This is a genomic window from Parabacteroides sp. PF5-6 (assembly GCF_029504695.1).
In the GTDB taxonomy this organism is placed as follows: Bacteria; Bacteroidota; Bacteroidia; order Bacteroidales; family Tannerellaceae; genus QVMG01.
This window is the reverse complement of the sequence record NZ_JAQFIN010000005.1, coordinates 115,343-315,110: the sequence shown is the minus strand read 5'-3', so window position 1 is coordinate 315,110 and position 199,768 is coordinate 115,343. Positions and strand designations below refer to the sequence as shown.

The 199,768-nt window shown below is 48.3% G+C and carries 162 protein-coding genes, 7 tRNA genes and 1 pseudogene (1 of these 170 only partly in view); 83 read left to right on the top strand and 87 right to left on the bottom strand.

The features are described from left to right. Positions 1–412 precede the first annotated feature (412 nt). The 7 genes from M2133_RS08975 (at position 413) to M2133_RS08945 (ending at position 5,877) form a co-directional block, all read left to right on the top strand. The gene (locus M2133_RS08975) at positions 413–682 is read left to right on the top strand and encodes a prevent-host-death family protein (protein ID WP_277465765.1); all 270 of its coding nucleotides are present in this window, start codon (positions 413–415) and stop codon (positions 680–682) included. Between the two features lie 111 nt (positions 683–793). Further along, positions 794–1,234 (top strand): ArgR family transcriptional regulator, encoded by a 441-nt coding sequence (locus tag M2133_RS08970; RefSeq protein WP_277465764.1) that lies wholly within the window; start codon positions 794–796, stop codon positions 1,232–1,234. A 148-nt stretch (positions 1,235–1,382) separates the two neighbouring features. Further along, positions 1,383–1,931, top strand: coding sequence for a GNAT family N-acetyltransferase (locus M2133_RS08965; RefSeq protein ID WP_277465773.1), 549 nt, complete (start codon positions 1,383–1,385; stop codon positions 1,929–1,931). Between the two features lie 89 nt (positions 1,932–2,020). Then, a complete protein-coding gene (locus M2133_RS08960; RefSeq protein ID WP_277465763.1) occupies positions 2,021–3,223 on the top strand; it encodes an argininosuccinate synthase domain-containing protein in 1,203 nt (400 codons plus the stop codon). A 40-nt stretch (positions 3,224–3,263) separates the two neighbouring features. Beyond that, on the top strand, positions 3,264–3,635 hold the full coding sequence (locus tag M2133_RS08955) for a four helix bundle protein (protein WP_277465762.1): 372 nt from the start codon (positions 3,264–3,266) through the stop codon (positions 3,633–3,635). A 23-nt stretch (positions 3,636–3,658) separates the two neighbouring features. Continuing rightward, complete coding sequence (argC, locus tag M2133_RS08950; protein WP_277465761.1) at positions 3,659–4,627, top strand: N-acetyl-gamma-glutamyl-phosphate reductase; 969 nt, start codon at positions 3,659–3,661, stop codon at positions 4,625–4,627. 128 nt (positions 4,628–4,755) lie between these two features. Next, a complete protein-coding gene (locus M2133_RS08945; RefSeq protein ID WP_277465760.1) occupies positions 4,756–5,877 on the top strand; it encodes an aspartate aminotransferase family protein in 1,122 nt (373 codons plus the stop codon). Positions 5,878–5,886: 9 nt separating this feature from the next. On the opposite strand, the gene M2133_RS08940 is transcribed toward M2133_RS08945, so the two are convergent. Continuing rightward, on the bottom strand, positions 5,887–7,176 hold the full coding sequence (locus M2133_RS08940; protein ID WP_277465772.1) for an alginate export family protein: 1,290 nt from the start codon (positions 7,174–7,176) through the stop codon (positions 5,887–5,889). A gap of 158 nt (positions 7,177–7,334) precedes the next feature. On the opposite strand from M2133_RS08940, the gene M2133_RS08935 reads away from it, so the two are divergent. Then, positions 7,335–8,027 carry a Crp/Fnr family transcriptional regulator gene (locus tag M2133_RS08935; protein WP_277465759.1) on the top strand — a complete coding sequence of 231 codons (693 nt, stop codon included), beginning with the start codon at positions 7,335–7,337 and terminating at the stop codon, positions 8,025–8,027. An 81-nt stretch (positions 8,028–8,108) separates the two neighbouring features. On the opposite strand, the gene M2133_RS08930 is transcribed toward M2133_RS08935, so the two are convergent. From M2133_RS08930 to M2133_RS08905, 6 genes are all read right to left on the bottom strand, one after another. Then, positions 8,109–9,269, bottom strand: a complete 1,161-nt coding sequence (locus tag M2133_RS08930; protein ID WP_277465758.1) for a sodium ion-translocating decarboxylase subunit beta — start codon at positions 9,267–9,269, stop codon at positions 8,109–8,111. 4 nt (positions 9,270–9,273) lie between these two features. Then, complete coding sequence (locus M2133_RS08925; protein ID WP_277465757.1) at positions 9,274–9,705, bottom strand: biotin/lipoyl-containing protein; 432 nt, start codon at positions 9,703–9,705, stop codon at positions 9,274–9,276. Between the two features lie 20 nt (positions 9,706–9,725). After that, on the bottom strand, positions 9,726–10,625 hold the full coding sequence (locus M2133_RS08920; protein WP_277465756.1) for an OadG family transporter subunit: 900 nt from the start codon (positions 10,623–10,625) through the stop codon (positions 9,726–9,728). A 51-nt stretch (positions 10,626–10,676) separates the two neighbouring features. After that, positions 10,677–12,230, bottom strand: a complete 1,554-nt coding sequence (locus tag M2133_RS08915) for an acyl-CoA carboxylase subunit beta (RefSeq protein WP_277465755.1) — start codon at positions 12,228–12,230, stop codon at positions 10,677–10,679. A 35-nt stretch (positions 12,231–12,265) separates the two neighbouring features. Next, complete coding sequence (mce, locus tag M2133_RS08910) at positions 12,266–12,676, bottom strand: methylmalonyl-CoA epimerase (protein WP_277465753.1); 411 nt, start codon at positions 12,674–12,676, stop codon at positions 12,266–12,268. 362 nt (positions 12,677–13,038) lie between these two features. After that, the gene (locus M2133_RS08905; protein WP_277465752.1) at positions 13,039–13,254 is read right to left on the bottom strand and encodes a winged helix-turn-helix domain-containing protein; all 216 of its coding nucleotides are present in this window, start codon (positions 13,252–13,254) and stop codon (positions 13,039–13,041) included. Between the two features lie 117 nt (positions 13,255–13,371). Between M2133_RS08905 and M2133_RS08900 the strand changes: the two genes are divergently transcribed. Continuing rightward, positions 13,372–14,241, top strand: coding sequence for a GRP family sugar transporter (locus M2133_RS08900; RefSeq protein ID WP_277465751.1), 870 nt, complete (start codon positions 13,372–13,374; stop codon positions 14,239–14,241). Here M2133_RS08900 and M2133_RS08895 read toward each other — a convergent pair. Then, positions 14,238–15,482: a hypothetical protein gene (locus M2133_RS08895; RefSeq protein ID WP_277465750.1), complete on the bottom strand. Its 1,245-nt coding sequence runs from the start codon at positions 15,480–15,482 to the stop codon at positions 14,238–14,240. The two genes, M2133_RS08900 and M2133_RS08895, sit on opposite strands and share 4 nt — an antisense overlap. A gap of 121 nt (positions 15,483–15,603) precedes the next feature. Beyond that, positions 15,604–15,849 (bottom strand): RNA-binding protein, encoded by a 246-nt coding sequence (locus tag M2133_RS08890; protein ID WP_277465749.1) that lies wholly within the window; start codon positions 15,847–15,849, stop codon positions 15,604–15,606. Between the two features lie 223 nt (positions 15,850–16,072). On the opposite strand from M2133_RS08890, the gene M2133_RS08885 reads away from it, so the two are divergent. The 9 genes from M2133_RS08885 to M2133_RS08845 all read left to right on the top strand — a co-directional run bounded on the left by M2133_RS08885 (position 16,073) and on the right by M2133_RS08845 (position 23,595). Next, positions 16,073–17,374: an inositol-3-phosphate synthase gene (locus M2133_RS08885; RefSeq protein ID WP_277465748.1), complete on the top strand. Its 1,302-nt coding sequence runs from the start codon at positions 16,073–16,075 to the stop codon at positions 17,372–17,374. A 126-nt stretch (positions 17,375–17,500) separates the two neighbouring features. Next, positions 17,501–18,199: an NDP-sugar synthase gene (locus M2133_RS08880; RefSeq protein ID WP_277465747.1), complete on the top strand. Its 699-nt coding sequence runs from the start codon at positions 17,501–17,503 to the stop codon at positions 18,197–18,199. Between the two features lie 19 nt (positions 18,200–18,218). Next, the gene (locus M2133_RS08875; RefSeq protein ID WP_277465746.1) at positions 18,219–18,614 is read left to right on the top strand and encodes a GxxExxY protein; all 396 of its coding nucleotides are present in this window, start codon (positions 18,219–18,221) and stop codon (positions 18,612–18,614) included. Positions 18,615–18,621: 7 nt separating this feature from the next. Beyond that, the gene (locus tag M2133_RS08870) at positions 18,622–19,494 is read left to right on the top strand and encodes a hypothetical protein (RefSeq protein WP_277465745.1); all 873 of its coding nucleotides are present in this window, start codon (positions 18,622–18,624) and stop codon (positions 19,492–19,494) included. Positions 19,495–19,505: 11 nt separating this feature from the next. Further along, on the top strand, positions 19,506–20,411 hold the full coding sequence (locus tag M2133_RS08865) for a CDP-alcohol phosphatidyltransferase family protein (protein ID WP_277465744.1): 906 nt from the start codon (positions 19,506–19,508) through the stop codon (positions 20,409–20,411). Between the two features lie 12 nt (positions 20,412–20,423). Next, positions 20,424–21,146 (top strand): HAD family hydrolase, encoded by a 723-nt coding sequence (locus tag M2133_RS08860; RefSeq protein ID WP_277465743.1) that lies wholly within the window; start codon positions 20,424–20,426, stop codon positions 21,144–21,146. 130 nt (positions 21,147–21,276) lie between these two features. Continuing rightward, complete coding sequence (locus M2133_RS08855) at positions 21,277–22,080, top strand: metallophosphoesterase (RefSeq protein WP_277465742.1); 804 nt, start codon at positions 21,277–21,279, stop codon at positions 22,078–22,080. Further along, complete coding sequence (locus tag M2133_RS08850; protein WP_277465741.1) at positions 22,061–22,741, top strand: hypothetical protein; 681 nt, start codon at positions 22,061–22,063, stop codon at positions 22,739–22,741. The genes M2133_RS08855 and M2133_RS08850 overlap by 20 nt, the downstream gene beginning before the upstream one ends. Before the next feature lie 107 nt (positions 22,742–22,848). Then, a complete protein-coding gene (locus M2133_RS08845; protein WP_277465740.1) occupies positions 22,849–23,595 on the top strand; it encodes a helix-turn-helix transcriptional regulator in 747 nt (248 codons plus the stop codon). Between the two features lie 88 nt (positions 23,596–23,683). On the opposite strand, the gene M2133_RS08840 is transcribed toward M2133_RS08845, so the two are convergent. Then, positions 23,684–26,041, bottom strand: a complete 2,358-nt coding sequence (locus M2133_RS08840; RefSeq protein ID WP_277465739.1) for a hypothetical protein — start codon at positions 26,039–26,041, stop codon at positions 23,684–23,686. 725 nt (positions 26,042–26,766) lie between these two features. Between M2133_RS08840 and M2133_RS08835 the strand changes: the two genes are divergently transcribed. Next, the gene (locus M2133_RS08835; RefSeq protein ID WP_277465738.1) at positions 26,767–27,168 is read left to right on the top strand and encodes a hypothetical protein; all 402 of its coding nucleotides are present in this window, start codon (positions 26,767–26,769) and stop codon (positions 27,166–27,168) included. A 22-nt stretch (positions 27,169–27,190) separates the two neighbouring features. Here M2133_RS08835 and M2133_RS08830 read toward each other — a convergent pair whose 3' ends face one another. Next, a complete protein-coding gene (locus M2133_RS08830) occupies positions 27,191–28,366 on the bottom strand; it encodes a helix-turn-helix domain-containing protein (protein WP_277465737.1) in 1,176 nt (391 codons plus the stop codon). Between the two features lie 89 nt (positions 28,367–28,455). Between M2133_RS08830 and M2133_RS08825 the strand changes: the two genes are divergently transcribed. Continuing rightward, positions 28,456–30,687 carry a S9 family peptidase gene (locus M2133_RS08825; RefSeq protein ID WP_277465736.1) on the top strand — a complete coding sequence of 744 codons (2,232 nt, stop codon included), beginning with the start codon at positions 28,456–28,458 and terminating at the stop codon, positions 30,685–30,687. Between the two features lie 192 nt (positions 30,688–30,879). Here M2133_RS08825 and M2133_RS08820 read toward each other — a convergent pair whose 3' ends face one another. Next, the gene (locus tag M2133_RS08820) at positions 30,880–32,070 is read right to left on the bottom strand and encodes a C1 family peptidase (RefSeq protein ID WP_277465735.1); all 1,191 of its coding nucleotides are present in this window, start codon (positions 32,068–32,070) and stop codon (positions 30,880–30,882) included. 191 nt (positions 32,071–32,261) lie between these two features. On the opposite strand from M2133_RS08820, the gene proC reads away from it, so the two are divergent. Then, a complete protein-coding gene (gene proC, locus M2133_RS08815; RefSeq protein ID WP_277465734.1) occupies positions 32,262–33,068 on the top strand; it encodes a pyrroline-5-carboxylate reductase in 807 nt (268 codons plus the stop codon). A gap of 97 nt (positions 33,069–33,165) precedes the next feature. On the opposite strand, the gene M2133_RS08810 is transcribed toward proC, so the two are convergent. Continuing rightward, the gene (locus M2133_RS08810; RefSeq protein ID WP_277465733.1) at positions 33,166–34,338 is read right to left on the bottom strand and encodes a proline dehydrogenase family protein; all 1,173 of its coding nucleotides are present in this window, start codon (positions 34,336–34,338) and stop codon (positions 33,166–33,168) included. A gap of 117 nt (positions 34,339–34,455) precedes the next feature. Then, on the bottom strand, positions 34,456–36,087 hold the full coding sequence (pruA, locus tag M2133_RS08805) for an L-glutamate gamma-semialdehyde dehydrogenase (RefSeq protein ID WP_277465731.1): 1,632 nt from the start codon (positions 36,085–36,087) through the stop codon (positions 34,456–34,458). 406 nt (positions 36,088–36,493) lie between these two features. On the opposite strand from pruA, the gene M2133_RS08800 reads away from it, so the two are divergent. Genes M2133_RS08800 through M2133_RS08765 form a run of 8 tightly spaced genes read left to right on the top strand, consistent with a single transcriptional unit; the run spans position 36,494 to position 43,266 of the window. Continuing rightward, complete coding sequence (locus M2133_RS08800; RefSeq protein ID WP_277465730.1) at positions 36,494–37,048, top strand: cupin domain-containing protein; 555 nt, start codon at positions 36,494–36,496, stop codon at positions 37,046–37,048. Next, positions 37,048–38,712: an AMP-binding protein gene (locus M2133_RS08795; protein ID WP_277465729.1), complete on the top strand. Its 1,665-nt coding sequence runs from the start codon at positions 37,048–37,050 to the stop codon at positions 38,710–38,712. The genes M2133_RS08800 and M2133_RS08795 overlap by 1 nt, the downstream gene beginning before the upstream one ends. A gap of 19 nt (positions 38,713–38,731) precedes the next feature. Next, positions 38,732–39,025, top strand: a complete 294-nt coding sequence (locus M2133_RS08790) for a nucleotidyltransferase family protein (protein WP_277465728.1) — start codon at positions 38,732–38,734, stop codon at positions 39,023–39,025. Further along, positions 39,018–39,404 carry a HepT-like ribonuclease domain-containing protein gene (locus tag M2133_RS08785; RefSeq protein ID WP_277465727.1) on the top strand — a complete coding sequence of 129 codons (387 nt, stop codon included), beginning with the start codon at positions 39,018–39,020 and terminating at the stop codon, positions 39,402–39,404. Before M2133_RS08790 ends, M2133_RS08785 begins: the two co-directional genes overlap by 8 nt. Then, on the top strand, positions 39,385–40,458 hold the full coding sequence (proB, locus tag M2133_RS08780; protein ID WP_277465726.1) for a glutamate 5-kinase: 1,074 nt from the start codon (positions 39,385–39,387) through the stop codon (positions 40,456–40,458). The genes M2133_RS08785 and proB overlap by 20 nt, the downstream gene beginning before the upstream one ends. Positions 40,459–40,502: 44 nt before the next feature. Beyond that, positions 40,503–41,018: a transposase gene (locus M2133_RS08775; RefSeq protein ID WP_277465724.1), complete on the top strand. Its 516-nt coding sequence runs from the start codon at positions 40,503–40,505 to the stop codon at positions 41,016–41,018. A gap of 4 nt (positions 41,019–41,022) precedes the next feature. Beyond that, positions 41,023–42,267, top strand: a complete 1,245-nt coding sequence (locus tag M2133_RS08770; protein WP_277465723.1) for a glutamate-5-semialdehyde dehydrogenase — start codon at positions 41,023–41,025, stop codon at positions 42,265–42,267. A gap of 45 nt (positions 42,268–42,312) precedes the next feature. After that, positions 42,313–43,266, top strand: a complete 954-nt coding sequence (locus M2133_RS08765) for an N-acetylornithine carbamoyltransferase (protein WP_277465722.1) — start codon at positions 42,313–42,315, stop codon at positions 43,264–43,266. Between the two features lie 157 nt (positions 43,267–43,423). On the opposite strand, the gene M2133_RS08760 is transcribed toward M2133_RS08765, so the two are convergent. The 27 genes from M2133_RS08760 to M2133_RS08630 all read right to left on the bottom strand — a co-directional run bounded on the left by M2133_RS08760 (position 43,424) and on the right by M2133_RS08630 (position 66,538). Then, entirely contained in the window at positions 43,424–43,735 is a 312-nt protein-coding gene (locus tag M2133_RS08760; protein WP_277465720.1) for a DUF3467 domain-containing protein, read from the bottom strand. Between the two features lie 1,302 nt (positions 43,736–45,037). Beyond that, the gene (rpoC, locus tag M2133_RS08755; protein WP_277465718.1) at positions 45,038–49,315 is read right to left on the bottom strand and encodes a DNA-directed RNA polymerase subunit beta'; all 4,278 of its coding nucleotides are present in this window, start codon (positions 49,313–49,315) and stop codon (positions 45,038–45,040) included. 132 nt (positions 49,316–49,447) lie between these two features. Next, positions 49,448–53,260, bottom strand: coding sequence for a DNA-directed RNA polymerase subunit beta (gene rpoB / locus M2133_RS08750; protein ID WP_277465717.1), 3,813 nt, complete (start codon positions 53,258–53,260; stop codon positions 49,448–49,450). A gap of 106 nt (positions 53,261–53,366) precedes the next feature. Then, on the bottom strand, positions 53,367–53,744 hold the full coding sequence (gene rplL / locus M2133_RS08745; protein WP_277465715.1) for a 50S ribosomal protein L7/L12: 378 nt from the start codon (positions 53,742–53,744) through the stop codon (positions 53,367–53,369). A 48-nt stretch (positions 53,745–53,792) separates the two neighbouring features. Beyond that, entirely contained in the window at positions 53,793–54,323 is a 531-nt protein-coding gene (gene rplJ, locus M2133_RS08740; RefSeq protein ID WP_277465714.1) for a 50S ribosomal protein L10, read from the bottom strand. 15 nt (positions 54,324–54,338) lie between these two features. Continuing rightward, on the bottom strand, positions 54,339–55,037 hold the full coding sequence (rplA, locus tag M2133_RS08735; RefSeq protein ID WP_277465713.1) for a 50S ribosomal protein L1: 699 nt from the start codon (positions 55,035–55,037) through the stop codon (positions 54,339–54,341). A 14-nt stretch (positions 55,038–55,051) separates the two neighbouring features. Next, positions 55,052–55,495 (bottom strand): 50S ribosomal protein L11, encoded by a 444-nt coding sequence (gene rplK / locus M2133_RS08730; RefSeq protein WP_277465711.1) that lies wholly within the window; start codon positions 55,493–55,495, stop codon positions 55,052–55,054. A 71-nt stretch (positions 55,496–55,566) separates the two neighbouring features. Then, positions 55,567–56,109, bottom strand: a complete 543-nt coding sequence (nusG, locus tag M2133_RS08725; RefSeq protein WP_277465710.1) for a transcription termination/antitermination protein NusG — start codon at positions 56,107–56,109, stop codon at positions 55,567–55,569. Positions 56,110–56,121: 12 nt separating this feature from the next. After that, positions 56,122–56,316, bottom strand: coding sequence for a preprotein translocase subunit SecE (gene secE / locus M2133_RS08720; protein WP_277465708.1), 195 nt, complete (start codon positions 56,314–56,316; stop codon positions 56,122–56,124). Positions 56,317–56,333: 17 nt separating this feature from the next. Beyond that, positions 56,334–56,406, bottom strand: a tRNA-Trp gene (locus M2133_RS08715). Positions 56,407–56,448: 42 nt separating this feature from the next. After that, positions 56,449–57,636 carry an elongation factor Tu gene (gene tuf, locus M2133_RS08710; RefSeq protein ID WP_277465707.1) on the bottom strand — a complete coding sequence of 396 codons (1,188 nt, stop codon included), beginning with the start codon at positions 57,634–57,636 and terminating at the stop codon, positions 56,449–56,451. 69 nt (positions 57,637–57,705) lie between these two features. Continuing rightward, positions 57,706–57,777, bottom strand: a tRNA-Thr gene (locus M2133_RS08705). Between the two features lie 9 nt (positions 57,778–57,786). Next, positions 57,787–57,859 (bottom strand) — tRNA-Gly (locus M2133_RS08700). Between the two features lie 117 nt (positions 57,860–57,976). After that, a tRNA-Tyr gene (locus M2133_RS08695) sits at positions 57,977–58,059 on the bottom strand. Positions 58,060–58,264: 205 nt separating this feature from the next. After that, a tRNA-Thr gene (locus M2133_RS08690) sits at positions 58,265–58,338 on the bottom strand. A gap of 96 nt (positions 58,339–58,434) precedes the next feature. Further along, complete coding sequence (gene raiA / locus M2133_RS08685; RefSeq protein ID WP_277465771.1) at positions 58,435–58,734, bottom strand: ribosome-associated translation inhibitor RaiA; 300 nt, start codon at positions 58,732–58,734, stop codon at positions 58,435–58,437. Continuing rightward, on the bottom strand, positions 58,724–59,632 hold the full coding sequence (locus tag M2133_RS08680) for a tyrosine recombinase XerC (protein WP_277465705.1): 909 nt from the start codon (positions 59,630–59,632) through the stop codon (positions 58,724–58,726). The genes raiA and M2133_RS08680 overlap by 11 nt, the downstream gene beginning before the upstream one ends. 77 nt (positions 59,633–59,709) lie before the next feature. Then, a complete protein-coding gene (gene rpsU / locus M2133_RS08675) occupies positions 59,710–59,901 on the bottom strand; it encodes a 30S ribosomal protein S21 (protein ID WP_277465704.1) in 192 nt (63 codons plus the stop codon). Positions 59,902–60,045: 144 nt separating this feature from the next. Further along, positions 60,046–60,411, bottom strand: coding sequence for a helix-turn-helix domain-containing protein (locus M2133_RS08670; RefSeq protein WP_277465703.1), 366 nt, complete (start codon positions 60,409–60,411; stop codon positions 60,046–60,048). 127 nt (positions 60,412–60,538) lie between these two features. Further along, positions 60,539–61,312, bottom strand: coding sequence for a hypothetical protein (locus M2133_RS08665; RefSeq protein WP_277465702.1), 774 nt, complete (start codon positions 61,310–61,312; stop codon positions 60,539–60,541). Between the two features lie 93 nt (positions 61,313–61,405). Next, a complete protein-coding gene (locus M2133_RS08660; RefSeq protein ID WP_277465701.1) occupies positions 61,406–61,852 on the bottom strand; it encodes a hypothetical protein in 447 nt (148 codons plus the stop codon). Between the two features lie 3 nt (positions 61,853–61,855). Further along, complete coding sequence (locus M2133_RS08655; RefSeq protein ID WP_277465700.1) at positions 61,856–62,266, bottom strand: D-Ala-D-Ala carboxypeptidase family metallohydrolase; 411 nt, start codon at positions 62,264–62,266, stop codon at positions 61,856–61,858. A 39-nt stretch (positions 62,267–62,305) separates the two neighbouring features. Then, positions 62,306–62,521, bottom strand: a complete 216-nt coding sequence (locus M2133_RS08650) for a hypothetical protein (protein WP_277465698.1) — start codon at positions 62,519–62,521, stop codon at positions 62,306–62,308. Beyond that, positions 62,499–62,945 (bottom strand): DNA-binding protein, encoded by a 447-nt coding sequence (locus tag M2133_RS08645; RefSeq protein WP_277465696.1) that lies wholly within the window; start codon positions 62,943–62,945, stop codon positions 62,499–62,501. Before M2133_RS08645 ends, M2133_RS08650 begins: the two co-directional genes overlap by 23 nt. Before the next feature lie 351 nt (positions 62,946–63,296). Further along, positions 63,297–63,671, bottom strand: coding sequence for a hypothetical protein (locus M2133_RS08640; RefSeq protein WP_277465695.1), 375 nt, complete (start codon positions 63,669–63,671; stop codon positions 63,297–63,299). A gap of 198 nt (positions 63,672–63,869) precedes the next feature. Continuing rightward, positions 63,870–64,700 (bottom strand): hypothetical protein, encoded by an 831-nt coding sequence (locus M2133_RS08635; RefSeq protein ID WP_277465694.1) that lies wholly within the window; start codon positions 64,698–64,700, stop codon positions 63,870–63,872. A gap of 656 nt (positions 64,701–65,356) precedes the next feature. Continuing rightward, positions 65,357–66,538, bottom strand: a complete 1,182-nt coding sequence (locus tag M2133_RS08630) for a helix-turn-helix transcriptional regulator (RefSeq protein ID WP_277465693.1) — start codon at positions 66,536–66,538, stop codon at positions 65,357–65,359. 376 nt (positions 66,539–66,914) lie between these two features. Here M2133_RS08630 and M2133_RS08625 point away from each other — a divergent pair, with 376 nt between their 5' ends. Continuing rightward, positions 66,915–67,484 (top strand): ORF6N domain-containing protein, encoded by a 570-nt coding sequence (locus M2133_RS08625; RefSeq protein WP_277465692.1) that lies wholly within the window; start codon positions 66,915–66,917, stop codon positions 67,482–67,484. A gap of 122 nt (positions 67,485–67,606) precedes the next feature. On the opposite strand, the gene M2133_RS08620 is transcribed toward M2133_RS08625, so the two are convergent. The 3 genes from M2133_RS08620 to M2133_RS08610 all read right to left on the bottom strand — a co-directional run bounded on the left by M2133_RS08620 (position 67,607) and on the right by M2133_RS08610 (position 74,826). Beyond that, entirely contained in the window at positions 67,607–70,249 is a 2,643-nt protein-coding gene (locus M2133_RS08620; RefSeq protein WP_277465691.1) for a TonB-dependent receptor plug domain-containing protein, read from the bottom strand. A 7-nt stretch (positions 70,250–70,256) separates the two neighbouring features. Then, entirely contained in the window at positions 70,257–72,710 is a 2,454-nt protein-coding gene (locus M2133_RS08615; protein WP_277465690.1) for a hypothetical protein, read from the bottom strand. 370 nt (positions 72,711–73,080) lie between these two features. Further along, positions 73,081–74,826: a tetratricopeptide repeat protein gene (locus M2133_RS08610; protein ID WP_277465688.1), complete on the bottom strand. Its 1,746-nt coding sequence runs from the start codon at positions 74,824–74,826 to the stop codon at positions 73,081–73,083. Between the two features lie 410 nt (positions 74,827–75,236). On the opposite strand from M2133_RS08610, the gene M2133_RS08605 reads away from it, so the two are divergent. After that, entirely contained in the window at positions 75,237–75,830 is a 594-nt protein-coding gene (locus M2133_RS08605) for a hypothetical protein (RefSeq protein WP_277465687.1), read from the top strand. A gap of 11 nt (positions 75,831–75,841) precedes the next feature. On the opposite strand, the gene M2133_RS08600 is transcribed toward M2133_RS08605, so the two are convergent. Further along, positions 75,842–76,501: a hypothetical protein gene (locus tag M2133_RS08600; protein ID WP_277465685.1), complete on the bottom strand. Its 660-nt coding sequence runs from the start codon at positions 76,499–76,501 to the stop codon at positions 75,842–75,844. A 431-nt stretch (positions 76,502–76,932) separates the two neighbouring features. On the opposite strand from M2133_RS08600, the gene M2133_RS08595 reads away from it, so the two are divergent. The 5 genes from M2133_RS08595 (at position 76,933) to M2133_RS08575 (ending at position 82,898) form a co-directional block, all read left to right on the top strand. Beyond that, complete coding sequence (locus M2133_RS08595) at positions 76,933–78,720, top strand: aminopeptidase P family protein (RefSeq protein WP_277465770.1); 1,788 nt, start codon at positions 76,933–76,935, stop codon at positions 78,718–78,720. A 142-nt stretch (positions 78,721–78,862) separates the two neighbouring features. Next, on the top strand, positions 78,863–79,384 hold the full coding sequence (locus tag M2133_RS08590; RefSeq protein WP_277465684.1) for a gamma carbonic anhydrase family protein: 522 nt from the start codon (positions 78,863–78,865) through the stop codon (positions 79,382–79,384). After that, positions 79,381–80,532, top strand: coding sequence for a serine hydrolase (locus tag M2133_RS08585; RefSeq protein WP_277465682.1), 1,152 nt, complete (start codon positions 79,381–79,383; stop codon positions 80,530–80,532). Before M2133_RS08590 ends, M2133_RS08585 begins: the two co-directional genes overlap by 4 nt. 13 nt (positions 80,533–80,545) lie before the next feature. Further along, positions 80,546–81,676, top strand: a complete 1,131-nt coding sequence (locus tag M2133_RS08580; RefSeq protein WP_277465681.1) for a carbohydrate-binding family 9-like protein — start codon at positions 80,546–80,548, stop codon at positions 81,674–81,676. Between the two features lie 4 nt (positions 81,677–81,680). Then, complete coding sequence (locus M2133_RS08575) at positions 81,681–82,898, top strand: multidrug effflux MFS transporter (protein ID WP_277465680.1); 1,218 nt, start codon at positions 81,681–81,683, stop codon at positions 82,896–82,898. 1,117 nt (positions 82,899–84,015) lie between these two features. Here the strand turns inward: M2133_RS08575 and M2133_RS08570 are convergent. Further along, complete coding sequence (locus M2133_RS08570) at positions 84,016–84,552, bottom strand: TlpA disulfide reductase family protein (RefSeq protein WP_277465679.1); 537 nt, start codon at positions 84,550–84,552, stop codon at positions 84,016–84,018. Positions 84,553–84,798: 246 nt separating this feature from the next. Between M2133_RS08570 and rplS the strand changes: the two genes are divergently transcribed. Further along, positions 84,799–85,146 (top strand): 50S ribosomal protein L19, encoded by a 348-nt coding sequence (gene rplS / locus M2133_RS08565; RefSeq protein ID WP_277465678.1) that lies wholly within the window; start codon positions 84,799–84,801, stop codon positions 85,144–85,146. Between the two features lie 96 nt (positions 85,147–85,242). Continuing rightward, positions 85,243–85,857 carry an HAD family phosphatase gene (locus tag M2133_RS08560; RefSeq protein ID WP_277465677.1) on the top strand — a complete coding sequence of 205 codons (615 nt, stop codon included), beginning with the start codon at positions 85,243–85,245 and terminating at the stop codon, positions 85,855–85,857. On the opposite strand, the gene M2133_RS08555 is transcribed toward M2133_RS08560, so the two are convergent. Further along, positions 85,858–87,132, bottom strand: coding sequence for a dicarboxylate/amino acid:cation symporter (locus M2133_RS08555; RefSeq protein ID WP_277465676.1), 1,275 nt, complete (start codon positions 87,130–87,132; stop codon positions 85,858–85,860). It abuts the gene before it with no gap. A 134-nt stretch (positions 87,133–87,266) separates the two neighbouring features. On the opposite strand from M2133_RS08555, the gene M2133_RS08550 reads away from it, so the two are divergent. After that, complete coding sequence (locus M2133_RS08550) at positions 87,267–89,582, top strand: GH92 family glycosyl hydrolase (protein ID WP_277465675.1); 2,316 nt, start codon at positions 87,267–87,269, stop codon at positions 89,580–89,582. Continuing rightward, entirely contained in the window at positions 89,582–91,849 is a 2,268-nt protein-coding gene (locus M2133_RS08545) for a GH92 family glycosyl hydrolase (RefSeq protein WP_277465674.1), read from the top strand. The genes M2133_RS08550 and M2133_RS08545 overlap by 1 nt, the downstream gene beginning before the upstream one ends. Positions 91,850–91,915: 66 nt before the next feature. On the opposite strand, the gene M2133_RS08540 is transcribed toward M2133_RS08545, so the two are convergent. From M2133_RS08540 to M2133_RS08500, 9 genes and pseudogenes are all read right to left on the bottom strand, one after another. Next, positions 91,916–92,623, bottom strand: coding sequence for a hypothetical protein (locus M2133_RS08540; RefSeq protein WP_277465673.1), 708 nt, complete (start codon positions 92,621–92,623; stop codon positions 91,916–91,918). A 233-nt stretch (positions 92,624–92,856) separates the two neighbouring features. After that, a complete protein-coding gene (locus M2133_RS08535; RefSeq protein WP_277465672.1) occupies positions 92,857–93,168 on the bottom strand; it encodes a helix-turn-helix transcriptional regulator in 312 nt (103 codons plus the stop codon). Further along, positions 93,146–93,262: pseudogene (locus M2133_RS08530) on the bottom strand (type II toxin-antitoxin system RelE/ParE family toxin); the annotation flags it as partial. The gene M2133_RS08535 and the pseudogene M2133_RS08530, both read right to left, overlap by 23 nt. Before the next feature lie 244 nt (positions 93,263–93,506). Beyond that, positions 93,507–93,848, bottom strand: a complete 342-nt coding sequence (locus tag M2133_RS08525; RefSeq protein WP_277465671.1) for a type II toxin-antitoxin system HicB family antitoxin — start codon at positions 93,846–93,848, stop codon at positions 93,507–93,509. An 11-nt stretch (positions 93,849–93,859) separates the two neighbouring features. Next, the gene (locus M2133_RS08520; RefSeq protein WP_277465670.1) at positions 93,860–94,123 is read right to left on the bottom strand and encodes a type II toxin-antitoxin system HicA family toxin; all 264 of its coding nucleotides are present in this window, start codon (positions 94,121–94,123) and stop codon (positions 93,860–93,862) included. Between the two features lie 136 nt (positions 94,124–94,259). Further along, positions 94,260–94,332: transfer RNA gene (locus M2133_RS08515), tRNA-Lys, on the bottom strand. Positions 94,333–94,449: 117 nt separating this feature from the next. Then, positions 94,450–95,253 carry an MBL fold metallo-hydrolase gene (locus tag M2133_RS08510; RefSeq protein WP_277465669.1) on the bottom strand — a complete coding sequence of 268 codons (804 nt, stop codon included), beginning with the start codon at positions 95,251–95,253 and terminating at the stop codon, positions 94,450–94,452. Positions 95,254–95,270: 17 nt separating this feature from the next. Further along, a complete protein-coding gene (locus M2133_RS08505) occupies positions 95,271–96,341 on the bottom strand; it encodes an asparaginase (protein WP_277465668.1) in 1,071 nt (356 codons plus the stop codon). A gap of 24 nt (positions 96,342–96,365) precedes the next feature. Further along, the gene (locus M2133_RS08500) at positions 96,366–96,977 is read right to left on the bottom strand and encodes a trimeric intracellular cation channel family protein (protein WP_277465667.1); all 612 of its coding nucleotides are present in this window, start codon (positions 96,975–96,977) and stop codon (positions 96,366–96,368) included. A gap of 164 nt (positions 96,978–97,141) precedes the next feature. Between M2133_RS08500 and M2133_RS08495 the strand changes: the two genes are divergently transcribed. Continuing rightward, the gene (locus tag M2133_RS08495; RefSeq protein WP_277465665.1) at positions 97,142–98,614 is read left to right on the top strand and encodes a DUF3943 domain-containing protein; all 1,473 of its coding nucleotides are present in this window, start codon (positions 97,142–97,144) and stop codon (positions 98,612–98,614) included. On the opposite strand, the gene M2133_RS08490 is transcribed toward M2133_RS08495, so the two are convergent. Beyond that, positions 98,611–100,248 (bottom strand): ABC-F family ATP-binding cassette domain-containing protein, encoded by a 1,638-nt coding sequence (locus M2133_RS08490; RefSeq protein WP_277465664.1) that lies wholly within the window; start codon positions 100,246–100,248, stop codon positions 98,611–98,613. The two genes, M2133_RS08495 and M2133_RS08490, sit on opposite strands and share 4 nt — an antisense overlap. A gap of 108 nt (positions 100,249–100,356) precedes the next feature. Between M2133_RS08490 and M2133_RS08485 the strand changes: the two genes are divergently transcribed. The 7 genes from M2133_RS08485 (at position 100,357) to M2133_RS08455 (ending at position 114,681) form a co-directional block, all read left to right on the top strand. Next, positions 100,357–101,046, top strand: a complete 690-nt coding sequence (locus tag M2133_RS08485; RefSeq protein WP_277465663.1) for a CDGSH iron-sulfur domain-containing protein — start codon at positions 100,357–100,359, stop codon at positions 101,044–101,046. Positions 101,047–101,261: 215 nt separating this feature from the next. Further along, complete coding sequence (locus M2133_RS08480; RefSeq protein WP_277465662.1) at positions 101,262–102,815, top strand: alpha-N-arabinofuranosidase; 1,554 nt, start codon at positions 101,262–101,264, stop codon at positions 102,813–102,815. Between the two features lie 11 nt (positions 102,816–102,826). Further along, positions 102,827–104,326 (top strand): arabinan endo-1,5-alpha-L-arabinosidase, encoded by a 1,500-nt coding sequence (locus tag M2133_RS08475; RefSeq protein ID WP_277465661.1) that lies wholly within the window; start codon positions 102,827–102,829, stop codon positions 104,324–104,326. A 48-nt stretch (positions 104,327–104,374) separates the two neighbouring features. After that, positions 104,375–107,539, top strand: a complete 3,165-nt coding sequence (locus tag M2133_RS08470) for a TonB-dependent receptor (protein ID WP_277465660.1) — start codon at positions 104,375–104,377, stop codon at positions 107,537–107,539. 12 nt (positions 107,540–107,551) lie between these two features. Then, a complete protein-coding gene (locus M2133_RS08465) occupies positions 107,552–109,420 on the top strand; it encodes a RagB/SusD family nutrient uptake outer membrane protein (RefSeq protein WP_277465659.1) in 1,869 nt (622 codons plus the stop codon). Between the two features lie 14 nt (positions 109,421–109,434). Continuing rightward, complete coding sequence (locus tag M2133_RS08460; protein ID WP_277465658.1) at positions 109,435–110,139, top strand: DUF3823 domain-containing protein; 705 nt, start codon at positions 109,435–109,437, stop codon at positions 110,137–110,139. A 297-nt stretch (positions 110,140–110,436) separates the two neighbouring features. After that, positions 110,437–114,681 (top strand): two-component regulator propeller domain-containing protein, encoded by a 4,245-nt coding sequence (locus M2133_RS08455; protein ID WP_277465657.1) that lies wholly within the window; start codon positions 110,437–110,439, stop codon positions 114,679–114,681. 126 nt (positions 114,682–114,807) lie between these two features. On the opposite strand, the gene M2133_RS08450 is transcribed toward M2133_RS08455, so the two are convergent. The 3 genes from M2133_RS08450 to M2133_RS08440 form a co-directional block, all read right to left on the bottom strand. Next, positions 114,808–115,788, bottom strand: coding sequence for a gliding motility protein GldB (locus M2133_RS08450; protein WP_277465656.1), 981 nt, complete (start codon positions 115,786–115,788; stop codon positions 114,808–114,810). 24 nt (positions 115,789–115,812) lie between these two features. Further along, positions 115,813–116,937 (bottom strand): DNA polymerase III subunit delta, encoded by a 1,125-nt coding sequence (locus M2133_RS08445; RefSeq protein ID WP_277465655.1) that lies wholly within the window; start codon positions 116,935–116,937, stop codon positions 115,813–115,815. Between the two features lie 131 nt (positions 116,938–117,068). After that, a complete protein-coding gene (locus M2133_RS08440; protein WP_277465653.1) occupies positions 117,069–117,626 on the bottom strand; it encodes an ORF6N domain-containing protein in 558 nt (185 codons plus the stop codon). A gap of 288 nt (positions 117,627–117,914) precedes the next feature. On the opposite strand from M2133_RS08440, the gene M2133_RS08435 reads away from it, so the two are divergent. The 6 genes from M2133_RS08435 (at position 117,915) to M2133_RS08410 (ending at position 124,668) form a co-directional block, all read left to right on the top strand. After that, on the top strand, positions 117,915–119,636 hold the full coding sequence (locus tag M2133_RS08435; protein ID WP_277465651.1) for an ABC transporter ATP-binding protein: 1,722 nt from the start codon (positions 117,915–117,917) through the stop codon (positions 119,634–119,636). A 77-nt stretch (positions 119,637–119,713) separates the two neighbouring features. After that, entirely contained in the window at positions 119,714–121,477 is a 1,764-nt protein-coding gene (locus M2133_RS08430) for an ABC transporter ATP-binding protein (protein ID WP_277465650.1), read from the top strand. 80 nt (positions 121,478–121,557) lie between these two features. Then, on the top strand, positions 121,558–121,788 hold the full coding sequence (locus M2133_RS08425) for a hypothetical protein (RefSeq protein ID WP_277465649.1): 231 nt from the start codon (positions 121,558–121,560) through the stop codon (positions 121,786–121,788). Then, on the top strand, positions 121,773–122,111 hold the full coding sequence (locus M2133_RS08420; protein ID WP_277465648.1) for a type II toxin-antitoxin system RelE/ParE family toxin: 339 nt from the start codon (positions 121,773–121,775) through the stop codon (positions 122,109–122,111). The genes M2133_RS08425 and M2133_RS08420 overlap by 16 nt, the downstream gene beginning before the upstream one ends. A gap of 17 nt (positions 122,112–122,128) precedes the next feature. Beyond that, complete coding sequence (locus M2133_RS08415; protein WP_277465647.1) at positions 122,129–122,887, top strand: DUF2797 domain-containing protein; 759 nt, start codon at positions 122,129–122,131, stop codon at positions 122,885–122,887. A 41-nt stretch (positions 122,888–122,928) separates the two neighbouring features. Beyond that, a complete protein-coding gene (locus tag M2133_RS08410; RefSeq protein WP_277465646.1) occupies positions 122,929–124,668 on the top strand; it encodes a helix-turn-helix domain-containing protein in 1,740 nt (579 codons plus the stop codon). A gap of 711 nt (positions 124,669–125,379) precedes the next feature. On the opposite strand, the gene M2133_RS08405 is transcribed toward M2133_RS08410, so the two are convergent. From M2133_RS08405 to M2133_RS08395, 3 genes are all read right to left on the bottom strand, one after another. Beyond that, on the bottom strand, positions 125,380–126,492 hold the full coding sequence (locus M2133_RS08405; protein WP_277465645.1) for a metallophosphoesterase: 1,113 nt from the start codon (positions 126,490–126,492) through the stop codon (positions 125,380–125,382). Positions 126,493–126,506: 14 nt separating this feature from the next. After that, entirely contained in the window at positions 126,507–126,938 is a 432-nt protein-coding gene (locus M2133_RS08400; protein WP_277465644.1) for a MarR family transcriptional regulator, read from the bottom strand. A gap of 97 nt (positions 126,939–127,035) precedes the next feature. Further along, the gene (locus M2133_RS08395; RefSeq protein WP_277465642.1) at positions 127,036–130,122 is read right to left on the bottom strand and encodes a S41 family peptidase; all 3,087 of its coding nucleotides are present in this window, start codon (positions 130,120–130,122) and stop codon (positions 127,036–127,038) included. Positions 130,123–130,301: 179 nt separating this feature from the next. On the opposite strand from M2133_RS08395, the gene M2133_RS08390 reads away from it, so the two are divergent. Then, a complete protein-coding gene (locus M2133_RS08390; protein WP_277465641.1) occupies positions 130,302–131,525 on the top strand; it encodes an acetylxylan esterase in 1,224 nt (407 codons plus the stop codon). A gap of 92 nt (positions 131,526–131,617) precedes the next feature. On the opposite strand, the gene M2133_RS08385 is transcribed toward M2133_RS08390, so the two are convergent. The 7 genes from M2133_RS08385 to M2133_RS08355 form a co-directional block, all read right to left on the bottom strand. Then, complete coding sequence (locus M2133_RS08385; RefSeq protein ID WP_277465640.1) at positions 131,618–132,982, bottom strand: M28 family metallopeptidase; 1,365 nt, start codon at positions 132,980–132,982, stop codon at positions 131,618–131,620. Positions 132,983–133,099: 117 nt separating this feature from the next. Beyond that, positions 133,100–133,831 (bottom strand): T9SS type A sorting domain-containing protein, encoded by a 732-nt coding sequence (locus M2133_RS08380; RefSeq protein ID WP_277465639.1) that lies wholly within the window; start codon positions 133,829–133,831, stop codon positions 133,100–133,102. A 944-nt stretch (positions 133,832–134,775) separates the two neighbouring features. After that, positions 134,776–135,138, bottom strand: coding sequence for a hypothetical protein (locus tag M2133_RS08375; protein WP_277465638.1), 363 nt, complete (start codon positions 135,136–135,138; stop codon positions 134,776–134,778). Positions 135,139–135,205: 67 nt separating this feature from the next. Then, complete coding sequence (locus tag M2133_RS08370; protein WP_277465637.1) at positions 135,206–135,472, bottom strand: hypothetical protein; 267 nt, start codon at positions 135,470–135,472, stop codon at positions 135,206–135,208. Positions 135,473–136,787: 1,315 nt separating this feature from the next. Then, a complete protein-coding gene (nifJ, locus tag M2133_RS08365) occupies positions 136,788–140,450 on the bottom strand; it encodes a pyruvate:ferredoxin (flavodoxin) oxidoreductase (RefSeq protein ID WP_277465636.1) in 3,663 nt (1,220 codons plus the stop codon). A 147-nt stretch (positions 140,451–140,597) separates the two neighbouring features. After that, a complete protein-coding gene (locus M2133_RS08360) occupies positions 140,598–141,776 on the bottom strand; it encodes an AAA family ATPase (RefSeq protein ID WP_277465635.1) in 1,179 nt (392 codons plus the stop codon). A gap of 166 nt (positions 141,777–141,942) precedes the next feature. Beyond that, positions 141,943–142,959 carry a branched-chain amino acid aminotransferase gene (locus M2133_RS08355; RefSeq protein ID WP_277465634.1) on the bottom strand — a complete coding sequence of 339 codons (1,017 nt, stop codon included), beginning with the start codon at positions 142,957–142,959 and terminating at the stop codon, positions 141,943–141,945. Positions 142,960–143,045: 86 nt separating this feature from the next. Between M2133_RS08355 and M2133_RS08350 the strand changes: the two genes are divergently transcribed. Then, entirely contained in the window at positions 143,046–144,005 is a 960-nt protein-coding gene (locus M2133_RS08350; protein WP_277465633.1) for a methylenetetrahydrofolate reductase, read from the top strand. A 6-nt stretch (positions 144,006–144,011) separates the two neighbouring features. On the opposite strand, the gene M2133_RS08345 is transcribed toward M2133_RS08350, so the two are convergent. Further along, a complete protein-coding gene (locus tag M2133_RS08345) occupies positions 144,012–144,899 on the bottom strand; it encodes a helix-turn-helix transcriptional regulator (RefSeq protein ID WP_277465632.1) in 888 nt (295 codons plus the stop codon). A gap of 217 nt (positions 144,900–145,116) precedes the next feature. Between M2133_RS08345 and M2133_RS08340 the strand changes: the two genes are divergently transcribed. From M2133_RS08340 to M2133_RS08310, 7 genes are all read left to right on the top strand, one after another. Continuing rightward, positions 145,117–146,190, top strand: coding sequence for an efflux RND transporter periplasmic adaptor subunit (locus M2133_RS08340; protein ID WP_277465630.1), 1,074 nt, complete (start codon positions 145,117–145,119; stop codon positions 146,188–146,190). Next, positions 146,187–149,315 carry an efflux RND transporter permease subunit gene (locus M2133_RS08335; RefSeq protein ID WP_277465629.1) on the top strand — a complete coding sequence of 1,043 codons (3,129 nt, stop codon included), beginning with the start codon at positions 146,187–146,189 and terminating at the stop codon, positions 149,313–149,315. The genes M2133_RS08340 and M2133_RS08335 overlap by 4 nt, the downstream gene beginning before the upstream one ends. 6 nt (positions 149,316–149,321) lie before the next feature. Then, entirely contained in the window at positions 149,322–150,602 is a 1,281-nt protein-coding gene (locus M2133_RS08330; RefSeq protein WP_277465628.1) for a TolC family protein, read from the top strand. Positions 150,603–150,925: 323 nt separating this feature from the next. Beyond that, positions 150,926–151,588: a hypothetical protein gene (locus M2133_RS08325; RefSeq protein ID WP_277465627.1), complete on the top strand. Its 663-nt coding sequence runs from the start codon at positions 150,926–150,928 to the stop codon at positions 151,586–151,588. 323 nt (positions 151,589–151,911) lie between these two features. Next, a complete protein-coding gene (locus tag M2133_RS08320; protein WP_277465626.1) occupies positions 151,912–152,133 on the top strand; it encodes a hypothetical protein in 222 nt (73 codons plus the stop codon). A gap of 386 nt (positions 152,134–152,519) precedes the next feature. After that, the gene (locus M2133_RS08315; RefSeq protein WP_277465624.1) at positions 152,520–153,644 is read left to right on the top strand and encodes an ATP-binding protein; all 1,125 of its coding nucleotides are present in this window, start codon (positions 152,520–152,522) and stop codon (positions 153,642–153,644) included. A 100-nt stretch (positions 153,645–153,744) separates the two neighbouring features. Next, positions 153,745–155,685 carry a glycoside hydrolase family 97 protein gene (locus tag M2133_RS08310; protein WP_277465623.1) on the top strand — a complete coding sequence of 647 codons (1,941 nt, stop codon included), beginning with the start codon at positions 153,745–153,747 and terminating at the stop codon, positions 155,683–155,685. Between the two features lie 78 nt (positions 155,686–155,763). On the opposite strand, the gene M2133_RS08305 is transcribed toward M2133_RS08310, so the two are convergent. The 3 genes from M2133_RS08305 to M2133_RS08295 are packed head-to-tail and all read right to left on the bottom strand — an operon-like array spanning position 155,764 to position 161,008. Further along, the gene (locus tag M2133_RS08305) at positions 155,764–157,848 is read right to left on the bottom strand and encodes a pitrilysin family protein (protein ID WP_277465621.1); all 2,085 of its coding nucleotides are present in this window, start codon (positions 157,846–157,848) and stop codon (positions 155,764–155,766) included. A gap of 11 nt (positions 157,849–157,859) precedes the next feature. Beyond that, positions 157,860–159,200 (bottom strand): pitrilysin family protein, encoded by a 1,341-nt coding sequence (locus M2133_RS08300; protein WP_277465619.1) that lies wholly within the window; start codon positions 159,198–159,200, stop codon positions 157,860–157,862. 59 nt (positions 159,201–159,259) lie between these two features. After that, positions 159,260–161,008 carry a phospho-sugar mutase gene (locus tag M2133_RS08295; RefSeq protein WP_277465618.1) on the bottom strand — a complete coding sequence of 583 codons (1,749 nt, stop codon included), beginning with the start codon at positions 161,006–161,008 and terminating at the stop codon, positions 159,260–159,262. Positions 161,009–161,395: 387 nt separating this feature from the next. On the opposite strand from M2133_RS08295, the gene M2133_RS08290 reads away from it, so the two are divergent. Further along, positions 161,396–162,217 (top strand): basic secretory protein-like protein, encoded by an 822-nt coding sequence (locus tag M2133_RS08290; RefSeq protein WP_277465617.1) that lies wholly within the window; start codon positions 161,396–161,398, stop codon positions 162,215–162,217. Here the strand turns inward: M2133_RS08290 and M2133_RS08285 are convergent. Next, a complete protein-coding gene (locus M2133_RS08285) occupies positions 162,207–163,895 on the bottom strand; it encodes a M23 family metallopeptidase (RefSeq protein WP_277465615.1) in 1,689 nt (562 codons plus the stop codon). The genes M2133_RS08290 and M2133_RS08285 overlap by 11 nt on opposite strands. Before the next feature lie 84 nt (positions 163,896–163,979). On the opposite strand from M2133_RS08285, the gene M2133_RS08280 reads away from it, so the two are divergent. The 3 genes from M2133_RS08280 (at position 163,980) to M2133_RS08270 (ending at position 166,485) form a co-directional block, all read left to right on the top strand. Continuing rightward, the gene (locus M2133_RS08280) at positions 163,980–164,882 is read left to right on the top strand and encodes a nucleotidyltransferase (protein ID WP_277465614.1); all 903 of its coding nucleotides are present in this window, start codon (positions 163,980–163,982) and stop codon (positions 164,880–164,882) included. A gap of 121 nt (positions 164,883–165,003) precedes the next feature. Further along, positions 165,004–165,678, top strand: a complete 675-nt coding sequence (locus M2133_RS08275) for a peptidylprolyl isomerase (protein ID WP_277465612.1) — start codon at positions 165,004–165,006, stop codon at positions 165,676–165,678. 60 nt (positions 165,679–165,738) lie between these two features. Beyond that, complete coding sequence (locus tag M2133_RS08270) at positions 165,739–166,485, top strand: peptidylprolyl isomerase (RefSeq protein ID WP_277465611.1); 747 nt, start codon at positions 165,739–165,741, stop codon at positions 166,483–166,485. A 106-nt stretch (positions 166,486–166,591) separates the two neighbouring features. On the opposite strand, the gene M2133_RS08265 is transcribed toward M2133_RS08270, so the two are convergent. From M2133_RS08265 to M2133_RS08250, 4 genes are all read right to left on the bottom strand, one after another. After that, positions 166,592–167,263 (bottom strand): RluA family pseudouridine synthase, encoded by a 672-nt coding sequence (locus tag M2133_RS08265; RefSeq protein ID WP_277465610.1) that lies wholly within the window; start codon positions 167,261–167,263, stop codon positions 166,592–166,594. A 79-nt stretch (positions 167,264–167,342) separates the two neighbouring features. Continuing rightward, positions 167,343–168,089, bottom strand: a complete 747-nt coding sequence (fabG, locus tag M2133_RS08260; protein WP_277465608.1) for a 3-oxoacyl-[acyl-carrier-protein] reductase — start codon at positions 168,087–168,089, stop codon at positions 167,343–167,345. Positions 168,090–168,219: 130 nt separating this feature from the next. Then, positions 168,220–169,164 (bottom strand): ketoacyl-ACP synthase III, encoded by a 945-nt coding sequence (locus tag M2133_RS08255; RefSeq protein ID WP_277465607.1) that lies wholly within the window; start codon positions 169,162–169,164, stop codon positions 168,220–168,222. Positions 169,165–169,170: 6 nt separating this feature from the next. After that, positions 169,171–169,764: a TetR/AcrR family transcriptional regulator gene (locus M2133_RS08250; protein WP_277465606.1), complete on the bottom strand. Its 594-nt coding sequence runs from the start codon at positions 169,762–169,764 to the stop codon at positions 169,171–169,173. A 154-nt stretch (positions 169,765–169,918) separates the two neighbouring features. Between M2133_RS08250 and M2133_RS08245 the strand changes: the two genes are divergently transcribed. Further along, positions 169,919–169,990, top strand: a tRNA-Met gene (locus tag M2133_RS08245). A gap of 1,419 nt (positions 169,991–171,409) precedes the next feature. Here M2133_RS08245 and M2133_RS08240 read toward each other — a convergent pair. After that, positions 171,410–172,555 carry a 6-bladed beta-propeller gene (locus tag M2133_RS08240; RefSeq protein WP_277465605.1) on the bottom strand — a complete coding sequence of 382 codons (1,146 nt, stop codon included), beginning with the start codon at positions 172,553–172,555 and terminating at the stop codon, positions 171,410–171,412. A gap of 309 nt (positions 172,556–172,864) precedes the next feature. Then, a complete protein-coding gene (locus M2133_RS08235) occupies positions 172,865–173,134 on the bottom strand; it encodes a hypothetical protein (protein WP_277465604.1) in 270 nt (89 codons plus the stop codon). Between the two features lie 871 nt (positions 173,135–174,005). On the opposite strand from M2133_RS08235, the gene M2133_RS08230 reads away from it, so the two are divergent. From M2133_RS08230 to M2133_RS08210, 5 genes are all read left to right on the top strand, one after another. After that, a complete protein-coding gene (locus tag M2133_RS08230; protein ID WP_277465603.1) occupies positions 174,006–175,190 on the top strand; it encodes a DUF4105 domain-containing protein in 1,185 nt (394 codons plus the stop codon). Then, positions 175,187–176,776 carry an alkaline phosphatase family protein gene (locus M2133_RS08225; protein WP_277465601.1) on the top strand — a complete coding sequence of 530 codons (1,590 nt, stop codon included), beginning with the start codon at positions 175,187–175,189 and terminating at the stop codon, positions 176,774–176,776. The genes M2133_RS08230 and M2133_RS08225 overlap by 4 nt, the downstream gene beginning before the upstream one ends. Positions 176,777–176,953: 177 nt before the next feature. After that, on the top strand, positions 176,954–180,328 hold the full coding sequence (secA, locus tag M2133_RS08220) for a preprotein translocase subunit SecA (protein WP_277465600.1): 3,375 nt from the start codon (positions 176,954–176,956) through the stop codon (positions 180,326–180,328). A gap of 167 nt (positions 180,329–180,495) precedes the next feature. Further along, on the top strand, positions 180,496–181,473 hold the full coding sequence (locus tag M2133_RS08215) for a tetratricopeptide repeat protein (protein WP_277465599.1): 978 nt from the start codon (positions 180,496–180,498) through the stop codon (positions 181,471–181,473). Continuing rightward, complete coding sequence (locus M2133_RS08210; RefSeq protein ID WP_277465598.1) at positions 181,464–181,817, top strand: MGMT family protein; 354 nt, start codon at positions 181,464–181,466, stop codon at positions 181,815–181,817. The genes M2133_RS08215 and M2133_RS08210 overlap by 10 nt, the downstream gene beginning before the upstream one ends. Before the next feature lie 16 nt (positions 181,818–181,833). Here the strand turns inward: M2133_RS08210 and M2133_RS08205 are convergent, their stop codons facing one another. The 3 genes from M2133_RS08205 to M2133_RS08195 form a co-directional block, all read right to left on the bottom strand. Beyond that, positions 181,834–182,967 carry a glycoside hydrolase family 88 protein gene (locus tag M2133_RS08205; protein ID WP_277465597.1) on the bottom strand — a complete coding sequence of 378 codons (1,134 nt, stop codon included), beginning with the start codon at positions 182,965–182,967 and terminating at the stop codon, positions 181,834–181,836. 14 nt (positions 182,968–182,981) lie between these two features. Then, on the bottom strand, positions 182,982–184,898 hold the full coding sequence (locus M2133_RS08200; protein ID WP_277465596.1) for a sialate O-acetylesterase: 1,917 nt from the start codon (positions 184,896–184,898) through the stop codon (positions 182,982–182,984). Between the two features lie 69 nt (positions 184,899–184,967). Then, complete coding sequence (locus M2133_RS08195; RefSeq protein WP_277465769.1) at positions 184,968–186,188, bottom strand: acetylxylan esterase; 1,221 nt, start codon at positions 186,186–186,188, stop codon at positions 184,968–184,970. Positions 186,189–186,609: 421 nt separating this feature from the next. Here M2133_RS08195 and M2133_RS08190 point away from each other — a divergent pair, with 421 nt between their 5' ends. The 3 genes from M2133_RS08190 to M2133_RS08180 are packed head-to-tail and all read left to right on the top strand — an operon-like array spanning position 186,610 to position 189,691. Beyond that, positions 186,610–187,056 carry a MarR family winged helix-turn-helix transcriptional regulator gene (locus M2133_RS08190; protein ID WP_277465595.1) on the top strand — a complete coding sequence of 149 codons (447 nt, stop codon included), beginning with the start codon at positions 186,610–186,612 and terminating at the stop codon, positions 187,054–187,056. Continuing rightward, positions 187,049–188,239, top strand: a complete 1,191-nt coding sequence (locus M2133_RS08185; protein WP_277465594.1) for an MFS transporter — start codon at positions 187,049–187,051, stop codon at positions 188,237–188,239. Before M2133_RS08190 ends, M2133_RS08185 begins: the two co-directional genes overlap by 8 nt. Before the next feature lie 18 nt (positions 188,240–188,257). Next, on the top strand, positions 188,258–189,691 hold the full coding sequence (locus tag M2133_RS08180; protein ID WP_277465593.1) for a subtype B tannase: 1,434 nt from the start codon (positions 188,258–188,260) through the stop codon (positions 189,689–189,691). Between the two features lie 71 nt (positions 189,692–189,762). On the opposite strand, the gene M2133_RS08175 is transcribed toward M2133_RS08180, so the two are convergent. Then, positions 189,763–190,827, bottom strand: a complete 1,065-nt coding sequence (locus M2133_RS08175) for a nitronate monooxygenase family protein (protein WP_277465591.1) — start codon at positions 190,825–190,827, stop codon at positions 189,763–189,765. A 336-nt stretch (positions 190,828–191,163) separates the two neighbouring features. Here M2133_RS08175 and M2133_RS08170 point away from each other — a divergent pair, with 336 nt between their 5' ends. The 7 genes from M2133_RS08170 (at position 191,164) to M2133_RS08140 (ending at position 198,032) form a co-directional block, all read left to right on the top strand. Beyond that, positions 191,164–191,517 carry a hypothetical protein gene (locus tag M2133_RS08170; protein ID WP_277465590.1) on the top strand — a complete coding sequence of 118 codons (354 nt, stop codon included), beginning with the start codon at positions 191,164–191,166 and terminating at the stop codon, positions 191,515–191,517. A gap of 104 nt (positions 191,518–191,621) precedes the next feature. After that, positions 191,622–192,518 (top strand): YitT family protein, encoded by an 897-nt coding sequence (locus M2133_RS08165; protein ID WP_277465589.1) that lies wholly within the window; start codon positions 191,622–191,624, stop codon positions 192,516–192,518. A gap of 62 nt (positions 192,519–192,580) precedes the next feature. Then, entirely contained in the window at positions 192,581–193,789 is a 1,209-nt protein-coding gene (locus M2133_RS08160) for a pyridoxal phosphate-dependent aminotransferase (RefSeq protein ID WP_277465587.1), read from the top strand. Then, on the top strand, positions 193,764–195,014 hold the full coding sequence (locus M2133_RS08155) for an ABC transporter permease (RefSeq protein ID WP_277465586.1): 1,251 nt from the start codon (positions 193,764–193,766) through the stop codon (positions 195,012–195,014). Before M2133_RS08160 ends, M2133_RS08155 begins: the two co-directional genes overlap by 26 nt. Before the next feature lie 642 nt (positions 195,015–195,656). Continuing rightward, positions 195,657–196,031, top strand: a complete 375-nt coding sequence (locus M2133_RS08150) for a GntR family transcriptional regulator (RefSeq protein WP_277465584.1) — start codon at positions 195,657–195,659, stop codon at positions 196,029–196,031. Between the two features lie 12 nt (positions 196,032–196,043). Next, positions 196,044–196,937 carry a slipin family protein gene (locus M2133_RS08145; RefSeq protein WP_277465583.1) on the top strand — a complete coding sequence of 298 codons (894 nt, stop codon included), beginning with the start codon at positions 196,044–196,046 and terminating at the stop codon, positions 196,935–196,937. Positions 196,938–196,958: 21 nt separating this feature from the next. Then, positions 196,959–198,032, top strand: a complete 1,074-nt coding sequence (locus M2133_RS08140; RefSeq protein ID WP_277465582.1) for a DUF4932 domain-containing protein — start codon at positions 196,959–196,961, stop codon at positions 198,030–198,032. A 6-nt stretch (positions 198,033–198,038) separates the two neighbouring features. On the opposite strand, the gene M2133_RS08135 is transcribed toward M2133_RS08140, so the two are convergent. Next, a complete protein-coding gene (locus M2133_RS08135) occupies positions 198,039–199,205 on the bottom strand; it encodes a glycosyltransferase (RefSeq protein WP_277465581.1) in 1,167 nt (388 codons plus the stop codon). A 37-nt stretch (positions 199,206–199,242) separates the two neighbouring features. Continuing rightward, positions 199,243–199,768 carry the end of a diaminopimelate decarboxylase gene (gene lysA, locus M2133_RS08130; RefSeq protein WP_277465580.1) on the bottom strand. It continues 632 nt past the right edge of the window, so the window shows 526 of its 1,158 coding nt (coding positions 633–1,158); the start codon falls outside the window, past its right edge — the gene reads right to left on this strand; it ends in the stop codon at positions 199,243–199,245.

Genomic DNA, 199,768 nt, shown 5'->3' with positions numbered 1-199,768 from the left:
CAACCCATGTAAACCTAACGTAGGAATAAGATAAATTGTGTAAACTTTATTCAGTTATTAAACCATAAACTGTAAACCTATTTCAGGAGAGGTCAAAAAGCGACGCCCTTCACCGAAAAGGCCGGCAGGGTTTTCCAAAAGGCCGCCGGAGTTTTCAAAAAGGCCGGCGACCTTTTCAAAAGGGCTGCCGGCCTTCACGACCTGAAAGAGATCTCAATATAGTTTCACTTCTTTTTTCTATGGAACACTTGTTTCACCTCATCCCTATACGTGAACTTTTGTGACACGTAGGAAAGGAAGATTTGCAATTAGTAGTATCTGAACACAATACAAAACCAATAATAATGCGTCCAACTTGGTTACCAATTGATTTTTTATTATCTTTACTCTCAAATCCGTAAAGACAGAAATTATGATCATTATTAGTACAAGAGATTTCAGAGCCAATCAGACCAAGTTCTTGGAGATGGCGAATAAAGGCGAAGACATCGTTTTAAAATCAAGAGAGAAAGGCAGCTTTAGAATTATCCCTATAAATATGGAAGACACCGTTGTCGATAAACGAGACCTTATAGCCGAATTAAGTGGAGCCCTACAGCAAGCCAAGGCACATTTAGAAGGCAAACAAAAACTCCAATCCGTAGAATCCCTGATCGATGAATTTAGAGATCGTACGCTCTGACTAAGATTTTAACCACACAAAAAAGACTTTTCCTCAAAAAAACAGCTCAACCTTGCATATTTATTCAATCAGACATTGTATATTTGCGGATTATTTGCATAAATATACAAGATGAACGGTAAAAAGGAACGGTTAGAGACCATCCGGCAGATCATACAAAAGGAGACGATCGGGAATCAGGAAGAACTTCTCAACAGACTGAATGAGAAGGGTTTCTCGACGACCCAGGCTACGCTTTCGCGGGATATCAAACAACTGAATATCGTCAAAATAGCGGATCGGGAGGGGAACTATGTCTACCGCCTGCCTGATTATACCGCTTTTATGCAACCCCAAGGGGAACAGGCGAATCATCCCAAGATCGAATTTTCCGGTAACCTGGCGGTGGTCAAGACCCGTCCGGGTTATGCTATGGGCATCGCCTGGGATATCGACCAGCATGGTCCCAAAGAAATACTGGCAACCATCGCCGGGGATGATACGATCCTGATCATTCCGCGCGAAGGCATCAGCCGATCTGAGATTATCAAGGCGTTGGAGGCGTTTATATAGAGGCCCCTCCAACCTCCCCGAAAGGGAGGCTAAAAGAAAATTGGTTATTGAAAAAAATATGGACAGTAATAAAGACAGTTCGCAAAATGGCTCTCAATCCCTCCCCTCTGGGGGGAGCTTGGAGGGGGGCCATATTGAAATTGATGTAATGGTAGCCGAGGCCTCGCATGAGGTTTATGTCGACGAGATTTTAGAGACGATCGAAGCGGCTGCGAAGGTGCGGGGTACAGGGATTGCCCAACGTACGCACGACTATCTGGCGACGAAGATCAAAGAAGGAAAAGCGATCATAGCGTTGGCAGGCGATGAATTTGCCGGCTTCAGCTATATCGAATCCTGGGGAAATAAACAATATGTGGCCACTTCCGGTTTGATTGTTCCCGAAAAGTTCCGACATTTGGGCATTGCCAAGCGGATCAAAGAGGCTTCTTTTACCCTGGCGCGTCTGAGATGGCCGAAAGCGAAGATTTTCAGTCTCACTTCCGGTGGCGCCGTGATGAAGATGAATACCGATCTGGGCTATCTGCCGGTCACCTTCGGGGAGCTGACCGACGACGAGGCTTTCTGGCGGGGCTGTGAAGGCTGTATCAATCACGATGTATTGATCCGCACCGGACGTAAATACTGTATCTGCACGGCGATGCTTTATGATCCGGCGAAAAAAGCCCCCTCAACTCCCCCCAAGGGGGAGCTCTAAGGAGAAGAATAAAAACGAAATAATAACAAATAAAAAAATCCCTCTTTCTCCTCCCCTTGGGGGGAGGTCGGGAGGGGCTCTCAAAAAAGATGAAAAAGAAAGTTGTTTTAGCATTCAGTGGAGGCTTGGATACCTCTTTCTGCGCGATGTATCTATCCAAAGACAAAGATTATGAAGTATATACCGCTCTGGCGAATACCGGCGGTTTCACGGATGAAGAATGTAAAGCGATCGAAGAAAGAGCCTACGCATTGGGTGCGGTGAAACATGTGACGATCAATGTAGAACAGGAATACTACGAGAAAAGTATCAAATATATGGTCTTCGGCAATGTATTGCGTAACGGTACCTACCCGATCTCGGTCAGCTCCGAGCGGGTATTTCAGGGGCTTGCCATTATCAACTACGCCAAAGAGATTGGCGCCGATGCCGTAGCACACGGCAGTACGGGTGCAGGCAACGACCAGGTACGTTTCGACCTGACTTTCGAAGTGATCGCTCCTGAAATCGAGATCATCACCCCGACCCGCGATATGAACCTGAGCCGCGAATACGAGATCAACTACCTGAAAGAACATGGTTACGAGGCGGACTTCGTGAAGATGGAATACTCGATCAACAAAGGGCTTTGGGGTACCAGCGTCGGGGGTAAAGAAACGCTTCACTCCAACCAGACCCTGCCCGACACCGCCTATCCTTCCCAACTGGAAGCCGAAGAAGAAGTGGAAGAAGATATGTTTATCGACTTCGTCGACGGGGAGATCGTGGGAGTCAACGGGGAGATGTTCGATAACAAAGTAGACGCCATCCGCCGCGTAGAAGAACTGGGTAGCCGTTGGGCCATCGGACGCGATATGCACGTGGGCGATACGATCATCGGCATCAAAGGACGCGTCGGTTTCGAAGCCGCCGGTCCGCTATTGATCATCAACGCGCATAAGATGCTCGAGAAGCATACATTGACCAAATGGCAACAATACTGGAAAGACCAACTGGGCAACTGGTACGGTATGTTCCTGCACGAAGCGCAATACCTCGAGCCGGTCATGCGCGATATGGAAGCGTTCCTGGAAAGCAGCCAGCGCAATGTCACCGGACGGGTAATCATCACCTTGCGTCCGTACACCTATACCCTGGTTGGCGTCGAGAGCGATCACGACCTGATGAAGAGCGACTTTGGCGTGTACGGTGAAGAACAAAAAGCGTGGACTGCCGACGACGTGAAAGGCTTCACGCGTATCCTGGGCAATCAAATGAAGTTATATTACAACGTTAATGACAAAAGTCATTAACTCAATTATAAATTATAAATTGTAAATTATAACTTGCCTTATGAAAGATATACGTTTAAACCCTTTGAAGGATAAGAGTTTTTGCTTTGCTTTGAGGATCATTAAGCTTTACAAATATCTTTGTAAAGAGAAAAAGGAGATGATACTCTCTAAACAAATACTCCGATCCGGGACAGCAATAGGAGCTATGCAACGGGAAAGTGAACATGCGGAAAGTACATTGGACTTTATACATAAGCTTTCTATAGCACAAAAAGAGAGTAATGAGACTTTATACTGGTTAGAGTTGCTCCACAAAGCAGAGTATATTAATGAAGAGGCTTTTAACAGTATATATAAAGATGCACAAGAGCTTATCAGAATGATAACTTCCATAATTAAAAGCACAAAAGCTTCTATAGGCAAATTATAATTAACAATTAACAATTAACAATTATGATAAAAGTAGGGATCATCGGTGGTGCAGGTTATACGGCAGGGGAACTCATTCGCCTGTTGCTCAATCATCCCGATGCGGAAATTGTATTTGTGAACAGTAGCAGTAACGCGGGCAACCGGATTACCGATGTGCATAGCGGTTTGTTCGGCGAAACCGATCTGGCCTTCACCGATGCTTTGCCATTCGATGAGGTCGACCTCCTATTCCTCTGCTCGGCGCATGGCGATTCCAAGAAGTTTATGGAGAGCCATACCATCCCCGAGCACCTGAAGATCATCGACCTGAGTACGGACTACCGCATGAAGAGCGACGAACACGAGTTTATCTACGGCTTGCCGGAACTCAACCGCCGGGCGATCTGCAAATCGCGATACGTAGCCAACCCGGGCTGCTTCGCCACCTGTATCCAACTGGGCATACTGCCATTGGCCAAACACCTGATGCTGAATTCCGAATTGCATGTCAATGCCATCACCGGCTCGACCGGCGCGGGCGTAAAGCCATCATCAACCACCCATTTCAGTTGGCGTAACGATAACATCTCGATCTACAAACCGTTCACCCACCAGCATCTGGCGGAGATCGATCAGAGCCTGCGCCAACTGCAGACCAGCTTCAACAGCCGCATCAACTTTATCCCCGTGCGCGGTAACTTCTCTCGCGGTATCTTCGCCACGACCTATATCGACTGCAAGGTCGGCTTGGATGAGATCACCCGCATCTACGAAGAATACTACGATGACCACTCCTTCACCTTCATCACGGACAAGAACCCCGACATGAAGCAAGTGGTCAATACCAATAAATGTCTGATCCACCTGGAGAAACACGACGACAAACTCCTGATTATCTCCATGATCGACAACCTACTCAAAGGCGCCAGCGGACAAGCGGTACATAATATGAATCTGTTGTTCGGGTTGGAAGAGAAGGTAGGTTTGCATCTAAAACCCAGTGGATTTTAAAGGCCCCCTAAATCCCCCGAAGGGGGACTTGGAGATAGTAAAATTAATTAATGTAATAACCCCAACTACCCAGCCCTCGCATAGTTGGAAGTCCCCCTTCGGGGGATTTAGGGGGCTTTTATAAAGTTATGAACTTATTCGACGTATATCCTTTATTTAATATTGAGATTGTTCGGGGTCTCGGCTGCAAGGTATGGGACACAGAAGGAACCGAGTATCTGGATCTGTATGGTGGTCACGCGGTGATCTCCGTGGGGCATAGCCATCCGGTGTATGTCAAAGCGATCACTGAGCAGGTGAATAAATTGGGATTCTATTCCAATTCAGTAATCAACAGTCTGCAACAGACATTAGCCGATAAGCTGGGAAAAGCCAGCGGCTACGATGACTATTCGCTGTTCCTGATCAACTCCGGAGCAGAGGCGAATGAGAATGCCTTGAAACTGGCTTCGTTCCATAACGGAAAGAAACGGGTATTGGCCTTCGAGCACGCCTTTCACGGACGTACGTCGGCTGCCGTGCGGGTAACCGACAACCCGAAGATCATCGCTCCCGTCAACGAAGACCTGGCGGTGACCTATCTGCCGCTCAATGATGCCGCCGCCGTTGAGGCAGAATTGAAAAAAGGTGATGTCTCTTCCGTGATTATCGAAGGGATCCAGGGCGTGGGCGGTATCCAGTTGCCGACCGATCAGTTTATGCAAGACCTGCGCGCGTTGTGTACCCAGTACGAAGCCTGCCTGATTCTCGATGAGATTCAATCGGGTTACGGGCGGAGTGGTCAGTTCTTTGCCCACCAACATGCCGGTATCCAGCCCGATCTGATCACCGTAGCCAAAGGCATTGGCAATGGTTTCCCCGTCAGCGGCCTATTGATCAGCCCGATGTTCAAACCCGTTTACGGTATGCTGGGAACGACCTTCGGCGGGAATCACCTCGCCTGTGCCGCCGCCATCGCCGTATTGGATATCTTCGAAGAGGAGAAACTGATCGCTAACGCCGCCCGGGTGGGCAACTACCTGATCGATGAACTGCACCGCTTCCCCGGCATCAAAGAAGTGCGGGGCCGTGGTTTGATGATCGGCATTGAGTTTGAAGAGTCGATCAAAGAAGTGCGCAATAAACTATTGTTCGAAGAGAAGGTATTCACCGGAGTCGCCGGCACGCATACCATCCGCCTATTGCCCCCGCTCTGCCTGACGATGGACGAAGCCAACGACTTCCTGCAACGTTTCCGCAAGCTGCTCTGAGCGGACGGCTTACCACTTTGCGAAAAAGATCTGCGGGTTGATGTTCAACGACATCCAACCCCAGTCTTGCCAGCTCTTATGACTTCCGCCTTTGACAATATCCATCGAGGCTGTTCCCGCCATAACGGAATAGCCCAGGGATAGGCGTACGTCTTTCATCAGCGTCCAGTCCAGTTGAAAATCAAACTCCGAGCCCAATCCTTTCGCCACCTCACTGCCGTCGGCATAGACATCCGCCGCCATCCGGAAATAATGATAGTTGAATGACAGGTTCACCTTCGGCGAAGCCTTATATGTCAACCCGCCATACAGATCCCAGAGCCCCGGATTGTATCCGCTGCGGAAAGAAGAGGCATAGAAATAGTCCATACTGCCGTAGAACTTATGGTGCGTACCATATAACGGGTTGAAAGCCTTGATTTTGCTGTCGCCCGCTTCCTGCCCGCTCAGGTAATCCGTACCCACGGAAACGCCCCACTGCCGATCGATCGCATACGCCGCTTTCAGACTGCCCATCCAGGCACCCACATCAGTCCCTGCGGCATTCTCTCCCGTTTGAAAATAAGTCGATCCAACAAAGTTCCAACGTCCCGGCGCATAAGAAAGATAAAGCCCCAGCGTCTGCATATAACGGGTCTTGCCCCGGAGCGTTTCCCCGTCGCCCCCTTCTTGCCCCAAGTTGAGGATCAACGCGGACACAGAAAAAGGATAAGCAGTGGCAGCATGTTGATACCACAGTGTTTGCATGGTCTTATAAGGCTGCCCGCCCGGCAGATAATAGTTTCCGCCTTTGGTCTTCTCATCGTTCTGGTTATACGCCAAGACCAGGTGCAGCTTGTTGGCATGATCTTCAAAGCCCAGCTTTAATGCGTCGTGGAAACGGCCGGCTACGTTCCAGTCCAGTCCCCCCAGAAGGCGTTCATCGTCGTACACCAGCCCCTGCCGTCCCAGCTGGGCAAAGAAACCGCTGCCCAGGTTGAGTCGCGCCCAGGCCTCATTCAAGATGAAACGGCCGTTCTTATCGATCTGCGGATCTTGCCCCCAAACCCCGACATGCTGGGCGGAGAGTTTCATAATCAAGTAGTCAGCGCGTTTATAGTTGAGGGAGAGACGGGCCCGGTTATTGACAAAAGAAGCCGGCAGTTCGCCTTCGCCACGTGGCATAAGCGCACCGTTACGGTACTCCGCCCGCGGACGGATCTGGAAAGAAAGTGAAGTCTCATTCTCAGGCGTTTGCCCTGTCAGGTCGTGCCCCAACAGCAACGCCAATACACACGTAAGTAAAGCTATCCGTTTCATCATACGATTAAATCATGGTTTATTGCTGCAAAGGAAAACGGAATCCGGCGAAAAAGATGTAATCAAAATTACACCGGCAGGGAAATAATTGTCGCCACAGCCTTATGAAGAATAAAAGAAAATCACTACGTTTGTCGGAAGAACACAAGAAACGGCAAATGAATCGAATAGACTGCACAGCGGAACTGGAACAACTCCTCTTCCAAATTCCCTTATTCAACGACCTGTCACACAACATCCAGCTCACCCTGTTGGACAAATTGGACTATGCTGTCTACGAGATCGAAAAGAACGAGGTGATCCTCCGGCAGAACACCATCTGCCGCCACCTCTATATCCTGTTGAAAGGCAAATTGCGGGTCGACATCATCGACGCCCTGGGCAATGAGGTCTTGATCGAGCATATCGTCGCGCCCCGTGCCTTTGCCACCCCCCACCTGTTTAAGAAAGACGGCACGCTGCCGGCCACGTTCACGGTGATGAACGAAGGCATCTTCTTCACCGCCACCAAAGAGTCGGTCTTCAGCCTGATCAGCGAACATCCCGATATCTTGAAAAACTTCCTGTGTATCACCGGTAACTGCACCAAATGCACCGTTACCCGCCTGCATGCCCTGTCGCATAAGAATGTGCGCAGCCGCTTTATCGTGTACCTCTTCGAGCAGAAACAGCCCGATACGGAGGTGATCGAGATCGAACACAACCAGGTGCAGCTCGCCGAATACCTCTGTGTCACCCGCCCCGCCCTCTCCAAAGAGATCAATAAACTGGTCAAAGAAGGGCTGATCCGCATCAAAGGCAAAAAGGTGGAGCTCTTGCAGCTCGCCGAGCTCAAGCGTATGATTCTGTAGCATGAAAAGCGAAGGTGTCAGGGGGAGAAACAAAAAAAGGCGTCCGAAGACGCCTTTTTTTATACTCATGTAAAGATAATCTTACGATAAGAAACCTAACAGGATACCGGCGGCAACAGCCGAACCGATCACACCGGCTACGTTCGGGCCCATAGCGTGCATCAACAGGTAGTTGGTCGGATCGTATTCCAAACCAACGTGCTGAGAGATACGTGCCGAGTCGGGAACAGCGGATACCCCGGAGTTACCAATCAACGGATTGATCTTGTTTCCTTCTTTGAGGAACAGGTTGAAGAACTTCACAAACAGGATACCCGTGCAGGTAGCGATCACGAAAGAAAGCGCTCCCAGAGCGAAGATCTTGATTGAGCTCAGGGTCAGGAACTGTGTGGCTTGCGTAGAAGCACCCACGGTGAGTCCCAACAGGATGGTGATCGTGTCGATCAGCGGTCCGCGAGCGGTTTCAGCCAAACGACGGGTCACACCACTTTCTTTGATCAGGTTACCGAAGAACAACATCCCTAACAAGGGAAGTCCGGAAGGCACCAGGAAGCAAGTCAACAACAACCCGATGATCGGGAAGATAATCTTCTCGGTCGAAGAAACCACGCGCGGCGGTTTCATCCGGATCACCCGTTCTTTCTTGGTCGTGAGCAAGCGCATAAACGGCGGCTGGATGATCGGCACTAACGCCATATAGGAGTAGGCCGAGACCGCAATAGCCCCCATCAGGTTGGGCGCCAGTTTAGACGAAAGGAAGATCGCCGTCGGGCCGTCAGCCCCACCGATGATACCGATAGCCCCTGCCTGGTTGGGTTCGAAGCCCATCTGCAGTGCGATGATATAAGCACCGAAGATACCAAACTGGGCGGCAGCACCTACCAACAACAGTTTCGGGTTGGAGATCAACGACGAGAAGTCGGTCATCGCCCCGATGCCCATGAAGATCAATGGGGGATACCACCCCTGTGTAACCCCTTGATAGAGGATGTTCAGTACCGATCCTTCTTCGTAAATCCCCACCTGCAGCCCGGCATCTTTGAAAGGGATATTCCCAATCAACATACCGAATCCGATCGGGATCAACAGCATCGGTTCAAATTCATATCTGATCGCCAGGAAGATGAAGATCAACCCGATCACAATCATGATCAAGTGCCCCGGCGTCGCGTTGTAAAATCCTGTATAGGTTAAGAACAGTTGAAGGTTCTCCCCCAGGAAGGTGAAAAGACTTTCTTGCATATTCTTATCCGATTACTACGAGTTCCGCATTTTCCAATACGTTATCGCCTTTGTTTACTTTAATTTCGGTGATGCTTCCGTCGCGGTCGGCATTGATGCTGTTCTCCATTTTCATGGCTTCGAGGATGATAATGGTCTGTCCTTTCTTCACCGTATCGCCTACCTTACATTTCACTTCCAGGATCACACCGGGCAGCGGAGAGCGTACAGCGCCTGCGCTTGCGGAAGCTGCCGGACGGGATACCACCGGAGCACCTGTCGAAGTGGTCGGAGCCTGAGCCGGTCTTTTCAACGTAACGACCTGCTTCTTCGCCGGTTTTTCCATTTTTACTTTATAAGGCATACCGTTCACTTCCACCTCAGCCATATCTTCTACTACTGAATTGATATGCACTTTATAGACGGTGCCGTTGATTGTATATTTAAAACTTTTCATTCTTTTTCTTTATTAGATAATTACTTTCTTGGGAGTTCGCGTAAACCATAGATCTTGGAGCTCCATGGTGAGTAGGTACGTTTTACCTTGTGGATGGTCAGTACGGTGTTCTCGAAGTCGTGCACATCCTGATCCAATTCGTAGAGCGCCATTCCGATCGCAGCGAGTGTCTCGGCTGAAATCTCTCCGGCTTCCGTGGTCGGTATGGCCGGGTCGGCTGATGCCTTTTTCGCGCGGCGTTGACCGGCAGAGACAGCGCTTTTGCCTACTTGTTTGAAGACCAGATACAACAAGACCAATCCGGAGAAAACAACGGCCATAGCCGTCATAGTCATGCCCAAACCGGAGGGGTCGTTCTCTTTTAAGTTATCGATCTTCTCGTTTCTGTCCAGTGTCAGGTTGTTTGTGCTGGGCGTTACCTTTTTCAATGTACCCCATTCCTCTTTTCCGTCGATCAGACGGCCGTAGCTGATATCTGCTTTTTGCGTCGCCGGGATCACGATCTCGTCGACTAAGGTTCTTCCGTCAGCATCGTAGAGAGCAATATAGTTCTCTTTCGCCGGATCAAACTGAAAATTCACATGGAAGGTCCCGTGGTCGGCATTTCCGTCGGCCCAGAACAGCGTGTGTTGCCGGGGCGGAATCTTGGTCAATACGTCGCCTTTGGGGATCGTGTATTTGGTCGGGTTGTTCTTGTCGTTTGTCAGGAAACAACCACCGATATTTACTGTCCCGGCCGAAGTATTGTACAATTCAATCCATCCGTTCCGTTTACCGTAATCATCAACGAAGTTGTCTTCGTTGATAACCAGTACTTCATTTATACGCATAGAGGTTACCTGCTGTGCCTGCGCTCCGAATGAAAAGAGCAAAACAAACAACAAGGCAATTCCCGCGTTTCTTTTAATTCGATTATACATAGTCATTACTACTTCTAAATTCTTACTTCTTACTGTTATCATCTGCAAGAATTACAGAGGCATATTATCATGTTTCTTCGCCGGATTCACCAGTTTCTTGGTCTGCAGTTGCTGCAGCGCGCGGATAATGCGGAAACGGGTGTTACGCGGTTCGATCACATCGTCGATATAACCGTATTGTGCCGCGTTGTAGGGGTTGGCGAATGCTTTTTTGTAGTCTTCTTCTTTCTCTGCGCTCATCTTAGCCGGATCTTCGGCAGCCGCTACTTCTTTGGCGAAGATCACTTCAACGGCACCGCTCGGGCCCATTACGGCGATCTCAGCCGTCGGCCATGCGTAGTTCATGTCACCGCGCAGGTGTTTCGAACTCATCACGCAATAGGCACCACCGTATGATTTACGCAGGGTAACGGTTACCTTAGGCACAGTCGCTTCTCCGTAAGCATACAATAGTTTCGCCCCGTGCAGGATCACCCCGTTGTACTCCTGACCTGTTCCCGGCAGGAAGCCCGGTACGTCGACCAGAGTCACCAAAGGAATATTGAAAGCATCGCAGAAACGCACGAAACGAGCGCCTTTGCGGGAAGCGTTGCTATCCAAACAACCGGCCATAATCTTCGGCTGGTTGGCGATGATACCCACGGATTGTCCGTTGAAACGGGCGAAACCGACGATGATATTCTTCGCGTAGTCGGCATGTACTTCCAGGAATTCGTTGCCGTCGATGATCGTACCGATCACTTCGTACATATCGTAAGCCTGATTCGGGCTGTCGGGGATGATCTCGTTCAATACGTCGTCCAGACGGTCGATCGGGTCATGACATTCAATCAGCGGAGTCTCTTCCAGGTTGTTCTGCGGCACGAAGCTGATCAACTGACGGATCAGTTGGAAACCTTCTTCTTCCGTATCCACAGCAAAATGAGCAACCCCTGATTTCGTAGTATGTACGCTGGCGCCACCCAATTGTTCCTGGGTTACGTCTTCACCGGTAACGGTTTTTACCACCTTCGGGCCGGTAAGGAACATATAGCTTGTTCCGCGTGTCATGATATTGAAGTCGGTCAGCGCCGGAGAATAAACCGCACCACCGGCACACGGGCCGAAGATACCGGAGATCTGAGGCACTACCCCGGAAGCCAGGATATTGCGTTGGAAAATTTCAGCGTAACCCGCCAAAGCGTTTACACCTTCCTGAATACGTGCACCACCGGAGTCGTTCAAACCGATAACCGGAGCACCCATCTTCATGGCTTGATCCATTACTTTACAGATCTTCATGGCCAGGGTTTCCGACAAGGCACCCCCGAATACGGTGAAGTCCTGCGCATAGATATACACCAGACGGCCATCGATGGTTCCGTAACCGGTAACTACCCCGTCGCCCAGGAATTTCGTCTTTTCGATACCGAAGTTCGTACTGCGGTGCTGCACGAACATATCGAATTCTTCAAAACTACCTTCGTCAAGCAACATGGCGATACGTTCGCGTGCGGTGTACTTGCCTTTCTGGTGCTGAGACTCAATGCGTTTTTCTCCACCACCTAAACGGGCTTTTTCGCGAAGGGCAATAAGCTCTTTTACTTTTTCAAGTTGATTACTCATTGTAAATGTGATTTGTTGTTATGTAAATGTGTTTTTTATTTCTCTCCTTCCATGCAGAGCTCGGTCAATACTCCGGCAGTGAATTTCGGATGCAGGAACGCGATGTTCAGGCCTTCGGCGCCCCGGCGGGGTTTCTCGTCGATCAGTTTCACACCTTTGGCGGCTGCTTCGTCTAATGCTTCCTGTACGTTGGGTACGGCAAAAGCGATATGATGAATGCCTTCCCCTTTCTTTTCCAGGAATTTAGCGATGGTACTATCTTCACTGGTCGGTTCCAGTAATTCGATTTTAGTTTGGCCTACCTTGAAAAAGGCTGTTTTTACTTTTTGGTCTTCTACTACTTCGATGTTGTAGCATTTCAGTCCTAAGACACCTTCGTAATACGGCAGAGACGCTTCGATGCTCTTCACCGCGATCCCCAGATGCTCAATGTGTGTAAGTTCCATGAGATTATAAATTAATGTTTAAGTACTATTATACAATTAGAGTGCAAAGGTACAAGCAATTTTCAGGAATGAAGAAAAATTTCTCTATTTTTTCTCCTAAAAAGCGGCTGAAAATGAAAATTCTAAATACTTTTCATCTCATATCTGCGAACTTCTCACGAAAAGGAATGGTTATTCGTCTTTGATTGCGATTTGAAGAAAATAAGTGCGGAATAATCTGTTGATTCTATAGTAGGAATACTATTGTCGATGGGCTTCGTCAGTACTGTCCATGCCCATCGTCAATACTGTCCATGCGTATCGTTAGTACCTTCCATGCGCATCGACAGTAAAATTATCACTGAGGTTGAGAGATAAATCCCTTAATCATAATAATTAGGTCCGGGACTAAAGAACGGAATAGCCGCGGAATTGTTGATTTCGATTTTATTTTCCCGGGCGAGCCAACCGATAGCGGTCCATAAATCGGCGTCGGGCAATTGGGTTTCCTGTTTTAACGTCTCGAAACTAAGACATGTGTTATCTTCAATCAGAATGAGTACTTTGCCTGCGTTAAATCCAATACTTCCTTTTGTCATGTCTAAAACAGTTTTTGAGGTGATAGATGTTAAGTTTTTCTTTTAAACAGCCAAACGAATAAATTTGTTCGGAAAAAAAACGTTAAACTTGCAGGCTGAAACGCTAAAAATAAAAGGATGATGAATGCAACTGATTGGCTTATTGCCTTTATTCCGATTTTCTCTTTTGGTATACTGCCGGTGGTGGCTACCCGCATAGAGGGTAAGCCGATCGAGCAGTCGATGGGGGTAGCCCTGGGCAGCGTGATTTTCGCGCTTATTTTCTTTTTTTTCCGCCGGCCGGAGCTGGATGCCTCTATTTTCATCATCAGCTTCCTTTCGGGGCTTTGTTGGGCGGTGGGTTCGCTGGGACAGTTTGCGGCAATCCGTTACCTGGGGGTCTCCAAATCGATACCGATACTGAATGGCGGGCAGATCGTAACGACCTCTCTATTAGGCATATTATTGGGCGAATGGGCGACCACCACCTCGCGCGCCTATGGCTTTGCGGCATTGATCCTGATTATCGGCGGTATTGTGTTGACCTCGTACAAAGAAGAGAAAGCCGGCGAAAAGACCGAGTGGCGGAAAGGGTTATTGATCAACCTGATGGCTATCCTGGGCTATACGGCGTATATCGGTATCTTGAAATATTTTCAGATCGATGGATGGAGTACGATTCTGCCGCAATCGTTCGGGCAGGTCGCCGGTGTGGTGTTGATCGGTTTATTGTTTTATAAATCTTTCCCAATGACCCGGATGGCGGGGAAGAACAGCATCGGCGGGTTGATCTGGGCGGTAGGCAATATTGCTTTACTGATCTCCCAGTTGAAGCTCGGACTGGCCGTAGCCTATCCGGTGAGCCAGGCGGCGATCGTGGTGGCGGTATTGGGTGGTGTCTTTATCAATAAAGAGCATAAGAACCGGAAGGAATGGATGGCTGCCGTCGCCGGGATGGCGGTGATTATGGCAGGGCTTTATTTGATTTATTTGTCGAGTGTTTGCTAAAATCTCTTAATCAAAAAAGAAGGATTAAACCGCAAATAAGCCCCAATCGTAAAGCTGGTTGCGCTGCCGTAGGGTTGCAGGCCTTCTGTCGGGTGGTGGCTGTTGCCGGATAAGGTATAGAATAGATCCAGATCAACCCCTAAAGCAAAACCTTTGCCGAGCGACTTGCTGTATTCCGCCCCGAAATAGACGAGCTGCGGTTTCTGAAAGGTAAGTCCCTCCTCTTTGGTCGAAACGGCGCCGTAGAACGGCGAGCCGAACATCGAAATAAAATCGTCGCATTGCCAATAGGCGGCTTTTACGCGGAAGTCACGGATATCTGCCGACATTTTGAAATAGATCCCATAGCCGGAATCGAAAGGCCAGAGCGTACCCGCCTGTTGGTAATAAGCCGCCACATCCAGTTCGGCATTCACGCGGCGGACCACCGGATGCCCGGTATTCCAGTCGACTCCCAGCCCCGCAGCCCCATTCATCAATGTCTGTACCGACCCGACCGTCAAGGTGTCGATCTCTCCGCCCCGGTGTTGGATCACACCCTGCACAGGCACGTAGGCGTGTAAGGTAGAGCCGGGGTCGTTGAATTTGAACCGCGAGGAAAGCCCGACAGTAAACGCCTCCTGGTGAGTATCTGTTTGGAAGATAAACGTTTGCCAGTTCAGCCAGATGTCCGCCCGAAATTTCCGCGCGTCGTAGATCAGCTGCAGTCCGGCTTCGGGATCAGCGGTATAATTGAGTTCCGGGTTGTAGAGCGGCTCGATCAGTTGGTGGTTGGCGCCACCGTAGATATTCCCGAATACTAAGCTCAAGCGATCGGTCAGATCGACCTGTGCCCTGAGATAGGGCAGGATATGCGCACCTTTCTGAAACTGATTGCCTTTCCATGTGGCGATATCGACATAGGCAAAACTGGGGTATTTGTATGTGCCGTGATAGATCAGGGCGTGAAAACCCAGTTCCAGTTTCAGGTTAGCCAACGGATAATAGACTCCTTTGGGTTGCACCCAGAGTCCGGGCAGGGAGTAGCCTTTGATAAACTCACCGGCAAACTCATTGTTTTTGAAGAAGTTCAGATTGTCTATCTCGATCCGCAGTTCGCCCAGTCTGTCCGGATCGATCCGGTAGTCGGAAGCATATACGATTTCGTTGATCTGCGCAGCGGCATAAGGAGATAAGGAGCCGCAACCGGTCAGGCAGCCCAGTATAAACAGTAGTCGACAGATCGTTCTTCTCATGGTCATTCTATGCGTTGATTCGGAATGCAAACGTAAATAAAATCTGATTGTAAAAGAAAAGAGGAGAACGGAAATATTCTTCCGCTCCCCTCCCTTTTGATATCTTTTTCAGCCGACAGCTAAAAAATCAATTTCTTGGAGTCGCTTCTCTGACTACCATCTGACGGCCTTCGTATTCAGCTCCGTTCAATTCGTTAATAAGGTTTTTGGCTTCAGCGTCATTCGGCATTTCTGCGAATGCAAAACCTTTGGAACGACGAGTGTCACGGTCGATTACTAATTTAACTGAGTCAACTGTTCCATACTCTTCCAAAATCTGTTGAAGATCAGATTCTCTAACCCGATAATTCAGGTTACCAATGTAAATGTTCATAAGAAATTAAAATAAAAATAAATAATTTAAGTTTAAACAAGGCTATAAAATAAGCCATTGTTTTGTCGCCGGCAAAGGAACGCAATTAAGTTGAATAAACAAGCGAATTATTGAATAAAAGCGAATTTTATCTCTATTTGGACGAAAGTATTCGGCAATGGGGATACGAAAAGTCACTTATTTCTTCTAATTTTGCGCCATTATTGTTCAAAATAATCAAATTATGGAAAAGATGGAAGTAAAAGAAGCTAAAGGAAAACTGGGTATCCTGCTCGTAGGGGTGGGTGGCGCTGTTTCTTCGACATTTATAACGGGTACGTTGGCTGTTCGCAAAGAACTAAGTGTGCCTGTGGGTTCACTGACACAGTTGGCGACTATTCGTCTGGGCAAGCGTACAGAGAACCGTTTCCCGAAGATCAAAGATGTTGTTCCTTTGGCCGACCTTAATGACCTTGTATTTGGCGGATGGGATATTTTCTCGGAAGATCTCTACGACGCGACGATACATGCGGAGGTATTGAAGAAAGAGGATGTTGATGGAGTTAAGGACGAACTGAAAGCCATCCGGCCCATGAAGGCGGTGTTCGATCAGGAATATGTGAAACGTTTGCACGGAACACATGTAAAAACCGGCGCTACCCGCTGGGATCTGACCGAGCAGGTGCGTGAAGACATCCGCAATTTCAAGAAAGAGCATAATTGCGACCGCATCGTAGTGATGTGGGCAGCCAGCACGGAAGTGTATATCCCGATGAGTGACGAACACCGTAATCTGGCGGCTTTCGAAAATGCTTTGAAGACGAACAATACGGAGGTGATCTCGCCGAGTATGTGTTATGCCTATGCGTCGATCGCCGAAGGATGTCCGTTTATCATGGGGGCGCCGAACCTCTGTATCGATATTCCCGCGATGTGGGAATTGGCCAAAGAGAAACAAGTGCCGATCTGCGGCAAAGACTATAAGACGGGCCAGACGATGTTGAAGACCGTATTGGCTCCGATGTTGAAAACCCGAATGTTGGGTCTCGACGGCTGGTTCTCAACCAATATCCTGGGCAATCGCGACGGGGAAGTACTCGACGATCCGGGTTCATTCAAAACCAAAGAAGTGAGCAAGCTCTCGGTGATCGATACGATCCTGCAGACCGATGTCTATCCGGAACTGTACGGCAATATCTACCATAAGGTGCGGATCAACTACTATCCGCCGCGCAAAGACAATAAAGAAGGATGGGACAATATCGATATCTTTGGCTGGATGGGTTACCCGATGCAGTTGAAGGTCGATTTCCTTTGCCGCGACTCGATCCTGGCTGCTCCTTTATGTCTCGACCTGGTATTGTTCTCCGACCTGGCACAGCGTTGTGGATTCTCCGGTATTCAGGACTGGCTCTCGTTCTATTTCAAGAGCCCGATGCATTCGGAAAACAAAGTACCCGAACACGATCTGTTCATCCAGCATACGATCTTAAAGAACACGTTGCGCACGATCATCGGGGAAGAAACGATCGATTATTTAGACTAAACGAATTGACAATTGACAGTTGACAAACAACGTTCGCTTAGCGAAGCGTAAAGCAATGGACAATGAAAGATCCTTTCGGTTGTCATTTAATTGTCAATTGTCAATTGTCAATTATCAATTAATAACATGGTTTTTGGTATTATAGCAGCAGGTGAAGGTTCCCGCTTGGCCCAGGAAGGGGTGAAGTGGCCGAAGCCGCTGGTGCGATTGAATGGGGTGCCGCTGATTGACCGGTTGATCGATGTCTTCCTGAAAAACGGGGCCACGGCGATTCATATTATTGTCAACGAGGAGATGACCGAGGTACAGGAACACCTGCGCAAGAAACGCTTGCCGGTTCCCCTTCATCTGTTGGTTAAGTCGACCCCCAGCTCGATGCATAGTTTCTATGAGATCAGCCGTGTGGTCGAAGGCGACCGGATATGCCTGACTACCGTCGATACGATCTTCCGCGAGGAGGAGTTCGCGGCGTATATGCAAGCTTTTCGGGCAGAAGAAACGCTCGATGGCCTGATGGCGGTGACCGACTTTATCGATGATGAGAAACCCCTGTATGTCCTGACCGATACGGATGGACGTATCTTGGATTTCCTGGATCAGGCGGCCGACTGCCGGTATATCTCCGGCGGCATTTATTGCCTGAAGCGGCCTGCGTTTGCCGTGCTCGAGAAAGCATTGGCATCCGGCGTATCGCGTATGCGTAATTACCAGCGGCAACTCATCAAAGAAGGCATGCAGTTGAAAGCCTATCCTTTCAGCAAGATTGTCGATGTGGATCATGCGGAAGATATAAACAAGGCAGAGATGTTCTTGAACTGTGATTGAACTGATTAAATGATAGACTATGAGTGAGAGAGAATATCCACATAGTAGTGTGACAGGACTGATTATCGGATGTGCGATGGAGGTGCATCGTCTATTGGGTAATGGATTTCAGGAGGTCATTTATCAGAGAGCTTTAGAGGTCGAAATGCAATTGAAGGGTATTTCTTTTGAAAGAGAATTTGAAATGCCAATAGTGTATAAAGGTATAAACATCGGAACAAGACGGGTGGATTTTTTTGTTGAAAATAATATAATGGTAGAAATTAAGGCAATAGCGAAATTGGAAAATGTGCATTTAGCACAAGCCATTAATTACTTGGAAGCATACGGTTTGGAGGTAGGCTTGTTGATTAATTTTGGTGCATCCTCTCTGGAATTTAAAAGAGTGATGAAGCCTTACCCCCATAAATCATAGTAAATCAATGAATCAGTATAATCAAAGTTCAAAAACGATCGCCGGCATCCGCCGGGGGAATATGTTTTCTCCGAATCATGTGGGGAATGATGCGGCGATCTTTTCATTAACGGCTCAGCATCTGCAGGCGTATGGCTGTACGGTGAATGAGTATATCGAATCGGATCTTCAGTTGCAGAAGCTGGACGAACCGGTGATCTTTAATATGGCACGCGACTGGACCTCGATCCGCAAACTGCAACAGTTGGAAGACCAGGGACGCACGGTGATCAATTCCGGTTATGGGATTGAGAACTGTACGCGTGAGCGCATGACGCGCCTGTTGCTCGAGAATCATATCGCTCACCCGGAAAGCCTGATCTTTTCGACCAGCGACGATCCGACCGAGCAGATGGAAAAGGCAGGCATCTCGAACTGCTGGGTGAAGCGGGGCGACTTCCATGCCGTGCACCGCGAAGACGTCACCTACGTGCGCAACCGGGAAGAGGCCGCTTCGATCCTGAAAGAGTTTGCCATCCGCGGCATCCCTTCGGCGGTGATCAACGAACATCTGACGGGCGACCTGGTGAAGTTCTACGGCGTGAAAGGCACGGATTTCTTCTACTGGTTCTACCCCAGCAGCCACAACCACAGTAAGTTCGGCTGGGAAGTGATCAACGGCACGGCCAAAGGCATTCCTTTCGATGTCGGCAGCCTGCAGGAATTGTGTAATAAAGCGGCCGATATATTGAATGTTTTTATTTACGGAGGCGATTGCATTGTTTCGGAAGAGAAAGGCATTCAATTGATCGACTTCAATGATTGGCCCAGCTTTGCGCCTTGCCGCGAGGAAGCCGCCCGGTACATTGCCGAATGTATCTGGAAGCAGGCCAAACAGTAAAAGAGATACAGATGACAAAAAAAGAGACAAAACCCAGTTTTGAATCCACCTTGAAATCGATGGATACGGAAGAATTCATCGATATCTATTTCTATCGCCCGATTGGTTACCAATGGGCTTTGTTTTTCCAGAAACTGAGTGTTTCGCCCAACGCGGTTACGGTCGCCTCTATCTTTATCGGGGTGGCAGCGGGTATCTGTTTTTATTTCGAGAATATACTGATCAATGTATTGGGTATGCTTTTGTTGATCTGGGCCAATTCGTACGACAGCGCCGACGGGCAGCTGGCGCGGATGACCGGACAGAAGAGCCAACTGGGGAGGATTCTCGACGGAGCGTGCGGAGATATCTGGTTTATCACCATCTATGCCGCGATCTGTTTGCGGCTGACGCCCGACTGGCTCTACTGGATCTGGCTTCTGGCTGCCGCCACCGGCTATTGCCATGCCAAGCAGGCCAGCATGGCCGATTATTACCGCAACATTCACCTCTTGTTTCTCAAAGGGAAAGCGGGCAGCGAACTTTCTTTCTCACCCGTGCTCAAGGAGAACTATAAGAAGCTAAATTGGAAGAAAGATTTTATCTATAAAGCTTTCGAATGGTTCTACATTAATTATACGGTCGGACAAGAACAGTTCTCTCCGCGTTTTCAGCAGATGATGCAGATCATCCGCGAGAAATACAACGGCGAAGCGCCCGAATGGTTTCGCACGGCCTTCCGCCAAAAGAGCCTCCCGTTGATGAAGTACACCAATATGCTCTCGTTCAACACCCGGATCATCGCTCTTTTCGTCAGCCTCTTCTTCGGTATGCCCTGGCTGTACTTCATTTTTGAGATGACCGTATTGAATATCATGCTTGTTTACATGATCCGCCGGCACGAACGTATCTGTAAGGAATTTACCGCACAACTTTAATTGAAAAAGAATATGCTTGATCTGAAGAAAGTAAAAGGACTATTGTTCGACTACGGCGGTACGATCGACAGCAACGGCATGCACTGGGCCGAAGTGATCTGGATGGCCTACGAGGCTTTGCAGGTGCCGGTCGACAAAGCGGCTTTCCGCGAGGCGTATGTGTTTGCGGAACGCACATTGGGTAAGAACCCGATCATCCAACCCGAGCATACCTTCCGCGATATGTTATATCTGAAATGCGACCTGCAGATCGGCTGGCTGATGGAGCAAGAGAAATTGCGCGAGGCGGATATCGCATGCCGCTTGCCGGAGCAACTGGGCGAATGGTGCTACGACTATGCCCTTCGCGCGATCGAAAACGCTCGTCCTCTCCTGGAATCCTTACATGAAAGATATCCTTTTGTATTGGTTTCCAACTTTTACGGCAATATCGAATCGGTCTTGAAAGACTTCCGGTTGCATCATCTCTTCCCGGTGATCATCGAGTCGGCGGTGGTCGGTGTACGCAAGCCCGATCCGCAGATCTTCCGCCTGGGCATCGAAGCGATCGGCCTGCCGGCGGAAAACTGTGTGGTGATCGGTGATTCATACGATAAAGATATCGTGCCGGCCACGGCCTTAGGTTGCCAGACGATCTGGCTGAAAAGTATAGGTTGGACGCCTTACCGGGGAGATGAAACGGCAGATGCCGTAATTGCCGACTTCAAAGCATTGACACTGCTCCTGGAAGTCTAAAAGTCGACTTTTAGACCAGAATTCCCCTTTTCTCGCCCTTTTTTTGGAATGTATTTATTCGGATCTTTGCCTTTGGAAAGAAGATAGAAGATAGAAGATATCTTCTACCTTCTAAAAGAACAAAAGGCAAATGGTTTTGAATAGGTATTATTTATTCTCGCTTTTGGTGTTGTTGAGCGCTTGCGACCTGATCGACTATCATCCGTACGACGGACGGTTGGATACCGAATACGATCTCAACCGGAAAAATATCGCCCGGATCGAATCGATCTGCCAGGCGAAAGATACAGTGCGTTTTGTGATGATGGGCGATTCGCAACGCAGCTACGACGAGACGGAAGCGTTCGTTAAACACGTCAACCGGCGCGACGATATCGACTTTGTGATCCATGGCGGCGACCTGGCTGACTTTGGCCTGACCAAAGAGTTCCAGTGGATGTACGAGATCCTCTCCAAACTCGTTCCGCCCTATGTGGCGATTATCGGCAACCACGATATCATCGGCAATGGCGAGTCGGCCTACAAAAAGATCTACGGCGAACTGAACTTCTCTTTTATCGCCGGCAATACCAAATTCGTCTGCCTCAATACGAACGCGATCGAATACGACTACTCCGTGCCCGTGCCCGATTTCAATTTTATCAAAGCGGAACTCTTAGACAGCGTCTCGCCCTACGAACGCACGGTCGTCGCCATGCACGCTCCCCCGGGCAACGAACAGTTCAATAATAACGTCAAAGAGGTATTCCAGGAATATATCAAACGTTTCCCCTCCCTGCAGTTCTGCCTGCATGCCCATACACACCATGTGAGTATCAGCGACTTCTTCAACGACGGCATCCTCTATTACGGCTGCAGCAATATAGCGAAACGCAGCTACCTGGTATTCACTCTTTTACCCGAAGGTTATACGTATGAAGTGGTGGAGTTTTAAAGCCCTGTTATGGATCGCCCTCTGCCTGCCCCTGACCCTCTCGGCGCAGGAATCGATGGGGGGAAGAATTGGAGGTGGACATACGCCGGCTACCCCTGCGTTGAGCGCCTACGAGAGAGGAGTGAACCAGTACACCTCGTTCTGGAACAGCCTGATCCCCAAGTATACCAAGATGCAATTCGCCGGATCCATCGGCCTGATCTCCGCCGGGGTGGGATGGAACTACGGCAAAGACCGCTGGGAGACCGATTTCCTGTTCGGGATCGTGCCCCGCTATACCGACCACCATGCGATGGCTACCTTTACGGTAAAGCAGAACTATATGCCCTGGAAAGTGCGATTGAACGATTCGTTTATGTTCGAACCCCTGACCTGCGGCTTGTATCTGAATACCCTGTTGGATGAAGACTTCTGGGTGCTCAATCCCGACCGCTACCCGAGTGGCTATTATACTTTCTCCACCCGGATACGCACGCATATCTTCGTAGGTGAACGCCTCACCTTCTACCCCGACAAGCGGCGGTACCCCAAGCGCCACCTGACATTCTTCTACGAGCTGAGCACCTGCGACCTCTACCTCATCTCCGCCGTGGGCAACCGCTACCTGAAACCCTCCGATTACCTGAGTCTCTCGTTCGGTATTAAATTTCAGATATTGTAGTCGAAATTGTTGATCTGCTAACTTTTTTTGCATATCCGTCAAGTAAAATATACGGTTTGCTAAGTGCGAACAGGCAATTCCGGGGGTAGGTTTTGTACTTTTGCCCCATGCAAATACTTCAACACCTGACTTTGTTGTTTCCTCCCTTTGCGTGTTTGTTTTGGGTGGTGACGATGTGGCTCGACTGGAAATATCTTTCCCGTCGGCAGTATCTATGTACCGCTGTTTTTATAGGTATAGCGGCCATTTTGTTCGGTTGGGATCATTTTTTCGGTTATACCCTGATCGTCCGCTATCCGGTTGCCGTCACCATCGTGATGCTGCTACTGACTGCGCTGCTTTATATCGTAGGCTACCGCGTGTCCCTGTCGGCCTACCGGCAGGCGCGAGCCGATTCGGAAACTTTCCCCCCGGCAGAGGAGGAAGAGGAAGAAGTAGAAGTAGAGGAAGAAGTAGAGGCAGAGGAAGAGGTGGACGACCTTTTGGAAGAAGAAGAAGAAGAAGACAACCACCCCAATACCTACCTGAAGCTGTTGCCGGAATTCAATCGCCTGATGGATGAAGAAAAGCTTTACCTGCACCCCAACCTGCGCATCGAAGAGGTGGCCCACCTGTTGAATACCAACCGGACTTACGTCTCCCGCCTGTTGCGCGAAGAATACAATAACGGCTTTTTCGAATACATCAACCTGCGCCGCATCACCTACGCCCAGGAGCGTATGAATACCGATCCCGACCTGACCCAGGAACGCCTCGCCATCGAAAGCGGTTTCGTTCACGCCTCCTCTTTCAGCCGCGTCTTCAAGCAATGCACCGGCATGACCTTCCGCCAGTGGCAGAAGACGAAACGGTGAAAACAACCTTTATTCAAGCCAAACGCAGCCCCCCACAGATCCTTTTTGATCTGCGAGAGGCTGCGTTCCCAGCGCGGAATAGATCCGATTAGTGTGTGCTGACTTTATAGACCTTATCGCCTGCCTTCACCAGGTAGATTCCCGCCGGCAACGTAAGGGTATGCGAACCGCGAAGGCCACGCAGCGACACCACGTTCTGCCCGTTGATCGTATAAACCGCCACATCAATGGCTTGCCCTTCACTTTCCACTTTCAACTTTCCACTTTCAACTACAACGCGAACGTCGTGCGTCAGCTCGGCATTCGACGTTGTTCCGCCGGTTCCTTCAATAACTACGGTGATCGAAGTGATTACCCGGTCGATCGTATAGGTAAGGATCGTGGCGCGCAGCTCGTTCGGCAGGATCTCCACCCCATTCGCAAAAACATGCACCTTCTCCGGATCGATACCATCGGCCAAGGTGAGGCTAAAGGTAAAGGTTTCAGCATAAGCCACCGTATGTTCACCGGCACCGACATTATACGTCACCCCTTCCGTTTCGGTCAGCGTCACCGTATATTCCTTCAGTGCGATCTGGATCGTATGATCTTCCGCCACCGGATTGAGGATATACGAGAAATAATTGCCTTCAGCCGTTGCGGTAAATGCCGTCTCCACGCCATCGATCAGGAACAGGATATCGTCGGCCCCCAGTGTCCGGTCTTCGGGCAGGAACTGCAGGAACAGGTGATCGCCTTCAGCAACCTGAAGCGTTCCGGCTGTCAGATCATAGAGTTCGATACCACCGGCTACTTCGAGGGTGATGGAGTGATAGGTACCCGGCTCAGATGCGGACGGGCCGGTGATTTGTACGTATTTGGCAGGGGTATTGCCGTCTGCGGAATACACATTAACACCGTCTATTACTGAAACGCTCAACGGGTTTTCTGCTGATTCATCCTCACCACCAACGATCGTGCATCCGGAGACTATGGGTTTTGTTCCGTATACAGCTATGCCAAAGCTAAAATTAGTGACGACATCACCACCCAGGCCTCTCAACTCGCCTCCGGTTACCGTAAGGTTTTTAGAATACACGCCATAACTGTTAGACATCCTTTCAGGAGTTCCACCGATACCTTCTAGTTCACCTCCGGTGATAAGAATATCTTCCGTAACACCCACTCCTTTGGAATCAGATGCAGTCGTTCCAGTAGCCGTGCCTTTCAGGCTACCGCCATTGATTGTCAGATCCTGATAAATATCCACTGCATACATCCCACCTTCGCATACGACCGTTCCGCTTTTCAGGGTAAGGTTTCCTGCAACATACAAGCCGCTACCAATAGCATTTTCTTTCTCTCCGCTTTCGGCCGTAAGCGTCAACGATCCGCTTCCGCTTTCTTGAATGATAAGATTACCCTTTGTGGATATAGCTCTAGCTTGATCATCTTTTTCTGCTTCTTCCGCCGTAATCGCATTCTCCCCTTTTAATACAAGCGTAATGCCAGCCGGAAGGCTGAGGCCGATAGCTGCCGTTGTCTCAAATTCAAAGTCTTCCAGGGTCAGGGTCATGCCATCCTTACTGGCAGAATAGCTACCGCTAAAGCCGGTAGTAACCTCTTTTCCTTCTTCCTCACCATCATACATCGTACCAACTTGTGCATTGTAATACAACGTAAAAGTATTGGGAAGCTTGGCAATCTGCACGTATTTGGCTGGGGTGTTCGCTCCTTTTATTATATATCCCCATAACTTGCCACCATCATAGGAGCCATAAGATATTTCGTCGTCGTCATCATAGCCATCATCCCCACCAGTGATAGTACATCCAGTCGTCGTAGGGGTTCCTTCGACTGCTATTCCAAAGATATCTGTCCCCCCTTTACCTCTTAATACACCTCCGGTTACGGTAAGAGTTTTGGCAGACACACCGGCGCCACCTTCGTCTACAGCACCTTCCAGCGTACCTCCCTCTACAAGAAGATGGCCTGTTATGAATATCGGATTAGGCCCATTCGCCGTAACACTTCCACCGGAGAAAGTCAGATTTTCATCCACAATCATTCCGTATAGATTTCCTGTACATGTCAACGAGCCTGTACCCTCAATACTAAGGTCTCCTTTTGCATACAAAGCCTTAGCCGTTGCTGTAATTGTATTCTCCCCTTTAAGCACCAGCGTTACTCCAGCTGGAAGAACAAGACCAATGTCTGCCGTTGTCGTAAGCTCAAAGTTTTCCAGGGTAAAAATTGCTTTGTTAGTATCGTCAGCTTTATAACCTGTTATATCCTCAGCCAAACTATCGAATGCTGCGTCTTTATACATCAACCCATTACTGGCATTATAATACAACGTATAACCCACCTCGGCCTGCGCCGCAAACACGCTGGCGAATAAAAAAAGTAAAATACTTATCCCTTTGAAGGGGCGTAAAAGATGTTCTTTTGTCATTTTTTGTTTCATTCTTCTTGTTCTTAATGTATGAATATTTAGAGTATTTTTTTCGATTATCATAGGTATAACGGAAGGGTCTTGTATAAACGGTGGCACAAAAGTAAAAAGAAGGCATAAAAAGGGCATTAAAATCACGCAGCCATTACGTCTCAATTCGTAAAAGGTGGTCGCAATACGTAAATTATAAAGAGAAAATCGGTTCACACCGAACCGAAGGTCGCTTAGCGAAGCATAAAATCAGTAGGATGAAAAACTTCGTTTGAGATCGATTTCACAAAGACAAACGACCTGCGAAGCGACGAACAACGCCCTACCTCTAAGCCATTGAAAATGAAGCGTTAATATTTCCTTCGCAAACTACCGGTAGTTTGCGAACAAAATAGCAGTACTTTGTCGACCAAATACCGGTAGTTTGATTACAAAATACCGGTACCTTATACAGATAAATAAATTTAGAAAATATTCTATTCTATTCTTGCAAAACAATAGAATAATATCTATCTTTGTCTATCAACACAAGAGCTATCACACATGAAGTCGAATGAATTGCATAGGTTAATACAAGATAACGGATGGCGAGTTCATCGACAAAAAGGCAGTCATGTGATCTATATCAAAGAAGATCGAACTTACCCCGTTCCCAATCATGGAAGTAAAGAGGTGGGAAAAGGGATAGAAAACAAGATAAAAAAAGAGATGGGGCTTAAATAAGTCGAATTAAAAAGACAAGTCATATGAAAACAATAATAGCAACAATAGAAAAAACAACGGATGGTTATAGCGTCTTTACGGAGAACGAACTATTTTCAGGCATGGGACATACGGCTGAAGAAGCCAAAAAGGATATGATAGATCAGATTTCTTTTTATGTAGAGACCATGAAAGAAGATAATAGAACCTATCCGGAGTATTTGGATGGTCAGTACGAGATCGTATATAAATTTGATGTGCAAAGCTTATTGCAATACTATGAGGGTATCTTTTCCAATTCAGCCTTAGAAAAGCTGACGGGGATCAATCAGAAACAACTGTGGTCGTATGCACACGGCAAAAGCAAACCCCGCAAAGAGCAAATAGAAAAAATACAAAAGGGGCTACATTCCTTGGGGCAGGAGCTGATTTCAATAGCTTTATAAAGGGCACAACAGTACCCGTCAATCACCCTTCATTCGCCACGACATTCTTCCGCCATTCGCTGAAGGTCAGGCCGGTTTGTTGTTTGAAGACGCGACTGAAGTTCTGGGCGTGCAGGAAACCGGAGGCGTGGGCGATCTCGTCGCGGGTGTACTGGGGGTTCTGGGTGATCAGGGCTTTGGCGTAAGCCAGGCGTTTGCCGTTGATATAGTCGTAGAAGCTCATCTGAAACTCCTCGTTGATCAGGCGGGAGATATAGGTGCGGTTCGAATTCAGTTGACGGGCGATCTCCTCCAGGGTGATATGGGGTTGCAGGAAGATCTGCTCTTCGTCGATCAGGTGGGTAAACTGGGGAAGGATCTCGGTATAGACATCGTGCAGATCGATCGGCGGGATCGCTTCTTTCGTTTCCTCTTCCATCGCAAGGATAATATCTCCGGCGGTGAACCGGAGCTTATACACATAGTAACTCATGAAATACAAAGTGACGCCTACACCCACCATAAAGATATACTTGACCGAGAAATACTTCTCGGGCGAGAGAATGCGCGAGCCATAGATCAAGAGGGTGAGTAACAACAAGACGTAAAGCCCGATCAATACCGCCCGGTTGTTCTCCACCGCTTTCTCGTCGAGGTTGGAGAAATAATGTTTTAGTCCGCGCCGGTAACGGATCGCGTTCAGAGTGGAATAGCTCATGATCACCACCACCTGACCGAGGATAAACAGATAATATCCCTCCCACCCGATCAGGGAAAGCGCCCAGGGCAGGGAGCCCGTCGGGAATACGTAGTTCTCGCGGCTTTCAACCATGTGGCGCACAAAATCGGTCGATTGCTCATCGCCCATCAGGCCATAAAACAGGGCAGTACATCCGCCGATCAATAGTGCCGGCAGGAAACAGGCGTATTGCTTCCAGCCCATTGGCCCGTCGTGGGTCAACGACCAGAAATAGAAATACACCAGCGGTAAGATCGACAAAGAGAGAAAGGCATCTACAATATCCAATTTATAATAGAAAGAATAATCTTCAATACCGGTATAGAACACACTCCAGATCTGGCTACAAACACCGATAAACAACAGAAACAGCATCCAGATCCGTTGCGGCCGAGAGTTTTCTTTCCCATTAATCAAGAACAGCGCCACCCAGAACAGGGCAACGAAAGACGGAAGTAGTATGGCGGCGGTTTTTAACATATGGCAAAACAAAATTAGGCAATTTATTGGAGAAGAACAAGATGTTTCCGTTCTTTGTGGTTAATCTTAATGCTAAAATTGGAAATAGAATGAAACACACAAAAGCACTTGTATGTTGCCTGTTGATCAGTCTGGGACTGGTGGGTACGGCACAAAATCCATTGACATTGGAAGAGGTTCTTTCCGGACGGTTGATCCAGACGGAGTATGTCGGAGGCATCAACTGGTTGAAAGACGGGGAACGCTACAGCACCTTGGAACGGAATGCCGAGACCGGCGGTATGGATGTCATTGCCTACCGGGCGAAAGACAACCGGCGGGAAGTACTGATTCCTTCCGCGCAATTAATCAACCCGGCAACGGGTAAGCCGATTGCCATCCGCAGTATTGCCTGGAGCGCGGACAACAGCCGGGTATTGATCTACAACAACACCCGTCAGGTGTGGCGCTACGATACGCGGGGCGACTACTGGGTATTGACATTGAATACCGGCAAACTGCAACAACTGGGCAAAGGGCTGCCCGAGGCGTCGATGATGTTCGCCAAGTTCTCGCCCGATGCCACGCGGGTGGCTTATGTCTCCAATAACAACCTGTATGTGGAGGATCTCGCTTCGGGGCAGATCAATCAACTGACACGCGACGGCAGTGAGACGATTGTCAACGGTACGTTCGACTGGGTGTACGAAGAAGAGTTCAACTGCCGCGATGGCTTCCGCTGGAGTCCCGACGGACAGACGATCGCCTACTGGCAAAGCGATACGGAAGGCACGGGTTTCTTCGATATGATCAATAATGTGGACTCGATCTATCCGACGTTCGTGCATTTCCCCTACCCCAAAGCGGGCACATTGAACTCGGCGGTTAAGGTGGGCACGATCCCCGCCGCAGGGGGACAGACGACCTGGATCCGCATCCCCGGTGATCAGCGTGAGCACTACCTGCCGCGCATGGAGTTTATCCCCGAGAGCAACGACCTCTTTATCCAGCAACTCAACCGGCAACAGAACACAAACCGGGTATGGATTGCCCGTGCCGGTGAAGTGGAAGCCATGAATATCTTTACCGATACCGACGACGCCTGGCTGGACACCAACGATCATATCGAGTGGCTCGACAAGAATACGTACTTCACCTGGGAGAGCGAGCGCGACGGATGGCGTCACCTCTACCGCATCAGCCGCGATGGCAAAGACATACAGCCGATCACGCAAGGAGCGTTCGACTACATCTCGCCGGTGGGCATGGACAAAGAGAAAGGATTGGTCTATTTTATCGCTTCGCCCGACAATTTCAACCAGCGCTATCTCTATTCGGCACGCTTGAAAGGCAAGAATGAGATCAAACGCCTCAGTCCGATGGATCAGGCGGGACAGCATCGCTACGCCATGTCGCCAACCGGACGATGGGCAGTGCATACATTCAGCAACGCGGCGACTCCGCCGGTGATCGATATGGTTTCGTTCCCCAAGCATCAATCCGTGCGTATATTCAAAGACAATGCGAAGGCGAAAGAGCAGTATGCCGCGTTGGGGCTGAATGCGAAAGAGTTTGTCAAGGTGAAATCCGGCGATCTGATGCTGGATGCCTGGATGATCAAACCCGTTGGTTTCGATCCGGCGAAGAAGTATCCCGTGATTATTGAAGTCTACGGCGAACCGGCCGGCTCGACCGTGCAGGATGTCTGGGGCAATGGCGATCTGTGGAACCAGTACATGGCCAACCAGGGCTATATCGTGGTGAGCATTGAGAACCGGGGCGCGGCGGCACCACGCGGACGCGAATGGCGCAAGTGTATCTATGGCGAGGTGGGCACTTTCTCGGCCGAAGACCAGTACCGGGGCATTCAGGATCTGGCGCGTCAGTTCCCGTATATCGACCTGTCGCGCGTAGGCATTACCGGATGGAGCGGTGGTGGCAGTCAGACATTGAATTGCATGTTCCGCTATCCCGATCTCTTCCATACGGGCATCGCTATCGCTTTCGTGGCCGATCAGCGCACCTACGACACGATCTACCAGGAACGTTATATGGATACGCCGCAAAACAATGCCGAGGGTTACCGCAAAGGCTCGCCCATCACCTATGCCGAAGGCCTCAAAGGCAACCTCTTATTGATCCACGGCACGGGCGACGACAATGTGCACTACCAGAACTGCGAACTATTGGTAAACGAACTGATCCGGCACGGAAAGATCTTCTCGCAGATCAGCTACCCGATGCGCAGCCACAGCATCAATGAAGGAAAAGGCACCACCCTGCACCTGCGCAAGAGCATGGAAGACTATTGGCTGAAGCATTTGCCGGCTGGGGGAAGATGATTTTAGGAACTCATAAGAACATAGGAACTCATAAGAACTCATAGGAGCTCATAGGAACTCATAAGAGAAAGAACCCTTAGGATTTCCTATGAGTTCTTATGAGTTCTTATGAATTCTTATGAGCTCCTACGAGTTCCTAAAAAAAGAGCGACAGGCCTCCCCTGTCGCTCTTTCTTTTTATTCTTCTTTGGATTATTTAATCCCTAACTTCGTGCGAAGCGCCTTAGGCAATGCATCCTTATGCACGATGATATCCATCGTTTTGTAGCGGGCGAAAGCTTCCGATACATACCAGATGCCGTTGTACTTGCTATCGGTTCCCCAGGAGTTCTTTACCATATAGAACTTCTTACCGTTCTGATCCTTGGCGATACCGTAGATCTGCATGCCGTGGTCGTCGGTTGTCTGGTAGTTATCATAGGCTTGCTGACGCATTTCCTGTGTCGCCCATACTTCCTGTACACCCGGTTTCTCCACCATCTTACGGATCTCATTGTTTTTCTCCGTTGCGCTCAGGCCTACCCAACGGTCCTGGTCGGAGCCGGAGGTCTCGATCGCTTCCATATCCGGAGCAACCCCTACGCCATTACGGGTAAAGCCTACCTCGCTCACGTCGGAAGCCCAAGCCAGCGTAAAGCCGTTATTGATCGCATGATCGAATACTCCCATAAACTCATCGATCGGCAGGTTGTACGAGCGCGACCAGCGCCAGTTGTCCTGAATCTCCAGAGCGAACTGCGTATAGAACGGATGATGCGCATAAGAAGTCAGGGAAACATAGTCGTCCATATTGTCCAGTCCCAGTTCCTTGGCATAGCTCATGGGCGTATATTCTTTTCCATTATAGGTAAACGTTTCGGGGATCGCGCCCAGATACGCATCGGCGATACCGTTGAAACCCTTCTGCCATACGGGTGTCAACTTACGATTCGGGTTCTTGATGATCGCTTCGACATAACCGGTCATGGCAGAAGTCATCTCGCCATGCACATGCACGTCTTCGCCGTATTCCTTACCCGGCATCACCTCTTCGGGAACGATACCGTAATGTTTGATCGCGTAGATCACATCGTCGAACGCACCGCCTTCGGCAAATTCCATCTTCCCGTGCAAACGCACATACTTCTCCGCTTTGTCGCGATAGGTATGGTTAACGACATACATCTCCGACAGATTGTGTTCGCCCTTACCCATACGGATCAGTTCGGACTCAATAAAAGCCAGGGTAGAGAAACACCAGCACGTACCTGTGCGATTTTGATTTTGAATAGGTGTGATCTTTAATTCTTTTACCGGACTAAAGACATAACCGTCGTTTTCCTGTGCACCGACGGTCGTGAATGCGCATGCGAATAACATGGCAATAGCAACAAACTTCTTCATCTAAATTTGCATTTAAGTTTAATGTTCATTAAATAGTCATTTGGCGTGCCTCGGCATAACCCAAGCAAGCTTGGGTTCTGCGCTCGTTACTTCAAATGTTTCCCGCAAATATACAACAACGAAAGCAGACATCCGATTATTTTCCATACATTTGTCGCCGTATTTTGATTATTTACCACAAAAGCAAAGGCATGAAGATTGCAATTATCGGAGCCGGAAGCATCGGGGCAGCTATCGCCCGCGGCTTATCGAAAGGGACCTTGTTCAAACCCACAGACATTACCTGTACGACCCGTACGGAAGAGTCATTATCCAAGATCCGGGGCATCATGAACCCCGACTGTATCCTGACGCACGACAATAAAGCAGCGGCAAAAGACGCGGATATCCTTATCATCGCCGTCAAGCCCTGGCGGGTGGAAGAGATCATCGACGAGATCAAACCCGTACTCGACTTCGACCGGCAGATCATCGTCTCCGTAGCGGCAGGCGTGACCTTCGATCTGTTGAATACGTACCTGACCAAACATACGGATTACGATTGTATGGTCTCCCCCACGATCTTCCGCGTGATGCCCAATACGGCCATTGCGGTGATGAACAGCATGACCTTCGTATCGGCCAAGAACGCGACCGACGAACAGACCCGACTGATCCTGGATATCTTCAATGAACTGGGTAACGCCATGCTGATCGAAGAACGTCTGATGGCTGCCGGTACGGCTTTGGCGTCGAGTGGCATTGCTTTTGCCATGCGTTATATGCGCGCTTCGATCGAAGGAGGTGTGGAACTGGGTTTCTATCCCCGCGAAGCGCAGGAGATTGTCGTGCATACCGTCAAAGGCGCCGTCGAACTGCTATTAGCCAACAAAAGCAACCCCGAAGCAGAGATCGATAAAGTCACTACTCCGGGGGGTATCACGATCAAAGGCCTGAACGAAATGGAATTGTCAGGCTTTACTTCTTCGGTGATCCGAGGCTTAAAGGCCAGCAAGTAAACTTGCTGGCGAATTGTGAATTATGAATTATGAGAACAGGAGTTATCTCTTTTTTTCTCACAATTCATAATTCATAATTCATAATTTAAAAGAAGGGCTAGCCCTTCTTTTTGCGTCTATCCATCTCAATCTGTAGCATGCGCAGTTCGCGGCCGGTTTGTCCGGCGACGGACGTGTTTTCTTCGGCACGGCGGATCAGGTAAGGCAGGACGTCGCGTACGGGGGCGTAAGGCACGTATTTGGTTACTTTGTAGCCTTCGTGCGCCAGGTTGTACGAGATGTTATCGCTCATGCCCAAGAGCTGAGAGAAGTAGATGCGGTCGTCACCGCGGTCGATGCCTTTCTCGTCGATCAGCTTCGCCAGTTTGTAGTTGCTGGTCTCGTTGTGTGTTCCCATAAACAACTCCATCCGGTCGATATGATCCATCACGAAAGCTACGCCGGCGTCGAAGTTATCATCGGTCGCCTGCTTGTCTTTGCAGATCGGATCGGGATAGCCCATCTCTGCAGCCCGTTTGCGTTCTTCTTCCATATAAGCGCCGCGCACGAACTTGATACCCGGGAAATAGTTCTTCTCGATCGAGTCGTCGAGGATCCGTTGCAGGTAAGGCAAACGGTCGTGACGATACATCTGCAGGGTAGCAAAGACGATCGGACGGGCTTTGTTGAACTCGCGCATCGCTTCGTCGGTCAGTTCGTCGATCGCATCCTGGAAGCAGTAGTCTTCCGCATCGACCAGGATCCGCACATCATTATCATATGCCCGGCGGCAGAGTGCCATAAAGCGTTCACGGAACTCGCGGAACTCGCGCAGTTCGTCGACCGACATCTCTTCGCGCTTCTCGGAGGCCTTGGCCAGTACCTCATCGCGGGTGATGGTCGACGGTTTAAACACGGAGTAAGCGATATTCGGATTGCCCTTGGCGTTATCGATCGAACGCAGGGTCTCTTCGAAGGTAGCTAATATGCCTGCCGGCGTTTGTTCTCCTTCGGCGGAGAAGTCCATGGTGGATTTTACTTTCGACCGGCTCAGGTGATCCACGATCTTCCGGCATTCTTCCAGTGTTTCCCCACCGACAAACTGCTTGTAGAGCGTCGGCTTGACGATCCAGTTCAACGGAAAGTGAATCTTAATGGCGATATTCGAAGCCCATTTCCCGAACTTAACAATCCAGGGATACTTCATCACCGTGTACAACATATAGGCGTTATTCAGCTCTCCCTTCGACTTCGCGGAGAAAGCGATTTCTGTGTTATTGAAATCAAGCATAGTAGTAGATTAATTGACAATTGATAATTGACAATTGACAATTAATAGAGACAATTGACAATCAATAGAGTATTCTCTTTTCATTGTCAATTGTCAATTGTCAATTGTCAATTGGTTTTATTCCTCTCCCAGGAACGGATATCCGAAGTGCGTGGGTGGAACGAATGTTTCTTTGATACAACGCGGGTTGGTCCAGCGCACCAGGTTGAGCATGCTTCCGGCTTTGTCGTTGGTTCCCGATGCACGGGCGCCACCGAAAGGCTGTTGGCCGACAACGGCTCCGGTCGGTTTGTCGTTGATATAGAAGTTACCGGCAGCGAAGCGCAGTTTATCAAAGGCTGTTTGGATCGCAAAGCGGCAGGTAGCAAAGATCGAACCGGTCAGTGCATACGGTGAAGTCTGATCGCAGAGTTCCAAGGTTTCTTCGTACTTATCGTCGTCGTAGAGATAGATGGTAATGATCGGGCCAAAGATCTCTTCCGCCATACTCTTGTATTTCGGGTCTTTCGCTACGATCAGTGTCGGTTCCACAAAGTATCCGACCGTCTTGTCGCCATTTCCGCCAAAGACGATCTCGGCATCGGCCGATTCTTTCGCGTGGTTGATATACGACATGCAGGTATCGAAAGAAGCTTCGTCGATCACCGCATTGAAGATATTCGTAAAGTTCTCGGGTGTTCCCATCTTGAAGTCTTTCAGTTGGGCACCCACTTCTTCTTTCACCGCCGGCCAGAGTGACTTGGGCAGGTAAGCGCGTGAAGCAGCCGAACATTTCTGTCCTTGATATTCAAAAGCACCACGAACGATAGCCGTAGCCACTTCTTTCGTCGGAGCCGAATGGTGAACAAAGATAAAGTCCTTACCACCGGTCTCACCCACGATCTTCGGATACGATTTATAGTTCTCCAGGTTATTCCCCATCTGACGCCAAAGCGTATTGAACGTTGCAGTCGAACCCGTGAAATGGAAACCAGCCAGGTCGGGACTTGCCGTAATCACCTTACCGATCACACTTCCCTGTCCGGGAATAAAGTTCACCACGCCGTCGGGCAGCCCGGCTTCCTTGAAAATCTTCATCAACAGGTAGTTTGAATAGATCGCCGTAGTCGACGGTTTCCACACTGTAACGTTACCCATCATCGCCGGAGCCAGGTTAAGGTTACCCGCAATCGCCGTAAAGTTGAACGGGCTCAACGTGAACACGAAACCTTCCAACGCACGGTATTCCATCCGGTTCAGGATGCCGCGATCAGAGAACGGTTGGCCGCTGTAGATCTGATCGGCAAAGTAAACGCCATAGCGCAGGAAGTCGATCAACTCACAAGGCGCGTCGATCTCAGCCTGATACGGGTTCTTGCTCTGTCCCAGAATCACAGAAGCGTTCAACAGGTAGCGATATTTAGTGGAGCAAAGCTCGGCAATACGCAACATCACGGATGCCCGTTCGAGCCAAGGCAGTTCCGACCAGCTCTTGTGCGCAGCCATAGCGGCATCGATTGCCATCTGCACTTCCGCCTCGCCGGCTTTGTGATAGGTGGCCAATACGTGCTGATGATCATGGGGACTGACGACTTTACCTGTGTTTCCTGTCCGTACTTCTTTACCGCCGATAATCAATGGAATGTCCCATTGTTCTGATTTCAGTTGTGCTAATGCTTTCTTTAACTCGGCTTTCTCTACAGATCCGGGGGCATACGCCTTCACCGGTTCGTTCCCGGGATTGGGGAACCTAAAAATAGCGTTATTCATGTTATGACTTTAAAAATTATGTTGTTTGCTTAAATGATTTAGCGCATAAACGTACTAAATCTTTTTGAGATAGAAAGCCAGTTCGCGTTAAAATAATTTATCATCGGAGGAAAACGACTGAAAACCGCGGGCATAAAGAAAGCCAAACCAGGACTTTTATTCGAAAGCTCCGTCATATTTTGCGTTTGACAGCTGTCGAACGGCTGTTTGACAGCTGTCAAACAATTGTTCCACAGCTGTCAAACAACTGTCCCACGGCTGTCAAACAACTTTTTCCCGGTTATCATCTACATACTTCTCCCTTCTTTTATATATATCCAAAGAAACCAAAAGAGTAAAAGTCCTGTCTTTTTGCTTTTTATTCCTATATTTGCAGCGACATTTTCACCTTATAAATGCAAAGAACATGAACGAACAGATAAAACAGATCGCCGAACGGCTGTCGGGCCTTCGCGATGCGCTGGAATTATCGCCGGAAGAGATGGCGGAGAAAGCGCAGCTGACAGCCGATGAATATCTCCGCCTGGAGAGTGGGACGGTGGATATTTCCGTGAGCATACTGCATCAGATCTCGCAGGCTTTTGGTGTGGAGCTGACCACATTGATGTTTGGCGACGAGCCCAAGATGAGTTCCTACTTCATCACCCGCCGGGGCAAAGGCATCGCTGTGGAACGCACCAAAGCCTATAAGTATCAATCGCTAGCTGCCGGATTTGCCGGACGCAAAGCCGATCCGTTCCTGGTCACCGTGCACCCCAAAGCGGACGACACACCGATCTATCTCAATTCCCATCCGGGACAGGAATACAATATGGTAGTCAGTGGCCGCCTGCAGTTGCAGATCAACGGCAAAGACCTGATCCTTGAACCCGGCGACAGTATCTATTTCAATTCCGAACTGCCGCACGGCATGAAAGCGTTGGACGGTGAGGAAGTTAAATTTTTAGCAATCATACTCTGATGATAGAAAGATATTTACCCCAAACACAGTTCGCGTCGCAGGAAGACTTCGCGAAGCACTTCAAAGTCAATATCCCCGAGAACTTCAATTACGGATACGATGTGGTCGACGCCTGGGCGGAGAGCGATCCCGACAAACGGGCGATCTGCTGGACGAACGATCACAAGGAACATATCGACTTTTCCTTTGCCGACATCAAAAGATACTCCGATCAGACGGCTGCCTACTTTCAATCGCTCGGCATTGGCAAGGGCGATAAGGTGATGCTGATCCTCAAGCGACGCTATGAATTTTGGTTCGCCATCATCGCTTTGCACAAACTGGGAGCCGTGGTTATTCCGGCGACTCACCTGTTGACGCGCAAGGATATCGTGTACCGCAACAACGCGGCCGACATCAAGATGATTGTCTGCGTAGGCGAAGAGAATGTCACCCGCCAGGTTCGGGAAGCTATGCCCGAGTCGCCGACCATTCAGCAATTGGTTTCCATCGGTCCGGAGATACCCGAAGGCTTCAAGGATTTCCATCAGGGCATGACGAACGCACAGCCGTTCGTGCGCCCCGAACAGGTCAATTGCAACGAGGATATCTCTATGATGTACTTCACCTCCGGCACGACGGGCAACCCCAAGATGGTCGCGCACGACTTTACCTATCCGTTGGCGCACATCACCACGGGCAAGTACTGGCACAACCTGCACGCCGACAGCCTGCACCTGACCATCGCCGACACGGGCTGGGGAAAAGCCGTCTGGGGCAAGCTCTACGGACAATGGTTATCGGGGGCTACCGTGTTTGTCTACGACCACGAGAAGTTCAACCCGGCGGATATGCTGCAGATGATCCAGGACTACGGCATCACCTCGCTTTGCGCGCCGCCGACCATCTTCCGCTTCCTCATCCGCGAAGACCTGACGAAGTACGATCTCTCCTCCTTGGAATACTGCACGATCGCCGGCGAGGCATTGAATCCCGCCGTCTTCGAAGCGTTCCTGAAACTGACGGGCATCAAACTGATGGAAGGATTCGGTCAAACGGAAACGACATTGACCATCTGCACCTTCCCCTGGACCGAACCCAAACCGGGCTCGATGGGCAAGGCCAATCCGCAATACGAAGTCGATCTTCTTCGCCCCGACGGGACTCCTGCGGAAGACGGCGAGCAAGGCGAGATCGTCGTGCGCTACGCCAACGGACGCCCTCTGGGTTTGTTCAAAGAATACTACCGCGATGAAGCATTGACGAAAGCGACCTGCTACGAAGGCATCTACCATACCGGCGATGTCGCCTGGCGCGACGAAGACGGTTACTTCTGGTTCGTCGGACGGACCGACGATGTGATCAAAAGCTCTGGCTACCGCATCGGCCCGTTCGAAGTAGAGAGTGCCTTGATGACTCATCCCGCCGTCGTGGAATGCGCCATCACCGGCGTGCCCGATGAGATCCGCGGACAGATCGTCAAAGCCACCATCATCCTCTCCAAAGAATACAAAGATAAAGCCGGCGACACCCTGATCAAAGAACTTCAAAATCATGTCAAGCGCGTCACCGCCCCCTACAAATACCCCCGCGTAATCGAGTTCGTCGAAGAACTGCCGAAAACCATCAGTGGAAAGATCCGTAGGGTGGAGATCAGAGAAACCGATAAGAAGAAAGTAGAGTAATTTCATTATCTTTGCCTCTATGAGATCAACAGCAGAATATATAACGTTACTACGGCAATTCAAAGAGAACAATATGCAGTTGTATGGAATCAAACAACTGGGTGTGTTCGGTTCTGTTGCCCGGGGAGAACAACACGAAGATAGCGATATCGATATCTGCGTGGAGCTGGAGTCTGCGGAACTCTTTAAGATGGTACATCTCAAAGAAGATTTGCAGGAACTGCTTAATGTAAAAGTAGACTTGGTACGCTTGCGCGACACTATGGACAGCTTCCTTCGTAAACGCATTGAAAAAGACGGGCTTTATGTTTGATAAAGAGTTGCTCATTCCTCTATTGGAAAAGTTGGAGTATGCGATCAACAGAATACTGATGCATGCGCCGGAGATCACTTCTCCCGACTACTATCTGAAGAGCCTTCCCGGAATGGAGCGGTTGGAAAGTACTTGTCTGTTACTTATCACTATCGGAGAAAGTGTTAAGAGTATAGATAAGATTACGGCTAAAGAATGGCTAAAAGATTACCCGGAGACTGATTGGAAAGGGGTTATGGGCATGAGAGACATCATCGCTCATCACTACTTCGACATTGATGCGGAGACTATATTTGATGTTGTCAAAAACCATCTGCCGGCATTACTACAGACCATACACCGGATGAAAATTGATTTAAGTGAAAAGAGTCGCGGTTAAGATTGGAAGCAACGTGCTGACGCGATCGGATGGCACACTGGACATCACCCGGATGTCGGCATTGGTCGATCAGGTGGCGGAGTTGCATCACAAAGGGATGGAAGTGGTATTGATTTCCTCCGGCGCGGTGGCTTCGGGGCGCTCGGAGATCAAGGCGGGGAAGAAACTGGATCCGGTCTCTGCCCGGCAATTGTATTCGGCGGTGGGACAGGCGAAGCTGATCAACCGCTACTATGAACTCTTCCGCGAACACGGGATGCGGTGCGGGCAGGTGTTGACGACGAAAGAGAATTTCAGCAGCCGCACGCACTACCTGAATCAGAAGCATTGCATGGAAGTGATGCTGGCGAACAAGGTGATCCCCATTGTCAATGAGAACGATACCATCTCGGTGACCGAACTGATGTTTACCGATAACGATGAGCTTTCCGGACTGATTGCTACGATGCTTGGCATGGATGCGTTGATTATCCTGAGTAATATCGATGGGATCTTCAACGGCAACCCCAGTGATCCCGCCTGCGAGGTGATCCGGCAGATCGGAACGGAAGACCAGGACCTCTCAAACTACGTACAAACCAGCCGGTCGTCGTTCGGTCGCGGGGGCATGCTGACCAAATGCCGCATCGCCCGCAAAGTGGCCGATGAAGGCATCACCGTGATCATCGCCAACGGCAAGAAAGACAATATCCTGCCTCGCCTGTTGTCGCGAAAAGAGGAGGTCGTCTGCACCCGCTTCATGCCTTCGCCCAAGCCGGTGAGTAGCGTAAAGAAATGGATTGCCCATTCGGAAGGCTTCGCCAAAGGAGAGATACACGTCAACGCCGGAGCCGGCGAAGCCCTGACCGCACCAAAGGCCACCAGCCTCTTATTGGTTGGCGTCACCCATATCGTCGGCGAATTCGAGAAAGGCGATATCGTACGCATCTTCAACGCCGCCGGCACACAGATCGGCGTCGGCTGTGCCGACTACAACAGCGAAGAAGCCACCGCCCTGATCGGCCACCGCGACCAAAAGCCGTTGGTGCATTATGATTATTTAATCATCCTGTAGGGGCGGCCCTCGTGGCCGCCCAATAATACAATACACCATTAATTATGAATACAAAAAAACGAAGGCCAAACACCATCCGGTTGAACGGATATAATTATGCACAAAGTGGTTTTTATTTTGTAACCATTTGTTGTCAAAACAAGAATCCGTTCTTCGGAAGAATAGAACAAGGTCTTATGATTTTAAATGATGCGGGAGAAATGATCGAGCAGCTATGGAATGAGTTGACAAACAAATATCCAATACTGAGATTACATTCCTATGTTGTTATGCCGGATCACTTCCATGGCATTATTCAAATTTGCAAGGACGATGTAATTTCTTTAGCTTCTATTATGGACGCATTTAAGTCTGAAACCACCGTTAGGTATATATCCGGGGTTAAACAGAAGGGGTGGCCTCCTTTTGATAAACACTTATGGCAACGTAATTATTATGAACATATCATAAGGGATCAACGGGGATTTGATAATATTACGGCCTATATTATTGAGAATCCGCAAAAATGGGGAATAAACAATGAAGAGGGCGCCCACAAGGGGTGCCCCTACGAAATATAATATTATGGTTACAAAATTAATACAACAAACCGCCCGGGCCTCCCGTTCGCTTTTGGCATTGCCGGGTAAAACGATCGGGGCGATCCTGCGGGAGACGGCCGAGGCATTGATCGAAGACAAAGAAGCGGTCCTGACAGCCAATGCCCGGGATCTGGCGCGGATGGCGGAAAACGATCCGAAGTACGACCGGTTGCGGCTGACTGGAGAGCGGTTGGAAGCGATCGCCGGAGATATGCGTCAGGTGGCTGCCCTACCCTCTCCTTTAGGTAAGGTATTGGATGAAACGATCCGTCCCAATGGCATGGTGATCCGCAAGGTATCGGTGCCTTTCGGGGTGATCGGTATGATCTATGAAGCGCGGCCGAACGTGACGATGGATGTTTTTTCGCTCTGCCTGAAGAGTGGGAATGCCTGCTTGTTGAAAGGCGGATCGGATGCCGACGAATCGAACCAGGCGCTTGTGGCGATCATCCATAAGGTATTGGAAAAGTATGATCTTAACCCGGCGGTTTGCACACTATTGCCTGCCGACCGGGAAGCGACAGCTGTATTATTAAATGCTGTCGGACTGGTCGATCTGATCATCCCGCGCGGAAGCAGTGCGTTGATCGATTACGTAAGGGAACATGCCCGTGTGCCGGTGATCGAAACCGGAGCCGGCATTTGTCATACCTATTTTGATAAAGAAGGGGATGCAGCAAAAGGGCAGGCCATCATTACCAATGCCAAGACCCGGCGGGTAAGTGTTTGTAATGCCTTGGATTGTCTGATTATCCATAAAGATCGATCCGCAGACCTGCTTTTCCTGTGTGAAAAGATGCAGGATAGCCGGGTGACGATCTATGCCGATCCGGAAGCCTATGCGGCCTTAAGCGGACATTATCCGGAGGATCTCTTAAAAGAAGCAACACTGGAAAGCTTCGGCACGGAATTCCTGGATTATAAGATGAGCATCCGCACGGTCGCTTCCCTCAATGAAGCCCTGGACCATATCGCCCAATACAGTTCCCGGCATAGCGAAGCGATTGTCAGTGAGAATAAAGAAACAATCCGCCTCTTCCAGCAAGCGGTCGATGCCGCCTGTGTCTACGCCAATGTATCTACGGCCTTTACCGACGGTGCCCAGTTTGGCTTTGGCGCCGAGATCGGTATCAGCACCCAAAAGCTCCACGCCCGCGGCCCCATGGCCCTGCCGGAATTAACTACTTACAAATATATTATTGAAGGAAACGGCCAATCCCGAAAATAAAAAGAATAAGCATTATCTTTGAGCTTTACTAAAAGAATAGAAACGATGAAAAATTTCACTTGTGTACAAGATATCGGTGACCTGAACCAGGCTTTGGCCGATGCGTTCGAGATCAAGAAAGACCGGTTCCAATTCGCCCATCTGGGAAAGAACAAAACATTGATGATGATCTTCTTCAACTCCAGCCTGCGTACCCGCCTGAGCACGCAGAAGGCGGCAATGAACCTGGGCATGAACACGATCGTACTGGATATCAACCAGGGTGCCTGGAAACTGGAGACGGAACGGGGCGCGATTATGGATGGCGACAAACCGGAACATCTATTGGAGGCCATCCCCGTGATGGGTTGTTATTGCGATGTGATCGGCGTGCGTTCGTTTGCGCAGTTCGAGAGCAAAGAAGATGATTATACAGAGAAGATACTGAACCAGTTTATCCGCCATTCCGGCCGGCCGGTGTTCAGTATGGAAGCAGCTACGCGTCATCCGCTGCAGAGCTATGCCGACCTGATTACGATTGAAGAGTATAAGAAGACCGCCCGTCCGAAGGTGGTCCTGACCTGGGCGCCTCATCCGAAGGCACTTCCACAGGCAGTGCCTAATAGCTTTGCCGAGTGGATGAACGCCACGGATTATGAGTTTGTCATCACCCATCCCGAAGGTTATGAATTGGATCCTTCTTTCGTGGGCAATGCCCGGGTGGAATACGATCAGAAGAAAGCGTTCGAAGGTGCCGACTTTATCTATGCCAAGAACTGGGCAGCCTTCCAGGATCCGCATTACGGCGAGGTATTGAGTAAAGACCGTAGCTGGACTGTCGATACGGAGAAGATGGCATTGACCAACAACGCCTACTTTATGCACTGCCTGCCCGTGCGCCGCAATATGATCGTCACCGACGACGTGATCGAAAGCCCGCAAAGCATCGTTATCCCCGAAGCCGCTAACCGGGAGATCTCTGCACAGGCGGTACTCAAGAAACTACTTCTTTCTTTATGAAAGAAGTAGTTTCTTGAAATGAAGAATGAAGAATAAAGAATGAAAAATTCAACCGCCCCACCGCTGCAAGCAGCGGTCCCCCCCGCCTTCAAAGGCGGGGAACTGAGATAGGCCCTTAAATTCTTCATTTTTCATTCTTCATTCTTCATTGCTCTTTTCAAGCTTCCCCTTTCATCCCCCCAATCGGCGGCAGAAAGCCATTCGGCTCGGGTGCTCCTCCCCTTCGTTTCATTTCTTCAAACTTAGCGATATTATCCGCCAAGGCATCCAACAAACGTTTGGCATTATCGGGCGTCAGGATCACCCGGCTTTTCACCTTCGCCTTAGGTACTCCCGGCACCATGCGCACAAAGTCAAGAATAAACTCCGAGGAAGAATGGGATATAATCGCCAGGTTGGCGTACGTCCCCTGCGCCATCTCTTCCGATAACTCTACCTGAATCTCATTTTTCGATCTGTTAGTATCCATAATTCTTACTTTTTTGTTGTAAAGATAAGGAAAGCTTTGGATCAGCCCATATTATTGTGGAGAACTGTTTCAAAGTCCTTTCGGACTTTTCACAGCGGCACCTTTTATTTCTATGGGTTTTAACCCCTCCGAATAAAACATCGCACTTTCGTCGAAAAAAGCGCAATGTTTTGTTCACCAAAGTGCAATGTTTTGTCGAGCAAAGTGCGGTGTTAAAAAAAGGGGGGGGGTGTGACGGGTTTCAAATAGTTTGAGGTTGGAAGGTCCCATTGTCTGAATCAGGATTATCAGGATTGAATATATTTACAAGATTAGAGGCGAGCGAAGCGAGTGTCACAGGCTTTAATCCTGCCCATTTATTCAATCCTGATAATCCTGATTCAGACAATTGATCTTCAAATCTTCTTCGACGCGAATGGACTTTACGGATTTATAAACCATTGAAAATGAGAACTTAATATTCCCTTCAGAAACTACCGGTAGTTTGCGCACCAACTACCGGTAGTTTGGCGACAAACTATTAGTAGTTTGCGCGCAAAGTACTGGTAGTTGAAAAAAGGGGGGGCTGAAACGATTTGGGAATCTCTTTCAGGTCGGTCAAAGGCCGGCGGCCTTTTGCCAAACTCCGGCGGCCTTTTGGGAAACCCTGCCGGCCTTTTCAGTGGAAGAGGCTATTTTTTGTAGTCGAAGTCGGATGTTAACAAATGCAAACGACAATTAGTGGTAAACCGATCATTCCAAACAGAGTTTTTCGTTTTTTTACTACCATCATACAGCCGGGACAGGCGACAATGTTAAACCGATCACTGTTGGGGTTCTCCAACAGGTACCAGAAAGTTACTTACAGGAATTTTAGTGTTTTTCCGGCTATTCGAAATCGCTATACAGCTGATATACAGGGATGAAAGAAAATCCTGTATGATGTAAGTAAAAAAACGAAAAACTTTGTTCGGAGGGTATTTTGGGGTTTTTGTTCTTTAGGATCAATTATTGTGAGATGCGAATGGACTCCACAACTCTCCGGGGTGATCCATGCAAAGCTTTTGGGTTTGCGACTTGACATAAACAAAAACGACCACCTTCACAGGCAGTCGCTTTTTTGTTGTGTTTTTAATTCTCAATTCTTTAGACCAATGTAAAAATACTTTTGTGTTTAAAAATAATAATCTATTAAACGTTTTTCCAAGTTTAGATATATAGTGCTAATATCTATTACAAAAGTAAGTTCTTTAAAGGAATACCCAAATACAAACAGGATAATAACCCGAAGCAGTTCCTACTTTTTGACATAGATCAATTCTATCACTCTTCCTCCATCGAGAAGTCAACAACATTCTTGCGGTTGGCAAAGATGCGGTCGAACTCGTCTTTGGCTCCGACAACCAGTTTGTCGAATTCGCGCTGTCCGGTACCGGCCGGGATCAGGTGACCACAGATCACATTCTCCTTCAGGCCTTCCAGGCGGTCTACTTTACCGTTGATAGCAGCTTCGTTCAACACCTTCGTTGTTTCCTGGAAGGATGCTGCCGACATAAAGCTATTGGTTTGCAGAGCGGCACGGGTGATACCTTGCAAGATCTGGTTGGCAGTTGCCGGAACGGCATCACGCACTTCTACCAGTTTCAGGTCACGACGTTTCAACATGGAGTTTTCATCGCGCAGCTTACGTGCGGTAACGATCTGTCCGGCATGCATGGTTTGAGAGTCACCTTGATCCAAAACCACTTTCTTGCCCCAGATCCGATCGTTCTCTTCCATCACTTCCAATTTATCTACCACTTGCTGCTCAAGGAAACGGGTATCTCCCGGATCGACCACTTCCACTTTACGCATCATCTGACGAACGATCACCTCAAAGTGTTTGTCGTTGATCTTCACCCCTTGCAGACGATAAACGTCCTGAACCTCGTTCACGATATATTCCTGAACGGCAGTCGGACCTTTAATAGCCAGAATATCAGAAGGCGTGATCGCACCATCGGACAACGGCATACCTGCACGGATATAGTCGTTCTCCTGAACAAGCAACTGCTTGGACAGCGGCACCATATATTTCTTCACTTCACCCAGTTTTGAAGTAACCATGATTTCACGATTACCCCGTTTGATCTTGCCGAAGCTTACTTCACCGTCAATTTCAGAAACCACAGCGGGGTTGGACGGGTTACGGGCCTCGAACAATTCGGTTACACGGGGCAAACCTCCGGTGATGTCACCGGTCTTACCGACAGCACGCGGGATCTTAACCAGCACTTCACCGGCTTTGATCTTATCCCCGTTTTCTTTCACCACGTGGGCGCCTAACGGCAGTGAATAGTTCTTCAGGTAATTACCCTTTTCATCGATGATATGCGCAGCCGGAGCTTTCGTCTTATCTTTCGATTCAATGATAATCTTTTCTTTCAAACCGGTTGTTTCGTCACTTTCAACCTTATAGGTGATATTTTCTACCACATTCTCAAACTCGATCTTACCGGAAACTTCCGATACGATAACGGCATTGAACGGGTCCCATTCGATAATGGTATTCCCTTTCTTAACGGTATCTCCACTATTGAAATACAGCTTGGAACCATAAGGAATATTATGAGACAAAAGCACGATATTGGTATTCGGATCGACAATACGCATTTCCGCCAGACGGCTGACAACCACCTGATGTTCCTGTCCGCCTTCTTCTGACTTAACCGAACGTAACTCGTCGATTTCCAGGATACCGTCATATTTAGAAACAATGCTGTTTTCGGTTGCAATATTCGAAGCGATACCCCCAACGTGGAACGTACGCAGTGTCAACTGTGTTCCCGGCTCACCGATAGACTGTGCAGCGATCACACCGACAACCTCTCCTTTCTGAACCATTTGTCCCGTAGCCAGGTTACGTCCGTAACATTTGGCGCAAACGCCTTTCTTCGATTCACAGGTCAATACCGAACGTATTTCTACGCTTTCAATCGGAGAGGCTTCGATCAGACGAGCCGCATCTTCCCGGATTTCTGTTCCGGATTGAACAATGATTTCACCGGTCAGCGGATGCTGGATATCATGAACAGATACACGTCCGAGGATACGTTCGTAAAGCGAAGCAATTACTTCTTCATTATTCTTCAGTTCGGTACATACCAGTCCACGCAGTGTTCCGCAGTCCTCTTCATTCACAATCACATCGTGTGAAACGTCTACCAGACGACGCGTCAGATAACCGGCATCGGCAGTCTTCAACGCCGTATCGGCCAAACCTTTACGGGCACCGTGGGTAGAGATAAAGTATTCCAACACCGACAAACCTTCTTTAAAGTTCGAGAGGATCGGGTTTTCAATAATTTGTCCACCTTCAGCCCCACTCTTCTGCGGCTTTGCCATCAAACCACGCATACCGGATAACTGGCGGATCTGTTCTTTCGAACCACGAGCACCGGAGTCCATCATCATATATACGGAGTTGAATCCATCGTTATCTTCAGCCAGTTTTTTGATCAAGATATTGGAAAGCTTGCTGTTTACGTGTGTCCAGGTATCGATGATCTGGTTGTAACGTTCGTTGAAGGTAATGAAACCCATGCTGTAGTTGGCGATGATCTGCTCTACTTCAGCATCTCCTTCAGCAACCAATTCACCTTTTTCTTCCGGGATCAATACGTCAGCCAGGTTGAAAGATAAGCCGCCCTTGAATGCCATATAGTAACCTAAGTTCTTAATGTCATCCAGGAACTGAGCTGTACGGGCTACCCCACAAACTTTAATTACATCACCGATAATGTCACGTAAAGCTTTTTTACCTAACAATTCATTGATATAACCTACTTCTTCCGGTACAAATTCATTGACCATCAAACGGCCGACAGAGGTCACCAACATCTGTTTGATGGGTTTACCTTCTTTATCCACATCGTTCACGATCACATTGATCGGGGCATGGATAGTTACTTTACCTTCATTATAAGCGATGGTTGCTTCTTCCGGTCCGTAGAACGTCAAGCCCTCGCCTTTAGCGCCTTTGCGCAATTTGGTGATATAATAAAGTCCCAATACCATATCCTGAGAAGGAACGGTAATCGGCGCTCCGTTTGCCGGATTCAGAATGTTATGTGAGGCAAGCATCAACATCTGTGCTTCCAGAATCGCTTCATTGCCCAATGGCAAGTGAACAGCCATCTGGTCACCGTCGAAGTCGGCGTTGAATGCCGTACATGCCAACGGGTGCAATTGGATTGCTTTACCTTCGATCAACTTCGGCTGGAATGCCTGGATACCCAAACGGTGCAAAGTCGGCGCACGGTTCAGCAATACAGGATGTCCTTTCATTACATATTCCAGGATATCCCAGACAACCGCTTCTTTACGGTCGACAATCTTCTTTGCCGATTTCACTGTCTTAACGATACCCCGTTCGATCAGTTTACGGATAACGAAAGGCTTATATAGTTCGGCTGCCATATTCTTCGGCAAGCCACATTCATGCATTTTCAATTCCGGACCAACGACGATTACCGAACGAGCCGAGTAGTCGACACGTTTACCCAACAGGTTCTGACGGAAACGTCCTTGTTTCCCTTTCAAACTGTCGGACAATGATTTCAACGGACGGTTGGCATCGGTCTTTACCGCGCTTGATTTACGTGAGTTGTCGAACAACGAGTCGACGGCTTCCTGAAGCATACGTTTTTCATTACGTAGGATCACCTCAGGGGCTTTAATATCGATCAGTCGTTTCAGACGGTTATTACGGATAATCACCCGACGGTATAAGTCGTTCAAGTCGGAGGTAGCAAAACGCCCACCATCCAGCGGAACCAACGGACGCAGTTCGGGCGGGATCACAGGAACCACCTTCACGATCATCCATTCCGGTTTGTTCCGCCCACGAGACGCACGGAAAGATTCAACCACCTGCAGGCGTTTCAACGCTTCGTTCTTACGCTGCTGGGAAGTATCTGTGCTGGCACGGTGGCGTAGTTCATAAGACAAAGCATCCAGGTCCAGGCGAGCCAATAGGTCGTACACCGCTTCGGCACCGATCTTGGCAATGAACTTATTCGGGTCGGTATCTTCGAGCAATTGGTTTTCTTTCGGCAGATTATCCAGAATATTCAGGTATTCTTCTTCCGAGAGAAGGTCCAGTTCTACGATTTCATCTACAGGTCCCGGTTGTATCACGACATAACGTTCGTAATAAATAATAGAGTCCAGTTTCTTGGTAGGCAAACCTAACAGGTAACCAATCTTATTCGGTAAAGAACGGAAATACCAGATATGCGCTACGGGAACGACCAGATGGATATGTCCCATCCGTTCGCGGCGCACTTTCTTTTCCGTCACTTCCACCCCACAACGGTCGCACACAATTCCTTTATAACGGATACGTTTGTATTTCCCGCAATGGCATTCGTAGTCCTTTATCGGACCAAAAATACGCTCGCAGAAAAGACCGTCACGTTCAGGTTTGTAAGTACGATAGTTGATTGTTTCCGGTTTCAATACTTCTCCGCTTGAATTCTCAAGGATTTCTTCAGGAGATGCTAAACCGATTGTTATTTTTGAAAAGCTACTCTTTATCTTGTTTTCTTTTCTAAAAGCCATATTTTTTAGAGTTGAATTGCAAATCGCTTAGCGAAGCGTAAAGCAAAGTTGAAAGTTGAAAGTTGAAAGTTAGGAGCTGATCATCGAAAGTTCACTTTCAACTTTCAACTCTCAACTTTCAACTAATATTAATTAGTCCAGAGTGAAGCTCAAACCAAGACCTCTTAGTTCATGGAGCAATACATTCAGTGATTCAGGAATACCCGGTTGCGGCATAGGTTCGCCTTTGACGATAGCCTCGTATGCTTTAGAACGTCCGACCACGTCGTCCGACTTGATCGTAAGTATTTCCTGAAGTATATGGGCGGCACCGAAAGCTTCGAGTGCCCAAACTTCCATTTCTCCGAAACGTTGTCCCCCGAATTGGGCTTTCCCCCCTAAAGGTTGCTGGGTGATCAAAGAGTACGGACCGATCGAACGGGCATGCATCTTATCATCAACCATGTGGCCCAGTTTCAGGAAGTAAGTCACCCCAACTGTCGCCGGTTGGTCGAACCGTTCCCCGGAACCACCATCGTACAGGTAGGTCTTACCATAACGCGGGATACCGGCTTTATCTGTCCAGTCATTCAGGTCGTCCAAAGAGGCCCCGTCAAAGATCGGAGTGGCAAACTTCGCATCCAGCTTCCGTCCGGCCCATCCCAATACAGCTTCAAAGATCTGTCCAAGGTTCATACGGGAAGGTACACCCAGCGGATTCAAACAGATATCCACCGGAGTTCCGTCTTCCAGGAACGGCATATCTTCCTGACGTACAATCTTGGAAACAATACCTTTGTTACCGTGACGTCCCGCCATTTTATCTCCTACCTGGATCTTACGTTTCTTCGCAACATATACTTTAGCCATCTGAACAATACCGGTTGGCAACTCATCCCCGATCGTAAGGTCAAATTTCTTACGTCTCAGCTCGGCATCCAACTCTTTATATTTCTTCAGATAGTTCAGAATAACCTGTTTGATCAATTCATTCTTATCATTGTCAGCAGTCCATTTGCTCACCTGTACGGCGTTGTAGTCAAGCTCTTCCAACACTTTACGTGTGAACTTAGCCCCTTTGGCTACCACTTCCATATTCATGTAATCCTTCACTCCCTGTGAAGCCTTACCATTGGTCAGCACTACTAATTTTTCAACCAGTCGGCCTTTCAATTCAGCAATCTTTTCTTCGTACTCTTCATCCAGTTTCGGTAAGATCGCTTTATCCGTCAAACGTGATTTGCGTTTCTTTACGGCTTTAGAGAATAGAGCAGTGTCGATCACAACCCCACGCAAAGAAGGCGTCGCTTTCAAAGAAGCATCTTTCACATCACCGGCTTTATCACCGAAGATAGCACGCAACAGTTTTTCTTCCGGAGAAGGATCGGATTCGCCTTTCGGAGTAATTTTACCGATCAGGATATCTCCCGGCTCGATACGTGCTCCGATACGCACAATTCCTCTTTCATCCAGATCACGGGTTGCTTCTTCGCTTACATTCGGGATATCCGATGTCAATTCTTCCATACCCCGTTTCGTTTCGCGAACTTCCAGGATATATTCATCGACATGAACTGAGGTGAAGAAGTCTTCACGAACCATACGTTCGTTCAATACAATCGCATCCTCATAGTTGTATCCCTTCCATGGCATATAAGCCACCATAACATTCCGTCCAAGAGCTAATTCCCCGTCTTGCGTGGAATAGCCTTCAGTCAAGACATCACCCTGAGTAACGCGTTGGCCTACCTTACAGATAGGACGCAAGTCAACCGTAGTACTCTGGTTTGTTTTACGCCATTTCGGAATGATATAAGTCTTAACCGCATCTTCGAAGCTCACGAAGTCTTCATCCTCCGTGCGGTCATATTTAATCTTTATTGTAGTAGCATCTACATATACAATTACACCTTCGCCTTCAGCCGTGATTTGTGTACGGGAGTCGATAGCCACTTGCTTTTCGATACCTGTACCCACAATCGGAGCATCCGTCCGCAACAGAGGTACTGCCTGGCGCATCATGTTAGATCCCATCAAAGCACGGTTAGCGTCATCATGCTCAAGGAAAGGAATCAATGAAGCGGCAATCGAAGCAATCTGCGTAGGAGACACGTCCATCAGATCTACATCTTCCGGAGCGACAACAGGGAAGTCGGCTCCTAAACGGGATTTAACCCGGTCACGGATAAAGCGTCCTCTATCATCTAACGGAGCATTCCCCTGAGCGATTGTCAAATCCTCTTCCTCTTCAGCCGTATAATAGCTCAGTCCTTCGTCAGAGAAATCTACCTGATTATCAGTAACCATACGGTAAGGAGTAGAGATAAAACCAAGGTCATTGATCTTTGCATAGACACAAAGAGAAGAAATCAATCCGATGTTCGGCCCTTCAGGCGTTTCAATCGGACAAAGACGACCATAATGGGTATAGTGAACGTCACGTACCTCAAATCCGGCACGCTCACGCGACAGACCACCCGGGCCTAAAGCAGACAGACGACGTTTGTGTGTGATTTCCGCCAATGGATTCGTCTGATCCATAAACTGGGACAGAGCATTGGTTCCGAAGAATGAATTGACAACAGAAGAGATCGTCTTCGCATTGATCAGGTCGATTGGAGTAAATACTTCGTTATCACGCACGTTCATCCGTTCACGAACCGTACGGGACATACGAGCCAAACCAATACCGAATTGGTTATAAAGCTGTTCACCGACTGTACGTACACGACGATTACTCAAGTGGTCAATATCATCCACAATGGCTTTTGAATTGATCAACTCGATCAGGTACTTGATGATCTCAATAATATCTTCTTTCGTTAATACCTTGACATCATCAGGCGTCGTCAGATTCAGTTTCTTGTTAATCCGGTAACGTCCGACTTCACCCAGGTCGTAGCGTTTTTCGGAGAAGAACAGGTTGGTAATGATTTCACGGGCACTGGCTTCGTCGGCCGGCTCTGCATTACGCAACTGTCTGTAGATATACAATACAGCTTCTTTTTCCGAGTTACTCGGGTCTTTCTGTAAAGTATTATATATAATAGCATAATCGGAAAGATTCTGATCGTTCCGGTGCAATAGAATATGTTGCGTACCGGACTCCAGGATTTCTTCCACATTATCCTGATCCAGGATAGATTCACGATCTATAATTACATCATTACGTTCAATAGAAACAACCTCACCGGTATCTTCATCCACAAAGTCTTCTACCCAAGTCTTCAGTACACGAGCCGCCAATTTCCGTCCGATATATTTCTTCAGGTTGGTTTTCGTGACCTTAACTTCTTCCGCCAGATTAAAGATTTCGAGAATGTCTTTATCGCTTTCAAAGCCGATAGCTCTCAAAAGGGTAGTTACTGGCAATTTTTTCTTACGGTCGATATAAGCGTACATGACATTGTTGATGTCCGTAGCAAATTCGATCCAGGATCCTTTAAACGGAATAATACGGGCAGAATAAAGCTTCGTTCCGTTAGCGTGTGTACTCTGTCCGAAGAATACGCCCGGAGAACGGTGCAATTGAGAAACCACCACCCGTTCGGCTCCATTGATCACAAAAGTACCCCTTTCCGTCATGTAAGGGATAGGGCCTAAGTAAACGTCCTGTATCACCGTATCAAAATCCTCATGATCAGGGTCAGTACAATACAGTTTCAACTTAGCTTTCAATGGGACGCTATAGGTCAATCCGCGAGCAATACATTCTTCGATTGTATAACGCGGCGGATCGATGTAATAATCTAAAAACTCCAACACGAAGTTGTTTCGGGTATCTGCAATAGGAAAGTTTTCCGCAAATACTTTATACAATCCCTCTTTCTTCCTCTTTTCCGGGGGTGTGTCAAGTTGTAAAAAGTCTTGGAATGACTTCAATTGTACCTCAAGAAAGTCCGGATAAGGAAGCGGATTCTTAATTGAAGCGAAATTAACTCTTTGTTTATCAGCTGTTGAAGACATTTGAAAGGATTTTATTGAACTTAATGAAAATAAAGACGCAAAAAGGTTAAGAGTCTCCTTTTTTCGCAGACTCTTAACCAACTACCTGTTATTCAGGCTATGAATTTTATTTAAGCTCAACTTCTGCTCCTGCTTCTTCTAAGCTTTTCTTTAATCCTTCTGCGTCTGCTTTAGCAATACCTTCTTTGATAGGGCTAGGCGCACCGTCAACTAAGTCTTTTGCTTCTTTCAAGCCAAGACCAGTCAATTCTTTTACTAATTTAACGATCGCTAATTTGTTAGCTCCCGGAGCTTTCAGGATTACATCGAAAGAAGTTTTTTCTTCTTCAGCTGCGGCAGCAGGGCCTGCAGCAGGGCCTGCAACAGCAACAGCTGCAGCAGCCGGTTCGATACCGTACTCTTCTTTCAGGATCGTAGCGAGTTCGCTCACTTCTTTTACAGTCAAGTTTACTAATTGTTCAGCAAAAGCTTTTAAATCTGCCATTTTTGTATGATTTAAATGATTATTTATCTGTATAAATTGTATAAAATATTATCGCTCTTCCAGTGTTTTCAAAATACCGGTAAGCGTTTGGCCTCCTGATTGGAGAGCGGAAATAACGTTCTTTGCAGGAGATTCCAACAAGGCGATAACATCTGCAATAAGTTCGTTCTTGCTCTTGATATTTACCAAAGCATCCAGGTTTTCAGCACCGATATAGAAGCTTTCCTGTACATAGGCAGCTTTCAGTTCCGGTTTAGCCACTTCACCTTTCTTGGCTCCTTTAGTAAAATCTTTGATCAGTTTGGCAGGAGTATTGGCTTGTTGTGCAAACATCACAGCCGTATTTCCTTTGAGAGAGGCATCTAAGGGTGAGAAATCACCTTCGATGTTTTCCAGTGCTTTTTGAAGCAACGTATTCTTAACAACGATCAGTTTCACATCCTGCTTGAAACAAGCTCTTCTCAGCTGGCTGGTTTTCTCAGCATTCAATGCTTCGATATCAGTCAGGTAGAAGTGAGGATATTCCTGAAGTGTTGCGGTTAATTGTTCTATAACTTTGCCTTTATCTTCCTTTTTCATTGTTCAATTGTTTAATTAATTTTCTTCAATGGACTTGGGGTCGATTTTAATACCCGGACTCATAGTACTTGAAAGATAAATGCTCTTAATATATGTTCCTTTAGCCGCAGTCGGTTTCAACTTGATCAGTGTATTGATAAATTCCTTTGCATTCTCACGGATCATATCCGCAGTGAAAGAGACTTTACCCACAGAAGTATGCATGATACCTGTTTTATCTACTTTAAAGTCGATCTTACCTTGTTTGACTTCTTTGATCGCTGTACCTACATCATTGGTAACCGTTCCGCTCTTCGGGTTCGGCATCAAGCCACGAGGACCTAACACACGACCTAAAGCACCGATCTTACCCATGATTGCCGGCATCGTAATGATCACGTCAATATCGGTCCAACCGCCTTTGATCTTGTCGATATATTCATCCAACCCAACATAATCAGCTCCGGCAGCAGTAGCTTCGGCTTCTTTATCAGGTGTACATAATGCGAGAACTCTAATCTGCTTACCCGTTCCATGAGGCAAAGACACAACGCCTCTGACCATCTGGTTTGCTTTACGGGGATCGACGCCAAGGCGAACATCCACATCAACCGAAGCATCAAATTTCGCATTGGTAATTTCTTTTACCAGTGCAGATGCTTCCTTTAATGTATATGCTTTCCCAGGTTCAATCTTGCTTAAAGCCAACTTTTGATTTTTTGTAAGTTTACTCATCTCAATTGATTTTTTTAATTATTACCCGGAAATTCGCCTTTAACTGTAATACCCATACTACGGGCTGTACCGGCAACCATTCGCATGGCTGAGTCAACAGTAAAGCAGTTTAAATCGACCATTTTGTCTTCTGCAATCGCTTTCACCTGATCCCAGGTAATTTCTGAGATCTTTTTACGGTTCGGTTCCGCAGAGCCACTCTTCTGTTTAGACACTTCCAATAATTGGATTGCTACAGGAGGGGTTTTAACAACAAAGTCGAATGTTTTATCAGCATAATAAGTAATTACCACAGGTAATATCTTACCAGCCTTTTCCTGAGTCCTGGCATTGAATTGCTTGCAAAACTCCATAATATTAATACCCTTAGAACCTAAAGCCGGTCCTACTGGTGGAGAAGGGTTTGCTGCTCCTCCTTTAATCTGCAATTTGATTTGTCCAGCAACTTCTTTAGCCATTTTTCTTAAATTTAAAATATAAACATCAATAACTCAAAGAAAGGGGGAAGCACTTTCGTAACAAAAAAGTACTATTCTTTCTCAACTTGTAAATAACCTAACTCAAGGGGGGTCTTCCGTCCGAAGATTTTAACCATCACTTTGAGTTTCTTTTTCTCGGCATTGACCTCTTCGATTATACCGCTAAAACCGTTAAAAGGCCCGTAGGTTACTTTTACGGTTTCGCCCACATAGAATTGGATATCCATATCATCCTGTTGTTCCTGTAATTCATCCACCGTACCTAAGATACGATTGACTTCAGCAGGACGCAGAGGAATCGGGTTCTCGGATCCGCCAAGGAATCCGATCACATTGGGGATATTGCGTAATCGATGAGCGACCTCTCCCACCAAAGCAGCTTCTACCAATACATAACCGGGTAAGTAGGCTCTTTCTTTCATCACCTTCTTACCATTACGAATCGTAAAAGTCTTCTCTGTAGGAATAAGGACTTGTGACACATATTCACCTAAGTCAGTATTCTTCAGTTCAGCTTCTAAGTATTCCCTAACTTTATTCTCCTTACCACTAATGGCACGAAGAACATAAAATTTTTTCTGGATATCAGACATACCTAAAACCGATTAAAAAATTCTCTCATAGACGAATCGCATCACGCCTTCAAAAGCCATGTCAATAACAAAGATTAATGCAGCAATGATAAGGGAAGCAAACATAACCACTACCGCACTGTTGGAAAGCTCTGTTCTCGTTGGCCAAGAAACTTTATATACAAGTTCGTTATAGGATTCTTTAATATAATTGAATATCTTTTTCATCGAATTCATATTTTTTGCACGGAAGGAGAGGCTCGAACTCCCGACACCTGGTTTTGGAGACCAGTGCTCTACCGACTGAGCTACTTCCGTAGATAAGCCAGCCCGAAGGCTGGCTCTATTTTTGAACGAATATTAGTCTAACAGTTCTGTGATCTGGCCTGCACCTACTGTACGTCCACCTTCACGGATAGCAAAACGAAGACCTTCGCTACATGCTACCGGATAGATCAACTCTACATTGATAGTTACATTATCACCAGGCATTACCATTTCAGTTCCTTCCGGCAAAGTGATTTCACCAGTTACGTCCAATGTACGGATATAGAACTGCGGACGATATTTGTTATGGAACGGCGTATGACGTCCACCTTCTTCTTTCTTCAGGATATATACCTCAGCTTTCACTCTTGAATGAGGTTTTACCTTGTTCGGGTGAGTGATAACCATACCGCGTTTGATTGCATCTTTATCGATACCACGGAGCAACAGACCTACGTTGTCACCAGCCTGACCTTCGTCAAGAATCTTACGGAACATTTCAACACCGGTTACTACTGATTTCATATTTTCAGCACCCAGACCGATGATCTGAACTTCTTCACCTGTTTTGATGATACCTGTTTCGATACGACCGGTAGCCACTGTACCACGACCTGTGATAGAGAACACGTCTTCAACCGGCATCAAGAAAGGTTTGTCCACTTCACGCGGAGGCAGCGGAATCCAAGTATCGCAAGCTTCCATCAGCTCCATTACTTTTTCTTCCCACTGAGCGTCACCGTTCAATCCACCTAATGCAGATCCACGGATAACCGGAGTATTGTCACCGTCGAAATTATAGAAAGAAAGCAATTCTCTCATTTCCATTTCTACCAGTTCCAACATTTCTTCATCATCAACAGAGTCACATTTGTTCATGAAAACAACCAATCTCGGAACGTTTACCTGACGAGCCAGCAGGATGTGCTCGCGAGTCTGAGGCATAGGACCGTCGGTTGCAGCCACTACGATGATCGCACCGTCCATCTGAGCAGCACCCGTTACCATGTTTTTAACGTAGTCGGCGTGACCCGGACAGTCTACGTGAGCATAGTGACGATTAGCTGTCTGATACTCTACGTGAGAAGTGTTGATAGTGATACCTCTTTCTTTTTCTTCCGGAGCGTTGTCGATAGAATCGAAAGAACGCAGTTCAGAAAGACCTCTCTTTGCCAATACTGTAGTAATAGCAGCGGTCAAAGTAGTTTTACCGTGGTCAACGTGTCCAATCGTACCGATATTTACGTGCGGTTTCGATCTTTCAAATTTTTCTTTTGCCATAATTTAATTGTTCTTTATTTGATTAATGATCATGTTTTTTCTATACTCTTTTCTTACATTTCTGTATTGAGCCGGTGCCGAGATTTGAACTCGGGACCTCTTCCTTACCAAGGAAGTGCTCTACCACTGAGCTACACAGGCATAATTTAGAGCGGAAGACGGGGCTCAAACCCGCGACCCTCAGCTTGGAAGGCTAATGCTCTATCAACTGAGCTACTTCCGCAGATTTTGCACGCAGTGCAAATAGTTGAAAGGTGAAAGATGAAAGTGGAAAGCTTTTATTTCACTTTCAATTTTCAACTTTTAATTTTCAACTCAAATCGACCATTCGGTCGATTTGTGGGTAGTGATGGATTCGAACCACCGAAGTCGAAAGACAGCTGAGTTACAGTCAGCCCCATTTGGCCACTCTGGAAACTACCCCTCTTTATTTAGTTGAAAGTTGAAAGTTGAGAGTTGAAAGTTACAACTTCAAATTCGACAATCAACAAATTGATATAATCAGTATTTCAAGAAAAACGTTGACCGCTGTCAACATTTGTATGATTTATTTTGTTGTAAGTTTAGAATGTATTTAACTTTCAACTTTCAACTCTCCACTTTCAACTCGTGCGCTTTGCACACTCCGAGCCTCTTGTCGGATTCGAACCAACGACCCCGAGATTACAAATCACGTGCTCTGGCCAACTGAGCTAAAGAGGCATTAAGGCTTCAAGAAAAAGCCGCTTCGTCACACGGGCGAAACGGCTGCAAATTTAGGTATTATTTCTTACATACCAAACTTCTTTCTTGTTTTTTTTATTTGGTGCGGATTTTTTCTTTGGTTTTCGCCAATTGCTTCTCCAATGCTTGTATACATTCATCTATGGACTCCTCGAAAGTGTCACTTTCTTTCTCTGCGAAACATTCTCCGTGTTTGATATTTAACCGGATTCCCGCCTTTTTATTTTTAGCCGATTCCGGTTTAATCACCTTCAGGTTTACTTCGGCAGAAAGTATTTCATCAAAAAACTTTTGCAGTTTAGTCACTTTCTTCTGAATGAACGCTTCCAATTGTTCTGAAGCATCAAAATTGATCGCCTGAATTCTAATTTCCATAATGACCTCCTTCTTTTTTAGCTCGAGGATGAGCATGATACACTTTTTTTAATTCTTCAAAGGTTGTATGCGTATAAATACTGGTAGAAGCCAAACTATTATGTCCAAGCAATTCTTTGACTGCATTCAACTCCGCCCCATTATTCAACATACTTGTCGCAAACGAATGACGTAACACATGCGGACTGCGTTTTGAAAGTGTCGGGATCTCTCCCAGCCTTTTCTTTACAACAGTATATATATCGGAAGTGTTTATCGGTTTCCCGCTTTTTTTCACCAGCAAAGAACCACCGACCGCTCCTATTTCATCGTTACGTTTTTCAACATAGATACACAGCATGTCTTTCAGCCCATCGGCAAACGGTATCAACCGCTGCTTGTTTCTCTTCCCCGTCACCTTGATCAACATAGATCCATAATCGATATCCACATCTTTCAAACCGGCCAGTTCGGAGCGCCGCATACCGGTGTCGTATAACAACTCAATAATCAAACGATCTCTTACTCCTTCGAAATCCTCATCAAATCCATCCCCGTCGAGCAACTGTTCCATATCACTCTCTTTCACAAAATAAGGCAATGCCTTTTTTGCTTTCGGCCCGTTCACCAGGCGCAGAGGATTGGCAGAGACTATGCCCTGCTTCATGAGGTACTTAAAAAAAGATTTCAAAGAACTTAATTTCCGATTAACCGACGAAGCCTGTATATGATCTTCCAGCAAATAAACGATCCAGTTACGGACGATATCTGCGTCGACCAACACAGGCTTAAAAACACCTTCCTGATGCTCTTTTGCATAAGCTTCAAACTGCATCAGGTCTTTTGCATAAGCCTGAACAGTATGTTCGGAATAGTTCCGCTCATAACGAAGATATTTCAAAAACGCATCAATATACATAATTTCGTCACACCATCATAACATGCAACGAATATAACAAAAACTATTTAATAAAACAAACCCCGGAAAGGATTATTTTACTCTTCAGCCTGCTGCAGCTGTTGAACATAAGCCGCACGCATATTTTGCTTTCTCTTAGTTACAGAAGGTTTTATGAAAGCCTGACGGCTTCTGAGTTCTTTAACAACGCCTGTTTTCTCAAACTTTCTTTTAAATTTTTTAAGCGCTTTTTCGATGTTTTCGCCTTCTTTTAATGGTACTACAATCATAATTGTTTTTTATATGTTATTTGAAAATTTACATCCGTAAAACGGGCAGCAAAATTACGGATTGTTTCTTTATTCGCAAAACTTTCCGGCAAATTATTTTTAAAATAGTCATTTTGTTTGGCTCCTCTTCATATTCACAGGCTTTTATCCTTTCGGAAGAAAGGTTCGGTGTTTCAATTGTAGTTTGCGGTATTGCCCCGGTGTCTGCTGTTCATGTTGCTTAAAGGCATGATAAAAGGTAGCCTGTGTCCGAAAACCTGAACGTTCTGCCACTTCACAGACCATCAACTCGGGATATTCCACCAATAATCGCTTACTCTCTTCCAAGCGATACTTCAACAGACAAACACTGAAAGAGCATTTGAAATGCCGGTTGAATATACGGGACAGATACGTCCGGTTCACCGGTATAGCTTCGGATGCATCGGTCAGCTTGAGGTCTTTCCGCAGATAAGCCTTCTCCTCTTCCAGCCAGTAACGCAACTTTCTTGCTTGTAATTTTTCACTCATGATTTTTCTACATTACGTTTAACGATCATAAATATAAAAAAGAGATCATACGCGCTCCATTATCACAACATGGACAAAGACATAGACAACGCAAAACCGGAAAGAGGATCAGCGAATTAAGCCCGGATCAATACCGCTCATTCGGATCTACGGCCACTTCAACAGCAACCGCACCGGCTATGATAACAACCGAAAGCATCGTATATCCCAAAGTACGTCCCTTGACATAACGAACATAAAATGTATCCCCCGCATTTTGTGCCGTAGGCGTAAAATGTTTGGGAGAAAGGCCTCCGGCCCTGACCAATTGGGAGATATAGAAACTCTTTTCAAAGACCAGGCTTTGAGGCAGATCGTAGCCCCGGCCGCCGGTCAACAGCGTGATATAACTTCGGAAATACAACGGAGAATCCTCCAGCGTATACTCTTTTACATAGAGATCGGCATAATCGCCTTTGGCATCCGGAAACTTCACTTGCCGGTATTCACTCTTCGGAATTTTATTAAACGAAAAATCGGCCAGGGTCAACGGCTGATGCTGAATCATCGCGCGCGGCGGGATCATCGCCAATTCGGAAGAAGTCAAACCGGCTTCATCTTCAAACAACAAGGCATCCGGCGAGTAGCTCGTCGCCTGGTCGTCGATAATGATAGCCGACCGTCGCCAGTCGACATACAAAGGTTCGTCCAACTTATTATATATAGTAATATGTACGGGAGCGTCTTCGCCGGAAAAACGGTAGATCACCCGAGCCGTATCGTTCTCCTGCACAAATTCTCCGGCAGGCGTCCGATCACCCGCCCGGTCGGCCGAGCTCAGTGTGGAATAATAATAGGTAGAACAACTCACACTACTCAACAGCCAGACTAAGATACCCACACAAAGTCCTATCCGTTTCATCGGCCCCTCCTTTCTTCGACCCGTATCTGCAAGAGAAATCGCTCGTTTCATACGCTGATCAGATTATCGGTGTATAGATCCGACAAGATAACGTTATTTTTTTAGCCGCACAAAAAAAGAAAACAAAAACAACAGACAGAGGCTAACAATAATGCCAATTATCCGGTACAGCCAAGCGCGGGAAGAAGTCCGACTTTCGGTCTGTTCGGCACTGAATTGCAGAGACTGCTCTTGCATTGAAGCCTGGGTTTCGTTCTTCACCTGCACACGCTCGGTCTGTTCTGTCTGATCACTGATCGTTGCCCGGGTGAGATATTCGAGATGTTGCAGCCCGCAACTATCCGGTTTGGAGAGTTTATACTGCTGCAGGTTTATCACCCGGCATTCTGTCGTTTCCAACAGCCTATGCCAGGACAAGCTATCCCTACTGCTCCATTGCATCAGGCGTTCTTCCTGATCGATCACGCGTTTTTCTTTTCGCACTGCACATCCCCCGCAAAGCCAGGTCGCAATTAGTATATATAGAATCGGTTTCATCATCCCTTATGTGTTGTAAACGATAAATTGTTTTCTGTTTCCTGCCTTCCGCAGAGACAGATGCAGGAAATTTCTTTTCGTATACCATATCGCCTGATCGAACAGCAGTCCGCTGTCCTTCAAGACCCGTAGAAGTTCACCGGCATCGCGCGTCACACAATCCGCCGCTTCCCCTTTCGTATGCTGGCTGGAGGCGACGCCACCGACCAGCCGGTTCAGTTCCGCGCATCGATACCCGCTACTGATCCGTATCGGTTTGCCGTACGTATCCCGCAGAGGTTGTAATAATTCTACAACCAGCCGCTCCAACGCCACCATCTCACTTGTCCCCGGCCGGTTTTCTATCCCGTTTGCCTCAGCCGTCCGGCTCCGGATCATCTCTTCCCAACTGAAGTGTGTTGTTATTTTCCCTTTCATAATTCTTCATATCTTAAATTCATTGTCAATTGTCAATTGTCAATTGTCCATTTTATCGCGCTTCACGCGATAAGAATAGTCCACCCCAAACAATGCCCCGGCAAACGTCATCACCTCGCCGAACGCAATCAACACACTCTGATCGATCTCTCCTTCGGGATCCACCCAGAATCCACAGAAGAGCAGGGCAATCCCGCTCAAAGTGAGCAGGACCGCCATGATCAGTTGCAGGTTATACACCACCTTCCGGTTCATTACCGCCTTCGTCTTCAACAACCACCTCTTTCACTTCCGGTTCGACACGCTCGAATTCAAGCAGTGCACGTGATTTTAACAACGTTTTCCCGGGAGTAAACACCAGCTTCGGAGGTTTGATCAGATCCTTACTGAATTCTTCTTCCGTCTCTGCCCCTGTCGAGCCCAGAGAATAACGGAAATTACCTAAGTCGCCGAATTGAATGATATGCCCTTGCGCCAGGTGACGACGGAACAGGAAGTTCATTCGGTCGATCACCGACCGCACCATACTGGAAGGCACACCCGCATCCGCGATTTCTTCCAGGAGCATTTCAAACGGCACCTTAAAAGATGACCGGCTATGTACATACAATTTCTTGGGGATAGTTCCATTGTCCAGTCCAAGATTCTTACGTTCTACTAATCTAAATTGAATTGCCATTTTGTTTAATGTTTAATGATTAATGATTAATGATAAATTCTCTCCATCGTCAATTGTCAATTATCAATTGTCAATTGTCAATTCATTTGTAAGCTTACGGAAGCAAAGATATAGGCCTGCGATTGGGCGTTATGGACGTAATATGTCCGAAAATAGAGCGAACAAAAACACACAAACAGCTAATTAACAAGAATATACAGAAAAACAGATGAATAATTTCCGTCATATTACGCGGGTAGGTTTCCATGTATTTTTAACATACTCCGGAAGACAAAAAGAGGACACGATCAATATAACACACTGATATACTGACTCATAAAGAAACAACAATAAATATTCGGAAAGAAAGATTTAACAATTACCGATCCGTGCCCGGGCATAAATATCCAACAGATCGCCCGGATCGATCATCTGTGCAGAGGAAAGGGTACAAATACTTTTAAGGGAATAATGCTGTTCGAAGCTTAAGGAGAGATTGAATGCCAGTTGACGGAAAGGAGCTCCTTTGTATCCCTCGTATTCATACCAGAGTTTGGAAAAGAGAATCATCGTATCGGGCTCGCCCACCGGGAAGGCCAGTTCGCCCATCACGGTTTGCGCGTGATAGTAATCGATAAATTGTTGCCGATAGGCTACGATCATACTCTTAAAGAAATGCCGGTAATTTTTATTGGCTTGTGTCCATCCGCTCAGGGCCAGACGGAAGATCTCCTGTCGCCACAACATTTTTTCCTGTTCGCTAAGGAGATGGGTTGCCTCTAAAAAATGAGGGATGCTCGGGTTCTCCCCCTTGAAAAGTAATATAAGGTTGGTAAGCATCAATAAAATAGTTATAGTTTAAAGTTACAGAGAGAAAGGTTAAATCCAAATAAGTTCCTCGCCCGGTCGGGCGAGGAACAGGTATGTTATGAAGTATATACGTCTTTAATAAACACTGACTTTATATACCTTATCACCCGCTTTGACCAGGTAAATGCCCGGTTCGAGTGAAAGGGTTTTCGAACCACGAAGTCCACGAAGCGACACCACGTGCTTACCGGTCAGACTATAGACGTTTACGTCTATTGCCTGACCTGAATTGATAATTGACAATTGACAATTGACAATTTCAAGGCGGATGGTTTCACCGGCTTGTATATTACCCGTTGTTCCGCCGGTTCCTTCAATAACCACGGTGATCGGGCTGATCACCTTGTCGATCGTATAGGTCAATACAGCCGCACGCAGGGCGTCGGGTTCGATCTCGATACCGTTGGCAATCACATGTACATCCGCCGGATCAATACCTTCGGCCAGGGTCAGGCTGAAACTGAATTTCTCGCCATAAGCCACCTGATGCGTGCCGGCACCGATAGAATAGGTTACCCCTTCTGTTTCGGTCAGGGTCACCGGATATTCGCGCAAGGCGATCAGGACCGTATGGTCTTGTTCGATCGGGTTCAGGATATGGGAGTAATAATTGCCTGCGCCAAAATCATTAAATGAGGTTTCAATGCCATCGATTAGGAACAATACATCATCGGCAGTCAACGTACGGTCTTCGGGCAGGAATTGCAAATGCAGGTGAGCCCCGTCTTCTACCTGGTGGTTTCCGGCAGAGAAATTATAAAGATCAATACCGTCGGCTACTTCGAGGTGGATGGTGTGGTAGATGGAAGGGGGAGTAGTATTCTTTCCTGTTACATAACAGGTAAAATCATACCAAACACTAAGCGGATCTATTGTTAAAGATTTTCCTTTGTGACTAGATAGCATTCCTGAAATAAACAAGACCCAATCATAGGTATATTCAGAGGCCCCAGATCCATTAGCGGTCAATACAAGTTTTTTCCCTTTTATAAGTACATCACCACTTGCAATCTCTTCATCATCATAAGTAGCCGTTATACTTGCATCAGTCGCTTCACCCGCTTTTGTTGCCGTAAATGTTACTGTGTAATAGTCTACAGTAAATGAATTCGCATCGGATGATACTATTGCATCAACTCCCGTATCCGCTGTTCCTTCATAAATATCATAAGCACCGACGACAACATCGGAAAAAGTAACCGTACCTCCTGTGCCTGAACCTGTATATTGAGATTCAGCCCCTTGGCATAAGTGAAAAGTCTTTTCATGGGACGCATAAGCGCTATTATCCTTTTTAACAGTAAGAGTTACGTCAGTTTGTGCATAAGACATCATAGATACCCCCAAAAGGGCAAATAACAAGGTAAAAACTTTCTTCATTTTGTTTTATTTTATGTAAGTTAATAGAATAATTTTGCTTCTTACGGCCTCAAACGGTTTAGCGTCAAGGTGGTTTGTCTGAAAGTGGGTGTAAAAGTAGGAGGTTAAAGGAGTTCCGTTATTAGCAAATCAACAAAAAAAATTAGCAAATCAGCAAAAACCCAATTGAAAGGGCATGATTATCAAGCACTTTTCTGCCATGTGCGGAAAGTAACCCCTTCGTATTGGCGGAAGGTGCGGCAGAAGGTGGAGCCGTGGGAAAAGCCACTGCACTCGGCCAGTTCGTCGACGGTAAGCTCCGGATTCAATCGGGCTTGCTCTTTGGCATAGGCTATCCGTTTGCGATTGATAAACTCTCCAAAGCCGGTATGATATTCATCGCGCAACAGATAAGAGAGATAGGCGCGGTTGGTGCCCACCAATGTCGCCACATCGTCGAGGTGAAGTTTCTTTTGCCGAAAGATCTGTTCCTGATCCATCAATTCATTGAAGCGGGGAAGGAATTTCAGGTAGGTATTTTGCGCGTCGTCGGTATTTTCCGATTCTTCAATGATCGCTTTTTCATCCGACAGAAGTAATTCGCGGGCAAAACTGGCGGCCGTATAATGCGAAAGAGACACATGGTAACAAATAATAAAAAGACAAATTCCGATAACTGCCGGAATAATCGAAACCCAGATATCGTATGGAATATACTGCAGGTAGCCCGAGGCGGCAACAGCCAGGGTCAACAATAATAAAACAAAAAGTCCTCTCAATGCAGCCCAATGATATTTAAGGTCTTTATCTTCTGTATCCGAAAAGAAATCCTCCAGATGGGAACGGTATCGGTAGAGGCGGCGAAAGGCGTAAACAAACACCACGATAGCCTGTATAGCGATAGAAATGCTATAGAGATATTCGCCGGCAAAATAAAGAATCTTATAGGGAAGGAAAGACGTTTGCCGCAAACTCTCGGGATCTTCCACCGTGGCACGCGAGAAAGCCGCCGCCTGCTCGTCGCCCAACAGGAAATACACCGTTGCCGTCACGCATCCCAGGACGACAGGAGGCAGAAAGAGCAATCCGGCTTTCCCTTTCGCCCATCGACCGGTATCGCCCGTCACTTCCCGGAAATAAAGAAAGATAAACGGGATAAACGAAAGGGTGGCCACATAATCCAGGATATCCATTTTGTAATACAGGCTATAGTTGCCCTCACTATACCAGAAAAAAGCCATAATACCCATAGAAAGGGTGATAAAGGCCATCACAATAGTCCAGATATGCTGGGAACGGGAATTTTTTCGCCAGTTAGCGGCAAACAGAGCCGTCCAAAACAAAGAAACAAGACCGGGCAACAGGATGCATACGTGTTTCAACATACCGAATTATTCAAACCATAGAGCATTTTACAAACGTATATTTGAATGAGCAAAAATACAAAAATATACCACCGCCTCACCCATTGTAGAACCCAAAAAATAAACTACCGGTAGTTTGTCGACAAACTACTAATACTTTGTGCGCAAACTACCGGTAGTTTGTGAACAAACTACCAGTAGTTTAAAAGGCAATATTACAAGACTGAAAATCAACGACTTAAAAAACCCGCGTTCTTCCGTTGTGTATTTGGTGTATTTGGTGGTTAATCAAACAAGATCATTGCGGTTTATTTTGAACCACAAAGTGCTTCAAAGTAACCCGAAGTAAAAAGGATTTTTCTTATCTTTATCCCATTATAACTTAAAATGATTAACTATGGAACTCACACCCATCCAATCTAAAATTTACGAGATCCGCGGCCAGCGGGTGATGTTGGACTTTGACCTGGCGGAGATGTATCAGGTTCAAACAAAAGTGCTCAAACAAACGATAAAGAGACATACAAAACGTTTCCCAGAGGATTTCATGTTCGAACTCTCTAAGAATGAATGGAATAAGCTGGTCACAATTTGTGACCACATATCTCCAAACATGAAATACAGCTATATATTACCACTTGCTTTTACGGAGCATGGGGTAACTATGTTATCCAGTGTTTTGCGAAGTGATATTGCGATAAATGTAAATATCCAAATCATACGTGCCTTTGTCGCCTTGCGTCAACGACTGGCTAATCCGCCAGAAGAAAGACATAGCGTATCCCAAAAAGATTTCGATAAACTCAAAGAATATATCGAAGAAGTCTTTACCGACTACAACGATCTGCATGAAGACACCCGAATGCAATTGGAGTTGATCAACGAATCGCTTGCCGAGCTGCAAGTCGACCACAAACGCACAGCAAAACCTCGTAACCGGATAGGTTTTGTACCGCCAAAGGAATAATCGAACCACAACGAACACGACGAACACAACGCTGTGGAGGTTTTCTCTTTCGACGTCGTGTATTTCGTGTGCTTCGTGGTTAATTCGGTTATAGTTTATCTTTACAGTCTATTATTCCGTATTCAATGTATCCCTATAAGACAATGCGTTACGCCTATTTCTCCGTTATCCGACCGTCCTTCGCAATGGATCAGGTATTCGCCTTTATCATCAGAAGTAAAGAACGTAAATTCCATTTCTCCTTCTTCATTCATTCTCACTTCCGGTTGCCAGTAGAGGGTATTTCGTTGGTCTTGAACCCAATGATCGGGTGAGGAATCAGAGTAATCTACAGAATAGAACTCTTTCGGGCGGGTATAACCCACAAACTTATGAATCACTGTTTTAGAAGGGATCATATCCACCATATCATCCCAACTGCGGGTGAAGAAAAGAATCGCTCCGCCACCACTTCTACCATACACCATAGCTGATGCTGGGCCTAAGACTTCTACGCGTTCAATAAAATTCGGAGGGATAGAAGTCAATGTCTTATCGTCTGCTCGGTTGCCATCCAATACTAAAAGGGGAGGTGGCGCAAGTAATCCAACGCCAAATACTCGAAGGCTTAATTGATCCCCCTGGTCGAGCGCAGTGACTCCCGGGGTATAAAACAAAATCCCCAACGCACCCCATTTGCCTCCATAAGAGCGATTTTTTACTGCTTTATAAGTTCCGATATTAAACGTCTCATTGTGTAATCTCCGATGATCCTTCGATTTAGCTTTGGCTGTCACACTCACCTCCGGTAATTCATGAATCGCTTTATCTATACTTTCACCGGGGGTTATGGGTATCGTGCCGCTCATTTCTACTATTAGAGAGTCATTATCGCTTCGGTTGATTCCTGAACCGTAAGTGTAATAATCCGAAGGCTGGCCTTCATGGTTGACTACCGAAAGATACAAGGTCCGGTTCTTTTTGTCGACCACAGAGATCACCACCTCCATCGTATCGCAGAAGTCATAGCCCTCAAACTTAAATGCGCCCCGGTAGCCCGGATGGGCAGAGACGATCTCTTCGATGGAGTCGCGCTGAAGGATGGCATTGATGGAGATATCTTCCAGGTTCTTATCCCTATTCCGCAACTGCACCTGTCCCGAAAATGACAAATCTTTCTCGACCGGGTAATACAAATCCGGGTTCTTCCCTGATACGACATAATCCCAGTTATACCTGCGCCAACCCTGTGTCAGTAGCAGTAAGTCAAGCTGGTTTAATCCGGTCGTATCCCGTTTGGCAAAATAAGAGGCAGGAGCCTCTACCCGTCCTTTCAGTTCACTGCGGAGGAAATAGTCCGTATAAAAGTTATTGCGGGTATCTGTCTTATCCAACTCCGATTTAACAACGGCAACCGAAAAGTCTCCATCCTCCACTGAGCCGTATTTATCTTTTACATCCATCCGGACAACAACCTTTTCCCGTTTTCCGTACGCCGTTTTATCCGTCTCCAAAGACAGTTGCAATTGTTCCGGGTAATTGATAAAAGCCAGGCGTTCACAATACGCCTGAAGGTTTTCGTCATATATTGTAATCGTGAAAATGCCTTCCGGCAGCTTTTCTTTGGGGATATCCAGTACCGTCATCTTCTCGCTCATATCCACAAACGCATTAAACCAAACCACCCCTTCCTGGTGGATGGTCAGATAAAACGGCAACAGCAGATGGTTACTTTCCAGATTATGTTTCAACGCTATCCGCATCCGGTCGCCCGAACGCCTGACATCCATCACCATCCCTTTGGGGTAAACGGGAGGGAAAGGAGTCTTCACCACCGGATTATCCAAGCGGGCAGTATATTGCTTTCCTTCTTCCGGCTCAAAATAGAAATATCCGTGTCCCAGATATTGGGTATGGAAGCGGCGAACCTCTTTCCCCTCATTGTCTACAATCACCCCGTCGGCATTTAGCCCTTTTCCCTGCCGGTCGGTTACCTTAAAAGCGATCTTGGAAGGCAATCCGGCGACCAGGTTTCCCCCTTCGGGAAAAAGGGTGAACTGTACGGGAGCCTCTAAGGAAACAGGGAATTCCCGATCCCCCTCCGGAGTCTCCACAATAAAGAACTGCGTTCCTTCATACTCCGTATCCTCCGGCAGTTCGATATCCAGATGCACTTCCCCGTCTTCGTCCAGCTTCAAAGGATACGCCCGGGAAACTTCTCCATTGAGACGCAATTTGTACCGAAGCGTCCCTTCCGGTTTATGCAAAAAACGCAGAGCCGCAGAAAGCATATTGCCCGTTACGGAAAAATCTGTTTCAATGCCCCAGGGATCGAAAAATGGCGAAGCAATCCGGATCTCCCGGGTAAAGAAGCCCTCCGCGTCGAAGTTCTGCATCCACCCGGTATAAGCGCGAAGCTGATACAGGCCACTGGTCAATGTATCGGGTAGTTCGATATGTCCTGCCGCGCTGCCGTTCTCCAGTTTCCATTTGGTTTCAGCTACTGCCTGGTTCATACCATCGATCAGTTCCACATACACCACCCCGCTTTCTACCGGAAAGTCCGGCGAAGACGACTGATACACCTTAAACCACATCGTTTCCCCGGCCACATACTGTGTCCGATCCTGATGCACATACACTTTCTCGCGGGGAGCATTGTACTGGAATTCATGTAAACGCTTGGATACGGTATGGAAAAGGGTGTCACTTTCCGTTTGAGCGCTTCCCACAAAAGGCAACAGCATCCATAAAACAACAGCAAACATTATCTTTTTCGATTCCATAACTATTTTATTGTATGTGAATAAATGAAGAAGTCACGCCTATTTCTCCGTTATCCGACCGTCCTTCGTAATGGATCAGGTATTCGCCTTTATCATCGGAGGTAAAGAAGCTGAATTCGGCTTTACCGTCGGCATTGATCGTTACATGGGGCTGCCAGTAGAGGGTGTTGCGAAAGTCTGCCTTTCGTACATCGTTGACTGTGGCATAGTCCGGCGCGTAAAACTCTTTGATTTGACTAAAGCCCGGAAATTGATAAGTAACACTTTTCACCGGTTCGGAATACGACAGCCGGTCTCTTGTCCAGAAAGCAATGGGGTAAAAGGTAGTTTCTCCCATAGCATATTGACTGGTATACCGCATAGCCGTGGTAAAAGAGAGCAACTCAACATGGTCAATGAAATGGGGAGGAATTGTTTTTATATTTGCCGCAGACGTCCGAACGCCATCCAACAAGAAATAAATGTTATCTCCACTACCTCCCTTCATGAAATAATTTCCCAGATCTCTGACTAGCTTTTTGGGGATATACCATAATATACTCAAGGCTCCTGCACTACTTCCATAAGAAGCTTCTCTCCGGACCTCGTAGGTATGTAACGCCAGGTTCTCGTCGTGCACCTTATCTTTATGCGGATACTGCTTGCGCTTGACGGTTACACTGATTTCCGGCAATTCATGTACCGTCTGGTCGATATCCACCAGGTTACCTTGCGGGATGGTCCCCAAGAGTTCGACATAGACTTCCTGCGACTCATCATCCGCATCCTCCTCGGCGTAGGAAAAATAGTTGTGTGGCGTCTTCTGCCGCTCAATCAGTGAGATATCCAGGATCCGTTTTCGTTGGTCTTGTGCCGACAAGATCACCTCCGCCGTATCGCAGAAGTCATCGTAGACAAACTGAAAAAGTCCTTCTTTATCGGGATGAAACGAAAGGAAGTCGCTTACCGCATCCTGCCGGAACGAAGCGGTTATCTCGACCTCTTCCATCTTTTGATTCTTACTGCGCGGATAGATCTTTCCGGCAAACGATAACTGTTGTTCCACCGGGAAACTGATCTCGGGAGTCTTTCCCGAAACAACGTTATCCCAGACGTACCGCCGCCAACCATGGGTCTGTAAAAGCAGATCCAGGTGTTGGGCCACGAGGGTGTCGTTGGCATTGAAGTAGTACGTCGGCTGCTCAATGCGGCCTCTGAGTTCGCTGGTCAGGAAATAATCCGTAAAGAGATTATTCTGCGTATCGGCATCTTCGAGATTGGCTTTCACCACTGCCACAGAGAAATCTCCTGTTTGCGGCGCATCATACAATTCGGGAACGTCTATCTCTACCGTCACCTTTTGCCGTGATGCATATACTGCCTGATCCGCTTTGGCGTGTATCTCTAATTGCTCCGGGTGATTCACGAACGCCAGCCGTTCGGCATAAGCATGTAGGTTATCATCGTAGAGGGTAATCACAAACAGACCGACAGGCAGTTTCTCCTTCGGAATATCAAAGACTGTCGTTCGCTCCTGCATATTCACATGGGCATTAAACCACGGAATACCTTCCTGATGGATTGTCAGGTGAAAAGGCGTCTGGGTGCGCACGGCATCTAAGTTATGGCGCAGGGTGATGCGCAGGCGGTCGTCGCGGTAGCCCAACGACATGACCAACCCTTGGGCATAGATTTCGGGCAGTGCCACCTGCACTTTCATCCCGTCGAGCCGGGCTATATATTGCTTTCCTATTTCCGGTTCCAAAGCGAAAGAGCCCATTCCGCGGTGTTGGGTTTCAAAGCGACGCACCTCATTCCCATCCTGGTCGCAAACCACTCCCGAGGCCTCGATACCTTTCCCCGCGCGGTCGGTCACTTTGAAAGCGATCTTCGAAGGCAGTCCCGCCACTAAGTTCCCCCCTTCGGGGAAGAAAGCAAGCTCCACTTTTCGTTCCGGCATTTCCTCCAAAGGCAGATCTTCCGCAAGCGCTTTGCCGGCTTCGGCAGCGTTTGTCGGGTTTTCCTGAGACGCGGCATAACGCGAAGCAATGGTCAATTCCCGGGTAAAGAACCCCTCCGCGTCAAAGTTCTGCATCCATCCGGTATAAGCGCGAAGCTGGTACAGGCCGCTGGTCAATGTGTCGGGCAGCTCGATATGTCCTGCCGCGCTGCCGTTCTCCAATTTCCATTTGGTTTCAGCCACCGCCTGGTTCATGCCATCGATCAGTTCCACATACACCACCCCGCTTTCCACCGGAAAGTCCGGCGAAGACGACTGATAGGCCTTAAACCACATCGTTTCTCCGGCCACATACTGTGTCCGATCCTGATGCACATACACTTTCTCACGGGGAGCATTGTATTGGAATTCATGTAAGCGCTTGGATACGGTGCGGAAAAGGGTGTCACTTTCTGTTTGAGCCAAGACGACCCAAGAGAACACCATCCATAATAGACTCGTATAGGTTAACTTTTTTATCATAATTCAATAGATTTGATTATAGTTTACATCCGAACTACCGGTAAAGATAGTCTTTCCCCAACACAATTCATCTTCTTTCTTGATTTTCAAGAATATAGTAGAGTATGCTATTCAGCATACTCTACCTCTCATTTATAAATAAGGAGTACAAATAAATATGGGACTATCTATTTGTATACGGTTGGGCAAGCCCATTTCTGAAAAATCAATAAACGCTCCATGGTTTCAAGTAGTTTAAATTCTTTGGTGTAAAAATAGGGTTCTCGATTTAATTCGACCCGGATTTTATGCACGATTTATGCACGACTTCATATCGCACTGTGTATTAGAAGTATACAAAAAGGGAATGACTACGTTTCTTCTCTCTATTTTACTCTAATTCGCGTATTTGCTTATCGAATATAGTAACACTTCCTTTCTCTATCGAAAAGAACGGCGCACATAATTTTCGTTTTTTATTACCTATATTCGATTCGGATTGCTTCAATAGGATTGCGATTGTACTATTTATTAACCGCCCTTTTGTGAGATAACAAATCGCCCATTCATCCTTACTCAGGGGAGTGTTGAATTCATATATTTTACTTTTGAAAGAAGGATATACCTGATCAATCAAATGCAGAAACTCATCGATCTCATGTAGAGACATTGCCCTTTCTGCATCACGAAATTTCTGATATACAGGAGAAGAGGCCAATCTTTTATCTATTGCATTGATAGGAGTTGTCTTGTATTTCAGCAATTTATTTTCTTCTTTTAGATCGACAAGCAATTCTTGAAGCGCTTCTTCATTTTCTTCTTTATTATCCAGCCGTTTCTCCAATATTTCTATGACCTGGTTATTTTGATTGAGTTGCTTTATACTTTCCTGAATTTTATTCTCCTGCTCCTTTTCCTTCTCCGCCCAAAGCGTTTGCTGATTTTCCCATTCCTTTTTGCGCCTTTGTATTCGGGAAAGTAAGAGAAACAAAAACATCCCCAACACAAAAACGGTACAGGCCAATAAGCCTCCAACCAGCTTCGCAATGGTATGGGCCTGTTTTATTTGTTTGATTTCATTTTCTTTTTTCTCATGGTCGTATAATGTCTGCAGATACAAAAGCTTTTCGGTATAGGTATTATCCATAATGGAATCCCGTAGGATCTCATATTGGGTCTGATGTAACGTATAGTTTTTCAGGTCTTGCCTTTCTCGTGCCATTTGATAGAGATGGAAACAGGCGGTAGCATGTATATGAATTTTATCAGTGTCAAGGCATTTCTTCAAATAATAATTCGCTGAATCCGGTTGATTCGTATGGGCAAAATATTGGCCTACGACCAAACTGGATTGTAAAGAAAGCCGATATTCGGATAATTTCTGAATCTCCTGCATATAAACAAAAGCGGAATCATACTGCGCTTGATTGATATATATAGGGATGATCTCATTGATAAGGGCTACTCTCTGCTTCGATACAGTGGCGTATATTAATGCTTTTTTATAATAGAACAACGTACTATCGGGCTCGTGAAGTATAGAATAGGCACGAGCCAGGTTTCGATTAGCCAAACGCTGATTTACAGGATCATTTTGTCGCACAAAATATTCCTGCGTCTCCAATAAATAAGGTAACGCCTCTTCCGGCAATTCCTGATAGAGATAAAGCATACCGATATTACTATTGATCCGGGCCAGATAGGGAGCGTTATGGATCTGTATCGCTTTTTCCCGGGCTTTCAGGTAATACTCCTGTGCCCGGAGGGCGTCGTCCAGCGTATGGGTTACTCGGCCCCAATAATAATAGGAAAGCATCTGCCGGTGGGGATCCTCTTTTTGGGCGTAATAATCGACCGCCTGCCGGATAATGGAGTCGTTTGCCGGTTTCTCTTTGATTTTATCCATCGCCTGGGTGATCAATAGGTTCCACTCGGCACGTTGGGCGGTACTAAAAACGGCGATGGAATCCGCGTTTTTTAAGAGGGTATAAGCTTTCTGGGGCACACTATCCAGTGCGGCCTCGGCTTCCTGCAATAACCGGGTAGTGGCCGGATCCTCCCGACAGGAAGAAAAACAAAAACCACAATACACTAATAAACAGACGATTAGCAAAGATTGACATCTTTTGTATTTCATAAATTATATTTGCTTAAGGTTAAGACATTCTGCACTCGAATGTTCCGGTAGTTACAAAGAAAAACATTTTAATTGACGCCCCGGTATAAACCACAGCTATTTTTTCAGCACCACGAAGAACACGGAGAACACAACGTTTTTTAATTTTCCGCGATTATCCAGCAAATATATTAGAAACAAAAAAAGCGTTGTGCTCTTCGTGCTCGTGGTGGTTAATATTTGAATCGAGCACGAAGGTACGGGAAGTTTCACAAAGTCAGGCGAATAGGTTTTTGTTTCGGCAGGGGCATTCACTTGTTGATAATTATCAACAGATTTGTTGACAATTGTCAACAGATTTGTTGATAACTATCAACAAATCTGTTTATATTTGTCAACAAATAAATAATGGCAACTAAATAAAGAAGAGTATGGCAGTAAAAGTAAAAATTTACAACACACCCCGCCCGAACGACCGGGAAGGCGAAGCATTACAACACGCACGCGTTGTTTCGAAAGGCACATTGCGATTGGATGATATCTGTGAAGCATTGGTTCCGATGGGGCTGAACACGGCACAGATCAAAGGGATCTTAGACGGGCTGGTGCAGTACACCCGCAAATCCTTGCAGGAAGGGTATCATATCGAGTGGGAAGAACTGGGTACGTTCTCGTTGTCGGTTCGCAGCAAACAGATCATCAACGCCGCCAACAAACCGGCGACCGAGGTCACGATCGACGGAGTGAATTTCCGCGCCCATCCCGAATTGAAGAAAAAGATCCGCCAAACGACCAAGATCGAGGAATACCCTGAAGAAAGCCCGGCCGAATCTTCACAGGCACAACGCAAAGCCCGGATGCTCAAACAGCTGGAAAAGGACGGACATATCACGGGCATGGAATACACCCGGTTAAACAACTGCACCCGTTATACGGCACAAAAAGACCTGGATACATTCGTCGAAGAAAAAATCATCGCCTCCGTCGGAAAAGGTACACGGAAGATTTTTGTGGCGGTGGGGTAAAAACGAGTATTCTACTCCCATTTCAAACGTTGGCGAATACTTTTTTCGACATCCGGAAAACGATCAAAGGGTTCCACCCATGCTGGAAGGTCTTTATTTATCCACCCCATAACCTGAATTATCTCGCTATGGATTTCAGCTACACGGGTAAGATTCCAACAGATAGATTCATTATGAAATACTCGATTGCGAAAGCCTCGAAAAGTATTAAGCGGCGCCGAAATATTTTTTCGCCGCCGCTCGCTTTTTGGCATATAGGGAAATGCACGACGCAAGTGCTTCCAAAGCAACCGTTCATATTCACTATTAAACAATGAAACCCAAAAACCCAGTGTAAGTTCGGCTACAATTTTCGACGGAGTAACAGCTTCGCGCCTCCCGACAATTTGCTTTACAGCTTGTGAAATATATCGACTTAAGTTTTCCAGACCCGGTGTAGTGGAAAACATAATATACCAGTCCTCACGTCCTGCCATAGTTTCGAGTTCACGATTCAATGCATTTCGCAACGCTACTTCAAATACAGAGAGGCTAATATAAAAGGATTCGGCCAATTCCAGGTTACAACGATAATGTTTGATCGCTAAATCTTCATCCCGATGTATAAGAAAATACCGCTCCATTCTTTCATTGGAGAAAACTTTTTCGAAATATTGTTTGTTGTATGCCATAATATTGCTATATTTGCCATGCAGTCCCGGTAGTTCCTCTCCCAGATATCTTAGATGCTGGTGATGAATCCGGGTTTTTTTATGCCTTTTATCCTCATTCCATTAATATAGAAAAAATGATGTATAGTCAAGCCTCTTTGAACTATATTGAGTTGCTTTTTGCTTGGTGTAAAGATAATAAAAAGAGATTAGAGATTTAGCTATGAAGTTCATTAAAATTAGTCGTTTGGCGTGACTCGGCATAATCCATACAAGCACGGATTCTGCACTCGCTACTTCAAACGTTCATTAAAATTAGTCGTTTGGCGTGACTCGGCATAATCCATGCAAGCACGGATTCTGCACTCGCTACTTCAAACGTTCGTTTTTTGCCGGTTACTTCAAAAAACAAGTTATCTTTGCTGTCTGAAAAACACAAAAAGACAACAATGATGATAACGAATATTCCCGAACGGCTGTTTGCCCTTAGGCAGGCCATGAAAGAGAAAGAGATAGCGGCGTATATCGTGCCGAGTTCCGATCCGCACCTGAGCGAGTATCCTGCCGACCGGTGGAAATCGCGCGTTTGGATTTCAGGCTTTACCGGTTCGGCCGGCACGGTGGTGATTACAGCTGATAAAGCCGGCTTGTGGACCGACTCGCGTTATTTCCTGCAGGCGGAGATGCAACTGGCGGATACGGGTATTGAACTCTATAAGGCTTCGTTGCCGGAGACGCCGACAATCCTGGATTTCTTATGCGAAGAACTGACGAAAGGGCAGACCGTCGGATTCGACGGGGCGACCTATAGCGCTACCGACGGATTGAAGCTCGAGAAGCAACTGCAGCAAAAGGGGATCAAGCTTGAGACGGCTTACGACCTGATCAACCCGCTCTGGGAAGACCGTCCTTCGATCCCCACCCATCCGATCTTTGAGATGCCGGTGGAGCTCAGTGGTAAATCCGTGACCGACAAACTGAATGAGATCAACGACCAACTGCATAAAGCCGGAGCCGACTGCCTGATCTTAGGGGCGTTGGACGAGGTGGCCTGGACCTTTAATATCCGGGGCACCGACGTGACATACAACCCGGTGGCCGTGGCTTATGGTTTTGTATCCGAAAAAGAGAGCGTACTCTTTATCGATCCGAAGAAGGTAACGGCAGAGATCGCGGCGCACCTGAAAAACGAAGGCGTCACGTTGGCCGACTATACGAAGATCGGCGCTTACCTGGCGCAACTGCCTGCCGATTATACCGTCTGTCTCGACCCGGCACGGACGAACCTGGCGCTCTATCATGCCATCCCCAAGGAATGCCGCATTATCGAAGACATCACACCGGCAAACCACCTGAAGAGTATCAAGAACGAAACGGAGATCCAAGGGTTCCGCAACGTGATGGTGAAAGACGGGATCGCCATGACCCGGTTCTTTATCTGGCTGGAGCAGCAAATGGCGGCCGGCGAGCGGGTGACGGAACTCAGTGCGGCGGAAAAACTCACGGCGCTACGTGCCGAGCAGCCGCAATACCTGATGGATAGCTTCGGGGCGATCAGCAGTTACGGCGCACACGGTGCGATCGTGCATTATACGCCGACGCCGGAGAGCGACATTCCCTTATTGCCGGACAGCCTGTACCTCTTGGATTCCGGAGGACAATATATGGACGGCACGACCGATATCACCCGTACGATCGCTCTGGGCGAGCCGACGGAACAGATGCGCAAAGACTTCACCCGCACCTTGAAAGGCATGATCGGCATTGCCAAATGTAAGTTCCCGGCAGGCATTCGCGGTTGCCTGATCGATGTATTTGCCCGCAAGGCGCTTTGGGATGCCGGTATCCAGTACCTGCACGGCACCTGCCACGGCGTCGGTCACTGCCTCAACGTGCACGAAGGGCCGCAGAGCATCCGTATGGAAGAGAACCCCGTGATCCTGCGCGAAGGCATGGTAATGAGCGACGAGCCGGCCATGTACCGGACCGGCGAATACGGCATCCGCACGGAGAATATCATCCTGATCATCGAAGACAGCGAAACGCAATGGGGAAAATTCCTTACGTTCGAAACACTCACACTTTGTCCTATCGACACCCGCCTGGTGATTCCCGAGATGCTCTCGACACGCGAGCACGCCTGGCTCAACAAATACCACCAGATGGTGTACGACCGCCTCAGCCCCCACCTCAACGAAGAGGAAAAGGCTTGGCTTAGAGAAAAGACACGCGAAATTTGAGCGTTGCTCAAATTTCGCAATTACGAATTAAAAATTACGAATTACGAATTGAGGGGGGGGGGGAGTCCTCTATTCATAATTCTTTTAGTTCGTAATTCTCACTCATTCGTAATTCGTAATTTTTAATTCGTAATTGAAATTAATGGCTCTAATAAAATCAGTACGTGGCTTTACGCCCGTTATAGGAAAAGATACGTATCTGGCAGATAATGCCACGATCATCGGAGATGTGGAAATCGGCGAAGGATGCAGTATCTGGTTCGGCACGGTCTTGCGTGGCGATGTGAACTCGATCCGGATCGGCGATGGAGTGAATATTCAGGATGGTTCTGTGATCCATACCTTGTATGAGAAATCGGTAACGGAGATTGAAGATGATGTCTCGATCGGTCACAATGTGACGATCCACGGGGCGAAGATATGCAGTGGCGCGCTGGTTGGCATGGGTTCGGTGGTATTGGACCATGCGGTGATCGGCGAAGGAGCGATTATCGCTGCCGGCTCGGTGGTATTGAGCAAAACGATTGTTGAGCCCGGAAGCATCTATGCCGGTGTACCTGCTAAATTCGTTAAGAAAGTAGATCCCGAGCAATCGAAAGAGATCAATCAGAAGATTGCAAAGAATTATCATATGTATTCGTCGTGGTATAAAGAAGAGGAATGAAAAAAGCGGCTATTGGGATTATCGTTTTGATCTGTGCTGTCGGAGTATTCCTGGCATTGCCATCGAATGACTACCTGCGGAAGGCGCTGGTGCACCTGACCCCCAAGATCGATCAGTATCCGATCTTCGAGAACCGGGTGATCGAGGCTAGCGATCCGGAGCCCTGGCCGACGGCAGCGGCGTATAATCAATTGTCGCTGCCCGAGCACTACCGGGAAGCGTTCGAGAAATACGGTACGGTAGCCTTCGTGGTGATCAAAGACGGCCAATTGCTTTTCGAAGAATACTGGCAAGACTATTCCGCGCAATCCCATAGCAACTCCTTTTCGATGGCCAAAAGCATTGTAGCCTTAGCGATCGGCTGCGCGATCGACGACGGATATATCCGCGATGTCGACCAGCCCGTGAGCGATTTCTTTCCCGAATTTCCGGGATATGACGGAAAGCTATTGACCCTGCGTCACCTGTTGACCATGAGCGCCGGGGTAGATTTTCAAGAGGCCTACACCTCTCCTTTCTCGCCCACAACCCAGCTGTACTACGGGAACGATCTGCGGAAAGTCACTTTCCACATGAAAGAGATCGAAGCGCCCGGCGTATATTTCGTCTACCAGAGTGGCGTGACTCAACTACTGACTTTTATCGTCGAAAAAGCGACCGGCGAATCCATCAGCCACTACGTATCCCGCAAACTCTGGACGCCCATGCATGCCGAGGAGAACGCCTTGTGGAGTTTGGATAAAGCGGAGGGTATCGAAAAGGCCTATTGCTGCTTCAACAGTAACGCCCGCGACTTTGCCCGGTTCGGGCAGTTGATGTTGAACAAAGGCTCCTGGGACGGGAAGCGACTGGTTTCGGAAGCGTTTATGACAGAAGCCTTGACGCCCGATACAACCCTGATCTATAAGGATTACAACGAGACAAACCGCTGTTACGGTTTCCAGTTCTGGCACCTCACCTACGACGGTATGCCGGTCTCTTATATGCGCGGCATCCTGGGACAATACGTCTTGGCCATTCCGGAACACAACGCGGTCATCGTGCGCCTGGGTCACCGCAGGGCAGACGACCGGACGGCGCAACACTACCCCGCCGATATCGACACCTGGCTCAGTGCCGGACTCGCCCTTATCCAATCATCTCAATAAACATATATTACTCATGAACAGATTTTTCCTTTTATCAGCTATTACTCTCCTTCTTTTCACCGTATCCTGTAAAGAGAAACGGACGAAAGAACTCTGGTACGCCGAACGGCCACCGCTGAATGCGCCGACCTATGTCTGCCACCCCACACCCGGACCGATCACCCTCGACGGGAAACTCTCGCCGGAGGAATGGGATGCCATCCCCTGGACAACCGACTTTGTGGATATCGAAGGCGACGGCCAGCCCCTGCCCTACCACCAGACCCGTGTAAAGATGGCACACGATGAGCAAGGCATGTATTTCGCCGCCCGGCTGGAAGAGCCCCACGTATGGGGCACTGTCACCGAACACGATGCCGTGATCTACCACGACAACGACTTCGAAATCTTCCTCAATCCGGGTAACGATACGCATAACTACCTGGAATACGAGATCAACGCATTGGGCACGGAATGGGATCTCTTCCTTTCGAAACCCTACCGCGACAATCCGGTGGTATTGAACGACTGGGAATTTGCCGGTATGCGATCGGCCGTACATGTGGAAGGCACATTGAACGACCCGTCGGATACCGACCAATACTGGAGCCTCGAAGTGTTTATTCCCTGGAAGTCGCTTATGCAGGTGATCTCCCAAAAAGGGCAGCCGGCGGAAGGGCAACAGATGCGCGTCAATTTCTCGCGCGTGCAATGGCATACCGAGATACAAGACGGAAAATATGTCAAGATCCCCATGCCGGGAGAAGATAAGATACGGGAACACAACTGGGTATGGGCGCCTACGGGAGTGATCAATATCCACCTGCCCGAATACTGGGGATATGTGCAGTTCACCCACCAGGCGGCAGGCAATGGCGAAGTGGCTTTCCGGAACGATCCGGAGGAAGAGCTGAAAGGAAAACTCCGCCAACTCTATTACCGCCAGCGCGAATACCGGCAGGCGTATGACGAATACAGTGCTTCGCTGGCGAACCTGAAAGCGGAAGAGATATTCCCCACCGGGCAATTAAAGAAGTTGACCATCCATACGACCCCTTCTCTTTACGAAATCATCTACGCGATCGATAACTCCTCCTCCTGGCATATACGGCAGGATGGCCGGGTCTGGAAAGAGAAGAAAGATGAAAAAATAAAACTAAGATAAAAGAATGAAACAGTTTACCTTTATGCAATGGACAGTGATCCTTATCCTGTCGCTACTGACCGCTCTCGAACCTTTATGTATCGATATGTATCTGCCCGGATTTATCCAGATTGCCGAAGCCTTCTCTACTCCGATCGCCCGCGTACAGATTTCGCTGACCACCTTCCTGGGTGGGTTCGCGATCGGGCAATTAATCTGGGGTCCGCTGGCCGACCGGTTCGGTCGGAAAAAACCCATCCTGGCTTCTCTCCTGATCTTTATCCTGGCTTCGATCGCCTGCCTGTATGTGCGGACGATCGAACAATTGTGGGTGGTCCGCTTCATTCAAGCCCTTGGCGGATGCGGCGGTGTGGTGATCTCCCGGGCGGTGGTCACCGATTATTTCGACAAAGACAATACGCTCAAGATCTTCGCTCTGTTGGCCCTGATCATGGGCGTAGCGCCTATCGTCGCCCCGGCGATCGGCAATGCGGTATTAAACACCTTCCATTGGATCGGCTTGTTTCATGCCATGGTTGTATTGGGCATCGCCTTGTTTGTCCTGACCTTATTGGGTTTGCCGGAGACTTTCCGCGGAAGAGAAAAAGCAAAAGAAACAAACGTCTGGCAGAGTTACTGGCAGATATTGAAAGTCCGGAAATTCCTGGTCTACTCCACCCTGGCCGGCCTGGCAAACGGGGCGTTGATGATCTATGTGGCCAACGGACCGTTTCTGATCATGGACTATGGCGGGTTCTCGGGCAATGTGTTCAGCCTGGTGATCGGGATCAACGCGTTGGGACTGATGGTGGGATCGTATATCACGACGGTCTTGCAAAAGCAGATCCGGACGAATGTATTGGTTAAATATACTTTGGTATTCATGGGAGCAGTTAGCATCATCCTGTTTGCCGCCATGTATATGAACGCAGGCATTATCCCCATCCTGGCGATCCTGTTTTTCTATGTCTTCCCGATCGGGATCCTGTTTCCGACGACCACCGAATTGGCCATCACCCCGTTTATCCATAATAGCGGCACGGCATCCGCCCTCTTCGGATCCATCCAGTTGATGGTCGCTTTCATCTGTTCATTGGTATCCAATTACATCAGTAACGGGTCGATCCTGACCGTCGGATTATCCTTTGTACTTTGCTGCCTTTTTTCTTTCCTGGTCTTACTTCCTCCGATCCAATCGGAAGAGGAATTGGCCTGTAAGAAAGTACGGTCCTCCCGCTCATAAATTCAATTTCAAATCCGGTCTGGCAACAAATACTTTTTCCACAGGAAAAAGGAGGAATTGTTCGTGAAATCGCAATTGCGCTTTCACGAACGCCTGCTTTGTTTCATTTTTAGAGCATTTTCAGCGAAGCTCTTCTCTTTTTTGTTGCAAAAAAAGTGGAAAAAGCGGATGAATAGCACTAAAATACCGCCATCTCCACTTACATTTGGAATAAACGAAATGGGAAATAAATAGGTATAGGAAAAGTGTCTTTAAGTGCAGAAACGTGTCTTTTCTATGGTAAAATGGGATAATTTGATCTAACCCGAGCCCTATCAGTTGGAAAGGTTTACCGATAGTTGGTCGTGATGACTAAACTAAAGCTTAGACAAGGTGGTTTATACATCTGTCTGTATTGAACCTACTTTGGATTATGACTTTGTAGTGAATTGGAACTATGGCGCACACACTTTGTTTTACTTGTGCAAAAAAGAGGACGTCCGCGAGGATAGCCTCTTTTTGACTTTTATCCCCTTCCCTCACCTTCCATACGCCTTTATCAAGACACACGGATCAGGGGTCAGCCCGAACCGAAGGTCGCTTAGCGAAGCGTAAAGCAACTCTGTGGAATCTATTTGCATCGAAGGGAATCTGAAGGTCTTTTAGGTCTTTAAAGTCATTTAGGTCTTTAAAGTCATTAAGGTCTTTTAGGTTTTTTCACTGACCTAAAAGACTTTAAAGACCTAAAAGACGTCAAATACCCTCCAAACAAAGTTTTTCGTTTTTTTACTTACATCATACAGGATTTTATTTCAGCTCTGTATATCAATTATATAGCTATTTCTAACAGCGAGAAAAGCAGCAAAAACCCTGTAAGTAACTTTCCGACACCTGTTGGGGAGTCCCAATAGTGATTCGTTTAACATTGTTGGCTGTTCCGGCTGTATGATGGTAGTAAAAAAATGAAAAACTATGTGCGGAATGATTGGTTTACCATTGTTTGCCATTTCGATTTGTTGACATTCGCTATTTAACGACAAAAGCGGCCTCTTTCACTGAAAAGGCCGGCAGGGATTTGGAAATGTCCGGCAGCCTTTTGGAAAAGGCCGGCAGGGATTTTTAAAAGGCTGCCGGCTATTTACGGAAGGGATTTGATCTTCTCCAGCAATTCGGCATCGGAAGGGGTAAAGGTTTCAATGCCCATCCACTGCACCACACCCTGGCGGTCGACCAGGTAGATCCGGGGCACCATACTGTTGGCAAACTTCGCATAGACTGTGCGGTCGGGATCCAGGTATTTAGGAATCGTAAAAGCTGAGGCATTCCAGTAGGCATCGGTTTCGTCTTTGCCTTGCTTGCGGGCAATGGCGACCACCTGATAGTCGGGCTCGTCTTTCAACTGACGCCAGAGCTGCTCGATGCGTGGCAATTCCCGTTTGCAGTCGCCACAGGTCGTAACAAAAAACACCAGATAAGACTTCTTTCCTTTGAAATCCTCGTCGGTCAACGTTGTGCCCATCCCGTCTGTAACAGAGAAATCGGGCAAGACATCGCCCACCTCTACATAATTAATCACCTCATCGGGTGTATCTTCCGACTCTTCTTTCACGCAAGAGGCGAAGAAATAAAAAGAAGCAAATAGAGTGACAAGAGTTGCAATAGAGGTAAGTCGCATAATCGGGTCGTTTTATTGTTGTTAGGGAAGCAAAGATAGTGAAAGCCTCCCGAATAATTCCGTATTCTTTCTGAAATTTAACTTTATATTCCTTTCCATAAAGCATTTACTAAAAATAAAACAAACAGTTCTTGGTTTATTGCCAAAAGTTTCGTTCCTTTGCATCCGCTTTACGTAATCGCTGTCGGAAAAATGTAGTCCGATATATTGCGTTTCTAAAAACAACAATTAAAAAGCTATAAAACAATGGATTTAATTAAGATTGCCGAAGAAGCTTTTAGCACAGCGAAGGAGCTTCCCGCTTTCAAAAGTGGTGATACCGTAACCGTGGCTTACCGTATCAAAGAAGGAAACAAAGAACGTATCCAGCAGTACAGAGGCGTAGTGATCCGCATTTCTGGACATGGCGACAAAAAACGTTTCACCGTTCGCAAGATGTCGGAGAACGTAGGTGTAGAACGTATCTTCCCGATGGATTCACCGTTTATCGACAGCATTACCGTGAACAAGATTGGTAAAGTACGCCGCGCGAAACTGTATTATCTGCGTGCACTTACCGGTAAAAAAGCAAGAATCAAAGAAAAGAGATTCTAATCTCTTTCATCCCCATAAAAAGAGACTGTTCCATCCGGGAATGGTCTCTTTTTTTGTATATTGCGAAACTTTTACGGAATGGAATCTAAGAACGTTATGGACGGCATTAAAAATCTACTGATCGATTTTGGTGGGGTGATTATCAACCTGACGCGTAACCGGTGCATTGAAGCCTTTGCGCAGTTGGGCGTGGATGTTCATGAACAATTGGGAAGTATCTACCACCACAAAGACCTGTTTATGCATTTAGAGATTGGCGAACTATCGCCGGCTGCATTCCGTGACGGGATCCGCCAACGTTCCAACCGGATATTGACGGACAAAGAGATCGATGACGCCTGGATCGCGATGCTGGCTGATGTGCCGGACTATAAACTGGACTTATTATTACGCCTCAAAGAAGAATACAACACCTTCCTACTGAGCAATACCAACAGTATCCACTGGGAATGGGCCAAGCAAAACATTTTCAACTACAAAGGACATCGTGTCGATGATTTCTTCCACAAGATCTACCTTTCTTATGAATTACACCTGGAAAAGCCCAATCCGGAAATCTTCGAATACGTATTGAATGACGCCGGGATCTCACCACACGAAACCCTCTTTATCGACGATGCCGCAGTCAATTGCAAAGCCGCTGAAGCTTTAGGCATCCGCACCTATACTCCGGAACCCCGCGAAGACTGGTCGTTTCTTTTTGAACGTTGATTAATCGCTTGATCGATCTACAATAGAGGCAACTGCCGCATCGCCGGTTACGTTTACAGCCGTGCGCAGCATATCCAACGGGCGGTCGATGCCCAGAATAAGTGCCAGCCCTTCGGCGGGAACGCCTACGGAAGTGAGTACCATCGTCAGGATCACATAACTACCTCCCGGAATGGCCGGGGTACCGATAGACGAGAGGATCGTCATCGCCAACACGGTCAGGATCTGCGACAGCGTCAGATCGATACCAATCACCTGGGCGATAAACAATACGGCAATCGCCTGATAACAAGAAGTCCCGTCCATATTGATCGTCGTGCCGACCGGCAAAACAAACGACGCCGTTTCTTTCGATACTTTCAGTTCTTTCTCTACCGTCTCCATCGTTACCGGAAGGGTCGCGGCACTGCTGCTGGTGGTAAAGGCAAAGAGTTGCACGGGATACATCGCCCGAAGAAAGTTCTTCGCTTTCTTTTTGGAGAAGAAATGGATCAAAGCCGGATAAAACAAAAAGATCAACGCCAGGAGCGAGAGGGCTACCGTCAGGGCATACACGCCCAAAGCGCCGAACATACTGAGATCGCCCCCGAAGTCAATCACCAAGCCCGCCATCAGAGCCGTAACCCCAACGGGTGCTACGCGGATAATATAATCGACCATCTTCAGGATGATATCATTCAAGCCATCGACCAACACCAGGATCGGTTCGACTTTCTCCCGCGGCACCATCAAAGCGGCAATACCAAAGAAGACCGCAAAAAAGATCACCTGAAGCATCGCCGAGTTATTACTCAACGCATTAACGATATTATTAGGTACGATATCCTCCAGGAAGTTAAGCGGCCCCCGGTCGTGCGTCAATTCGGCCTCCAACGCTTTCTCGGCAGCCACCGTCTGATAATTCTCTTGCAAATGCGCCACCTGCTCACGGTTCACCAGTGTGCCGGGCTTCACAATCAAGCCTGCCGATAGCCCCAGAACGACGGCAACGGCTGTGGTTGCCAGATAAATCGCAATGGTCTTTCCTCCCAGGCGGGAGAACTTCTTGATATCATTCAATCCGGTGACACCTTTGATCAGGGACAAGAAAACCAAAGGCACAGCAATCAGTTGCAACAAACGGATAAAGACAGTTCCCCAGGGACGGATCCAGTCCTGAATAATTTGTTCCCCTTTCAGAGGAATCGCAACTAATCCGATCAGAATACCCAATAGCATCCCGGCCAGAATCTGCAGATAAAGGGGAAAAGTTCTTCGCTTTTTATGTTCTTTCATCTTTGACGTTTTGTTGCAAAGATAATTTTAATTCTTTTTTCATAAAAATAAAGATCAACCTCTTTCCTGTAGTCTTTTGTTTTTGTTTCTTTGTACGTTAATTCCAAGTTTTAGAAATACTTACTTTATTTACTATGAACGTTAAAAATGTATGGATTGTCGCTTTGTGCGCGACAGTAGTGTTATTATTTCATTCGAAGCAGGCTCAAGCAGCCGAAAATGATTTTGATCCGGTAGAATATGCAAACCCTTTGATGGGAACATTATCTTCCTTTGAATTATCCACAGGGAATACCTATCCGGCAATTGCCCGTCCCTGGGGTATGAACTTCTGGACACCGCAGACCGGTAAAATGGGTAACGGGTGGACTTACGTGTATACGGCCAATAAGATCCGTGGTTTCAAACAAACGCATCAACCGAGTCCGTGGATCAATGACTATGGTCAATTCTCTCTGATGCCGGTCGTCGGAACGCCGGAGTTCAACGAAGACAAACGCGCCAGTTGGTTCTCGCACAAAGGCGAGGTGGCTAAACCGTATTACTACAAGGTGTACCTGGCGGAACACGATGTGGTAACCGAGTTTACCCCGACCGAACGTGCCAACCTCTTTCGTTTCACCTTCCCGGAAAACGATAACTCTTACGTCGTAGTCGATGCTTTCAATCGCGGTTCCTACATCAAAGTGATTCCGGAACAGAACAAGATCATCGGTTATACGACCCGTAACAGCGGTGGCGTGCCGGAGAACTTCAAGAATTATTTTGTCGTTGAGTTCGACAAACCGTTCACCTACACGGCAACCTTTACCGATTCCACCTTGCATGTCGCTGCCCAAGAACAGAAGGCAGACCATACCGGCGCGGTGATTGGTTTCAAAACGAAAAAAGGCGAACAGGTGCATGCCCGCGTGGCCTCTTCTTTCATCAGTTTCGAGCAGGCGGAATTAAACCTGAAAGAGCTGGGCAATAAGAATTTCGAGACATTAATGGCCGAAGGAAAGAAAGCGTGGAACGACGTATTGGGCAAGATCGAAGTGGAAGGCGGAGACCTGGATCAGCTACGCACGTTCTATTCCTGCTTCTACCGCTCGGTACTTTTCCCACGGGGTCTGCATGAGATCGATATCAATGGCAATATCATGCATTATAGCCCGTACAATGGCCAGGTTTTACCCGGTTATATGTACACCGACACCGGCTTCTGGGATACTTTCCGTTGCTTGTTCCCCTTCCTGAACCTGATGTATCCGTCGGTGAACAAACAAATGCAGGAAGGCCTGATCAATACGTATAAAGAAAGTGGATTCTTCCCCGAATGGGCCAGTCCCGGACATCGCGGATGTATGGTGGGTAACAACTCGGCTTCCGTATTGGTCGACGCGTATATGAAAGGCGTGAAAGTGGATGATCTGGAAACCTTGTACGAAGGGCTGATCCACGGCACCGAGAACGTTCATCCGAAAGTCAGCTCTACCGGCCGGTTGGGACATGAATATTACAACAAACTGGGGTATGTGCCTTACGATGTAAAGATCAACGAGAATGCTGCCCGCACGCTGGAATACGCTTATGCCGACTGGTGTATTTATAAACTGGCAAAAGACTTGAAACGTCCGAAGAAAGAAATCGATCTGTTTGCTAAACGGGCAATGAACTACAAGAATCTCTTCGACAAAGAAAGCAGCCTGATGCGTGGCCGCAACGAAGACGGCAGCTTCCAGGCACCTTTCTCTCCATTGAAATGGGGCGATGCCTTTACCGAAGGCAATAGCTGGCATTACTCCTGGTCGGTATTCCATGATCCGCAGGGACTGATCGACCTGATGGGCGGTAAGAAACCGTTCGTTAATATGCTGGATTCCGTCTTTGCCGTTCCGCCCTTGTTCGACGACAGCTACTATGGCTTCCCGATCCATGAAATAACGGAGATGACGGTGATGAATATGGGTAACTACGCCCATGGCAACCAGCCGATCCAGCACATGATCTATATGTACGACTATGCCGGCGAACCCTGGAAAGCCCAATACTGGTTGCGCGAAGTGATGAACCGGATGTACACCCCACAGGCCGATGGCTATTGCGGCGACGAAGACAACGGACAGACTTCCGCCTGGTATGTATTCTCAGCGCTTGGTTTCTATCCCGTATGTCCGGGAACCGACCAGTATGTGATGGGCGCTCCGCTGTTCAAGAAAGCGACGATACATCTGGAAAACGGAAATACATTCGTGATCAACGCTCCCGAAAACAGCCAGAAGAATATCTATATCGAATCGATGCAACTCAACGGTACTGCCTATACAAAGAATTACCTGACCCATGGTGATATCTTTAAAGGCGGTACGGTGAATATCAAGATGGGCGCCCAGCCGAACAAACAACGCGGAACGCAGGCGGCCGATATGCCTTATTCATTCTCAGTCCACGAAAAGAGCGGAAAGTAATGAAAGCTTCTAAAATAAATATCCGGGTAATAGCAGGCTTCCTGCTATTATCCGGTTTTTTTGTCTCCCATGCGACAGAAAGAAAAGAACCGGTTGACTACGTGAATCCCTATATGGGCAATATCAGCCACCTGTTGGTCCCGACGTACCCGACGGTGCAACTGCCGAACGCGATGATGCGTATCTTCCCTTCCCGCGGAGATTTCACGGGAGATCGATTGAACGGATTGCCGTTGATGGTAACCAATCACCGGAGAGGCTCCGGTTTTCTGGTCAGCCCCTATCAGGGAGCGGAGACAGCCATGACACCTACCGTTTCGCATAGCTACGACCGCGAGAAGATCACCCCCTACTCCTACCAGGTGTATCTCGACGATGCGAATATTCAGATCGGCTTCGCCCCATCGGTGCAAAGCGCGATCTATAGTTTTCAGTTCGAGAACCGGGAAACGCCCTACCTCTTGTTTTGCAGCCGCAACGGCGAGATCCGGAGCGAAGGAAACAGGATCAGCGGATACCAGCAGATTGCCAACAACACCCGCCTATATATCTATGCCGAAACGGATCAGGTACCGGTTAAAAACGGGATCCTGAAAGAAGGCCAACCGGATTTCGATCAACCCGCGATGGAAGGCCGAAACGCAACGGCAGTCCTCTCGTTTCGGGAGGGTAGCGAACAGATCCGTATCCGCTACGGCGTATCCCTGATCAGTGTGGAGCAGGCGAAGAACAACCTCAACCGGGATATCCAGGGCTACCATCTGGATGTGGTCGCACAGAAAGGACGCGAAAGCTGGAACAAAGCCTTAAATAAAATCCGGATTGAAGGCGGTACGGAGGATGACAAAGCGGTTTTCTACACCTCGCTCTACCGCTGCTTCGAACGTCCGGTATGTATCAGTGAAGATGGACAGTATTTCAGTGCGTACGACGGTAAGGTCCACACCGACAACGGACGTCCTTTCTATACCGACGACTGGATCTGGGACACCTATCGGGCAACACATCCCCTGCGCGTATTGATCGACGGAGAAGTGCAAAGCGACATCATCCATTCCTACTTATTGATGGCCGAACAAAAAGGCACGAACTGGATGCCGACCTTTCCGGAAGTGACGGGCGATGCCCACTGTATGAACTCGAACCATGGCGTCTCGATGGTGATCGACGCCTACCGCAAGGGAGTCAGAGGGTTCGACCTGACAAAAGCCTACCAGGCCTGCCAGGACGCGATGGAAAAGAAATCGTTGATCCCGTGGGTGGAAGTTCCCGCCGGTGTGTTGGATGACTTCTACCGCGAGAAAGGTTATTTCCCCGCGTTGAAGCCGGGACAAAAAGAGACGGTCGCTAATGTGCATTCCTGGGAGAAACGCCAACCGATCGCCGTCACCCTGGGAACCGCCTACGATCAGTGGTGTCTCTCCCAAATCGCCCTCGAATTGGGGAAAGAAAAAGAAGCCGATTATTATCTCCATTGCTCCTACAACTACCGGAATGTGTTCCATCCCGAAACCGGATTCTTCCATCCAAAAGATGAAGAAGGACAATTCATCCCGGATCTGGATTATCGCTATTCGGGCGGTCTGGGCGCACGCGATTATTACGATGAGAACAACGGATACATCTATCGGTGGGACGTGCAGCACAATATCGGCGACCTGGTCGCCCTGATGGGAGGTGATGAAAAATTCTGCGCAGCTCTCGACCAAATGTTCAATGAGCCGCTGGGCAAATCGAAATGGGAATTCTACGCCACCCTACCCGATCATACCGGAAATGTCGGACAATTCTCCATGGCGAATGAGCCCAGTCTGCATATCCCCTACCTCTATAACTATGCCGGTCAACCGTGGAAGACACAGAAACGCATCCGCACGCTATTGGATCAATGGTTCCGCAACGACCTGATGGGTGTTCCCGGTGATGAAGACGGTGGAGGCATGTCGGCCTTTGTGGTATTCAGCCAGATGGGATTCTATCCGGTGACACCCGGTTCGCCGACTTACAATATCGGTTCGCCATTGTTTACGGGAGTAAAGATGGATCTGGGCAACGGCAAAACATTAGAGATCAAAGCCCACAACGCCTCTTCGGAGAATAAATACATTCAGTCCGCGCACCTGAACGGCCAACCGCTCAACCAGGCCTGGTTCAACCATGCCGACATCGCACAAGGCGGCCTGTTGGAATTCGAAATGGGCCCCGTAGCCAATAAATCCTGGGGAACGACCCTGCCCCCTCCTTCAGCGGCCCCTATCAACGAATAAGACGAATAAGCAATAGGTATTGCCGCACACAGATGATCAATCTTACCGACAGCTGTGTGCGGCATATTAGTTTGTCTTTTTCAATCTCCGATACACAATCACACCGCATAGATACTGCACGAATACAGCGAATGTATAATTCAGATATGCCCTACTCAGTATGACGGGGATTAAGCCAAACAACCATTGAACGACCCAGACAAGACCGACAAGAAAAGCCATGCAGAGTATAACCCCAAGAAAGGAAAGCCATTTATTGTCGACTTCGACAAATGGGAATGGGAGTGAAATGAGATATATCGCACACACCAGGAGAAGAAGGATCAACAGGGTGGTAGATGTTACGGTATGCCATAAGGGTGTTCTTTCCAGTGGCGGAAATATTTGATTAAGCCAATTCGGTTCCGCATCCTTGCTATTCATCGGAGGATTTTCTTCGCCTATTTTTATCGATTTATCAACTCCCGCAGGTTTATTCGAAGCACTAAAGAGTGATAAAGTCTTTTGAAAAACATTTTCCCGATGTATCGCTTCATAACCCATCTCATCCAAATAAATATACGTCAACGACGTTGAGTCGCTCATCGCTTTTGCTTCCTCTATTTTAGCAATATAGTCGACCTTCAGACCATTTGAATAGTAGTATAATAAACCATAATAATCATTGATCAAATAAGCCGACAAAATAAGAATCAACGGAATTACTATTTTGGGGACCAAAGAAATACTCTTGTTTGAGAAATATTGTACCACTCCACTTATTATATCCATCATATCATTTATCGCTTTATACTCGCCTTTTTACTTGTGTGGTAAATATACACATAATATCAATACGACATATTTAAAAGTATTTGTCAAATCCGCATAAAAAACCCGGAGCATCCTAAGGAGTCCGGGTAGTATTTACAGTATTGCAACTGCTTTACGTATTTGGTCAAGCTTCGCAGACAAGCGACTGTCTCGCCGTGCCGTTTGCATATTGTAGGCAGCTTGCATATTAATGGTTACACGATAGGCTTTACAATCTCAATCTTTAACCCTAGTGCATCTATGATCCGGCAAAACGTACTTATTCCGGGCTCAACAACCCCTTTTTCTACTTTAGAAATATAAGATTTATTCGTACCGATCCGTTCCGCAAGTTCCGTTTGAGTCATCTTCTCCTGCTTGCGTGCATCATGAATAATTTGACCCATACAATATGCATATGCTTCTCTTCGGAACTCTTCTCGTTCAGAGGTACCCACTTTGCCATACTGCTGATCCAGCCATGCATCTACATCGTAAATATCTTTACTTATTTCTTTTAGTTCCATAATATTCCTCTTTCAATTTTAACGCCTTATCAATTTCTGCTGTCGGGGTCTTCTGTGTTTTTTTCTGAAAGCCATTGAGTAGTGCTTATACGCTATTATGGTTCGCGCTTTCCCCATGACGCAAATATAGCAAAAGTTTTCATATCTGACAACTTTTCAGCAAAATCATATAAGGTACAGATCAAAGAAAAGCTGTTATGGTGCCTACCGTAATCCTCATAATGCTATTAATCTATGGCAGAGGGGAGGGGCATCCCAGAACATCAAAAGCCGCTTAAAAAGCGGCTTTTGATGGTGACCTGGGTGGGTGAAAATTCCGATGTAACCTTTACCCGGTTTCATTCAAAAGCGTGAAGCCTTTCCTCTAATGCTTCTTTGATGAAAGCATTAATAGAAATACCCGCTTTTTCCGCAAGCATAGCCACCCGGCTATGTATCTCGGATGAGATGCGCACATTTAGAGAGCCACTAAAGGCTTTTCTCGGTTTAATGCCTAACTCTTCACATCCTTCAATATAGCTGTCTATTCCTGCTTCAAAATCGGCTTTGAGTTCCGCAATATCTTTCCCCTCGTAGGTGATAGAATCTTTGCTCATACCAAGAACTTTACCGACCAGGCAATCATCTGTTTTGCTATATTCGACACTTCCAAAGTATCCTTTGTACTCCAAATTATCCATAGTAATTTCTCCTATTTATCTATAAAATCATTCAATACAAGCTTAACATAAACATCTTTCAAAGCCCCCTCTTTCATAATGCTACCGGGATGAGGTTTGTGCAAATCTATAATGGTCTTGCTTTCTGCGTTAATAAAACGGACACGAGAGCCGGACGTCTTACCTTTGTTGCTTTTCTCAAATCCAAACCCTTTCAAGAGCTTACATAATTCATCATAGGTGAAGTCTTTAGGTAAAGTCTTAAAGCGAGCTATCAACTTCTCTTTTGCTGTCATTGCTTAATTGTTTACGCAAATGTAACTATTTTTAGTTACGAACGCAAGGAAGCGGATATTTTTTCATTCTTTCCCTATCGGAAGGGTCGTCGCATCCCAGAACAACAAAAGCCGCTTAAAAAGCGGCTTCTGAGGGTGACCTGGGTGGGGCTCGAACCCACGACCCATTGATTAAGAGTCAATTGCTCTACCAGCTGAGCTACCAAGTCGTTGGGCATTCTTGCGATGCGGGTGCAAAGATAGGTTTTAAATTATTTTTCGACAAATATTTTTCTTCTTTTTTCCCGGTCTATAGGGATATTTTTAATCAGACGCGGAAATCACATTCAATCAAATTCAAAAATCTCAGAAGGGGTCGTGCGCTTTAAAGCGATGAGATTGACATCCTTGCCGACCCGTATGCCCTCCTGGAAGAGGCGGATATCTACTGTTTTGTAGGCCAGTTCCGGATGGTTATTGTCTTTGCTGAGGTGGCAGAGCCAGATGTTTTTCAGTCCCGTGTGATAGTGGGTAGCCAGAAATTCGGCGGCTTCCTTATTGCTCAGATGGCCGGTCGGACTGGCGACACGCTCTTTCAGGAAGAGTGGATAAGAGCCGAAACGCAACATCTCTTCATCGTAGTTGGCCTCGATAATCAGATGGTTGGCCTGGCAGATATATTTACTGACCGTATCGGTGATATGGCCCACATCCGTAGCAAAAGTGAAACGGTGGTTGCCGTATTCGATATAGTAGCCGACATTGTCCGTACTGTCGTGAGGCACTTCAAAGGCTGTGATATTAAAATCTTTGATCTGAAACGGGGTTTCTTTGTGAATGATCCGGCGCGAACCGTAGAGCGTTTCTTCGACATAACGGCTTTTATCGATCCCGTTATGCACACTTTCAGTGGTATATACCGGGATATTGAATTTCTCGCCCAAACAGCCTACCGTCTTAATGTGATCGGCATGATCGTGCGTGATCAATACGGCGATGATTTGGGAAAAATCTATATTGTAATCTTTCAACACTTTTTTGATGGTACGTATACCAATACCGGCATCGATCAGGATACCGTATTCGGCTGTTCCCAGATAATAACAGTTTCCACTGCTTCCACTTGCCAAACTAACAAATCTTAGTTTCATCTTTTCATCTTTTCTTTTTACAGGCGAGCATTCTCCGGTACGGTGATCTCGCCAATAAGTGAATAGTTCATGTGTTCCTTCACTTCTTCAGCACTCATTCCATGTCCGAAAAGGAACATCAGTTTGGTCACCGCACTTTCCGTCGTACTGTCGTAACCACTGATAACACCTATTTCCAATAGTTTATGCCCGGTTTCATAGCGTTGCATTTCAACTGCTCCGGCAATACATTGGGTAACATTAACAATCACAAGACCTTTATCGATCGCCTCTTTCAGCATATCCAGAAACCATTCTTCGCAGGGTGCGTTCCCGCTTCCGTACGTCTCCATCACCACCCCTTTCAGTCCGGGTATATTCAGGATGCTCTCGATCACTTGCGGAGACATTCCCGGGAACAATTTAAGGATCGCAATATTCCGGTCGAGCGAATAATGCGGATTCAGGGGTTTATCGGAGATCGGATGAAAGATCTGGGGCAGGTCGTATTTGATATGGATGCCAACATGCGCCAGCGGCGGATAGTTGTACGAACGAAAAGCATTGAAATTATCGGCACTCACCTTATTGGTACGGTTACCTCGGAGCAGATTATTTTCGAAAAAGATACAGACTTCCGGCACAAGCGGATGCCCGTTTTCTTTCGCGGCGGCAATCTCGATAGCGGTAATCAGGTTTTCCTTTCCATCGGTTCGCAAGATCCCGATAGGCAATTGGGAACCGGTAAGGATAACCGGTTTGCCTAAGTTTTCCAGCATAAAGCTCAAAGCGGATGCCGTGAAAGACATCGTATCCGTCCCGTGTAGAATCACAAACCCATCGTATTGCTGGTAATTGCCGGCAATGATCCGAACCAGCTTCTGCCAGTTCTCGGGACCCATTTCCGAGGAGTCGATCGGAGGTTCGAATTGAATACTGGAGACTGCATATCCCATCTTTTTCAATTCCGGCACATTGTCTTTGAGATGTTGAAAATTGAGTGGTTCCAAAACCCCATTTTCAGGGTTTTCCATCATACCGATAGTACCGCCGGTGTAGATCAATAAAATAGAGGCATTTTCGTGCTGATTGTTCTCGTGTACAGTCATAGCGTACAAAATTAATAAATAATTCTATTCATCACCTTTCAATACAGGGACACTTATGTGATATTTCACGGCGATAAGCCGGGCTGCCAGGACCGTGACAGCGGTAACCAATTGGGTCACAAGGATCGACACCGAAAGTTTCATACAGATGTAATAAACGAAACCTCCCAGTACGCACGTCAGGGCATAGATATCTTTCCGGAAAATCAGCGGGACTTCATTGATCAGGATATCCCGAATCATTCCCCCGAAAGAACCGGTAACCATACCCATAACGATAGCTACCCATATTGGAAAACCGAAATTCAAAGTCTTGTCAATACCAGAAACCACAAAAAGTCCCAAACCAATGGCGTCAAAGATAAAAAAGGTGTTATTTAGTTTAATGACGTATTTACGGAATGCAATAACAAATAAAAGGGCAAAAGCGGAAACAATCAGATAAGCCGGTTCTTCCATCCAGAAAGGCGTGGCATTTAACAAGATATCACGGACTGTTCCGCCGCCTATAGCCGTTACCACTCCCACCACATAAGCGCCAAACCAATCAAATTGTTTGGCGGAAGCCAGTCTGATACCACTAATTGCAAAGGCAAAAGTACCGGCATAGTTGCAGAAGGTGATAAAATCTATCATTTTGTTTTTGCTGCAAAAATACGTAATCACTTTGAGATAATATCATTTTCCGTAAGAATACCTAAGATTAATTTAAACTAAACGAATATCCCCTGCGTTATTATAAGTAGGTTTGCACAGCAAGCGGATGATTTACAGAAGTTGAATTCATTATCAGGCAAAAGATGAAAAAGGTTTTAATAGGTATTTTAGGGCTATGTTGTGCCCTGTCGGCATGGGGCCAGTATATTCCACAATCCGTTCCGCGACAGTATGTGAGCGATTCGACCCGCATACTACCCTATCGTCCCTGGCGTGCCGGGGTCGAGACCTTCGGGGTCAATGCGGTCGTATGGGGCTTCGACCGGTATATCGCCAACGAGCCCTGGGCACGGATCAACAAACACACGATCAAAGACAATTTTCGGACCGGCCCGATCTGGGATACGGATAAGTTCACCACCAACCTGATCTCCCACCCCTATCATGGCTCCTTATATTTCAACGCAGCAAGAAGCAACGGCATGAACTTCTGGCAGTCGATTCCCTATACGGCGGGCGGCAGCCTGATGTGGGAATTCTTTATGGAGGCAGAGCCGCCTTCGATCAACGATATGCTCGCTACCTCGTTTGGCGGCGTGGCATTGGGCGAGGTCACCTTTCGCATTTCCGACTTATTCTTGGACGACCGGACAACGGGCGCCGAACGGGTAGCCCGTGAGTTATTGGCTGCCGTATTCTCGCCTATGCGGGCGATCAACCGCCTGTTGGACGGCGACAGTTGGCGTTACCGCCCGAATAAAGGGCGTTCGTTTCCTTCCGTCCCGGTAAACTTCATCGTGAACGTAGGCCCGCGTTTCCTTGCCGAGCAGGAAGATTCCAAATACGGCACGACCAGCATGAACCTCACGTTCCGCCTGGACTACGGTAATCCTTTCGACGACGACTTCTATAAACCCTACGAATGGTTTCAGTTCCGCGCCGGGCTCGACCTGTTCTCTTCGCAGCCGGTGATCACCCAGGTCAGCGCCATCGGTGCGTTATGGGGCAAGCCGGTATGGAACAAAGGCAACCGGACGATCTCCGCCGGGGTATTCCAGCATTTCGATTATTACGATTCGGAGCTGCGTTCGAACAGCACGCACACCGTGCCGCCCTATCGCATCTCGGAGGCGGCCGCAGTCGGCGGAGGCGTATTATACAATAAAAAATCGTCGCCGGGCGATCCGGTGGATATCCATAGCGAGATCTACATAAACGGCATTGCCCTGGGTACCAGCATCTCCGATTACCTGCAACTCGAAGAGCGCGATTACAACCTGGGAAGCGGATACAGCGTGAAAGCCTTTACGGGACTGACCTACAAGAAACGGTGGAATTTCCTGTTAAGCCTCGAAAACTATCACATCTTCACCTGGAAAGGATACGATCCGGATCTGGACTTCAGCACGGTCAACCTCGAGCGCTTGAATGTGCAGGGTGAGAAAAGCAATGCCCGGTTGACGATCTTCACCTCGCAACTGGCCTATTACTCCAGTAAGCGATGGAATATTGTATTCTCCAACCGGCACTTCTCCCGCCATACGCGGTATAAGTATTTCGATAATGTGCAGACAGCAACCTACGACGTGATGCTGAGCGTGGGTTATCGCATTTAGTTGTTGCGTTCCAGTTCGCGCAGGTTCTCCATCTTCTTGCGCTGCATAAACTCATAGATGCCTTCCAGGTGTTCGGTCACTTTCTTATTACCGAACTCATAGACCTTGGTCACCAGTCCGTCCAGGAAGTCACGGTCGTGGGATACAACGATCAGTGTGCCGTCGAAATCGATCAACGCCTGCTTCAGGATATCTTTCGTTTTCATATCCAGGTGATTGGTCGGCTCATCGAGGATCAACAGGTTGACCGGTTCGAGCAGTAAGCGGATCATCGCCAGGCGGGTACGCTCGCCGCCCGACAATACTTTCACCTTTTTCGTCGAATTCTCGCCGCCAAACATAAAGGCGCCCAACAGGTCTTTGATCTTATTGCGGATCTCTCCTTTGGCCACATCGTCGATCGTCTGGAACACCGTCAGGTTTTCGTCCAACAGCGAAGCTTGGTTTTGCGCGAAATAACCGATCATCACATTATGTCCCAATGTCAGCGTGCCGTCGTGTTCAATCTCTTTCATGATACACTTCACCAGCGTCGACTTCCCTTCCCCGTTCTTGCCCACAAAAGCGATCCGGTCGCCCCTTTCGATGGTCAGGTTGGCATTCTGAAAGACCAGGTGTTCGCCATAACTTTTCGATACATTCTCCAGCGCGACCGGATAAGAGCCCGAACGGGGCGAAGGCGGGAACTTCAACCGCAAGGCCGAGGTATCCTCTTCGTCGACCTCCAGGATATCCAATTTCTCCAGCATCTTCACCCGGCTTTGCACCTGTAGGGTTTTGGAATACGTGCCTTTGAAACGTTCAATAAACTCACGCGTTTCCGCGATCATCTTCTGCTGTTCGTCGTACGCCTTCTGCTGTTGCTCACGTCGTTCTTTCCGCAGTTGCAGGTACGCGCTGTAGTTCACTTTATAATCATAGATCCGGCCCATGGTCACTTCGATGGTGCGCGTGGTGATCCGGTCGACAAAAGCCCGGTCGTGGCTGATCACCACCACCGCCTGCCCGTTGTCGATCAGGAAATCTTCTAGCCATTGGATCGATTCGATATCCAGGTGGTTCGTCGGCTCATCCAATAATAAGACATCGGGTTTCTTCAGCAACAACTTGGCCAGTTCGATGCGCATACGCCATCCACCACTGAACTCACTGGTCTGCCGCGTAAAGTCAGCCCGCTTGAAACCCAAGCCCAATAAGGTCTTTTCGATATCGGCATCGTAATTGATCTCTTCGATCGAATAGAATTTCTCGCTCAGCGTAGAAACCCGTTCGATCAGTTCGTAATAACTCTCCGAATCATAGTCTGTCCGGATCTCCAACTCTTTATTGATCGCATTGATCTCCGCTTCCATCGCGTGCAGATGGGCAAACGTCTGGGCTGTTTCTTCAAACACAGTCCGTCCGTCTTCCGTCATCAGATGCTGCGGCAGATAGGCAATCACCGTATCTTTCGGGGCGGACACTTTTCCCCGGGTCGGTTCCCTGACTCCGGCCAGGATCTTGAGCAAAGTCGATTTACCGGCGCCATTTTTCCCCATCAGGGCGATCCGGTCCTTTTCATTAATAACAAAAGATATATCTGAAAACAATGCACTCCCGCCAAATTCTACTGTAAGTCCGTCGATTGATATCATAATTGCTTTTTTAAGGCTGCAAAGATAGGCATACTTTTTCTTTGAATAAAACAAACAAAATCCCATTCTAATTGTTTTCTTTTATACAGAGTAAATTATACAATAGTTATGCGCCCAGAAAACAAAAAGAAGATTAAAGTATTACCGAATGGTCCGTATGCAGTCAGCGGGGATATCCCGTTGAATCAATTGCGTTATGTCTCCGATCAGAAAGGAGCTTCTACCGAATACAAGCTGATTCAGCAGTACAAGACAAGCGAAACCTATCACCTGTGTCGATGCGGACGCACCAATAATCATCCGTTTTGCGACGGCTCGCACCTCGCCGGAATCCCCTTCGACGGAACAGAGACCGCTTCACGGGCCACCTACAAAGAGATGGCTGAAGTGTTGGAAGGCAAACAAATCGATTTATTGGACGCCGAAGATCTATGTGCCGTAGCCCGCTTTTGCGACACCTACGGAACCACCTGGGAACTGGTCGAAAACAGTACCGATCCGGCTGCAATCGATATCATCAAAAAACAATGTGCCGACTGCCCGAGCGGACGCCTGACGCCCGTCACGAAAGCAGGCGAGATCATAGATCCCGAACTGCCGCAGGAAATCAGCCTATTGGAAGATATGCCGGCGGAAGCCCACGGCCCGATCTGGGTGAAAGGCGGTATTCCCATTGAAGATGCGGAAGGCAACCGGTATCCGGTCCGAAACCGGGTGACCCTCTGTCGCTGCGGAAAATCAAAAAACAAGCCTTTCTGTGATGCTAATCACATGCAAAACCAAGGCGAACTGGAATAAACACCCCTTATATTTCACTTATTTACAAGTTCTTATAATACGCGCTAAAAACCGGGAAAAATCGCCCGGTTTTTTTTGTTCCCGGACGATAGTCCCAGAGGATTTATCCGGGTGGATTTTTTTCGTCCACCTAATTCGTATAAATGTCCACCTTTCCATAAAGTGTTGCTTATACATTTGCTCCCGAAAGCACAAGTAACATTAAAGGAAATATCATGAACAAACGAAGAGGATTCTTGTATGGAATGCTATGCCTGGCCATAGCATCCTTTGTCTCCGCTCAGGAAAAAGCGGAAGTGATCATCAATGCAGATTTAGGTACACAAACGATCAGTCGTCACATCTACGGCCATTTCTCCGAGCATTTGGGACGCTCGATCTACGGTGGTTTATGGGTGGGCGAAGACTCGTCGATCCCCAACACCAACGGGGTGCGCAACGATGTCATCAAAGCATTGAAACAAATAAAAATCCCGAATCTGCGGTGGCCCGGCGGCTGCTTTGCCGACGAATACCATTGGATGGACGGGATAGGTCCGCGCAGTGAACGCCCCAAAATGATCAATACGCATTGGGGTGGCGTAGTCGAAGACAATAGCTTTGGCACCCATGAGTTCCTGAATCTTTGCGAATTACTGGAGACCGAGCCGTATATCTGTGGCAATATGGGCAGCGGAACCGTAGAAGAGATGTCGAAATGGGTGGAATACATCACTTTCGACGGCGAAAGCCCAATGGCCAACCTGCGACGGGAGAACGGACGGGAGAAACCGTGGCAAGTAAAGTTCTGGGGCGTAGGCAATGAGAACTGGGGATGCGGCGGAAATATGAGCCCGGCCGGTTATGCCGAAAACTATCGCCGTTACGCCACCTATTGCCGCAACTATGGCGACAATCGCCTGTTTAAGATTGCCGGAGGACCGAACGTGGACGATTATCGCTGGACGGAAACACTGATGAAAAATATCCCCCGGGGCATGATGAACGGACTCTCCTTACATTATTATACGTTTGCCGACAGCTGGACCAACAAAGGCAATGCCACCGGTTTTGACGACAATGAATACTTCCGCACGTTGGAGAACGCGGTTCACATGGACGAACTCCTCACCCGCCATTCGGCCATTATGGATCAATACGACCCGGAGAAACGCGTCGAGCTGGTTGTCGACGAATGGGGAGCCTGGTACAATGTGGAACCCGGAACGAATCCCGGATTCCTTTATCAGCAAAACACCCTCCGGGATGCGATCCTGGCCGGACTAACCCTGAATATATTCCATAGCCATGCCGACCGCGTGAAGATTGCCAATATCGCACAGATGGTGAACGTTCTGCAGGCCATCATCCTGACGGAAGGCGAGCAAATGGTATTGACACCGACCTACCACGTTTTTGATATGTATAAAGTGCATCAGGATGCAGTTCTGCTTCCGGCGGATGTGCGTTGCGGCACGTATGACCGGCTCGAACGCAGCCTGCCGGCAATCAGCGTGACGGCTTCCAAAGATAAAGACGGGGCAATACATCTTTCATTTGTCAATATCGACCCGGCAAATGATATCGAAATCACCTGCCCGGTACGCGGCGCCGGCAACAATAAGATCACGAGTAGCCAGATCATCACCGGCGAAAATGTACGCACCTACAATACGTTTGCTCAACCCGAAAAGGTAAAACTGGCTGCCTTCAAAGGCGCTTCTTACAAGAACGGGGAACTGCGTTTCAAATTACCCGCCAAATCATTGGTAACGATCGAACTGAAATAATACAGGGATTTATGAAACAACAAGTTATCACGGCAGCGTTGTGTTTAACCGGCCTGAGCGTCCTGTTCACGTCCTGCCAGACGGAGCGTGAAGCCATCGTACCGGAAGCCCGGTCCAATCCCTGGGCCGACGATTACACGGCTGTTTCCGCCATGACCGATTACAAACAATGGGGGCCTTATAATGTGCACGATCCGGCTTGCCTGAAAGTGGACGATACCTTTTATGTGTATTCAACCGATGCCATCTACCGGGAAGACAAAGAGGAAGCGGCGGCTGCGGGCGTACCCCTGGGGTATATTCAGGTGCGCAAATCGAAAGATCTGGTCAACTGGGAATTCCACGGATGGGCATTCCCCAAGATCCCGGCCGAAGCCATACAACACGTCCGCTCGCATGCCGACGGCAAAGGAGCAACCAATATCTGGGCGCCTTACGTGGTCAAATACAAAGACAAGTATCGCTTGTATTATTGCGTGTCGGCATTTGCCCAGTCGGTCTCTTACCTCGGGCTGGCCGAAGCGGATTCGCCCGAAGGTCCCTGGGATTTAAAAGGCTGTGTAGTCAAGACAGACACCACCTCAGTCATGAATGCCATCGATCCGAGCATTGCCGTTACCGAAACAGGGGAACACTGGATGGTTTACGGCTCGTACTTCGGCGGTTTGTTTGCATTGCAACTGGATCCTGAAACCGGGCTGGCATTGAAAGAGGGCGACCAGGGCCACCTGATTGCCCGCCGGGCCAACGGCAAGAAAGACAATATCGAGGCGCCGGAGATCATCTACAATCCGGAATTCGGAAAGTATTTTCTATTCGTATCCTACGATCCATTGATGACTACCTACAATGTGCGCGTCGGGCGTTCGGACTCGCCTGCCGGTCCGTTCTACGATATCAACGGAAATGATATGCGCGAGGAGAAGAACGATTTTCCGGTTCTGACCCACCCCTACCGCTTTGCCGGTCATCCGGGCTGGGCAGGCGTAGCCCATTGCGGGGTGATCAACGATAACGGGCGCTTTTTCATGATGCACCAGGGACGGTTGAGCCCAGGCAATCAGATGATGGATTTGCATGTCCGTGAAATGTTCTGGACGAAAGACGGCTGGCCGGTAGTTTCGCCGCAGCGCTATGCCGGTATCCCGGCGATGGAACTGATCGCCGCCGACTTCGTGGGCGACTGGGAGATCATCCTGATCCGCGACAGCAAATACGAAAGAAACCTGGCTGCCGGACAAATCCTCTGGGGAGAAGGCGAATTGCAGGCCGACGAAGTCAATGTATCCATTCCGTACACCTTCACCGCCGATGGGAAGATTGTCGGCGAACAATCCGGAAGCTGGTGTTACGACAAATGCAAAAACACACTCACCCTCGAATTGGGCAAAGAAAAGATCACCGGCCTGATCCCACACCTGGGGCAGGATTGGGAAAACCAACAAAAAACAATCCTTTTCACCGGACTGGAAAGCCACGGTTTCTCGGTCTGGGGTAAACGTGTAAAATAAGACGATCAACTTGTAATATGAGAGATTAACACATTCAATTTAATGCGTATGAAAAAGAAAAGATTTCTGAGATGGCCGGTCTTACTGCTGGCATTCGTTGCCGCCTGTATGCAGTTGGCAGCTCAGAACAAAATGGTGAATGGCGTTGTAACCGATCCCAACGGCGATCCGCTGATCGGTGTAAACGTAGTGGTGAAAGAATCACCTACAATAGGTACAATCACGAATATAGACGGTGAATTCAGCCTGGATGTAGGAGATGGTAAGGTACTGGTATTTTCATATATCGGCTATCTGACACAGGAAGTTTCCCTTAGTGGACGCAATACATTGCAAGTCCAGCTCAAAGAAGACAGCGAGACATTGGAAGAAGTAGTCGTTGTGGGTTTCGGTACCCAGAAGAAAAGCTCACTGACCGGAGCCATCAGCAACGTACGATCGGAAGAACTGGTACGCACCACCACTTCCACCACCGCCGGAGCCCTGGTCGGTAAGGTGGCCGGTATCACGGCGCGTCAGACCGACGGACGCCCGGGAGGAAGTGCCCGGATACAGATTCGTAACATGGGTACTCCGCTCTATGTGATCGATGGGATCCAGGCAGAAGAGCAACAGTTCAACAACCTGGACATCAACAATATCGAGAACATCTCCGTCTTGAAAGACGCTTCGGCTTCTATCTATGGTTTGCGTGCGGCCAATGGGGTCGTATTGGTGACCACCAAAGCCGGACGCCGGGAAGAAAGGAACCAGATCAGCGCCACCGGTTATTATGGAATCCAGAACTTTATGCGCTATCCGGAAGTGGCGAACGCTGCCGAATTCTATGAAGGACGCATGCAAGCCGACCTGAACCAGTATGGTTCGACTTCCCGTAATATGGAGGAACTAAACCTCTGGAAACAAGGACAGGGCGACTACAAGAATATGGACTGGCAGAAGTTTATCACCAATGAAAACGCACCGATCATGTACGGTAACATCAGTGCCAGCGGAGGTTCGGAGAAGATCAATTATTATTTCGCCTTGGCGCATACCAATCAGGAATCCATGATCAACGGTTTCAACTTCAAACGAACCAATATCCAGAGTAATGTGGAAGCAAATATCACGAACAACCTGAAAGTAGGTACCCGCATTAACGGCCGCCTGGAAGAGCGTCACAATGTAGGGGTTCCCGGTCTCGACGACTATTGGCAACCGTATTACGCCATGTTCCAGAACTGGCCGACCCAGCAGGCGTATGCCAACGGCAATCCCGACTATGTGAACAATACGCGTAATAACGGAACCGGAGCCGCGATCTTCGATAAAGACATTACGGGTTATACCGACGATATCTGGAAAGCGATGTCGGCGAATGTCTTTGCCGAGTACAGCTTTCCTATTCCCGGTCTGAAAGGAACGGTGATGTACGATTACAATATCCAGTACCGTACGGATGAGGAGTTCGAATACACCTACAATGTGTACACCTACGACAAAGAAAACGATGTGTACAATATAACCGGAGGGAATCAGAACCCCTGGCGTCGGCGCGTGAAAGACGAACGCATCAAACAAACTTTCCAGGCACGCCTGAACTACGATCATACCTTCAATGAAAACCATCATGTGGTCGGATTATTAGGGATGGAAACGATCGAAGAGAAAAGAGATTATCTGCTCTACAATATCATGCCGACCAACAACTATATTCCGCTGACGAATAACCATAGCGATTTGACGGGTATCGAGACTGTGATGACAGAAAGCGCCCGCGCCGGTTTTCTCTTCCGTGGTTCTTATGATTACGCCAGTAAATATTTCGCAGAGTTCAGCGGACGCTACGATGGATCTTACCTGTATAAATCGGGCAGCCGTTGGGGTTTCTTCCCTTCTGCGTCTGTGGGTTGGAGACTGTCGGAAGAATCGTTTATGGAAGGGCTGAAAGATAAAATCTCTCTCTCCAACTTTAAAATCCGCGCATCCTGGGGACAGATGGGAGAAGATATCATCAATTATATCGACGACCTGAATAACATCCGTGATCACGGCATGCCCAACTATATCGTTGCTCCCTATTCTTATTTAGACGGATATAGCTATGGAAACGGAAGTGCGGTATTGAACGGCACGACCACCACAGGTGTCAGCTATCGTGGCCTGCCCATCACTTCTTTATCCTGGATCAAAGCGACCCTATTCAATGTGGGGGTTGATTTCGGGTTCTTAGACAATCGCCTGAACGGTACGTTCGATGTGTTCCAACGGAAACGCACCGGACTGCCGGCATCCCGCTACGACGTGTTGATCCCCGAAGAAGTAGGATTCACCCTGCCACAGGAAAACCTGAACTCCGACTATCATCAGGGGGTTGAATTAGCGCTGAACTGGCGCGACCAGGTACAGGATTTCCGCTACGATATCGGCTTCAATGTCACCTTGGCTCGTAAGAAAGACGGGGATTCCTACAAACCTCGCTTCGGTTCGAGCTGGAATGAATACCGGAACTCGATCGAGAACCGTTGGGCAAACGTCAACTGGGGATACCAGGTGACCGGCCGTTTTCAGAGCTACGAAGAGATCCAGGCATATCCGGTGGATAACGACGGACAAGGAAACTCCACCATGTTACCGGGTGACCTGATCTTCAAGGATGTCAATGGCGACGGAGTGATCAACGAACTCGACGAACGCCCGATCGGTTACGGACTGGGCCAATTGCCTTATCTGAACTTCGGTTTGAACACCTCTTTTGCCTGGAAGGATTTTGATTTGAAGATGGACTTCTCGGCTGCCATGGGACAATCATACCACATGTGTTGGGAGGTAGCCTATCCGTTCCAGGGTGATGGCAACTCCACACGCTATCTGCTGACCGATTCCTGGCATCGCGCAGATCCGACCGATCCCAACAGCGACTGGATCTCGGGCTATTTCCCGGCCACCCGCTATGCCGGAGCGAATACCAGCTTCAATCGTTATTCTGATTTCTGGATGCATAATACCTACTACATCAAACTGCGTACGCTGGAGTTAGGCTATACGATTCCACAGCATATCTCCCGGAAATTCTTAGTCGACCGCTTGCGCTTCTATGTCAATGCATACAACCTGTTCAGCATCGATAATATGTCGAAGTTCCAGCTCGATCCGGAGATCTCGTCTAATAGCGCATTGGTTACTCCTAACCTACGCACCGTAAGTTTTGGTTTCAATCTTAATTTTTAATCTGAGTACATCATGAAAAAGAATCTTATATATCTATTATCCATTCTGTTGAGCGGCCAACTGATCGGTTGCGACAGTTTCCTGGATCGTACGCCAACCGACTTCCTGACCGACGAGCAGGTGTGGAACGACAATTCCATGATCCTTGGCGTATTGGCGAATTTATATGACAATGTGCCAATGAACGGCTCCCTGCAGGACGACGTAAACTTTTCATTGATCGACGACGTGATGTGGTGCGGATTGATGAATACCGACGTGGAGACGGCTCGTAACCAGATGGTGGCTTACGCCTACGATTTCCTCCGTTATTATGATTATGGTTATATCTATAAGATAAACCAGAGTATTGAAAAGCTGGCGAAGTCGACTTTGAGTGAAGATAATATTGTTGTTTTCGAAAGCGAATTCCGATTCCTGCGCGCCTATGTCTATTTCGAACTGGCTCGCCGTATGGGAGGAGTGCCTATTGTGACGGAAACACAGAGTTATACTTCGGGAATGGATATTACCCAATTACAGGTTGCCCGTTCTTCAGAGGCTGAGGTCTATGACTTTGTGTACAGCGAATGTATGGCGATCAAAGAATATCTGGCGGCAAACAATGGGATAACCAACGTCTCTCGTGCCAATAAATATGCCGCATTGGCATTGGCAAGCCGGGCGATGTTGTATGCCGGATCGATTTCAAAGTATAACGCATCGATGGCAAACCCCATCTCTTCGCCGTTGCAATCGGGTGTAGTCGGTATGAGCGGCACATCCCCCAACGGATATTACGAGAAAGCATTGTCGGCCGCCGAAGAGATCATCAACGACGGCGTCTTCCAACTCCATGCAACCGCTTCATCGGATGATTTCTACCATGCGGTTTGTTCGAAAGACAATAACCGGGAAGTGATCTGGAGCAAAGACTATTCTTCCGGTAAGTTCCATACATTCTCTTTTGCCAATATCGCCTGGTCGATGAATGAAGACAATGACAATGGCTCCGACCTCTGCCCCACCCTGGGATTGGTCGAATCGTATCTGCCATTGAATGGCGGTTCGGGAAGATTAGCCGATAAAGATGCGAATGGGAATTATATCGCGTATGAGAATATTTCCGATATTTTCGCCGGACGCGATTACCGTCTGCAAGGCACCTGCCTGTTGCCGGGGCAAACATTCAAAGGAGCAAAACTCGATGTCCTGGCGGGCGTTGCGATCTATCAGTCCAATGGTTCGTATCTGTTGATCGAAGGATCGGAAGCCAACAGCTCCTACGTTCCGGCAGAAGACCATCCGAATGCCGATGGCGGACCTTTTGTCGGAAAAGACGGTCCCCTGTCGCGCGCGACCTATACGAATACCGGTTTCAACCTGCGTAAATTCGTAGACGAAGCAGCCGGTTCTTCCGCTCGCGGACAAGGTTCGTATATCTGGTGGGTGTATTTCCGGATGGGCGAAGTGTATCTGAATGCAGCCGAGGCAGCGATGGAACTGGGACAAACGGAGAAAGCCCTGCGTTATGCCAATGCGATCCGCGAACGCGCCGGTTTCGGTGCCAATTCCTGGAGCGAAGCCGATCTGACCATCGACAATCTCTTGCGCGAACGCCGTTGCGAATTGGTGATCGAAGATCATCGTTTCTGGGACATGAAACGCCTGCGCAAAGCGCACCAGCAATGGAATGGTATCCAGTCGGAAAACACGATGCTGTATGCCCTCTATCCTTTCCGCGTGATCGGTGGACCGGACAATGGCAAGTATATCTTCGACCGCCATGTGGCTTACCGCTTCCGCGCGCCACGTAACTTCCGCATCGGGAATTATTATTCTTCATTCAGTACGGATGCCTTGAATAAGAATCCGAAACTGGTACAAAATCCCAACTTCTAAAAATATAACACAGTATGAAAAATATAAAATTATTCCTCTTGCTGTTCCTCCCGTTCGTTTTCACCGGTTGTGAATACGACAATTTCGACGAACCGGAAGCCACGATCTCCGGAAAGGTCGTGTATGAAGGACAGACCATTTATGTGAAGAACAACCAGGTCACTTTCCGCCTGTACGAACCGGGCTGGGAACTGTCGGCCAGTACGTATATGAATGTGCAGGTCGCACAAGACGGTACATTCAATGCCAGTGTCTATTCCGGCAAAAGCTATCGGTTGATCCGCCAGGACAATATCGGTCCGTGGGTAAACCCGACTGCTTCGGATACGATCTTTATCGATAAGTGCAAGAAGAAAGAAGTGGTTGAAATGCAGGTTACGCCTTATTATCTGCTCACGAACACGAACATCTCCAACAGCGGAAGAATCGTATCCGGGAGCTGCTCCGTTCGGGAAGTTGCGGGAGGACGTAAGATCGAGTATGTCGGACTGTATGCCGGACGCAATATCATTGTGGACAACGCATATAATTTCGGTTCGGCAACGACTGCAGCCGTAGCCGGCGACCAGGTATTGCTCCAGGTCGACCTGAGCGGACTGGCAGTCAACTCCACGGCAAACTCATTCCCTTCAACCGGCGTGTTCTATGCCCGCTTGGGATTGAAGATCGAAGGAATCGATGCGATGATCTATACGGAGCCCGTCAGATTGAGTAACTGATCCACCTTAACAGTTCAATTATAAAGACAAAAGCTCTCTTTATCTCCGTATAACAGAGAGCTTTTTTACGTCTATTCGCAGGCTCCCCATTCTTCTTTTTTAAAACATTGCACTTTCGTCGGTAAAAGCCCAATGTTTTGTTCGCAAAAGTGCAATGTTTTATTCACAAAAGTGCAATGTTTTGTCGAGCCTTATAAACGGTGTTTCTGTATTTAGTATATATTTGCTATTAATTAAATACTATTATGTATGCGCCATCAACTGAAAAGATACTTATCATGTAAGGTCATATTCCTTTTGTTTCTATTATTATCGTTTCTCGACGTTAATGCCCAAATCCGTCCGGAGGCCTACAATTTCAACTACCTGACGACGGACCAGGGATTGTCGCAGAATATGGTGGACTATATATACAAAGATAGTCGCGGTTTTATGTGGTTTGCAACCTGGAACGGGCTCAACCGCTATGATGGATATCAATTCGATCACTACACCACCCAGTCGGAGCCCAATGCGATCAACAGTTTATTCGTGCACGTTCTATTGGAAGACCGCTACAACTATTTATGGGTCGGGACCGAAGAGGGGATAAACCGGATCAATATCTATACCGGGGATGTTGAAGACAGCGAGACGTATCCGTTTGCCGGCCATCCGGTCTTTAAAGATCCGGTCTATTCGTTTCTGGAAGATCAGGCGGGACGGATATGGATCGGTTCGACCGGCGGGCTAACCTTGATCCGGTTGAACCAGACAGGAGAGATTGCTTCGATCGACATACCGCAAAACAATATCGGAAACGATGTTACCGCTTTGTGGGAAGACCGAAGCGGACAAATCTGGGTCGGCTACCGGTCGGGCTTAGTACGGATCGTAGAGACAACCGATAAAAATGAATTCCGGTTGGCGAAAGCTCCCGGAACACTGGCCGATGCGCATATCGGCGAAGTCTTCGCGATAAAAGATGATGAAGACTATACCTGGATCGGCACGTACGCCGAATTGATTCGTTATCACAAAGCAACGGCAACCCATACCCACTATCTTCATGACCCGAATGATCCGAACTCGATCATCCAGAACTGCGTCAAGGACCTATTCATCACTAAAAACGGCGACTTACTGATCGCTACGCTTCTCGGATTATGCAGTTATGACCGCCAGACGGGTCACTTTTTCCCGGTCGCACAAGAAACCGGTGCAAATACTACCTTGAACAATAATTTCATCAACTGCCTCTATCAGGACGACTACGGCACCGTCTGGATCGGCACGGAAAAAGGAGGAGTCAATAAGATGATTCCCAAGCAGGTCATGTTTACCCAAATCAATCACCGGCCTTCCGATCCGGGTTCGCTTTCCGTAGGGGCTGCAAACTCCATCTACGAAGACTCACGCGGGACATTATGGATTGGGACCGTGGAAGGCGGGCTCAACAAGCAGGACAAACAATCCGGACATTTTACACATTTCCGGAACGACAGATACGACGCCCATTCCCTTTCCCATAATACGGTCAGCTACATTACCGAAGGCGGTGGTTACCTGTGGATCGGCACCTGGGGGCAGTCGCTCAACCGTATGTCCCTGAACCGGGAAGGGCATTTCGACCGGGCCGAAGACCTATTGGATGAAGGAGCTTTTATCTCTCCCCTCGTCTCCTGGATTATCTACGACGAAGTATTGGAGGCGCTTTGGATCGGGTCGCATGTCGGTTTGGAGTTTTATGATATCAGGAAACGCAAAACCACTCCTGTTTTGCAGGATATGGAGTATGGGAAAAGGATCAAAGAAGTATTCGGCTTATGCCTCGACAACAAACGGCACCTGTGGGTCGGCACCGGGTTTGGACTCTATTGCCTGGATTTGAATGCGTCGGACATCGCGAACGGCATAGTTGAAGCGGAGCGATACAATATCCTTCCGGCCGGTGCCAAAGGTTCGGTAAACGAAAAGATCAATTGCATCTTCGAAACAAAAAACGGAGAGATCTGGGTCGGCACCTACGGATACGGATTAGCGCACATGGAATACGACGCAGACGGCAAACCTTTCTTCCAATTGTATAATACCGACTTCGGTTTATCGAATAATGTCATCTATGGCATTCAGGAAGATGACGAAGGCAATCTCTGGATCAGTTCGGATTCCGGCTTATCCTGCTTCTCTCCCGTGAAAAAGAAATCCATGAATTTTTATGCTTCCGATGGCTTCTCCACCAATCAGTTCTACTGGGTGGCCTCCTGCAGGCGCCGCAGTGGTGAAATATTTTTCGGGAATCTGAACGGCGTCGTTTCTTTTCATCCCCAAGTGACCGAAAACAACCAAAACGAAGGGAAGGTAAGCATAGTCAAAGCGACCTTGTACAACCAGAAGGTCAGCCCGGATATCCTGAAAGAAGGATGGCGGCTTCGGGAAAAAGACAAATCGTTCGGGCTGGAATTCTCTGCCTTATCGTATATCGCTCCCGAGAAAATCCGCTACGCCTACATATTGGATGGCTTTAGCCAGGAATGGACCGAAGTGGATGCCAACCGCCGCTTTGCCAATTACACCAATCTGCCGGCCGGTAAATATATCTTCAAAGTCAAATGTACCCGTCCCGACGGCGAATGGTCGGAGCATATTGCCGAATTGCCGATCCGGGTCATTCCGCCTTTCTACAAAGAGAAATGGTTTATGTTCTGTTGTTTTGCCTTTATCGTGTTACTGGTCTATTTCTTCAGCGGCAAGAGAATGCGGGACCTGCAAAAGCAAAAGATACGGCTGGAAAAGAATGTGGCGGAACGGACAGAGAAGATTGAGCGACAGAAAGAACGTCTCGCGGCTCAGGCCAGCGATCTGGAAAAGACACTGCATCAATTGATGGTGCACCAGGAAGAGATTTCGGAACAGAACAAACAGCTATTGGAACAGAACGATAAGATAACCCGCCAGAAAGAGCAATTGGAGGTATTGAGTAAACAATTGAATCAGGCGACACAAGACAAGATTAACTTCTTCACCAATATCGGCCATGAATTCAAAACCCCCATAACCCTCATCCAGGGACCGATCGAGCAGGCGCTCAAACTGAGCCAGAATCCGAAAGTGGTCGATCAACTGAACCTCGTACACCGGAACTCCAAATACCTCTTATCGCTGGTCAATCAATTGATGGACTTCCGCAAAGCAGAGGAAGGGGCATTGAAAATAAATAAAAAGCCCGGCAACCTGGAAGAGTTCGCTACTACCATTCTCCAACCTTTCCAGGTGGCCATTAAACCCCGGCAAATCACCCTGAAAGAATTCTACCGGATACAACCCCGGATCCTCAACTTCGATCCGGAGATGCTGCAACGCCTGTTGAGCAATCTGCTTTCCAATGCGGGAAAATTCACGCCCGACGGGGGCAAGATCACGACCTATATCACGACAGTATCCCGGAATCCGGAAGAAGGCAACTGGCTTTATATTTCCGTAAACGATACGGGTATCGGTATTCCCGAGAAATATAAAGAAAAGATCTTCGAGCGTTTCTTCCAGGCAGATAATAAAATGATCTATCCGATGCAGGGACAGAGCGGTACAGGCATAGGACTATCGTTATGCAAACAAATTGTCGAGATCTTTAACGGACGGATATGGGTCGAAGACAATCCGGGTGGCGGCACTTCGTTCCGCGTCTTATTGCCGATCTTGCCGGAGGATCTGACCGCAGATACGGCAGAAGCCTATCAGATGCCGGAAATGGATTATGCGGAAGAGACATACGAAGAATATGAAGATACGACAGGAGGAACAAAACCCCGATTGTTGATCGTGGAAGACAATGTGGATATGCGTATCTATATCCGCTCGATTCTGGAAGAGAAGTTCGATATACTGGAAGCGCCACACGGGGAGTCCGGACTGCAGAAAGCATTGAAGTTCTTACCCGACTTTATCATTTCCGACGTGATGATGCCGGTCATGGACGGATTGGAATTCTGTAAAAAGATAAAGAATAACTTTTCCACTTCACATATTCCGGTATTGCTCCTGACAGCAAAAAGTTCGACTCCGGTGCGAATAGAAGGATATAAAGTCGGAGCCGACGGATATATCGCCAAGCCGTTTGATGCCGATCTTTTAATCGCCCGGATTGAAAATATAATGGAATTACGTCACCGGCTGCATAATGATTTCAGTAATAATATGGATGTAAAAAGACTGGAAATGGAAGAACGCTCGCCGGATAAAGTATTCCTGGAAAACTTAATGAATGTTTTAAAGAATAATTATCAGCATACGGATTTCGACGTTTCCATGTTAATGACCGAGATGAATATGAGCAAAAGTCTGTTACACTCCAAATTACAATCGCTCACCGGGCAATCAGCGGTAAAGATCATTCGCTCCTACCGCTTGAATAAAGCAAAAGAGTTATTGGAAATCGGCGAAGGCTTGACGATGAATATTTCCGAAATAGCCTATGAAGTAGGATTCAATGATCCGAAGTATTTTACACGCTGTTTTACCAAATTTTTCGGAATAGCTCCGAGTCAATTCAATAAAAAATAATTTTTCTTTGATTATCATGAACATTTTCAATCCTACCTTGTTATTAAGATATAGTGTTTTTCATGGTATTAGAATTAGGTTTAATTAGGTAAGTCCGTCTTGTTCGTGAGAATGGGGCGGTTTTTTTTATGGCTTATACCGTGAAAGAGACAGTATTTCCTGCGCATTATGGCTTTGCATCAACTGCTCCGGCGTACTCTTCGTTTCTTTCATATAGTGTTCCACAATCTGCCAACCGACAAAAGCCCCAATATTTCCCGGCATCTCGTCCGTAAAGAAAGGAGAAGGCTGCTCTTCGAAATACTGATTGGTCACGATATGGTCGGGGGTATACAGGTGTTTGCGTTCAATTATCGTTTGCCAGATCACCCCTTCGTTTTGCTTTACCAACTGCATTTGCTCTTCGGTATAGCCCATCAATTGTTCGGCAGCATGTTCCGGACAAGCCCGGCTCACGAGGTATTTTATTTTCCCGGCATAGATCATGCGTTCCAGCAAGACATTCTCTTTTCCGGCGAAAGCATATTCGCTCATCAGCCAGCCCGTCAGGTAATCGGGCACGACCGACCGCGGTTGCATCTTTATGCGTTGGTAGTCGTAAAAGAATTCTTCGTACAATGGATAGTCGACACCCAGGTATTTATCGATAGAGAGCGACAAGGTATTCTCGCCCGTCAAGATATTCTGGTTTAAACCGGACACATGCATATACACACGCGGCGGTTGCATCGCCGGGAAACACGCCTGCAGATAAGCGAAGCCATCGCCCAGTCCCTGTTCAACGGCTTCGATCTGATCGAAACGCGCGACCGATTCTTTATAGAGCGCCAGCAACGCCGGATTGGAATAATAAGCGGATAGCTTCTCGAAGAAGCCGGGTGCATCGACCGACTTCATATTCAATATACCTTTCCCGATCAGATCGAGCATCACCGGATAATCACGTACGAGCGCCTCTTGCAGGCTCGCATCCGGATTCTCGATATACTCCAACAGGCGCTGATCGAACCGATCCACAGACAGGGGTTCCGCCGAAGGACGGGCATATGCACTACATCCGGTGAAGGAGAAAAACAGAAGAAAAGTAAATAAGATTCGAATGTTCATATCCGTAATTCCTTTGAAGGGTTATTATTTCTTTATCAACACAGTGATACGCAGTCCGAGATCGAAAAAGACCATCTTCGCATTCACATTCTGCGCGATATGTTGCTCGGCTTTGGCCAGCTCTTCCATCAGGTCGAACACATTGCGTTCGTTCACAAACGGGGCAAAGTTAACGGCAAAACCGGCTTCTTCTTTATTCATATAATTGAGTTCGGCCGACTGGAAGCGGTAAACGAAGTTCTCCCGGATCAGATGCTGGCAGTAGGCAAAGAAATTCTTCTGCCGCTCGCGCCCGATCGCCGCCATCGTATCGGCCATCGCCCGCATACCTTTCACATTACGCGCCCAGGAATTACGCATCATCGTTTTGAACTGTTCGAGGAAAAACTCATTCTCTTCCCCCATGCTGATGGCTTCCATCGCTTTCATATAGTTGCCCGCCGCCAGATGGGCAATGCGCTTGGCATCCTTTTCCACCAGATGATATTGCCGGATAAGCGCTTCACGAACGGCGTCTTCTTTGATCGGACGCACATTGATGCGTTGGGCCCGCGACTGGATCGTTCCAATGATCAGGTCGGGTGCTTCCGAAACCATCAGGATAATCGTATTCGTCGGCGGCTCTTCGATCACTTTCAACAGTTTATTGGCGCAGGTCTGATGCAGCTTTTCCGGCAACCATACCAATAAGACCCGGTAATCCGCTTCATAGATTTTCAGCGTCAGCTTCCGGATAATCTCATCGCTTTCTTTGGAGTAAATAATCGCCTGTGAGTTTCCCGCGTCCATATATTCCAGCCATTGATCGATGGAGAAATAAGGTCGGCCCTGAAGAAAACCACGCCATTCGGTCAGGTAGTCATCACAGACTTCCTTTTTTTTATCTTTTTTCGAAACAATCGGAAATACAAAGTGCAGGTCGGGATGTGCCAGCTCATCATATTTCAGACAGGAAGGACATCGGCCACAGGCATCCGTATCCGACCGTTGCCGGCAATTCAGGTAACGGGCATAGGCCACGGCAAGCGCAAAAGCCCCCGCTCCCCCCTGTTCTGTAAACAATTGTGCATGAGGAACGATCCCCAACTTAGCGGATTGAATCAAACGCCCCTTCACCTCTTCCTGACCAATAATATCTCTGAAATACATCTGTTTTTTCTTTACGAACAAATCGTCTTATCTTCGATTTATGAAAGCAAAGGTACAATAATTTTCAGTTCTTCAATCACTAATCATTCGCCGCTTTCCTTATCATACGCTTGGAGGTTTTATTCTTCGCCTTATTTTCTGTATCCTATCGGATTACGTGGCTTAGACAATTGCTTTTGGCGAGTACTCAACTCGGAAAGAGCAATATAAATATCCTCAAACTCTTTCCGGGTATCTTCCGATAGATCATTGATAGCTACTAATGTTTCTTCGCTGATTTCTTCCAATAACTCCACACGTGTTATCAACTCTGATAGTTCATCTTTTTCTTTGGCAACTGTCAATACATTGCGAATAGCTACAAAGGCACGCATAATAGAGATATTGACATCAATAGCTATATTCGAACTGAGGATGCTACTGAGCATAGACACTCCCAACTCAGTAAAGACATAAGGTAATTTACGGCTTCCGCCCCAACTTGAAGTCGCAATTTGCGACTTCAAGTTATCCCATTCTTCTTTTGTGATTTGAAACATGAAATCAGGAGGAAAACGTCTTATATTACGCTTAACTTGCTCATTCAATCGTTTGGTTAAGACCCCATACATTGCTGCCAGATCAAAATCGAGCATTACTCTCAAACCGCGGATCTCATAAATTTTGGATTGGATTAATATCAATTCCATAGTTTAGTTTTTTTTAATCTGCACAAGATAATAATTCTAAACGAAAAAACAAAGCCATTCGGTCAGATAGTCAGCCGCGCGAACTGATAGGAGTATTTCTTATAATTGCCGGGAGTATTTACTTGTTGATAACCGTCAACACATTTGTTGACAATTGTCAACAGATCTGTTGATAACTATCAACAAATCTGTTGATAATTATCAACAAATAAATACTCCTTACAATATGCTCGCATACAGGTGTTTACATTTTGAAGAATTGTTTACCTTTGTACGGGCGAAAAAAGCATGAAAAAATACTGGAAAATACTAAAGAAATACCGGGCAAGTTTATGGCTTAGCCCGTTCCTTGTATTTATAGGGGTGGTGGGTGAGACGATCCAGCCTTATTTCATGGCCCGTATTGTGGACGATGGGGTGATGCAGAATGATCTGTCGGTGATTACACGGACCGGGATCCTGATGATCGCCGTTTCGATCCTGGGTTTGACGGCCAGCGTGATCAATATCTATGTGTCTTCCCGCACCTCTATCGGCTTTGGTACCGACCTGCGCAGCAGCCTCTTCCGTAAGATTCAGCAACTGGCCTTTCCCGATATCGACTATTTCAGTTCCGCTTCGCTGATCACCCGCCTGACCAATGATGTGACCCGTATCCAGCAGGTCATTATGATGTCTATGCGCATTATGCTGCGCGCGCCGATGATGCTGGTGATGGCTATCTTTTTCATTATCCATATCAATACGGACCTGGCGTTGATCCTGACCGCCTCGGTGCCTCTACTGGCCATCAGTGTGTACCTGATCCTGCGCAAAGGGTTTCCGTTCTTCCTGATCGTGCAACAGAAGATCGACGCGTTGAATGGTGTGGTACGCGAGAACCTGATCAATATCCGTGTCGTGAAATCCTTTGTACGCGAGGACTTCGAGACCGAGAAGTTCGTGCGCAATAGCGAGGATCTGCGCGATATGGTGATCAAGGCGTCCAATATCATTGTCGCCATGTTTCCGATGATGCAGTTGATCATGAATCTCTCGATCCTGGCGATCCTCTGGTTTGGCGGGGTGAAGGTGATGTCGGGTCAGCTACTGGTGGGCGAATTGATCTCATTCGTCAACTACCTGATGCAGGTATTGATGGGCTTGATGATGCTTTCGATGGTGATTATGACCTATGCGCGGGCGTCGGCTTCCTCCAAACGCATTGTCGAGGTATTGGATAAAGAGCCGTCATTGAGCGATACGCCGGAAGGTCAACAGGGCCATCATGCGATCCGCGAGGGAAGGGTCAGCTTCCGCAACGTCAGTTTCCGGTACACCGGAGGAGAGACGGATGTGCTTCGCCAGATCGATTTCGACGTGCAGCCGGGTGAAACCATTGCGGTTGTCGGCATGACCGGATCGGGCAAAAGTTCGATGTTGCAACTGATCCCGCGCCTGTATGATGTGACCGGAGGCCAGGTACTGATCGACGGGCGCAACGTAAAAGACTATGCGCTCGATGAACTGCATCACAAGGTCGGAGTCGTCTTGCAGAAAAATGAGCTCTTCACCGGCACGATCGGTGAGAACCTGCGCTGGGGCAATGCCAACGCTACGGCAGAAGAGGTAGAAGAAGCCGCCCGGGCAGCCGAAGCCCACGATTTCATCGCGTCATTCCCCGACGGATACGACACCGTCCTGGGACGTGGCGGCGTGAATATTTCCGGTGGCCAGAAGCAAAGGCTCTGCATCGCGCGGGCTTTATTGCGCAAACCGAAAGTATTGATTCTCGACGACAGTACGAGTGCGGTCGATAGTGAGACCGAATTGAAGATCCGTTCCAACCTGAACCGCCTGTTGAAAGATACAACCTTGTTTATCATCACACAGCGGATTCACACCATGCAGTCGGCCGACCGGGTGATCGTGCTCGAAGACGGCGAGATCGACGCCATAGGCAGACCGGAAGAGTTGATGCTTAGTTCAACGATCTATCAGGAAATCTATAACTCACAAAGAAATACATAGAAATAGGTCTTTTAAGTCTTTTAGGTCATTTACGACCTAAAGGACCTAAAAGACCTAAAAGACTTAAAATCCTAAAAATGGCACACAGCAAACACAAACAAGCCGACAAGCCCCGGGAAAGCAAAAAAACGCTATTCCGCATGGCTTCCTATCTGCGTGCCGACAAGAAGATATTATTCTTTATCGCCGTATTGCTTGTGATCGAAGCCGTTTGCAGCCTGACCGGTTCGTATATGTTGCGTCCGGTGATCAACGACTATATCATGCCCGGCAATATCCCCGGCCTCATCCGGATCCTGTTGGTCTTGGGTGGCATTTACATCGTGGGCGTAGCCGCCACCTGGATACAATACCGCCTGTTGAATGTGATCGGCCAGCAAACCGTCACCCGCATCCGTGCCGAACTGTTCGCGAAGATGGAACATCTGCCGTTGAAGTATTTCGACACCCACCAGCATGGCGACCTGATGAGCCGCTATACAAACGACATCGACCGGATCAGCGACGCCCTGACCGACAGCCTGGCGGAGATCATGACCAGCGTATTGATGCTCACGGGTATATTCGTGATGATGCTTTACATCAGCCCATTACTCACCCTGGTATCCCTGATCACGATCCCCCTGATGGTATTCTTTGCCCGTTTTATCGTCGGGAAAAGCCGCAAATACTTCACGGCGCAACAAGCCGCATTGGGCGATATCAACGGCTATACCGAAGAAATGATCAGCGGGCAAAAGGTCATCAAACTCTTCGGGCACGAAGAAAAGGTCGAAGCCGACTTCGAAGCCTTCAACCAGGATCTGAACCGCAAATCGCAGAAGGCGCAATTCTATTCCGGCCTGATGATGCCGGTGATGCAGAACCTCAATACCTTGAACTTTGTGATCATCACCATCGCCGGCGGATTACTGGCGCTTTTCCGCGGATTCGACGTGGGAGGCCTGGCCGCTTTCCTGCAATATTCCCGTCAGTTCGGCCGTCCCATCAACCAGTTGGCCAGCCTTTACAACAGTATACAGTCTGCCCTTGCCGGAGCCGAGCGTATCTTCCAGGTGATCGACGAAGAACCCGAGCCGGTGGATGCACCCGATGCCATTGCCCTGAATGAAGTGAAAGGAGAAGTCTGCATGCAGGAGATTGTCTTCGGATACGATGCGGATCAAACCGTATTGAAAGGCATATCCCTACACGCCCGTCCCGGATGTAAGATCGCCCTGGTGGGAGCTACGGGTGCCGGAAAAACTACGATCATGAACCTCCTGCCCCGCTTCTATGATATCCGTTCGGGAGAGATCAGTATTGATAGTTATCCGATCACTCGCATCAAACGGCAAAATCTCCGGGAACGGATGGCGATCGTCTTGCAAGACACCCACCTGTTCACCGGCACCGTGCGGGAGAATATCCGTTTCGGCCGCCTCAACGCCACCGATGAAGAAGTCGTGGCAGCAGCCAAACTGACCGCCGCCCATTCCTTTATCCGCCGCCTGCCGCGCGGATACGACACCATGCTCGAGAATGACGGCGCCAACCTCAGCCAGGGACAACGCCAGTTATTGAATATCGCCCGTGCCGCCGTAGCCGATCCTTCGATCCTATTGCTCGACGAAGCCACCAGCAATATCGACACCCGCAGCGAGATCCTCATCCAGCGCGGCCTCGACCAACTGATGGAAGGCCGTACCAGCCTGATCATCGCCCACCGCCTCTCGACAATCCGCAACGCCCACCTGATCCTCGTACTCGAAAACGGCGAGATCATCGAACAAGGCAACCACGAAGAACTCCTGGCCCAACAAGGGAAATATTATAAGCTTTATCAGGAACAGTTTAAGTAGATACAAAAAACATCTACCCATACAAGATATAACCCTATTTTTATTAACTTTGTCCTATCTCAATAAATAAACGACCAGCTATGGCAAATCATCTAAATAATCCTCCTCACGAAACACCGGAAAAGGTCAATGAGCCACAAGCTGCGTATGGCCTGAAAGCAGATCGCCCCCCTATGACAACTCCCCCCTGCCAATACACTTTAGAAGAATTGAATGCACGTTTGGACCAAGCCGAAAAAGATGTAAACAACGGGAGGCATTACAGTACCGAAGAAGTTCGTAAAATGTATCCGAAATGGAAACTCAAGTAAGATGGACAGGAACAGCATTGTCTGATCTGGACGAGATTTACGAGTTTTATGCTACTGAAAGTACCACCATTGCGGAGATGATGGTGAACAGGCTATATTTCGCAGACCGTCCGTTAAGGACTATGCCTTATGCTGGTGCGATAGAACCCCTTCTGGTCAATCGGGAAAAGAGCTATCGCTCACTTGTCGTTGAAAAACATTTCAAGCTTATTTACTATATCGAAAAAGGGACTCTCTTCATTACTTCCGTTTGGGATACGCGCAGAGATCCAGATTATTTATCTCACAAAGTATATCCGCCATGCAAATCACCGGACTCCTAACAAAAATGCACGCTGAGATGGGTTCTCCCATTCAGTATTGCCTAAACTTTAAGGAAGAAACCCTTTCGGTCAATCAACTATTGGGAAAGAAACTAACGATCGAATTTTCTCATTACCAATGCCTGGCATGCGAGCGGGAGAAAGAGATCTTTGCGATGGGATACTGCAAGAATTGCTATTTCACCTCGCCCTATGCCGGCGCATGGATTGTCAGACCGGAACTATCGACCGCCCACCTGGGCAAGGCCGATCGTGACCTGGCAGTCGAAACACAGATGCAGTTGCAACCCCATATCGTTTACTTAGCCAATTCGGGAGGTATCAAGGTAGGTGTCACCCGCAAGACAGAGATCCCCACCCGCTGGATAGACCAGGGAGCCGAATATGCCCTCTGTCTGGCCGAGACCACCAACCGGTACGAAGCAGGATTGATCGAAGTGGCGCTCAAGCAACACCTATCCGACAAAACCAACTACCGGAAGATGCTGCGTCAGCCTGCCCCTTTTGAAGACCTGGCCACCCTGAAAGAAAATATATTGCATCTTATTCCCCAAGACTTGCAACCGTATATCCTGGAGGATCAGCCGATCCATCACCTGGAATATCCGGTAAACCACTACCCCCAAAAAGTCAATACATTAAACCTCAAAAAGATCCCCCGGTTCGAAGGCACACTTCTCGGCATCAAAGGCCAATACCTGATCTTCGACGACAATAGGGTCTTTAATGTGCGTAGCCACGAAGGGTTTGTGATACGTATCTCTTCTTTTTTATAAATTTTTTCCTATCTTTACGGCTACACACACAAACGATCCTTATGAAAAATCCATTCTACCCCTTAGTGATCTGCAGCCTGTTGCTGTCGGCCCAAGCCATGGCACAAGACGACTCCACCTACAAACAAAAACTGCAACACCAGAAAGACTCGATCCGGGAAGCGATCAACCGGGAAGAGGGAAGAGATAAACTACTGTCGTACAACAAGCTGGCAAGCCTATACTATATGGATGGTATGGATGAGTTGAAGATGGATACGCTCTTGACCCTCTATACCGAGATGGACGCGGAAGCACAGAAGCAGGAAGATTACAATTTCTGTGCCGTCGCCCGGGGCAATATCTTAGGGGTCTACCTCAACGCGCGCATGTACGACCGACTGATTGAAGTCGCCCCCGAGCATCTGCGTTTCATCAAGGAACATAAAGCCTGGAAGCATTATTTCAATGTGTACTCCCGGTATATCATGACTTTTATGCTTCGAGGCAACTATGAAGAGGGTATCACCCATGCCGGTATCCTCTACCGGGAAGCGGAGGAGCTGGAAAACAAAAGCGGTATGGCAACCGCGTTATATGCTATGGCCACGGTGTATCAGAGACAAAGAAGATATGAAGAAGTAGAGCGATGCTGCCGGCAGTGTATCACCTTGGCCACAGGCGACGAACATACTTCCCGTATCTTAGTCGATGCACATCATCTTTTGTGTGAAGCGCTGATCAAGACCAAACGCTACGACGACTTGTTGGAAGTTGCCGCCGGATACGAAAAAGCCAACCAAGGCTATGACGCGTATGCGAAGATGACCGTGATCTCCGACTGGGCCAATCTCTGGATGATCTACGCCAAGTATTATTGTTATACCGGAGACTTCGACAAAGCGGAGGAATACTGTCAAAAGATCGAAGACGTGGTCAGCGCTCCGGCCTATAAGATCGATATCTATCGGATCCGGGCGCATATCTATAACTCACGGGGAGAGTACGCGCAGGCGTTGGAGATGATCGAGAAAGTATCCGAACAAAGAGCCGGCACAACCGAGTTCGCCGAGTTATACGATATCAATGTATTGAAAGTCGATGTGCTCGCCCGGATGCACCAGGCCGAAGAGATTACCGTGCTCTACCAGGAAGCACTCGCCCTGAACGACTCCCTGCGTAACATCGACTACGCCCGGCAAATCGATGAGATACATACGCAATACGAAGTAAACCGGCATATCGAAGAGAAAGAGCGTAACCGCAATTATGCCCTGTTGGCAACCATTGGCTTCGCACTGGCCATCGTGGCACTGGTTATCTGGATCGTCTATTCGCGCCGGTTGCAAGAGAAAAACCGTAACCTGGTGCGTCGCTTGCGCGAACAGGATGCCCTCGCTCTGCGCCTGGAACAGCTACAGGCTATTCAACCCGACGACCTTGGTACGGCCATACCAACCGATCCGCTCTACCAACGGTTGATCGCCCTACTCAACGATGAGGTCTATACCGATTCCGAGCTCACCCGTGCCACCTTAGTCGCTCGATTAAATACCAACGACCGCTACCTCAGCGACCTGATCAAACAGCATTTCAACCAGACGGTATCCGACCTGATCACCACCTACCGCCTGCGCCATGCCCGTCGGTTACTCGCCGACCCACACTGCACCCTCACCATCGAAGCCATTGCCCTCGACTCCGGCTTCGGTACCCGTACCACTTTCCATATTCTCTTCCGCAAACACTACGGCCTCTCCCCCGCGGAGTTCCGCCGCCTGTCGTTGCAGGAAAATGAGTAGTTTTTCCTCTCCGATACAACACCGCACTTTCGTCGGTCAAAGCGCAATGTTTTGAAAAGGAGGTTCTGGCGGGTTTCAAATATTGTGAAATTGGAAGATTTGCGACTCATAGGTCTTTAAAGTCTTTTAGGTCTTTAAAGTCTTTTAGGTCAGTGAAAAACCTAAAAGACCTTAATGACTTTAAAGACCTAAAAGACCTTCGCATTTTCTTCGATGCGAATGGACTTCGTTGAATTATAAACCATTGAAAATAAGACTCTAATTTCCTCTTCGGAAACTACCGGTAGTTTCCCACATAAAAGTTTTTAGCCCGGTCTTCACCTTTCACCCTTCATCGAAACCCCTGTATTGATCAGCGTTTCGGGTGAAAGGTAAAATATACCTCAAAAAAACGACAGACCTCCCGGAGGCTTCCCGAAAAAGGCTGCCGGCTTTTTGCAAAACTCCGGCGGCCTTTTAGAAAAGGCCGGCAGCCTTTTGCAAAACTCCGGCGGCCTTTTTCAGGAAGTCTCCATCCTCCTCCAAGCCTTCACCCGAAATGCTGATCAATACAGGGATCTGGCACCGGGTGGAAGGTGAAAGAGGGGTGTAAAACTTTTATGTGTAGGCTGCCCAAAAAAAGCATCGCACTTTGCTCGGCCAAAGCGCAATGTTTTTTTTACCAAAGTGCAATGTTTTTTCGCCCAAAGTGCAATGTTTGGAAAAGGGGTGTTATCGGGAGGACTTCCCTTTGAATCGGATCACGACATATTCCGAACGGGAGCCGATGCGGAATTTGCCGCCCCAGATGCCCAGGCCGGAGCTGACGTAGTAGTGGGTATTGCTTTTTTGCTTGTAGCCGTGATCGAGCTCGAACAGGAAGCGGGTGACCAGGCTGATGGGCCATACCTGTCCTTTATGGGTATGTCCGGAGAGTTGCAGGTCGATACCGCTTTGTTCGGCTTCCTCCAGGTGGTAGGGCTGGTGGTCCAATAGGATTATAGGTTTGGAAGGGTCGAGCGAGGCGGTCAAGGCGGCGATGGTTTGGCGTTGCGGATTGCTCCGGTCGTCGCGGCCGACGATATAAAAGCGGTCATCGACCAGGGCGACGGAGTCTTTGAGGAAGGTCACTCCCGCCGCGCGAAGGAAAGTCTCCGCCGGTTCGCCGCCGGCGATATACTCGTGGTTGCCCGGGATGACGTACGTGCCGTACCGGCTTTTGATCTGTGAAAAGACTGCACCCATATCCGCTTCGTAGAGGGGCGCGACGTTGTTGTCGGTAATATCCCCGGCGATCAATACGATATCGGGGTTTTCTTTATTGATCAGCTCCACCCAGCTTTCAAACTCTTTCCGTCCGATGCCATAACCCAGGTGCAGGTCGCTGGCGGCGACGATCTTCAACTCGCCGGCAATCTCTTTGTCGACCGATAGCTGAAGCTCCACCCGGTCTTTATGCGTGTACCGGTAATAACCGATACTTAATAGTATAGTCAATCCGGCAGCCAGCGTGCCCAGCCCGATCCAACTGTGGCGCAGATAGGTATCGATGGGGAAAAGATGCGTCAGGCGAATGATATCCAACACGAGGAACGCAAGCAATAGATACATAAACGCAATCAGCCACGACGTGCCGATGCGATACATGGCCGCCGTCAGCGTGGGAGGGAAAGCACTTCCCGCCAACATACTCACAAAAGGAGAGGCGATCAGGAAGACCGCCGCCACGACGAACAGGAGGCGTCCGACCAGGGAAGGGGGCAACATCTGCCACAAACGAAGAAACACATAGTAATTACCGCCCAGGATGACGGTGAGCATCAACAAAACAGGAATCAATCGCATGCAAATCTACTTATTTACGACAATAACTTGGCATTCTCTCTGATCTGGAACAGTACGCGGTTGAAGATAATCATATCGGCAGCCGTAATGCCACTGCCGAGTTCCTTGAACATCTTCTTCTCTTTCAGGTTGATCTCCTTGAGGAATACCTTCCCCTTTTTGGTGATGCCGATGATATTCTTTCGTTTATCCTCTTCATCGATGGAGCGCGAGACCAGTTCCTGTTCCTCCATCACATCGAGCAAGCGCATGATCGCCGATTTGTCTTTGTTCATGAAATCGGCCAGATCCTGTTGCGTCACTTCCCCTTTGTAATCGATCACCATCAATAACCGGAACGAGTCGGCCGGCAGGTCCAGACTCAATCCGTTCATCCGCTTTTTAAAGGCCCGATTCACCGCTTTGGTGGTCAAAGCAATGCTTAACGAAGCGGGAAGTTTTTTCATACTCATACTGTAAATGGGTTAATAATTTCTACAAAGCTACGGAAAATCAGTTAATTGATTCCGCGTAGACCCGTGATTAAATGTTAAAATTCTACATTTATCTGAGCTCCTTCAGGATCTCTTCGATGGCACGGTCCAGTTGGGGATCGTTGCCGTTGAGGCGGTCGACGAAGGTGTTCTTCACATAGATATCAGGGGCTACGCCGGCGAATTCCATATCTTCTCCTTTCAGGTTGTAACAGCCCCAGCCGGGCAGGCGGCAGAAGGAGCCGTCGACCAACATCGCGCCGGAGGTAAAGATAATCCAACGATAGGTCTCCGTGCCGATCAGCTTGGCGATGCCCAGGGATTGGATCCCGTTGGAGGTCACTTCGGCATCGCTCAGGCTGCGTTCGTTGATCAAGACGACGATCGGCTTGTCGCCCGGCGTATGATTCGGGTGGGTATTGTCCTGTTTGTTGCGGTACTTCCAGGTGAAGTGTTTCTTCCGGCTGAGGTATTCGAGTACCTGATCGTGCACGTTGCCTCCGTTGTTGTATCGCAGGTCGAGGATCAATCCGTCCCGGTGCACCGCGTCGGTCTGCATATCGATTAGGAAGTTGTTCAATGCTTCGCCTCCCATATCCCGCATGTGGTGATAGGCGATGCGGCCGTTTGTCTTTTGGCTTACCCGTTCGCGGCAGTCGTCTTCCCACTGGGTGTAGTAGAGGTTTGAAAGCGTATAGGACGGTGCGGTATGCAGGAGGGCGTCGTAGGCGGTTGCTCCGCGGCTGAAGCTCAGGCGGATCTCTTTCTCTCCGGCCGCCGAGGTGAAATACTGTTCCCGGTTCGTCTGCGGATCGACCTTCTTGCCGTTGACGGCGGTCAACACATCGCCCGGCAGGATCTTTTGCCCGACCACATCCGCCGGCGAGCCTTTCAGGATGGCGGAAACCGTGTAAGGCGAATCGTTATCGAAGACTACCCCCGTCAGCATCGTGCGCATCGCCGTCTCTTTGCGTTCCTCTTTGCCCGAAGAGCTGAAGCCGAGATGCGAAGAGTTGAGTTCGCCCAGCATATCATTGACCATCGCGCGGAAGTCGCGCCGCGACTTGACGTGCGGAAGGAATTGCGCGTAATAGGTTTGTTTGGCTTTCCAGTCGATGCCGTGGAACGTGGGGTCGTAGAAGTTGGCGGCGATCAATGCCCATACTTCGTGGAACATCTGTTGGAACTCATTGCGGTTGTTTTGCTCAAACTCGTGTTTGATCTCGATTTTCTTGGCCGAAGCGCCCGCCAGATCGACCGAATAGAGATTCCCACCTTGCAGGGCGTAGAGGTTTTTCCCGTTATAGCTGAACGCAGGCGAGCGCAGGTCGGCGATCTTCTTGGCCGGTTGCTGATCGAAGTCTTTGCGTTCCTGCACATAGGTTGCCCAGCTTCCTTCGTGGTTCGACGCATACACCAGGTATTCTTTCTCGCCGCTCTTGAAGACTTCTACATTCGACTGTCCGGCTTGCGGCAGTACGTTCTCCCAGCGGCGCTGGATGTTTTCCGTATTGATCGTGATCGGCGGAGTGACCTTCTTCGTGGTGTCGGTCGAGAACAGTTCATGGTATTGATCGGCCACGTACGGGCTGTCGGTATAATCCAGGCGGATGCGGTAGAGGCGGCTCTGCGCGCCCTGGGGGAAAGAAGGACTGTAGCGGTTGGCGGTCAGGTAAAGATACTTCCCGTCCAGGCTCCAGGCGGGCGAGCTCTCGGGCGTAGCGCTATTGGTGAGGTTGGTCACCTTCTTGGTCTGCAGGTCGGCAACGAACACATCCCGGTCGAACAGGTTCATCGCCGTATACGCCAGGTATTTGTCGTCGTGCGAGAAGTTCATCGCGTAGCTCTGGAACGACCAGAACTCATTGTCGGCAAGTTTCTCTACCTTGTCTTTCTCGGTATAGAGCAATTCAACCTTGTCGCTGCCGGTCACAAAAGCGATCATCGAGCGGTCGTTACTCATGTGCAGGCTGCTGAGGGTCTGGTCGGGTGTATAGATACTTTTCTCGTCCGAAGGTTTGTCGGCCGTTGTTTTATAGAGGTTGTTCCAGCCCTGGCGGGTCCGGGTGTAATAAAGTGTTTGGTTGTCTTTGGCCCATTTCACATCGGTGACGCGTTCTTTCTTTTCGGTCCGGATCGGTTGGATAAACAAGCCTTTGGTATCCGCCACAAAGAGCTTGCCGCGGGAGACAAACGCCAGTTTCTTCCCGTCGGGCGAGATATCAAAGCGACTGATTTGGCCTTCTACATTGTAGGAAACGGCAATATCTGGGCGGTTGTTCTCATACGCCTTGATCGCCGGAGTGGTTGTCTTGCCGGTCTTGACGTCGTAGACCTGGATGCGGTAATCTTTGGTAAACACCACCTTCTCGCCGTTCCGGCTCACTTGGGGCGTATGGATAGCCGTCTTGAAGTTCGTTAAGGTACGGGGTTTGCCGTTCTCGAGTGTGGTCAGGTTGTATTGCCCGTTCTTCTCGTCGCTTGCCCAGAAGAGGTTGCCTTTACTGTCGACGGTGGGCCAGATATCTTTCCCTGCGTACGAGGTGATCTCTTTGTATGCTTTGCGTGCCGGATGCCAGTATTTGATGTCCGGGTTGTTTGCTCCTTTATAACCTTTGCGGGTGGGCGAGCCGTAGCCTTCGTTCGAGTCGACAAAGTAGTAGCTGCCGTCCACCGGGTTCTCCACCAGTTGGGTGATCGTATTGAAATAGCCGTCGAAGAGGCGGCGGGGCGTGCCTCCGTCGATACCGACCTGGTAGGTCGTGCGTCCGTTCTGCCGGTTCGATTCAAAATAGATCCGCTTGGAATCGGGCGACCACGAAGCGACGATATCCGCCGACTCATGAAATGTCAGTTGCCGCACACTGCCGCCCGCCGTAGGCATTATATAAACGTTTGCATTCCCTTGTTCGTCGGAACTGAAAGCGATCCATTTGCCATCGGGCGAGATCTTCGGATCCGTTTGATAACCGGCCATTGCCGTCAGGCGAACAGCTGTGCCCCCGTCGGTCGGCACACGCCAGATCCCTCCGTCGAAGCAAAAATAAATCTCCTGCGCATCCGGAGATAAAACAGGCTGACTCGCAAAATAAAGACTTTCCTGAGCGTAAGTAATGAATGGCGCCAGAAACAGGAATAAGGATAACAGGTTCTTCATGATATTCGAAATTAAATAACGAGAGATGCTCTCATACTTTTGCAAATATAACCTTTTCTTTAATGATCGGCTCTCTCTTTTTAGCTCAAATAAAAACAATGCGGCAAACGCTTAATAGATGCTGAAAAAAGTGTATATTCACCCTCTCAGATCATAGTTTAAATCTAAAACGTTCGGTTATGAAGAAGATAATAGTTTGTTTGTGCCTGTTAGGGGTGCCTTTTCTCTCTGCTGTCGCGCAGACGGAAGCCAATTACGATGAATCGAAAGTTCCGGCATTTATTTTGCCGCCTTTGTTGGTGAACGAAGAGGGCAAGCGCGTGACCAGTGCGCAGGAGTGGGAGCGCGACTGCCGTCCGGAGATCCTCTCATTACTAGCCGATCAGGAATATGGCGTGATGCCCGCGGGTGAGTTTGAAACGCGATACGAGGTGATGGCCACCAACGCCAAGGCTTTGGGCGGCAAGGCGACCAGCAAGCAGGTGAAGATCACTTTCAAGAAAGGATACCTTGAACGTCCGGTTGTGATCCTGATGTATCTGCCCAACCAGGTAAAAGGCAAGGCGCCGGTTTTCATGGGATATAACTTCGGTGGGAACCAGACGATCCATCCCGATCCGGAGATTGTGCCGACCTCGGAACGGGAACGCGGTGCCGCCCAGTCGCGATGGCCGCTCGATAAGATCCTGGCGGCGGGTTATGGTGTGATTACGGTGGACTGCAACCAGGTATTTCCCGATAACCCGGAAGGGCTGCCCAAGAGTGTGATGCGTTTGTTTGGGATCCAGGAAGAAGCCGATCTTCAGCCGAATACGGGGCAGGCGATGAGCGCCTGGGCCTGGGGCTTGAGCCGTATGTTGGATTACCTGCAGACCGATCCGCAGGTCGATGCCACGAAAGTCATTGCTATCGGCCATTCCCGTCTGGGCAAAGCCGCCCTTTGGGCCGGGGCGCAGGACACCCGCTTTGCCGCTGTGGTATCGAACGAGTCGGGATGCGGAGGCGCAGCCCTGTCGAAGCGTGCTTTTGGTGAAACGATCGATATCATCACCACCAAGTTCCCGTATTGGTTCTGTAAGAACTTCAAGGCGTATGGCAATAACGAAGAAACCCTGCCTTTCGATCAGCATGAACTCTTGGCTTTGATCGCTCCACGTCCGCTCTATGTCGCCAGCGCCGAAGAAGACCGCTGGGCCGATCCCCGGGGGGAGTTCCTCTCTGCCAAATATGCTTCGGAAGTCTATAGGCTCTATGGCTATAAAGGCATCACCACGGAAGAAATGCCCCAAGTAAACACCCCTGTCGGCCAGCGCGTAACTTATCATATCCGCACCGGCAAACACGATATCACGACGTACGACTGGGAGCAGTACTTAAGGTTTGCGGTAGCAAACCTTAAGTAAATTAAAAATTACGAATTACGAATTACGAATTAATCCTAAGACTCCTAAGAATAATTCGCAATTCTTAATTCGTAATTCTTAATTTTTAATTCTTAATTCTTAATTGCCTCCGCAAACACCGCCAGGCTCTCATGCCCTTCGGCGTCGACGCTCTGCACGGCGAAGAAGTAATTGTCTTTGCTGTAGGGCAGGCGGGCTTCCGTTCCTTCAACGCGGATCTTCATTTGCCATTGCGACTGGTCGGTCTCCCGGATCAATACGTAATAGGCCGCCGGCTGCTTGCCCTGTTTGGGGGCTTCCCACCGCAGGATGGAGTAGTTGGTCAGTTGGGATACTTCCTGATGTACGTTCACCGGTACGGAAGGCGCCAGTGCCAGGTTGGCGACCGCTGCCAGGTTGATGCCCGTGTTCTTACGCAGGTATTCAAAGTCGATGCCTTCGATCTCATCCCCGTATTGGATACCGTTCTCTTCGCGCACGTACTGGTGCGTGCGGTCGTAGTTCTCGTGCATCTCACAGATCCGCACCGCCGTGAATCCTTTCCGGCTGAACGGCGTATGGTCGCCACCCCGTCCGAAGCGGTCGTTGCGGTAGATCAGTTTGACGGTAGTATTCTCGACATAACGTTCGCCCGTCTCTTTGATATAACGCGCCAGCTGGCGGGAAGGACTATCGTTCTCCGCGGAGTTATAGACCCGCACGCGCCGTTGCGCTTCCGTTTCCGTCGCCGGGATATTCTCGGAGAAGACGCGGATCATCGTGTTGTTGTGCGTATTCGTTTCACTGGCATTGCCGTTGCCGATCATATCGTTATTCACGACAGCGATCAGGTTCCAGCCGGCTCGCTCGGCCGTTTCCGCCATAAACTGTGCGCCGTTGAGCCCGTGCTCTTCGCCCGAGAGGAACATGATCTTTACGGTTATGGGCAGGTCGACGCGCGAGAGCAGGCGGACAATCTCCATCCCGCAGGCCACGCCGCTACCGTCGTCGTTCGCTCCCGGCGCGTATCGGATGGAGTCGTTGCCTTCGCCGTTGCGGTTGTCGAAATGCGACAGCAGCGCGATCACCCGGTTGTCGTCCGGATCGCTGCCTTGTATCGTTGCGATCACATTGCAAAGCTTCACTTCCCTTCCCAACCGGGTATCCGGTCCGCCGGCCGTATAAAAGATTTTCTCCGCAGAGAGCCGTCCGTCCGAAGCCGGCACATACGTATTTACTTTCTGGTACAGGTATTCCGCCGCCGCACCCAGTCCCTGTGTCGGATGGGTCATGCTGCTCAGGTTGTTCCGGTTGTGGAAGCCTACCAGGTCTTCGATCAGGCTTTTCATCCGCTCGACGGAAACATCCTCGACCGCCGAAGCAATCACCTGGTCGCGGTTCTTGATGGTTTGGGCAAACAATGGGGTGGTCAACAGGACCAATGCCAATAGGATACAAACAGTGTGGAATGTCTTCATACAAGTATAATTATCGTGGTGTGGGGGTAAAGATAAAAAAAAGGAGCGAAAGAATGCTCTTTCGCTCCTTTGAAAGGGAGGATTGTATGTAAAAGAGGGTCGGGTGTCTTTCCTGTTTTACGGGATTACTATCTTAACGGCCGCATCGGGTGTTTTTACGATATAGATCCCCGCGGGCAGAGCGATGGTTCTTGAACCCCGAAGGGCACGCAGTTGCGCGAAGTTTTTACCGGTGATATTGTAAACCGCCACATCCACCGCAGGACCAGAATTGATAATTCGTAATTCGTAATTCGTAATTCGTAATTGAATACCGTTTTCGGCAAGATCCGCATTGCCTGTTATGTCGGGGTTGGGATCGGGATCTCCCAGATCTTCCCGCAGGCGGATCTCGATGGTATGATCCTTTTCGATCGGGTTGAGGATATAGCTGCCCCCGCGTCCGTCGGCTGATGGTGTAAACGCTGTCTCCACACCGTCTATCAGGAGTAGGATATCGTCGGCCGTCAGTGTGGGGTCTTCAGGCCAGAACTGCAGGAAGAGATGATCGCCGTCTTCTATTGTCAGTTCACCGGCTGACAGGTTCTGCAGGTTGATACCGGGAGCTAAAACCAGATCGACGGTGTGGTAGATGGTGGGAGTGGGAGGAACATTAACATTCAGGGTCAGTTCCAGAGGAAATTCTTTAAACTCTGGAAGCTTGTCTCCTTCCAACCACATGTTGAGATTATAGGAACTCCCTATTCCCCAGTTGGTTGGTACTGTAAACGTTCTTTTCAATACGGTTCCTTCGCCAGCCTCGTCATCCGTCAGATACCGGGTTTCTGCATCGTCAATGTATAATCCCAACGCTTCCATATCCAGCACTTCCCCCGGAGAAACATCTAAGAAGATGGATTGGGGGGCATAATTAAAAATATCCAGTGTAAAAGAATTATCTATATTGATTAACTGGTCAAAGGGGAGGTTTGTGTTGTGGCAGGATAGATATATCAAATTTTGATTCTTCGAAAGGTCCAGAGTGGATAGGTTTGTGTCATAGCATTCTAGTCTTGTCAATTCTTTATTATTCGAAAGGTCCAAAGTGGATAGGTTTGTGTTGTGGCAGTTTAGATATATCAAATTTTGATTCTTCGAAAGGTCCAGAGTGGATAGGTTTGTGTTATAGCATTCTAGTCTTGTCAATTCTTTATTATTCGAAAGGTCCAAAGTGGATAGGTTTGTGTTGTAGCAGTTTAGATATATCAAATTTTGATTCTTCGAAAGGTCCAGAGTGGATAGGCTCGTGTTATCGGAGCAACCTAGGTGGTGTAGATTAATATTCTGAGAAATATCCAATTCCAATAATCCTTTATCAAAACATCCCAGATGCAAAAGAGAAGTGTTTTTTGTTGTTGTAATGGTTATTGTATACTCTTTATCAAGATCATTGTATTCTGGGAGTTTATGACTTTTAGTCTCTCCTATGTTTCCACTATATACTGAATTCGGAACATCAATACCCCAATCAATTTCTACATTATTCACTCCTTTAGTTGCTCCAATAATTAGATCTCCACTTGCTCCTCCTTTCCATTTTAAGGTGGTCACTTCCTGTGCCTTTAAGCCTGTGGTGATAAAAAGGGAAAGAACTATTATTCCAAATGTAAATATCCGTTTCATGTCTTTTTATTTTAAATAGTTAGTAAATTTCATATTGAAAAAGTTGTTGTGCAGGAATATGAGAGATTAAAGGTTTCTTTTAGCATGCAAGAAGAATGTTATTCTTCCCGGAAAAGAAACCTTACTTTTCTTCATTCTTCTGGTTCAATAATACCATTAAATGCTACATCTGTGAAGTTGATCACTCCACTGATGATAAACTCTGCTTTTCGTTTATTCCCTTTCTCATATTGAAGCCAGGTAGTTCCCTGATCGTCTTTACCTGCTTTAACATTAGCATACGCTGTTACCCAAACGCCTTCTGCCAGGCCTAATTCGGATACGTTCAATTCACGAGCCTGGCCCACTTCGTAGTAATCGGATTCTCCAATTCTTTGCGGATCGTTGCTTTCTTCTTTTTTGAAAAAACATTCCAGTTTCACGATCGAGCCGGATTGATTTTTCAAACGGACGAAACCTACTTTTTCATGCAAATGCACATCTTTCTTTTCCATAGATTCTTTTGTATTCGTTTCATTCACTCATTATATATATACTATTCCTACACAACAGGATAATATTTTATTTCATCTCAAACTCCTCCCGCAGATCCGTCATCGCCGGATTGACGCTCCGGATCAGGTGGTTGAGTGTCTCTTTCTCGAGGCTGCCCAACAGGAGTTTGTGGGCGACGGCATCGAGAGTGATCGGGAATTGCCGGTAATAGATCACGGGCCGATGGGCGCTGTCGCGCAACATCCGGGATAGGTCGGGCGCCAGGGCCGCTTGCAATCGGTTGTCCGCCCGAGGATCACAGGTGATATACACCCAATAGAGATCGTTTATCATCTTTTTTATTCTTTAATTGATAAAGGTGTCGGGAAGAAAAACACCGCCGGATCTTCTGTCCTTTCGACAGGAGCAAAAGTGAAGAAATGCCATCAGGACTTTGTTCAGATTCTCGAAAAATTTGTTCAGATTCTCGAAAAAGTGAAGAGGTTTAGGTCAGATTGATAGGAATGGCATAGACGGGTGATAGGAATGGGGGGAGAGGGGTGAGGCGAAGCCTCGCATTATTTTAACCGTCAGTTGAAACTGACGGCAAGAGAGAGCCTGCGGCACGCGCTTCGCGCGCAATTTGCGAACATATTAAATCCATGTGATCCGTGGCTAAAACCCAAAAATACCCTCCGAACAGAGTTTTTCGTTTTTTTACTTACATCATACAGGATTTTCTTTTACATCTGTATATCAATTATATAGCTATTTCAGATAATAAAAAAAACAGTGAAAATCCTGTAAGTAACTTTCTGGTACCTGTTGGAGAGCCCCAACAGTGATCGGTTTAACATTGTCGCCTATTCCGGCTGTATGATGGTAGTAAAAAAACGAAAAACTCTGTTCGGAATGATCGGTTTACCGCCAATTGTCGTTTGCATTTGTTAACATCTGCCATTCGACTACCAAGCCGCCTCTTTTACCGAAAAGGCCGGCGGAGTTTTCCCAAAGGCCGGCGGAGTTTGGCAAAAGGCCGGCGGCTTTTTTCGGGTAGGTCTGTCTTTTTTTTAAGTATTCTTCTCCTTTCTCCCGAAACGCTGATCAATACAGGGATCTGGCAACCGGGTGAAAGGTGAAGACCGGACTAAAAACTTTTATGTGGTAAACTACCAGTACTTTGCGTGCAAACTACCGGTAGTTTCTGAAGAGAATATTAATATCTCATTATCAATGGTTTATAAATCCGTGAAGTTCGCATCGAAGAAAACTTGAAGATCGCGACGGTGAACGCCGTAGGCGTTACATGTGGATAACCCCGTGCAAGCCGAAGGCGCAGCTCGGGGTGAAGACATCACCACTCCACGCACTCCGTAGGAGTGCTACATGAGACATTGTTGAACTCCTTCGGAGTTCCTGTGTGAGGGGAGTTCCTTGCCCCGAGCTACGCCTTCGGCTTGCACGGGGTTATCCAAATACAAGTCCTACCGGACTTGCAAATCCTCACATCTCACCCTACTCGAGTCATTCGTCCCGGAACAGGTGCAAAAGGCAAACAATCCCAAACAGAAAAAGCGGACCCATGCGGGCCCGCCTCTCTTTATGGCTTAGGGGGATTATTCCTCCTAATTATTGATCATTAACCATTAATCATTCACCGTGAACACCGTTACTCATTGTCCCAGTTCAGGCTCAGCATACGCTTGTAGCTGTTGTAGCGCCACTTCGCGTTGTCTTCGGCAGCCTGGAACAGTTCGGCAGCTTCGGCAGGATACTGTTTGGCAACGGATGCGAAACGTACCTCGCCTTTGAGGAAGTCTTGGAACTTCGACCAGTCCGGATCTTTGCTGTCGAGTGTGAACGGGTTCTTACCTTCGGCTTCCAACGCGGGGTTGTAGCGCCACAGGTGCCAGTAACCACAAGCTACGGCTTCTTTCTCTTCGGCCTGGCTCTTACCCATACCCTTGCGGATACCGTGGTTGATACACGGAGCGTAAGCGATCACCAAAGACGGTCCGTCGTAGGCTTCCGCTTCGCGCAACGCTTTCAGGGTCTGGCCCTGGTCGGCGCCCATCGCGATCTGAGCCACATAGACATAACCGTAAGTAGTAGCGATCATACCCAGGTCTTTCTTCCGTACGCGTTTACCGGCTGCCGCGAACTTCGCGATAGCACCTACCGGAGTAGCTTTGGAAGACTGTCCACCGGTGTTGGAGTAAACTTCCGTATCGAGAACCAGGATATTCACATTCTTACCCGAAGCGATCACGTGGTCGAGACCGCCGTAACCGATATCGTAAGAAGCACCGTCACCACCGATGATCCACTGCGAGCGTTTCACCATATAGTGGCTCAGTTCCAATAGTTCCTTACACAATGTGCAAGCCGGACAAGAACAGGTTGTCTCACCAGCAGCTTTCTTCGCTTTTACCTCTGCAAGCTTTTCAGCGTATTCGGCACCTGATTTTTCAAAGTATTCAATCACCTCGTCGATCGACATGATACCCCATTGCAGGGCGGCGATATATTCGTCGGCTGCTTTGCGTCCGGCTTCGCCCGTATCTTCCATATTGTCGAGCCATGCCTGAGCGGCGTCTTTCACGCGTTGGTTGGTCCATTCGATAGCCATCAATGCCTGCGTCTTGATCACCAAGCGTTCGCGCATCTTTTCGTTGGCCAACTGCATACCCAGACCAAACTCGCAGAAGTCTTCGAACAGGGAGTTTGCCCATGCCGGACCTTGTCCCTTTTCGTTCTTCGTATAAGGCGTAGAAGGAACCGAACCGGAGTAGATCGAGGTACATCCGGTTGCGTTGGCTACCATCTGGCGGTCGCCGAACAACTGAGTCACCAGTTTCACGTACGGTGTTTCCCCACAACCTGAGCAAGCGCCTGAGAACTCGAACAACGGCGTGGCGAACTGCGAGTTCTTCACGTTCATCTTCGTGTCGATCAGGTGTTGTTTGGTCTTCACGTTCTTCGTCATATATTCCCAGTTGGGTACTTCGCCTAACTGTGATTCCAGCGGAACCATCTTCAACGCCTGGTTGCCCTTGAAGCCCGGACAGATATCGGCACAGTTACCACAACCCAGACAGTCGAGAGCATCGACCTGGATACGGAACTTCATACCTTTCAACTGTGCAGGAGCTTTCACGTCCAGATAGTCGGTCTGCGGAGCGCCGGCCATCTCGGCTTCGTCCAACACAAACGGACGAATGGAAGCGTGCGGACAAACATAAGCACATTGGTTACATTGGATACAGTTTTCTGCGTTCCATACCGGAACGAAGGCAGCCACACCCCGTTTTTCGTACTGTGCTGTGCCTTGCATCCAGGTACCGTCTTCGATTCCCTTGAAAGCAGAAACCGGCAACAGGTCGCCATCTTGTGCATTGATCGGACGAACCACTTCGTTGATGAATGCCGGATCGTTATTCGCTACGGCTTCGTCGTCAGCCAGGTTAGCCCAAGCCGGATCGATCGTCAGTTGTTTGTATTCACCACCACGGTCAACCGCTGCATTGTTCATATTTACAATCGCTTCGCCTTTGTTTCCATACGACTTCACGATAAACTTCTTCATCTGTTCAACCGCCAGGTCAACCGGAATTACATTGGTAATGCGGAAGAAGGCCGACTGCAGGATGGTATTGGTACGGTTACCCAGACCAATCTCCAATGCAATCTGTGTAGCGTTCATATAATACACAGTGATATTCTTCTGAGCGAAGTAACGTTTCACCTTGTTCGGAAGGTGCTTCGCCAATTCTTCGCCATCCCATACGGTGTTCAACAGGAACGTACCGTTGGCACGCAACCCTTTCGTTACGTCGTACATACGCAGGTAAGCCTGTACGTGGCAAGCCACGAAGTTCGGCGTATTCACCAGGTAAGTCGAACGGATCGGCGTATCTCCGAAACGCAGATGCGAGCAGGTGAAACCACCCGACTTCTTCGAGTCGTAAGAGAAGTAAGCCTGACAGTATTTATCAGTATTATCACCGATAATCTTGATCGAGTTCTTGTTGGCACCTACTGTTCCATCGGCTCCCAGACCGTAGAACTTCGCTTCGTACATGCCTTCGCCGCCCATGGCGATCTCTTCTTTCTGAGGCAGAGAAGTGAAAGTCACATCGTCGACGATACCGATCGTGAAGTGGTTCTTCGGCATCTTCATCGCCAGGTTTTCGTAAACGGCAAGGATCTGAGCCGGCGTAGTGTCTTTAGAAGACAAGCCATAACGGCCACCTACGATCTCCGGAGCGTCAGCCTCTCCGTAGAAACAGTCTTTCACGTCGAGATACAACGGTTCGCCATTGGCTCCCGGTTCTTTCGTACGGTCGAGTACGGCAATGCGTTTCGCAGTCTTAGGCACAGCGGCCAGGAAATGCTTCGCAGAGAATGGACGATACAAGTGAACGGCTACCAAACCAACCTTTTCGCCCTGAGCAGTCAGGTGGTCGATGGCTTCGCGGATCGCTTCCGTAACGGAACCCATCGCGATAATCACGCGTTCGGCATCCGGTGCGCCGTAATAATCGAACAAGCCGTATTTGCGTCCGGTGATTACCGACAGTTCTTTCATATATTCTTCTACGATAGCCGGAACAGCGTCGTAGAAAGAGTTGCTTGATTCGCGGTGCTGGAAGAACGCGTCAGGGTTCTCAGCCATACCCCGGGCAACAGGGTTCTCAGGCGTCAAAGCGCGTGAACGGAACTCCGCCAACGCTTCCTGATCGATCAGGTGAGCCAGATCTTCGTTTTCCAAAGCTTCGATCTTCTGTATCTCGTGAGAGGTACGGAAGCCATCGAAGAAGTTCACGAAAGGAACCCGAGACTTCAATGTCGACAGATGCGCTACGGCAGCCAGGTCCATCACTTCCTGTACGGAACCTTCGGCCAACATGGCGAAACCGGTCTGACGACAAGCCATCACGTCCTGATGATCACCAAAGATCGACAGGGCATGAGAAGCCAATGTACGAGCCGATACATGGAATACGCAAGGAAGCAACTCACCTGCGATCTTATACATGTTCGGGATCATGAGTAACAGCCCCTGAGAGGCGGTGTACGTTGTGGTTAAGGCACCGGCTTGCAACGAACCGTGCAGCGCACCTGCTGCTCCGCCTTCCGATTGCATTTCCTGCACTAATACCGTTTCGCCGAAGATGTTCTTACGTCCGGCGGCTGCCCATTCATCCACGTATTCTGCCATCGTGGAAGAGGGTGTGATAGGATAAATCGCAGCTACTTCACTGAACATATACGAGATATGCGCAGCAGCCTGGTTACCATCACAGGTTAAAAATTTCTTTTGCTTTGTCATAAACCAATAAACTATTAGTACCGACCTCTCCCCCCTGCCCCCTCCCCACAAGGGAGGGGGAGTGGAGAATTGTCTTATTTATAAATTATTTATTTTATTCATTTTTTTTCCTAAGAGTCCTAGGAGTCCTAGGGTTCCTAGGCTTTCCTAATATAAAAACCCAAACAGCCAAAGTGGAATCATATTCCCTTCGCCTATCTCGGTCTTGTCGATTGCATAATAAAAGTCCGGGTTGTTCTTCACCTTGATACTTTCTTCGATGCGGAAGTTATAGGTTTCGTTCACCAGGAAGTGCGCGTTGCGGGTGGCTTCATTCAGTTGGTTGTCTTTCATCAACTGATTGAAGAAGAACGTTTCACGTACGCCTTGTTGATTCACTTCCTCCGGGCGGATCGGATAGATCAGGTTCGAACTGTACATATATACCTTGGACGGCTTCTTGGGGAAGGCTTCGCCCACCGGATAGAGGATATTCATCAACCGGGCATCGGCCAGGTATTTGATATAGTTCATCACCGTCGCCCGTGAGGTCTCGATGTCTTTGCTCAGTTGGCTGACGTTGGGCGTGCTTGGCGCCGCTGTAGCCAGAAGATACAGTAGTTTACGTAATTTGGGCAGATAGGTTTGCTCGATCTGTTTGATGTAGAGCACATCCACCTCAAGCATCATATTCATGGTCTTCAACAGGTTTTCCGAGAAGTTGCGTTTCTCCAGGAAGAAGGGATAAAAGCCATGATGCAGGTAGTCCTGGAAGTAGGCCATCGGCTTGACCACCGAGCAGATCCGCTTGGCGATCTCCTGATGATTGGCCATCACCTCCTCGAAGGTGTACATCGGGAACGTATTGCCCGACATCAGATTGAGGAACTCCCGAAACGAGAAGCCCCGCAGGTGATAAGACGCGACCTTGCCCGAGAGATCCGGGTTCTCTTCTTTCAAGCGCATCACGGTAGAGCCGGTGAAGATGATCTTCAGGTCGGTGAAGTGATCGTAGCAGTAACGCAACTCCTTCGACCAGTCAGGATACTTGAACACCTGGTCCAACAACAATACCCGTCCGCCTTTCGCCCTGAACTCAGAGGCAAAGTCGATCAGCGTACGTTCCGTAAAGTAAAAATGATTCAGATTGATATACAGACATTCTTTGTTGTCCGGCCCGAAGTATTCCCGGGCAATATTCAAGAGGAAGGTGGTTTTCCCGACGCCGCGGGATCCTTTGATACCGATCAACCGGTCGTTCCAGTTGATTTCATCCATCAGCCCCCGGCGTACCGGAGAGTACAGATGTTCAATAAGATACTTATGTGTTTTATAGAATGATTCCACTTGTCATTATCCGCTTTAGTATCGCGGGTACAAAGATAGGAAACATTCTCGAATTGCAATGCGGAGATTGCAAAAATAGCAGTAAATTGTAAGATTTAATTAGGAAATTATGAATTATGAGAACAGGGTTGTCACGTCCTTCTCATAATTCATAATTCATAATTCCCTAAAGTACGGTTACCCAATTATAGATATCCTCCTCGTCTCCACACTGGATGCCGGTGAGTTTCTTATAGAGTTGGGTGCAGATCGGACCGGGTTTGTTGTCGGTGGTGAAGATGTAAGATTTGCCTTCGTCCAGGTCGTCTACCTGAGAGAGCGGAGTGATTACGGCTGCCGTTCCACATTCGGCGGCTTCTTCGAAGGTAGCCAGTTCTTCCACCGGTACAGGACGGCGCTCGACGGTCAGTCCCATATCTTCGGCCAGTTGCATCAGGCTCTTATTGGTGATCGAAGGCAGGATCGAGTCTGACTTCGGCGTGATATAGCTGTTGCCGCGGATCGCAAAGAAGTTTGCCGGTCCACATTCGTCGAGGTATTTCTTTTCTTTCGGATCGAGGAACAGTACAGCGGCGTAGCCTTTGGATTGGGCCAGGGTTCCGGCAGCCAGACTGGCAGCGTAGTTACCCCCCACCTTGATCGTTCCCGTGCCTAATGGCGCTGCACGGTCGTATCCGCGCAACATACATACCTTAGTCGGCAGGAATCCGGACTTGAAGTACGGGCCTACGGGTGTAACAAACACCAGGAACATATATTCGCTCGCCGGTTTAACCCCTACCTGTGCTCCCAGACCGATCAGTAACGGACGGATATACAACGAAGCGCCACTGCCATAAGGCGGCACGAAGCGTTCGTTCAGGCGAACGACTTTCAGGATCGCTTCTTCGAATTTCTCCAGCGGGAATTCCGCCATCTTGATGCCCCGGCTCGAAGCCTGCAGGCGTTTGCCGTTCTCATCCAAACGGAAGATGCGGGTCTTGCCGTCTTTCCCCTTAAAAGCTTTCAGCCCTTCGAAGGCTTCCTGGCCATAGTGGAGGCAGGTGGCCGCCATATGTATATTAATGATTTCAGAAGAAGAGACTTCCAACTCTCCCCACTGACCGTCACGGTAGTAACATCTCACGTTGTAATCTGTCTTCATATAACCAAACGACAGATCTGACCAATTCATATTTTCCATAACTGTAGTTAAATTAGATTGTACGGGCAAAAGTAAGCTATTTAAGAGTATAATTGCTACTTTTGCCCAAAATAATTCTCACCCCTATGATACGCACGAAAGTAATCGATCTGATAAATAATAGTAAAGGAACGGCCTTCTCTTTTGAATTGCTTCCTCCGTTGAAAGGCAACAGCATACAAATGGTATATAACGTGGTCGATAAGCTACGCGAATTCGATCCGCAGTACATCAATATCACTTCACATCATAGCGACAACGAATACAAGACCTTACCCGACGGTACGATCCAGCGCGTCAATATCCGCAAACGTCCCGGCTCGGTGGCGATCGCTTCCGCCCTGCAACATAAATACGGCATACCGGCCGTTCCCCATATCATCTGCAAAGGCTTTACCAAAGATGAGACGGAATACGCATTGATCGACCTGAACTTCCTGGGAGTGTACAATCTATTATTGCTTCGGGGAGATGTCAAGACATTGGATGCGCCGCATGATCCGAAACTCTACCACAACTACGCCACCGAACTGCAACAACAAGTGAACGACTTCAACCGTGGCATCGCCGTCGACGGTTCTTCGTTTGAAGCCAACGAAACACCTTTCACTTACGGCATGGCCTGTTATCCCGAGAAGCATGAAGAGGCCCCCAATATGGAAGCCGATATCTTTTACGCGAAAGAAAAGGTGCGCAACGGCGCGGATTACCTGGTGACCCAGATGTTTTTCGACAACGCGAAGTATTATGCTTTTGTCGAGCGCTGCCGCGAAGAGGGCATTACGGTACCTATCATCCCGGGCATCAAACCGATCGTGTTCAAAAACCAGTTGAACGTATTGCCCAAGGTCTTCCGTTCGGACATCCCGGAACCTTTCGCCTCCGAACTGCGCAAATGCCAGACCGATGCCGAAGCCAAAGTTCTCGGCGTCGAATGGTGCATCCAACAATGCAAAGACCTGATGGCGCACAACGTGCCCAGCCTGCACTTCTACACCTACCTGGCATCCGATAGCGTGTATAAAGTGGCGAAAGCAATCTATTGAAAGTCTCTACCCGGTACTCCGCCCTTTTGCCCGGTATGCTTTGGGGGTGATGCCGGTGTTTTTGCGGAAATATTTGGAGAAGAACGAGGGGTTGGGGAAGTTCAGTTCGTCGGCGATCTGTGAGATGGTCATTTCGGTGGTGGTCAATAAGACCCGCGCGTTGAGGATAATCACCCGGGTGATGCAGTCGGCGGCGGTGACTCCGGTAATCTCTTTCGAGACCGACGAGAGGTAACGGGAGGTGATACATAACTTATCGGCGTAGAACTCCAGCGTACGTTCCTCTTTATAATGTAAGGCAATCAGCTTCTGAAATTCCAGAAACAACCGGTGCTTGCGGGAATAGGGCTGATGGGAGATCGGTTTTTTCCGCTGATAGATCGCAATGATCTCATAGATAAGCGCCAGCATCAACAATTCGGAGATCTCCACGCGGAACGGATGATCCACCCGCCGGTCGCGCTCCTTCAGGTTCTCACAAAGACCCAATAGTTCTTTCTGTTCTTCTTCATTCAAAGAGACACAAGGGGTCTCTTTCACATTCAGGTAGATAGAGGTCGACGACGGAATATTCACACTATTGAAAAACTCCTTATTGAAGGCCACGGTATATCCCTGGAAGTCATCCGAAAAGCGCGACACCTGCAAGATCGTATGGGGCGTCACCACACAGAGATCACCGGCAACCAGATGATACACCTGCGCGTTAATGACCAAATCCAATTCTCCCTGCAAACACAAACAGATCCCCGCCGCATTGATCAGGCGCGGCATCGTTTTGAGTCCCAGGATATCATCATCTTCATACCCTTTGAAGGTGAAAAAGAAAACATCTTCTTTTTCTATAATCGTAAGCGGTTCTATCTCCGATTGTCCTTTCTTACATTTCTCCATTTGAACATTCCTTTGCCACAAAAATAGGTATTTATTTGCTCCGCATCCAAATATCCATAGCCTACAGTTCCTAATCGGAACATTTTTGCCGTTTACTGGGACTAAACTATCTCTGGTGTTCTCCGTACTTTTGCAACGTGATACAAATCAAGGCCTAAAAACATCTAAGAGTTTTTTAAGGTGGATATAGGCTTTTCTTTATTAAAAGGCAAAAAGTATGAAACAGGTATGGAAAACGGGGAGTCTATTTCCCTTATGTTTGGTTCTCTTTCTTTCCTGCTCGTCGCGGGAAGCAAATCAGGAGACCGTAGCGACGATCAAAACGGATACGGTCCAGGTGTATGGGCAGGAGCTGTCGGTCACTTTCCCGGGCAAAGTGAAGGCCGCGACCGATGTAAATCTGGCATTCCGGGTCGGTGGAACGCTATTACGCGTGCCGGTTGATGCCGGCAGCTACGTGCGGAAAGGAGATCTGTTGGCGGAGATCGATCCCCGGGATTATGAAATCCAACTATCCGCGACTGAGGCAGAATACAAACAAATTAAAAGTGAAGCGGAACGCATCATCGCCCTTTACGAGAGCGAAAGCGTTGCCCCGAATGATTACGAGAAAGCGCTCTACGGCCTGCAACAGATCACGGCCAAATACGAAGCACATAAGAACGCACTATACGACACCCGCCTATTGGCCCCCTTCGATGGTTATGTGCAGAAACGTCTTTTCAATACGGGAGAGACAGTGGGCGCCGGCATGCCGGTCGTTGCCATTATCGACAACCGCCATCCCGAGGTGGAGATCAATATCCCGGCAACCGATTATATCCGGAGGGATCAGTTTGATACTTATAGTTGTGTGTCTGAAGTATTTCCTGGCGTAGTGATCCCGCTCGAGCGGTCGGCCATCACACAAAAAGCCAACCTGAACCAACTCTATACGATGCGCCTGCAGATGCAACCCCTACAGGCACAACCTCTGCCGACACCAGGCATGAGTGTGACCGTCACCCTGAGCTACCACGAGAAAGAGTCGATGCTGACAGCCATTCCTTTGACCGCCTTGTTTGGTGAAGAGACAGCCTCTTCCGTATGGATCTACCATGCGGCAAGCCAAACAGTTTCAATCCGTAAGGTTACACCCAAGCAGATCTTAACGAACGGCACGGTGGTGATTGCCGAAGGCCTGCAACCGGGCGAGATCGTAGTCACCGCCGGAGTGAACGCCCTGAAAGAAGGGCAGACGGTGCGCCTTTTGCCGAATGTTTCATCCACTAATATCGGAGGATTATTATGATCGACATTAGCAGTTGGGCGCTCGACAATAAGAAACTGATCTACTTCCTGATCGTTGTCCTGGTGGTTGGGGGAATCCTCTCCTTTTATGATATGAGCAAACTGGAAGATCCGGAGATTCGGGTCAAGCAGGCGATGATCGTTACGACCTATCCCGGCGCATCGGCGCATCAGGTCGAATTGGAAGTAACCGACGTACTGGAGAAAAGTATCCGTTCGATGCCGAATATCGATAATGTGCAAAGCCGTTCGATGAACGACGTATCCATGATCACGGTGGAATTGCTGACAACGGTTTCCGACAGTGAGATCGAGCAGCACTGGGATATATTGCGCCGGAAAGTCAACGACGTGCAGTCGCAACTGCCCGAAGGCACCGGCAGATCGGCGGTGGTCGATGACTTCGGTGATGTCTACGGCATGTTTTTCGCGATTACTTCCGACGGCTTCTCCGACCGCGAGCTGGGCGACTATGCCGAATTGGCCAAGCGGGAGATACAGAATATTCCCGGCATATCCCGCGTGGATATCTACGGCAAACGCGAGGAATGTATCCATATCGAACTCCGGCAAGACCGGATGGCAAACCTGGGTGTGCACCCGGCCGAAGTGCTTTCCACATTGAACGGACAAAACCAAACTATCTATTCAGGATATTACGAGAGCGATTTCAAACGCCTGCGTGTCTCGGTCAACGACCGCTACCGCCAGGTGGCCGATATCGAGAACCTGATCCTGCAAGGCCATGAACAAGACCAGCTACGTCTGAAGGATATTGCCGTTGTTCGCATGGATTACGAGGAACCCAGCCGAAACGAATTACGCTACGACAGCCGCAAAGCACTGGGCTTGTCGATCTCCGCCCAGAGTGGCACGGACATCACCAAGCTGGGCAAACAGGTCGAGCAGAAATTGGAAGAGATACAGGCCGGTCGTGTTCCGGTAGGAATAGAATTCCATAAAGTATTCTTTCAGCCCGACCGGGTGAACAATGCGATCAGTACGTTTCTGATCAACTTGCTCGAGTCGGTATTGATCGTGATCCTTATCCTGATCTTTACGATGGGCTTCAAGAGCGGATTGATCCTGGGACTTAGTCTGGTGATCATCGTTTTCGGCTCGTTCCTGGTGTTGAACTTCTTCGACGGTTCCCTGCAGCGCGTATCCCTTGCCTCGTTTATCCTGGCGATGGGTATGCTGGTTGATAATGCGATAGTGATTGTCGATGGCATACTGGTCGACCTGAGCCGGGGCATTCCTCGACGGGAAGCTTTGACAAACATCGGGCGTAAGACGGCAGTACCTCTGCTTGGCGCTACCGCTATCGCCATCCTGGCGTTCTTCCCGATCTTCCTTTCACCGGACACCGCCGGGGTGTATGTGCGCGACCTCTTTATCGTATTGGCGGTATCGCTGATTATCAGTTGGGTATTGGCGCTTACACAAGTGCCGATCGATGCCGACCGGATGCTGCATCCCAAAGTGAATAAAGAAGGACAAGAACCTTATAGTAGCAAATACTACCAGCTCTTGCGCAAGGTCTTATACTGGAACTTAAGCCATAAGACGGTTACAATCTGCATCGCCGTTGTCCTTGTGGCCATCAGCGCGTTCTGTTACCGTTTCTTGCCGCAGGAGTTTTTCCCTGACATGAATTACGATCAACTATACATTGAATATAAACTGCCGGAAGGGAGCAACAGCACGCAGGTGAAAGCCGAATTGGCAGAGATCGAAGACTATCTGCTCCGGCGGGAGGATATTACCCATGTGACCACCTCGATCGGTGGTACGCCCAGCCGGTACAACCTGGTGCGGAGCATTGCCGATCCATCGCTTTCGTACGGCGAATTGATTGTCGACTATGTATCACCTAAAGCGCTGGTCGCTTCCATCGATGAGTTGCAGGCATACCTGACGGCAACCTATCCCGAAGCCTATGTCCGCCTCAAGCGTTATAATTTAATGTATAAGAAATACCCCATCGAGGCCCAGTTCAGCGGTCCCGATCCGGCCGTACTCAAAGACCTGACGGCACAAGCGGAGGCTATCATGGAAGACTCTCCGGGTGCGATGTTGATCCGCAACGACTGGGAACCCGAAACGCCGGTCTTGATGATCGACTACAACCAGGCTGTCGCCCGGGATATCGGGCTGACACGGTCGGATGTCGGACTTTCCGTGCTTTCGGCAACGGGAGGCATCCCCATCACCACCTTCTACGAGGGGCAACACAGCCGCACGATCTACCTCAAAACGGTCGATTCGGATGGCAAACCCGTCGAATCATTAGAGAACACCCCGATCTTCAGTATGATCCCGCCCCTGCAACAACTGGATAAACAGACAATACAGGGACTGATCACCGGAAGCATATCCGAAGAAGACTTGCTCGAGAGCGTGTTACGTACCATTCCACTGAGCCAGGCAACCCACGGAGTCAAACTCAAATGGGAAGATCCGGTGGTCGTCCGCTATAACGGGCAACGGGCCATGCGCGCCCAATGTAACCCTGCCAGTGGATACCGCGCCAGCGAAGTATTACAGGACATCCACCGGCAAATCGAATCCATCCCACTACCCGAGGGCTACCAACTGCAGTGGGAAGGCGAACAGAAAGCCAGTGCACAAGCAACGAAATACCTATTTAAGAACTTCCCGCTGGCGATTATCCTGATGATCACCATCCTGATCCTCTTATTCAAGGACTACCGCAAGCCGGCAATTATCTTCTGCTGCATCCCGCTGATCTGTATCGGGGTGGTGCTCTCGGTCTTGATCTCGGGAAAGACCTTTGGTTTTGTGGCCATTGTCGGGGTACTCGGGCTGATCGGCATGATGGTGAAGAACGGGATCGTACTAATGGACGAGATCAACCTACAGCTCAATGCGGGCATAGAACCGGTCAAGGCCTTGCTCGACAGCTCGTCCAGCCGTTTCCGTCCCGTGATGATGGCGTCGATGACTACGATCCTGGGCATGATCCCGTTGTTGTCGGACGATATGTTCGGCTCGCTGGCGGTGACGATCATGGGCGGACTATTGGTCGGCACCCTGATCACCCTGATCTTTATTCCGGTCTTATATGCGGTCTTCTTCCGCATTCATGTCAAATCAGATAAATAATAAACAATGAAACAAATCATTTACGCCGTTTTCCTTCTTTTGTTCTCCGTAACTGCCGGGGCACAGCAATCCCTGACACTGGAACAATGTCGCGAAATGGCTTTAGAGAACAATAAACAGGCTGCAATCGCCCTGAAGAACAATGAAAGAGCCGGTTATGAGGTGAGTGCCTACCGGGCAAACTTCCTGCCGAAGTTCTCCGCCTCGGGCATGTACAACTTCTCGTCGGGCCAGTCTGATTTTATGTTGATGAATATGCCACTCGAATTTAGCCTGAACAAAACACTGATCGCCGGCGTGCAGGTGGAACAACCGATCTATGCCGGAGGGAAGATCACGGCGGCTTACCGTATGTCGCAAATCGGCCGGGAGATGGCGAAAACCAATCGCGAACTGACACACGCGGAAGTGATGGTTGCTGCCGACGGGGCGTACTGGACCTGTGTGCAGGTGCGTGAACTGCATCTGACAGTCTTAGCCTATAAAGAGGTTGTCAGCGAGCTATTGCGCAATGTGGAGAAAGCGCAGGCTGTCGGGCTCAAGCAACGAAACGATGTATTGAAAGTACAGGTCAAGCTGAATGAGGCAGACTTGCAACTGCGGCGCGCGGAGAATGCGATCCGCCTGGCACGGATGAACCTCTGCCAGGTCATCGGACTGCCGCTCGACACGCCGGTTGAAGTATCCGGCACCTTTCCGGAGAGCAATGGCATGGAAAACGTTTCATTTCAGGCAGATATCACCAACCGCCCCGAATATCAGCTGCTATCCCAACAGATCGATTTGAAGAAGCAGGAAGTACGCTTGACACGCGCCGACTATCTGCCGACCGTCGGTGTCCGTGCCGGTTACAACTACCTCGACGGATTGTATCTGAACGACGACAAGATGATCTCCAAAGGTAGCGTCTCCGCTTTGTTCTCCGTGAACATCCCCTTGTTTGAATGGGGCAAAGGAAGGAATAAGATACGTTCCGCCCGGGTGGAAGAGAACATCGCCACCCTGCAACGCCAGGATGCCGAAGAAAAGATGTCGCTGGAAGTGGCGCAGGCATACAATGCCCTCGACGAAGCCCGGTTTGAAACCGAGCTCACCTACCGCGCCATCCAGCAAGCCGAAGAGAATATGCGCCTGAGCAAAAACCTCTACGAGCAAGGCATGGAAACCATCGCCGACCACCTGGAAGCCCAGGCCGTCTGGCAAAAAGCCCAGGCCGATCACATCAACGCCCAAGCCCAACGCGAACTCAGCCGCACCGAATACCATAAGGCTAAAGGGGAACTTTGATCCGGGGCAGACCCTCTTTTTCAAACTACCGGTACTTTGCGCGCAAACTACTAATATTTTGTCGCCAAACTACCGGAAGTTTGCGCGCAAACTTCCGGTAGTTTTTGAAGAGGATATTAATGTCTCATTTTCAATACCTTATAAGACACCTCACTTTGCCGACAGCCCATAAAAAAACGCCCAGACTTATCACAAGTCCGGGACGCCTAAACTTTTTTCCTTTAATTATGAAAAAACTATTACTCACTGCAAAGATAGGGAAATTATTGTTTTTATCCTTTTTTTTTCCGAATATTGTATGCAAATCATCAAAAACATACATTATGAGACGGTTAATTACTTTTTGTTTACTATGTCTTTTTAGTACAGTGATGGTATGGGCAGAGGAAAAGCAGGCACAGTATCTTTTTCAGGACTTCCAAGACGGGCAGATACTCTATAAAGACGGGAGAGTTTATAACGCGAAAATAAATTTCAGCCTGGTATCTAATCGTTTTGTTTTTATCGACGTGAGCGACAATAATACGATAAAGGAATTTGGTGAACCCGAAAAGGTCGGGATCGTCAAAACGGAGGATCGTATTTTTATGATCGGCAATAAAGGGGAAGCCAGCGAGGTGGTGCAACAGGAAAATCCGAGGGTGCTGGTCGAATACAAAGGAAAACTGGTCGACCGGGGAAAGAAATCGGCATACGGTGGCCGTTCCCAAACGTCCTCGATCGATTCCTTTTCTTCTTTCCAATCCGGCGGGTTAAGATACCAATTAGAAGGCGACGACCGCTGGATAATTAAAGGCATTGAGAAAAAATACCAGGTAGAGTATAAAGGAAAACTAAAATCTTTCCTTTCATTCAACCAATTTTTGAAAATCTATCCCAAACAACGCACCGCTGCATTGGAAGCATTTATTAAAGACAAAAAGATCGATATGGATTCTGTAGAGCAAGTGATCGATCTTTGCAATTATGCGAATGCGTTGGATTGAGATACACGCGGTATTTTTACCACATAAAAGTTTTCACCCCGGTCTTCACCTTTCACCGATCACCAGATCCCTGTATTGATCAGCGTTTCGGGTGAAGGGTAAAAAAATACCTCAAAAAAAACGACAAACTGGAAGCTTCCCAAAAAAGGCCGGCAGCCTTTTCCAAAACTCCGGCAGCCCTTTAAAAAAGGCCGGCGGCCTTTTGGAAAAGGCTGCCGGCTTTTTTCGGAAAGCCTCCATCCCCCTCCAAGCTTTCACCCGAAACGCTGATCAATACAGGGATCTGGCGATCGGTGAAAGGTGAAAGGGGGTGCAAAACTTTTATGTGTGCTTTTAAGCGCCTGGTAGAAAACGGCGTAGCCATTGTGCGCTCTTCCCGTATCATGACCGGCCCAACGGCCCAGTGGGACGAGGTAGATGACGATGCCCACGGTTTTACTGCCTCCTGGTTTATCAATCCGTACCGTGCCCGCGTATTGTTGATGCTGGCATTGACGAAAACGAATGACTATAAGGAGATACAGAGGATGTTTGCGGAATACTAATACAATTACGAATTACGAATTAAAAATTACGAATGCTAAGGCATAAAGCCTTTCCAAGTTGGAATTGCTTTATACTTCTTATTGCCTTCAATTCGTAATTTTTAATTCGTAATTCGTAATTCAAAACAACAACAATGAATAAGATATACTTTATGATAGGAGTCCTTCTCCTGTCAGCCACCGCTGGCTCTTTAAGGCGAAGTAGAATGATAAATGACCGATTTATTGCCCGTTCATTTGGCATCTTAGAAATATTGCGTAAATTGCGTAACGTTAAAAGCGTTACGCAATTTGCATAAAAGATAAGAACGTTTGAAGTAGCGAGTGCAGAATCCGTGCTTGCATGGATTATGGCGAGTCACGCCAAACGACTAATTTTAATGAATATGAAGCCGAACAATCCTTTTCTAATTACGGGTTATCATAGCCCTGAGTATTTCTGTGATCGTGTGCGTGAAACTGCGATTATGACCGATGCTTTACACAATGAGCGAAACATCACATTGATAGCTCCTCGCCGCATGGGAAAAACCGGGCTGATAAAAAACGTATTCTACAAGCTAAAAGAGCAAAAAGCCGAAATAGTTACGTTGTATATGGATATATTTTCAACCCAGAACACGGCTGATTTCGTTCAAATGTTTGCCAATACTGTTTTAGGTTCCCTTGATACCATCCCGCAGAAAGCGGTAAGTCGGGTTTCCAAATTTATCAGAAGTTGTCGACCGGTCTTCACTTTTGATGAACTAACGGGTACTCCTAAAGTAACGATCGATATTACCCCCGAAAATGAACAGATAACGATCAAAGAAATCTTTGACTATCTTGGTTCTTCAGAGCGACGCTGTTATATAGCTATCGACGAGTTCCAGCAGATCAATGAATATCCGGAAAAGGGTCTCGAAGCCTTGTTACGATCGTATACTCAGTTTCTTCCGAATGTGAATTTCATTTTCTCTGGTAGTAAACAGCATATCATGCAAGAAATGTTCATGTCGGCTAAACGTCCTTTCTACCAAAGCACTCAGACCATTACGATCGACTGCATAAACGAAACGGAGTATGAAAAGTTTGCGGCCGCATTCTTCAAAGAACAATCTTTCGATATGCATTCGGATACTTTTCATCACATCTATACTTCTTTTTCCGGTCATACCTGGTATATACAAGCAATCCTTAATAGACTCTACGCCTACCACCGCCAGCCTGATATCGAACGAGTCGATGAAGCGATTTCAGAGATTGTAGACGAATCGACTTATACATATGAGAATCTGCTGACAGCTTATCCCTCTATGAGTATAAAGCTACTTAAAGCAATCGCCAAATCACAGCCGGTAAAGGAGATCAACTCCGGTGAGTTTATTGCTCAATATAAGCTGAAAGCAGCGAGCAGTGTAAATACAGCACTCAAGAAGTTGCTCCAAAACGAGTTAGTTTATAGAACAGCAGAAGGATATATTATTTACGATCACTTCCTGGCCATCTGGCTTCGGCTACACTCTTTTTAGTGTTTCCTCTTGATGGGCACATTTTATATATCGAACCTACGTTTGTATTAGAAAAAACGTATATTTGACACTGTTAAAACAATAGTGTCATCTATACGTTATGAAGAAAGGATTTATTTACCTCATTTTAGTGCTTCTGGCTCTCCCTTTGCGGGGACAGATCGCCAGTGTTTCCGGACCGGATAGTTATCTGAAACTCAAAGTAAACCTGAAAGCCGGCATCCCTTATTATAGTGTGGAATACAAAGGCAAAGTATTTCTGGAAGACTCGCCCTTGGGTTTAGTTACCAATATCGGAGACTTCAGTACGGGTTTGACTTTTGTCGAGTCGAAAGCGAAACCGGTGGAGTACAGTTATACACAAGACCGGATAAAAAGATCGCAGAATCATTACAAAGCAAACGAACTGATCTGCACTTTCACCAATAAAGACGGGAAAAAGATCGACATCCTGTTTCGGATAAGCAATAACGATATTGCCTTTAAGTATCAACTGCCTCCATATGGGGAAACGGCCTGTTGTGTGATCGAAAGAGAAGCGACAGGCTTTGACTTTCCACAACAGACAACCACCTTCCTGACCCCGCAGTCTACACCGATGATCGGTTGGAAACGCACCAAACCCAGTTATGAAGAGGAATACGTGCCCGATGAACCGATCGGCACCCCTTCCAAATACGGTTATGGTTATACTTTCCCGGGACTCTTTCATATCGGCGATGAAGGTTGGGTATTGGTTTCCGAGACCGGAGTCAGTAGCCTGTATTGCGGTTCGCGCCTGAGCGAAGGCACCAAAGACGGGCTTTATACGCTCAGCTTCCCCGATCCGAAAGAGAACAATGGCATAGGAACAGCCACCGCAGGTCTTGCCCTGCCGGGAGAAACGCCCTGGCGGACGCTTACCGTCGGTGACAACCTGAAACCGATCGTCGAAACGACTATCCCGTTCGATGTGGTCGAACCTTTATATGAACCTTCCAAGGCATACAAATTCGGCCGGGGAACCTGGAGCTGGATCATGTGGCAGGACAATAGCATTAACTTTGACGATCAGATCAAATATATTGATCTGGCTGCCGCACTGAATTGGGAGTTTGTATTGGTTGATAACTGGTGGGATACGAATATCGGGCGCGAACGTATTCCCGAACTGGTTAAATACGCCAATGCCAAAGGCGTGGATGTTTGCCTGTGGTACAATTCCAACGGATACTGGAGTGATGCTCCGCAAGGCCCGAAGCAGTGTATGAGTAACTCGGTTGCCCGCAACAAAGAGATGAAATGGTTGCAAAGCGTCGGTGTAAAAGGCTTGAAAGTCGACTTTTTCGGTGGCGACAAGCAGGAAACAATGAAACTATACGAAGATATCCTGGTGGATGCCAACGAATATGGCCTGACTATCATCTTCCACGGCTGTACCCTACCCCGCGGCTGGGAACGGATGTATCCCAATTACGTAGGCAGCGAAGCGGTATTAGCTTCGGAAAACCTGATCTTCACCCAACATGCCAACGACAACGAAGCCTATAACGCCTGCCTGCATCCCTTTATCCGCAATACGGTCGGCATCATGGAGTTCGGCCCGGTCTTATTAAACAAACGACACAACCGGACCAACGACGGTGGAACGACACGTGTTACTACCGATATCTTCCAGTTGGCCACCGCGATCCTTTTCCAAAGTCCGGTTCAAATGTTTGCGCTGGCGCCCAATAACCTGACCGATGTGCCCGCCTTTGAAATTGATTTTATGCGAAACGTGCCTACAACATGGGACGATATATGTTTCATCGACGGTTATCCCGGAAAATACTGTATATTGGCTCGTCGCCATCAGGACAAATGGTACGTCGCCGGCATCAACGCCCAGAAAGAAGCCATCACATTAAACGTAAACCTACCGATGTTTGCCGGACAGAAGGTGACGCAATACGTCGACGATAAGAAGCGGGAACCAAAAATGAATGAGATCTCCATCAAAGCCAACGGCGAAGTTCAATTGGTAATCCAACCCGAGGGCGGAGTGGTTTTGACCCATTGATTGGATCTCTTCCTAAAGAAAATACCCGTGTGACACTCTTGTTCACACGGGTATTTTTTATTATCGCTAATGTCGTTTTTATTTGAAGACCGCGTCGTCGAGGCCGGTGTTGATTTCGACGGTGGTGATGACGGTGGCGATGATTTGGCCCATGGCGGATTGTTTGATGGAATACGGGACTTTGACACCGCTGACTTCCCGGTAGTCTACGTAGTCGGTGAGGCTTTGCATTTCACCCATTGGCGTTTGTACGGTTTGGGCGCTGCGCAGCTTCAGGCCGCTCTGTACGCTATAGTATTCCGTAGTAGTTACGCCATCCTTTTCGAGCTTCAGGACATAGGTTTCTTCGTCGTTGACCGGTTCGATGCCTTCCACGGAAAGGGTGTATCCGTTGGCCGCATAATTCATTTCCGCGCAGAGGCCTGTGTTGTTCTTCATCGCGTCAAATTCTTTTCCTTCCGTCAGTTCCTGGCTGCCTTGCATGCCGGATACGCGAAGGGTCTTGCCGTCGAACGTCATCTTTTGCAAGACCATGCCTTGCAGTGACATCGTGTTTGAGGATAGATTGGGTTTCTTGAAACACATCTCGATCGTTCCGGTCTGTCCCATCACCTGCATTTCGCCAACCATCTTATAATCGTTCACTTTTTCGGCTGCGGCTTTGCCACCGATCGCTTTCACGTAATTCGCAATCACGTCATCGGCAGAGATATCAACGGCTTGCGCTTTGGGGGCTTCGATCGGGTTGGCATCCACATCATACCATTGCACCTTTCCTTCGGCATCGAAAGCGGCCAGTCCATCGGCGTATTGTTTGTCGGAAGTAACCACGACCCAGGCATTCTCCGGACGGACGTATTTCTTCGCTGCCGCTTGAATATCGGCAGGAGTCAAGGCTTCCAATCGTTTGAGGTAGTTGCGGTAGTAGTCTTTCGGCAGGTTGTATTTGTCGATATTCACAGCGAACTGCGCCATCGTTTCCGAGCTGGCCAGTGAGCGGGAGAAGTTGCCGGTGCTGAAAGTCACGGCGTTCTTCAATTCTTCGGCGCTGATCGGCTCGTTGATCATGCGGTTGAACTCTTTCAGGATCTCGTACACCGCGCTATCGGTAGCTGCAGCCTTGACGGAAGCGGCGTTACGTCCGGCACCCAATGACATTGAACCGATCTCTTCGCCGGCACTCAGGTTGGAATACACACCGTAGGTCCAGCTCTTGTCTTCGCGCAGGTTCATAAACAAACGAGCCGTTCCACTGCCACCCAGGATCTGGTTCATGATCGCTGCGGCGTCGTAATCCGTTGCACTCAGGTTGTAGGCGATCGGATAACAGATATCGATAGCCGATTGCACCGCGCCGGGTTTATTGATAAAGGCGACTTTGCGTCCGGCCGGAGCCGTCGGGATCGTATATTGGGCTACGGGCACGTCTTTCTTCTGCCATTTACCGAAATACTTCTCGGCTTGTTTTTCTGCTTCTTTCTTCGAGAGGTCGCCGACGATCACCAGGCGTGCTACGTTAGGCGCGAAATAGGCGGCATAATACGCTTCCAGGTCGGAAAGTTTGACGTTCCCCAGTGTTTCCACCGTTTCCAGTTCACCTGCCGGAAATCCTTTGCCGTAGGTCAAAGCCGAAGCCAAGCGGTTGGTAAGCTGCCCCGGATCATCGCCCATGCTGGCAAGTGCCGTTTTGTATTTGTTCAGTCCCAGTTCGAATTCTTCCTGCAGGAATACCGGATTGAACAGCATATCGGTCATGATATCCAATGCCTTCTCGTCGTATTTCTTCAATACGTAGGCATAACCGCCGTTACGGTGTACGCCGCCGCGCATACCGATCAGGTCGATATCTTTGTTTAGTTGTTCTTTGGATCTGTTTTTCGTGGCTTTGCCGAATACTTCGGTAAACAGGTCTTTCAATCCCACCTTATCGCCTTCCAATGCCGGTTTGACATCCAACTGCAAGGAGTATAAAACCAGGGGAGTGCTCTTGTCTTCCACCAGAAACACTTTCAAGCCGTTCTTCAGGGTAAAGACCTGAGCGTCTTTGATATTCACTTCTTTCGCAGGAGCGGCCGAAGGACGGATACTCCGATCTAAGGTCTGTGCGTTTACGGCAAGCGCACAATATACAAGAACCAACAGACTATATATTATCTTTTTCATTTCCATTCGTATTAATCATTCGTATTCGATTCGTTCTTCTCTGCCATCGGCACATAGTGCAATACGACGCGGGTGTTGGTCTGCAGGTATTTCCGTGCCACATTTTGGATATCTTCACGGGTAATCGACTGGAAAGTGGCCAGTTCTTTATTCACCCGTTCGGCATCTTTGAAATAGGTATAGGCATCGCAAAGCGCTTGTGCCTTACCTGCCAGCGATTGCAGATTAGCGGCTACCTCAAACTCCTTCGCGGCCATAGCCATCTGGAACTCTTCTTCCGAAACCAATTCTTTCGACATCCGTTCGACTTCCGTGGTCAAGGCTGCTTCGACATCTGCCAACGGCGTGCCCATATTGGGAATCGCCAGGACATAAAGTAATCCCGGGTCTTCGCATTGGAAGTTGAACGCCTGCGACTGCAACGTCAAACCTTTATCTTCGAGATTGGTTTTCAGGCGGGAAGAAGCTCCTCCGGAAAGGATCTGCGTCAGGATATCCATGGCGTAAGCTTCGCGTGTGCCCATCTCGGGCGCATGGTAAGCCATAAAGAGGGCCGGCAACTGGATATTGTCGTACACCACGTCTTTGATCTCCTGCGTCGGCATCGGTTCGACAATCTCCGGGCGATACATCGGAAGGGTTCCACGTGGGATGGAACCGAAATATTTATCGACCCACTGGCGTGTTTGTTTCTCTTCGAAATCACCGGCGATCACCAATACACAGTTGTTGGGTACGTAATACGTATCGTAGAAATTCTTGATATCGTCGAAGGTCGCTGCCCGGATATGCTCCGGATCACCGATGGTCTGCCACTGGTAGGGATGCACGGTAAACGCCCGCTTGCCCAGTTCTTCCATAAACGTACCGTAAGGGCGGTTGTCGTATGATTGTTTGCGCTCTTCGATCACCACCCCTTTTTGTGTATTCACCCCGATGGTATCGATCTTGGCGTGCAACATACGTTCTGCTTCCATCCACAAAGCCAGCTCGAGCTGGTTGGACGGCATATTCTCGAAATAAAAGGTCCGGTCTTGCGACGTATTGGCGTTGAGAGATCCTCCGGCAGCCTGGATCATTTTGAAATACTCTCCCCGACCGATATGATCGGAACCTTCGAACATCAGGTGTTCAAAGAAATGGGCAAAGCCCGTACGGGAAGGGTCTTCATTTTTTGCTCCAACATGGTACATCAGCGATACCATGACGTTGGGTGTGCGATCGTCGGCATGCAGGATCACATGTAATCCGTTCGACAGATCATACTCCACGAACTTGATTTTCTCAGACTGTCCGTTTGCCGTGAATATAGCGGCAAAGAAGATCATTACTAATGTTAACGTATTCTTCATCTCTTTATATTGATAAGTTATTGAATAAGAGGTGCAAATCAAAATGTTTTACTTGCGTTTCAGATACCCAGCGAAGCTTTGATCCGTTCGATCTTTTCGGCTGCGGCAGCTTCTGCTGCCGGGATGTCGTCCACACTGTTTATTTTGGAATAGACTTCGCAATAGAACTTGATCTTGGGTTCCGTGCCCGAAGGACGGATAGACACCTTGGTCTGGTCTTCCGCGAAATACTGCAAGACATTCGACGTGGTCGGCATATCCAACGTTAAGACTTCATCATCCGGATAGCTATGTCCCTTCAGCGTGCTGAAGTCGTTGAACAGGCATACCTTCGAACCGGCCAATTCCGTCAACGGGTTTTCCCGGAAACGCTTCATCATTGCTTCGATCTCTTCCGCGCCGCTCTTGCCTTTCTTGACCACAGAGATGCCGATCTCTTTCGAATAGCCGTATTCGACATAGATCTTCTGCAACAACTGATAGAGCGTGATGCCCTGGTCTTTCGCCCAGGCCGTCATTTCCGCCAGGATTGCACAGGCAGAGATCGCGTCTTTATCGCGCACAAAATCCTCACAGAGGAAGCCATAACTTTCTTCGCCTCCACCGATATACGCCTTCTTGCCTTCGTTCTTACGCATCACATCGGCAATCCATTTGAATCCGGTATAGACATCATACATCTGCACACCGTTCTTTTCAGCGATCGTACGGATCGTTTCGGTGGTCACAATCGTTTTGACGATATATTCATTGCCTTCGATCTTGCCCAGCTCTTTCCAGCGGGTGATCAGGTAATAGACAAACAAAAGACAGGTCTGGTTGCCATTGAGCAACACCCATTCGCCTGCGTTATTCTTCACCGCGGCACCTACACGGTCACCATCGGGGTCGGTCGCCAATACCAATTCGGCATCCGTTTCTTTGGCTTTCTCAACGGCCATCGACAAGGCTGCCGGCTCTTCCGGGTTGGGCGAAACCACAGTCGGGAAATCACCGCTCACCACATCCTGTTCGGGCACATGGATAATATTCGTGAAGCCAAACGCTTTCAAGGCTGCCGGTACCATCTCTACACCGGTCCCGTGGATCGGCGTATACACAATCTTCATATCGCTATGCCGACGGATCGCTTCTGGCGAGAGCGAGAGCGTGGTCAATGCCTGGATATACTGCGCGTCCATCTCTTTGCCGACAATTTCAATCAGGCTCTTATTGCCTTTGAAATTGATCTCTGCTGCATTGCGAATCTTATTCACTTCAGCGATTGTATTGCGGTCGTGCGGAGCGATCATCTGCGCGCCGTCGTCCCAATAGGCTTTGTAGCCATTGTATTCTTTCGGATTGTGCGAAGCGGTCAGGATAATACCACTCTGGCATCCCAGGCGGCGGATGACGAACGACATCTCCGGTGTCGGACGAAGATCTTCGAAAAGATACACCTTGATCCCGTTTGCCGAGAAGATATCCGCCGAGATCTCGGCGAACTTTCGGCTGTTATTACGGCAGTCGTGCCCGATAACCACTTTGATCTCTTCGCGGTCGGCAAATTCCTTTTTCAGGTAATTGGAAAGTCCCTGGGTGGCAGCGCCTACGGTATAAATATTCATCCGGTTGCTTCCCGCTCCCATGATTCCCCGTAACCCACCGGTACCAAACTCCAGATCTTTATAGAAACTTTCAATCAGTTCCGTCGGATCTTCATTATCCAATAAAGCCTGTACCTGCGCGCGGGTTTCCGCATCATAACTTTCAGTAAGCCATCCTTCGGCCTTACTCCGAACCATTTCCAGTAAATCGTTATTTTCCATCTTAACTATCTATGGGTTTAAAACCTTAATTTATTCTCTGTTTTCTTTTTTAATGAACGAGCAAACATACATAAAAAATATGGATATCACCGCTTTCTGTCGCTAAAAAACCGCGCAGATCTACGCTCATCCCCACCACAAAACGCGTGCGAAATGGAGGGAGTATTCACTTGTTGATAATTGTCAACAGATTTGTTGATAATTGTCAACAGATCTGTTGATAGTTATCAACAAATGTGTTGACGGTTATCAACAAACAAATACTCCCGGCAAAAAAGCCGACTATTCCCGCGGATAATCCGTTTTTTATCTGCCGAACAGAAAGAATTGCATTATCTTTGCGCTATCCAAGTTTTAGATAGCATATTAGACAACGTAAGAAAACACATGAAAAAGCAGTTTTTATTCATTGCTTCAGGGCTTTGTATAGGCCTTTCGGCATGCACATCCCAAACAACCGGGGCGAAAACCGAAGGCTCCGCGGGCAGTAATCAGGCAACAGCCGAAGAGGTATGGAAAGATTATTTTGTGGGCAATATCCTGTTCGAGGACAAAGCGCCGCAGAGTGAGGGTTCACGCATTTATCACAGTATCATCGTCGATCCGCAGGCTTACATCGCCGAGCAGGCGCGGACAGTATTAAACACTTTGTATTACAGTCCGGCTGACAGCATTGTTCCGGTAAACAACCTGCATTACAAATTGGAAGATACCGACGGCGTATCGGCCAAAGGCGGCGGTGGCGGCGAGATTGGGATTTTCTACAGCACCCGCCATATCGAAAAGTCTTTTGCGAACAATGACACCGCAAAGGTATTCTTCGAAACCCGCGGGGTATTATTGCACGAACTGACTCACGCCTACCAATTGGAGCCTCAGGGCATCGGTTCGTATGGCACCAACAAAGTATTCTGGGCCTTTATCGAAGGCATGGCCGATGCGGTGCGGGTAGCCAACGGAGGCTTCAACGGCGAAGAAGACCGCCCCAAGGGGGGAAATTATATGGATGGATACCGCCGTGCCGGTTATTTCTTTGTCTGGCTGCGCGACAATAAAGATCCGGACTTCCTGCGTAAATTCAATCGGAGCACATTGGAGATCATCCCCTGGTCGTTCGACGAGGCCATCAAACTCGTTTTAGGCAAAGAATACCAGATCGACGCGCTCTGGCAGGAGTATCAGGTGGCGATGGGGGATATTAATTCATAATAAAGACTTGTGTATAAACCGTCTCATTACCACAGCCATCCTGGACGGTGAGGCGGAGACTGTGTTCGCCCGGTAGCAGACGTTCGCGGTCGAAATGGTAGGTGATGACCGAGCGGTTGTCGCGTGTAAAGAGGGCGTATGTGCCGTCGATCTCTCCCCGGTAGGTTTTTATGCCGCTCAGGTTATCCGACAGGCGGAAGACAAAGCGGCGTTTATTTTTCCAGGTGGCGGGATCGATAGGCGTGATTGTTGGCGGGACGGTGTCTACAGCCAGGCTGTATTGCCCCAGTTCGCGGATCGTGGCGTCGATCCATCCGTTGCGGTAGGTACCACCGATCCAGGCGCGACGTCCTTTGTGTAAATGCACAATGCCATATTGTGTTTTGTTCTCCAACGAATCCGTCAACAGGCGGAGCGATAGTTGGGCATTCTGATGCAAGGCGACAGGGGTGTTATGCAACTGATGGATATCACTCAGATCTGTTTCCCCTTCTTTTGCTGTGTACTTGAAATAGAAACTATCGTAGAGGTTGCCTTTGGGAATAGTCAAACGGATGCCTTTCGCGCCGAACTTATTCTCCGACCGCCAGCTGAAAAGCTCACGCCCTTCGGTTTCGGGTGCGGGTATGGGTTGTTCTTTCCCTTCGATCTGCATTTCCAGATAAGCCGAATTGCCAAAAGCATCCGTCAGGATATATTCAAACAGATACGGGCGCTCCTCGTCGATCGTGAGATAACCGCGGTCTTTGCCTTTGATAAAACGCAGCTTATTGCCCGGCTCGATAAAGCTTTTCATATAAAAAGAACGGTTATCGATCCAGTCGGCATAATCGACAAAGCTGTTCAGGTAGCGGCTCTCATTCAGGGCATAGCGGTCGATATAGGAATGGAAAACCGTATCGCCGTCGACCTTCAGCACGATCTCTTTCACGCCGTACACATGGTGGGTGTCGTCCATATAATCGTAAGCCTTTACGCCGACACCGATCCGTCCCCAGGCGGTTAGCTTCGCCGTTAACGTTTGCTTTCCATCTTTCGGACTCAGTTTTTTGAATTCCTGTTTCGCTTTCTTCCCATTCACCACGCCTTCGCCTTCCACCGGATAAAGCATCACGCCCTGGATACGGGGCGGACGGGTATCGCGGATCTGTTTCTTATAAAAAAGGATGGGATCGAGTAGCTCTTCACTTTTCGTATCGCGCACTTCAAAATGCAGATGTGGTCCGCCCGAGCTTCCGGTATTGCCGCTCCAGGCGATCAGTTCTCCCTTTTTCACCGGGAAGCGGTCGGCTTCGGGATAGAGGTTGACGGAGAAACTCTCCTGCGCGTATTGTTCTTCTTTCACATAGTCGGCCACCGCGGGCAGGAAACGTTGGAGATGGCCGTAGACCGTGGTCGTACCGTCGGCATGGGTCAGATACAATCCGTTCCCATAGCCACCCGGACTGACCGAGACGCGGGAGATATAGCCATCGGTCACGGCATGTACCGGTTTGCCCTCGGCACCTTTGGTCTTGAAATCGATACCGGCATGGAAATGGTTCGTGCGCAGCTCGCCGAAATTGCCACTCAATAGAATGGCGTAGTCAAACGGATTAAGTAACTCCTGACTCTTCAATGAGATCGGAGAAACACAGGTAAATAGAAAGAGAGAGAGAGAAGCAATATACTTGTACATGGATTTCTTTTTTTTAGCAACGGCAAAGTTAACCACATTTTTATTAAGTTTGCAGCTTAATTATAACTCTAAAAGATAAATACGATGAAGCCTACTTTATTTGTATTGGCTGCCGGGATGGGTAGCCGTTACGGTGGTTTGAAACAATTAGACGGACTGGGACCTAACGGGGAAACGATTATGGATTATTCCATTTACGATGCGATTCGGGGTGGTTTCGGCAAACTGGTGTTTGTGATCCGCAAACATTTCGAACAGGATTTCCGTGAAAAGATCATCTCCAAGTACGAAAATCATATTCCGGTAGAAGTGGTATTCCAGGAACTCGACTACCTGCCCGAAGGATTTAGTGTTCCCGAAGGAAGAGAAAAACCCTGGGGCACGAACCATGCCGTATTGATGGGCAAAGACGTGATCAACGAACCTTTTGCCGTGATCAATGCCGATGATTTCTATGGCCGCGACAGCTTTGCCGTACTGGGCAAACAACTTTCCGGAATGGCAGGCACGCAGAACGACTATTGCATGGTGGGCTATCGCGTAGGCAATACGTTGAGTGAGAGTGGATCGGTGGCGCGTGGCGTTTGCGAGACCAACGCTGAAGACTACCTGACCGGTGTGGTAGAACGTACCGCCATTGAGAAGATCGACGGTGAGATCCAGTTTATCGACGAGAACGGAAAGAAAGTCGTTTTGGATGAAAAGACTCCGGTGTCTATGAATATGTGGGGCTTTACGCCCGACTACTTCCAATATTCGGAAGATTTCTTCGTGAACTTCCTCAAAACCAATGCCGGCAACCTGAAGAGTGAATACTTCATCCCCCTGATGGTGAATGAACTGATCACAAACGGCACGGCGAAGGTAAAAGTATTGGATACAACCTCCAAATGGTTTGGCGTGACTTACGCCGCCGACCGTCAGGGAGTCGTAGACAAGATCCAGGCGCTGGTAGATGCCGGGGAATATCCGGCGAAGTTATTTTAAGGGTTTAAGGGGATTAAGGCTTTTAAGGGGTTTAAGGGGTTTAAGGCCTTTTAAAGTCGTTAATCCCCTTAAACTCCTTAATCCCCTTAACCCCCTTTTATAAAAAACAAAAACAACTGAAATGATGATGAAACGTGCCTTTGGAATATGGCTGATTATGGTATTGGCAGGCGCTTCCGTATTGAAAGCGCAGGATTTGGAAACACTGGTATTGATTGATACGGATATGGGGAAGATCAAGGTGAAGCTTTACAATGAGACGCCCCTGCACCGTGACAATTTCATTAAGAATGTAAATGAAGGGGTCTATACCGAGCTTCTTTTCCACCGGATTATCCGCCAGTTTATGGTGCAGGGAGGAGATATCAATTCGAAAGACGCTCCGATCGAGACCCACCTGGGCGACGGTGATCCCGGTTATACCATACCCGCCGAATTTGTTTATCCTCAATATTTCCATAAAAAAGGAGCCTTGTGTGCCGCCCGCTCCAGCGATGAAGAGAATCCGGAGAAAGCATCCTCCGCGACCCAGTTCTATATCGTGACCGGTAAGCACTTCACACAGATGGAGCTGGACAAGATGGAGAAGAATGAAGGCAAACAGCTGACCGAGGAACAAAAACAAGCCTATATGCTCGAAGGCGGTGCCCCGCATCTGGACGGCAGTTATACAGTCTTCGGCGAAGTAGTCAGCGGCATGAAGGTAGTGGATAAAATGCAGTTCGTCCCAACCAATGAAGAGGATCGCCCACTGAAGAATATCCGGATCAAGACGATGACGATTGTGGAGAAATAAGGGAGAGAGTAGTTAGTAGTTAGTAGTTAGTAGTTAGTAGATAATAGGAATTAGAAGAAAATGGAAAAAGAAACAAAGGTAGTGATGCAGACTTCGTATGGTCCGATCACCTTAAAATTATACAATGAGACACCGGCTCACCGGGATAATTTTCTCAAATTAGTAAAAGAAGGTACATATAACGGGCTGTTGTTCCACCGCGTAATCAAGGATTTTATGATACAAGGTGGAGATGTGACTTCGAAAGACGCGCCGATCAACAAACAACTGGGTTCCGGCGACCTGGGATATACCGTGCCCGCCGAGTTCGTTTATCCGAAGTATTTCCACAAGAAAGGGGCCTTATGCGCTGCCCGTACCGAGAATCCGCAAAAGGCCTCTTCCGCTTCCCAGTTTTATCTGGTGACCGGCAAGACCTATTCCGACGGGGAGATCAAACAAATGGAGAAACAGATGGAAAGCCAACTGGTGCAATCCATCTTCAACCAACTGCAAACGGAGAACAAACCCAAGATCATGGAGCTCTACCGCAGCGGCAACAAAGAAGAGATGATGATCCTGCGCGACACCCTGATCGGCAAAGCCCAGTTGGAAGCCGAAAAACGCAAGGACGAATGCAAGATGTCGGAAGAAGTCAAAGAAGCGTATAAAACCATTGGCGGAACACCGTTCTTAGATAATAACTACACAGTCTACGGAGAAGTTGTCGAAGGCCTGGAGATCCTGGATAAAATCCAAAACGCCGCGACCAACAAACAAGACCGGCCGCTGGAGAATATTGTGATTGAAGCGGTGACAATTCTCTGAATCAGGATTATCAGGATTTAACAAATTAGCAGGATTAAGTTACCGCTGACATGCAATCAGTTAGTAATCTAATCCTGCTAATTTATTAAATCCTGATAATCCTGATTCAGACTGTTAACGCCTTCCAAAGCACCTCCCCTTCCGGTACCGGCGCTTCGATTCGAATTTGTTCTTTGGATACGGGATGCAAAAATTCAACCTTGCGGGCATGCAGGCTGATGCCTCCGTCTTTATTGGAGCGGTCGAAGCCATATTTCAGGTCACCCTTGATGGGGCAACCCATCTTGGCAAGCTGCACACGGATTTGATGGTGGCGCCCGGTCTTCAGGTCGATCTCCAACAAATGATAATGATCCGATGAGGCTATTCTTTTGTAGTGAAGGATAGCCTTTTTTGCATTCGGCTTCTCCTTATCGTAGGCATAGGTTTTGTTTTGTTTTTCATTGCGCACCAGCCAGTGCACCAGTTCGCCTTCTTCCTGTGGCGGACGTTTCTTGACTATCGCCCAATAGGTTTTCTTCACCTCACCCAGGCGGAACATCTCGTTCAGGCGGGAAAGGGCTTTGCTCGTTTTGGCAAAGACCACAAGACCCGTCACCGGACGATCCAGGCGATGGGTAACGCCCAAAAACACATTGCCCGGCTTCTGATATTTCTCTTTCAGCCAGGCTTTCAGCGTTTCCGACAGCGGTTCATCCCCCGTCTTATCGCCCTGCACAATCTCGTGGCAGGTCTTCGAAACGGCGATAAGGTGGTTGTCTTCGTAAAGAACCTTCATTGGAATTATGAATTATGAATTATGAATTATGAGAAAAAAGGAACAACCCTGCTCTCATAATTCATAATTCATAATTGATCTACATATGCATCCCCCCATCACAGAGCAACACCTGCCCTGTCACGTAGGCCGACAGATCGGAAGCCAGGAAGGTAGCGCAGTTGGCTACATCTTCGGTCGTTCCACCACGGCGCAACGGGATTTGTTTCGCCCATTCGGTTTTTACTTCTTCCGACAATACATCGGTCATCTCTGTGATAATGAAACCCGGAGCAATCGCATTGGCACGGATACCACGTGATCCCAATTCCTTGGCTACACTCTTGGCCAGACCGATCATACCGGCTTTCGACGCGGAGTAGTTGGCCTGTCCCGCATTACCGGATACGCCGACAACAGACGCCATATTGATGATGCTGCCGCTTTTCTGCTTCATCATCACCGGAGTCAGGGCATGGATAAAGTTGAATGCCGACTTGAGATTCACATTGATCACCATATCCCATTGCTGTTCGCTCATACGCATCATCAGCCCGTCACGCGTGATACCGGCATTGTTCACCAGGATATCCACGCGACCGAAATCTTTCACGATCTCCGCCACTACCGCATGCGCTTCGTCGAAATTCGCCGCATTCGAAGCATAGCCTTTTGCTTTTACGCCTAAGGCTTCAATCTCAGCCTGTGTAGCCAAACCATTCTCGTCTATCGCCAAATCGGTAAACGCTACATTTGCGCCTTCGGCAGCAAACTTCAACGCGATCGCCTTGCCAATACCGCGAGCGGCACCGGTTACAATCGCTACTTTTCCTTCCAATAATTTCATACCATACTATTTAGCCCCACCAACCTCCCCCAAAGGGGAGGCTAAAAGGGCAGTTTATATAATTAATCTTATCTCTATATCAAGTACCCACTCCTTAGCCTCCCCTTGGGGGAGGTTGGTGGGGCCCCGGTTACAATTTGATCAACGCGGCCCCTGCGGAATAACCTCCGCCGAAGACGGTGATGGCGATCAGGTCGCCTTTCTTGAAATCTTTCGCGTTTTGTGCATAGACCAGTGCCGAGCTGACCGAACCGGTATTGCCCAGCTCTTCGATGTTCTGCAGGAACTTCTCGTCGGGCAGGTTCAACTGCTTGGCAATGTTCGACATGATACGCATATTGGCCTGGTGACCGACGAAATACGTCAGGTCGTCCAGCGTATAGCCGTTTTTATCTAACAGGTAAAGCACATTTTTCGGCATATAGGTACACGCCTGAATAAATACGTCGCGCCCTTCGGGCATCATAATTCCTCCGTCGCGCGGACGCAGTTGCACGCCTTCGGGACCTTTTCCGATATGTCCGAGGCCTTGGGTGACAATCTCCAGCACTTCCGCATCCGTCTCTTTCACACGCTCTTTCGAGATAAAAAAGGCGGCTGCCGCATCTCCCCAGAGATGTCCGGCTTTCGGATCGGTCTCATTCGAATAGGCCGAGTTCTTATCGGCGGAGATAATCAAAGCCTTGGAGGCTTTTCCCATGCAGAAATAACCTTCGACCACCTCCAATGCGTTCAGAAAAGACGAACAGGCGGAAGAAAGATACATCGCTTTTGCATTGACGATATGAAATTCGCGTTGCGCCACATGTGCTCCGGTAGCTACCGTATCGTAAGGAGAGTAAGAGGCTTGAATAATCAAGTCTACTTCTGTAATATCATAAGGCAATTGGGGTAAAGCCCGGCGAACCGCCTCCAATCCCATGGTGTTGACATTTTCTTCAGCTCTGGCTTTGGATCGGGTTTTGATTCCTGTACGTTGTTCAATCCACTCACTAGTTAATCCGTTCAGTTCCAGAAAATGTTGGTTATCTACACGCTCTTCAGGTATATAATAACCGGATGCATTAATATACATAGTTTTCTAACTATTTTTTATTTTTATTCCGTTGAATATCAAATTAATCACGTTATCTCTACGCTTGATACGCTGCTGGATCGTATCGCCCATAACCCCGCGGATATAGGGCACTTCCAGGCCTTTCAGACTATGATGAAGAACCAGGGCCGTGACGTCGGTATCGGGCATTTGAAACACCCCTTCTTTCACCCCATCGTCCAGTATGTTCTTGATCAGATCCACTTCGCGCAGGTCGAAGTTCTTTCGTACCTTCTCCACCCGCCAGATATCGCGGAAAAAGGTCGCACGCAATGTACCATTTCGGAAAACCAGTGATTTGATTGTATCCAACCGGGTATAAATGAAATTGATCAGTTTCTCGTCGGCCGGTAATTCTTTGCCGGCCACGTCCACCAACATCATATACAATTTATTCAGTTCCGATTCGATCACCGCCAGATAAATCTCATTCTTGCTCTTAAAATAGGTATATAACGTCCTTCTGCCTTTCTGCGAAGCATGTGCAATATCATTCATGGTCGTATTATCCACTCCCATGCGGGCAAACAACTGTCTGGCCACATCCACTAACATATCTCTTGTTTTCGACACTGTCATAGGGCTAATTGCACATTTTCATCAAATATGTGCGCAAAAATAGACAAAGGGGCTTGAATAAGCAAGCGGATTAAAAAAAACTTACGATAATTTTGTTTTCTAAATATAAAGCCATACCTTTGCACTCGCAATCAGGTAATGAATGCAACTATATCGCGGAGTGGAGCAGTGGTAGCTCGTTGGGCTCATAACCCAAAGGTCGTAAGTTCGAGTCTTGCCTCCGCAACTCAAAATCAAAGGATCGCAGAAATGCGGTCCTTTTTTTGTTTTATAACCCCATTTTACCCCCGCCAAACTGGGATCATCCGGTAATCTTGTGGAGCCCGTTCGCATCGAAGGAAATCGGAAGATTTTTTTTTAGAGGCCAACGGCCTTGGAGCAATAGCGTAGGGCAACGCCCTACGTAATGATAACATATTAAATGTGAGGGTGAAGCCCTCAAAGCTTTCGCAATCCCCTCCTGCCTGAGGAGGGGTGGCACGCCAGAGACGTGACGGGGTGGTGGGAGGGGGCTTATGGGTTGAGAGGGACGCCTGCCATAGGGCGATGCCCTATGCTGTTGCTCGGAGGCCGTTGGCCTCTGGAAATATCTTCACATTTCAAACTATTTGCAGATCCGAAGCGAGTTATTGGAGAACGGAACCTCCCAAAATACCCTCCGAACAGAGTTTTTCGTTTTTTTACTTACATCATACAGGATTTTCTTTCATCGCTGTATATCAATCATATAGTTATTTCAAAACAGCAAAAAAACAGTAAAATTCCTGTAACTAACTTTCTGATACCTGTTGACGAGCCCGGCAGTGATCGGTTTAACATTGTTGCCTGTCCCGGCTGTATGATGTAAGTAAAAAAATGAAAAACTATGTGCGGAATGATCGGTTTACCACTATTTATCGTTTGCATTTGTTAACATCCGGCTTCGACTACAAAAAAATAGCCTCTTTCACTGAAAAGGCCGGCAGCGTTTCCCAAAAGACCGGCAGGGTTTTCCAAAAGACCGGCAGGGTTTTCCAAAAGGCCGGCGGCCTTTTCCGGGAAGGTCTGTCTTTTTAAGTATCCTTCTACCTTTCACCCGAAACACTGATCAATGCAGGGATCTGGCGACCGGATGAAAGGTGAAGACCGGACTAAAAACTTTCATGTGGGAAACTACCGGTAGTTTGCGCGCAAACTACTAATATTTTGTCGACAAACTACCGGTAGTTGGTGCGCAAACTACCAGTAGTTTCTGAAGAGAATATTAATATCTCATTATCAATGGTTTATAAAACCGTGAAGTTCGCGTCGAAGAAGATTTGATTTCAATTGTCTGAATCAGGATTATCAGGATTGAATAAATGGGCAGGATTAAAGCCTGTGACACTCGCTTCGCTCGCCTCTAATCTTGTAAATATATTCAATCCTGATAATCCTGATTCAGACAATGGGATCTTCAATTCTCAAAATACTTGAATATCCCGCGAAATACCCATATTGGCCTTTTGGCAAAAGAAGGGGGAACGAAAGGAAGTGTTCCACAACTTTCCGGGGTGATCCGGAAACGGACCCAAATAAACCCCGATCATCCGGGTCAGCCTGTACATAAAGAACTTAACATCTCTCACACCTCTCCTCTGAATTGACTTCTGAGTGCCTTTTTTTGTTACATATTAAATTTGAATTCGACTATTATCGGATTGCTTTCTTCACTTTTTATGGAATCTATAATCTCCCACAGCAATGGGTAAAACTCACTATCCGCTTTAGCTGCGGTACTACTCAAGGCCTCTTCTAAAACATAAGGTTCGATATAGGAGATGAAACGTTCTTCCGAACTATTGCAGAGCATAAAGTAGTTCAGGAAGAATCCGGAAGTGAAGGTCACATCATCAATTAGTCTATCCAAGGGAAAAGAAATATAAGTTCTTTTTGCCTCATCGGCCACGTATAATCGAACTTTTTCTCCATTTTCCACACAACCAAATGCCAGTAGGGTCGCGGAAGAGCTTAAACCATCAAAAATAAATCCCGGATACTTATTTATCTCTCTTCCCTCTCTTTCCATTTTTTCATTTTCCTGTATCGACATTGCCCGGTGATGGTCCAGAATACGCATGGGCATAAACTGTCCGGATTGCGCATCATACATCAACAAGTCATTTGAATATCCCTGATGGAATAATAATTTATGATCTCCCCAATTCACCAAAGGAAGAGGACGAGCCAAACGAAGGGTTTCGTTCATCTTCAACACACCTTCCCGGACATGCCCTTTTCTGTCAATCACGCAAACCACATTTTCACCTTTTTCCCCCAGGACAAAAGTCAAGATGTTTTCTCCGGCAAAGCGCAACGACCGGGCATTGATTGTAAGCGGTATCTCATGTTCAAAATCCCCCGCTAAGGTGTACACATAAATCTTTTTCAGTCCCATCAGATAGATGTTCTTCTCATCCACTTCAAAATCAGACAGAATAGCATATTCACCCGGTCCATGTCCGATTTGTCCTATTCGCCGAACAAAACTTCCTTTATGGTCAAACACTAAAAGATCTCTCCGGTCGGCTTGCACATAAAAACAATTGTTTCGCTTTTTTATCTGATCTATGTTCCCGATCAAGCAACTATCAGTCGTTTCTAAAGCAGTAAAAGTAACCCCATCAAACAGATTTGACGCCTGCAAATTTTTGGGGACCATTTCGGTCAAACTTCCTATCAACAGGTTCTCTTTCGTATTTTCTGTGCGACAACCGGAAAGGCAAAAAATACTTATTAAAATCCAACAATCACATATTTGTTTTATATTCATACACTTCACGTTATGTGTTTAAATTCAAGCTCTCTATAAAATATTCCAATAGGATATTACTGTTTTTAAAAAAAACATAACATTTAAGGATGTTACAATTTTCGTCTACATATAATAGGTAAGGAGCAGATAGCGCATCTAGAGAACAAATTGTTTCACTTGGCATATTAATGGATTTCATACCTTTCATGTCGTAATAACTTAACTCCTTTTCCAATAAGGAGTTGAAGCGGTATGACCCGATAATCAGAATGTTTTCACTCTTTAAGTTTGCATCAAAAAAATATTTAATACCTTTAGAGTAACAGTTCATGCAGATGCATCACGCAATCTTAAAATTAGAGTGGGGCAATTTAATTTCCTATCAATATCAGCATAAACTTTAGGTTCATTTAACATTATAGACTTTAGTATTTCAAGAGTTTCTTCCTGTTTAATATCTGTATCTAATAAAGTATTTTCTAACGTTGCTATTTCCTGTCTCAATCGATACTCTTTTTTAGTAAAAAAGTAAGTTGATACCAAATACAGACAAATTGTTAGCGTTAGCAATATAACGACAGCTCTCTCTTTTGACATAATTTCACAAAATAATGATGCAATAGTATAATCTATTACATCATTACTAATTGCTAAATGGGTTGATAATTATTGTTTACTACTTGCAATTCCTCGTAACTTCCCCACATGAACAACTATTCCCATTCCCGCTTGTTACGCATATCTCTCGGGAAGTGCCAAAAAGTCCAGGACAACTTGTTTTCTCCCATGAACATGTTGCAGATGGCCCAGGAGGAGGAGGAGGCGTTGGAGGATTACTCGCAATAACACTTACGCAATATTGCATAAATAACAAAATAACCATAGTGAATACAACTTTCTTTTTCATATTTATTTTTTTAAGTTAACACTTGCCGAATATAAATGACCCAATAAATACAGCCAATTTGTTTTTGTTAATAAATCATAACCGCTCAATCTTTTTGTCAATTCAAAAATAACGATTTAAAATGATTGATATTTTGTTTTGTAGCAAATAAAAATGCATTGACGATAAATATATTGCAAAACGACATCAGAGATCGCCAATTTGCTGTCAAATGTATATTCTTGGTCGAATTATTATCAATTCAAATAAAAAATGCTCTTATGCTTATGATAAATCTTATATTGGCTATGATAGTAATAACGCTAAGTATTATTTGAGGCGTTGAAAATCTTATGGAAATGCGATTTGACATATTGCAAACTCCTATAGGTAGTATGCACGCGTACGAGCTATAGTGTGACGCCGTACTACATATAGTATGAGCTAGCACTATATATAGAAACGTTTTTTAACATATTATATTGTCACAGAATAACATTTCACAACTTTCTGGGGTGATTCCCCGGGGAAATTTAAAATACTCACTACCTTTGCACTGTTCATTGATTTTAATAGAAAACCATGAAGAAAATACTTGTATTGTGCCTGTTGTGGACCGTTTTGTTTCCCCTGAAAGCACAATGGCAATTGAGCGAAGAAGCAAAGATCAGTATATTGACCAGCGCGCCGCATGACGAAGCAGTGTTTACGGTTTTCGGGCATGCAGCCTTCCGGGTTTATGATCCGGCATTTGATTACGATATGGTGTTTAATTACGGTATCTTTGATTTCTCCAAACCCAACTTTATCTTGCGCTTTGCCTTGGGGCATACCGATTATATCCTGGGGGTGAATAGGTATATTTCTTATATTGCCGAATACCAGATGCGGGGAAGTGATGTGACCGAACAGGTATTGAACCTGAACGCGACAGACAAAAACGCATTGTATACCGCTTTGATGTTGAACGCCCAACCCAAGAACCGGGTCTACCGCTATAACTTCTTTTACGACAACTGCGCCACCCGCCTGCCGGCGATGATCGAACGTTCGATCGAAGGAGAACTGATTTATCATAACCCGCCGCATCCGAAGACGTTCCGCGAGTTGGTACACGACTGTACGGATGCGCACCGCTGGCTAACTTTCGGCATCGACCTGGCATTGGGTAGTGCGACCGACCGACCGATCACGCCGGCCGAGATGATGTTCCTGCCGGAATATGTCAAACAGGAACTGGGCGAGGCGACTGTCTATACATCGGAAGGCGAAGAATATCCGTTGATTGCCGAGACGAATGTCATCAAAGCGATCGAGGACGACGAAGCGCCAGCGATCTGGGACACGGTCTTTACGCCGGTGGTATGCGGATGGCTTTTATTTTTGATCGTTATCGCCCTATCATTCTGTGGATTAAAAAAGGGAAAGACGTTCCGCGGCATCGATATCCTCTTGTTCTCCATCGCCGGAATCGCAGGCTGTGTCCTGTTCTTTCTCTGCTTCATTTCCGAGCACCCGGCGATCTGGCCCAACTGGTCGGTCGTCTGGCTGCATCCCTTCCACCTGATCGGGGTCGTTTTGTTTGCGCTAAAAAAGGCGAAGAAAGCGGCATATTGCTATCATTTTATTAACTTTGCGACGCTTTTGCTCTTGCTGGCCGGTTGGTTTATTATCCCCCAGCAAATGAACGCGGCGTTTATTCCGTTGATTGCCACATTGGCATTCCGTTCAGGGTGGCACGTATATTGTTATAAGAAGAATAAATGAAAAAGATATTATCGTCGCTTATCATGCTTTTGGCAGTCACCAATCTGGGCGCCCAACAAGAGGTTCCCAAACTGGTGGTGTGTATCACGGTCGACCAACTGCGGGGCGATTATATCGAATATTTCTACAATACGTTCGGCGAACGGGGCTTCAAGCGCCTGATGAACGAAGGGCTGATGTATCAGAACATCCGCTTTGAATTCTCGGATATCGACCAGGCGAGCGCGTTTGCTACCCTTTTTACCGGCTCCAATCCCGCCTTTCATGGCGTTCACGGCAATAACATCTATGATTTTGATAAAGAAAGGGAAGTTTCCATACTGAACGACCCGGAATTTCTGGGCAATTACACCCCGCAAAACTATTCACCCAAAGCATTGATCAGCTCCACGATCGGTGATGAACTGAAGATCGCCTCCAAAGGACGGAGCGATGTTTTTGCCATTGCCCCTGACGCGGAGGCTGCCATTCTGTCTGCCGGACATGCGGCAAACGGTGCCTTCTGGATGGACAACTACAACGGGAAATGGGCAACAACGACCTATTACAAAGGGGTTCCCTGGTATATCGACCGCTACAATAACGGTGCGGAAGCCCTGTCCGCCCGCCTGGCAACCATGACCTGGACACCCAGTCTGCCGCTGGAACGTTACAATGCTTTTCCTTACGTACTGGATGAATTGCCTTTCAAATACACGTTCAGCGAGAAAACGGCGAATGTGTACCTCAGCCTGAAGACCTCTCCTTTTATCAATAAAGAAATCAACCGGTTGGCCAAGCAATTCCTCGAATATGCCGCATTCGGCACGCGCTCCTGCCCGGATATGCTGGCGGTTACGTATTATGCCGGCAATTACCGTCCGTTGATGAACAAGGAATACAACCGGGAAATCCAGGATCTGTATTATCAATTGGATAAGGATCTCGAAGAACTATTAGATGCGGTGGATAAGAAGGTCGGATTGAAGAACACCTTGATTGTCTTTACCGGAACCGGTTATTTCCGTAGCGAAGAGGAGTATCCCGAAGGATTGCCCCTGGGTGGCGGAGAGTTTCATCCGAAACGTTGCATTGCCTTGTTGAATATGTACCTGATGGCCATCTACGGCCAGGATCAGAACTGGGTAACCGGTTATTATAACAACCAGATCTTCCTCAACCGCAAAGCGATCGAAAACGCGAAGATCGACCTGACAGCGATTCAGGAGAAAGCAGCCGCGTTCGTGCAGGAATTCAGTGGCGTACAGTTAGTCACCACCGACCATTCCTTATTGACCGGCGACTGGAACGAAGGGACCGCCAAGTTCCGCCAGGGTACACACCATCTGGGACGGGGCGATCTGATCATCGAACTGCAACCCGGCTGGAAAATCAATTTCGACAATCCGGGCGAAAAAGTCAAAGTAATCCGCAACAATGCCGTGATCACCCCCTTGATCTTTATGGGCAACGGCGTGAAACCACAAAAAATCTACCGCGAAGTCAAAGCAACCGAGATTGCTCCTTCCGTGACGCATGTCCTGCGTATCCGGCCACCGAACGCGAGCGAAAAGCTGCCGCTTTTCGAATTGACAATTGACAATTGACAATTAAATGTCCACAGCGAAGAGGCGAAGGCCAAACACAGTACTCCTTATATTTCAGAATATTAACGAACGATAATTGCACGAATTGCGCATTGACACTATTAATTGTCAATTGTCAACCAAAGGTCGCTTAGCAAAGCGTAAAGCAATTATCAATTATCAATTAAAATAAGAACTATGGGCTTTAATGAATTCATGACCAAGCTATTCGGCAATAAGTCGCAGAGGGACTTGAAAGAGATCACTCCCTATGTGAAAAAGATACAAGCCGTTTACCCGTCGATCGAAGTACTCAGCAATGATGAGCTGCGTGCGCGTACCGACCAGATCAAACAACGCATACAGGACTATGTAGCCGACGAACGGGCACAGGTAGCCAAACTGCGCGAAGGCATCGACGACAAAGAACTCGAAGAACGGGAAGCGATCTGGGCCGAAGTCGATAAGATCGAAAAAGAGATCACCGAGAAGATGGAAGAGATCCTCGAAGAGGTATTGCCCGAAGCCTTCTCGATTGTCAAAGATACCGCCCGCCGCTTCAAAGAAAACGAAGAGACGGTGGTTACCGCCAATGATTTCGACCGCGACCTGGCGGCCAAGCACGATTTCGTGCGTATCGAAGGCGACAAAGCGATCTACCTCAACCACTGGACGGCCGGTGGGAACGAGATCCACTGGGATATGGTACATTACGATGTGCAGCTCTTCGGGGGTGTCGTCTTGCATAAAGGAAAGATTGCCGAAATGGCGACAGGGGAAGGAAAAACCCTGGTGGCGACCCTGCCGGTATTCCTCAACGCGTTGACACGCAACGGGGTGCATGTGGTAACGGTGAACGACTACCTCTCCAAGCGTGACTCGGAGTGGATGGGACCGTTATATATGTTCCACGGACTGTCTGTCGACTGTATCGATAAGCATCAACCGAACTCCGATGCCCGCCGCGCGGCTTACAATGCCGACATTACCTTCGGAACAAACAACGAATTCGGTTTCGACTACTTGCGTGATAATATGGCGATCAGCCCGAACGATCTAGTGCAACGCAAACACAATTACGCGATTGTCGATGAGGTCGACTCCGTATTGATCGACGATGCCCGTACGCCATTGATCATCTCCGGACCGATCCCACGAGGCGAAGAACAGTTGTTCGAACAATTCCGCCCGAATGTGGAAGTGGTGGTCAACGCACAAAAGAACCTGACTTCCAAACTCTTGATCGAAGCCAAACAGAAGATGGCAAGCGACGATCCGAAAGTACAAGAAGAGGGTGCCCTCCTACTCTATCGCTCTTTCAAAGGGTATCCGCGCAACAAAGCCTTGATCAAGTTCCTCAGCGAACCGGGCGTGAAGACCCAGATGCTGAAGACCGAAGCGCTCTATATGGCGGAGAATATGCGAAATATGCATCTGGTAACGGATGATCTGTATTTTGTGATCGACGAGAAGGTGAACAGTATCGAACTGACCGACAAAGGGATCGACCTGTTGACCGGTAAGTCCGACGACCCGCAGTTCTTCGTCTTGCCCGATATCGCTGCCGAACTCTCCCAACTGGATAATATCCAGGGAACAGAAGAAGAAGTACAAGCCAAGAAAGACGAGATCCTGGCGAACTACTCCGTCAAGAGCGAACGTGTACATACGATCAACCAATTATTGAAAGCCTATACCTTGTTTGAGAAAGACGATGAATATGTGGTGATGGACAATAAGGTGATGATCGTCGACGAGCAGACCGGACGTATCATGGACGGCCGCCGTTATTCCGACGGCTTGCACCAGGCGATCGAAGCCAAAGAACGGGTGAAAGTGGAAGCGGCAACCCAGACATTCGCGACCATTACCCTGCAGAACTACTTCCGTATGTACCACAAACTCTCCGGGATGACCGGTACGGCAGAGACGGAAGCAGGCGAACTTTGGGACATCTACAAACTGGATGTGGTCGTGATCCCGACCAACCGCCCGATCGCCCGTAAGGATATGAACGACCGGATCTACAAGACCAAGCGCGAGAAGTACAACGCGGTGATCGAAGAGATCAGCGAATTGGTAGAAGCCGGACGCCCGGTACTGGTCGGTACTACTTCGGTCGAGATCTCCGAGTTATTGAGTCGTATGCTTAATATGCGTAAGATCTCCCATAATGTATTGAATGCGAAGCTGCACCAGCGGGAAGCCGAGATCGTGGCCCAGGCCGGACAGAAAGGAATGGTTACGATCGCGACCAATATGGCGGGTCGTGGTACCGACATCAAGCTCTCCGCCGAAGTGAAAGCGGCAGGCGGTTTGGCGATCCTGGGTACCGAACGGCATGAAAGCCGGCGTGTCGACCGCCAGTTGCGCGGACGTGCCGGACGTCAGGGAGACCCGGGTTCTTCGGTCTTCTTCGTTTCATTGGAAGATGATCTGATGCGTCTGTTCGCCTCCGAAAAGATCGCCGGCCTGATGGACCGGATGGGCTTCCAGGAAGGGGAAGTATTGGAACACAATATGCTGAGCAAGTCTGTTGAACGGGCACAGAAGAAGGTGGAAGAAAACAACTTCGGTATCCGTAAGCGCCTGTTGGAATACGACGACGTGATGAACTCGCAACGTAACGTGATCTATACCCGCCGCCGGCATGCCCTGATGGGTGAGCGTATCGGACTCGACGTCTTGAATACCATCTACGATACGACGACGAATATCGTAGAGCAACATGCCGACGTACACGATTACGAAGGCTTCAAACTGGAGCTCTTCCGCTCTTTCGCCATCGAGTCGCCTTTCGACGAAGAGACATTCAAGAGTATGAGAGCGCCGGAACTGATCGAAAAACTATTCGAAGAAGTCCTGAAAACCTTCAAACGCCGGATGGAACGCCTGGTACAGGTGGCCAACCCGGTGATCAAGCATGTGTATGAAAATCAGGGTGCGCAGTATGAGAATATCCTGATCCCGATCACCGACGGCAAGCGGATGTACAACATCCAGTCGAACCTGAAAGAGGCGTACGATACGGAAAGTAAAGCGATCGCCAAAGCTTTCCAGAAATCAATCACCCTGCATACGATCGACGAATCGTGGAAAGAGCATCTGCGCGAGATGGACGAACTGCGCCACTCGGTACAGAACGCGAGCTACGAGAATAAAGATCCGCTGTTGATCTACAAGCTTGAATCGTACAACCTGTTCAAGAACATGGTCGATGCGATGAACCGGAAGACAGCCGCCATCCTGATGCGCGGACAGCTCCCGGTACGCGAAGAGCAACCTTCTGCCGCCGCCCAGCAACAGCAGGCTGCCGCTGCCGCCTCACGCCGCATTGCCGTGCAGCAGGCTGCGCCCGAGCGTCGCCAGGACATGAGCCGTTACCGCACGGAAAAGGCAGAGGTCGGCGCCACCAACGCGCCCGAATACAATCCGAACGCGGAAGCGATGCAGTCGGTTCGTTCGCAGCAAAAGACAGCGCCGATACGTGCCGAGAAGAAAGTCGGCCGGAATGATCCCTGTCCTTGCGGAAGCGGGAAGAAGTATAAATCTTGCCATGGGCAAGGGTTGTAAAAGAGTTTAGGAACTCATAGGAATTCATAGAAACTCATAAGAGTTCTAAGAATTTCTGTGAGTTCCTTTTCTTATGAGCTCTTATGAATTCCTGTGAGTTCTTTTTCTTATGAGTTCCTATGAGCTCTTATGAATTCTTATGAGTTCTTATAAATCCCCACTCTCAAATGAAACCTCTCCTCCTCCCCCTCCTCCTCCTAAGCTTATCCCTGCCTCTTCTGGGGCAAGAGACAGCGATCGATAGCCTGGTGCATCTGGGCATCGAACATCATGATGCCGGAGCATACGAAAAAGCCATCACGTTCTACCGCCAGGCACTGACGATCGATCCGAACGCAGAGATCGTTCTCTATGAACTGGCCATCTCCCTGGCGCAGACAGGCGCTCATTACGAAGCCATTGAATACTGCGACAAACTTATCGACCGGGGAGATAAATACGCCATACTGGCCTACAACACCAAAGGATCCTGCCTGAACGATCTGGGAAAAACCGAAGAGGCGATCGATGTGTTCCTCGAAGGCATAGAGAAAGAGGATGAATTTCATTTGCTTTATTACAATCTCGGCTTGGCTTACCGTAACCTGGAAGAATACGAAGAGGCCAAAGAGGCTTTTCTTATCGCATTAGACCTTAACCCCCAGCATGGCGGAAGCCACCTGAACCTGGGACGTACGATGATGAATCTCAACCGCCGGGTGGAGAGTCTGCTGTCACTCTATTATTTCCTTTTCATCGAAACGGATACCGAACGGGCCGAATGGGCCTACAATGCCATTCAACTCCAACTCAGCGACGCCACCGCCCGTCAGTTCGATCCGAAAGATCCTTTCTCTTCTACGGATATGATTCTCAATGAGATTGCACGCCACAACCTGGAATTCGACCGGATAGGCGATATGGAAATCTTTATCCGCACCACCGGCGCTTTCTTCACCGATCTGGGCGATCAGCAAAAGAAAAACAAAGAGGCCGGACTCTACTGGGAATTCTATATCCCTTTCTTTTCCGCGATGGCATCCGCAGCCTATACCGATGCGTTCTGCCATTACATCAGCCACAGCTTCAACAATAGTTCGGAGGAATGGCTCCGAAGGAACTCCACCAAAGTCAAACTTTTCAACGACTGGCTGCAATGGCAATAACCCCTTCGGAGAAAGACGCTATCCGGCTGGCCATCTATGAGATCGTAGAGACCGTCCCTTACGGCAGAGCCACCAGCTACGGCGCCATCGCCAAAGCGATCGGGTATCCGATGCACTCTCGCCTGGTCGGCAAGATCATGGCTTCCTGCGATTCCGCCTCGAACGGGATCCCCGCCCATCGGGTGGTCAACAGCCAGGGGCAACTCTCCGGCAAAGAAGCCTTCGGCGCCTCCCATGAGATGCAACGTATGCTCGAAGCCGAAGGCATACAGGTCGTCAACGACCGCATCGTCAACTGGCGCCAGGTATTCTGGGATCCGATCCGAGAGATCGCGCTTCCCTGATCAGCTATTTCACTCCTTAAAGTCCCAGTTTATAGATCTCTGTTGCCGCCAGGAGGAAACAGCCGACGCCATAGTCCTCAAAGTCCGGGACACTTGTATAGGTAACCGGTTGCCCGTCTTTGGGTTCCTTGCCCGTTCCCTGCACATAACCCAGGAAACCATTTGCATGCACCGCATCCTTGACCAGCGCATGCCAGGCTTTTTCGACCAGGGGCAGGTATTCTTCTTTGTTCAATAGGCCTTGGCGTATGCCCCAGGCCATGCCATAGACGAAGAGCGAAGTACCCGTCGTTTCCTTGCCGCCGTAATTTCCCGGATCGTGCAGGCTGGCATTCCAGAAACCATCCGTACGCTGACATTTCTTCAATGCCACACTCATGGAAAGGAAGTCGGCGATATAGTCGTTGCGGTGTGTTTCCGTTTCCGGGATTTCATCCAACACCCGCACCAAAGCGGCATAAACCCAACCGTTGCCACGCGACCAGTAACAATCTTCTCCATTCGGTTCTTTGTAGGGCGGCACAAAGTCGGCATCCCGCCACCATAATCCGTCCGCCGGATTGTATAGCCCTTTTCCGCCTTCGCTATTCCGGGAATGCCGGTACATCTCCCACATCTTATGATAATAGGCTTCTTCGCCTGTCGTCCGTCCCAGCTTCGCCAGTACGGGCATCCCCATCTGGATGGCGTCGATCCAGGTCCAGTCGTTCACCTGGGGCGTACCGACCAGCATATCCATCGTGGCTTTGATATTCCGAAGCATCGCCGGAGAGTCGGGGCTGATCCGGTAGAGATCGATATAGGTCTGTCCGCAACACTGATCGTCGGCATTGCGGGTGGTATTGCCATTGCGCATGCCCCACTTATGGAAATCCGCCCAGTCATAGGCATAGCGGTAATACGCTTCCCGGGGATAAATGCGGTAGAGCGCCATCAGTCCTTCGTAATAAACCCCGCGCGTCCAGATATTACTCGGCCGGAAACGGTTGACATACGAGGGTTGGGTGTAATCGGCATATTTATTCATAAAATAATCGTTCACCAATACAGCAGTCTTCAAGACTTCCGCTTGCGAAGTACTTTGTTGTGCCCTTAGTTCTCCTTGAGCCAGGAACAGACACAGGATGGATAAAAGAATGGTTGTTCTCATAATATACTTATTTATCACCAATCGTCCGTACGGAAAGGAGTGGCCGGCAATCCGGCAGCGTTATACAGGTTCACATCCGGATTATTGGCCCATCCGTAACGAACGGCTACCGGATTTTTCACCTGGTCACTCTGTACGATCACTTTATTTCCTTCGATCACCGCTTTGGCCCAATAGAATTTCCGGTCGCTGCCGGCAATGGCAAATCCTTCCACATACCCGTGTTTATTCCGTGCCGAAAGGCCTTGATCGGCATGATCGAAGGTGATGATTGCCCGATCGCCCTGAATGTCCATCGACCGATAGATAGGACTGGCATAAGCTATGTCTGTAAAGCCATAATCTTTATTTAGCGCATTCAATGCCAGGCGAAGCCCTACATCTTGTTTGTTTCGGGGATGAATATCATCTGCTTCACCGATATCGATAATCACCGCTTCGCCCGTTTGCGGCAACGACAGGGTCATCGTCTGTGCCTCGCGCAGTTTCGCCCAGTCGCTATCCACCGGCTGCTCTTCTTTCGCCATATAATTGGCCAGCTGCACCCAGTAGAACGGAAATTCTCTTCCCCACTTCGCGCGCCAGTCGTTGATCATCAACGGGAATAAGGTGCGGTAATGGTAAGCGGCCCCGGCATTATTTTCGCCCTGATACCAGATCGCCCCTTTCATCGCAAACGCAATGATCGGGTGGATCATCGCATTATAGAGCAACGAAGGATACAGATTGGGCGAGAACTCCTGGTAGCCAAACTGTTGGTTGGTCGCTCCCTCGCGGTATTTCCACTGCCCGGCCAACGGATAGGTCCGCCCGTCGATCTTCAAGGATAATTGTCCACTCTCGCTATAGAAGCCGGCGCCTCCCCCGGTATCGTACACGCGAACGGCAATCCGGTTCTGGCCTTCTTTCAAGACTCCGGCCGGAACGGCATAGACCCGGTTGAGATTATAACCGTTGGTCTCACCCACTTTCACACCATTGACCCACGTGATCTCATTGTCATCGATCATGCCCAAGCTGAGTTCGCCTGCCTTTCCGTCCACTCCGGCGGGGAGTGTGAGGTCGAGGTTGAACCACACCATGCCATGCGTATCGCCCAGTTCGGTCTGCGCCCAGAGCTTAGGCACTTCGAGCGATCGCCAGGCCGAGATATCATGCGTCGGAGCAAACCATTCCTCCCGAAGCCCCTTCTCTTGTGCGAGGGCTTGCAGGTATAATTCTTTCTTCCGCTCGTTCTCCGCCAGGAAACCATCCAGATCGGCGGGGATAGCTACCGCTTCATACCGCTTTTTGAATTCGCCGGGCAACGTATTGAACGCATCCGCGCTGGTCCAGGTTTCGACGTCGGTTCCGCCCCACGAAGAATTGATAATGCCAATCGGTACACCCGTCTCCTGATGGAGTTTGCGGGCAAAGAAATAACCCACCGCCGAATAGTCGGGCACGGTCGTCGGCGAACAGACGGTCCATTCCCCTTCCAACGCGTCCAGCGGTTTGAAACTGATATTCTTCACCACATTAAAAGAGCGGATCATCGGATGATTGGCCTCGGCGATCTCACGCGCCGCATCGTTCACATCCTTCACGGTCCACTCCATATTCGACTGTCCGCTACACACCCAGATATCGCCCAGAAGAATATCTGTCAGGATAATCGTATTCGCTCTGCCTTTGACCGTCAAGGTATACGGTCCACCCTGTTTCATCGGTTCCAGTTGCACCGTCCATTTCCCTTCGGCATCGGCTTTCGCCCGCTTGGTCTGTCCGTTAAACAAAACCTCTACCCTTTCATTTTTATCTGCCCAGCCCCATACGTTCACTTTCTGATCCCGTTGCATAACCATGTGACTCGAAAAAACAGCCGGCAACCGTACCTCCGCCATCACCAGGCAAGGCAACAAACAAATCCATAATAACAATACTCTCTTCATTTCTCTATCCTCTCCTTTTTAATTGTCAAACAACGTTCGCTTAACGAAGTAATTGTCAATTGTCAATTATCAATTATCAATTAGTTTTTCATACATCCACTCCCAAGCCTTCTCCCACTGCTCCGGATACGTCCAATGCGCCGTTTCCTCCACAATCAACATCGTTTTGGGAGCCGTAATCACATTATAAGCCGAATACATGGAAGTCGGCGGACAAACCATATCGTTATATCCCGAAGAATAAAAGCCGGGGACCTTGACCAAACGGGCAAAATTGACCACATCATAATACTTCGAGTTCTCGATCTTACGCGCAGTAACCGGATCCTTTTTATCCGCCTCGCGGAACATGTGAGGCCAGCCCCCGGCACGTCCGTTGGCATATCCGGTCAGATCCGACAAAGCCGGATAGAACGCGATAAGCCCTTTGATGCGGGAGTCGAGCCCAGCCGTAATAATCGAAAGTGCACCACCCTGGCTGCCGCCGGCCACATAGACATTCGTACCGTCGAACTCCGGCAGGCTGTAGATATAATCCACCGCCCGGACACAGCCCAGATATACCCGTTTGTAGTAGTATTCATCCTTATTGTCCAGATTGGAATGCATATATCCATTTAACGGTCCGTTGCCCAGTTCACTATAAAAAGACACCGGCAGGTTCACCGGCACCCCATGTATACCGATCTCAAAAGTGATCATGCCTTTCTCCGCATTCAGGAGATCCCCATTGTAAGGACGGGTTCCGGCACCCGGCACGCGCAGTAAAGCCGGATATTTCCCCGGCGCTTTCGGCACACATATAATCGCGTAAAGACGAGCGCCCCGTCTGAAATTCTGCAAGTTCACGTGATACACATTCACCTTTTCCGTACAGCGCTCCGGCAGCAAAGTCACTTTCGCATCCATCGGGATCTTCGCATTCTCTATTTTGGCGTTTTCCCAGAACGCCACGAAGTCGGCAGGCAAAGTCGTGGTCGGCTGTATCTTTTCCGGATTAAAACCGGCAGTAGCCATGCCCTGGTATTCCTTCCCGTCGTATTTCGCATAGACAATGCAGCGCAGGAACCCCGGTTTCTTCATCGTACCGGCATCCACCGTTGTTTTTCCGTCTTTCAACACCAAGGTCTTCGTCTGAAGCGGCTTCATCATATCTTCGGAGATCTCATAACGGATCTCTACCCCTTTCAGATTGACATCATTCCGGGTCACCTCGATATTAAATTTGACTTTCTCACCGGTCTGGTACAACCAATCGGCATGTTCAGGTGCCACGCGCACGTCGATCATCCGACTTTGCTGTGCCAATACCTCTGCCGAACAAAAGATCGCCAGAAACAGGCAGACGATCAAACCATAATGTGTCGCTTTCCTAAGGATGTTTGTAGTTTTCATCAGGATGTTTGTAGTTTTCATAAGATGGATATTAAATTATTCCACAAAGTTATCTTTGTTTCGGAAATACCCGCCTTCCATATCAAACTTTTTTATGGGCTTCCCGGGAGAGTATTTCTTCTTTTCGCAGGGAGTAATTATTTGTTGATAATTATCAACAAGCAACTACTCCCCCCAAAAGAACAAAAAATCCGGGCAAGCCCGTTCGGGTTCAAGCCGGGATTTTTGTGGCTTCTATGATAAAAAAGAAATGGGAATCGCTTGGATATAGTTTACACATAAACTATATTTGCGATACAATTAAGCGCATTCCCAAATGAAAAAGAAAATAGACAAACCCGATGAGCAACTGGGCTATCTACTTACCCAGGTATCCTTTCTGAAACAACGGATCATCAATGCGACGCTGAAAGAACTGGACATTACTTATATCCAGTTTATCATCCTGGCCGGAACGCTGGAACTGAGTATCGACGAGATCGTGACCCAACAACTGATTTCCGACAAGCGTCGCCTGGACAAAGCCATGGTATCGAATGTGGTCAAAACACTGATCGAAAAAGGCTTGATGATGCGCCACACCCATCCGGTCGACAAACGGGCGTATACCCTTTCGCTGACGGAAGCGGGCGTCGAAAAGGCCATACGTGGGAAAGAACTCGCCTTGAAAATCGACCGTACGTTTTTTTCCGGCATCGATAAAGAAAAATTCCTGGAGTCGCTTCAGATCTTAATAAACAACAATCCGAACTCCGATGAATAAAAAGACAACGCGCCCCACATTATGGACCAGGGATTTTATCCTGGTTTTCATTTCCAATCTACTCTTGTTCTATTCCTTTTATATGTTGATCCCTGTTCTTCCGTTCTATCTGATGGAGAACCTCGGGACAAGCGGTTCCGTTGCCGGCATCGTATTGGCACTTTATACGATCTCGGCCCTGTTGATCCGCCCTTTCTCCGGTTTTATCGTTGATATGTTCAGTCGCAAGCCTTTGTATCTGATCTGTTACGGTTTTTTCTGCGCGATCTTCGCCGGCTATGTCGTGGCCACCACATTGATCTTGTTTATCATCCTGCGTATTCTGCATGGTTTTGCGTTCGGGATCAGTACGGTCAGCGGAAGCACGGTCGCCGTCGACCTGATGGTATCGGAAAGGCGTGGCGAAGGGATCGGCTACTTTGGCATGGCGGCCAATCTGGCGATGGCGGTAGGGCCTGTCTCCGGCTTGTATATCCATGCCCATTATTCTTTCGACGCCTTGTTTCTCGCCGCGTTCTTTTCCAGCCTGGTCGGGTTGTTCACCATCCTATGGATCAAGCCGATCAAGAAAATCCATCCGGTGCCCGCCACGAAGCAGGCTCTATCGCTCGACCGTTTCATTCTGCTCAAAGCCCTGCCATGCGTCGCTTTTCTTTTCATCACCGGCTTAGGTTATGGCTCGGTCTTGAACTATGTAGGTGTATATAGCGAAGCGGCTCCTTTCGAATATCATGCGGGCGCTTTCTTTGTGATCCTGTCCGCCGGCATCGTACTGGCCCGTCTGATCTCCGCCCGGTCGATCAATAAAGGCAAGATCATTCAGATGGTCTATATCGGCGGGGCCTTCCTGATCCTTTCGTTTGCCTTATTTACGGTTTGTTACAGTGCCTGGATACTCTACCTGATCCCTTTCCTGTTGGGGATAGGTCTGGGCTATATCAACCCGGCATTTCAGACGATGTTTATCAATCTGGCCGAACACAATCAGCGGGGAACAGCCAATGCCACCTATTTCACTTTCTGGGACCTGGGCATAGGACTGGGCACCGCCACCGGAGGCCTGATCATCGACAAACTGAATTTCGAATGGCTCTATTTTATCTGCGCCTGCCTGTTGCTTCTCGGCCTGATCTATTTCGCCATCCGATCGGCAGCTTATTTCCAAAGAAATAAATTACGTTAAACAAAATAGTATATCAATATGAGTAAAACAACCTATTTATTATTAATCCTGACGGCCTTTATCCTGACACAGAATCGGGCTTTCACAGCCGATCCGTTGGCGTTTGATCCCGGTATGCATGCGCCGGAGAGAACATTGGACTTTCCCGATGGGAAATCTGTAAAATACCGGGCTTACGAACATATATACTATGTAGCCCATGTTGTGGATCCCGTTTATCAGACCCTGAACCTGTATGTTCCCGAATCAGCGTATGGAAATAATACGCAAACCCCGATCTTTCTAAAGACAAACGTCGGCGGGTACATGGCAAGTAAAGCGTCGCAGCCATCGGCGACCGATGCCACCGGCCGCGCCCTGTTGGAAGGATATATTGTGGTCATACCCGGTGCCCGGGGATCGAACTCGACCGTGATCCGAGCAGCCGGCGATACGCTCTGGACAGGCAGAGCTCCAGCCGGATTGATCGACCTGAAATCGGCCATCCGCTACCTGCGCCACAACAAAGCGACGATCCCGGGCGACACCGAAAAGATCATTACCGACGGGACAAGCGCCGGCGGGGCCATGTCTTCCCTGCTCGGAGCCACGGGAAACCACCCGGCATACGAGCCCTACCTGAAAGCTGTTGGCGCCGCGAACGAACGCGATGATGTTTTCGCCGCCGTTTGCTACTGCCCGATCACCGACCTGGAACATGCCGATATGGCTTATGAATGGCTATACAGCCCAACCAACACCGGAACACGATCACTCTCTCCCGAACAAATCGCCATTTCGAATGCCTTGGCCGCATCATACCCGGCCTACCTGAACAGCCTCAACCTCCGCAAACCCGACGGGTCTCCTTTGACAGCCGACAATTACATCGCGTATATGAAATCTTTCCTGATCCGGTCGGCACAGAAAGCACGCAATGAAGGATGTGAAATCCCGCCGGAGACAGGCGTCAAATTGAATACCGGCTTCCGCGGCTCGCCCGGTGAGTTTGTCGTGGATATCGATCTCGAGGTCTATTTCAACTATATCCTCAATAAACGACAATTGAAAACGCCGCCGGCATTCGATCAGTCGGGGGTATTGATCGATCGTCCTTCGCCCGAAAACAGTGTCTTTGGCGATGAAACAGGAAATGCGGTCAACTTCACCGCGTTCAGCCTGCAAAAAGCAACCGGCCATGCTTCCGCCACGCCGGATCCTTCAACGATAGAAAAGGTAAGACTAATGAACCCCATGTCGTTTATCGGCGATGGCGTCAGCCGGACGACGCCCAACTGGTACATCCGCCACGGGGCCATCGACCGCGACACCGGTTTCCAGATCTCGATCAATCTGTACACCAAACTGATCAACAACGGCTATAACGTTGACTTCGCCCTCCCCTGGAACCGGGGACATAGCGGCGACTACAACCTGGACGACTTGTTCGAATGGATGAAAGAAATACTTTAAACTAAAAAAGCCACGAATGGCAGGTGTTATCCGTGCCATCCGTGGCTTAACTATTTTTTTGAAGAGCGATCTTACTTCAACGAAAGCGAATATTCGTTCCGTAATTTGTCGATCACTTCTTTTACGCTGCTGATCTTTTCGGCTAGATAGGCATTCTTTCCGGCAAAAACATAGCCTTTATCCAGTTTGCCTTTGGCTGCATAATAAAGCGCTTTGATAATGCAGTAAGGGCTCTTCTCGTAATCGCACGTTTTGATGCAATGGAAAGAACACCGTTTGGGTTTCTCTTTTCCTTCGGCGACACTCCGGATAAACTCCCCGTCGAAAGCGCGGCCGGGCATACCGACCGGACTCTGGATGATGCGGATATCGTCTTCGGAAGAATGGATATAGACATTCTTAAATTCGGTCGAAGCGTCACACTCGTGCGTCGGCACAAAGACAGAGCCCATCTGCACACCTGACACGCCCATCTTCATGAAACGGGCAATATCTTCACCGGTCGTAATCCCACCGGCAGCAATCACAGGGATATTCTTTTCATCCTTGTACTGACCGGCGATCTCCAATACGCCGGGAATGATCTCTTCCAGCGAGAAATGTTCGTCCTCGATCTGATTATTCTTAAAGCCTAAATGACCACCGGCTTTCGGTCCTTCCACGACAATCGCGTCGGGCAGGTAATTAAAGTTCTGCTTCCATTTATCGCAAATGATCTTTGCCGCACGGGAAGAAGAAACAATAGGAACAAGCATCGTCTTGCTATCCTTTTGCAGGAACGAAGGCAGGTCGAGCGGCAATCCGGCGCCGGCGAAAATAACATCCGCCTTCTCCGCAATGGCCGTACGGGCCAGGTCGGCGAAGTTGGAAAGGGCAACCATAATGTTCACACCGATCACTCCTTTGGTCTTTTCGCGCGCCTTGCGCAATTCCTCTTTCAAGCCGAGGATGCATTTTTCCATATAATCACCCCGGAGCTTCGGATACAACAAACCGATTCCCGCAGCCGAGATAACGCCTACCCCACCCTGGTTTGCAACAGCAGAAGCCAGGCCCGACATAGACACACCAACGCCCATACCCCCTTGGATAATAGGCAGTTTAATTTCGTACTTACCAATAAAAAATGAATTCATAATGCTGAATTAGTATTACTAAGAGAAAGAATTAAAAGCAAACATCGCTGTTTGCAGGCACAAAGGTAGAGATTTATCAAAGGCATCGCGCGTTTTCGCGTTAATTTTCTGAAAACGGCGACTCACGCCGAATCCCTTTCGTCGGTCTATTCCCCGGTTTTGCCGATTGATTGGGGTGAAACGTCGATTGTTACATCTTGTCTATTAAACTATTAACCACCTTTAAGTCTAAGAAGTACAAAGCAAGACAGAGGGTTATGCAACTTGGTCTTTAAGGTAAAAAGAATTGTTTAGTTTTTGGTTAATAGGTTTTAGGTAAAAAAAAAGATTGTAGTTATGAAACGTTTAATTGTAGTTATTATGGTATTGACGCTGTGCGCGTCGCTGAGTTATGCTCAGGAGAAGCCGGAGATTTGTGCCAAACCCATGGTGGTTAGTCTGGAACGATTAAGTAAGTATTTGGAATTGGATGCGTATCAAGCTTCACAGGTATCCCTGATCAATGAAGCTTTTATCGACAATCAATTGGAAAGTAGCCGGTTCCGCGGGACATTGGCAACAAGGAAAAAGGAGAATGCGGTCTATGGGAACTTGAAACTCATGCGCGACGTATTGTCAACAGATCAGTATCGCAAATACGTTACCCTGTTGAACGTCACCAACAACTCCTACCTTCGGGCTGAGAAGTGAAGGAGTAAGAAGTTGTATCGTTTTTAGATACAACTTCTTTTTTTTCCATATCTTTGCTCCGTCTTAGAAACTAAACAACACAAACACATAAATACAGACCTGACATGAAACAGCAACTTGTTCTGTCGAATACCGTTACCTGGAAGAATTATCTGCGTGATTACTCGCTGATTGTAGTCGGAGCCTTCCTTCAAGCCTTGAGTTATGTCCTTTTCCTGGCGCCCTACAAGATCGTACCGGGCGGTGTCTACGGGATCTCTATCGTTTTGCATCATGTGACCAAAGGCATGTTCGAGTTTATGCCCGACGGCTTGCCGATGGGTATCACCGCATTGTGCTTCAACGTGCCGCTTCTGATCCTGGCGATCAAAAAGCTGGGTTTGTCGTCCGGTCCGAAAACAGTCGTAACCTTTTTACTGATCTCTTTCTTTACCGACGGGCTTTCGCTGCTTTTCGGCGAACCGTTGTTGGAGAACGACAGTTTCATCGCGGCCTTCTACGGTGGAGCCATCCTCGGCGTGGGTGTGACCTGTGTGTTCAAAGCGCAGAGTACCAGTGCCGGAACCGATGTACTGGCGCGGGTGATTGCCGCCAATTCGAACCTGAAAGTCAGTAACCTGATCATTATCCTCGACTCGTTGATCGTGATCTTCGGGCTCTTGGCATTCAACGACTGGAAAGTGCCTCTGTATTCCTGGTTTACCATCTTCGTCTACGGCAAGGTGGTGGAGATGTTCCAGACGGAGAACCCCAACCGGGCGGTCTTTGTGGTTACGCCCAAGACCGAAGAAGTCAAAGATATTATTGTCAATAAGATGAATATGCGCGGTACGTTCCTGCACGGCCGGGGTATGTTCGAAGGCAAAGAGCGGGAGATCATTTTTACCATCGCCGAGCGCAAAGATATGCCGCGCTTGAAAGAGGAAATCAAGAAAGTCGATCCCCATGCCTTCGTTTCCACCATGCACGCCAGCAAAGACTCTCCACCTCCGGGCAAATAAAGGCGGGCTTACGCTTGCATTATAACACCTTTTACACTATTTTTGCGACAAAAATCAAGAACATGCCCAATATTTCCCAACGAGGAGTCAATATGCCGGCTTCTCCGATCCGCAAACTTGTGCCCTTGGCTAACCAGGCTAAGGCTAAAGGTCTTAAAGTATATCATCTGAACATCGGACAACCGGATATTCCGACTCCCGAAGTCGCCATGGAGGCGATGCGAGCCGTCGACCGGAAAGTGTTGGAGTATTCACCCAGCGAAGGGAACCGTTCGTTTCGCGAAAAACTGGTCAAGTACTACAATAAGTTCAATATCCAAGTGAGTGTGGACGATATCATTATCACCACCGGCGGATCCGAAGCCGTTTCTTTCTCGTTTATGGCCTGTCTCGATCCGGGCGATGAGATTATCGTGCCCGAGCCTGCCTACGCCAACTATATGGCTTTCGCCATCTCTTCCGGAGCGGTGATCAAAACGGTGCCTTCTTCCATCGAAGAAGGGTTTGCCCTGCCGCCGATCGAAAAGTTCGAAGCCTTGATCACACCCCGCACCAAAGCCATCCTGATTTGTAACCCGAACAACCCGACCGGCTACCTGTACACCCGCAAAGAAATGGAACAGATTCGCGATCTGGTGAAGAAATACGATCTCTTCCTTTTCTCCGACGAGGTGTACCGCGAGTTCTGCTATACGGGCGCGCCTTATATCTCGGCGCTTCACCTGGAAGGGATCGAGAATAATGTGGTATTGGTCGACTCCGTGTCCAAACGCTATAGCGAATGTGGAATCCGCATCGGGGCGATCATCACCAAGAATCAACAGGTGAAGGAGAATGTGATGAAATGGTGCCAGGCCCGCCTGAGTCCCCCATTGATCGGACAGATCATCGCCGAGGCCTCGTTGGATACACCCGAAGACTATATGCTCAATGTATATAATGAATACCTCGAACGCCGGAATTTCCTGGTCGACGGATTGAACCGCATCCCGGGCTGCTACTCGCCGATCCCGATGGGCGCCTTCTATACCGTAGCCCGCCTGCCGATCGACGATGCCGATAAGTTCTGCGCCTGGTGCCTGAGCGAATTCGAATACGAAGGGCAGACCGTGATGATGGCGCCGGCTTCGGGCTTTTATACCCACCCGGACCTGGGCAAAGACGAGGTGCGCATCGCCTATGTCCTGAACAAAGAAGAACTGGGCAAAGCACTTAAGGTGCTGGCGAAAGCCCTTGAAACATACAATGAACTTAGAGCTCTTCATAGCTAAGAAGATCCATTTCCGCCAGGATGGTGAAAAACGGGTAGTCTCGCCGGCCGTACAGGTGGCCATGATCGGGATTGCCTTGGGTTTGGCCGTGATGATCCTGTCGGTGGCCATTATCGTCGGCTTCAAGAAGGAGGTGCGCAATAAGGTGATCGGCTTTGGTTCGCATATACAGATCACGAACTTCGACAACAACTCATCCTTTGAATATACGCCCATAGCGGTGAGCGACACCCTGCTGGAAACACTCCGCCAGTTCCCCGGCATCACCCATGCGGAAACCTTTGTGACCAAACCCGGCATACTGAAGACCGACGAAGACTTTCAAGGCATCATCCTCAAAGGGGTAGATGCGGATTACGACTGGACTTTCTTTCAACAAAACCTGAGAGAAGGGGAAATCTTCCAGGTCGATCCGGAAAAGAACTCGACCGACGCTATCCTGTCGCAGACCTTGGCCGACCGCCTGGGCTTACGGGTCGGCGATACCTTCCTCTCCTACTTTATTCAGGAAAACGGCGATGTGCGCCCCCGCAGCTTTCAGATCAGCGGCATCTACGAAACGGGATTTCTGGATTACGACAAATTGTTTGTTCTGGTTGATATCAAACAGGTCCGCCGCCTGAACGGTTGGGACAAGGATCAGGTCAGCGGTATCGAACTATTGGTCGACAACTACGACCACCTGGATTGGATCGCCGAAGATCTTTTCTTTGAGATGGCGGATAAAACCGATCGCGCGGGCAATGCCTACTACACCCGCTCGGTGAAAGAATTGAACCCGGCGATTTTCAGTTGGTTGGAGGTGCTCGATACGAATGTGATCGTAATCCTGATCCTCATGGTGTTGGTTTCGGGTTTTACGATGATCTCCGGCCTGTTGATTGTCATCCTGGAGCGCACCAATATGATCGGTATCCTCAAAGCCATGGGCCACGACAATACGCGGATCCGCAAAGTATTCCTTTATGTCTCCTTTTTCCTGATCGGCAAAGGCATGATCTGGGGCAATGTGATCGGGCTGGCCATCTGTTTTGTGCAATCCCGCTTCCACCTGATCCCACTCGACCCGGCAACCTACTATCTCGACGCCGTGCCTATCGACCTCAGCCTCTTTGCCCTGTTATTATTGAACGCCGGCACCCTCTTTTTCACCCTTTTGATGATGATTGCCCCCTCCTGGCTGATCACCAAGATCGAACCTGCCAAGACCATCCGGTTCGAATAAAGCCGAAGCCCAAAAAATCAGCCTGTATTATTCACAAACGTATGTTTCAAATCTTCCGATTTTCTTCCATGCGAATGGACTTCGCAGATTTATAAACCATTGAAAATGGGGCGTTAATATTCTCTTCAGAAACTACCGGTAGTTTGCGCGCAAAGTACCGGTAGTTTGGCGACAAAATATTAGTAGTTTGCGCGCAAAGTACCGGTAGTTTACCACATAAAAATTTTCATCCCGGTCTTCACCTTTCACCCAGTCGCCAGATCCCTGTATTGATCAGCGTTTCGGGTGAAAGGTAAAGGAATACCTTAAAAAATGACAGCTCCCCGAAAAAGGCCGCCGGAGTTTTCCAAAAGGCCGCCGGCCTTTTACAAAACTCCGGCAGCCTTTTGGAAAACCCTGCCGGCCTTTTTGGGAGGGCTCCATACTTGACGCAGATCTTCTCCAATCCTTCACCTGAAACGCTGATCAATACAGGGATCTCGGGAAAGGGTGAAAGGTGGAAGGGGGATGTGAAACTTTTATGTGTATCACATCTAACAAATTTTGTTAAAACTTTGCCTGAACGTTTGGAAGTTTCCGCGCTTCTTGTACCTTTGTCCTATTCATATAGTACAATAGCTTAATAATATAAAAGAAAAGAATATGATTACGTTTCTATTAGACTACTCCAGCGGGGTTCCGGTGTATCGTCAGATCATCGACCAGATCAGGTTTGGCATTGCTTCCGGGCAACTCAAACTGGGGGAGCAACTGCCCACCGTTCGGGCGCTTGCCGTAGAGTTAAAGGTGAACCTCAACACGGTTTCCAAGGCGTATAAAGAGTTAGAGATCAAAAATATTCTGGAGACCCAGCAGGGAACGGGCACTTTTATCAACAAGACCAAGCAGGTGGTGCCCAAGAAAGAGCGGGAAGACAAACTGAAAGAGATCTGCACGCAGTTCTCGTCCGTTGCCCTGAGTTATGGATTCAGCCTCGATGAGGTGATGCAGGAATTGAAAAACATTGAAAACCCCTAAAATACTACAATTATGACAACACATCTAATCAACAAGGGATGGTTTAATCCCATTTCTTTATCCGTATTGGTCGTACTGATCCTTGGATCGGTTGTTTTATATGCTTCAGATATAATTGGAGAGTCGCTCTTTGCCGCATTATTAGTTGTTTCCGGATTGATAGCAACCTCGATCCGCATTGCCGACCAGTGGGAACGGGCGGTCGTACTGCGCATGGGGAAATACAAAGGATTGAAAGGCCCCGGTCCCTTTATGATCATCCCGATTATCGACAGTGTGCCGTCGTATATCGACCAGCGCGTGCGGGTAAGTACCTTCAAAGCCGAGCAGACCCTGACCAAAGATACCGTGCCGGTCAATGTCGACGCGGTAGTCTACTGGACGGTTTGGGATGTAGAGAAAGCCGCCCTGGAAGTACAGGAATATCAAAAGGCCATCGAGCATATCGCCCAGACCGGCCTGCGCGATACGATTGGCAAGCACGAACTGTCGACCCTATTGCAAGAGCGCGATAAGATCGCCGAAGACCTGCAACAGACGCTCGACCACAACACCAACCCCTGGGGCATCACCTGCCAGACCGTAGGGATCAACGACATTGCTATCCCCGCCGACCTGGCCGATGCCATGAGTAAAGAGGCACAGGCCGAACGCGAACGCAGAGCCCGCGTGATTCTGGGAACAGCCGAAACGGAGATTGCCGAGAAGTTCGAACAGGCCAGCCGCAAATACACCAACAACCCGGTCGCCTTGCACCTGAGAGGCATGAATATGTTGTTCGAAGGACTGAAAGAAAAAGGCTCCATGGTGATCGTGCCCAGCTCGGCACTCGACACCATGAACCTCGGCGCCATCGGCGGCCTGGCTTCGCTGGCAAAGAATAGTGAAACGCTGACGGAGGAATAAACGCTTAAAAACATAAAAACCGTGTCTTCCATTGTAAGAATAACCCTCATTCTCCTGAGCACACTCTGGCCACAGGCGTGTGCAAAGGAGAATGTCCGGATCGAACCACCGATTGTCGACAAACGAGTGGAGTTGATTAGTCTTGTTTTTCGTTTAGCCGAGAAGCAGGAGTATGCGGAAAAAGAGTTTAAACTTTATACCGATAGAATTGACCGTCACTTTGAGGAGTATAAAAATCATGAATTGATCCAATTCACCCGGTTTATCATAAAAGAAAACGATATTGCTTTTGATGGGCCCATGTGGCTGGCGGCTCACCTGGATGAAGACTTGAAACTCCTGCCCGAGGTCAAGGAGGTTTGGCAACTCGATCCGCGGTGGACGGAAGAGAATGTACATCAGTTTGTTTTATTGTTGCAACAGTTTCGCGAAGACAGCCAGTTCGACCGCTTTTTCAAGGAGAATAAGGAATTGTACGCGGAGTTGGCCAGGCGCTTTACACCCATTTATGAACAGGTAGACCTGGATTGGTATGCTTCTTTCTTCGGCAAAAAGCCGACGGAGACCTTTGCCATACGGCTCGGGCCGGGTATTTTGGGGAATTGCTTCGGAGTGAATGTGGACTACCTCAACGGCGAGCGGAAGGTCTATGCTGTTATGGGGATGTGGATGTTTGATCAGACGGGCTTTCCTGAATTCTCAACACTTCCGGACCTGGGCATACTGACACACGAGTTCTGCCATCCGTTTGTCGATCACCTGACGGAAAAACACCGGGAAGCGTTCCGGGAAAGCGGCGAGAAGATTTATGCCGCACTGCAGGAAAGTCAAAGTGCTGAGGCATACACTTCATGGGAAGTCATACTCGACGAGGTACTGATCAACGCCGCCGTCATCCAATATATGAAAGACCATGACTTTGAGCAATCGGAGATCGAGGCTTGGATCAACCTGATCAAGTACAGCTTTGGCTTTTACTGGGTAGAAAACCTGGCCGACGCATTGGAAAGCTATGAACAGCAACGCGACAAATATCCCACCTTAGATAGTTTCATGCCCGAACTGGCCAAGTCTTATAAGGCCTGGACAAAGTAGAAACCCTCAGGACAACCGGAACGTATAATCATTCTTTCCGCGGAACAGGCGGTAGATGCGGGTGTAGAGGCTGAAGATCGGTTTGATGATCTCCAACAGGAAGAGCCAGACGGTGGTGGGTTTTTGCTGCAACATCTTGGCGGATTTATGCAGGATAACGGCTTTGGTCAGGTAACGCAACAACAACAAAACACCGGCAATCACCCCGGCCAGCCAGTTGCCGGAAAGGCTTACAACGATCGTTGCCACCGTCGCCAATAACAAAAGCAGGTGGGTCACGGGCTCCAGGCGGTAATACGTCAGCGCCGTGCCTTTGTAATAACGCTGGGTGGCGGCGCGGGATACTTTCATTTCCCGCCACACCCGGAAGCGTTCAATCTTGGACATCTGCGTAATGCTGTCCGGCGTATAGGTCACCTTCGTATTCTCCCGGTTGGCCGATTCATTGATAAAGAGATCGTCGTCGCCGGCATGTAGTCCCAACGATTTCTGATAACCTTTATGTTCGAAGAAGAGTTCCTTGCGGTACGAAAGGTTACGCCCATTGCCTGTAAACGGATGGCGTTTCAGTGCCGAAGAGAGATACTGCAAACCATCGAGCAGGTTATCGTAGGCAATCAATTGATGCTTCAGCCCCCGGTTGTAACGGTAGGCACAAAAACCCAGTACGATCTCGGTATCCGGACGGTATGCCTTGGCGATGGAATGGATCCAACGGTTCGTCAACGGCTCACAATTGGCTTCCGTAAACAGGATATACTTATGTTTCGCCGCTTTAATGCCCACCGTTAAGGCCAGCTTCTTGCGGCTCAGATACTTGACATCTTCCGGGATATAGGTATGATACAGGTGGGGATACTCTTGCTCCAGGGTTTTCAACACTTCATCACTCTCGTCGGTCGAGCCGTCGTTGACCACAACGACCTCATACTCGGGATAATCCTGTGTCAACAGGGCAGGCAGGTGCTTGCGTAAGTTCTCCGATTCGTTCTTGGCATAGACCACCACGGATATCGCCTGCCATTGCTCCGGCTCGCTTGCCCGGATCTTCTTCAGCTTACGCAGCGGTCGGGCATAAGTAACCAGCCAATACAACAACTGGATCAGAAAAAAGAATCCGGTTGCAATAAGAAGAATGATTTCCAGCGGAGTAAAAACAAACAGATTTTCCATTTCAAGCCTTTTATATCCCTACCTCAATTATCTATACTTATAATTCGTCCGAATAATATGCCATAGGAAGCTGGCGACAATTGTATTGCGAAGCCATCACCTCGCCATAAGCGCCCGCCGAGCGCAGTGCGAGCAAATCGCCCCGGTGCGCCTGGTTCAATTCGATCTCTTTACCAAAGACATCGGAAGACTCACAGATCGGACCGACCACATCATAGACTTCAACGGCTTCATCATTGCTGATGTTCTCGATCCGGTGGTACGCATCGTACATCGCCGGGCGGATCAGTTCGGTGAAACCGGCATCAAGGATTGCGAATTTCTTCACCTCCCCTTCTTTGACATACAAAACTTTGGAAATTAGATTACCACATTGGGCCACCAGGGAACGGCCCGGTTCGAAATGCACCTGCTGTCCCGGACGCACGTTCAAGAGTTTGTGGAACGCGGCAAAGTAGTTATCGAAAGGAGGGATCGCCATGTGGTTCGGATGATCATAATCAATACCCAGACCACCGCCGAAGTTCACATGTTCGACCGTAATGCCCCGCTTATCCAATTCT

Excerpts from the sequence above, each read along its gene's own strand:
- M2133_RS08575 (WP_277465680.1), top strand. The coding sequence starts at position 81,681 with ATGAAACAGTTTACCTTTATGCAATGGACAGTGATCCTTATCCTGTCG.
- tuf (WP_277465707.1), bottom strand. The coding sequence starts at position 57,636 with ATGGCAAAAGAAAAATTTGAAAGATCGAAACCGCACGTAAATATCGGT.
- M2133_RS08870 (WP_277465745.1), top strand. The coding sequence starts at position 18,622 with ATGAATCAGTATAATCAAAGTTCAAAAACGATCGCCGGCATCCGCCGG.
- M2133_RS08820 (WP_277465735.1), bottom strand. The coding sequence starts at position 32,070 with ATGAAGAAGTTTGTTGCTATTGCCATGTTATTCGCATGCGCATTCACG.
- M2133_RS08215 (WP_277465599.1), top strand. The coding sequence starts at position 180,496 with ATGAAACCTCTCCTCCTCCCCCTCCTCCTCCTAAGCTTATCCCTGCCT.
- M2133_RS08760 (WP_277465720.1), bottom strand. The coding sequence starts at position 43,735 with ATGGATACTAACAGATCGAAAAATGAGATTCAGGTAGAGTTATCGGAA.
- M2133_RS08605 (WP_277465687.1), top strand. The coding sequence starts at position 75,237 with ATGGCAGTAAAAGTAAAAATTTACAACACACCCCGCCCGAACGACCGG.
- M2133_RS08490 (WP_277465664.1), bottom strand. The coding sequence starts at position 100,248 with ATGATATCAATCGACGGACTTACAGTAGAATTTGGCGGGAGTGCATTG.
- M2133_RS08355 (WP_277465634.1), bottom strand. The coding sequence starts at position 142,959 with ATGGAAAATATGAATTGGTCAGATCTGTCGTTTGGTTATATGAAGACA.
- M2133_RS08275 (WP_277465612.1), top strand. The coding sequence starts at position 165,004 with ATGATGATGAAACGTGCCTTTGGAATATGGCTGATTATGGTATTGGCA.
- M2133_RS08865 (WP_277465744.1), top strand. The coding sequence starts at position 19,506 with ATGACAAAAAAAGAGACAAAACCCAGTTTTGAATCCACCTTGAAATCG.
- M2133_RS08320 (WP_277465626.1), top strand. The coding sequence starts at position 151,912 with ATGTGTGCTTTTAAGCGCCTGGTAGAAAACGGCGTAGCCATTGTGCGC.
- M2133_RS08580 (WP_277465681.1), top strand. The coding sequence starts at position 80,546 with ATGAACAGATTTTTCCTTTTATCAGCTATTACTCTCCTTCTTTTCACC.
- proC (WP_277465734.1), top strand. The coding sequence starts at position 32,262 with ATGAAGATTGCAATTATCGGAGCCGGAAGCATCGGGGCAGCTATCGCC.
- mce (WP_277465753.1), bottom strand. The coding sequence starts at position 12,676 with ATGGAACTTACACACATTGAGCATCTGGGGATCGCGGTGAAGAGCATC.
- M2133_RS08505 (WP_277465668.1), bottom strand. The coding sequence starts at position 96,341 with ATGACTGTACACGAGAACAATCAGCACGAAAATGCCTCTATTTTATTG.
- nusG (WP_277465710.1), bottom strand. The coding sequence starts at position 56,109 with ATGTCTGATATCCAGAAAAAATTTTATGTTCTTCGTGCCATTAGTGGT.
- M2133_RS08825 (WP_277465736.1), top strand. The coding sequence starts at position 28,456 with ATGAAACACACAAAAGCACTTGTATGTTGCCTGTTGATCAGTCTGGGA.
- M2133_RS08225 (WP_277465601.1), top strand. The coding sequence starts at position 175,187 with ATGAAAAAGATATTATCGTCGCTTATCATGCTTTTGGCAGTCACCAAT.
- M2133_RS08235 (WP_277465604.1), bottom strand. The coding sequence starts at position 173,134 with ATGTCAAAAGAGAGAGCTGTCGTTATATTGCTAACGCTAACAATTTGT.
- M2133_RS08670 (WP_277465703.1), bottom strand. The coding sequence starts at position 60,411 with ATGAGTGAAAAATTACAAGCAAGAAAGTTGCGTTACTGGCTGGAAGAG.
- M2133_RS08445 (WP_277465655.1), bottom strand. The coding sequence starts at position 116,937 with ATGTATTTCAGAGATATTATTGGTCAGGAAGAGGTGAAGGGGCGTTTG.
- M2133_RS08970 (WP_277465764.1), top strand. The coding sequence starts at position 794 with ATGAACGGTAAAAAGGAACGGTTAGAGACCATCCGGCAGATCATACAA.
- M2133_RS08400 (WP_277465644.1), bottom strand. The coding sequence starts at position 126,938 with ATGAAAAAACTTCCCGCTTCGTTAAGCATTGCTTTGACCACCAAAGCG.
- rplL (WP_277465715.1), bottom strand. The coding sequence starts at position 53,744 with ATGGCAGATTTAAAAGCTTTTGCTGAACAATTAGTAAACTTGACTGTA.
- M2133_RS08890 (WP_277465749.1), bottom strand. The coding sequence starts at position 15,849 with ATGAACATTTACATTGGTAACCTGAATTATCGGGTTAGAGAATCTGAT.
- M2133_RS08845 (WP_277465740.1), top strand. The coding sequence starts at position 22,849 with ATGCAAATACTTCAACACCTGACTTTGTTGTTTCCTCCCTTTGCGTGT.
- M2133_RS08590 (WP_277465684.1), top strand. The coding sequence starts at position 78,863 with ATGGCTCTAATAAAATCAGTACGTGGCTTTACGCCCGTTATAGGAAAA.
- rplS (WP_277465678.1), top strand. The coding sequence starts at position 84,799 with ATGGATTTAATTAAGATTGCCGAAGAAGCTTTTAGCACAGCGAAGGAG.
- M2133_RS08190 (WP_277465595.1), top strand. The coding sequence starts at position 186,610 with ATGAAAAAGAAAATAGACAAACCCGATGAGCAACTGGGCTATCTACTT.
- rpsU (WP_277465704.1), bottom strand. The coding sequence starts at position 59,901 with ATGATTGTAGTACCATTAAAAGAAGGCGAAAACATCGAAAAAGCGCTT.
- M2133_RS08340 (WP_277465630.1), top strand. The coding sequence starts at position 145,117 with ATGAAACAGGTATGGAAAACGGGGAGTCTATTTCCCTTATGTTTGGTT.
- M2133_RS08540 (WP_277465673.1), bottom strand. The coding sequence starts at position 92,623 with ATGATGGATATAATAAGTGGAGTGGTACAATATTTCTCAAACAAGAGT.
- M2133_RS08655 (WP_277465700.1), bottom strand. The coding sequence starts at position 62,266 with ATGAAAGGGAAAATAACAACACACTTCAGTTGGGAAGAGATGATCCGG.
- M2133_RS08520 (WP_277465670.1), bottom strand. The coding sequence starts at position 94,123 with ATGACAGCAAAAGAGAAGTTGATAGCTCGCTTTAAGACTTTACCTAAA.
- M2133_RS08915 (WP_277465755.1), bottom strand. The coding sequence starts at position 12,230 with ATGAGTAATCAACTTGAAAAAGTAAAAGAGCTTATTGCCCTTCGCGAA.
- argC (WP_277465761.1), top strand. The coding sequence starts at position 3,659 with ATGATAAAAGTAGGGATCATCGGTGGTGCAGGTTATACGGCAGGGGAA.
- M2133_RS08160 (WP_277465587.1), top strand. The coding sequence starts at position 192,581 with ATGCCCAATATTTCCCAACGAGGAGTCAATATGCCGGCTTCTCCGATC.
- M2133_RS08390 (WP_277465641.1), top strand. The coding sequence starts at position 130,302 with ATGAAGAAGATAATAGTTTGTTTGTGCCTGTTAGGGGTGCCTTTTCTC.
- M2133_RS08205 (WP_277465597.1), bottom strand. The coding sequence starts at position 182,967 with ATGAGAACAACCATTCTTTTATCCATCCTGTGTCTGTTCCTGGCTCAA.
- M2133_RS08135 (WP_277465581.1), bottom strand. The coding sequence starts at position 199,205 with ATGGAAAATCTGTTTGTTTTTACTCCGCTGGAAATCATTCTTCTTATT.
- M2133_RS08495 (WP_277465665.1), top strand. The coding sequence starts at position 97,142 with ATGAAAAAGGTTTTAATAGGTATTTTAGGGCTATGTTGTGCCCTGTCG.
- rpoC (WP_277465718.1), bottom strand. The coding sequence starts at position 49,315 with ATGGCTTTTAGAAAAGAAAACAAGATAAAGAGTAGCTTTTCAAAAATA.
- M2133_RS08200 (WP_277465596.1), bottom strand. The coding sequence starts at position 184,898 with ATGAAGAGAGTATTGTTATTATGGATTTGTTTGTTGCCTTGCCTGGTG.
- M2133_RS08635 (WP_277465694.1), bottom strand. The coding sequence starts at position 64,700 with ATGCTATCTAGTCACAAAGGAAAATCTTTAACAATAGATCCGCTTAGT.
- M2133_RS08285 (WP_277465615.1), bottom strand. The coding sequence starts at position 163,895 with ATGTACAAGTATATTGCTTCTCTCTCTCTCTTTCTATTTACCTGTGTT.
- M2133_RS08585 (WP_277465682.1), top strand. The coding sequence starts at position 79,381 with ATGAAAAAAGCGGCTATTGGGATTATCGTTTTGATCTGTGCTGTCGGA.
- M2133_RS08485 (WP_277465663.1), top strand. The coding sequence starts at position 100,357 with ATGCGCCCAGAAAACAAAAAGAAGATTAAAGTATTACCGAATGGTCCG.
- M2133_RS08650 (WP_277465698.1), bottom strand. The coding sequence starts at position 62,521 with ATGAACCGGAAGGTGGTGTATAACCTGCAACTGATCATGGCGGTCCTG.
- M2133_RS08965 (WP_277465773.1), top strand. The coding sequence starts at position 1,383 with ATGGTAGCCGAGGCCTCGCATGAGGTTTATGTCGACGAGATTTTAGAG.
- M2133_RS08665 (WP_277465702.1), bottom strand. The coding sequence starts at position 61,312 with ATGAAACGGATAGGACTTTGTGTGGGTATCTTAGTCTGGCTGTTGAGT.
- M2133_RS08280 (WP_277465614.1), top strand. The coding sequence starts at position 163,980 with ATGAAGCCTACTTTATTTGTATTGGCTGCCGGGATGGGTAGCCGTTAC.
- M2133_RS08600 (WP_277465685.1), bottom strand. The coding sequence starts at position 76,501 with ATGGCATACAACAAACAATATTTCGAAAAAGTTTTCTCCAATGAAAGA.
- M2133_RS08325 (WP_277465627.1), top strand. The coding sequence starts at position 150,926 with ATGAGACGGTTAATTACTTTTTGTTTACTATGTCTTTTTAGTACAGTG.
- nifJ (WP_277465636.1), bottom strand. The coding sequence starts at position 140,450 with ATGACAAAGCAAAAGAAATTTTTAACCTGTGATGGTAACCAGGCTGCT.
- M2133_RS08415 (WP_277465647.1), top strand. The coding sequence starts at position 122,129 with ATGGGTTCTCCCATTCAGTATTGCCTAAACTTTAAGGAAGAAACCCTT.
- M2133_RS08480 (WP_277465662.1), top strand. The coding sequence starts at position 101,262 with ATGAACAAACGAAGAGGATTCTTGTATGGAATGCTATGCCTGGCCATA.
- M2133_RS08785 (WP_277465727.1), top strand. The coding sequence starts at position 39,018 with ATGTTTGATAAAGAGTTGCTCATTCCTCTATTGGAAAAGTTGGAGTAT.
- M2133_RS08345 (WP_277465632.1), bottom strand. The coding sequence starts at position 144,899 with ATGGAGAAATGTAAGAAAGGACAATCGGAGATAGAACCGCTTACGATT.
- M2133_RS08790 (WP_277465728.1), top strand. The coding sequence starts at position 38,732 with ATGAGATCAACAGCAGAATATATAACGTTACTACGGCAATTCAAAGAG.
- M2133_RS08450 (WP_277465656.1), bottom strand. The coding sequence starts at position 115,788 with ATGAACATTCGAATCTTATTTACTTTTCTTCTGTTTTTCTCCTTCACC.
- rplA (WP_277465713.1), bottom strand. The coding sequence starts at position 55,037 with ATGAGTAAACTTACAAAAAATCAAAAGTTGGCTTTAAGCAAGATTGAA.
- M2133_RS08560 (WP_277465677.1), top strand. The coding sequence starts at position 85,243 with ATGGACGGCATTAAAAATCTACTGATCGATTTTGGTGGGGTGATTATC.
- M2133_RS08615 (WP_277465690.1), bottom strand. The coding sequence starts at position 72,710 with ATGATAAAAAAGTTAACCTATACGAGTCTATTATGGATGGTGTTCTCT.
- M2133_RS08570 (WP_277465679.1), bottom strand. The coding sequence starts at position 84,552 with ATGCGACTTACCTCTATTGCAACTCTTGTCACTCTATTTGCTTCTTTT.
- M2133_RS08425 (WP_277465649.1), top strand. The coding sequence starts at position 121,558 with ATGGCAAATCATCTAAATAATCCTCCTCACGAAACACCGGAAAAGGTC.
- M2133_RS08550 (WP_277465675.1), top strand. The coding sequence starts at position 87,267 with ATGAACGTTAAAAATGTATGGATTGTCGCTTTGTGCGCGACAGTAGTG.
- M2133_RS08645 (WP_277465696.1), bottom strand. The coding sequence starts at position 62,945 with ATGGCAATTCAATTTAGATTAGTAGAACGTAAGAATCTTGGACTGGAC.
- M2133_RS08955 (WP_277465762.1), top strand. The coding sequence starts at position 3,264 with ATGAAAGATATACGTTTAAACCCTTTGAAGGATAAGAGTTTTTGCTTT.
- M2133_RS08795 (WP_277465729.1), top strand. The coding sequence starts at position 37,048 with ATGATAGAAAGATATTTACCCCAAACACAGTTCGCGTCGCAGGAAGAC.
- M2133_RS08180 (WP_277465593.1), top strand. The coding sequence starts at position 188,258 with ATGAGTAAAACAACCTATTTATTATTAATCCTGACGGCCTTTATCCTG.
- rplJ (WP_277465714.1), bottom strand. The coding sequence starts at position 54,323 with ATGAAAAAGGAAGATAAAGGCAAAGTTATAGAACAATTAACCGCAACA.
- M2133_RS08465 (WP_277465659.1), top strand. The coding sequence starts at position 107,552 with ATGAAAAAGAATCTTATATATCTATTATCCATTCTGTTGAGCGGCCAA.
- M2133_RS08195 (WP_277465769.1), bottom strand. The coding sequence starts at position 186,188 with ATGATCGACGTGCGCGTGGCACCTGAACATGCCGATTGGTTGTACCAG.
- M2133_RS08305 (WP_277465621.1), bottom strand. The coding sequence starts at position 157,848 with ATGAAAAAGATAATATATAGTCTGTTGGTTCTTGTATATTGTGCGCTT.
- M2133_RS08395 (WP_277465642.1), bottom strand. The coding sequence starts at position 130,122 with ATGAAGAACCTGTTATCCTTATTCCTGTTTCTGGCGCCATTCATTACT.
- pruA (WP_277465731.1), bottom strand. The coding sequence starts at position 36,087 with ATGAATAACGCTATTTTTAGGTTCCCCAATCCCGGGAACGAACCGGTG.
- M2133_RS08330 (WP_277465628.1), top strand. The coding sequence starts at position 149,322 with ATGAAACAAATCATTTACGCCGTTTTCCTTCTTTTGTTCTCCGTAACT.
- M2133_RS08610 (WP_277465688.1), bottom strand. The coding sequence starts at position 74,826 with ATGAAATACAAAAGATGTCAATCTTTGCTAATCGTCTGTTTATTAGTG.
- M2133_RS08375 (WP_277465638.1), bottom strand. The coding sequence starts at position 135,138 with ATGGAAAAGAAAGATGTGCATTTGCATGAAAAAGTAGGTTTCGTCCGT.
- M2133_RS08900 (WP_277465751.1), top strand. The coding sequence starts at position 13,372 with ATGATGAATGCAACTGATTGGCTTATTGCCTTTATTCCGATTTTCTCT.
- M2133_RS08880 (WP_277465747.1), top strand. The coding sequence starts at position 17,501 with ATGGTTTTTGGTATTATAGCAGCAGGTGAAGGTTCCCGCTTGGCCCAG.
- M2133_RS08630 (WP_277465693.1), bottom strand. The coding sequence starts at position 66,538 with ATGTTGAAACACGTATGCATCCTGTTGCCCGGTCTTGTTTCTTTGTTT.
- M2133_RS08875 (WP_277465746.1), top strand. The coding sequence starts at position 18,219 with ATGAGTGAGAGAGAATATCCACATAGTAGTGTGACAGGACTGATTATC.
- M2133_RS08775 (WP_277465724.1), top strand. The coding sequence starts at position 40,503 with ATGAATACAAAAAAACGAAGGCCAAACACCATCCGGTTGAACGGATAT.
- M2133_RS08810 (WP_277465733.1), bottom strand. The coding sequence starts at position 34,338 with ATGCTTGATTTCAATAACACAGAAATCGCTTTCTCCGCGAAGTCGAAG.
- M2133_RS08315 (WP_277465624.1), top strand. The coding sequence starts at position 152,520 with ATGAAGCCGAACAATCCTTTTCTAATTACGGGTTATCATAGCCCTGAG.
- M2133_RS08850 (WP_277465741.1), top strand. The coding sequence starts at position 22,061 with ATGAAGTGGTGGAGTTTTAAAGCCCTGTTATGGATCGCCCTCTGCCTG.
- M2133_RS08170 (WP_277465590.1), top strand. The coding sequence starts at position 191,164 with ATGAAACGTTTAATTGTAGTTATTATGGTATTGACGCTGTGCGCGTCG.
- rpoB (WP_277465717.1), bottom strand. The coding sequence starts at position 53,260 with ATGTCTTCAACAGCTGATAAACAAAGAGTTAATTTCGCTTCAATTAAG.
- M2133_RS08940 (WP_277465772.1), bottom strand. The coding sequence starts at position 7,176 with ATGAAACGGATAGCTTTACTTACGTGTGTATTGGCGTTGCTGTTGGGG.
- M2133_RS08830 (WP_277465737.1), bottom strand. The coding sequence starts at position 28,366 with ATGTTAAAAACCGCCGCCATACTACTTCCGTCTTTCGTTGCCCTGTTC.
- M2133_RS08525 (WP_277465671.1), bottom strand. The coding sequence starts at position 93,848 with ATGGATAATTTGGAGTACAAAGGATACTTTGGAAGTGTCGAATATAGC.
- M2133_RS08960 (WP_277465763.1), top strand. The coding sequence starts at position 2,021 with ATGAAAAAGAAAGTTGTTTTAGCATTCAGTGGAGGCTTGGATACCTCT.
- M2133_RS08370 (WP_277465637.1), bottom strand. The coding sequence starts at position 135,472 with ATGATAAACGATCTCTATTGGGTGTATATCACCTGTGATCCTCGGGCG.
- M2133_RS08270 (WP_277465611.1), top strand. The coding sequence starts at position 165,739 with ATGGAAAAAGAAACAAAGGTAGTGATGCAGACTTCGTATGGTCCGATC.
- M2133_RS08155 (WP_277465586.1), top strand. The coding sequence starts at position 193,764 with ATGAACTTAGAGCTCTTCATAGCTAAGAAGATCCATTTCCGCCAGGAT.
- M2133_RS08835 (WP_277465738.1), top strand. The coding sequence starts at position 26,767 with ATGAAAACAATAATAGCAACAATAGAAAAAACAACGGATGGTTATAGC.
- M2133_RS08410 (WP_277465646.1), top strand. The coding sequence starts at position 122,929 with ATGAAAAATCCATTCTACCCCTTAGTGATCTGCAGCCTGTTGCTGTCG.
- M2133_RS08290 (WP_277465617.1), top strand. The coding sequence starts at position 161,396 with ATGAAAAAGCAGTTTTTATTCATTGCTTCAGGGCTTTGTATAGGCCTT.
- M2133_RS08405 (WP_277465645.1), bottom strand. The coding sequence starts at position 126,492 with ATGCGATTGATTCCTGTTTTGTTGATGCTCACCGTCATCCTGGGCGGT.
- M2133_RS08150 (WP_277465584.1), top strand. The coding sequence starts at position 195,657 with ATGATTACGTTTCTATTAGACTACTCCAGCGGGGTTCCGGTGTATCGT.
- M2133_RS08240 (WP_277465605.1), bottom strand. The coding sequence starts at position 172,555 with ATGAATATAAAACAAATATGTGATTGTTGGATTTTAATAAGTATTTTT.
- M2133_RS08640 (WP_277465695.1), bottom strand. The coding sequence starts at position 63,671 with ATGTTGTGGCGACAGGAGATCTTCCGTCTGGCCCTGAGCGGATGGACA.
- M2133_RS08945 (WP_277465760.1), top strand. The coding sequence starts at position 4,756 with ATGAACTTATTCGACGTATATCCTTTATTTAATATTGAGATTGTTCGG.
- M2133_RS08470 (WP_277465660.1), top strand. The coding sequence starts at position 104,375 with ATGAAAAAGAAAAGATTTCTGAGATGGCCGGTCTTACTGCTGGCATTC.
- M2133_RS08165 (WP_277465589.1), top strand. The coding sequence starts at position 191,622 with ATGAAACAGCAACTTGTTCTGTCGAATACCGTTACCTGGAAGAATTAT.
- rplK (WP_277465711.1), bottom strand. The coding sequence starts at position 55,495 with ATGGCTAAAGAAGTTGCTGGACAAATCAAATTGCAGATTAAAGGAGGA.
- M2133_RS08175 (WP_277465591.1), bottom strand. The coding sequence starts at position 190,827 with ATGAATTCATTTTTTATTGGTAAGTACGAAATTAAACTGCCTATTATC.
- M2133_RS08510 (WP_277465669.1), bottom strand. The coding sequence starts at position 95,253 with ATGAAACTAAGATTTGTTAGTTTGGCAAGTGGAAGCAGTGGAAACTGT.
- M2133_RS08930 (WP_277465758.1), bottom strand. The coding sequence starts at position 9,269 with ATGCAAGAAAGTCTTTTCACCTTCCTGGGGGAGAACCTTCAACTGTTC.
- M2133_RS08350 (WP_277465633.1), top strand. The coding sequence starts at position 143,046 with ATGATACGCACGAAAGTAATCGATCTGATAAATAATAGTAAAGGAACG.
- M2133_RS08855 (WP_277465742.1), top strand. The coding sequence starts at position 21,277 with ATGGTTTTGAATAGGTATTATTTATTCTCGCTTTTGGTGTTGTTGAGC.
- M2133_RS08255 (WP_277465607.1), bottom strand. The coding sequence starts at position 169,164 with ATGTATATTAATGCATCCGGTTATTATATACCTGAAGAGCGTGTAGAT.
- M2133_RS08250 (WP_277465606.1), bottom strand. The coding sequence starts at position 169,764 with ATGACAGTGTCGAAAACAAGAGATATGTTAGTGGATGTGGCCAGACAG.
- M2133_RS08925 (WP_277465757.1), bottom strand. The coding sequence starts at position 9,705 with ATGAAAAGTTTTAAATATACAATCAACGGCACCGTCTATAAAGTGCAT.
- M2133_RS08895 (WP_277465750.1), bottom strand. The coding sequence starts at position 15,482 with ATGACCATGAGAAGAACGATCTGTCGACTACTGTTTATACTGGGCTGC.
- M2133_RS08475 (WP_277465661.1), top strand. The coding sequence starts at position 102,827 with ATGAAACAACAAGTTATCACGGCAGCGTTGTGTTTAACCGGCCTGAGC.
- M2133_RS08300 (WP_277465619.1), bottom strand. The coding sequence starts at position 159,200 with ATGAAGAATACGTTAACATTAGTAATGATCTTCTTTGCCGCTATATTC.
- M2133_RS08210 (WP_277465598.1), top strand. The coding sequence starts at position 181,464 with ATGGCAATAACCCCTTCGGAGAAAGACGCTATCCGGCTGGCCATCTAT.
- M2133_RS08145 (WP_277465583.1), top strand. The coding sequence starts at position 196,044 with ATGACAACACATCTAATCAACAAGGGATGGTTTAATCCCATTTCTTTA.
- fabG (WP_277465608.1), bottom strand. The coding sequence starts at position 168,089 with ATGAAATTATTGGAAGGAAAAGTAGCGATTGTAACCGGTGCCGCTCGC.
- M2133_RS08385 (WP_277465640.1), bottom strand. The coding sequence starts at position 132,982 with ATGAAGACATTCCACACTGTTTGTATCCTATTGGCATTGGTCCTGTTG.
- M2133_RS08905 (WP_277465752.1), bottom strand. The coding sequence starts at position 13,254 with ATGACAAAAGGAAGTATTGGATTTAACGCAGGCAAAGTACTCATTCTG.
- M2133_RS08935 (WP_277465759.1), top strand. The coding sequence starts at position 7,335 with ATGAATCGAATAGACTGCACAGCGGAACTGGAACAACTCCTCTTCCAA.
- M2133_RS08620 (WP_277465691.1), bottom strand. The coding sequence starts at position 70,249 with ATGGAATCGAAAAAGATAATGTTTGCTGTTGTTTTATGGATGCTGTTG.
- M2133_RS08430 (WP_277465650.1), top strand. The coding sequence starts at position 119,714 with ATGGCACACAGCAAACACAAACAAGCCGACAAGCCCCGGGAAAGCAAA.
- M2133_RS08230 (WP_277465603.1), top strand. The coding sequence starts at position 174,006 with ATGAAGAAAATACTTGTATTGTGCCTGTTGTGGACCGTTTTGTTTCCC.
- M2133_RS08265 (WP_277465610.1), bottom strand. The coding sequence starts at position 167,263 with ATGAAGGTTCTTTACGAAGACAACCACCTTATCGCCGTTTCGAAGACC.
- raiA (WP_277465771.1), bottom strand. The coding sequence starts at position 58,734 with ATGGAAATTAGAATTCAGGCGATCAATTTTGATGCTTCAGAACAATTG.
- M2133_RS08800 (WP_277465730.1), top strand. The coding sequence starts at position 36,494 with ATGAACGAACAGATAAAACAGATCGCCGAACGGCTGTCGGGCCTTCGC.
- M2133_RS08335 (WP_277465629.1), top strand. The coding sequence starts at position 146,187 with ATGATCGACATTAGCAGTTGGGCGCTCGACAATAAGAAACTGATCTAC.
- M2133_RS08660 (WP_277465701.1), bottom strand. The coding sequence starts at position 61,852 with ATGATGAAACCGATTCTATATATACTAATTGCGACCTGGCTTTGCGGG.
- M2133_RS08435 (WP_277465651.1), top strand. The coding sequence starts at position 117,915 with ATGAAAAAATACTGGAAAATACTAAAGAAATACCGGGCAAGTTTATGG.
- M2133_RS08545 (WP_277465674.1), top strand. The coding sequence starts at position 89,582 with ATGAAAGCTTCTAAAATAAATATCCGGGTAATAGCAGGCTTCCTGCTA.
- M2133_RS08460 (WP_277465658.1), top strand. The coding sequence starts at position 109,435 with ATGAAAAATATAAAATTATTCCTCTTGCTGTTCCTCCCGTTCGTTTTC.
- M2133_RS08885 (WP_277465748.1), top strand. The coding sequence starts at position 16,073 with ATGGAAAAGATGGAAGTAAAAGAAGCTAAAGGAAAACTGGGTATCCTG.
- M2133_RS08440 (WP_277465653.1), bottom strand. The coding sequence starts at position 117,626 with ATGGAATTGATATTAATCCAATCCAAAATTTATGAGATCCGCGGTTTG.
- M2133_RS08840 (WP_277465739.1), bottom strand. The coding sequence starts at position 26,041 with ATGAAACAAAAAATGACAAAAGAACATCTTTTACGCCCCTTCAAAGGG.
- secA (WP_277465600.1), top strand. The coding sequence starts at position 176,954 with ATGGGCTTTAATGAATTCATGACCAAGCTATTCGGCAATAAGTCGCAG.
- M2133_RS08625 (WP_277465692.1), top strand. The coding sequence starts at position 66,915 with ATGGAACTCACACCCATCCAATCTAAAATTTACGAGATCCGCGGCCAG.
- M2133_RS08500 (WP_277465667.1), bottom strand. The coding sequence starts at position 96,977 with ATGATAGATTTTATCACCTTCTGCAACTATGCCGGTACTTTTGCCTTT.
- M2133_RS08860 (WP_277465743.1), top strand. The coding sequence starts at position 20,424 with ATGCTTGATCTGAAGAAAGTAAAAGGACTATTGTTCGACTACGGCGGT.
- M2133_RS08770 (WP_277465723.1), top strand. The coding sequence starts at position 41,023 with ATGGTTACAAAATTAATACAACAAACCGCCCGGGCCTCCCGTTCGCTT.
- M2133_RS08920 (WP_277465756.1), bottom strand. The coding sequence starts at position 10,625 with ATGTATAATCGAATTAAAAGAAACGCGGGAATTGCCTTGTTGTTTGTT.
- M2133_RS08765 (WP_277465722.1), top strand. The coding sequence starts at position 42,313 with ATGAAAAATTTCACTTGTGTACAAGATATCGGTGACCTGAACCAGGCT.
- M2133_RS08595 (WP_277465770.1), top strand. The coding sequence starts at position 76,933 with ATGATAACGAATATTCCCGAACGGCTGTTTGCCCTTAGGCAGGCCATG.
- M2133_RS08295 (WP_277465618.1), bottom strand. The coding sequence starts at position 161,008 with ATGGAAAATAACGATTTACTGGAAATGGTTCGGAGTAAGGCCGAAGGA.
- secE (WP_277465708.1), bottom strand. The coding sequence starts at position 56,316 with ATGAAAAAGATATTCAATTATATTAAAGAATCCTATAACGAACTTGTA.
- M2133_RS08185 (WP_277465594.1), top strand. The coding sequence starts at position 187,049 with ATGAATAAAAAGACAACGCGCCCCACATTATGGACCAGGGATTTTATC.
- M2133_RS08310 (WP_277465623.1), top strand. The coding sequence starts at position 153,745 with ATGAAGAAAGGATTTATTTACCTCATTTTAGTGCTTCTGGCTCTCCCT.
- M2133_RS08975 (WP_277465765.1), top strand. The coding sequence starts at position 413 with ATGATCATTATTAGTACAAGAGATTTCAGAGCCAATCAGACCAAGTTC.
- M2133_RS08535 (WP_277465672.1), bottom strand. The coding sequence starts at position 93,168 with ATGGAACTAAAAGAAATAAGTAAAGATATTTACGATGTAGATGCATGG.
- M2133_RS08555 (WP_277465676.1), bottom strand. The coding sequence starts at position 87,132 with ATGAAAGAACATAAAAAGCGAAGAACTTTTCCCCTTTATCTGCAGATT.
- M2133_RS08680 (WP_277465705.1), bottom strand. The coding sequence starts at position 59,632 with ATGTATATTGATGCGTTTTTGAAATATCTTCGTTATGAGCGGAACTAT.
- M2133_RS08420 (WP_277465648.1), top strand. The coding sequence starts at position 121,773 with ATGGAAACTCAAGTAAGATGGACAGGAACAGCATTGTCTGATCTGGAC.